Raw genomic sequence first — 224,476 nt, 5'->3', positions numbered from 1 at the left:
CATAGCCGTGATATTTATTCAGCGTGTAAAAAAGCAAAAACAGACAATCCACATCAACAAAAGATAAAACTCTATTCCCTTGCTAAAGATGTCAGGCATTGCGAAATGCCTGACTGGCTCACAGAAAAATTGTTGACTGAAGAAATCACAGAAGTTGCCCCTGCACAATCTCAGTCTCCTGCTGCTGAATAATTGATTACCAGATTCAAACAGACATCAACCGGGAATTTTATTTTAAAGCGGGTGTCGGCGCCCCCCAACCCTGAAGACAACCATGTCATAACACCTGACAACAATAGGGGCATAGGGAACAAATCCGATTATAACCACTCAAAAGAGCAAAACAGCATCCAACAAAAACCTCAATATTACGGCTTAACCTTTGAACACCTGAAACACAGCACTATGGAATCCGGCAATCTTACCTCACCCTCTCAAAATCTGGCAAACATTCAAAACACCTATTTGAATGACGGGATTAAAAGACCAAAGGGAGATGGTTGCTGCACCTGGCTCTGCCGTTCGATAAAGATTTTTTGCAACACAACAAAACATTTATTTTTGGAAAGCACCTATTCTCCAAATAAAATCGTGAGAACCATGAAAATCATAATAACATTCACACTTTCACTGTTACTATTACCCTTCACATTACTCTTTATCATTATGAAAATCGTTCAGGACTGCTTTCTATTCCCTTTACAGGACCGCTTAACAGGAAAAGAAAAAATAACAGAATCAGTGAAAGAGCATTTAAAAAATACCATCGCCTATTTGCAAATAAAAATAAATGAGCAGCACGAAAAAATTGAAAACCTGGAGCCAGATCCGCTATCCATTGCAGGAAATAATATATTTGATGAAACTCCCGTGGCGGCATCACCCGTCGATGAACCACAGGCTACCCAGGAGGCTGAAAGGTTAATATCACATGAAAAATTAATATTACAAAGGTTGGAAAAAAATCTGAAAGAGGCTCAAAACAAGCTACGAATCATGTCAGAAACAAGTCAGGTATCATACACGTTCAACGGGAAAAACATCAGTGCTTATCTCATTAAAGCAAGGGAACCAGAACCTGAAGGCGTCTGCATCTTTTTCCAGCCTAACGACACACCCGCAAGCGTTCACATGGGATTCACGTATGATCCAGATACATTTGGCAGATATCACTGTTTGTTTCCAGATTATCCTGGCTATGGAAATTCAGATGGCAGCATTTATTCAGAAAAAGATTTCCTTGCCGCCGCAGAAGCCGCTTATCGCATGGCGAAAGTGCGTTACCCCCATTTAAAAATCGTTGTCATGGGTTCCTCCATTGGGACCGGTGCAGCTTCCTACCTGGCGGGTCAATATCATTTTGATGTTAAACGCGTCATTCTTCATGCACCTTACACAAGCATTACCAATATCACTGGCTACCATGCAACCCGCTGTATTGCCGCCCTGTTTCGTTGCTACGACTTTAATAGTCAGGCCCATCTTTGTGATTATATTGAGAAAGAAGACACGGCAGAACTGCTTATCATCCATTCACAAGGTGACAAGGTCATCCCGCATCAGCACGGTCTGGACATTTACAGGGCCTGTGAAAAAGTAAGATCCGACAATACGCGCGATCAAAGAATCACATTGATGTCGCTTCATCCAAATTATGGTCACCGCCAACTGCCTGACAGGCTGGAAAAAATGTTACTCACTGATAACTTTGATGATTTTGTCCCGGATGAATTTGAATCAGCGCCAAATCAATGCCTCATCTCCTGATTGACCAAACCCTCAACGGCGTTAATTCAGCTTTGCCGGTTTTTGTGAAATCCACACTGTGACGGATGATATTCAGCAAGCAGTCGCCTTCTCCGACATTCTGATACTGCACGTTCCCTCCTTTGCCCAACTCGCCCTGTTCGAAAGCATGCTGCCCCACCTGCCGGACAACCGGATGATTGTTCTGCTAACCGGCGATTCACCCGGTTTCATTCAACCCGTGCCGGTGTTGTCAGCCGTTGACGGTGGGACGCACCATACCTCAGTGCTCTTCTTTCACCGCGCGGTGGTGTGTGCCGGGTTCTTTTTCCAGCCGCTCGATTTCTTCCCGGAACTCGGTCAGGTCCTGGAACCGGCGATACACCGACGCAAACCGGATATAGGCGACTTCATCCAGCTCCTGCAGGGCGGACATGACTTCTTCCCCGACCATGCGTGAATTGATTTCCCGCTCACCGGTAGCCCGCAGACGATGCTCAATCCGGCTGATGGCTTCTTCGATGCGCTCTGTGCTGACCGGCCGTTTCTCCAGCGCCCGCAGCAGCCCGGCCCGGAGTTTCTCTTCATCAAACGGTTCCCGGGAACCGTCCTGCTTGACGATGCGGGGCATAACCAGTTCCGCACTTTCATAGGTGGTGAAGCGTTCGGAGCAGGTCAGGCACTCGCGGCGCCTGCGCACCTGGGTGCCTTCGGCAACCAGTCGGGAATCAATCACCTTGGTGTCATCGGCGTTGCAAAAGGGGCAATGCATAGTGCTGGTCTGTTGGCCATTTACAGGGGAGTGATTGTGATACTAACGGCTTGCCAAGGGATGACACAAGTCCTGACAAAAGGATCAGCACAAAAACCCATCCGGAACTATTTCACCGAAAGGTCATCCATTGAAATGTGCTCATTCAAGGAAGCGATGCCAGGCATGATTCAGGGCAGCCCAAACGTCCCTTCAAACAACGGCAGTTCAGACGCAAGCAGCCACTCGAACTATGAAGGGGATACCTTGGCACCTGAAGTCAGGCTTCCCTACGGCCGGATAGCGAAAACAACCCTCAGGCAACTACCCGTCACAGGGTGGCAGATGTTGCGGAAATGCCTGGGAGCCGGGGATAAACCCCTGTCATGGTGGCAGGTTATCGCCGTCGTTCCCACCACCGCGGTTTGCGTCGCGGCTTTCCCCGTGACGCTGCCCGTGTGCTTTTTCAAAGGTATCCAGGACTACCTGTTTTTCCCGGGACAGCGTCGTTTCCATAGCGTCAGGCCCGAAAGGCAGTCACTCCGCCACTACTGCGAACTTGAGGAAAGTGTCAGACAACGGAACCCGGAGGAAGTCACGGTCCGCCCTGGCAACCTGTATCCGCTGACAGGCTGGTATTTCAAAGCAGACAATCCTGCAGGACTGCTGCTGTTTTTGCATGGTAATGAAGACACGGCTGTCGGCGATGCAAACAACAATGCCGAGCGATTCATGAACGCCGGCCTGGACTGCCTGTTCTGCGAGTACCCGGGCTACGGGGGTTCTGCAGGCGCCATCTACAGTGAGCAGGATGTCTTCAGGGTCGCCGACGCCTTTTTCGACGCCATCTGCGCCACCGTTGACCCATGCCTCCCCGTTTATGTGCTGGGTTCATCCATAGGCACGGGGATCGCGGCTTATCTCGCCGCGTCAAAAGAGAGGGTCACGAAAGTCGTCCTGCATGCCCCCTACGTCAGCCTGAAAGCATTAAGCCGGACGTATTGCCGCTGTCTCCCGGCGTGCCTGGTTCAATACGACATCAATACCTGCCAATACCTGGAGCGCTTCCTGGAAAGGCCGGACACCCGCGCCCTGCTGATTCATGCAACCGGCGACAACATCATCCCTTACAACCAGTCCGTCATACTGGCTGCACGGCTTGATACCGACAGAATCTGCCTGCAGAAGGCGGGTGGAGGGCACTCCTGGTGTTACGGGCATAGCGAACTGTCCGAAGCGGATTATGATTTCATGATCAATGCGTTTCTCCTGAACAACATCGAAACCAACGATACGGACAGTGACAGTGGCGGCTTCAGGCCTCATTCCCTGGCTTTCGAATCGACGCTCTGAATGCTGGTCATATTCACCGCATTTTCAGCCCCACAAAAAAAGCCTGCGCCATTTAATGCCGCAGGCCTTTTGGTAACGGTGATTAATTAACCCTGGTATACCGGCAGACGCGCACAGATGGCCTGTACCTTTTCTTTCACGGAGGCGATGACCTGCTCATCGTTGATGTTTTCGAGGACATCACAAATCCAGCCAGCCAGTTCCGCAGCATCCTGCCCGGTGAATCCACGGCGGGTAATCGCCGGCGTACCGAGACGCAAGCCACTGGTGACGAACGGTGAACGGGGATCATTCGGCACCGCGTTCTTGTTCACGGTAATGAAGGCGCTGCCCAGTGCGGCTTCTGCCTCTTTGCCGGTATAGTCCTTGCCGATCAGGTCCACCAGGAACAGGTGGTCTTCGGTGCCATCAGACACGATCTTGATGCCACGGTCCATCATCACCCGGGTCATGGCCTGGGCGTTCTTGACCACCTGCGCCTGATACGTTTTGAACGCATCACTCATGGCTTCCTTGAAGCAGACCGCCTTGGCCGCGATCACGTGGCACAGGGGGCCGCCCTGGGATTCCGGGAAGACCGAGAAATTCAGTTTTTTCTGCAGGTCTTCATCGGCACGGGCGGAAAGGATCAGGCCACCGCGCGGGCCGCCCAGGGTTTTGTGAGTCGTGGTGGTGACCACGTCCGCAAACGGCACCGGGGACGGATACACACCCGCAGCCACCAGACCGGCGATATGCGCCATATCCACCAGCAGGTAAGCGCCGACCTTGTCCGCGATATCACGGAAACGCTGCCAGTCGACCACCTTGGAGTAGGCGGAGAAACCACCGATGATCATCTTCGGCTTGTGCTCAAGGGCCAGCCGCTCGACCTCGTCGTAATCAATCTCGCCGGTGTCGGGGTTCAGGCCATACTGCACGGCATCGTAAATACGGCCGGAGAAACTGACACTGGCGCCATGGGTCAGGTGACCGCCGTGGGCCAGGCTCATGCCCAGCACCTTATCGCCGGGTTTCACCAGCGCCATGAAGACCGCCGCGTTGGCCTGCGAGCCGGAGTGGGGCTGGACGTTGGCGTAGGTTGCGTCAAACAGGGCTTTGGCGCGGTCAATCGCCAGCTGTTCCACCACATCCACGTGCTCGCAACCGCCGTAGTAGCGCTTGCCGGGATAGCCTTCGGCGTACTTGTTCGTCAGTACCGAACCCTGGGCCTCCAGCACCCGGGGACTGGTGTAGTTTTCAGAGGCGATCAGCTCGATATGCTCTTCCTGACGCTGTGCTTCAGCGTCGATCGCCGCCTTCAGTTCGGGATCGAACTCCGCAATGGTCATGTCCGTGGTAAACATCAATCTCCCCTGTGTCGATGTAAGGTGGAAGCAGGCGGGATTCTAACGCAACCCAACCGCGCTGGCACATGAAAATAACCGGTTATCCCCATGAGCACGGTTCAAGACGGATGCGGCAGGCGCCTGGCCGGTATAACGGTCTCATCGTTGATTTAACGGTTTTTCATATAGACCGATAAAGAAGCCAATCATTCATCGGGAAATGCTCACGAAACCATGAAAAAACGGTTTTCCCTGGCAGCCATTCCCTCTTCCCCTCCGGCTGAGCACCGCCCTGCGCCTGAAACAGTCTCGCGCCATGCCTTGCAACCGGCGTAAAAAGCACGCACTTTCATAGAGAAGCATGTCGTCCATTGCCCAACCCATAACAACAAAAGTCAGGGATACTCAGGCATTATGACCGTCCGTTTGCAGCATCATCCGTCAGCCAGCCGCGCTGCGCTCACCAAACCGGCGTTGATAGCCGTTGCCAGCCTTTACGCCGGTGTTGCCTTTGCTTCGGCAAACCAGGTGACGATCACGACCGACTCACAGCATCGCTTCATCACGGCGAACGGCCTGCCCGACCACGCCCACGGCCCGTTTCCCAACCGGGGCAATCCGCACCGGGTCAGCGCGCAGTCTTACCGGTTTCGCGTCCCCCTTCGCCCCAAACTCACCGGACGGGTTCAACCCACCGGCCGCCATACCTTCGGTGTCGCCATCAATGGCGTGCCGTTTGACCCGGGTTCCGCGGAATACTGGAACAATGACCGCTCAAGCGGCTGGCGGATGGAAGCCCTGAACGTGCCGGGCAAACTGGGGATGGACCCTCACAACGCCCACGTACAACCGACCGGCGCCTACCATTACCACGGCCTGCCCCACGGCTTGCTGGACGGATCGTCTGCCAGCCAGCACTCCCCGCTGATCGGCTATGCCGCTGACGGCTTTCCCATCTATGCCCGTTACGGCTACCGTGACCGCGACAATCCCCGCGGCGGCATCCGCGAACTCACCTCAAGCTACGTGCTGAAAAGCGGTAACCGGAAAAGCGACGAACCGTCCGGCCGTTACGACGGCACCTATGACCGCGACTACGACTACCGCGCGGGCCACGGCGACCTGGATGCATGCAATGGCCGCACCGGCGTGACGCCGGAGTATCCCGACGGCACTTACTATTATGTCGTCACCACGGACTACCCTTACGTTCCCCGCTGCTTCCGCGGCACGCCGGACGACAGTTTCAGGAAACAGGGCATGGGCAGACAGCGCCCCGGCAGCCGTCCGGGAGGACGTCCGCACCCTGACGGCCATTCCGGCCATCGCCACCCGGGGCACAAACCCCGTTTCTGAACCGGTTGCAGGTGGCGCTGTGTTGAAACCTGTCCGGCTGTGTCAGAACGGGGTGACGCAGAGGGTCACCTGTTACGGACGGGGTAACAGGTTTGTTGGCGGCGGGTTGTCCCTGCGAGAAAGCCGAAAACACCGTGATCTTTACCGTTTGTCGACATTTCCGGAAAGCGTCATAAATCTGGCACAGGCGTTGCTAAACAGAAATCGAGACAACCGAATAATCCACTAGACAGAAAAAAAGGTGTTAACAATGAAAAAACAAGGTGGTTTTACTCTGATTGAATTGATGATCGTTGTGGCGATCATTGGGATTTTGGCGGCTGTGGCGATTCCGCAGTATCAGAATTATACAAGGAACGCTCAAGTTGCAGCAGCATTAGCTGAAGTTCGCTCATACCAAACTGCAGTAGCGGTATGTGTACAAAACAATGCTGTAGCTTCATGTGATGCTGCCACAGCCGGAGTTTCTGCCAGTCATGGTAAGATTGGATATGCTGTAACATCTAATAAGCCAACCATCACAATCACACCAGGTGGTCCCTTGGGAGCAGAAACTGCTGCAATTGAAACTACTAATGGACAGGATTGGTCTGTTGTTGGGACAACTGGTACGACTATAGCCGGAACAGATTCTTATACCGATTTCGTAGCAGGTTTATAAAGATGCATATTGTGAAAGGGTCATGTGAAAGGGTCAGGTCTTGAATCTTGAATAAGACCTAACTCCACCCATCGCAAGCATCCCTGATCGGGTCTTGAATTGAGCCACCAAGCCAATCTCAAGACCCGCTCTTATTTCCCCCATCCCGTTTCCCTTTCACAGCCTTTCCTCGCCGCCATGATCGACACGCTCACTAGCCCGCCGCCATTTCCCCCGATGCAGGGCGTTTCCTTCAGCCCATACCCAGCCAGAGCGCCAGAAGCCGTGTGATTTCCGTCAGCTGCCGTGCGTCACAATGGCCGATGATTTTGCCGGCCCTTTCTCTTTTGATCGTGGTGATTTTGTCAATCATGACTTGGGAGTCTTTCGCCAGTCCGCTCTCATCATCCGCTCAGACCGGTTAGCGGAAAAGCAGTGCATCCCTTAAATCACTCGTGATCTGCATTGCATGCGGCAACCTGTTTGCTGAACTGACCCGGATCGGGGTTGCCAGGCACTGGCCGCCAAAGTCAGCGCCTCGCTGCACTGGGCACGAAATATAACGCAAGCAAAAAAGACATCATTGTTATTTGGCAACCTGATAACCGGTTGCTAGTTTGTATTACCCATTTAAAAATGAAATACGAAAAGGAAAAGTCCATGCCCAAGTTAACCGCCAAAAGGCAGGTGACCATTCCACAAGCCATTTGTGACAAGCTCGGACTGGAACCGGGTGATACTGTCCAGGTGTTTGAACGTGATGGCGTGGCATACCTGGTAAAGATGTCTGAACAGCCGCTGGCAGGAACCTTACATTGCCCTGCCGACGCTGCTGTTGATTTGGAACCTGAACACTTAAAAGCCGCCATCAAGGAAAAAGCCGCCAACAAATTCCGGAGGCAGGAATGATTGCAGTCGATACCAACGTACTGTTACGTTACCTCCTGCAACCTGTAGACACCCGAAATCCCCAATGGCAAAGCCAAACAGCGGTTCAGGTCATCCATTCGGCCGAAAGCGTCTTTATCGCAAGCATCCCTTATCGGTGCTTGTATTGAGCCACCCAGCCAATCTCAAGACCCGTTCTTATTTCCCCCATCCCGCTTTCCTTTCGCAGCCTTTCCTCTCCGCCATGATCGACACGATCACTATTCCGCCGCCATTTCTCCCTGTGCAGGACGTTTCCTTCAGCCCATACCCAGCCAGAGCGCCAGAAGCCGTGTGATTTCCGTCAGCTGCCGTGCGTCACAATGGCCGATGATTTTGCCGGACCTTTCTCTTTTGATCGTGGTGATTTTGTCAATCATGACCTGAGAGTCTTTCGCCAGTCCGCTCTCATCATCCGCCGGGACCGGGTAGCGGAAAAGCGGTGTATCCCTTAAATCACTCGTGATGGGGAGAATCGTGATGGAAGGGTGTTCGTCAAAGCCATCCGACTGAATCACAAGCGCCGGACGGGGCTTGCCGTCATCACCATTCAAGACGACGGTGATAATGGCGCCAACGAGCCGCAGTTAAGCCTGCGGCAAGCGTTGGCGAATCAACAGTTCCAGTTGGTCAAAGCGTCTATCCATTGTGTCAAACCGCTGTTCCATGCGGTCAAGCCGCTGTTCTATGCCGTCAAGACGCTGATCCATGCCGTCAAGACGCTGCTCTACCCTGTCAAGACGCTGCTCTACCCTGTCAAGACGCTGCTCTACCCTGTCAAACCGCCTATCGATCTCAGCGAATTTGGCAACCACCTTCTGCCGGAAATCGGCATGCTCAGCGAGATACAATGTGAATGTATCATGCGTCAAATGTACAACCCTCCGAAGATCGTCATACTCGTTTTCGAGATGCTCCACTCGTTCCACCAGTTCCATGCCGCTACCTCTTATTTACGTTGGGCGCAGGTCAGGATAGCAGCTTGATGGGCGGCTGCCGCTGCAGACGACAGTGGGTTGTGTCATCGGAGCGACAATCAGCTGCCGTACGTTACAATGGTCATTTTGTCGGCCCTTGCGCGTTTGATCATGGTGATTTGGTCAATCATGACCCGGGCGTCTTTCGCCAGTCCGCTCTCGCCATCCGCCGGGACCGCGTAGCGGAAAAGCGGTGCCCCCCCTTAAATCACTCGTGATCTGCATTGCATGCGCAATTTGTACGGTTTCATTCGCAGGGCGGTTTCCGAAGGAAGCCGCCACCGCCATTGCCTACCGCTAACACGTAGCCTCGCAAGCGAACCGTCCTACGTTAATCAATGAAGACGCGCCACCAGAAACCTGGACACGATGTCTCCCGGCAAAAAAAACCATCAAACCCCGCCTCGACACGGTCAAAAAAGGGCTCCCCATCGGATTGGCGGGTTCATTACGGGCGTACTATCTTTTCTGCACGTTGCCCTTCCTCACCATCAGGGAACGCCGTGCCGGGTCTTGAAGCCAGCCGCCCCTGTCCGGCTGGCGGTCGGTGGCAGGGGTTTCGCCCTGTTCAGCCCTGACCGCGGTGGCAGGGTGTGTTATCCATTCGCTGTCCGGGAGACGTTATGCCCGAAAACCTGTTTGCTGAACTGACCCGGATCGGGGTTGACCAGGCACTGGCCGCCAAAGTCAGCGCCTCGCTGGATCCGGAATATAACGCCAGTAAAAAGGACATTCTGGTTATGCAGGAAGCCATCATGCAGATTCAGCTGCGGTCGGATGCCCGCTACCATGAAATCAACCAGAAAACCGATAACGCCTACCATGAACTGAACCAGAAGATTGATGGCGTCTCTCATGATCTGAACCAGAAGATTGATGGCGTCTCTCATGATCTGAACCAGAAAATCGATAGCGCCTATAACGAACTGAACCAAAAAATCGATAGCCGCTACCACGCGTTGGATCAGAAGATAGACAGCCGCTATCACGAGCTGAACAAGAACATGCATCAGGGCTTTGCCGAATTACGGACAGAAATGGCCGGTATGAGTCGTCAGTACCTGATCACCTTTGGCGGCCTGATAACAACCATCATCACCGTGTTCCTGGTCAACCTCTATTTCAACCTCTAATGCTGAGACGCTATGCCCGAAAACCTGTTCGCTGAACTGACCCGGATCAGGGTTGACCAGGCACTGGCCGCCAAAGTCAGTGCCACGTTTACCCGGTTACGATGCCCGGTTTAACCGCCCCAAAAGCGGGAGGGCATCCCCCGGGCGATTGATGAAAAGCCCGGACTGGAATCGGGGGAGACACTTCTGGCGTTTGAACGGATAAAGAACCGGGTCTTGATGATTAAACACGCCCTCTCCCCCTCAAGGTCATTTTCAATGATCTGACCCGATGTATATAAAATGCACAATAAAATCGTTGTCCATCTGTAAATTAAGCAATAACCATTACGAAAAATAAAAACCCTCGTTTTTTGCCTGAATAAAAAAAGCGTATTTTGTTACCACTACTCTACAGCCTGAGCATCCTTAACAAACAATGATTCACGTATGCTTTAACACTTCACTCATGTAAAACGAGAATGTGGTTATTTCATGGCAGCTTCACAGGTTCCCCGTCTGAAACCTTCAGGCACACAGCAGACAGAAAAAACGGACGAAAAATCCCCCCGAAGCCAATGGGGGATTCACACAGTGCGTTGCGCCTGGTCTAAAAATGTTAGCATTGCAGTTTCATCACCCGTTCCAGAAGACATGACCAAACCTGTCAGACAGGAAGTGACCGGGGCCGTGTTTGTTAATGCCATTTTGATAAAACAATCGGAGGGTAGCGATCAGGTCGCCTGTCAGGATGAGCGTATTGAACAGTGGATTGGAAAACAGGTTAATCACTATTTTCACCTTCAGCACAGAACGACGCCTACCGTAAAACCAAAGCCGCGCACGGAGGAGTTATTATCTGAAAGCGTTATGGAACAAACGGGAATAAAAAAAATGAAACCTTACTCAAGCTTAATTCACTGCCTGGTGCATGATGAGATGAATCTTGAGCAGGTTTTGACAAAGGTGCTGAATAAGGCGCACACAATTTCAACGAAAACCTCGTCCATGAACAGGTTCGTTTTAAGCGCATCTGGGGGCAGGATTTTAAACAATACCGATGAATCTGTTATCACCCTGTTAAGTCGGATCATCACGAAAAGCGAGTCCCCTTTGCTACTGCCAGACAAGGTCGTATTTCTTGTTCCACCAGAAGATTCACCCGACAGGTTAAAGGCTATTTTGCTGGCAACAGAGGTTTATGCCGAAAAAGCCGAAATCCCCGCTTTCGAACAGGGTCAGGCCAGCGCACAAGGGGCATCGGCAACCGCGTCAGCAGCGTCAAGAACAGAAACTACGTCTTTAACAGCCGAGTTTTCCTCATTATCAACACAGCAGCAAGATGAAAAGAGTACCGGTGCGATAAAGAAAAAAAAGAAAAAAAAGAAAAAAAGGGGTACGGGCGATAAAGAAAGTGAAAGCCCGAAATTAAAGGATGATGAACTCTCTGCTCAATTGCAGGAAGCCCTGCGTAACTTAGAATGTCTGCTCACCGTGGATCTTTTGGATTGCACTCAATACCAGAAGTATGCGGAAGATATCGAGCATCAGGAAAAAATGGTTAAACAAGCTTTGGCCCGTAAAGAGAGTCTTGACATCGAGGACTTGTTTGCGCTTTGCGAGCACTTGCAGAAACTGTACTCTAATTATGCCATTTACTTACTCGGCATACCTGGACGAACACCAGGAACAGAAACTGCTATTTTGGAAAAACTTGCTAATTACCAAAAATGCCTTTGGTTATATATGAATCAGATAATCCTTAGAGCCTCCGGAAGCATAAACCATTTAAAAACAGGCTTTAACTTTATAAACCTGCTTATCAATGCGCCTGAAGTGAGCCACATGAATCCACAGGTGGATGATTACAATGACAAGACGATTCACCATACAATAAGGCTGGCAGAAGAACATATACGTGTTTTCATGCATGACAAAGATACAGCGACTCGCTTTTTCATGCTCCTGAATTCTATCCATAGAGCTGAATTTAAAAAGACTCCTGAAGAACAAGTGATTATTGAAGTCAATAAAGACGACTGGAAGCTCCAAAACATAACGCCTGCTTTTGAAAAATTATCCAAAGCATACGCTGACGAAAATTATAAAACTAAAACAAAGGCTGAGTTAGACACCTATGGCGAGATATTACGCGATTTAAAGGAGTGCCTGGAAAAAATGCATCTCATCAAAAATCGCATGAAAGATACATTCAAATTAATTAACAAGCATTTGAATAGCGCCCTGGAACAGGTTCAGACACAACATGCGAAGCTGAGTGATTTAGAGTGGAGATAGAGACAGGCAGGGTCTTGAATCCCGCCTGTCGTTTCCGGCTGACTGCCGTCGGCATGGGCTTCGCCCGTTCAGCCGTAAAATTACTGGCAGCGTTTGTCACCCGTTGTTGGCTGTCTGGAAGTCGCAAATGCTATGCTTACCGCCGTTTTATCACCTTGCCTGTTGATAATCCACATGAAGCGGCGAGGGTCTGATGGGCGTCCGCCACAATGCCTGCGTCATTTCGAGGCGGTTTACCAGGAATGCTGATACCATGTCCGCCACGCCTGATGACCATTGAAGTGGTTTAATGACTTAGGCTCCAAAGGTCAGTGTGGCAGTGACGAATAATATAATTCCGTCGTTTGCTGTCAGGCTATGTTCAGGTTCGACTCAATAACGCGGGCGCTTACAACGGAAAAAACTGATCAGGCCAAGTATTTACTTTGTCAATAATCGTTGTCCTGATGTGCTGGCGTCTCAATTTTCAGAATAAAGAACTGACTGTCAACGCTAATGGCTAATGTCGTCATATTGGCTAACCAGCAGGGAACTGCTTCCACCAGGATATATCAAAATATACGACGAATCAGGCACTGTCCGGGGTTTAATGCATTCGGGAGCCCCGGGAGAGGAACGTGTTTGATGCACTTGTATACCTTTTTAAGCTTGCTTTTACTGTAAAAAAATCACAATTCAGCACAGACAGATCGAAAAATGACAATTCTGGAACAATAGCAGTACAGGTATTTTTCCCGACCTCGTACCATATAACTTTGGGAGCCACGCATTTGGACACTACAGCCATACCAGATAAAGCACCAGGAACCATTGCATCCAGTGGAGAAGCCCGCTATCAAAGAACAGCGACTACGGTAAAAAAGAGGCATACTCCTTGCGCATTTTGTTTAACAATGGAGCGCATCCAAAAATTGATTACTCAACGTCTGGTGACAATTCACATCAACAAAGAACCTGAACACGACGAAGTCAATCAATTAAAAATCGAACATGACGATTTAACTCCCGTAATTTACGAGATGATGGACGACTCCGAACGTAAAAACTATATGAAAAACGGGTGCGAAACCTGTCGTTTGATTTACAATTTGTTTCACTATTCGAGAGTCGTACATGAATCTCACCTGAAAGATAACAAGAATATTGACTCACACTTTTTATGCAATGAAACAGGATGCCAATTTACAACATGGAATTTCAATAGACTATTAGACCACTGGCCTAGAAATCATTATATAGAGACTAACCATACAGATTCCACTGATACTCCCTACAAATGCGACTTCCCCGGCGACGAAAGCAGCCCACGTTGTGAAAAGAAATTCACGAGATTCAGACCTTTCAAAACACATCAATATTTGCACGCTGCAAGCCAGCAGTCATTATCACTGGAAATAAAAGCATGCACAGTAACAGGCTGTGATCATATCGTCACTTCAGAAGCAGATAATGCTATGCATGCTCAGTTTTATCACCCAAAAAAGGTCAAATCATCACAGGAAAAAGCCCCAGGCGCAGAAACTACTGCTGATACAAAGGCGCCTGAAGACAGCTCACAAGCAAATCAACCGTCTACCAGTAAAAGCACCGCAACTGCAACACCTGAAGCAATTAAGCAAAAAACTGAAGTTAAAGAACCATGCACCATTGATAGCGTATCAAGAGCAATCATGTCGAGAATAAGAAGTGGAGCAATTCCACTTCACATGCAAGAAGCAGAACATAGCAAACAGGACAGCATACCTGAAACAAAAACACCCGACACCTATAAAAACATGGTAGCAAATATCTATAAACATATTCGTTCCAATACACCACAATTACAGGATAAATACATTAGCTTTAGCTGTGAAACATGTAATAACCTTTGCTTAATGTGCTCCTACATCAACAAGATACACAATCAATGAAAAAAAGTGATGATTCAACGTCCAAACCAGCAAGTGAACACGCCCCCTACCGAAAACCAATAAGCCATTAAAGTTCGGCGTATGCCTATTGAATATCAATGGTTTCACTGAACCATGATAAAGCCTCTCGCCTCTAAACGACATTCATCAGAAAACAATGGGCAGGATCATTCATGTACACCGACAACAATAATTGCCGTTTTATCGATAAAAATGACCGACAGTTCCTGAACAGACTGACTGTACTGCATGGCTTGCCGAAACCTGCACGGTTCCCTTCACAGGTCGTCCGAAGGAAGCCGACATTGTCCACCGGCAGGATGATGGCAGGCCTATGCCCGATGGCGGCATTCCCGTGACCACCGGAAAAAATGTTAGTGCAGGTAACAGCGCGATGATTGATAATTCCTTCATCCGTCATCATGTTCCTGATGTACCGGCACTGCAAAGCACGGTATAAAAGTCGACTGACTTTTTTACGTGTCCTGCTACCCCCTGCATTGATCAGGGTCTTCCGGGGCATTTGGCAGAGTACAGGCGGGTGTTTACGGGGATACCGGAGGCCGTGCGTCACCGCATGCATCACTCCACGCCCCGCAACATCGAACCGTTATGAATTTGAAGCGAAATCTCTAAGAAAATGGCTCAATACGTTTACACCATGAACCGGGTGAGCAAAGTCGTGCCACCCAAGCGCCAGATCCTGAAGGACATCTCCCTGTCCTTCTTCCCCGGCGCCAAGATCGGCGTACTGGGACTCAATGGCGCCGGTAAATCCACCCTGCTGCGCATCATGGCCGGCGTCGACACCGAGTTTGACGGTGAAGCCCGCGCCCAGTCCGATATCAACGTGGGCTACCTGCCCCAGGAACCCCAGCTGGATCCGGAAAAGACCGTCCGCGAAGTGGTCGAAGAGGCCCTGGGTGAAGTGAAGGAAGCCCAGCAGAAGCTGGAGGAAGTCTACGCCGCCTACGCTGACCCGGATGCGGATTTCGACAAGCTGGCTGCCGAACAGGCCCGCCTGGAAAACATCATCCAGGCGTCCGACGCACACAACCTGGATCGCAAACTGGATGTAGCCGCCGACGCCCTGCGCCTGCCCGAGTGGGATGCGGTCATCAAAAACCTCTCCGGAGGTGAACGTCGCCGTGTGGCCCTGTGCCGCCTGCTGCTCTCCAGCCCGGACATGCTCCTGCTGGACGAACCGACCAACCACCTGGATGCGGAATCGGTCGGCTGGCTGGAGCGGTTCCTGTGCGAATACCCCGGCACCGTGGTCGCCATTACCCACGACCGTTACTTCCTGGACAACGCCGCCGGCTGGATCCTGGAACTGGACCGTGGCGAAGGCATCCCCTACCAGGGCAACTACTCCTCCTGGCTGGAGCAGAAAGAACAGCGCCTGGAAATGGAACAGAAGCAGCAGGACGCCCGCCGCAAGGCCATGGAGCACGAACTGGAGTGGGTGCGCTCCAACGCCAAGGGTCGTCAGTCCAAGAGCAAGGCCCGTCTGGCCCGGTTCGAGGAAATGCAGTCCCAGGATTTCCAGAGCCGTAACGAAACCAACGAAATCTACATTCCACCCGGTCCGCGCCTGGGCGACAAGGTGATCGAATTCAACAATGTCACCAAGGGCTTTGGCGATCGCCTGTTGATCGACAACCTGAGTTTCAGCGTGCCGAAGGGTGCGATTGTCGGCATCATCGGTGGTAACGGCGCCGGTAAGTCCACCCTGTTCAAGATGATTATGGGCCGCGAGCAGCCGGATTCCGGCAGCATCGAGACCGGTGATACCGTCAAGATCGCTTTCGTCGAGCAGATGCGCGACGAGATGGACAATAAGAAAACCGTGTGGGAACTGGTGTCCGAAGGGTCTGACATCCTGCGTATTGGCAGCTATGAAGTCCCGTCCCGCGCCTATATCGGCCGGTTCAACTTCAAGGGCGCTGATCAGCAGAAGCGTGTCGGTGAACTGTCCGGTGGTGAGCGTGGTCGTCTGCAGCTGGCCTGCACACTGAAGGAAGGCGGCAACGTGCTGCTGCTGGACGAACCCTCCAACGACCTCGACGTAGAAACCCTGCGCGCCCTGGAAGAAGCCATGCTGGCCTTCCCCGGCTGTGCGATGGTGATCTCCCATGACCGCTGGTTCCTGGACCGGGTCGCCACCCACATCCTGGCTTACGAGGGCGAATCAAAGGTGACCTTCTTCGAAGGTAACTACACCGAGTACGAAGCGGATCGTGTCGCCCGCCTGGGTCCTGACGCCGCTGGCCCGCACCGGGTCAAGTACAAGCGTATCGACGCTTGATAGCGATCTGATTTAATGGCGCTTTTCTTCCGTAAGGAGTTAAGGAAAGCGCCATTATGATCATTTTCTGTCTCTCCCTGCAGGACGCTACAGGCATCTGACAGTCTATAAACACGCCAGATTTTGACACTTCATCAGAATATAAAGCGCTTTCTATCAGCGTTCTCTGCCAACCCATAGTCCCAAACATCGGGATACAAGTACTGAGAACAACGACTTCACTAAGAAAGCACCCAAAAAGTATGTAAAGAATTACCTGATACAGATAACAATCAAAAGCAGAATCAAGCCAATAAACAACTATTTAAACAAACTATACTTTCGAAATACATTTAGCCCACAAATAAAAACAACATATCGCGCAACCCATCATGAAATGATTGATTTAATTATCAATAAAATCCATCCACTTTGGATAACCAGGGAAATCTGGCTACCAACATTAGGGTTTATCCACCTTGGAATCATCTTTTATAGAAACAACAAAAAAATCCTGACAACACTCTGTCTTACGCTCTCACTCATATTTTTAATGTTTATTGGCCCAATAATAGAGATCACACCCTATCTAGGTATAGATTCATTTACTGAAGCACGGAACTTTGAAATAAGAGAAGCTTTATTTTGGATCTCCACAATCATATCCACATCGTCAGTGAGCAACTGGGAACATATCACATCATGGATTATTGCATTCTCTATTTACACTCTACTCTGGTGTATTCTATGGACACCAGCCAATAATCGCCAGCACTTAACGAAACCGTATAAAGCATGCGAGATAGTTACCATTATTTCGTTTACGGTTTTCCTCCCAGCATTAGCAATAAATAGCGCTGCCACAACCTTTTTAAAAAGCTTATCGTTTTACGACAACCTCCAGGAGAATTTTCACAATTCCAATAAAGCAATCAATGTTGAAAAAACATCGGAAGGCATACCCGTTTTTCTTTATCTGGGAGAAAGCACTTCATCAATGAATATGGGGATATATGGCTATCCCAGGGAAACGACACCGTTGCTGAAAGCATTCAAGAAAGAAAATCCCAATTTGCTTATTGGTCAGAACGTATGGTCAACGCATACACATACAACCCTCTCTCTTCTTGAGGCACTCAGTATTCCTGCCAATAAGAAGAGTTTAATCGATGACAGTCCGATCTATAAGCGAAAGCAGGTACCACTACCCAGTATTCTTCATAGCATTGATATAAAAACCTATCTTTTCAGTAATCAAAGTAAATCTGGCACATGGAATCTTGGATCTCCCATCCTATTTAAAGAGGCAACACGTCGTTTGTCCAATCCTGTCACTTCTCAATTTGGAAGTATCAGCTACCTTGTTGATATCACTTTCGACCATGATTATCTCGCACAGGTCATCAATAATGAAATGAATCAACCTGATAAGGACAGCTACGCTCTCTATGTATTCCACTCCTACGCCGGCCATGGTGACTATAGGCGATTTATTCCATTCGAGTTTCACAAACCCGTTGACACTTATTTTTCCAACATTGATTATGAAGGTATCGTTGGATCATCTATAAATACTGACCTGCTAAGTATGATCGAATCATATGACAGCGCCATTTCCTACATTGATTCCAACATTGTCACCACGCTGAATTACGTAAAAAAGCAAACTGAACCCATGATCTTTGTCTACCTATCAGACCATGGAGAATCACCTTATACCGGTAGAGGACACGATTCATCAAGATTTGTTTCAGAAATGGCTCAGATCCCTTTCCTGATTTACTTTAATGATGCTGCCGCCCGCAAAGATCCCGAGTTATTAGAGACAACAAAGCGTCGCTTAGAAAACAATACCTTTGCCACACTGGCGCAGCTGCCCGATACACTGCTTGAATTTCTGGGTGTTAAAATCAACCAGTTAGCCGATGGCACACCTCACACGCCCTGCCAGATTGGTGTCCCTGACTGTAATGATAAAAACATTGTTATCAGGGATCTCGGCAACGAATATGGCGCAATCCGCACCCAAATGAAGCCATACAATAACCATAAAGACTTTACGGATGATGCGACAAGGCACAATATTCTGCAAAGAGCATTCACTGATAACAATATTGGCATTTGTTATCACCGCTCTAACTCTCTAGCCAAAGCCATCAGAGGTTCGGCATTAACCAACTGCCTGGAATTAGATATGCTGATTAACAACCATCATGCCATGATCACCGAGCCACCGGACAAGTCTGTTGGGATATCCCTTGATAAGATGGCAGGGATTGCGAAGGCTAAAAAATATAAAAGTATGCACCTCTGGATAGACGCTCATAATATTGACAACTCAACAAACTGCGAAACGCTTAACAATGAATTATCAAAGGACCTCTATTCCGGCATTCATACTCTGATAGAATTTCCATCCTCTTCGATAAACAACAATATAGATTTAAGCGCCTGCACGGAATCGCTTAATAAAAAAGGTATTTTCACTTCATATCATATTCCTACCGATGTGGGAGTCGAATGCACAAGAAATATTCAAAAAGGTCGTTCCCTGTCAGGTTCAAAAGCCTGTATGGAATTGAATAACATCTTAAATCAATCAACATTCCGACAGTGGTTCACAGATATCTCTTTTGATAACCGGGTCTTTACGGCCATAAACAGTATGCCTGCTGCACAACATTTCAAATGGAATACGCTGCATATCAAGGCAGAAGCGATCCAGAATCTTCCACTCGATCGTTTCAGACTACTCATACCTGGAAATGTCGATATTAATAACCGCTAACTCACAAACGACAAGCGTATTCGTAGATTATTCCTGATCCTTGATTGACCACAGCACCGGGCAACCATCCCCCCTGCGCTTGACGCACTCATTTCCAGGACACGGCCAAATTCCCCACTGACGCTGCGCTCTAGCCGAATGCATTTATCCAGCCCGATACACGTTTTACAAGACGGGCCAGGATGGTGATTGGCTTTTCCCGCTCGCAGGCGTTTCACGACAAAGTCATTGGTGCGTTTATCAATGACACGCACTATCAACGCATTTGATGTATTACTGTTTTTCAGACTGAAGAAAATCAATCAGTCATATTTTCTCCCTGAGTATTTAAGCACTTATTTTTCGGGATTATCTATTCAACCAGATTGTTAGTGATTATCAGTTTCCATGCACAAGATAATATTCAATCCCGTGTCTAATTATTTCATTGTCTCAAACTTACTACCATCAGGAGGTATTTATGAAAACCAGTCACGTAGGTTCAGGTTCGGCAACAGCCATACCAGGAACCGATGAGAATGTTAGTCAAAGAGGCATTTCCCGCGCTATGGGCGCAGTCAGCATATCAGAAGGTGTTGAAGCGAAAATAGCCAGAGAAAACGAGGTATTACGAAAAATCCCACTAACAACGCCGTTATTGCAACAATTCTCAAAAATCTTGTCGATCTCAAACCCTGAGGCAATAAATCGCCATCTTGATGAGCTGCAAACTACGCAAAAAACAGCGCATGCTGTCACTGATCAACCACAAGAAATAGATAAAATCACTTTAGCTGTGCAGGCAGGGTTATGCATCTACACGAGAACATCAGCAAAGAAAAAGCACAAAATAGAAAAAGATCACCTGCCTGTACTGGAAGATAACATCAAGCGCCTGTTAGCTGAGGTCTATGTCCATACACACGCCCCTCAGCGCCCCCTGGATATATTAGAGTGTTACCTGTTCAATGAAAAGAGAATCTCTAGAACGCTAATGGCCACCCCAGGCTCTTGCAAAAAAATAGAAGCCAAACTAATAAAATATAGCCAACCGAAGTACGATGATTACAAACCAGAATTCATAAAAGAGATAGCAGAAAATAAACACATCAGTCCGACATTTGTAAAAGAGGTTCTGGGTGTGCGGCGATTAGCGTTTCCCGATACCTGTAAAAAACTGAGCTTTATGTATGCGTCACTCCAATGCGCTTTAAGGGCTGTTCCGCTTTCTGATTTACAGCAAAGCGCAGAGTTGTTTCAATCAGGCCGTGATTGGCGAGATCCACCCAGAAAGGCGCTACTTGACCTGTTAATCAAAATACATCCGGATAATTTTGAGACAGCCATGACAGATGGCGAGTGGAAAACATTTAGCAGTTCATTACTCGATGAACTCATAAAGATTTGTCACCAACTCGCTATACAAGAAGGCTCTCGTTACCCCGCCCTGAAGCAGATGTTTCCATTATTATCAGAAACCGCTGGTGCAGACGCTGCGGCTGCCGCTGACAGTTCCTGTAAAACCTATGAATCGTCCGACTGGCGCTACGATGATATCCGGCCACAAGATCCGTATGAATTCATCAATACCCTGTTTGACTGCCTGTTACTCAACGAGAAGCCTTCCTGTTCTGTCCTTCTTTCAAAAAAGTATCATTTATCCATACCTGCTGAGTCAGACCAGTCCGTCATCTCTGGCAAGAAAGAATGTCCTGATTTCAACGAATATAAGATGAACATCGTACCGATAGACGTTCCTGAATTAACGTCACTCCCTACGGTGAACATATGTCAGCAGCTGGTGTATGACTTTCTGTCATCGCAGGGTGTTCAACATTCAGATGGCGGCGTCAAGCTAACCTACAATGACGTTGAACGCGTTGAGTTCACTCCAGACACGAACTCCGATCAAATAAACAAACACATCTCAGGCAGTATTCCATTTAGCACGAAACACACGCACCAACTCTCCGTCCCAGATCTGAATACCTTTCATTCACTGGGTATTCATCCAAAACTGAAACCTCAATATAGACAGACCGAGACAATGCGTCAGAAAAATCCCTGGACAAGCATAGAAAGCACACTAAAAGTTCAGGTGTTCGATAAGAAAACCCAAAAATCCTATGGAATCACATTAAATCTTGTCAGCGTCTGCCTTCATCATATTGGCTTGAGTCCATTGCAAGGCAACTATAGTGCTGTCATGCAGCATGAAGACTGTATCCACTACGATAAAGGTGCAGCCACGAAAGTCGAGCATCTCAACTCGCTAATAAGCAGAACCAACGCCGAGCCTTATTTACTCTTCTACTACCGGGATCCAGAATTAAAACCACTACCATTGCCAGCCTTGGTGAGGCTAAAACACACACTATTTAAATAAGTGGGATTACAGACAGTTAAACGCTATCCCGGCGAAAAACGGCAGGGAAGGAATAAATATACCTTCTCCTGCCGTTTGTTTTTCTTATCGCCATTCATGGCCGTTTACGTGCCAGTGTCACACCATCAGCCAGAGGTAATAACACCATATCCACCCGTTCATCCTGATGAATTTTTTGATTAATCACCTTGAGCGCTTGTGTATCTGCATCCCCACCCTCCTCTGCGACACGGCCACTCCACAACATGTTATCCATGATAATCAGGCCCCCGGGACGAAGCAGTGTCAGGCAACATTCGTAATAATCGTCATACGATGACTTGTCTGCATCAATAAACGCCATATCAAATGTGCCAGCGTTACCCTCTGCAATGACGTTATTCAGGGTTTCAAGTGCCGGAGACAGCTGGAGATCGATGTTCCCCTCGACACCGGCAGCCTGCCAGTACTGTCGGGCAATCGCCGTGGTATCCGGATTGATATCGCAGGCCAGGATATAACCATCATCAGGCAGAACTTCTGCCATGGAAAGCGAGCTGTAGCCGGTAAAAACACCAATCTCGATAATACGGCGGGCGCCCATCAGCTGCACCAGCAGTGCCATGAATTGCCCCTGTTCCGGTGCAATCTGCAGGTTTGAGTCTTTCCGCTTAGCGGTTTCCAACCGGAGTTTTTCCTGCAGTTCACTTTCCCTGCATCCAACAGAGACAAGGTAATCTACCAAGTCTTGAGTGATCTGCAGAGTCTTTCGTGACATAAACCACCCCCTTAACAGGTTACTAAACGCAAGATCCAGCCTAACAAAATAAAACGGCTTTTTGTTACCTGATTCAAAAACAATCCAATCATGAATCATTAAACAGGGCTATCCATTCTGTTACCTGATGACCACCATTCATCAGCCACGGTAGAAGCAGATGCTTTGAAAGCCCTGGCATACTGGCGATAAGAGCCGCTGATGCAATTTTCAGGTGCCAGCGCGAAGATACTTATGCGCCATCTATCCGGCGTGGTATCTGTAAGGCTCAAAAAATAGCTGAACAATAGTGGTAATCATGTATCAATTACGCCGCAAAATGTGACAATTCTACCAACAGGCACAGGCACTCTATTTATACTATTCCATAGCAAAAAGTCGAACCTGCCACAAACAGATTTCATTCAAGCATTGAAGAAAAACAAGAGAAAGCAACCTGTAAAACTATCGAATGAAAAGGACACTGACCATCCAGTTAGTGAGAAAAATATTAACCCATGAATAATTGGCAATTACGTCCACACATGGGATCAAGCACTAATGGATATCAAGCTAAGCGCTCATACTCATACCAAACTGAGTGAAAGTCGGGAAGAAATTCAACTACCATCCACATCGGTAGTGGCCGGATCTCGCAGGGTCTCTGCCGTTGAAGAAACAAATCCACTTGTACAGCTAGAACCTATATCTACACGCCACCTTACCGAAGACGATATAACTCTATTGGAAGACAACTTCAGAGCAGTAAGAAAGCGCAATAATATTTGCACACGAATGGTGTGTGGCGTGACAAACTGTTTATATACTGCCTGTCTCGAAGAACCAGGCATCGCTGATACGACTCACTTCGTCTGTGAACAATTCAAAAATTCGCTGCGCAATAATTGGGATTGGTCATCGAATAAGGATTATTCACATCTCATGATGCATCTTTTTAACTATGTATGGATTAGACATTGTGAAATCCTGTTTCAGCCAGCAGGTTCAATCACGAAACTTGATCATAACAAACAAATCATTCAAAAAATCCTTCAGCATATCCAAGTCAGTCAGGGCATTATTGATTTAACAATCGAATTAAACCCAGACAATATAAACACAAAAGAATTAGGCGAATTATTTCATGAGATGCCAGAGGTAAGGCTAGATAAAATCAAAGCAAAATTACAAACATCAAAAAACATCATACAAGAATCAATGCTCGCCCCATGTAAACGACCAACAAAAGAAACACCAAAACTCACTCTCGCCACACCGACAACAAAAACAGTACCTGATGAGGAATACATAACACAATATATAATACATCGTTCTTTAACATCCGACCCCTTAAGTTTACCCAACTTTGGATTCACCTGCTTTTTAAACTCAACAATAAATATTTTACGTGAAACCCTGCTAGCTGACATCTTTGAACAGCACAAAAACGAAGATTCAGATCGTAGTTCAAAAAATTCATCTGATAAAAAAATTCAGACTGGAGAAGATGATAAAAAAATACAGTCCATATTGTTGCAACTCATATCCATTCAAAACCTCCCATCACCACCAATAACTGAGGATACAATAGACAATTTATTAGTTAAGCTTATGACTGCCTGCCGTCAAAAAGGCTTGCACGAAGAAAAAAAAGGTTTACTAAAACAGAAAAAACAACCAGAAGAAAAACCAGCTGAAGAGCTACCAACAGAAACAGAACCACCAGAAGAAAAATCAGTTAAAGAACTACCAAAAGAAAAAAAATCAACCGAAGAAAAACCAGATAAAGAGTTAGATCTATTAACAACACTTGAAAGAATTATATCTGAGCTAGGACAGGCAACAGAATCTGACGCACCTGCTATTGCAACATCATCAGCAGAGATAACACGTGATCCAATCTTTGAGCCCGCCCCCAAACCTCGTACAGAAGAAATTAAAACGCCTACCTATATTCACCCTTTCCACAGGATTTTTTCTTGTGAAGATGTAAAACAAACTGGTCAGCATGACCCTCATGAGTTTCAACTGGAACTATTTGAAAGTCTTGGATTAGATGATCATCCTGCTTGTACTTTACAATTAACAACAATCTCAATACTGAAATATGGCACCGTTCAGCTGGTAAAAGCACCACGGACAGATCCACCGATGCCCTTCATTTCGCTTGAGCCGAATACGGCAGAAGATAGCAATATACAACAACAAATTATTGACCTAATGCACTGTGAGGCTTTAACACCCCGAAGCAGCGTTAAATTAACCCAAGATGAACTTGATAATGTCACATTTCTTAAAGGTACACGTGAGCAAGCCAGTCATTATATTGCTGAAAGTGTCACCTGGAAAACAGAACAAGCCAATATCTTTGAAGGCGATATAGAAAGACTGAGTGCTATAGGCATTCAAGCATGCATTTTTAAATACAATATCATTACTCAAACCCCGCATAAGTTAACAGAATATGCTTCAAAGATTAGAGAAAACCTGAAACCATTGATCACATTTCCTATTTGGGACAGGAGAAAATGCGCATCTTTCGACACCACCTTTAAATTCAGGGGATTCATTTGTCACATTAGTGACCCTCAAAAAGAAGATTCCATGAACACAGGTCATTACATCGCCGTGACGTACGATGGTAAGAAACTGACCGAACATGACGATGAACACATTCGTGACGCTGGCGTACTCCCTTACAAGTCACCAGTGTACCAAACACCGCCTCCACACCCTTACCTTCTTTATTTCGAACGGGACTTTGATATACCTGTCAAAAAGCTGAAGGGCGCATTTGACAATAAGCTTCCTTATTATTTATCAAACCGTGCTTTGGCTCCCGTTGTAGCAGCCGAAGATTTTGAATTGTAAGAAACTCATATTGCGGCGCATCTAAAAACACAGTCACTGAAGCCTTATTTTTAATTTCCATACTATTTTATTTCAATAGGAGTATCACCATGAAACAAGCAGTTTCATCTCTTAAATTATCCGTTAGTTACAAGCAATTAGTTGATAACTATCAGAAAAACAAACCAATAGCGCCATCGCATGAAAACATTACGACCTGACTACAGGGCATTGATAGACAATGAGACAAAGCAGGAAGCAAGACTGTGTTTTGAAATGGCCAGCAGCATTTATTATGAACAAAAACTCTCCACTCACAGTACCGCTGAAGAAGCGGCCTCTGCCAGAAAGGGACATTATCTGGCTGTTATCGAAAACGAACTGGGCGGCTTACTTTATGATAATGAAAACGTTTTCATGCAGAACAAGACTGATCTTTCTTATCGCATAGATCATCATTTCGGGCGCGGCATCCCGGTTTTAATGATGCTAAAACGCATTAACGAGAAAAAGGCCAGAAACATCATTCACAAAACGATGTCCTATAACGCTTGCATCAGCCGACGCCGTAGGCGGTCGGCTGGATGCACTTGTAGCTTACCAATTGCACATTTTACTGTTGTTCGGTTAGCTGTGAATCTTCGTTTTCAGTTCGACCCAAGTATTCGTCAATTGAAACGAAATAGTCATTTCTGACTGTTATATGTGTAAGGTAGCCTACAGCCATTGTAAGTAATGCAGCCCACCATACTTGATTTTTGGTTTCTCTTCGCTGCCTTGCTTGATAGGCTCTTTTGGATTCACCTTTTTTTCGTGGCGTGCCACCAGAATTAAATATTTTGAATAAAGCCAAAATATAGAAAGCCATCACCGAGTATTTGGCAATAGCTGCCATTAACCCAAAGAAAAAGCCATTAACTCTAATTGATTTCATTACAACTATCAGTGCAATGAGTGAAAATAAACCAATACAAATGTAGCGAATTACATCCTGACTTACTCCGATAAAGCCAAGAATTAAACCGATAATTACAACACCTATAGTTCCTACAACAGTAAAAGCGACATCTGTATAGTCACAATAAATGCTTAACCTCTCCTTGTAATGTAGCCAACAGGATACAATGAAATTGATCAATAAAGAGACAAGTATTCCATCTTTCAAAAGAGTAGATGTATTGCTTACTACTTCCGTCTCCATTTTCTCTCCTTAGTTTTGCTTGATGTTGATTTGGTGAGCTAACAGACGCCTTAGGGAACAAAATATCAGAGAAAGCGATGAAGGTATCGAACTGCCACCAATGTCAGCAACCGCCTTGCCTGGGGTTTCCCTTCAACCCAGCGAAGCTAGAGAGGAAACATGGCCTCAAGCGGAAGAAAAACAACAACTAGTCTGAATAGTGATCACATACTCATAAAAGCCAATGGAGATATCAACAAGAACAGCGTTAGCGATATCTCCACAGGCTTACCATCACGTCAGTAGATTACCCTTCCTGACCTTCAGGCAGAACGGCAGAAGCCATAGGCTCATCGGCAGTACGGCCGAAACGCTCAACCAGGGCAGCAATCGCGCCATCGCCAGTCACGTTACAGGCAGTACCGAAACTGTCCTGCGCCATGTACAGGGCAATCATCAGCGCAATGGCGGACTCACCAAAGCCCAGCATGCTGGTCAGCAGACCCAGTGATGCCATAACCGCACCACCCGGTGCGCCCGGTGCGGCGATCAGGGTAACACCCAGCATCAGCAGGAACGGCAGGATCATGCCATAGGTCGGCTCAGCCAGACCGGTCAGCAGCATGACCGCAGTGGCACAGGTAGTCAGTGTGATAGCACTGCCGGAAAGGTGGATGGTAGCGCACAGCGGTACCGCAAAATCCACCACGTTCTCGTCAATGCCATTGGCCTTGGCCTGACGAACAGTGACTGGAATGGTGGCCGCACTGGACATGGTACCGACAGCGGTCAGGTAAGCCGGAATCATATTGCGCAGCAGGGTCAGCGGATTGCGGCCGGTTACGGCACCCGTGCTGAAGTACAGCACGGCCAGCCAGATCCAGTGCATGACAATGGCCAGCATCAGCACCACGCCAAACGTCTTGAGTGTCGAGAAGACAGTACCGTCAACGGCCATCTCGGCAAAGACACCGGCAATATAGAAGGGCAGACCGGGAATCAGGACCCTGGAGAGCATCAGCTCAACAATATCCTTCGCCTGGTCAACCACCGTCTTGAGTTCACGACCGCCAGTCGCGGAGATCCCCATACCAAAGGCAAAGGCCATCACCAGCGCGGTCATAACCCCCATGACCGGCGGGATTTCCAGCACCATGATCGGCTTGAGGCCGGCGCCTTCCGATGCTGCCTGGGAACCCAGTTCCACCATGCCCGGAATAAAGGTGCTGGCCATGAAGAACGCCAGTGAACCGGCCAGAATGGTGGACAGGTAAGCAAAACCAACGGTAGTACCCAGGGCGCGGCCGGAACCCTGCTGCAGGTTGGCAACACCGCTCATGATGTAGAACAGGATAATCAGGGGAATGGTGAAATTAATAAATTCACCGAAGATCGACTTGAAGGTCACCAGCAACCGTGCCAGCGCTTCAATAATGCCGGCTTGTGGTACCAGCAGACCAATGATAACGCCGGCGACAATACCCGCCAGCAATCGAACTATCAACTTCATTCCAGTACAACCTCTTCTGGATTTATTCATCGACCTTGTTTGCCCGGGCTGCCATGCATGGCATTCCCGCCCCCGCATTCAAGGCGTCTTGGAAACCGCACTGTGTTATAGATCGAGGACAGCATAGTAGAACTTGCGTCCTGCGCGATTAAAGCAGCACTTATTCCTTCAGGTATTGACCCATGTCGTCTCAAGCCTGAACAATACGTCCAGAAGCAACCTTTTCTTTTCTACAGGATTCACCGAAAGCATGGCAAGAGGCAAAACCCGTAAAGCCTACGTATGTTCCGAATGTGGCAGCGAGTCAGGTAAGTGGCAGGGACAGTGCCCGGACTGCAAAGCCTGGAACACCATCCGGGAAATTAACCTCGGTCCTGCGACATCTCCCGCTATTGCAGCCGCCAATCGTTCAGGCTTTGCCGGTGCGCAGTCCGGTGTCCAGTTGCTCAGTGCTGTCAGCGTTGAGGATGCCCCTCGCTTCACCAGCGGTTCCTCCGAGTTAGACCGCGTTCTCGGCGGAGGGTTCGTTCCGGGTAGCGCCGTGTTGATTGGCGGCCATCCCGGCGCAGGTAAAAGTACCATCCTGTTGCAAACCCTGGCCCATGTTGCGCAGAGCATGCCGGCACTGTATGTATCCGGCGAAGAATCCCTGCAACAGATCGCCAACCGGGCAAAACGTCTTGGCTTGCCGACCGACCAGCTGAAGATGCTGGCCGAAACCTCGGCAGAAAAAATCGTTGCCATCGCGGAAGCTGAAAAGCCCGGCATCATCGTGATCGACTCCATTCAGGTCACCTTTATGAATGGCATCGACTCAGCCCCCGGCGGTGTCGCTCAGGTACGGGAATCCGCCGCCTTCCTGACCCGGTTTGCCAAGCAAACGGGAACCGTCCTGCTAATCGTCGGCCATGTCACCAAGGACAACTCGCTCGCCGGCCCCATGACGCTGAGTCATATCATCGATACCCAGTTGATGCTCGGCACGACGGATGATTCCCGCTTCCGGATCATGCGCGCGACCAAGAACCGTTTCGGGCAGGTGAATGAACTCGGCATCTTCGCCATGACTGAAAAAGGCTTAAAGGAAGTCAAAAATCCTTCAGCCATTTTCCTGACCCGTGCTGATGAAGCCGTATCCGGCAGCGTTATCAATGTGCTGTGGGAAGGCACCCGGCCCCTGCTGGTTGAGATTCAGGCCCTGGTGGTGGAATCTCAGCTGGGTAATCCGCGCCGGGTCACGGTTGGCATGGACCAGAACCGGCTCGCGATGCTGCTCGCTATCCTGACCCGCCATGGCGGCATTTTTACCAGTGACCAGGATGTGTTCCTCAACGTGGTCGGTGGCGTCCGCATCACTGAAACCAGTGCGGATTTGGCCAGCCTGCTCGCGATTGTTTCAAGCTTGCGGGATACACCGCTGCCACAGGATCTGGTGGCGTTTGGCGAAGTGGGCCTGGCGGGCGAAATCCGACCGGTCGCCAGTGGCCAGGAACGGATTATCGAAGCCGCCAAGCATGGTTTCCGGCGTGCGATCGTCCCCATGGCCAACCGTCCCAGGAAACCGATTGAGGGTATTGAGATTATTGGGGTCAACAAGCTGTCTGACGCGCTGGATGCCATCTAGACTGCGCCAGCGCTAACGCATTGGTAACGATTTTCATCGTCTTCCGTTCCCGGAACGTTTCCCCTGTGCAGGCGGCAATTTTTTATCATTTGCCGCCGGCCCTGCACAGTAAACCGCTGATAGCACATCTTCCGAATTGGCTCCCACCGCGCACTTTAGGTATAACTACGCACCCTGCACACCTGAGGCATTTCTGCCCCTTTTTCCCCAAAACCCCAGTCCTTTCGCCATCCCTTGTTAGTTTCACTAACAGGATTTGTTACTGTTTTTATCCTTTTTTCGGGTGATCATCCCGTTTAGATTGCACTTTTTAGCGTCTTGTATTGCCATTAGTTATAGGTTAGATTCCAATCTCTTATAACAAAAATGTTCAATAACATGAGAGTCGAGAGACTCCATAAGCGGGAGTTCCTGATCCATGAGTAGTAATCTGGCAACTCGCATCCTGATCGCCCTGGTAGGCGGTATTTTGGCTGGCGCCCTGATTCAACACTTCGCGTCACCGGAAGGTATGCTTCAAACCTGGCTTGTCGGCGGCCTGTTCCATGCCGGCGGTATTATCTTCGTCTCCATGATCAAACTGATGGTCATGCCACTGATTTTCATCTCCATCGTCAACGCGGTTTGCAGCCTCGACGATATCAACCAGTTTGGCCGCCTGGGCGCCAAGACACTGGGGCTCTATCTGCTGAATACGGTGATCGCTATTGCAGCCGCCATCGGTATCGCCCTGATGGTCAAGCCGGGACTGGGCGCCAACCTGGGTCTGGCCGATGCCTCCCTGAGCCTGAGCCAGACGGAAGTGCCTTCCCTGCTGGATATGGTGATTGGCATCGTGCCCACCAACCCGGTACAGGCGTTTGCGCAAGGCAATATCCTGCAGATCCTGTTCATGGCCATCATTACCGGTATTGCCATTAAAAAGCTGGAAGACCAGGAAACCCACAGCGTCAGCAAGGCCTTTTCCCTGGCCAACAATGTGATGATGAAGCTGATCGGTATGGTCATGGCGCTGGCGCCTTACGGTGTGTTCTTCCTGACGGCCAAACTGGCCGCCACCCTGGACAGCCACAGCATCCTCAGCGTAATGACTTACGTGATGACCGCCTCCCTGGTCATGCTGATCTGGCTGTTTGGTTTCTACCCACTGGTCACCGGCATGGCCACTGGCACCAGTCCGATCACGTTTATCCGCAAGACCCGTGAACAGATGATGTTTGCGCTGTCCACTGCCAGCTCCAACGCCACCATCCCGGTGACCTTCCGGACACTGACCGACAAACTGGGCGTATCTGAAAAAGTGGCTGGCTTCTCTGTACCACTGGGTGCCACCATGAACATGTCAGGTGCAGCTATATATATGACGGTTGCTACCGTGTTCGTGGCTTACGCTTATAACGTTGACCTGAGTGGCGGCGAACTGGTCACCCTGGGCGTGACGGCCTTCCTGCTGGCCATCGCCACCGGCGGTATCCCGGGCGGTGCCGTTGTAACCACCGGTGTATTGCTGCACCAACTGGGCCTGCCTATTGAGGCACTGGGTATCATTATCGCGACCGACCGTATTCTGGATGCTCTGTGCACAGTCACCAACGTTGTCGGTGATACCGCAGTCAGCACGATCGTGGCCAAGACGGAAGGTGAAATAAACGACTCCCTGCTCTACGACTAGTCGTTTGATAAAATACCGGAAAAACAGGTCAGCTATTCATAACTGACTGCAGAACCCAGAAGCCAGGGATGGCTGTTGATCCAACCTTTAAAGACTGGTTTAACGTTTATTCATCAGTACCCAGACCTCTGTTTTCTCAGCGTATCAGCCCATGCCATACAGGCTGTAGAAAACAACAAAGGGATTATTTCTGGACAAGTACCTGGAATGGCATTTTCAGCCGCCCACAGTGTTATGACTATGGGCGGCTAACCAGCTATACCCCAAACCGTCTGCTGATAACACATCGTGACATACTGGTCAGCACCCGCCTGAACTCCCACCTGAATCCCCTGTCTGCTAGATATAAGGTTCATCTGTTTAGCCAGCAAACACCGCTAAACCATTTTTTACCGTAACACGATGATAGTTATTATTTATGGATTCAACGCCTTCTTTCACAACATCAAAGAGAGTGGCATATAAAGGGTCATCCGCCAGCTACACAGATGAAGCACAAAGCGCTGTACGCAAAAAAAACACAAAGGCCAAACCGCCTTTCCGTGCACCTCTGCAAACGATTGACGAAGAAACACTACAAGTCGAAAAACCATTACAAACAGTAGCTGAATCTCTGGTAGACTTGACCGTCAATTTGTTACCTTACGATCTTCACCCACGGCATAGTTTATTTAATAAACCTCTCATCGAAAGAATAATATCGCCTTCTACCGAAGGCGCCGCCAGTATTACGTCAGATGATAAATTAGCCGTATTGAAAGCCCTTTATTACAAAACCCTGTCCCGCTTCCTTGAACTACATTTCTACCCCCTGTATACCGGCAAGCATCGTCAACAACGACTAGCAGAACTCAGCGATTTAACCCTGACAGACAAAAATTTATCTGAAGATCATTTAAAGCTGCTCAGAGATTTTTTTTATTATGCCCAACATAATGACTGTAAGGCCTGCGAACTCATAAAACCTGCCGTCGATAACCACCTGATAAGCGATGGCGATCAGGACAAATTATACTCAACGATTTTACACGGCCAGCTCCTGGGCACTGGTCGTCATGCCCTGGATGTTCAGCCTGAATCAATGGCAGAGCTGCTGAACGGAATAGAGTCTGTCCTGAAGCATCCCGTTACAATGGACAAAGACATTGACATGAATACACTTGAAAGAATTATCATCGCCGTTGGTGGCACTACATCTTTCACCCCTGGCGACTGTATTATTAACACTGAAAATCGTGAAAGTTATTCACAGCACGGTTTACAGGAGATAATCAATCAAGCATTGGTTTGCTGCGTAAGTGAAAGGCACCGGGATAAAACCCTGGCGCTGTTTCAGAAACTGGCTGTAACGGATGACCATGCCTATATCAAAGTAGTGAAAAAGGGCGAACGATTACCGACTGTTCCTCCTGAGAACAAGTGCTTTGTAATGAGTTTTTTTCATCATACCAGCATCAAGTTTCGTTATTTTCACTTTATTAAAGATACAATCAAAACAGCTATTGAAGACAAACTCAAAATCTATAATGAAAACGTTAAACTAGCCAAAGAAAAGCATAAGGATTCATCAACAACCTTCACTTATTTACAGAATTTACAAAAAGCCCGTATTCGGCTAATACAAGATCTTGCACGCATACATTCTTTCAATAAGAATCATGATCATACGTTACGCTGCCTGGACATTCTTCTTCGCCTCCGACATAAAGAGAGCGTGCCTGCAGGACCAGAACGAATCCATGACTACGCGTGGTTTACAGCCGATGAAATGCTTGAGCGTGAAAACGAAGCGACGGCTACAAGACAGCCATTCCTGTTATTAACACATTATATCTACCACGATGAAGCAATACGTGCTCTATATCTCCTGAGATCACACGGCAATCTGTTCAAGGATACTTCTGAACAGAATGAAGTGCTTATCTCGGCTTGCCATTATGGCAAGACTGACATTATAAAAAAAATGATTGAGGCAAAAGCCGATATCAATTACCCATCAAAACGCGCTGTATTTCATTTCCACGGTAGTACACCACTGACAGAAGCAATCAAAGTGAACAGGCTTCAGCAGGTAACATACCTGCTAAATCAAGGTGCAGATTCACAGAGAGCCGATGCCACCGGTAACCGGCCATACTACCTTGCTTTACCCATCATGCTACGTATTCTTAGTCGCCCTGACTCCGTCGATGCTCATTCTATGCGATCAAAAAAAACCCTTGCATATGATGACTGAAAGCCAGCCAACCTTATCTTACCGCACAGGGAGACAACCACCAGAAGTCATACGACAGCGCAGCAACTCCCTGGAAACAAGAGACGGCCGCTCTCTGGTTACAATACCGGTGGATGAAACCGTATCATGCCGCAGGCTCTCGCCGACTTTTCCTCAGCCCACCGAAGATATGGCTATTAAGGCATGCAACATCTCTGATCGCCTGATAACCCTGACTTCATCCCTGCTGCCAGCAGAGCGTCTGTCCAGCAGAAATACAGATCCCAAAAAGCTGGTATGGAATCTGGATCAGGGAGAAGGGGCATCATTTAGTTATCAGGCAACGCTCGTTAACATTGCTATCAAAACCATCTCCTGTCTGCTGGAAAGGCAATTCTATGAACAGATATCTGAAACGAAGGATCGCGTCAAAGCATTGATGATAATTCAGTCAAACATTAAAAGAAGTAAACGGTTACTCCCTCAGCACAAAAGCATTCTTGTTAAACTATTAACGAAAGCTGTTCATATTGAACTGCAAGCTAGCAGAGCCAAAACACCTGCGATAAAAGCAGGCCTGATAAAGAAACATCATGATGAAATATTTCCGTTGATCATGGATGGCCAATTCAAATACATCGGTCGCCACGCCCTGGATGATGAGCCTGAGTGCATGAGCAGCTTACTGGATGGCATTCAATTTATCCTTGAAAATTATCAACAGGGCCTATTCAACACGCAATTCCATGACAACTCGTATAGAATGCCTGCAAATTCATCTCCAGTCAGAAAATGCAGGGCAGATTATATACCTCATCCTGATGTTACCACACACAAAAAAACAAAATACGCCATTAATTTGATCAAGACAATCAATTCAATGGTTGGTGGAAATGGGAAATTCGAATACAGTTTACTTGAATTAGATCTTGCACTTATGCCATACGAAGAAAGGTGCATAATAGATATCTTGAAGAATACAACAATACTCTATTCATGTGAAAAATATAAACAATCTATTTTGTCGCTATTTAAAAGACGGAATCTTGATAGTGAAAACCTGCACTTCATGCTATCTAAAGATAACCCGAAACAATCAGCATCAATATCGCCAGAAAATACGCGCTGGTTAGCACGCGTTGATATTGATGAGGAAATAATAAGACTATGCCTTCCCAACCATCCTGAAAACCGTGAGGACGAAATGCAGCGAATTATCAGCAACTATCATTTCGCTGTTGAGAGCATCATCCATTATCCTGGCAAAAAGACTGCCGAGGGGCTTTTACGACGCGCCCGTCTGCGTCTGCTGCAATCGCTGGATCAGGCTCACTTATTTGACGACGGCCATGGCCGTACCAACATTTGTCTGAATATGTTACTGCAACTCCATGACGGCCACAGGCTTAAAATGCCTCACAGGGTCAGTGATTATGCCCGGTTTTCTGTTTCCAGCCTGTATCGAGATGAAACCAGGAATAATGTGACTCACATCCCTATCGATCTTGTTTTTGAATATTATGCCCTCGATCTCAATGAGAGTGTTGCCAGTCTTTTCACACTCCAGCAACAGTGGCTCCCTGAGACTTCAGATAACACTGACCGACTCATTGCAGCCTGCAGAATGGGGGACCCAGTCACCGCCATGAAATGGATTTCCGAAGGCGCCGATATCAACGAACCACGGCCATGCCTTCTGTGGCAGCCACCCACCACCGCTTTCCATGCCGCCATTCAGAGCGGCAGCTACGCATTAGTGGCCTACCTGATCCACAACGGGGCAGACAGGAAACCTGTATCCGGCCTGAGAGCAACCAGACTGGCGATAAACTATGGCCTCGATGACATTGAAGCTTTACTGAAACGCCATGGGTATCAATAAATACCTCCATGGATAATGCATCACCTTCTCTCGTGAACAGTGCCGGAATGCTTCTCCACACCCCGAGTCTCGAAGCACCGGATACCCGGAACCCTGTATTTCCGGCGCACCAACCCGCATCCCTCGATCTGCAGGTGACAAAATATGAGATGACTTTTTTGTACAGATATAGACCAGATTGTTACCGGCCCATTTCACGCCTTACCTAAGCGACAACTTGAAGCCCCGAAGCTTTGCCTATATTAAGTGACGCTGATTCATAACAGGATTTTGATCATGGCCACCCTTGAGCGATTCACAGGTCTGTACGGCATCACCGATAGCGCCCTGATGCCTGATGACAAAACCTTACTAGCCAAAGTGGAAACAGCGCTGAAAGGTGGCATGGCCATACTGCAGTATCGTGACAAAAGCACGGATAATGAAAGAAGGTTGCATCAGGCCCGTTTGCTTAAAGCGCTTTGTCAGAACTACCGCGTGCCTCTCATCATCAATGACGATGTCGCACTGGCGGCGGCCTGTGGAGCAGATGGCGTCCATCTCGGCGCAGATGACGATACCGTATCGGATGCACGCACTCACCTGGGGGATAATGTCATCATCGGCATCAGCTGCTACGGTTCGCTGGAGCGCGCACTGGTGATGCAATCGCGGGGGGCGGATTACGTCGCTTTCGGCGCCTGTTTCCCCTCGCCAACCAAGCCGGAAGCGGCTGTCGACGTCAAACCCGGGCTGCTGGCCGAAGCCTGCCGGACATTAAACGTACCAATAGTAGCCATCGGTGGCATAACACTGGATAATGCGCCGGATATCATTTCGCAGGGCGTCAACATGGTGGCTGTCATCAGTGACCTGTTCAGCGCCGATAATATCGAAGCCCGGGCCCGCCAGTACAACCAGTTGTTTCGTCCCTCCTGACGTGGCGGCCAGCCTGTGATCGAAAAGGACATACAATGAATCGCTCAGAATCCCTGTTCCAGCAAGCACAGCGGCATATTCCCGGTGGCGTCAACTCGCCGGTTCGCGCATTCAGGGGTGTCGGTGGCACACCGGTCTTCTTCCGTCGCGCCGATGGCGCACGCATGTATGATGAAGACGGTAAGGCCTATATCGACTACATCGGTTCCTGGGGCCCGATGATTGTCGGTCACAACCATCCGCGGGTGATTGCCGCCGTTCAGGAGCAGGTCAAGCTGGGTTTGAGCTTCGGGGCGCCCACTGCCATTGAAATCACCATGGCCGACAAGGTCTGTGAGCTGGTGCCTTCCATGGATATGGTACGAATGGTGAATTCAGGCACCGAGGCCACCATGAGCGCCATTCGCCTGGCCCGTGGTTATACCGGCCGGGACAAGATCGTCAAGTTCGAGGGCTGCTACCATGGCCATTCGGATTCCCTGCTGGTCAAGGCAGGTTCCGGTGCCCTGACCCTCGGCGTGCCTAACTCTCCGGGTGTCCCTGCTGACCTGGCGGCGCATACCATCACGCTGACCTATAACGATCTGGACAGTGTCCGCAAGGCCTTTGCCGAAACCGGCGACGAGATCGCCTGCATCATCGTGGAACCCGTGGCGGGCAACATGAACTGTATTCCACCGGTACCAGGCTTCCTCGAAGGCTTACGGGAAATCTGCGATGAGTACGACACGGTGCTGATTTTTGATGAGGTCATGACCGGCTTCCGGGTCTCCCTCGGCGGTGCCCAAGGCTATTACGGTGTCACGCCGGACCTGACCACCCTGGGCAAAGTCATCGGTGGCGGTATGCCGGTGGGCGCTTTTGGCGGTCGTCGTGAAATCATGGAACACATTGCCCCGTTGGGTCCTGTGTACCAGGCAGGTACGCTCTCCGGCAACCCGGTTGCCATGTCAGCCGGCCTGACGGTACTGGACCTGATTACTGAACCCGGTTTCCATGAGCAACTCAGCCAGCGAGTCACCCGCTTACTGTCTGGTCTGCAGGAACGGGCCGATGCGGCCGGTATTCCCTTCACCACCAGCCAGGCTGGCGCCATGTTTGGTCTGTTCTTCACGGATCAGGAACGCGTCGAGCGCTTTGACCAGGTGATGCGCTGTGACAGTGAGCGTTTTGGTCGTTTCTTCCACGCCATGCTGGAAGAAGGGGTCTACCTCGCACCCTCCGCCTTTGAAGCCGGCTTTATTTCCAGCGCCCACAGCGATGCGGATATTGATGAAACGCTTGCCGCGGCAGAAAGAGCCTTTGCCAGGATTGCCTGATGTTCGAACCGGTTATATCCGTTGCTATCTCTGACGCCGTACTGGCTTTTTCCAGCCTGTTCGGCGTCTTTCTCATGGCGCAGTTTCGCTCCTTTGAACCCAGCCGGCGCATGCCGGCTACCATTGCGTTACTGGCCTTTGGCCTGGTCGCGGCAGCGGCTGGCCTGGGCACACTGCGCTATGGTTTTTCCGCCATCTGGACAGAACCTCACCAGATGCTGAACCAGGCTGCCAACTACCTGTCACCCTCCCTGCTGGCGGCAGCCATTGCTGCTACCGTATGGAACTGGCCACTGCGCAGACAGGACTGGGGTTCCATCCTCCTGGGGCTTATGGCCTGCTTTGAACTGATGCGCCGGCTGGAATGGCTGGATGCCTGGCACCTGATCCTGAGCACCGGCGCCCTGCTGCTGATGACGGCAGCGATTATCACACGAGGCGAACGCAAGCCCACCTTTACCGCCTTTTCCCTGACCGGCATCTGCGCCTATTTTATTGGCGGCCTGGTGATTGGCACGGAAGGTCAGCTGGCGGGCTTTCTTCGTATGGACCTTTTTCACTACCTGCTGGCACTCGGTAACCTCTGTATTGCCAGCGGTTTCTTCCACTACCTCCGTGGAAAGAGCCGTTGAACGTTGGCCCCCAACAAAAAAGGCTGCGTTAAAGCAGCCTTTTTTGTGGTTTATTTCCCGGGAATCGGTGGCATCGGGAAAGGCGCAATATTCTGCCCCTTGGCATCCATAATCTTGCCTTTACCCTCTTTTTCCACCTGGTCTATGCGAATGATCGAGTGCATGGGAATAAAACTGCTTTTCACCCCTTCGAAGGCGGCTTTCAGTTTTTCCTCGGAGGGATCGACCACCATCTGGGTGCGTTCACCGAAGATAAAACCTTCCACCTCAATGAAGCCATACATGTCACTCTGGAAAACCTGCTTGGCGTACACCTCGTAGATTTCACCCTGGTTATGGAAAACAACTCTGTATATCTGCCTGGCTGCCATAGTTATGCTGTTCGGTAAATAATTACACAGTGAAACAAAGGGTAAGCAGGATACCACAAGTTTATGATTGCTCTAACGACAACTTACTCACCAGGCAATGATAACCATGCATTTACAATCGGTTTCAATACATTGCGTGTGTCGTGATTTAAAAGTGCTTTGAAAACAGAGAACTTTCACCTTTTCTCTTTGTCTTAAGTTGAACATTTCCTCTCAACACACTTAAAAACTCATTAGGAGCAGTAATGGCAAGTGCTATACCGTTAGTATGTATTCAGGAAGCCAAAAGCGTTCCTTACAAACCGAAAGAGCAGAAGCGATCACAATTTTATTGTTACATTGTGAAAAAAGCATCGTCTATAAAAACGCGGGTAAAAAGCATTCAACATTTTTCCAGACCATCTACAGAAACACATTCCCCTTTCATAGATCTTCCTGACGAACTCATAATAAAAATAATGTCATACCTTTCAGACAGAGAAATACATATATTAATGCCGCTTCATTCAAAATTAAGGCGAATCGCGCTAGAACACTATAATAAACCTTGCACCAACCTATTGGTTCAGCGGTACTTTGGAGAAAACCACCAAGAACAATCCGGTTTCAAAACCGCCGCTTTTCTAGACTACTTCAATATAAAACGCACTCAATGTATTTTAAAACAACAAAATGTACCGAAAGGGTTAATAAATGAAGCTCACAACTGTTCTTTATTAATGGCTGCCATTCTTAGAAAACAATCCAATCTTGGATTTATTAAAAGACGCCGCATCCACTTAATAAATACCCCTACCTATACGACAACGATCAAGGAGATAGACCCACATAAAAAACTTCTGGCAACGGCCCATACCAATGGTGAAACACGAATATGGTGTCTAGAATCAGAACAGGCTGAACTAATAAAAACCTGTCACTCGAACAATTCTGAAGAACCGATTACTTTCATTGCAAATCCGACACCCAATTCTCTCTATACGGGTTCATGTACACTCATTGAACGCTTCGACAGGATACCCCGTCACAATCAGCCATCACAGGCATTCAGTGAACACAGAGACAATCAGGACATTACAACAATCCAACTCATCACTGATTCGCCGCTCATTTTTGTATCTGGGTACAAAAATGGTTCAGCAATCATCTGGAAGCTGTTGCAACCTGATACCACAAAGTTTCAAATAATGGATAGATTCTCCTTTTGTGAAACGGAAATTCACCGTTTTTCAGTATTAAACGCAGAACATATCACGACATTTCCTTGCGCACGTGAAACCGCAAGAACAGACGCACACAAAACAGCGTTTTTATGGCGGTTAGACCAAAATCATCAAGTCGAGTTACTCGCAACATTACGTTTCAGCCGCAATGTAAAAAGTTTTACCCGGCTGGATCATGGAAGGCTCGTTGCATCAACAGACAACTGCAGTCACATCACTATTCTGAACAGTGATTTCCTGCAACACCGGCTACAGACTGCCGACTGGTTTCAGGTAGATGCCGGTCAGTTCGAAAGCGAAATTTATAAAAGCGATACACGAGCCACAGCATTGCTGGATGGTCGACTAGCCACAATAGGTACTAACGACATCTACATTTGGGAACCCAGCAACCATGGCGCCGATATACAACCATCCCTGTCAATCCCCTTTCCTCCAAATTGTAATAGCTCCTCTCCCAGAAGAAATTTTGCACTTTTTACGATAAAAAATGGTCAATTTCTTGTTGTAGCATTAGAAGAAACGATTGAAATATGGGACCTGATACCGGGAACCCAGGCAGAGGCAACGCAGTAATACCAATCGCTTGTTCTAACTACGTTATAACTGCCTGCAATCTGGACGATTGGCTATAAAGGCGACAGGTTTGCTTTGTTGGCGCAGGTCGGTTCGCTTGCGAGCCGACGTTCTACCGGCAGACGACGTCGGCTTCCTTCGGAAACCGACCTACCCAGGAAACCTGCAAATTTTAGCAAGCAATACAAAACAGGCGGCCGAGCATTAAACAGTGGTTAGAAAAAACAATTGGTATAAACTTTTCGCCACAAAAAAGCCTCATCAACGTTACGACATTTTACTGAGCCAATAATTAATGTCAGTTCTTAACGTCGGCTAACACTTCAAGAACTGACATCACTGACAGCTTCAAAGCTGGCGCCAGCTGATCCGATACAACAACGTGTAGACAACAGGTAACACAATCAATGTCAGCAGTGTCGCAAAGCCGAGGCCGAAGATAATCGTCACCGCCATTGATTTGAAAAACGCATCAAAAAGTAGTGGCAGCATGCCCAGCATGGTGGTCAGCGCCGCCATGCACACCGGCCGAACACGGCTGACCGCCGAGTGGAACACCGCTTCATACGCTTCCTTGCCCTGGGAGAGTTCCAGGTTGATCTGATCGACCAGCACTATGCCGTTTTTAATCAGCATCCCCGACAGGCTCAGCAAGCCCAGCAGTGCCATGAAGCTGAAGGGTGCATTCAGCAACAACAAGCCTGACACCACGCCAATCAGGGCCAGCGGCACCGTCACCCAGATCGCGATGGGTTGCCGGACAGAATTGAACAGGAAGACCGTGATCAGGAACATGGTCAGATAACCCAGCGGGAGTGAACCAAACACGGCGGTCTGGGCGTCGCCGGCGCTTTCATGTTCACCGCCCCACTCCAGGCTGTAACCCGGCGGCAGGGGAATGGCCTCAATCTCTCCCTTCACCCGACGGAATACCGAATCTGCGGTTTCACCGCTGGACTCGGCCGGTTCCGCCAATACCGCCAGCATCCGCTTGCGGTCACGGCGGACAATCAGCGGGTTATCCCATTCGCTGTCGAACCGGGAAACTACCTGGGTGATAGGCACAAAGGTTGAGTATTCTTTACTCCAGACCTGCAGACCCGTCAGGCTGTCGGCGTCCAGCCGTTCCTGTTCCGGCGCACGGGCCATGATAGGCATGAGGTGACTGCCTTCCCGGTAAACACCCACCTGTTTACCGCTGAAATTCACCAGCAATGCATCGTCAAGCGCCTGCTTGGAAATACCACTGCGCCGAGCCTGCGCATCATCCACCACCGGGCGGACAATCAGCGACTGGTTACGCCAGGTATGCCGAATCGCATCGGCCGCCGGTTCATTGTTGAGAATCTCGACGGCCTGACTCCCCAGGTAACGCAACACGGCCGGGTCTTCACCATAGAATCGCGCTTCAATTTTGGCGGCTGGCGCCGGCCCGTTTTCCAACCGCATCACCCGGTATTCGGCCTGGGAGAAGTCTTCCGCCAACAGGGACTCTACCCGGGGAAACAGCTCATCAATAGTGTCCAGATCACGGGCGGTGATAATCACCTGGCCATAGCTGGCATACATCTGTTCCGGTGAATAGGGCAGCACGAAACGCTGGGCGCCACGGCCCATCACGGTTGTTACCGCCGTGACACCCTCCAGCCCCAGCACTTCGTCTTCAAGACGCGACATCTCCGCTTCCGTGGCCCGGATATCGCTGCCTTCCGGCATCCAGAAATCAATAAAGAACATCGGCGTGTTAGAGGGCGGGAAAAACACATTTTTTACCAATCCCATTCCGGCAACCGCAGCTACCAGCGCCATACCCGTCAGCGCGAGGGTAATGGGACGATGCCGCATGGCGAGGCTGAGCAACTGTCGATACAGGGTAAACACCGCACCTTTATAAAGATCTTCCGGATCATCAGAGCCTGCGTCGTGCTCGTTATCCTTGAACAGCAGGTTGCAGAAAAAGGGGGTCAGCGTAATCGCAGTAATCCAGCTGATGAACAGGGAGATCAATAACACCTGGAACAGTGATTTGCAGAATTCGCCGGTACTGTCCTGAGAGAGACCGATCGGCGCGAAAGCGATGATCGCAATCACCGTGGCGCCAAGCAGTGGCCACTGTGTCTGAGTGACCACCCGCTTTGCCGCTTCCAACCGACTGAGACCTCGCTTGATACCAACCAGTATGCCTTCGGTCACCACGATGGCGTTATCTACCAGCATTCCCAGCGCAATAATCAGGGCACCCAGTGAAATCATCTGCAGATTAATCGACAGGATCTTCATAACGATGAAGGTACCCAGGATTGTCAGGAGCAGGACAGCCCCCATCAGCAAGCCTGAGCGCAATCCCATAAACAGCAGAAGAACAATGATCACAATGGCAATGGATTCCGCCAGGTTGATCAGGAAGCCATTCACCGATTTCGAAACGACTTCCGGCTGGTTATAAACTGTCGTGATGTCCATGCCGATGGGACGCTGACTTTCCAGCGCCAGCAGTTTCGCATCGATTGCTTCGCCGACTTTCACGACATTGACGCCACTGGTAAAGGAGATTCCCAGTGAAATCGCGTCATCACCGTTGTTGTGATACACAACCGACGGCGTTTCTGTATACGCCTTGCTGACGGTGGCGATATCGCCCAGGTAAACCAGTTTTTCACTTCCCGGCGGGCTGATAATCAGGCGCTCCATCTCCGCGACATTACGGAATTCACCGGTGGGATGAATGCGCACTGACGCACCGTCCACAAACATGCGCCCGGCGTTGGAGACCACATTCTGGTTCTGGATCAGACCGAAAATATATTCAGGACTCAGGTTAAGGGCAGCCAGTCGTGCCTGGGAGATTTCAACAACCACCTGTTCAGGACGGGTACCATCCAGCACGACTTTCTTTACGCCAGGAATCAGAACCAACTCACGGCGCAGGTAATCGGCATAATTCTCCAGTTCGCGGTAGCTGAAATCCTCACCGGTGATATTCAGAAGAATCCCGAAGACATCCCCGTAATCATCTTCCACCTGAGAAGGCTGCACACCCGGTGGCAAACTGGACTGGGCATCATTCACCTTGCGGCGCAGTTCATCCCAGATCTGGGGCAAGTCATGTTTGTCATATTGATCCCGGATTTCCACGGAGATCTGCGACATGCCGGCACTGTTCACCGATTCCACAAACTTCACCGCCGCCAATTGCTGGATGGCATCTTCCAACGGCAAAGTCACTTCTTCTTCCACCTGCTCCGGCGAAGCCCCCGGGTACGGGGTGATCACCATGGCGGACTTGATCGTGAACTCGGGAAATTCGAGCTGGCCCAGGCCAAGAAACGACAGGGCGCCCCCCACCAGCAACAGGGCGACAAACATCCAGCTGATCACTGAGTGCCGGATACTGTACTCCGCAGTATTCATTACAGTCCCCGCTCCCAGCGCAGTGGTTTGACCTTCAGGCCTTCCGTTAACTGGCGGGCGCCCGCCACCACCACCCGGTCACCGGTTTGGAGGCCGGACAGCACCTGAATGCCGGCTTCCGTAATGCGGCCCACCGTGACTTCTACCGCATTCACCTGTCCGGTATCTGCGTTATAGCGCCAGACCAGTGTGCGACCATCGGTGTCACTGTTCACCACGGCCTGAGAGGGAATCAATACATAGGGGATCTGAGAACGCTGGCGGACGATACGGGCAAGATCGATCGTCACGGTCGTGGTCATGCCGGGCAGCAGGGTCAGGTCATCCGGCACCGGCATGGTGAACACCACATCATAGGTCTGGGTACCCGGCGTTACCTTGGTCGCATGCTCCTTATACTGAACAGGGAACTGACGATCCGGCGCGGCAGCAAAACTGGCCTGGGGCATGTAACCGGCTTCCACGGTATTGGCATCCACATTCACCACGATACTCTCCGGCACCTGAATGTGGATATCTACCGCATTGTCACTCTGCAGCAAAAGAATGGTCTGCTTGGCCTGGATGAACTGATGGTTTTCGACTTCCAGACGGGCAACACGACCGGCAAAGGGGGCTTTCAGGACGGTATAGGCCAGCTTGTCACGGGCCAGGTCCAGTGCGGCCTTGCTGGATTTCAGCTGGGCACTGGCCTTGTCGTAATCAGCCTGGGAAATGACTTTTCGCTCAAGCAGGGATTTCTTGCGCTGGAAATCAATCTGCGCCAGCTCATAGCTGGCCTGGCGGTCTGCCACTTCGTTGCGGACATCCCGGTCATCCAGCCGCGCCAGGAGCTGTCCCTTATCGACGTGCTGCCCTTCATTCAGGGGCAGATCAACAAGCTCACCGGGTATGCGAAACGAGATCTCGGCTTCATCACTGGCCGTCACATGACCGGGGAAATGACGCAGTTGCTGGCTGCTGCTACCGGCTACCTCAAAGAGCTTGACCGGACGAATAAGTGCTTCCTGTTGTGCCGGTTCCTTCTGGCAACCTGAGAGCGTAATGGTCAGTCCCAGAAAACCCAGGACCAGTAACGGCTTGCCCCACATGCGACGAGATTCCTGCTGTCAATACGTAGTGTCGCAAGCTTACACGATCAACAGGTTGACGTCAGCGTTGCCCGGCTCACCGGGCCGGGTTTGTCAGTGGATGGCGACACGATAGACAGCAAAGCCGTCATCATTCTCATGCAGGTAGGTCATCGCATGGCGGGCATAGGTTTCAATAAAGCGCGCAGCCTTGGCTGATTGTGAGGTTTCAAAGCGCAGATCCAGCGCTGGATTCGTGATCGGTGCCAACCGCCAGTTATGGTCTGCCGCGGCGCGTACAAAACCCTGTTCACGGGTTTGCCGCTCAATGTAATCCGCCAGAATTTCGCGGTTTTCCTCCGGTGATACGAATACCACGGATTCTGCCCCGGTACCGGCAAACTTGCCGCCGTAGGCACGGTAATTATTGGCCGCCACCAGGAAGTGTTGTTCCGGGTTAACAGGCTGCCCCTGCCAGGCCAGCGCCCTGATACGTTCAGACTCAGGATGAATCAACCGACAGTGATCGTCATAACGGGCGGGCTGCGTAACATCTATCTGATACTCGACGCCTTCAATCACATCAAAGTTGTGGTTGGGAAAGTGGTTGTCGATCAGCATCTGCGGTTCAGGGCTGGACGGATCAACCTGGTTAAACTGCCCGGCCGCGCACTCCAGCCACTCTTTCAGCTCTGCACCGGTGATTTTCAATACCACCAGGGTATTGGGAAACGGATAAAGATCCACGGCATTTCTGAAAGACAGCTTCCCTTTCTCCACTTCCGTGTAGTTGGCCGGATCCCGTTGTCCGCCTGCCTTGAAGGGAGCCGATACCGCCAGTATTGGCAATGCATTCAATGCATCATTATCCCTGACGGCCCGTCGCACGTAATCAATCTGGGCATCATTGACAATCTGGATGCTGGGATCGTCCTGAATCAAGGCCAGATAACTGTAGATTTCCGAGCAGGCTTCTCCGATAGGTCGTCCCACGAACGCCCGGGTGCCTTCGTGATCTTCCGCCAGGGCAGCTACCAGTTCAGCATCCGCCTCGACCAATGGTTTATGGTCCGGTCCTGTCAGTGGGCGCGCTTCAGAATGACTGTCTATGACGCGCCAGCCACTTGCATGCTTCTCCAGCGTCAGGTCAATCACCCCTATATGATTGCCCCAAAAGCCCGGCATCACGGCCGGCACACCGTTAATCGTGCCACGTTCAAGATCCACACCGGCATCGTTCTCAAACACAGGCCCCGGGAACACCTTATGTGCATGCCCCATAACGATGGCATCAATACCCGGCACCTGCGACAGGCCGTTCACCGCCTGCTCTGCCATGGGTTCATAAGGTTCACTGTCAAAGCCGCTATGGCTGAGGGCAATAACGATATCCGCCCCTTCCGCACGCATTTTTGGCACAAGCGTTGCCGCTGTCTCGACAATATCCTGCGCCGTCACGACACCTTCCAGGTGTTCCTTATCCCAGCGCATAATCTGGGGCGGCAGGAAGCCAATAAACCCCACGTTGAGTGGCTGTTCATTACCGGCTGTATCAGTAAAAACGCAGGGTTTGACCAGGTAGGGTTTGAAAACGTGGTCGCCAGTCGAGGCATCAAACACATTGGCGGAAATAACGGGAAACCCGGCGCCTTGAAGCGCCTTCCTGAGATAATCCAGTCCATAGTTGAAATCATGGTTACCTAGATTGGCTACGTCATAGCCCATCCGGTTCATGACCTTGTAGGCAGGATGCACCCAACCTTCTTCCCCGGACCGGCTGACGGCATAGTCACCCATGGGCGATCCCTGGAGCAGGTCACCGTTATCCACCAGCAGACTGTTAGCCACTTCATCACGGGCCTGACGGATCAGCGTTGCGTCGCGAACCAGGCCGTACTGATCCGTCGGACGATCCTTGTAGTAATCGAAATCCATGATGTTGACATGAAGATCGGTCGTTTCCAGCACGCGGAGCTGGAGGGTGGCTGCCTGTGCAGTCATTAAGAGTAATCCTGTTACCAGCAGAATCAGGGTTTTCAGCATAACGCCTGCCCCTATTAAGGTATATGTCGAGAAGACTGCGAGAAACTATAGCAATGACTTGTGGCAACGGGATTTTCCATCAAAAAGAGCGCAGCATGGTCATGCATGAAAGCAAGGAATGAAATAAAACAGCGTTGGCACTGACCCTATCAGTCGCTGGGCCAGCATTTCATAAACTTTGGCGCGCCCGGTACCAGACGATAGTACAGTGGCGTCAGCCCCACAGTACAAAAGCGGATGCTGCCAGCCATGGGCCTTCCAAAGAGGGACACCACTCACGATCATGGCATCGGTGTGAGAAGACGCGGTGCAAAAGATGAAAGACCTGCCCCTTCTGGCCTCCTGGCAAGCTTTTACTGCCACTGGGGACGCTAACCGCTGTTTTACGGATATATTTCAGGATTTGGGCTGACATGGATAACAACATCAAACTTCTTGAGTTTGAAGTCTGAATCATCCCTCTCAATGGAAGTCACTTCCTGTCCGTCATAACAAACGGTGATCCTGTCAATACACATACCCAGTTCACGCGCCACGTGTGCAGTGCTTTTGCCGTTAACAGTATTTTTCAGGAAGTCTTCTGTAAATTCTTTGGTCGTATAATTTTCTTTGTGTTTTATTAGAATTCTTTGGGTTTCTTCATTATCTATCCTTTCTTGAACGATCGTTTTTGGTAGCACTAAATCTTCTTTGTTTATCGCGAATCTTTGCTCATACTGGAATAAAACAACTCTGCTCATATGCAATTCTTTTTTATCAACGCTTTCGTGCTTTTTGTTGTTTTGTAATCTCCATTCATCCGGTGAATAAGCGTTATCGAATTCGTAGGCAAATACATCTTTACTAATTTCATCTCCTCTTGTTGAGCAAATATTTTTCATAGCCAGAATTGATGGAAATTCCGTGTTTGTCAGCGTACTTATCTTTGAAACTTCTGCTTCTGTAATAAACTTCGCCAACCTTTTTTTGATTTGCTGGTGCGTTGGGGCGCTTGATGCAGATGCAGATGCTGCCGTTTCTACAGATCTGTTTATTTTGGTATACGCATCTCTAATGGTCACGCCTGGATTGATTTTGATGTCCGGTATTATTTCCTGTAATTGTGCCAACAGGCTTTTTTTTCCGTGAGCGTAAGGCTCTGCCAGCATGATAATTCGACCGTTCATACAAGTGACTTCGTTAACGAATTCGTTACCCTCGGTCTCATTTAGATAGTCTTTTATAGTGTTAAGAATAATTGTTTTCGACGTTATATTCATTAAGCGTTCCTATATTTTATATCAGGCAAAACCGCCATTTTTTCAGTCAGGCTTCAGTAGCAGCCTATTCTCACCCAAACACACTGGTAGTAATGTCCGATTTTCAACGGTATTTGTTTGATCAGCGTTTGCTGAAATAGTTCAATTTTTCTGTCGTCCTCGCTGCGGGCTCTATGCCGGGACAGCCTTCAGGCCCTGCAGAATCAGGTCTTCTCACTGAACGGCAATGAGGCACCACGACAGCAGTCTAGAATGCGTCGAGAAATAACCAGGTTGAATCTGATAACTCTTCATCATAGGCTTTTCCCAGTCCGCATTTTTTTGAGTAATAGGGGTCATTTGGGTAGAAGGTCTTGTAATACCTTACAGCATGCTCTTTTGCCAGGTGATCAGGAACCCCCCACAAGCTTCGCGGCCCGGTAATTTCTCTGCACAGCCTGATTGAAAGAGACTTTTTAATCGACAAATACGTTGTTTAATTTAAATCCGTCTGCAAACACGAAATAAAAGCCATCAGGAAAGACGATTGATTCAGCCGGATATTCATGACTTTTCCTGCCATGAACTAGCCGGGTGATTGGAGGATTAACCGCAGACATGGCTGATGGGAAAAACGGGTCAGGCACTTTCAGAAAAGGTGTGAGAATGTAAAAGGGTGAAATCTAAAACCTTTTTTCAGGAAAGCGGGGACAGCAAGAACTGCCCCCGGCCCCATTACTGCTGCAGTATCAGAGAGATATTATCCGCATAACCATCACTGCTACCCCAGCTGTCATCAAACCGGACGGTCACATCAATGGTCTGCGTCGCCGCGGGTACCTGGCCTGAGGCTTCACGATAGACAAACCCTGTCGCACTGCCGCGATCGCCTTCTGTCACCGGCCCGATCGTCACACTGCGCTGACCGAAATACCAGTCACTCAAACCCGACCAGGTACTGCTGGTGATTGGCTTGGGATAGCCGGCATCCACTTTATTGAGAGCATGGTCAAAACGGACATACTCGCCTTCCTTGAACAGGTAGGATTTGAACAGGTCTTTCCTGAAGGCGGCATCAATATGGCTCGGCCATACGTGCATTCCCGGCCAGGTGGTATCCGATATCAACAACGGATAACCCACATCCACCTTGCCACTGCCCAGGTTGTAGCGGATATATTCCTCCCCTTTGAAGAAATAGGCGTTGCCATTGCTCCAGTTGATCGCTGAATCGATATCCCGGGCGCCGCCCTTGAACTTCGCCAGTTCCGGCCAGTGATCAGCGATCTTCATGGGATAACCGTCATCGGCACGATCCGCCTTGATGTCATAGCGGATATATTCGTCATCCTTGAAGAAATAGGCTTTGCCGTTGCCCCAGTTGATCACGGCATCAATATCACTGGCGCCGCCGGTAAAGCGATCCAGCCCCGGCCAACCACCGGCGATAGACACCGGATAACCGCCATCGACGCGATCCTTGCCCAGGTCATAACGGTAATACTGGCTGCCGCGGAAGAAATAGACCTTGCCATTGTCCCACCGGGTAGCCGCCATACCGGCATCATCATTGAAACGAACGGTCACTGAGGCTTTGTCATCATCCTGTTCATAACCGCCCAACCAGGCCGAGAGGTTATAGGTGGCTGGCTGAGACAAATCGAGATGCGATACATCGATACGCTGCATCATCGCTGACTTCTGCCTGGTGCCACCGGCAAAGAAGACCTTGCCGCCATCCGGTACGCTACCCGCGCCGGGAAATCCACCGGGAGCGCCATATTGAATCGGCACCGCACCGCCACCTTCCAGCCAGCCGGAGGTCGAGCCTTCATAGCCATATTTCGTGTAACCACGATCATGCTCGGCATTGCCATTGACGATCAACTCTGCACCAATCGTTGCTGGCTGAGCGACCTGTGCACGCAGAACCGAATGGCCATCCAGTCCCTGGTTCTGCCAGGACAGCCCCAGGTGATCAAGGATGGAAGGCACTACATCGACCGGCGCCGCATCGGTACGGATACCCGCGGTCAGGTGTGAAACCGCATCGCCACTGGCAATAAACCAGCTGTTCCGATGTTCCGGACGATTCTGACCATGCTGACCATTAGCGGTACCACCATGATCCGGCACAGCAATCACCAGCCAGTCTTCATTCGCATAATTCGGGCGGGATTCCATGGCATTGAGAATCTCACCCAGTTGCCGGTCTGCCTTTTCAATGGCACTGCGGTATTCCGGGACATCAATACTGAAACCATGTTCATGCCCCTTCGCATCAACCATGGAGAAATACTGAAACAGAACATCCACATCCGTATTGTTCAGTAGCTCGATGGTCTTGGGGACAGTGGTGTTGTCTTCATACTTCCCGTAATACCAGTAGTGATCTTCATCAGCACCGGTTGGCATCCTCAGATGGATACCATCCCAGGATGTCACCCGCGCAGTATGGAGAGCGGGATTCTGCTGTTCAACCAGGCTGAACAGGTCTGGAATATTGCCCAGCCTCGACCCCGTGAACGTGTTGTTGGTAATGCCATGGCGATCCCGCCAGACACCGTAGAGAACCGTCGCCCAGCAAGGCGCACTCCAGGTCGTGTCTTCCGCCTGCATCGGGCTGAAGAATCCCTGGCTGATCAGCCGGTCCAGGTTGGGTGTATTGGCTTGCTGCAGGGAATCAGGGCGTAACCCGTCAATACCGATCAGCAAAACCTTTTTCTTTTTCTGAACCGTAATGCCGCTGTTGGCTTCAGCGTCACTGGCAACCCCTGCCAGAGGCACGGCTACCGTGCTGGCCGCGAGAAGTGAGGAAAGCGTCAGCGCAGGCAGTGACTGCCTGAACCGGTGATTGATCATGTCCATTGTGGCTCCCTGACTGTTGTTGTTTTTATCCGGCACTGAAGTCCGGGCGAGACCTCAGTGTGAGAGCAGGCTGTGACAGTGCCATGAAGTGAATGTGAATGTCCAGAACCGTACCGTTATCCTGTGAAACAGCGCATCAGAAGCACCTGCTACAACTACTGATTCTTTCCAAAGACGACATGGTAGACACTGCATCGGTATCACCCTGAACCACCATCAAAACAGCTTAAAACGCATTGACGCATTCAGGGATGCCCTGTTTCCAAACGCACAGGCCTCTATTACGACACCGGCCTGTTCGACAACGGCTCAAATCTAAACGATGAAACAATCCACTTTGGCTGGCCCATTACTGGCAGCATCCGCTTTTGTACTGTGGGGGCTGACGCCACTTTACTATCGCCTGGTGCCGGGCGCCGATGTCTATGAAATGCTGGCCCAGCGACTGATATGGTCCGTACCAACGCTGTTACTGGTGATGTTGGTCATCGGGCGACATATTGACTGGCGAACGGTGTTGGCGGATCGGCGCTCGCTGTTGCTCTGCCTGCTGGCAGGCCTGTTCATGTGCCTGTCCTGGTACTGTTTTATCTATGCCATGACCCATGGCCAGGTACTTGCCGCCAGCCTGGGATTTTTTATCAATCCGCTGTGCTCTATCGCGCTGGGTGTCCTGTTTTTAAATGAACGGCTGAACCGTGCCCAGGCAGCGGCTGTTGTATTAGGTATCCTTGGCGTTGGCTGGCAGGTCTGGCATTACGGCGAGCTGCCCTGGCTGGCGCTGGGCATGGGCGTGGCGTTTGGCTTCTACGGCATGATCAAGAAATACATCGCCTTCGATTCACTGACGTCACTGCTGATGGAAGCTCTCCTGCTGACACCCTTTGCCCTTGGCTACCTGTTCTGGCGGCTTTACGACGGAAGCAGTGTGTTCTTTGACGCCAGCAGCAATGTTCAGCTGCTGTATATTCTCTCGGCGCCGGTTACCCTGCTTCCTGTGGGGCTGTTCACACTGGCCGTGCGTCGTACATCACTGACGGTTGTGGGGCTGATTCAATACATTGAGCCCAGCCTGCAGTTCTTCCTGGCCATCGCACTGTTCGGTGAAGTATTCGACAGCGTCAAAGCCGTCAGCTTTGGGTTTATCTGGGCCGGTCTGCTGCTCTGCTGTTTGCAGAGCGCCTATGACCATTACCGTCCGAGAAGCGCCTACTGACAATCAGCCGGGTACCCACATCATTCCGGGTACCCTGTAATCTCCCGGATCTTGCGATACAACGGCTGCATCTGCTTATACATTTTCAGGTACACCTCGTTGTAAAGGCGGTCATATAACAGGGTATTGGCAGGATCCGGCTGGAACACACGACAAGGTCTGGTCATATGCGTGATCGCCGTGCGGTAGTCCTTATAGAGCCCAAGCCCTACAGCTGTATTGATGGCAGCCCCCAGGCCGGATGTTTCATAGGTATGCGGACGTTCCACTGGCAGCCCGAAAATATCGGCTGTCAGCTGCATGGCGCCATCACTTTGCGATCCCCCACCGGAAACCACCAGCCGGCCAATGGAGTGACCACTGCGTTTTTCCAGGATATCCCGCCCTTCACGAAGCGCGTAGGCCAGCCCTTCGACAATCGCCCGATACACGTGGGCACGGGTATGGACATCACCAAAACCGATGATGCTGCCCTTGGCCTCCAGATTCTTAAGACCAGGAGACCAGTAAGGTTGCAGCATTAAGCCCATCGCCCCCGGTGGCGCCTCATCAAGCAACCCTTCAAACAACTCTTCCGGCACAACACCACGTTGTTCAGCCTGCTCCAGTTCCGGATGACCGAACTGCTGCTTGAACCAGCTCACCATCCAGTAGCCACGGTAAACCATGAACTCGGCGTTATAGGCATCAGGAATAGCAGCAGCAAACGGGGGAATCAGGAACTGTGGTTCAACGTATTTGTAGTTGACCGTATTGATGGTGGCCGTCGTGCCATAACTGAGACAGCCTGTACCGGCATCCGCGCAACCGGAGCCAATCACTTCACAGGCTTTGTCTGCCGCCGCCGCAATGACGGGCAGACCTTCAGGAATACCGGTGAACTCAGAGGCGGCTTTCGTCACATGCCCGAGTAACTCCCCGGGTTTGACCAGCTCCGGCAGCTGTGCCCGGCGAATACCCGTGCAGCGCCACTTCCAGTCAAACGATTTGGCCCACTGCTGGCGTTTGTAATCAAACGGGATATACCCCACCTGGCATCCGGTGGAATCCTTGAATTCACCGGTCAGTTTCCAGGTATGCCAGCCAGACAGCAGCAGAAATTTATGGGTATTGTCCCAGAGCTCTGGCTGATTCTGCGCCAGCCAGCGGGCCTGGCATTTACTGCGAAAATAATCCAGCGTTTCCCTGAGTCCTGTCGCTGCTGCTATCAGATCCCAGCCGCCACCAATGGCATCGTCGGTATTCGCACGTCTCTGGTCCAGCCACAGGATAGCTGGCCGCAAGGCTTTTCCCTGCTTATCGACACAAACGACAGTGCCCCGCTGTGTGGTCACCGACACACCACTGACGGCACTGGCAGGAATCTCAGTATCCCGCCAGAGTTCCCGACAGGCTCGCCCCACCGCCTGCCAGTAATAATCCGGCTCCTGTTCCGCCCATCCCGGGTTCGGTGAAAAATACGGGTCAAGCTCTACCCGCGACTTGCCAACCAGCTCTCCCTGCAGGTCAAACAACAAGGCCCGTACACTCTGGGTACCGTTATCGATAGCCAGCAAGTACTTTTCCTGCGACATCCGGTTACTCCTGCGGCAGGCCTGCAACCGCGGCCTGCTCCGTTATTCTTTTTTCGTGCGTCCTTCTGAAAGGCAGCACGTCATCACGAGGCGATCGAGTACGCCTTGCGCCAAAGCGCCTGGTAGCGCCCCACCTCCTGGAGCCAGCGATCAGCATCCCAACCCGCTTCCTCCTGCATGATGGCGCGGATACGTCGCAATTCGCCCTGACCACCGTTTTCCAGCAGGTTGCCTATCCGGGTACGGCGTAACAACAGGTCATCGAGATGAACCACCTGTTCATGGCGGGCAGCCCAGCGTAACTCTCCCCACAGACAGTCCGTACTGCCGACCGCTGTCCACTCATCCCCGGGTATGGTTTTCACAACCTGTCCGGTCGCAAATCCAAAACGCCCCTCGAGACGACGGAGAGCATTTTCTATACCCGACCGCTGACGAGGTAAGGTCTGTGCCGTATCGGGGGCTGAAAAAATAGGCGCTTTCTGGCTGAAACCATCGGCTCCGGGGATATAACGTCGAACACTGGCCATGACCTCAAGCGCAATCAGGCGGAATGTGGTCAGCTTGCCCCCGCAGACAGTAATCAGCCCCTGGTCATCCCAGATCGCATGTTCACGCTTTTCCTTCGAAGGATCCACATCTTTGCCGCTGCTGATCACCGGACGAACACCGGTCCAACTGGAAATGACATCCTCCCGGGTCATCACTGCGCCGGGAAACTGGTGATTGGTCGCCTCCAGCAGATAATTGACTTCCTCTTCACTGATGACCGGCTCATCATTCAGTGATTCCCGGTAATCCAGGTCCGTGGTGCCAATCACCGTGTGACCTTCCCAGGGAAAAATAAACACCGGTCGTTTATCCACAGGATGCATAAAGCAACACACCTGGGCCACAGGCAGACGCCAGGAGGGGACGACCAGGTGGCTACCCCGCAATGGCCGCACAACCGCAGCCTGCCCGACTTCCTTGCGCAGTGTATCCGTCCAGACCCCGGTGGCATTAACCACTGCACGCGCTTTGAGCGTCAGCGCCTCACCGGTCAGTTCGTCCACCGCATTGACGCCGGAAACCCGGTCGCCCTCTTTGATCAATGACGCAACACGACAGTAGTTCAGCGCTTCCGCACCGGCACTGTGAAGGGCTTCATACAATACACGCAGTACCAGTCGGGCATCGTCGACTATCGCATCGTGAAAGCAGGTTCCCCCTTTAAGCCCGTCTTCCCGAATGCCCGGCGTGACTTGAGAACTCAATTTATCAGCCGTATAAAAACGGTGGCTGCGTTTTCCGGCCAGTGCGCCATAGACATTCATCACGGCAGAAAAAGCCAGCGGCCCGGGAAAACCGCCTTTGTAGTGCGTCATGGTGAATTCACTTCGTTCCACCAGCCCCGGTGCTTCTTTCAACAACCGTTCGCGCTCACGGACCGAATCATGTGTCAGTTTGAGTTGCCCCTGGGCAATGTAGCGCAAACCGCCATGCACCATCTTGGAAGAACGACTGGACGTGCCCCAGGCGAAATCCTTCTGTTCCAGTAGCAGACAGCGTAAGCCACAACGGGACGCTTCGCGCAGAATGCCGGCGCCGGTGATACCCCCACCGACAACGATCAAATCCCATTCATCCACTGTCCGCAATTCGGCCAGTATATCGTCCCGTGTTCCCCCCAACGGTCCCCGGATCGCTTCACTCATGTGGCCTGCCTCTTGTGTCAGACTGCTTGGTTATCAGGTCATCAGGAATAACCGGTCAGGCTTCCAGCAACGCGCCCGGATTCAGCCGGCCTTCCGGATCAAAGCGTTGGCACAGGGAGCTGATCGCCGCCATTCCCAGTTCGCCTTTTTCGGCAGAGAGATAAGGTGCATGATCTCGTCCCACGCCGTGCTGATGGCTGATGGTTCCCCCATTGGCCACCACCGCCCGGGACGCTGCACTTTTCAGTTTCCGCCAGTTAGCCAGCGTTTCCTCGTAGGTTTCACCGCAGCGGAACAGATAGGTGGTGTAAATGCTGGAACCCTGTGCATAAAAATGCGACAGATGGGTGAAGACATGCACCTGCTCATCCTGATCTGCCAGCGCACCGCGCAGGGCATCCTCAATGGCATTGAGGGTGTTGTCTACACGACTCCAGTCCACAGAGGTTTCCAGGGTGTCGACCGCATAACCTTCCTGCCACAGGTTTTCACGCAGATAGGGGAATCGGAAACGCCCCTTTTCCCAGATACGGCCAATGCGATCACCAATGGTCATGCCGACGCCGTTATAATGACGAACCAGTCGACGAATCTGGCGATGTGCAGCACGGTATTGAGCACGGGTGCCGGTAATGCCAAATGTCAGCATGCATTTGCCTTCATCAACATTCCGGAAGCGCAGGTATTTTTCGAGCATGGCAATGAGATCTTCATGGCCAGCCAGCTTCAACTGTGTAAAGGTTTCTATGGCATTGGATAAGCGGAGCATCGAAAGCGGAATCCGGGACTGCACTGCCGTCTTTGTGCAGTTGAACCCATCCCGCCAGTTCGGGAAATAAACGACAAAAAACTTTTCTTTCTCAGGCGCCGGGCTTACCCGCACTTTCACCTCGGAAAGCACACCCATGCGCCCTTCCGAGCCCAGCACCATTTCCCGGATATCAGGGCCGGCAGAAGACGCCGGCATCGTAGGGATTTCCAGCGTGCCATCAAAGGTTTCCAGACGACCGCCGGCAAACAACTGCTCAATACGTCCATAGCGCAGTGACTGTTGTCCACTGGACCGACTGGCGACCCAGCCACCGATGGTGGATAACTCAAAGGATTGCGGGAAATGCCCCAGGGTATAACCACTGCGGGCCAGCTGCGCCTCCACCATGGGGCCGGGCGTACCGGGCCCGAACGTGGCAATCTGGCTTTCTGTATCCAGGCTGATGAGCCGGTTCATGTGCTCAAGGCTTAATGTCAACACCGGCTTATTCAGCGACGGGGGATTGATATGTCCGGCCACACTGGTGCCGCCACCATAAGGAATGATGACAAAATCTTTCTCCCTGGCCAGATCCATCAGGGTGCGAATGTGTTCAGGCGTTTCCGGATAAGCGACACCATCGGGGAAACAGTCAAACACCCCGCTTTTCATGGCCACCCAGTCCGGTAATGACTGCCCCCGGGCATGGCGGACACGATGCTCAACATCCTTACAGATCAGCTCATGGTCCGGCAGGCGCGATGCAGGTACCTTGTCACAAACCTCATCCAGGCTCGCCTGCGGCAAAACCCGCCCTTCGCCCAGTTTCTCGCTGACAAACTCGCGGGCGCCCTCTGTGATGGTGGGTTTTTCGGTGGTGTCTGTACCCCAGCTGTTCCAGTAACGCATGGTATTATTCTTCCCCTGGCTGGCTGATGCTCTGATTGTTTGACCGGCTTCCCCCGGCAATTATCGGAGAGTGTACTCTGCAGATATCAAGCGGGGAAGGATTAAAAATGCAGTGGGATTATCGGACTGGACATGCTATCTGTCATGAGCAAATTCCCATTAAATAGTGGTTAGTTTAGGCCATTGAGGAATACCATAATGGATAGGTCAGATGGCAATTTAAACAGTAATCGCTATCTTTCAAGATTAAAAAAGAACATTTGGATCATCTGAAGCCTCTATTTCCTTCACTCGTTTCAAATCCAACTTCTTTTGCACTTCAATTAATGCCTTTTCTATCTTGACCGTCATAGCGAGCCTCTCAGGAAGCTCTTCATTATCTTTTTCTTTTGCCTGCACTAAAACACCAAGTCCTGTAATACATTTTTTTGCCTGCCCCAAAAACAGGGAGCCGCCAAACTTTGCACCAACGCCTCTGTAGGTTTTAGGTTTATTAATATCAATCAATGCTTCCAGATATCGCCCTTTTTTATAGTTATAGTGAATTTCAAAATCGGAACCTACAATACCAGGCTTTGGAGGAAAGAGATTCGCCGCAGCAGGTACTTCCACCAGATCCGGCACAACCTTTAAACGCTGATTTCTATATTCATCATCGCCCATTACAAAACTCTTAAACAAACGCCCGGCATTTAAACGCTGAGCCAAAAACAGCTTTTTCATTGATGCTGATGCCGTAACCAACAAAATACAACCTTCTGTGGTAGGCAACTTAAAACCAACTGAAAAATAGAAACGTGGAGAGCGATGTAACGGAGAAACCTTCTCGTCGGCCGTCATCAGCCTGTTCGGCAGCGATTGTTCATATTTTGAGATATGTGTTACATCCTCGTCACCAGTATTGAGTAATTGCACACCTTCCAGATCAAACAGTGAATAATCAGCAGCCTCTTTTGGCTCACCAAGCCCACTATCATAATCCCTGGCTCTAAGCCTGAAGCGCTTTGGATCATGAGTATCCCAGAATTTTCGTGGATAACAATGTGGAATATTGGGCTTTATTTTCAAACTGTCCCTATCTTTCAGACAACGATAAGACATTTCCAACTCATCCACTTCTTTCATTTCTTGTTTTACGTATTTTTCTGATTCTTCCCAATCGTCTGAGAAATCCAGTGCGTCCTCAAAGGGAGGCTCTGCACTCTCATCCATTGGGATACCACTGTCACCAACATCAATCTCGGCCGTCTCACGGCCTGAACAATCAAAAAACACCTCTTCTTCATCATCACTTTCTATAAAAACAGGTTTAACTTCAGCTCTGACTTCACGTCCACAGAGCTGCCGGCATATTCCATCCATAAACAGGCAGCAGTAATATATCCTTGCCAGCATATTAACAAAGCAATCAATGGCATAATCCAAACATTTAACGCAGCGCTGCCAGCAATTGACGCGTTGTCTTACAACAACGTCACCACCTTCATTACCCATATTATTAGATGCAACAGGCTGAGTTGACGTTTCAACTGCCGTTGAAGCCATAATTACCTCGACTAATTGATTAACCCCTATTATTTAGATATCGGACAACTGAAAAGTTCTAATGAAAGATGACAAATAGCCGGAATGAATGATTCATACTAGACAACATAAAAACCAACACGCTTAGATCATATTCTTTAGACCTTATCGGACCAACCAAGTTCCCCATACAAACAATATGGATATCCTCCTTATCCGAGGTAGTCCTACTTAACCCACAACGATTTTCTCAGGCAGTCTGGTGACCATGACCTATACCGACGCGGAGACTCCACTGAACCGCGCATTCAACGATTGAGAACGGATCTACCGGAATCCAGCCTGGACAAAGCTGTTCAAGGCCTCAATACCCCCAACAACCAGCGCTTGCTGGCGGCCATTTACCCAATTCATAGCGCCATCTTTGGAAACATGTACGATGGTAACCGCAAACAGGTTCACTGATGCCTTGCGTATTCTTCGACGGCAGGGTTCCATGCTTCAGTCCGGTCTGCCGCTTGCCGATCAACGACGGACGCAGACTGTCACCCGTATGGCCCATGGCTCTACTATGACCATTATCAGGAAAGGCCGGTTGGGGATTGGTGGGAGGATGACCTGATCAACCAGGCGGTCGAGTGGTTCACTGGCCGGGGACATGAAAGCCTGACGCAAGAACATTGGATATTTTCGGAAACTGTAATGTCCCACGGCAATTACCGTGTTGTCAGAAGAACCAGCAGCGACACAGGGGGGAAGACTATTAAGTTGACAGCTTTAATCCACCACTACTGGATTTAATCTTTGTTCTTGATAAGAACGGGTAACCCCCTTCATACCAAATAAGCCCCCTAGAGAAAAAGAACCCGCAATCAATGTAACAGCCCTACCCATCAGGCCAGCACTCCCAACACCTTCGTCCGATAAAGAATCGACAGTAGTATTAGTACTCATAATCGCGGCACCACTAATAATAGCCTCCCCAATAGCACCTCCAATAGCCCCCCCAATAGTAGCTGACCAGAAAAAATCAACCTCGGCAGCAGCCCCGACAGCTCCGATAGCAACCCCGCAACCCTCGGCAATAGCAAGAGTGTATATCGGGATACCAAACGTAATAGCACATAAATTAGCAGCCTCGCGAGCTCCTACAAGCCAGCAAAAAGGACTCAATGCTGCAAACGGGCCCAGATAGAAAAGATTAGAAATAATCGTTAGCTTTGAAATGCACCGGAAAAAAATCATACAAGATTTTTTCGGAATTCTTATTGCGCGATCCTTCAATCTGATTGCGCGATACTTCAATCTTATTGCGCGATCCCTCAGTGGGATAGTGTTTATTCTTGTAAGGTCAACATCATCTATTCCTTGCCTGCATGCAGGGCATTGAGCTGTCTCGCTGCGATCTATCCATATCCCCACGCATCTTTTACCAAACGTATGTCCGCATGCCAGAGTGATTGGTTCGCAGTTCGATGTGTCAAAGCATATGCAACATTCATAACTATTATTACTAACCATATCAAAACCTTTCCATTTTATGTTTAGGGCAATAGATACTTTATATTTGGTTTTAGTTCCCTTAGATCTGAAACTACAATTCGCACAAAGGCCTAATGCCACTCGTTTAAGACGTAATTGAGGGGGCGAGAATTCATACTCGGCAACCCCTTGGTCTTTCTGGAGCCATTTCGTTGGCAACGATGGTTCCAAACGCTTAAACGAGTGGCATTACGGAAAGCACGTGAACATTCCGGGACATTGGCTTTACTGTAACGGGCACCGGTTGTTATCCGTCAGGCTGGTCAAATAAATTCTGTGGCTCTAAAATGGGCGGTTTTCTCATTGGGGCAGCCCAACAGAGACGATGCCCGTCAGTGGCACCGACCCATTTTGTCCGAAACGGTAACACAAGCGGATGCGTAAGAAGCTATACATCAAAACCCATGGTTGCCAGATGAACGAGTATGATTCTGCCCGCATGGCGGACCTGCTCGGTGAAACCCATGAGCTTGAGCTGACCGACAGCCCGGATGATGCGGATGTTCTGCTGGTGAACACCTGTTCAGTCCGGGAAAAAGCCCAGGAAAAACTGTTCCACCAGCTCGGTCGGTGGAAACGCCTGAAAGAACAAAACCCTGACCTGGTCATTGGCGTAGGCGGCTGTGTCGCCAGTCAGGAGGGTGATGCCATCCGTCGCCGTGCGCCCTACGTCGATGTTATTTTCGGGCCACAGACCCTGCACCGTCTGCCAGAGATGATCGATGCCAGCAAGACCACCAGCAAAGCAGTGGTCGATGTCACGTTCCCTGAAATCGAGAAATTTGATCGCCTTCCTGAACCCAGTGTCAACGGACCCACGGCTTTTGTTTCCGTGATGGAAGGCTGCAGCAAATACTGCACGTTCTGTATCGTCCCTTATACCCGTGGCGATGAAGTCAGCCGGCCCTTTGATGATGTGATCGCCGAATGTGTCTCCCTGGCCGAACAGGGCGTTCGTGAAATCAACCTGCTGGGACAGAACGTCAACGCCTATCGCGGTGAGAAGCACGACGGCAGCGTGGCCGATCTCGCGGAACTGATCACCTATGTCGCGGCTATTGACGGCATCGGACGGATCCGTTTCACCACGTCTCACCCCGTGGAATTCTCAGAAAGCCTGATCCAGGTCTACGAAGATGTACCAGAATTGGTCAGCCACCTGCATCTGCCGGTACAAAGTGGTTCCGATCGCGTCCTTGCCCTGATGAAGCGCGGTCATATGGCGCTGGAATACAAGTCCAAGATTCGCAAGCTGCGCAAGATTCGCCCTGACCTGAGCATGTCGTCTGACTTTATTGTCGGCTTCCCCGGCGAAACAGACCGTGATTTTCAGGACACCATGAATCTTATCGCAGACGTCAATTTCGACGCCTCATTCAGCTTTATCTACAGTAAGCGCCCGGGAACACCCGCCTCCGACATGCCGGACGACGTGCCGGCAGAGGTGAAGAAGCAACGTCTGCAGATCCTGCAGGATCGTATCAACCAGCAGACTATGCAGATCAGTCGTCGCCTGGTGGACACCACCCAGCGCATCCTGGTGACAGACTTTTCCAAGAAAGATCCCGGACAGCTTCAGGGTCGGACTGAATGTAACCGTGTGGTTAACTTCCACTGTGCAGATCCCCGATTAATCGGCCGTTTTGCTGATGTACTGATTCTGGAAGCATTCCCGCACAGCCTGCGGGGAGAACTGGTTTCTTCTGAACTGGATAACGCCGTTGGCTTGTGAATGACAATCTAGCTATTCCCATCGGGTTTAAATGACCCGACATACACCGTACCTCCCTGTCCATCATAGGGGAGGTGCAGGTGTAAAAGCAGGGAAGCAGCGCAGTAACTCTTGCTGGTCCAACAAAATCCGGGCAATGTTTCTTTCCTTCAAAAGCCACACCCTGCTCACCACTAACACGGAAAACGCTGGCTCAATACCGCATTACGCTGATCAGCAGCCAATCCATCCATAATTATTAATCCCAAAGGATGGACTGCCCAGATCGGTTATTTCAACAATATGATTTGCCGGAATACCAAAAGATGACAAAGAAGTAGCAGACTCTTGATAACCTTCGTCCGATTCATAAGGATGCGCAATAATGACAAAGAGACTATCCAAGGGAGGATTTTGGAGATTAAACATGGCTGTTTCGATATCATGGAGCCTTAGCAAGCCAGCATTTACATGATGAACCCATGCTCCCGGCATCATTTCAGAGCATGCCGAAAAATAGATAACCGATGCACAGCTAACCAAGCTAACAGCTCTTGTTGATTGACTGAAAACATTGATCTCTTGTAATGCCGCTTCATGAACCCCCAGCATCTTCCCACGTTCTGAAAGTATATATAACGGACCTTCAGCTTCACCGACATACATAATTTCCGTTATAAAACCCGAAATATGGATTGGCTGAGCTTGATCATAACCACCATTGTGATGATATACAGGCATTTATCCACATCACATTCATTGCACAAGCTTTGTTTCCAGACACTTGGGAATTTGGTTTACAACATGACAATTGTCAAAATAAATCGTACTGACAACGACATATTGAAACGCTGATACCAACGTATCGAAAACCCTTCCTAAACTGATACTATGTCGTGTAATCCAATTCTCGCAGAAACGCTGTCTCTACAACTTTCCGATAAATTATCAACGCGTTTATAAATAAGGCCATTGATAAACCAACAGCCTTATTCCTCAATAAAACACTGATAATTTATACCGGCTACCAATAAATCCCCCGCAACAGTGCAGCAAAGGCCACCTGCTCTGAGGAAATAGCCGTATTCTTCCCTTTATCAGCCTCCTGATCTCCACGAGCTGCCGCGGAATCCGGAAACATCTTGAACCCGGTGTTCATGATGATTTCGCTGGCCCTGGGCGCCAGTGCATTCACGACCTGGGCAAAGATACCCAAGCGTGTAGCAATTCGCTTGGGCTTGTTAATCATGGCATCGAGCACCATATCAGCTGCTTCGTCTGGCGTCAGGGTCGGTACCGAGTCATAGATCTTGGTCGGCCCGATCATCGGAGTTTTCACCAGCGGCATATTGATGGTGGTGAACTTGACGTTACGGTCAGAGAACTCCGCCGCCGCACAACGGGAAAAGGCGTCCAGCGCCGCTTTTGAGGCGACATAGGCAGAGAATCTTGGCGCATTGGTCAGCACGCCGATGGACGAAATATTGATAATGTGTCCGCGACGTTTTTCCAGCATGGCCGGAGAAAAGCCCATGATCAGCTTCAATGCACCAAAATAGTTCAGCTGCATGGTTCGCTCGAAATCATGGAACCGATCAAACGACAGAGCAATGGAGCGTCGGATTGAACGTCCTGCGTTGTTGACCAGAATATCGACGTGACCGTGATCGGTCAGCACTGTGCCCACCAGCTTTTCACAGTCCTCCGGCACACTGATATCACAACGGTAAATATGGGCTTCACCGCCAAGCTGGGCGATTTCCTGCTGTGTTTCTTTCAGTTTCTCCGGTGTCCGAGCCACCAGAATCAACTTGGCGCCGCTTTCTGCCAGCTTCAGCGCTGTCGCCTTGCCGATACCCGACGTTGCCCCGGTAATTACGATGGTCTTGCCCTGAACGGCACCCTTGATGGTTCGATCCACGGACAATTCCGGATCCAGCTTGCGCTCCCAGAAATCCCAGATAGCCGGAGCATAGTCTTGTAATCTCGGACATTCGATGTCCGAGCCTTTCAAGGCGCGTTCGGTTTCCCGGCAGTCGAATTTGGTCGGGTAATTCACAAAGTTCATGACGGTCGGCGGAATACCCAGGTCTTCCAGCAAGGCATCACGAATACGCTGGACAGGTGGCAGGCGGGTGATACCGTCGCGGATCATCTTGGGGATAAAGCCAAACATGCGCGAATCAATCCGCATGGCCATTTTGGGTGCATGTCCCGCCTCGGCAAAGATGTTCATCACTTCACCGACTTTGGACGGATCCGGATCCACCAGATGGAAACACTGGCCATCCAGCCCCGGCTGGCTGGCAATGTGCGCCATGGCGTTGACCACAAAATCCACCGGGACAATGTTCATCCGACCACCTTCTATACCGATGGTCGGCATCCACTGGGGCAGTGACTGACGCAGTTTCTGCAGCAGCTTGAAGAAATAGTAAGGGCCATCAACCTTATCCATCTCACCGGTTTCTGAGTGGCCGATAACCATACCCGGCCGGTAAACACGCCAGGGTACCTTGCAGTCGTCACGCACGACTTTCTCTGCCAGGTGCTTGGTACGAAGGTAGGGATGGTCGAGATGTTCCGCTTCGTCGAACATATCTTCACGGAACGTACCGCGATACAAGCCCGCCGCGGCAATGGAGCTGACATGGTGAAAGCAACCGGCTGACAAGGCTTCAGCGCAGGACACCGCTGCGCGCGTTCCTTCAATATTGGCCTGTTCCTGGCTTTCGGCATCCGCTTTCATGTCGTAGATAGCGGCCAGGTGGAAAAAATGATCGATCGAACCGTTGAGACTGTTCCGGGTATTCTCATCAATACCCAGAGCCGGGGCTGTCAAATCCCCCACAACACCGACAAGCCGGGTTTCATCAACGCCACAGCGTTCGCGCAAAGCATCCAGCTTATCAATAGAGTTTTCACGCACCAGCGCATAGACCGTCGCCCCTTGCCCCAGTAACCGTTCAACCAGAAAACGGCCGATGAAACCGGTACCACCGGTAACAAAATAACGCATCAATGGTCCTTCCTTATCTTGTTATTGTGAAAAAATTTCCCACTGCAACACCGCGGAAAACCTTTCATTGTTCTCAGGGTAACGTGCCATTGCGCAGTATCGACGCAAACACCCTGAGGCTCTGCGGTTGGTTTATCACGATCCGTGCCAATCGCAGCCTGTCCCTTCGGGCGACCATTTTATAACGAATGCCGATTTAAAATTTAAGAATTCTCCGTTTTTGTTATAGTAGCGACCGACGGTTATCCGGCGTGTCAGACCGGGTCTGAAAGCGAGTCGCTTCAATAACGCCGTTTTATCAGGAGCCAATGAGTCGCTACCGCCCTCATGCTTTCCATGATGGGCTAACCGGTATATGCTCAATACATACGCTGTAACATGGTTGATCACGACACTTTGAACGCACAACCCACCGGGGCATCTGCCCGCCAATTCGACCTTGAGCCTCTCGACGCTCACCGTTTCGCCCTGCTATGCGGCCAATTCAATGAACACCTGAAGCAAATTGAGCAGCGACTTGGTATCCGTATCAATAATCGCGGCAACCATTTTGAACTGGCTGGCGATGAACAGATGGTAGATGCCGGGGAAGATATCCTTCGCCAACTCTATGCCGAAACCGACGGCGCCAATGACCTTTCGCCGGAAACCGTGCATTTGTTCCTTCAGAATGCCTCGGTTGAAGCCGTGATTGACGGTACACAGGTTGTTCAGGATCTCGAGTCGGTCAGTCTCAGAACCCGCAAGGGCCTGATCAAACCCCGGGGACCTAACCAGCAACAGTATGTCCGCACCATTCTGGAAAATGACATCAACTTTGGTATTGGCCCGGCTGGCACCGGCAAGACCTACCTTGCGGTAGCCTGTGCGGTACAGGCGCTGGAAATGGAACAGATTCGCCGTATCCTGCTGGTACGTCCGGCGGTTGAAGCGGGCGAAAAGCTGGGCTTCCTGCCCGGTGATCTGGCCCAGAAAATCGATCCTTATCTCCGTCCTCTGTATGACGCGCTCTATGAAATGATTGGTTTCGACCGTGTTGCTAGACTGATCGAAAAGAACGTCATCGAAGTCGCGCCGCTGGCTTATATGCGTGGCCGTACCCTGAACAATGCCTTCATCATTCTGGATGAATCCCAGAACACCACGGTCGAGCAGATGAAGATGTTCCTGACCCGGATCGGGTTTGGTTCCACCGCCATCATTACCGGTGATATCACCCAGGTCGACCTGCCCCGCGGCACCCGTTCCGGACTGGCACACGCCATTGAAGTTTTGGAAGGTGTACCGGGTATCGGCTTTACCATGTTCAATTCCCGCGACGTTGTCCGGCACCCGCTGGTTCAGAAGATCGTCGAGGCTTACGACCAGCACGACCGTATTCAGCAGTCCCGCAAAACCAAGGGGACTGCCTGATGGCCATCCATATTGACCTTCAGGTCAACAGCGACAGCGACAACCTGCCTTCTGAAGCCACGCTGACCCAATGGGCAGAGGCCGCTGTCGGCACTGCCCGTGACGAAACCGAGATCAGTATCCTGATCGTGGATACTGAGGAAGGCGCTGAGTTGAACCAGACCTGGCGCAACAAGCAAGGGCCAACCAACGTACTCTCCTTCCCATCAGACCTGCCCGAAGAACTCGGGCTGCCGCTGATCGGCGACCTGGTGATCTGCGCACCGGTCGTCGAGCGGGAAGCCCGGGAACAGCAAAAAACCCCGGAAGCCCATTGGGCTCACATGGTTGTTCACGGGACCTTGCATCTGCTGGGGTATGACCATATAGAAGACGCAGACGCCCTCGAAATGGAGGCGCTGGAAACACAGGTTCTGACAGGACTGGGCTATCCCGCCCCTTACGCCATGGATGAGCTTTCTCCGGAAACCACGTAAAGAAGACAATGAGCGACGACCACCCTAACCCGTCTCAACAGCCCGTCAGCCAGCCATCACAGAGCGCTGGCGCGCATCAGCACCAGAAAAACTGGCTGGACCGGCTGAAGCAGGTTTTCTCCAACGACCCCAAGAACCGTGAAGAACTGCTCAACCAGCTACGGGATGCCGAGCACAGCGAACTGCTCGACAGCGAGGCCCTGCAGATCATTGAGGGCGCTATCCAGGTCGCTGACATGCAGGTACGCGAGGTCATGATTCCCCGCTCCCAGATGGTCTGCATCCGGGCGGAAGAAACCCCGGAGCAGTTCCTGCCAGCGCTGATTGAGTCTGGGCACTCCCGCTTTCCGGTGATTGGTGATACCAAGGATGAAGTCCTCGGGGTTCTGCTGGCCAAGGATCTGCTGCCGTTGATTCTGGACAAGGGTAGCCGTCGCTTTGCTATCAAGGACCTGCTGCGTCCTGCCACAGTGATTCCTGAAAGTAAGCGACTGAACGTGCTGCTGCATGATTTCCGTACCAACCGGAATCATATGGCAATCGTTATTGATGAATATGGCGGTGTAGCCGGCCTCGTCACCATCGAAGATGTCATGGAACAAATCGTCGGTGATATTGAGGATGAGTACGACGTCGAGGAAGACAGCTTCATCAAACCGCTGAATGACGGCGAATACGTGGTCAAGGCACTGACGCCCATTGAAGACTTCAACGAGCACTTTGACAGTGAGTTCAGTGAAGAAGAATTCGATACCATCGGCGGTATTGTGATGCAGCAGTTCGGTCACTTACCCAAGCGCAATGAAACCATCACGATCGACAACTTCTCCTTCCAGGTACTGAACGCGGATAACCGTCGGATTCGTCTGCTGCGGGTAACTCCCGCCCAATGATCAGACTCCATCCCAAGGCCGGCCATCTATTGGCCGGCCTTGCCGGTGCCTGTGCGACACTGGCGTTCAGCCCTTTTGATCTCTGGCCAGTCTTCCTGCTGGTCAGTGCAGCTATTTTCTGGTTGATGCAGGGCCTCTCACCGAGGCAGGCTGCCTGGCGTGGTTGGTGGTTTGGTGTAGGTTTTTATGGGGCTGGCGTTTCGTGGGTTTATGTCAGTATCCATAACTTTGGTAGTGCTCCGGCGCCGTTGGCCTTTGCCTTTACCGCCCTGTTTGTTATGGCTCTGGCGTTGGTATTTACTGCACCACAGTTTGCCCTGTATCGCTGGCTCTGTCGGCGCATCAACAGCGAAAACAGCTGGCCGCCCGTCCTGTTATTCAGTTCAACATGGGTGTTGTTTGAATGGGTACGCAGCTGGTTCCTGACAGGGTTTCCCTGGCTTTATGGCGGCTACACGTTGATTGATACGCCATTGGCAAGCTGGGCGCCTGTTACTGGCGTCCTTGGGTTGTCACTGCTGCTAGTGCTGTTTGCCAGTGGATTAATACAATACCTTCGCTATCAACATGACCGGACACTGCTTACTATCTTGACCAGCACAGTTGTCCTTTTGCTGCTTAGTTTCCCACTTCAGACCGTTCAATGGACCCAACCGATTAAGGAAAAAGCGCTGTCATTTGCAGCCGTCCAGGGCAATATTTCACAGGACCTGAAATGGAAACCCGGTCATCTGGATGACACGATTGAAACGTATCTCCAGCTGACCCAACCGTTCTGGAGCAGGGATATTGTTATCTGGCCTGAGAATGCCATACCCACGCTCTATCAGAATGTCCCGGCACTGATGGATCAGCTGGATGCACAGGGTAAAAATGTGCATACCAACCTGGTACTTGGCATGCCCTGGTATGAAAACGACCGTTTCTATAACAGCATCATCAGCCTGGGTAGTAACGAGGGTCACTACTTCAAACAGAAGCTGGTGCCTTTCGGAGAATATGTCCCCTTTGAGTCTGTACTGCGTGGTCTGATTGCCTTCTTCGATCTACCCATGTCATCGTTCTCACTCGGCAGTGACAACCAGCCCCCGCTTCAGGTCGCCGGATACCCCGTTGCGGCCTATATCTGCTACGAAGTTGTCTATCCGGACTTTGCAGCAGCGTTGGCTCGTGATACCGGTTTCCTGATCACCATCAGCAATGACACCTGGTTTGGCACATCCATTGGTCCGTTCCAGCATTTTCAGATGGCTCGCATGCGGGCACTGGAAACCGGACGCTATATGATTCGTGGAACCAATGACGGCATCAGTGCGCTAATTGATGAGAAAGGGCATGTTGTCAATCAGATCGCCCAATATCAGGCAGGGGTTCTGGAGGGGGAACTACCGGTAATGACCGGGGACACCCCGTTCATGCGCTTCGGCTCATGGCCGGTACTGGCATTCTGTCTACTGTTGTTGGTAGCAAGTTTGAAACCCTGGCGGTCTCGCTAACGCATGACCGCCAACAGGGCGCCGGTAACTGTATTATTCAGCTTGCGCATTATCGGTGAGGAATAGAGCTGGATATAGGCTTTTAACTGGCTGTCGGACATGTACCGATAGATATACAGCATCTGCGCTGTGAGCATATCCCGGTACTGTCCGCGGTAGTTTTCCATCTGCCGACGTGCAGCATCTTCCATCTGCTTTTCAGTAATTTCTGTTTTGCCCAGCTTTTCCATCATGATGCGGGATGCCATCAAGGCGCCCTGAATCGCCATTTCCAGGGTCAGATCCACAGCATCCGTCACATCAATCAATTCATTCACCAGATCGACCCTTGTCCCACGTGGTGGTCTGGCTTCAAGCCTCTGGGCAATGTATTGCTGCATCTGGGCGATGCCGTCTGGCTGATAGGCGCGCCCTTCCAGCTCCCAGGCCCGTTGCCAGATGGGGTCATCCATGATCTGGAGAATCTGCTCCAGCTGCTGTTCAGACAAACCACGATCAAGATGGTCCAACACAATGCCACGGACACGCTGGTCTGAGAACTTCTCTTTCAGGCTCTGATCCAGCTGCCCCATCATCTTACGGGTAGCCTCATCGGCCTGTTGGGCTTCATTGCCAAATAAAGCCCGGGCATCGGCAAAATTATTCTGCATCCAGTCCAACTGCATCTTAAGACCGGAACGGTGGTATAGATCATTAATCAAGGCATTTTTGTCTGCCGCAACGCTGGGCGTACTGACAAAGACAATCAGCAGAAGAAAGCTGGTCAGTGATACCTGTTTACATACGTTTCTCATGTGCAATCCCTGCAGGCTGGATCGGTTCTTCCGTAAAACATCCCGGCCACTTGTTGGCTTGAATCCTGTTTATTTATTGAGAATATGTAGCAGACCGCCAGTTTTCCAGTTTGACCAGCCGATCAGCTACGTCCCCGCAGGGTGTCTGGCGTCAAATCGTCATAACAAGAGGTTTACAATAAGGCCTCCCTGATGACGAATAAGCGTAAATCCGGGCACAACGACCATGGCACTGCCTATTTTTGATCTTGACCACACCCTGATTAATGGTGACAGCGCTTCCCTCTGGGCTAAGTTTTGTGTCGATTCCGGGTTAATTGATTATCCTGATTTTCTTATTCAAAGTGATCAGCTCTTTGCTGACTACGAAGCGGGTACGCTGGATATCCATGCCTATATGGCACATAACCTGAAACCGATCATTGGGAACTGTCTGTTTTATACGCCGTAGCGAATCCGATACCACAACAGTCCTGCCATTTCATGCAGGGCCAACTGGCTTTTTCTTAATTCCGGCAATGTGGGCAGCCAATCTTGCCACTCATAATGGGAAAGCGTACGTAAATACGCTGTCGGCGCCGTGATGACCTCAAACCCCTGATCCCGGAACACGCTGGCTGCCCGTGGCATATGCAGCGCATGGGTAACAAGGACAATACGGGAGATATTCGATTGCGACAGAATCGCATGCGACAAGCGACCATTGTCCATGGTCGTCGTACTCTGGTCTTCCTGCCAGTGTGTCATAACGCCGAAGTCTTCCAGCAATACGCGATCCATCACTGACGCTTCATTGATACCGTTGGCAGAACCACCACTGACAAGCACCGGCAACCCTGTCTGACTGGCAACCCTGGCGGTATAACGCAGTCGCTGTAACAGCAATGCAGACGGCTGGGGCAACATATTATAGTCAGGCGTATAACCGTTGATTCCCGACCCCACAACAACAATGGCCTGAGGCGACACCTGCTCGATCCCCTGCGCATTCAGTGTCGGCTGCTGCATTTCCAGCCAAACCACCAGTTTATCTGCCACCGGACGAACAGATAACAGATACAGACTACTCACGGCGATAAGCACGAGTACCCATGACGCCCCCCTGTAACGACCCCAGAGGATAAGCGCCAGTATGAGCAGAACAATCTGGAGTCCGGGTGGCAGCAACAAGGTCTTCATCATTCTCACTTTCCACAAGCCATCACATTGGTACGAACAAAAGCCGACAGAGACACAGGCTGCCCCTACCCGCCGGCAAGGGTCTGGGGTATCCTTGCCGGTTTGAAATCACTATCTTCAACAGGCTCCGGCCCTGTCCGGCTTTCCTGTCACCACTTTCTCCGGCCTGATCCGGGGAACAGGCAAACAGAGCAATGATGGAAGAGCATTATCACCCGCACAAGATCGAGGAAGCTGCCCAGTCTTACTGGGATGAAAACCAAAGCTTCACCGTGACCGAAGACCCGAGCAAGGAAAAGTATTACTGCCTTTCCATGTTCCCCTACCCGAGCGGCCGTCTGCACATGGGGCATGTCCGCAACTATACCATTGGTGACGTTGTCTCCCGCTACCAGCGCATGCAGGGCAAGAACGTCCTGCAACCCATGGGCTGGGATGCGTTCGGTCTGCCCGCGGAAAACGCCGCCATCAAGAACAAGACCGCACCGGCTCCCTGGACCTACTCCAATATCGAGTACATGAAGGGCCAGCTCAAGCGCCTGGGCTTCGGTTATGACTGGAGCCGGGAACTGGCTACCTGCCGTCCGGAATACTACAAGTGGGAACAGTGGTTCTTTACCAAGCTTTATGAAAAAGGCCTGGTCTACAAGAAAATGGGGACCGTCAACTGGTGTCCCAATGACCAGACCGTACTGGCCAACGAGCAGGTGGAAGACGGCCGCTGCTGGCGCTGTGACACCATCGTTGAGCGCAAGGAGCTGCCCCAGTGGTTCGTCAAGATTACCGCCTATGCCGATGAACTGCTGAGCGACCTGGATAAGCTGGAAGACTGGCCGGAACAGGTCAAGGCCATGCAGCGTAACTGGATCGGCCGCAGTGAAGGTGTGGAAATGACGTTCAGTCTGTCCAACCCGGTTGCCGGCGCCGCTGACAGCTTCACCATTTACACCACGCGTCCTGACACCCTGATGGGTGTTACCTATGTCGGCCTGGCAGCTGAACATCCTATCGCCAAGGCTGCCGCAGAAAACAATCCGGCACTGGCTGAGTTTATTGCGGAATGCAAACGGAACGCCGTATCTGAGGCCGACATGGCCACTATGGAGAAGAAAGGTGTGGATACCGGCCTGCGCGCCATCCACCCGATCTCCGGTCGTGAAGTACCCGTCTGGGTCGCCAACTTTGTGCTGATGGATTACGGCTCAGGTGCTGTGATGGCGGTACCGGCACATGACCAGCGTGACTGGGAATTTGCCACCAAATATGGCCTGAACATTGAACAGGTCATTCAGCCCGTTGATGCATCCATCGAATTCGATATCAGCGAAGCCGCTTACACCGAGAAAGGCATTTTGGTGAATTCCGGCCAGTTTGACGGCCTGACCTCTGAAGCCGCTTTCGACGCCATTGCCCAGCACCTGATTGATGCTGGTCTGGGAGAAAAGCAGGTCAACTATCGCCTGCGCGACTGGGGTGTGAGCCGCCAGCGCTACTGGGGCGCACCGATCCCCATGCGCTATCTGGAAGACGGCACCGAAGTTCCGGTTCCTCTGGAAGAACTGCCGGTTCGTCTGCCGGAAGATGTGGAAATGGACGGCGTCCAATCTCCCATCAAGGCTGACCCGGAATGGGCTAAAACCAGCCACAACGGCCAGCCCGCCACCCGGGAAACCGATACCTTCGATACCTTCATGGAATCCAGCTGGTACTACGCCCGTTACTGCTGCCCGAACAACGATGAAGCTATGCTGGATCCGACAGCCGCCAACTACTGGCTGCCTGTGGACCAGTACATCGGTGGTATCGAGCATGCCGTCATGCACCTGCTCTACTCCCGCTTCTACCACAAGCTGCTGCGCGACGCCGGTCTGGTAGACAGTGATGAGCCGTTCAAACGCCTGCTCTGCCAGGGCATGGTACTGGCCGACACCTTCTATACGCTGGATGAAAAAGGCACCAAGCACTGGGTTTCACCCGCGGATGTCATCAGCGAGCGGGACGACAAAGGTCGCCTGATCAGCGCGAAGCACAAGGAAACCGGGGAAAACGTTGAACATGCCGGCATGGGCAAGATGTCCAAGTCCAAGAACAACGGTATCGATCCACAGCAGTTGATTGACCAGTACGGTGCGGACACCGTACGTCTGTACACCATGTTCGCCTCTCCGCCCGAGCAGTCTCTGGAATGGTCAGAGTCCGGTGTTGAAGGTGCCCACCGCTTCCTGCGTCGTCTGTGGAAAATGGTCGCCGACCACCTGTCCGGCGGTGATGCTCCGGCTCTGGACAAGAGTGCCCTGACCGCTGAGCAGAAAGACCTGCGCCGCAAGACTCATGAAACCATCAAGAAAGTCAGTGATGACTGCGACCGTCGTCTGACCTTCAATACCGCCATTGCCGCGGTGATGGAACTGACCAACACCATCAGCCGTTTCAGCGATACCTCTGACCAGGGTCGCGCTGTGGTTCGGGAAGCGCTGGAAGCGGCCACCCTGCTGTTGGCGCCGATCGTTCCCCACATCGCGCACAACATCTGGCGGGCACTGGGCCACGCTGAGCCCGTGGTAGCCGCCACCTGGCCTGTACTGGATGAAAGCGCTCTGGCTCGCGACAGCATCACGCTGGTGGTTCAGGTCAACGGTAAGGTACGCGCCAAGCTGGAAACCGCCGCCGATGCGGACAAGGCCTCCTTGGAGAAACTGGCATTGGAACAACCCAATGTACAGAAATTTACTGAGGGCAAAACGGTACGTAAAGTGATTGTCGTGCCAGGTAAGCTGGTGAATATCGTCGTCAGCTAATGGATAAAACGCCCCTTGAACAGACTGTTTTCGGGGCGTTTTATTACCTTGCACATGCCTATCCTGTTTTTTACAACAAACCATATATAATGGTGCCACCTGCAATCCTGCACCAGAATCCTCACAGGAGCTTTTGACCGCCAATGAGCACAGAGCGCCCCCTTATTTTCTACCCTTTAATGGCTTTAGTCGTGCTGCTGGCCGGTTGTGGCTTTCAGCTGCGCGGCCAGATGGATATCGCCCCGGAAATCAAGACACTGGCGCTGACCAGCACTGACCGGGTCTTCAACCAGGACCTGGTCATGGTGCTGGAAACCAACGGCATCACTGTCAGCGACGCGGCCGATTACCGCCTGCGTATTCTCTCCCTGGAACGTGAGAACAAGGCGATCACCCTGTCTGGCGGCGGCGTCATTTCCGATTACGAACTGACCGGCACCCTGACCTGGGGCCTCGAAACCGCTGGCGGCCTGGCCCTGTTCCCGGCGAAAGAAATCCGTATGAGCCGTACCTACCAGTACAGCCATAACAACGCCACCGCGTCCCGCAGTGAAGAGGACCTGATCTGGAGCGAACTGACCCAGGATCTCGCCATCAACCTGATGCGCCAGGTCTCCGCGATCTCCAGCCAGCAGCTGGCAACACTGACCGCGGATGCCCGTGCAGCCGCCGAAGCGGTGCAGCAATAAGCCTATGAAACTCGGCAAACCCGAGCAGCTGGAGAACCAGCTCAAGTCCGGCCTGGCGTCCTTCTATATCATCAGCGGTGATGAGCCGTTGCAGATTGAAGAGAGCTGTGACCTGGTTCGCGCCAAAGCACGCGAGTCCGGCTTCACAGAGCGAACGGTCTACCATGTGGATAACGGATTTGACTGGGGCGAGGTCGTGGAAGCGGCCAACAGCCTCTCGTTGTTTGCCGAAAAACGCGTGATTGAACTCCGTGTTCGGGAAGGCCGTTTTGGCGATGGTAAAAAAATTCTGCAGGAATGCGCCGAACGGCCGCCTGAGGATACGGTCTTCCTGATCATCACCTCGCGTATCGACAGCAAGGCCAGCAAAGCCAAGTGGTTCACAGCCATTGAACAGGCCGGGGTCTGGATTCCGGTCTGGCCGGTAGAGCACCAGCAATTGCCCGGCTGGATTACCCGTCGCTGCCAACGCGCCGGCCTGAAAGCCGAACCGGAAGCAGTGACACTGCTGGCAGAGCGCGTAGAAGGTAACCTGCTGGCGGCAGCCCAGGAAATCGAAAAACTCCGGCTTCTGGCAACGGATGGCAAAGTCACCGTCGATACCATTCGCGAAGTCGTGTCTGACAGCGCACGCTACGATGTCTTTGGCCTGGTAGATGCCGCCATGTCCGGCGATACCCGGCACGCGGTCCGCATCTTTAACGGTCTGTTATCGGAAGGTACCGAACCGCCCATCCTGCTCTGGGCCATTGCCCGGGAACTGCGACTGCTCAGCCATCTTTCCCGTAAGGTGAGCCAAGGTGTCGGACTTGAAGTGGCCATGGATCAGATTGCCCGTTCGCATAAAGCTGTCCCATTTATGCTGAAAAAGCGCAAGGCGCTTTACCAGGGTTGCATCCGCAAGCACAGCGAACGGAAACTGCGCGCCATGCTGGAACAGGCATCAACCATTGATGAAGCCCTGAAAACCGGCAGCAAGACCTGTAATCCAAAAGATGAACTGCTTGATCTGGTTTTATCACTTTCAGGATTGGATATTCTGACAGCCTGACGTAAAGTGCGGCGAAGAACCCAACCAACCCTGATATCCACACACTGAAGAGCTTACCCCATGCCGCTGTCATCCTGGCTGTCTGTTGTCGCCATCTGTATGCTGGGCGCCATGTCCCCCGGCCCCAGTCTCGCGGTTGTTATTCGCAATACGATGTCCTCTTCCCGCCGTATGGGTATGGTCTCCGGTATTGCCCATTGTTTGGGAGTTGGCGTTTATGCCCTGCTGGCGACAGCCGGACTGGGTGTGCTGATTACCGGCAATCCGGTCCTGTTCAAAGTACTGACCTGGGGTGGTGCGGCTTATCTGGCCTGGCTGGGCATCAAGGCACTCAGGGCATCCGGCACTCCGGCACTGGCTACTGGCAATGTCGTCGACGAGAACGTTTCCATCTTCAAGGCAGCCCGGGATGGTTTCCTCATTTCCTTCCTCAACCCCAAGATTGCGGTTTTCTTTCTTGCGCTGTTCAGCCAGTTTGTCACCCCGGAGATGGGCTGGCAGGCCAAGATGATCATGGCATTTACCGCGGTAGCCATTGATGGTCTCTGGTATTGCTTCATCGCTGCAGTGGTTGGACACGGCGCCATTTTGCCGTTTCTGCGCCGCTACACGCTGTGGATAACACGGGCAACCGGTGTTCTCCTGTTAGCCGTCGCATTGCGGGTGGCATTTTTATAAATCTGGACCAGACTTGCTGTCACATTCCAGGCGTCATGACGAATGGTAATGAGGCAGCCTTTGCGACTCAGGGATATTCTCAAAAAATACAGCCGCACGTTTATGGTCGGTGCGGCTGGTTATTATCAGGCGTTTTATCCTGAACCACTGACAGACGGTGAAGCAGAAACGCCAACCAATGGAAATCAAATGCCGTCACAGGACGATAAGAAAAAGCTATCCGATTTCCCGTCAGGATTTGACTGAGAACGATCAGGATTCCCGGGCCAGGAGTTCAGTCACAATCGTCATATCATTGATATGATCATTGTCTGAAGCATCAAACCGCAGCTTGACGCCCTTTCTCAGCCAGGTGGGCACATAGTAATAATCTTCCGATGACGCTGGCCGGTTTCGGCGAGAGGTTTTCCGTTGCTCGACTGACTCACCAAAAATATCGTGATGGACGCGCTCAATCACAGCCATCTGTTCAGCTTCAGTGACAACGCCCAGGTACCGGCCTGCGGCAAGAAAGCCCTGGATATATTGCTCCTGCCGCTCAGACACCTTGTTAATGGTTCTGATAATGGTGTAATACTCGCGCAGCAACTCTTCCAGTTTCTGCCAGTAGTGATTCTGATTCATAACAACAAAGCTCCTGCAGCGGTGAAACAGCACTACTGAAACCTTTCGGAAACAGGTTCAGGCACTATGGTCTATGGGAGTATCATAATAGTATCCGGTCGCTGACGGAAACTGGATACGGAATTCTTGTCAGGACGTGCTCACTATAGCCCTCTGAACTCATCCCAATGTCTCAACCAGGCGTTTTGAACTCATGATCGATTTACGCAGCGATACCGTAACCCGCCCAACACAACCGATGCTGGCCGCAATGATGAATGCTGAAGTGGGCGATGATGTGTTCAATGAAGACCCCACCATCCATGCACTGGAAAACTACGCTGCCAACCTCTTTGGCATGGAGGCTGCTCTATTTTGCCCTTCTGGCACCATGACCAACCAGATTGCCATTCGCCTGCACACCCGGCCAGGCGGTGAAGTTATCTGTGACCGCTACGCGCATATCTACAACTATGAAGGCGGCGGCATCGCGGTTAACTCACTCTGTTCTGTCAGCCTGCAGCAGGGAGAGCGCGGTCTGTTCACGGCGGCCGATGTTACTGCCAGCGTTCGACGGGATGATGTCCACCACCCCGTCACCAGTCTGGTCGCGGTGGAAAACACCATGAATCGCGGTGGCGGCGCCTGTTATGACTTCGCCGAACTCACTGCCATCCGGAAAGTCTGTAACCAGCATAAGATTCCGCTCCATCTGGATGGTGCCCGTCTGTTTAATGCACTTGTCGCAAAAAACGAGAATCCCAAAGACTACGGCCAACTATTCGACACTATATCCATTTGTCTTTCCAAAGGCCTGGGGGCACCTGTCGGTTCACTACTGCTGGGTAAACAGGAACACATCAAAGCGGCGCGCAGAATTCGCAAGGTGATGGGCGGCGGGATGCGTCAGGGTGGATTTCTGGCGGCAGCGGGCCTGTATGGGCTTAAACATAACATTGAGCGTCTGGCCGATGACCACCGTCGCGCCCGCCAGATGGCGGATGCACTGTCCGAAATGCCTTGTATTGAAGCGATTATTCCGCCCGAAACCAATATCGTTATTGCCACGCTGAAAAAGCCATTTATGCCGGATCAGGCGCTTAACGTCTTCAAAGCATTCGATATTCTGGCTGTGCCTTTCGGTGCCCGGGAAATTCGTTTTGTTACGCATCTGGATTTTGATGACGATCAGCTGGAAGCATTTATTGAGAAACTTCCGGCTATCAGTTGCGCTATTGAGCAGGCATGAAAGACCGACGGCCATAACACATTATGGCCGTCTTGTTTTCCAATGAATCTCTGTCGCTCAGACACCAATATCCTCGTTCCACAACGCCGGAAACAGCCGGATAAAATCCTCCATCAATTCAATACACTCCGGATGGTTTACAACCGTCACGTCCACCCCGCGACTCTTCAGTAACGCTTCCTCGCCCATGAAGGTCTTGTTTTCGCCCACAACAACGCGGGGAATTTCATACAGCAATATGGCACCGCTGCACATGGAACAGGGTGACAATGTCGTATACATCGTGCATTCACGATAGACCGCCGCAGGCAAACGCCCCGCATCCTCAAGCGCAGCCATTTCTCCGTGCAGACAGGGACTGCCTTTTTGAATCCGCTGATTATGGCCCCGGCCAATGATCTTATTGTCGTGAACCAACACCGCACCGATGGGAATGCCACCTTCCACACGACCGGCTTTGGCCTCGGCAATGGCGGCTTGCATGAACGGGTCTGTCATTGCTGTCTTCCTTTGCATACCGTGACGTTATCCCTGTTAACCATAGCGCTACCCGCCGCGGGTTCAAAGCGGACTTCACCGTGCCGATCCTGAAGAGTGGTCTACACTGTGCTGCAGGCAATCTGTCGTCAGCTTTCGTGTTGTTGATGCAAGGCACACATCCACCGCTGACCTGTTGTCCCAAAACTTCCCAGCCAGCCACAAAGCGTGGCCGTTGTTTAATGCATTTGAGGTAAACGGCATGTTCAGGAAAGTCCTTATTCCTGTCGTTGCAGCAGGTTCCCTGCTCGCATCTGCATCTCAGGTTTACGCGCTTCAGGAAGGTGATATAGCCATCAAGGCCGGCGCAACCTTCATCAAGCCGGATGATATCAAACTGAAAACCAGTAGCGATGACAGCAAAATAAAAACCGATGATGAATGGACCGCTAACATCAGCGCATTGATGATGATGACCGATGAGATCGGCATTGAATTAGGCACATACTGGCCTGTCAAATTCTCCAGCAAAATGAAAAGCATGAAGGGCAAGGTTGAATATGAAATGATGCCCCTTACCGCCACAGTCCAGTATTACCTGATGGATCCCAATGAAATGGTAAGACCCTATGCTGGCGTGGGCGCGGCGTTTACCCGATTCTCCAGTGAAAAAATCAAGGGCGTGGAAAAAACCAATTTTTCCATTGATGACAACTGGGGCTGGACTGCCCAGGTTGGCGCCGTAATGATGATGGACGACATGATGTTTATTGATGCTTCCGCCCGCTATATCGACATGGAACTCGAAGGCCATGCCATGGGTGGAAAGTTCAAAAAAACCGATCTTGATCCCTGGCTGTTCTCCGTCAGTGTCGGCATGATATTCTGAAGGTTTGCCTAGAAGCCACCAGCCATCGCGTTGTGGCGATGACTGGTGGGGTTACGGATTCAGTCAGGCAGGCGCGTCACATCCCTCACCGCGCCCTTGTCAGCGCTTGTGGCCATAAACGCGTAGGCCTTTAAAGCCATAGATACACGACGAGGTCTTTCCTCAACCGGTTTCCACGCCTTGTCGCCGTTGCTGTCCATCCTCTCACGACGCTGTTGCAACACATCATCAGACAATGCCACATTGATCGTGCGGGCCGGAATATCAATTCGGATGATATCCCCGTTTTCGACCAGACCAATCGCGCCACCGGCTGCCGCTTCTGGCGACGCATGCCCAATAGACAGCCCGGATGTTCCACCGGAGAAACGACCGTCCGTCAGCAATGCACAGGCTTTGCCCAGTCCCCTGGATTTCAGGTAACTGGTCGGGTAAAGCATTTCCTGCATGCCGGGTCCGCCCTTCGGGCCCTCATAGCGAATCACAACCACTTCACCCGGTTTAACCTGGTCTTCCAGAATGCCGCTCACAGCATCATCCTGGCTTTCGAACACATGTGCCGGGCCTTCAAAAACCAAAATACTTTCATCGACACCGGAGGTTTTAACGACACAACCATCGACAGCAATATTGCCATAGAGCACCGCAAGTCCGCCTTCTTCGCTGTAGGCATGTGCCAGTGACCGGATACACCCATCCTGGCGATCGGCATCCAGATCCGGCCAGCGTGTCGCCTGGCTGAAGGCTTCCGTCGTCCGGATACCGGCGGGACCTGCCCGGTAGAAAGTATGCACCGCCTGGTCATCGGTTTGTACGATATCCCATTTCGCCAGCGCCTCTTTCATTGACGCGCTGTGCACGGTGGCTACATCCGTATGCAGCAGACCTGCACGATCCATCTCGCCCAGGATAGCCATGATGCCACCCGCACGGTGCACATCTTCCATATGGTATTTCTGGATATTCGGCGCCACTTTGCACAGCTGCGGAACACGGCGGGATAAACGATCAATGTCTTTCATGGTAAACGGCACGTCGCCTTCCTGTGCCGCCGCCAGCAGATGCAGAATGGTATTTGTGGAGCCGCCCATGGCAATATCCAGGCTCATGGCATTTTCGAAAGCCTCAAAGCTGGCAATATTACGGGGCAATACCGTTTCATCGTCGCTTTCATAGTAACGACGGGTAATGTCAACAATTCGGCGCCCCGCTTCCAGGAAAAGTTCCTTTCGATCCGCATGCGTCGCCAGCAGAGAACCATTACCCGGCAGGGACAAGCCCAATGCCTCGGTCAGACAGTTCATCGAGTTAGCGGTAAACATACCAGAGCAGGAACCACAGGTCGGACAGGCAGAGCGTTCATACTCATTAACGGTGTCATCATCGGCATCTGAGGCGGCAATCACCATCGCATCCACCAGGTCCAGCTTATGTTCAGCCAGTTTGGTCTTGCCTGCTTCCATCGGTCCACCGGAAACAAAGATCACCGGAATATTCAGGCGCATTGCCGCCATCAGCATTCCCGGCGTGATTTTGTCACAGTTGGAAATACAGACCAGTGCATCCGCACAGTGGGCATTGACCATGTATTCCACGGAGTCGGCAATAATGTCACGCGACGGGAGGGAATAGAGCATGCCGTCATGCCCCATGGCGATCCCGTCATCTACGGCAATGGTATTAAATTCCTTGGCAACCCCGCCATGCGCTTCGATTTCCCGGCAAACCAATTGCCCCATATCCTTCAAATGGACGTGGCCGGGTACAAACTGGGTGAACGAGTTGGCAACCGCGATAATCGGCTTTTTGAAATCCTCGTCCTGCATTCCTGTGGCACGCCAGAGCGCGCGGGCGCCGGCCATGTTACGGCCATAAGTCGATGTTCTGGAGCGGTACGCTGGCATGAGCGGCAATCCTTCAGTCAGGCTGTTTTCTCAATTGTTCGTCGTCCGGTGATCATGCATGATCCGGAATAATGCAGGCCGCTCCTTGGCTGAAGGGAGAGGATATCAAAACTTGCAGACACGCACTCCCTTATTGTTTATCACTCACTGTCGTTCAGGCCTTGCAGCCGAAATAACATGGCGTCAGTCCTGTTTCATAATGTGTTGCTCAAGTTGAACGCGAATAGTCTCGGGAATTGGTACAGCCTTCTTCTGGCCATAATCAAAGTGAATCATGACCGCTTCGCCTTTTGCACAACAGACACCGTTTTGCCAGGCTTCATGGCCTATCGTCATTGAGCTGTTACCCACTTTTAACAGACCGGTTCGTATCTCTACATCGTTTCCATATTGCAGTTCGGCAAGAAAATCTACGGTTATCCTCGCGATGATTAAGCGCCACTTGTGGATATCCAGGTCAGGTGTAAACAACCGGAAAATCGGCTCCCGTGCTTTTTCAAACCAGACCGGTAGAACAGCATTGTTGATGTGACCAAGCGCATCGGTCTCACTGAAACGGGGCAACATGAGTTCTGTAAACACAATCAATCCCTGTGCTGATTAAGTAGAGTGTTGCTGGTAGATGATTAGTGTTGGACGACGCATTTATACGTTTTTTTCATCCTGAGATTCCCGATAATGACCGGGTGAACACCCCGTCCATTTTCTGAAGGCCCGGCCAAAATTACTGGGATCGTTATAATCCAGCCGCTCGGCAATTTCTTCCACGGTCAGCCGGGTATTACGAAGAAAATAAAGTGCCAGCCGCTTTCTTTCCTGATTCACCAGGTTGCGATACGTCGTGTTGTATTCCTGCAATTGCCGTCGCAATGTTCTGGGTGACATTCCAAGATGGTCTGCTGTTTGCTCAAGGCTGGGAATCACATTCTCCCGACTTCGCATAAATGCCAGCACTTGCTGCAACAGACCGGTTTCCAGCTTCAAACTATCCAGCATTTTGCGACACTGACGCTCAGCCGAGGCCATGGTGATGGCATCTGCCGTCGGTAACGGTACGGAAAGATATTGAGCAGGAAAACGGAACTGGTTGGCCGGACAGCCGTAACTCAGCACCGCGCCATCAAAATCAATAGCGCCATGGTGACGGGGACACTCGCAGGCCAACCGGATCTCCAGAACCGTCTGCGAGCCTCCATACAAAAACCGTCTGATCACCTGGTGGCTGGCAATAAACGCATCCAGGTAGAAGACCCGGTTAACGCCCAGCGCAACAACCTCATCAAACTGCAGAATCGCCGTATCACCATCCTGATAGAGCCGTACGGCAAGGAGCGGGTAACGGGTCGCCAGATACCGCTCAGACACCCGAATGGATTCTTCCATGCTTTGGCTGCTCATGGCGGCAGTTGCCAAGGCGCCATGGCTGGGCAGATTCAACTGCATGCCCAGCTGCCAGCCCAGCGACGCATCGCCGGTTTGCTTCAGAATGATACTGACCAGGCGATCACAACGGTCAAAATCGATATGGCCATCATCGGCGTCCAGCTCTATTCGCCGGATACCTGCAGCATCCAGAACGGACTGTTCATCCACCCCCTGCTGTCCTGCCAGTGACAACAGATGTCGAACATACGTGGTCGGAATAGCAATTGTGGTTCTTTTATTTTTCATGCCGTCGCCATGTGCTGACTGCCTGCCCGCGACCGATACAGTGCCATCGGACCCCCCAGCCCTTTTCCGGCCCCAAATGACTATGGGTTCTGCCGGTTCCGCTCTGTATTTTGCCTGACAGAATACACAGTATTGAGTAACAGACAAAAAAGATAATAACAGTCATCGGACCATGAACACACCTCACGCCGCCTCCAGATGCCCAAGACCGAACCATGTCGAGGTCAAACCCCGTCGCATGCAGTTCGGCCTCAACACCCTGAAACGACACTGGCACAGCAATGATGCCTTCAGGACACATTTTTTCAATGGCCTGTCCACCCTGTTTCCCCAGGGAGAGCGTTTTTTTATTGATTCCGTGCGGGGCGTTCAGCACGAAATCAGCGATCCTGGCCTGCTGGCGGAAATCAAGGGATTCATTGCCCAGGAAGCCATTCATGGGCATGAGCACGATAAATACAACAACCTGCTGCGCGAGCAGGGCTACGATATCGACAAGCTGGATCGCCACCTGGGCTTCTGGACACGTCTGGGCCAGAAGCTGATGACCCGGAAACAGCAGCTGGCCACAACCTGCGCCGTAGAGCACTTTACCGCCATCATGGCGAATGCCCTGATGAAATACCCCCAGGACTGGCTGGCTGACGCCCCGGACGAGATGAAAGCCATCTGGCGCTGGCATGCAATAGAAGAAACCGAACATAAGGCGGTCTGCTTTGATGCCTATGAGGCCGTTGGCGGTGGTTATTTCACCCGGGTGCTGATGATGATCCAGACCACGATTCACTTCAGCTATGTTACGACACGCCATATCTGCCATTTCCTGGCGCGTGATGGTGTGTTATTCAAAGCAAATACCTGGAAAAGTGGCTTTCAGTTTTTACTTGGCAAACCAGGATTGATCCGACAAATATTCAGGGATTACCTCGACTACTACCGCCCCGGTTTCCACCCATGGCAGCACGATAACAGCGCACTGATCGAAGAGTGGAAAGCCCGGCACGAAGCCAAATATACCGTTCGCCCCGCCGCCTGAGCACATTCGCCGGCCCCGAGCCGGCGCGCCTGCTACGCTGTTGTCATCCTTAACGAACCTTTCGCCATTATGGCCGTCTAACCTGTAGGATATAACACCAGCGATGAGGCCCTCCGTATGAGTCGTGGACAGGCCGTCCCCTCTCAAGACCAGAGCCAGCCCCGTGGGCAATTCAGTTCACGGCTCGGTTTTGTGTTCGCTGCCGCCGGTTCTGCTGTTGGCATTGGCAATATCTGGGGATTTCCGACCCAGGTGGCGGATAACGGTGGCGCGGCCTTTCTCTTTATTTACCTCATTTTGTCACTGTTACTGGCCTATCCGGCCCTGGTCGCAGAGCTGATGATTGGTCGCTACAGTCAGGCTAATCCGATCACCGCCCTGGAACGACTTCCTCATGCCCAGGCTTTCAGCAAACATGGCCATGCATTGGGATGTCTGGCGGTTATCACGATCTGCATGATCTTTGCCTTTTACAGCATTATTGGCGGATGGCTGATTGCATACGCCCTGGCCCCCGTTTTCAGTGAAATGGGGCTGGAGACTATTGCCAGCTGGCTTGTTGGTTTTACACCGGAGCGGAACCTGGTCATGACGGTATGCTTTATCGTCATGACACTGACTATTGTGAATGGTGGTATAGAGAAAGGGATTGAAAAGTGGTCATCACGCCTGATGCCTCTTCTGGTTCTCTTACTTCTTCTTCTTATTGGCTGTGTCATGACCCAGGACGGCGCCATAGAAGGACTTCGACATTATCTCGTACCGGATTTCAGTAAAATCACGCCGCATTTGCTCTTCAATGCCCTCGGACAATCCTTTTTTTCCATGTCACTCGGCGTCGGCGCCATGATGGCTTACGGTTCATACCTCAGTAAACGGGCCAATCTCCCGGGCATGGCGCTTCAGGTCTGCCTGCTGGATACGGGTATCGCTTTTCTGGCAGGGCTTCTGGTCATTCCCTGCATGTTTGTAGCCTTGAAAAGCGGCATGATGATTTACGATGAGAATGGTCTGCTGCATTCCAGCGATACGCTGGTGTTCAACGTGCTTCCTGCTTTCTTTTCCTCCCTCGGCACCGTGGGATCCATACTTGGCATCCTGTTTTTCATACTCATGACTATTGCCGCACTAACGTCATCAATATCCATGCTGGAAGTTCCGGTCTCTTCCCTGACCGAGCGCGGAGGCCTGACACGACAGAAAGCCAGTCTGTTGATTTGCCTGCCAGTCCTGCTGCTGTGTACCTTGGTGATTGCCAACTTCAGCGTATTGTTCAGCGGAGTCATCACCCTGACAACCCGCTATGCCCAACCGTTTAATGCCCTGTTATTTTGCCTGTTTGCCGGCTGGCTGATGCATCGAAATCATCGGTTGCAGGAAATAAAACAAGGATTCAACCAGGTCGAGGCATCCTTATTCTGGCGAATATGGCCCTGGTATGTCCGTTATTGCTGCCCTCTCTTGATTGGCATTTTATTGTTGTTTGGATAATCACGGTCGCTCACTTAACAGGTTATTGATACCTGGCGTCTGGCTTCTGAAGGTACAACAGCCATCACTTACTGTTTGAAGTTTTTTTAAATGCTTCCTGTTCCTCAAGGTTCTGGCAGCAAGCTGAAAATCAATATCCTCATACCCTTGGGGTAGCTGTGGTCAGCGAGACATCGTTCCAAAGAAAATGCGTTGACGATGCCTGAAAGTAGCAGGTCTCAGGCTGAGGACTTAGAAAATGCGAGAGATATGAGATAGTTTCCAGTCAAGCATCGCGCTCGTGCTCCTTATTTTTCAAACAACATTATGACACCTCGCAAGCAAAGTGATTCTATCTACACTCAAATAAGTACAGGGTGATAAATTGACAAAATATCAAGATCAATACTGTGAATAACGATACCAAGAATCAAAAGGGATACAGCCTGATTGAGGCAGCTCTGGCACTGACCATAGTGGCAATAGTAGCCACCTATGCCTTCAGCACCTACAAGGATTACGCAACACGCGCCAAAATCAATGAAGCGGTACATTTAGCTAATGAAATCCGGCATTCCATTGAAGCACACGTTGCCACCCGACGGACTTTACCTCCCAGCTTCCATCGAAATTTATTAGCCCAGAACATGGAGGTCGTAGAGAAAGTCGAGACTGTTCGCACGGGAACCAACCAGATCAGAATCAACGTTTATATAAAACCTGAAATATTTCCTGATAGCGCAGAACAACAGGTTTTTTCCCTGCTAGGTAACGTCAATAAGGGTGAGATCTCATGGGATGCTTGCAGCGGCAACGGTTGCCTCACTGACATATCAAATCTGCCAACACCGATAACCGTCCCTCCAGCCCCCACCACAGGCGACATTCAGGTTGTAAGTGCTCCTACAACACCGACTCCAACGCCTACCCCTGCAGGAGGAAACTCCCCCACACCACCTGATCCTTCGGATCCGACTCCAACGCCTACACCTGAAGGAGGAAACTCACCCACACCACCTGATCCTTCGGATCCGACTCCAACGCCTACACCTGAAGGAGGAAACTCCCCCACACCACCTGATCCTTCGGAGCCGACTCCAACGCCTACACCTGAAGGAGGAAACTCCCCCACACCACCTGATCCTTCGGAGCCGACTCCAACGCCTGTACCTGGAGGAGGAATCTCCCCCACACCACCTGATCCTTCGGAGCCGAAAACACCCGAGGCTGGGTGGACGTCTCCCGGGGGCTGGGATAGTCGCATAAGCCTTTGTAGAGAAAGTCAGGACTTCAATGTCAGGTACCTCATTGAAGGATCGACTAGCACATTCTTACTTAGCGTTCAGTCAGGGGGAGTCACCTGTGAAACCAGAATCCCGGGAACTAACAAATGGATGTCTTTGAGAATACAAGGCGAATCCCAAATCGTTTATCCAGAACTCGACTTTAGTCCAGGTCAACACGGGTGCTATGTGGCAACCAGCACAATGGAAATTCTCGTTGGTGATGCGATAGGCTTTGGTGCCGGATGTCGTGTGCGACAATGATCTTTTAAATGAAAAATCAATTACGCACAGGGCCTGCATTCATATAACAAACAACGTAAAAGTCGATACACAACATGGCGTATCGACTTTTATTCGTCTTCAAACCAGAAAATCGCCCTTGGCCTGCTCATCCGCATGATAAGAAGAGCGTACCAGGGCGCCTGCAGCGACCTTGCTGAAGCCCAGTTTTTTCGCTGTATCCGCCAGCTCAGCAAACTCATCAGGATGCACAAAGCGCTTGACCGGCAAATGATGGCGGGAAGGCTGCAGGTACTGGCCCAGGGTGATCATCTCAATATCATGGGCACGCATATCTTCCATGACTTCGATGACCTGCTCATTGGTCTCACCCAGCCCCAGCATCAGGCCGGACTTGGTCGGAACAGAAGGATTACGCGCCTTATACTGCTTCAGCAGATCCAGTGACCACTGATAATCCGACCCTGGTCGGGCCATCTTGTACAGTGCGGGTGCTGTTTCCAGGTTGTGGTTGAAGATATCCGGCGGTGTTTCGCTGAGGATATCCAGGGCAACCTCCATCCGGCCCCGGAAATCAGGCACCAGGATTTCAATTTCGACCTCGCTGGAACGATCTCGAATTTCCTGAATACAACTGCCAAAATGGCCAGCGCCACCATCGCGCAGATCATCACGATCCACAGACGTAATAACGACGTATTTCAGGCGCATATCGGCAATCGCCTGTGCCAGATGTGCAGGCTCGCCTTCATCCAGCGGCTTGGGACGACCATGGCCCACATCGCAGAACGGACAGCGGCGGGTACAGATAGCCCCCATGATCATGAAGGTCGCAGTGCCGCCATGGAAGCACTCACCCAGGTTCGGGCAGGACGCTTCTTCGCAGACGGTGTGCAGGGCATGCTTACGCAGGAGCTTTTTAATCCGCTCCACTTCCGGAGAGGCCGGAATACGGACACGCAGCCAGTCGGGCTTGCGCGGCATATCTTCCTTGGCTGTCGGGATCACCTTGATCGGAATCCGGTCAACCTTGTCCGCCCCCCGGTACTTCACTCCCGGCTCAAGCCGACGTTTTTTGGTGGCGTCGGTGGCTCCCGCGGCGCTGGCGGGATTGGATGATGCGCTTGTCATTTCGCTTAGTCCCAGCTTTGTCGGGTCTCGATCTCAGTATAACCAAGGCCCTGCACCAGATGGTGCGTCAATCGTTCTCCGGCGGACGTACAGTCCGCACTGCTGTCATAATCTGCAAGCCGGGTCATGGCTAAACCGGCATACCCACAGGGGTTGATGCGCAGAAACGGTGACAGGTCCCCATTTATATTCAATGCCAACCCGTGAAAAGAGCATCCACGCCGGATTCTTAACCCAAGCGACGCAATCTTGGCGTTATCCACATAAACGCCCGGTGCATCCGGCTTGGCGGCAGAAGCAACACCGTACTCCTTTAGCGTCGCGATAATGGCATTTTCAATATGCGTGACCAGCGCCCTTGCCCCCAGGCCCAGCCGGCGAATATCCAGCAAAAGATAAGCTACCAGCTGTCCCGGTCCATGGTAGGTCACCTGCCCACCCCTATCGACCTGAACAATCGGTATATCACCGGGATTCAGCACATGCTCGGCTTTACCTGCCTGTCCCTGTGTAAAAACCGGTTGATGCTCAAGGAGCCAGATTTCATCACTGCATTGGCGATCGCGATGATCCGTATAGTCAGCCATGGCCTTCCAGACCGGCTCATAAGGCTGAATGCCGAGCTGGCGGATAATCAGCCGTTCTGGCTCATTAACGGGTTCATGGCAGGGCAAAGGTTCTGTCATTGTTTTATTACAGCACCATCTGTATCCGGCCGCTGGCCTTCAACTCTTCAAAAATGGCTTTAAGCTGATCTTCACCCGTCGCCGTAATGGTGACGTTGATCGCCTGGTAGTTACCGTTTTTACTATCACGCAAGGTCGCACTGCCGTCATGGGCCGGATCATGCTTTTTGATAACCCGCAGTACGAAGTCCTTCAGGTCCGGTGCGGCATTACCAACGATCTTGAGCGGGTAAGCACAGGGAAACTCAATTTTGGGGGCTTGCTGTTCTTCAGTAGACATCAATCAATCACCTCGTAGGCATCCGGAAAAGCGAGCATTAACTGCTAGCCCGCTTTATAGGCCTGGTAAAGGCTCGCCACATGGCGCCAGACAGGCCCGGGGTGGCCCTCTCCAACCTGGATGCCATTCAATTCGATAATGGGCAGAATTTCTTTGCTGGAACTGGTGACCCAGATTTCATCGGCAGTCTTGAGCTCATCAGCGGTCACATCCCGCTCTTCACAGCGATAGACGCCATCATTGACCGCCAGCTCCAGTACCAGTGCCCGGGTAATACCACTCAGAATCTTGTGACTTCTGGGCGGTGTGATAATGGTTTCATCGCGTACGATAAAGACATTGCTGGATGAGCCTTCCGTCACCTGTCCTTCGTCATCCACCAGGATCGCCTCTATTGCGCCGCTGTTCAGCGCCAGCTGGTGATGCATGACATTTCCCAGCAGGGATGTGCTCTTGATATCACAGCGCTGCCAGCGCTGGTCTGGGGCAGTGATGGCCGTACCGCCTTTCACGTCATCCAGCGAGCCATTGATACGTGGCGCGAGTGGCATTGCCATCACAAAGACCGTCGGCCGGGTTTCTGCCGGAAAACCATGCTGACGTGAAGCATAGCTTCCCCGTGAAATCTGGAGGTACAGCGCCTGGTGTTGTCCCGGGTTGCGACTGAGCAGCTGATCAAAAATAGAACGCCACTCAATAATCGTGATATCCACAGGCAGATGAATGGCAGCCAGGCTGGCGTTCAAGCGCTCCATGTGTTCTTCAAGGCGCAGGGGATGTCCATGAAACACAGGAATCACTTCATACACGCCATCCCCGAACAGAAAGCCACGGTCGAGCACGGAAACCTGTGCCTTTTCCAGCGGAAGAATTTCACCATTCAGGTAGACATCAGACATAACAACGATTCAATCCAGCTAAAAGCAATACTGCCGTAACCTGTTACTAACAGGTTACGGCAGTGACAGGGCCTGACTCAATATTAACTGAACAGGCCGGCAAAGAAGCGAAGAATACCGTCCCAGAGACGCTTGAAGAAACCGCCTTCTTCAACGGGTTCCAGGGCAATCAGGGGCACTTCGGAAATGACTTCGTCATCCAGTGTTACTTTCACCGTACCCACTTTCTGGCCAGCGGCGACAGGCGCCATAATATCCTGATCAATGACCATGCTGGCCTGAACCGCTTTGTCCTTGCCACGGGGCACAGTAATGACCAGATCTTTTTCAAGGCCAACCGCAAGCTCATCCTGGGAGCCTTTCCAGACACGTACCTGCTCCAGGGTCACGCCACCTTTCTTAACTTCAACATTGTCGAAGAAACGGAAGCCATAGGTCAGCAGTTTCTGGGTTTCATTAGCCCGGCTGCGCTCGCTCCGGGTACCCATCACGACGGCAATCAGACGGCGGCCTTCACGCTCGGAAGACGCCACCAGGCAGTAACCCGCTTCATTCGTATGGCCAGTCTTGATGCCATCCACATTCGGATTGGTAAACAACAACGTGTTGCGGTTAGCCTGTGGCTTCAAAGGTTTCCCTGTACGCTTGTCGACACCGTACTGAAACTCTTTTTCTGCATAGATTGGGTAGTATTCAGGATGATCATTGATCATGTGACGGGCAAGAATCGACAGATCTCGCGCAGTACTGTAGTGGTTCTCCGCAGGCCAGCCAGAAGCATTCACAAAATGTGTATTGTTCATGCCAAACTGCTGAGCCGTGGAGTTCATCAGCTGGGCAAAGCCATCTTCGCTACCCGCCACATATTCGGCCAATGCCACACTGGCATCGTTACCGGACACGATGATGACACCTTTCAGCAAATTGGAAACGGCAACCTTTTCGCCCACTTCGATGAACATCAGTGAGCCTTTCATGCGCCAGGCTTTCTCACTGACGGTGACCAGGTCATCACGGCCAATATTGCCATTGGCCAGCTCGGTTTCCACCACGTAGGCGGTCATCATCTTGGTCAGGCTGGCAGGGGGCAGTTTCTGATCCGCATTTTTCTCCGCCAGTACTTCACCACTGGCGGCATCTATCAGGATATAACCATCCGCCGCTACCTGGGGGGGAGAAGGAATCAGGCCGGCCGGCAGCGCCTGGGCCACACTGGAGAAGGTCAACAGGGCCATGACAGCCATACAGGCTGAAAATACCTGTCCTTTCCGTAGAAAGTGTAATGAGATCAGGTGTTTCATATTGTTCGCTGTAGATAACTGCGGATGAATAGCCGGGCATTATAACAACAGGTCAAGCCCGCTTTAATACGACATAACCGACTATTGCAGTAAAGTTCAGTAAATAGTGCCAGACATCAACCTTCTGTCGTCAAAGGCTACTCGTTTGTCGGAACCCTAAGAATAAGTGCGATATTCAGTATTGGAGACTACTCAAATACTAGGTGCCCGCGCTCAAGACTGGCCTCAGCCAGAAGATCACCCACCTTCAGCGCATCACTGCGATTGGGCAGAGGTCCAACCCTGACACGGTACAGTGCATCGGCCTCATCTTCCACCTGGGTCACTTGCACAGGCTGTGTGATGACCTGCTGCAACCGCTTCTGCAGGGCTTCCGCGCCCGTCCGTGTGCTGAGTGCTGCCACCTGAAGATAAATCGATAACGGCGTTAACGCAGCCGCTTTTTTACCATCCCCTGCAGCAGGAGCCTGGGCGACCTGTTGCACAGGCTGGGTAGCATCAATCGCTTCAATCACAACATTGGCCGTGCCTTTATTCTGAAAACCCAGTTTCCTGGCAGCAGCATAGGAAAGGTCAATCACCCGGTTACCATGGAATGGCCCCCGGTCATTCACCCGCAACACGACACTACGGCCATTCGCTTTGTTGGTGACACGTACATAGGACGGCAATGGCAGGGTTTTGTGGGCCGCCGTCATGGCAAACATATTGTAAGTTTCACCATTCGCGGTTTTACGACCGTGAAACTTGGTTCCATACCAGGAAGCGACTCCCTCCTGCCGAAAACCCACTGCGGAGGCCAAGGGCTGGTAAGACACTCCAGCCAGCTGATAAGGGGAATTCTTCAAAGGCCCGTAATGCGGCTGAGGCACCGCATCCGGTATCTGACTGACATCCACATCCTGTGACGGTGCGCCATCACGCACCATGGGCGGCGCTGAACATCCCGCCAGTACCATCAGAATCATCCCTGCCAACACCATCCATGGTTTCCCTGTTACGGCGCCCGTGCCGGCGCGTTGTTCAATACGCCCCATTGAACTGCACTGCATAGACATCATTGTGTGGTATCAGCCTTGGCCTGCAAGTTATCCTGCGATTGATCCTGCAACTGCGCCTGATACTGGGACTGCACCTGCCTGCCCAGCTGATAAACCGCCATTGCGTAGAGATTGCTGCGATTATATCGGGTAATGACGTAGAAGTTGTCCAGCGTCAGCCAGTATTCCGGAGCATCCTTACCCTGAAGCTTTAAGCCGCGCACCTTGGCAGAAGATGGCACATCCTTCTGAGCAGTCCAGCCTGCGTCTTTCGCCCGACTCATCAACATGGAAGGCTTGGGATTATCCTCCAGAATGTCACCGAACTGCTTGCCTTTGACCTTGGCCTGAGTCGCCACAGGCTTGCCTTGTGCCCAACCGTGCCGACTCAGGTAGGAGGCAATGCTGCCAATCGCATCCGCCGGGGAATCCCAGATATCTGCCTGACCACTGCCATCAAAATCCACCGCATATTCCCGGTAGCTGGACGGCATGAACTGGGGAATGCCCATCGCCCCCGCATAAGAACCTGTCAACGACAGCGGATCAAAGCCCTGCTCACGCGAAAGGATCAGAAAAGCTTTCAGCTGTCCCTGAAAATAGGTTGCCCGCCGGGGATAGTTAAAGCCCAGTGTCGACAAGGCATCCACCACCCGGAAACCACCACGGAAGCGCCCATAATGGGTTTCCACACCCAGAATCCCCAAAATGACATAAGCGGGTACGCCGTAGGTTTTTTCAGCATTCTCCAGGGTTTTCTGGTTCTTCTTCCAGAATTCAACACCACGCTGAACCACCAGATCACTGATAAAGCGGTTGCGATATTCCCACCACTCCAGGCTGCGCTCCGCGGGACGATCCATCAACTCAATAATGCGGTCCTGACTTTCCACCTGCTTGAACAGGGACTCCAGCGCCTGCTGGTCAAACCCCTCTTCCTTGACGAGTTCATCAATAAACAGTCTCACTTCCGGCTGACCGGCAATACCATCAGCCTGCACCGGCATCACCACACTACTGCCGACCAGCACACTGCCAACCAGCCATGTGCGAATGCGGTATTCCATTGCCACCGACAAAGGCCTGGAAAGACACTTCACAGTCAGGGATAAACCCCGTGACAGTAACGATTTCATACATTCACTCCTGGCGCTCCTGGCCATCAATACTGCCGCCGATAATGACAATACCTGTCGGCGGAAGCAGTAACTTCTACAAGAATAACACTCTATGCCAGCCCTCTGGCTACTGTGTTTTTCCGGTAAGGCTCACCATACCTGGATCAATCGCTATTCTTCTTTTCGAATCTCAAACAACGGGATCTCATGACATTGTATCGTCATCAGAGAGGGAGAAATATTACAAGATGTTGCAGGCGTTCAGGATTTTGTCAGTTATCACCATGATTCATACAACCAAAGCATTTAGCTTGAACATATTCCGTTACAGACAGGCATCAGTATCTCCACCAATATCGGGCACTTACAAAATGCCTACAATCACGTCCGTCAATACTATTCCACACAATTAAACTTACATGCTATCAATCAACGATATAGCTACGAGGACACAGGCTCTTCTTATTGGCCAGTCTTTGTCAGCACAGTCTTGTGATATCAATGTCATAGACCGTCTCCCGGGAACAACCAATCGCAGTTACAAGATCAAGCATCTTCAGTCCGACTTCGCGCTGAGGCTACCAGGTCCGGGGACTTCGCGATTCATTGATCGGCATAACGAGCGGGATAATTCACTGCAAATATTTCAGAAACTGGCACTGACGCCCGAACCCGTAATGCTTGATGCCAATAGCGGTATAAAGATTGTCCGCTGGGCGCATAACAGTAAAAGCCTCCGGGTGGAGAATATTGGCAAATACCTGAACATCATCGCCCACGCCCTGAGAAAGCTTCATCAGTCTCAATGCCGTTTCACGCACCAACTTTGCCTAGAGCAAATGCTGGATGACTACCTGAAACTTATCACTACCGAAGAGCACTACAAGGGTCTTGACCGGATGCTTGACCTTTGCCGTGTCTACGGATCTGAAATCACAAGGCTCAATCTGAAAAGCTGCCCAGTACATTTCGATCTCGTACCTGAGAACATACTGGTTTCCCGGCAGGGTCGCATTCAGTTTATTGACTGGGAATACTCCGGACAGGGCGTTGCCGAAATGGATATTGCCTCCCTGTTTACTGAATCGGACCTGGATGAGCAGCAAAGGCAATACGTTTTGGCTTGCTACCAACAGCCGCTCTCAGTCCGAGCCATCACCATTTTCGAGCTGCAACTCAACACGCTTTGGAGCATCTGGTCGATTATACAGACAAAGAATTTTGCCAAAGGTAATCTTGACTACCATGCATATGGCTTGAATCGCTTGAAAAAAGCAGAGCACATAGCCCTGCAATTGTTGGAGACGCCAGATGCTCCCTGTCAACAGACACTTTAAAAAAATGCTCGAATCACTGGCCGGACTCATTTTTCTGGTTGGCTGCCTGGGCTTCTACCACAAGCCTCTCCTGTCATCATGGGGTCTGGATTATACCAACAGCGTCCATCTCTTCGTGGCCGGCTCCCTACTTTACGTGATCAATCCGTTGATCAGTGTCAGAGAAGAAAGACAATGACTATCCGTGTTTTCACATCCGGCGTTTTTGATCTGCTGCATACAGGTCATATTCGCGCACTCAAGGCTGCCAGGGCGCATGGCGACATGCTCATTGTCGGTGTCTGTTCAGATGAGGACGCCCAGACCTATAAACGCCGACCTGTCATTCCTCTTGATGAGCGAATAGAAATGCTTGAGTCACTTGCCTGCGTCGACCAGGCGTTCTGTTCGCCTTTGATACCGGATACGGCATTTTATCTTGACCATCGCATCTCGATTCATATTCAGGCAGAGGACGAATACGATGATAGCGAGTGGCGCTTCTACGACGCCGCCAAGTCGCTTGGCATCATGCGTTTTATCGGACGTCAGCCAGACACATCAACATCATCGATCATCCAAAGAGTCGCGGCCATACACAACCAAGAGATGTATTGTGCAAGATAACCTGTCAGAATTATTTCCGGACAACCGGGGCCACTACAATACCCCAACGGAAAAAATGCAGCATGTGTTACTGCGATTGATGTCAATCTTTGACCATATCTGCACAACACACGACCTGGAATACTGGATAGATGGCGGTACACTGCTTGGCGCTATCCGCCACAAGGGTTTTATCCCATGGGATGACGATATTGATGTCTGTATGCCTGAGAAGGACTACAACAGGTTTCTTACGATAGCGCCCCAATATCTTGGTGATGACCTGTTGCTGCTGGATGGTGAATATTGCCAGGTTTTGAACAAAGGCGCAGCGAAACTATATGACCTTAAAAGCTCATCAAAACAGCTGAACGCAAGGGATGTCGGCATTTTACCGAGTGGTTTTTTTATCGACATTTTCTCCATGGAAAGCCACTCAAAAGAGATTACAGACACAAAAAGCCGCTTCAAATACGCCAGAACAAAATTAAAACCCGATGACAGTACCTTTACTGCTTTGAGAAAACGCCTTCGCCTGTTTTTTAACCGTCATATTGCCGCCGAAAAAGCGATCAGCAAAAGTCGGTGCGAACACGGAGAATACCTCTATTATTCTTGTCGCTGGTTTAGCTATTTCCTACGCCGCAGCTACATCTATCCAATTAAAAACGTGCCATTTGAAAACCTGCATCTCCCTGCACCACACGATGCTCATCACTATCTACAAGATATGTACGGTGACTATATGACACCACCGGATAGTGCAGAACGAGGTGGGCATTTTTCAGAATGCTACCCTGAAAAACCTGATTCTAATTTTTACCCTGCTGGAAAATGAATAAAAATGCCCCTGTTACTTTATGACAGGGGCATTTGCCCTATCTTAAGTCACACTCAAATGCAGTCACTGTTTTATTATCTGCAGCCCGCAGACTTGTACGCTGAAAAACTCATAGAACGCCAATATTCATCAGGTATAACGCCCAAGAAAATTCTTGTGTGTGTGCACAGACATCAAAACACCAAAGCCCGCCATCAGGGTCACAATCGAGGTGCCTCCGCGACTGACCAGAGGAAGCGGCACACCGACCACCGGCAGAAGACCACTCACCATACCGATATTCACAAAGACGTATACAAAAAACGTCAGCGTTATGCTGCCTGCAATCAAACGTCCATAGAGTGTCTGAGCATTCATCGCGATGTAAATGCCACGACCGATAATCAGCGCATAAGCAGCCAGCAAAACAGCCACACCGAGCAGGCCAAACTCTTCTGCCAGAACAGCAATAATAAAGTCGGTATGACTTTCCGGCAGAAAGTCCAGATGTGACTGAGTCCCCAGCAACCAGCCTTTGCCATAGAGACCGCCTGAACCAATCGCGATTTTCGATTGAATGATATTCCAACCGGAACCCCAGGGATCACTTTCCGGGTTCAGAAACGTTAATACCCGCTGCTTCTGATAGCCGTGCATGACAAAGTGCCACATCGCCCAGATCGCCGGTATCGCCAGCAACACCGCCGTACCGATGATGCGCCAGCGCAGCCCTGCCAGAAGCAACACAAAGATACCGGACACACCAATCAGCAATGCTGTACCCAGGTCAGGCTGCTCCAGAATCAAAACAACAGGAATACCAATCAGTAACAGGCTGATTCCAATTTCCTTATACCCCGGAGGCAATGGACGACGGCTCATCCACCCCGCAATGGTCAACGGCATGACCAGCTTAAGAATTTCAGACGGCTGAAACCGAAATCCTGGCAGGCTGATCCAACGCTGTGCCCCCTTCGACTCAATACCAATCACCAGCACCCCAACCAGTAGCACCACCGCCGCCCCATACGCATAGGGCGTCAATCGTTGCATGAGTCGTTGGGGTACCTGGGCGACTACAGCCATTCCGATAAAACCAATCGCCAGGTAAGTCGACTGTCGCATGATCATGGCCATATCCCGACCATTCGCACTGTACAGGACAAACAGCCCTGCCGCGCAAAACATCAGCAACATCAACAGCAGTACGGGATCCAGACTGAGACGATTCCATAGCGACTGGGTACGGCGCAGGTCATGGTTATCATCCAGCTGACGGATAAAATCACGGCTCATCTATCTCCCTCCTTCACCGCCAGCTTCACCGATGACCTGCCCCCCGGGTTATCCTGACGCGGCAACAAGTAGGCATCCATGACTTTTTTGGCCACGATAGAGGCCAGAGACGAGTCGTTTTCTACCACCACCGCGACAGCGATCTGCGGGTTATCAACAGGTGCAAAACCGATGAAAAGACCATGATCGCGCTGGAACTCTTCGAGCTGTGCGGCATCATACTTTTCTCCCTGGGCAATACCGACAACCTGGGCAGTACCGGTCTTACCGGCCATGGCGTATTTCATATGCCGCCCGATACGCCAGTAGGCGGTGCCACGGGGAGAAGCCACGACATCCGTCATGGCTTCAATGATTGCGTCCCATTCCTTGGCCGAACGATCCTGAATCACATCAGGTTTCGGGACTTGTTCATCAGGACCAGGCTTGGCAAGACGCGGCTGGTACACCAATCCGCGATTGGCAATCACGCTGGTGGCAGCCGCCAGCTGCAGCGGGGTTGCCAGCATATATCCCTGGCCTATACCACTGATCACGGTTTCGCCCGGATACCAGGGGCGTCCACGGGCACGACGCTTCCATTCCGGCGATGGCATCAACCCGGGTCTCTCTGACGCTATATCCAACCCCGTGCGATCACCAAAACCAAAGCGGACCATGTAATCATGGATCGTATCTATGCCCATCTTGACCGCCACGGTATAGAAGTAGGTATCGTTTGATACGACGATGGACCGATGCAAATCTACAACACCGTGTCCCTGTCGCTTCCAGTTACGATATTTGTGCTCGTCACCGGGAAGCTGAAAATAACCGGGATCATTCACTTTAAAACGACGATCAACGGCGTTGCTGTCCAATGCAGCCAACCCCATGAAAGGCTTAATCGTTGATGCCGGCGGATACTCACCCAATGTTGCGCGGTTATAGAGTGGACGATGGATGCTATCGCGTAATTCGCTATAACTTTTGTAATCGATACCCGTCACAAAAGGATTGGGATCAAAGGAAGGTGTGCTGACCAGGGCAAGTACGCCACCGGTTTTTGGATCGATCGCAACAACCGAACCTCGTTTGCCAGCCAGGGCTTTGCTCGCGGCCGCCTGCAGATCAAGATCAAGGTATAGCTGCAGATCTTTCCCCGGCTCCGGATCCACCCGCTTCAACACCCGCAAAATGCGCCCACGGGCATTGGTTTCAACTTCCTGGTAACCCGGCTTACCCAGCAGCACTGACTGGTAATACTTTTCCACCCCGGTCTTGCCAATAACATGCGTTCCGCTATACAACGCCGGATCCAACGTGGCCAGTTCCCGGTCATTGATACGGCCCACATAACCAATCGCATGGGCAAACTCTTCATTGTAGGGATAGTGGCGGATCAGCTGCGCCTCAACTTCCACACCGGGAAGCCGGAACTGATCAACCGCAATTTTGGCGATATCTTCCTCTGAAAGACGGTATTTGAGTGGCACACCTTCGAACGGGCGTCGCTGCCGCAAACGCTGCCGGAATTTCTCCAGTTCATTTTCAGATAAGGGCAGAATCTCACCGACAGCCTGTAATGTGGCCTCGAGATCCTTCACCCGCTCACGGACAATAGTCAGGGTATAGCTGGGCTGATTCTCAGCCAGCAAACGCCCCTTGGTGTCATAGATCAGTCCACGTATGGGAGGTATAGCCTGCAGGTGAATCCGGTTCTCTTCTGACTGGGTGGCCAGATCGCTGTAATTCATCACCTGCAGGTAAAACATGCGCGCCAGCAAGCCACCGGTCATGATCAACATAACCAGTACGGACAGCCAGAGCCGGAAGTTGACCAAGCGGCGTTCGCTGTAATGATCCTTGAACGTGTCAGGCGCCATGTATCCGTGAACTGTCAGCGGTGATAAGGATGATTATTAAGGATGCTCCATGCCCGGTACAACTGTTCTGCGATCAGAACCCGTACCAGCGGATGTGGCAGAGTCAGTGAAGACAGGGACCAGCGCAGGTCCGCGCGGGCTGACACTTCAGGCAACATACCTTCCGGGCCACCCACCAGCAGGCTGACATTCTCTCCCAAATCATGCCAGCCGCCCAGCTGGTCGGCCAGCTTCTCCGTTGACCAGTTTTTGCCATTCACTTCCATGGCAATCACCTTGTCACGGGGATCAATGGCCGCCAGCATCTGATCGCCTTCCTTGCGCTGCATCCGGGCAATATCCGCCCCACGGGTACGTTTACCCAGCGGGATTTCACGGAGTTCCAGGGAAAAGTCGGCTGGCAGGCGTCGGGCGTATTCGTTATAGCCCTCGGTCACCCAGCCGGGCATCTTCTGGCCGACGGCAATCAGACGGATACGCATCAGGGCGTTGCAATCGCTTCAGGGGCAGATTCCCACAGGCGTTCGATATCATAGAACTGGCGGGTCGCCGGCAGCATGAGATGCACCACGGTATCGCCAAGGTCAACCAGTACCCACTCTGCCTTGTCGTCGCCTTCCACGCCAATCGGACGAATCTGGTTTTCCTTGCAGCGTTCCACCACGTTATCTGCGAGAGACTTCACATGACGGTTGGACGTACCGGAGGCAATAATCATGAAATCGGTCACGCTGGTCAGACCACGCACGTCCAACACCTTGATATCATTGCCTTTCATCTCTTCGATGGCGTCAACCACCAGATCTCTCAGTTGTTCAGAACCCATGTAAGCAACAAAATCCTCGTTTGGAGAATGAAAAATGACCTGAGTGTATCAGGGACACTCAGGTCATAAAGCCGTATTCATACGACAATTCGTCGTAATGGCACACTGACAAAGGCTTACTGCCTGATGTGACCATCACCCAGAACAACGTATTTTTCCGATGTCAGCCCTTCCAGACCGACAGGGCCACGCGCATGAATCTTGTCAGTTGAGATGCCAATTTCAGCGCCCAGGCCATACTCAAAACCATCCGCAAAACGGGTAGACGCATTCACCATAACAGAACTGGAATCCACTTCCCGCAGGAACTTGCGTGCCCGGGAGAAATCTTCTGTCACAATCGCATCGGTGTGGTGAGAGCCATAATGGTTGATATGCGTGATCGCATCTTCCATCCGATCCACGACTTTAATAGACAGCACCGGGGCAAGATATTCCGTACTCCAGTCATCTTCCGTCGCTTCAATAGCTGATGGAATAATGGATCGGGTACGTGGACAACCGCGCAACTCAACGCCCTTTTCGGCGTAGGCATTGGCCAACACAGGCAGGACTCCACCGGCAATATCCTTGTGCACCAGAAGGGTTTCCATGGTGTTACAAGTACCATAGCGATGGGTCTTGGCGTTGACGGCAATCCGCTCAGCCTTGTCCGGATCAGCACGATCATCAATATAAACGTGACAAATGCCGTCAAGATGCTTGATCACCGTAACCCGGGCATCCCGGCTGATTCTTTCGATCAGGCCCTTACCGCCACGGGGAACGATAACATCCACGTATTCCGGCATGGTAATAAGCTCACCCACCGCTTCGCGATCGGTAATATCAAGAACCTGAACGACATCCACTGGCAATCCTGCCGATTCCAGACCTTCACGAATACAGCAGGCAATGGCCTGATTGGAGTGGATCGCTTCGCTGCCACCTCGCAATATAGTGGCATTACCGGACTTAAGGCAGAGGCTGGCAGCCTCAACGGTCACATTAGGACGAGATTCATAAATAATGCCGATCACACCGAGCGGCACCCGCATCTTGCCAATCTGGATACCGCTGGGCACATAATGCAGATCCGAAATATTACCCACAGGATCCGGTAACGCCGCCACCTGTTTCAGGCCTTCCATCATGTTATCAACACGATCAGACGTCAGCGCCAGCCGATCCAGCATGGCGTCATTCAGACCATTCTGACGACCGTTTTCCAGATCTTTCTGGTTTGCCTGATGGATCTGCGCTCGGGAAGCGTCCAGAACAGCAGCAATCTTCAGCAGCGCGGCATTCTTCTGCCCAGCATCGGCACTGGCGACCACCGTCGCCGCAGCCCGGGCCTGCTGCCCCAGACGCTGCATATAGGCTTTCACATCTCCGGACAAGGTTCGCCTCCATCATGACAGTGTCGGTCGCGATTGATGCATTCAACCGGCGCCTGACTGTTCACTTTGTTGTTCAGGTATCGGGCGATTATAACTTGTCCGCCTGACAGCGCCATAGCTGACTGATTTTGTGAGCGATCAATCCACTGCGTCTTATTTTTCTGATACTGAAGCAAGGCATACTGCTTTTTAAATGCGGTATGCCTTGTTACATCGTGGATTAAACCGAATACATACAGTTGCAGAGGGTTGTAATTAAATTTCTGCCACCGGAACCGTAAACCAGAATGTGGTTCCGCCCTCAGGATTACGGATAAAATTCAGCGTACCACCATGGGTCTGGATAATACTGTGACAAACCGATAGCCCAATCCCCATGCCATCATCCTTGGTTGTATAAAACGGGGTGAACAATTTTTCTTCCGCATCATCTGCCAGGCCATAGCCCCTATCAATGACAGAAATACGGACATACTCACGATCCACCCGTTCAGTACGCACCCAAAGGCCGACATCCTTACTGGGCATATCCCGCATGGCTTCCATACCGTTCCTGACCAGATTAAGCGCTACCTGCTGAATCTGTACCGGATCAACCTTGATAGCGGGCAGGTCTTGTGCAAGCTCCAGGTGGATTTCCATGCCATTGTGTCGTGCGTCAACTTCCGCCAGCTTTACGACATCCTGCACCAGACGGTTACAGTCCACGACCTGGAGGCAGTGGTCAGGTTTTTTCACAAAACTGCGAATGCGAGCAATGATATCGCCGGCTCGCCGTGCCTGAACGCCGATTTTTTCCAGACCATCACGCAGTGATTCCATATTGATAGGGTCACGTTGCATCAGGCGCTGGCAAACCTGGGCATAATTATTAATCGCCGTCAGCGGCTGGTTCACTTCATGGGCAAACCCCGATGCCATTTCCCCCATGCTGCTCAAACGGGACATATGCATCAGCTTGTCCTTCTGCTCCTGCAATTCGTTCAGCGCATCCTGCAGTGCATCCTGATGCCGTTTTTTCTCGGTGATATCCCGGAAAACGATCACAGCACCATCCGCGTCACCATCCCGCATAAAAGGCGTACAGGAATAATCCACCGGGAAGCTGGTTTCATCCCGCCGCCAGAACACGTCATCTTCCACGGTTTGAATGATATTTTCTGTCAACGTCGTATAAAGCGCGGTCTCTTCACGGGGACGAATGGCGGCGTCGGCACAACGGGGCATCAACAAGCCATGAGCGTCAGCGCCAATTAACTCTGTCGACTCCCAACCTGTGATCCGGCTGGCTGCCGGGTTGGCAAACGTAATCTTTCCGTGGCCATTAATCCCGACAATCCCTTCCCGCATGGATTCAAGGATGTGTTCATTCTCAGCTTCCAGCTGGCGATTCCTGCGGGCCAGCGCCTGTTCCAGCCGGTGAATTTTAAGGTGGGTTTCCACCCTGGCAATGACTTCCTCGGCCTGGAACGGCTTGGCAATGTAATCCACTGCACCGGTTTCCAGCCCCCTGACCTTGTCACGGGTATCATCCAGGGCAGAAAGAAAAATCACCGTCACCCCCGAAGTTGCCGGATCATCCTTCAGGCGCTTACAGACCTCATAGCCGTCAATACCCGGCATCATGATATCCAGCAACACCAGCGCCGGCCGTACCTTGTGGACAATTTTCAGGGCATTGTCGCCATTCTTGGCGATCAGTAGCTTGTAGCCGCGTCCACTGAGAGTCTGCAGCAACACCTGCAGGTTGGTCGGATTATCATCGACCAACAGGATTTTCTCTTCTTCGTGGTCCGCCGCCAGTGGTGCTAACTGCCTCATACCATCACTCATACTGCTGCCATGTCGAAACCGTGCACCATACGCCGGTTCTTCGCCAACGCCAACCATGGTTCGTATTTTTGTCAGGCCACCTCTACATCCTGGGCCTGCCGACGGAGACTCATTAATAGCGTTTCCAGCTGCCCTACGGCAAAGCTGTCGCACAATGTGTCCAGTCGCTCTCCCCAGGGCTCGATACCCGGCATCACGGCATAATGGTGAGCCAACCCCCGAATCGCATCGATATCGCCCATTTCCATGGCATTTTCCAGCGCATTGGCAAAGTCCGCCGCAATCTCGGGCGTCAGTACCGGCAGGTCAGGCAGGACCGTCGATGATTCACAATCACTGCTGTACTGCAGCCCCAGGTGTTTCTGCAGCGTGTCAAAAATCTCATCGGCGCGAAATGGCTTGCCAATAAAATCAGTAAACCCATGCAAATGCACTTTTTCACGCAACTCACTGTAAACACTGGCCGTGACAGCAATAATTGCCGGGACGCTTGCCCCTTCAAGGGAACGAATCGCGTTGGCCGCATCGAAACCATCCATGACCGGCATACGCAGATCCATCAAAATGGCATCAAATGCTTCTTGCTGCGCGCACTGCAGTGCAACCAGACCATTCTCCGCCTGCCGGACAGTAAAACCTGAACTCTGCAATAGCGTGACCAGAATATCCCGGTTGACGGCATTATCATCAACAACCAGCACCTTCACCTGCTGGCCCGGCGCCAAAATTTTACGACAGTAGCCATCATCGGATGCAGCGCCCGTTTCCAGTACCTTCACCTCGTCATTACAGCGGACCAGTGGCAGGTCAAAATAAAAACAACTGCCGGCGCCCAGGGTGCTTTCCACGCCAATTTGCCCACCCATGATTTCCACCAGGCGGCGACTGATGGCAAGCCCAAGACCCGTTCCGCCCGCCTGACGTCCCCCTTCTGTCTGACGGAAAGGCTCAAAGATATTGTCGAGATACTCTTTATCGATACCAATACCGGTATCTTCAACCCGGAAACACAGGCGTTCACCGGATGATTCAGCTTGCCGTTCAAACGACACAGACAGCAGCACCTGGCCGGATCGCGTGTATTTGATGGCATTACCCGCCAGGTTGATCAGTACCTGGCGCAGACGCGTGCTATCGAGCCAGATCATGCGGGGCAGCGTCGTCTCCAGGTTATCCGGATCAAATTCAACGTGCTTGATACTCTGGCCACCCAGGTTCAGTTTGAACTGAATGCCTTTGTTCAATGCCCGCTGATACAGCATCTGGTGTACCGACAAGACCAGGCGATACAGATCCACCGGCTCCGTAATGACTTCAAGGCCGCCTGCTTCAATCTTGGCAAGATCAAGAATATCGTTAATCAACGTCAACAGGTGCTGACCGCAGTCCTCAATCGCCACGAGGCTACGGCGATGCTGTGGACTGAGCTGTTTGTCCCGTAACATCACCTGTGTATAACCCAGTACGCCATTGAGTGGTGTGCGCAATTCATGACTCATGTTGGACAGGAAGAGACTCTTGGCATGACTGGCCGCCTCGGCAGCGTCACGGGCCCGGCGAAGTTCCACCTGGGCCTGTTTGTCGCTGGTGCGGTCCCGGGCAATACCTTCCACGGCCATGACCTTGCCGTCACTGCCAAAGGCGGGCACTTCCAGCACTTCCAGAACGCTGACCTCACCATTGCCGCGATAAATCTTGATTTCATAGCTGGGCTGGACCTGGCCGGCGGCAACCCGGCGGGTGTTGTCCTGAACCCAGGCACGCTCGGCATCGTCATACAGATAGTCATGGGAATGCTTCATGAAATCCACCGGGCGATACCCGAGGATGCGCTCCACGGAATCGGTGACATAGATATAGCTGCCATCGGGATTGAGCGAATAAAAGAAATACTCCTGCTGCAGGCCTTCCACCAGACGGCGGAACCGCGCCTCACTCAATCGCAACGCGGCCTCAGCCTGTTTACGGTCCGTGATATCCCGCACAGAGACTGAAAAGAGAACCTCGTCGCCGGTTTCCAGTGGGCTGAGTGTATATTCCACGGGGAAATCTTCACCGGATGCACGTCGGCAGACACCTTCACGTCCATGACTGATTTTCAGTGTTGTCCGCAGCTCCGGTGGCGTCATCAGCAGCGGGAAGGTGCCAGACGGGTCATGGTCCGGAAACAGGCAGGCAACGGATTGACCGATCAGTTCATCCCGCTCCTGCTCGAACAGGGTTTCAGCCCGTTCGTTGACAATCCGAATCTGTCCTTCAATATCCGTAATCACCATGGCATCCGGCGCCGACTCCAGCAGCCCCCGGAATTTTTCCGTATCACTGACCCGCTCGGTAATGTCGTGAGCCAGACCTTCTATACCACTGATACTGCCATCTGGCTCATACATCGGTACCTTGAACACTTCGATATACCGTCGACGCCCCTGGTTATCGAACATCTCCACTTCATAACCATTGGCCTGGCCTGTCGTCAGCACCTGGTCTGTGATGGTCAATGAGATACGGTTCGATTTTTTGCTGGTCTGATGCGCGGTAAAATGCTGGCAATACTCTTCAACCGTGAAACCAAGCACATCTGTGACCGAAGGGCTCGTCGCCGTGATATTGCCATCACGATCATGGCTGAAATAGAAATAGCGCCCTTTCAACCCCTGCACGATGCTGTCAATCGCAAAGTTCTTGGAGGCACGCAGGGCTTCTTCCCGCAGCGCCAGCTGCCCTGTCATTTCTGAAAAATAACGGGCAAGACTTCCGGTTTCATCACGGTTGGGAATGTGAACACTGGCATTCAAATCACCGGATGCTACCCGACGTACAGCGCGTTCCAGTTGTCGAATAGGGCGAGAAATACGACCTGAAATAAACCAGACAGAAGCAAAAATCAACACCAGGGATATCAGCAGAATCACCGCCTGGGTGACAGCATGGGAGCGCAAATCAGCCAGCGCCCGCGAACGCGGCACAGACGCTGACAGCATCCACCCTGCTGCCCGTATCGGCGCATAAAAAAGCCAGTGGTTTTCACCATCGATCTTCAACCGCATCTTGCCCGGCTGGTCACCGGTCATCATGTCGGCAAACTTAATGTAATCCGGACTGTTGAAACGTCTGGCCGTATCGAAGAGGTTTTCCCCCTTATCAATCTCGAAAGGCGCATAGATGTAAGTGCCATCCTGGGCGACCACCAGGAAATCCATTTCAGACTGTGCATCCCTGGAGCCTACTTCATCCAGCTTGCCAAGGTTCACTTTCACCGCAACCATGCCGATGAGCTTGCCATCCCGGTAAAACGGTTCAAGGTAGGTGGAAATCAAATCAACGTGATTAGGATCCTGGTCCGGCGGACACCACTGTTGATTCATGTAAAGCTTTTCAGCCAGCCACCGCTCAACACAGGGAATGAAACCACCATCCTGTCCCTGGTCCCGAAACAGGACCGTATCGTCACTGCGCCAGGCTGTCGGCGCAAACAGAGACTGGTTGCCATTGCGGGTTCCCGGCAGAAAAACCAGTGTCGCGCTAATCAGTACCGGGTTATCTGACACGCTGTTCGAAACCAGGCGGTACAGATGCGCATCTTCAAGTTCCGGACGGATCTCGATGAATCCGGCCAGCGAACGCGCCACCTGCGATGCTTCCATGAGGTAGTTATCAAACCCCACCGCGTAACGCCAGGCGGCTTCGGCCATCTGGTTTTCCAGCGCCTGAGACGAACGTTGCACGGATTGATACAGGTTTATTCCGAACAGCAGGTTATAGATGACGGTGACAGGCACCACCGTAAAAAGTATGATTTTCTGCCGTATCGTGGAGGTCACAGTTTACGTTCTTCGAGAAGGGGTTATCAGGTAAGACCCGCTAAGGTAACGTGACTCCGGCAAATGGCTGAATAAGTAATACTTCGTAGCCGCCCCACCATCACCGTATTGATAACAGTTGTCGTTCATAGCCGGGCTGTCACAATACCGGTATCAGCCAGTGAATCAGCACAGCGTTTCCAGGAAAAGTACAGATGAAGGTTCTTATCATAGGCGGTAATGGACAGATCGGTTATGAACTCCGGGCATTATTGAAGGGAGCCGGCATCCCTCACTACGCCCCGGGACGTGACCAACTTGATCTGACCGATCCCCGCCAAATTGAGGAAGTGATTGCCGAATATCGACCGACAATTGTCGTCAATACCGCTGGTCACAGGAATCCTGCACGGGCGGAAACCGAACCCTCTCGCTGCTTTGCCCTGAACCGTGACGCCCCGGCCGCACTGGCCAAAGTGTGCGACCAATACAAATCCGTTCTGATTCAGATTTCATCCTGGCGGGTCTTTGATGGCATGAAGCAGGAGGTCTATACCATCAAGGACATCCCTAACCCTTCTGGCGTACTGGGCGGCAGTTTCTGGCAGGGCGAACAGCAGATCAGGGAACGCTGCTCGCGCCATGTCATTCTTCGCCTGTCGTGGGTTATCAGCCCCCAGGGGCGCAACCGCCTGACCAGTATTCTCAACAGCCTGACCCAGGGTGAACCCGTCATCGCTTCCGCCAACAGCCGCGGACGACCGACGCCGGCTGATGATGTAGCACGGGTCATTCTGGCTATCATGCGACAAATTGACTGTGATGCGCAGGTCTGGGGAACCTATCACTACAATGCGGCGGAAACCGTGGACGAAGAATCTCTGGCGGAAGTTATTCTTGCAGAAGCATCGCAGTACCGTGACTTCCCTGCCAACACGACAGAGCTGTTTCCTGATTCATCCAGCAACGGAAAAACCGTTAACGCCTGTCTCGACACGACCCATTTGCGTAATACTTTTGGTATTCACAGCAAATCCTGGCGCAGTGGTGTAGCACGACTGGTCAGGGACATTTACGTCACTAGCAAGGAAGAATGACGTTTAAAAATAGCAAGAATTTATACCGGAGAAAGAACAGTGCAGACTACCGCCTGCACTGTATCAAGCGCTATGAAATGTTTAGAAGTTGTAGGCAACGCCAACCATGTAAACCATGGGATCAAGTTCTACGTCAATCTTGTACTTATTGCCTGATGTATCTTTGAATTTGGCTTCGGTATCAATATCCACATACCAGACAGCAGCGTTAACACTCCAGTTTTCGTTGATACGGTAATCCGCGCCTAACTGTGCCGCCAGCCCCCAGGAATCTTTTAACTCCAGCCCCCTGAAAGTGGCTTTATTGGAGCCTTTAAACTCTTCATCAAAGAATGTGGTGTAGTTCAAACCCAGACCGACATAAGGCTGGAAAGCAGAAGAACTCTCCATGGGATAATATTGCAGAGTCAAGGTCGGGGGCAGGTGCTTCACATCCGCCAGATTGCCCAGACTTGCCAGCCCACCTTTCGCCTTGATGGTATGCTGGAATGGTGTTGCGGCCAGCAATTCAATACCAAACTTGTCATCCAGCATATAGGTCATTGACAGACCAAGCTGGGTGTTTGCATCAACATCAACAGTGGTTGGATTGGCTGGTGTTGCACTGGCGCCATTCGCTTTTAACACACCGCTATCAACATCCGGATCAACAGTTGCAGCACCGGCACGGACAATCACATCGCCGGCCTGATAAGCCATGACAGGACCGGACAACGCAGCAACGACAGCCATTACCGCAGCAGCAACAGGCAATTTTTTCACAGAAGTCCCCTCCAGTTTCATAGTAACCCCCTAACAATTCCTTATGACTTGTTGTTCATCTGCCAACCCCTTCAACCATGAAGCACCGGCAAGATACTTATTGTCTATCCATGATAATCCGTATAAACCGAAGGTCTTTTGATCTGGCTCAACAAATCAAACCTTATCCCGCCAGTGAACAGTCTTCTTGCACCAGCAGTCTGCGGAGCAGCATAATAGACAGGCCTTAGCCTATATCGCATTCATCAGAATAAACAATAACAATGCCAGCTATTGTCAGAATCGCTATCACCTTTGTCTTACTGGCTTCTTCACTACCAGCAAGACTCATCGCCGCCGATCCCGCCTCGCTGGAGGATGCCATCGACCTGCAGAAAGACACCCTGCAGCGATCAGCCCAATCCCAACAGGCCATCAATCATCTTGATGATGAAACCCGGCGCATGCTGTCAGAGTACCAGTCGCTGCAGGAAGCCATTGACACCCTCCGTGATGAAAATCATCACTTGGAAAGTCAGCGCCAGAAAATGGCTCAAAAGCGCGCCACGCTGGAAGCTGACATCCAGAAAACAACACAGCTGCTGGCGACACTGCCATCCCTGAACCAACAGATTCATGAAACCTATGGCCGTTTTATTGACCTGGACCTTCCCTTCCAGGGCAATCGCCGTGAGCAGGAACACCGGTTTCTGGGTGAACTGTTGAACGACGCTGACCAGACACCGGTGGAAAACTATCTTGCACTGGTACGCCAACTCCGGGAAACAGCGGAACAGGGACTCCATATTCAGCACTGGACCGGCAAACTGCCCGATGACCGACAGGTCACCTTTTTACGACTCGGTCATATTGCCCTGTATTACCTGACGCCGGATGGCGAGGAAGGCGGTATTTGGGATAGATCAACAGAAACCTGGTCCACCTTGCCCATGGAAGATCGTCACAAATTGTCACGTGCGATCAGGGTGGCGGCCAAGCAGGAACCGACAGGCTGGCTTGTCCTTCCGTTACCGACACATCGTTCTCAACCGGAGGGTGATGTATGAAACCTCTCCTGATTCTGACCAGTGCTCTGCTTGCCTTAACTGTACAGTCCAGTGTCGCTCAAACACCCAATACCAGCACACCACTGGATGAGCTGGTTGCCTCTGTTAAGGAGGCTCGAAAAAAGGAACTCGCACGAAATAGTGAACGGGAACAAAAATTCCTGAACGCACACCAGCAACAAAAAGCGCTGCTTAAAGAGGCTCAACAGACATTTGCCGCTTTACAGAAAAAAAACAACAACCTCAAACAATCACTGGCAAAAGACAAGGAAACACTAGCTGAACTGGAGCAGGAACAGCAGGCATTGCTACACGAAAGTCGATTGTTAACGGAAGGCATAAAAGACGAAGCCGGGCGACTGAGTCGCAGCTTCAATCATTCTGTTCTTCCTGCATTCAACGCTGATCGCTCAGAGCGTATCAACCAGCTGGCACTGAACCGCAACGTACCTTCCCGCGAACAGCTTTATCAATACTGGGAAGACCTCAACACCACTCTGGCGGACAGTAGCCGTATTACCCGTTCAACAACCACCATTACACGAAGTACTGGCGATCCCATCACTGCCCCTGTCACCTTTATTGGCCCCTTTACGGCTGTCAGTAACGGTAACTTTCTACGTTATTATCCTGAAACCAGACAGCTTGGCATTCCCGTCAAACAACCCCGCTTCAATATTCGTATCGAAGCAGAAGGTTTTGAACGTTCCCATGAACCCATGGCATTGATGGCCATTGATCCGGGCCGTGGACGACTGCTCGAACAACTGGAAACCAGCCCCTCCCTCATTGAGCGGATTGACCAGGGCGGCTTTATTGCCTGGCTGATCATCGCACTTGGCTCTTTCGGTGCAGGATTGCTCATCATTCGCTACCTGAGCCTGATGCGCGAAAGTCGTCGTATACAGCAACAACAGGTGCGCATGGATGATCTCAGCCGCAGCAATGCCCTGGGCAGGGTATTGCTGGCTTGGGAAAAACACCGTCAACAGGGATCGACAGAAAATCTGGAACTTCGTCTTGATGAGGCCATCATGGCGGAAATACCTCGTCTGGAAAGCTGGCAAAGCGCGATCAAACTGATGGCAGCTATTGCTCCCATGCTAGGCCTGCTGGGTACCATTACCGGTATGATTCGTACCTTCCAGGGCATGTCCGGCAATGCAGGGCAACACCTGATGGCCGTCGGGATATCCCAGGCATTGATCACAACAGCCATAGGCCTGATGGTTGCCATCCCACTGCTGCTGGGCCATGCATTCCTGACTAATCGCAGTCGTCAGTTGGTGCTTCTGTTGGATCGTCAGGCCGCCGGGTTAATGGCCGAGCACCTGGAGAAAAAGGCATGCTGATTCCGCTGCCCATTCTCGACTATCTCACCCGGGGTGGCTGGGTACTATGGATCGTCTTCGGACTGACCAGCATCATACTAACCCTGCTATCCGAGCGATTTACTTATCTGGCCTGGCACTGGCGAAAACGTCACCGGAAGATTATTACGCTCTGGCGATCCCGAACAGATCGCTCATCCTGGCATGCACAGAAAGTGCGTGAAACACTGCTGGCCCGTGAACAGACCTTCATGGAAGCCGGCTTTCCTGTCATTAAAGGTTTGATCGCCATCTGTCCCCTGACCGGATTACTGGGCACGGTTACCGGCATGATCTCACTGTTTGAACGCATGGGATATCACGGTCTAACCGTAGGCCCAATGTTGCTGGAAAGTCTGTCACGGATCACCTTACCAACCCTGGCCGGCATTCTGGTCACCATTGTGGGTGTCTATGCCTACACCTGGTGCCTGCGTCTCGCAGAGCGCCGCCAGCACCGACTGGCGGATGCACTCACGCTGTCAGAATCTGATACCGACCTTCGTTCGGCCAACGGGGGATAAAAGGATGCGTGCCCGACGCCATATCGCAACAGAAGCAGAAGACACCGGCATTGATATGACACCGATGCTGGATGTGGTCTTTATCATGCTGATTTTCTTTATCACCACGGCCACCTTTATCCAGCAGTCAGGCATTACACTGGAGCGTCAGGAGGCTGTAACGGCACAACCTATCCAGGGACAAGCGACAACCATCAGCCTGACAGACGCAGCCACGATTCATATTGATGGCGATAGCATCGAACCGACAAACTTAAAAAGCTACCTGATTAAACGCCTCCTGCCCGGCACAGCCATCATTATTGATTCCGATCGTAAGGCACCCGGTGGTCTGTTAATTCAAGTTATCGATATTGTTCGTCAGGCAGGGTTTGATGATATTACGCTGGCGGCAAAACCAGGACATGCGCCATGATCCATGTACTGGCCGGTCTATCCATTACCTTGCTGCTGTTTGTTGTCATGCAATGGATGGTAGAACCGGAAAGACCGGAGAACAGTGGCTATCAAACTGTTTCGGTTCGTGCTCCAAAGGTGAACGAAGCGCTGGCAGGAACGGCAACCGATAATAACCGTCCTGAAAGTCATCTGAAAAAAGTACCAGACAGCCTCCCACGTCCAGGATTCACTCCTTCTTTCAGCGCAGCCAGCAGCTTGCGTTCAGGCATCAGTGGCAGTCTTTTTGCGCCACCGGATGCCCGGTCCCTGTTGAGCTCTCTCGAAGCACCGGGTTTAGCCGGAAAATCCGGAAGCAATACCCCCACCATCAACCCCGATGCCCTGCCTCTGGCCAGTCTGGATCCGGACTATCCGCGCCAGGCCGTCAATCAAGATCAAAGTGGCTGGGTGAAATTACGTTTTACCGTCACAGAACAGGGAACCGTTGATGATATCCGGGTCGTCGAAGCCAAACCCAAAGGCGTCTTTGAGCAGGCTGCGATCAAGGCGGTCCGTGAATACCGTTTCAGGCCTCGCATGGTCAATGGCAAAGCGGTTCCGCAACGGGCAGAACGAACCATCAGGTTTCAGCTGCAATGAGTATCTCCGGCAATTTTCAGGCATTAGCCTTGATTAAGCGCGTCCCCGTCGCTCGGGCACTTTCGTTCTATTTCCTGCTGATACCTGCACTATTCCTGAACGCACCCGAAGCCCATGCCGGAAAGGCTCTGCAACAGTTACTGGCTGATATTCAGCTCTTCATCACGGCCGGACGTTACCAAAAGGCCCAGATGGATGCGGAAGTCCTGCTGGAACAAACCAGGCCCGGTTCCCAGAAACGGGCGATGGTGCTTCGCACCCTGACCCAGATTGCCATGCTGCGCGGCGACTATACGACCACCAGCAACCACATCCTTGAATTGCTGGATAACTACACACTGCCGGATGATCTGCGCATCACCCTGGAAACCTCCCTTGCCCAGGCGTGGCTGCAACAGGGCAAGGTGGACATGGTCATCGAGCGCCTAACACCACTGCTGAATAACGAACAACTGTCTGTCAGCAATCCCCTGCCCTGGATGATGCTGGCATCGGCCCTGGTGTCCAAAGAACGCTATGCCGAAGCCCTGCCAACCATGACAAAGGCCATCGCTCTTCATCGGCAACCACCTGCAGCCTGGCATGAATTATTACTCAGCATTCAGTTTCAACTGGAGGCTTATGAGGACAGCATTGCCACCGTTAAAACCCTGCTGGATATTCATCCAAACCGTGCCCGTTACTGGCGTCAACTGGCCAGCCTTTACCTCATGCTTGATAAAACCGATGAAGCACTTGCGACCATGGAAACAGGGGCATCACATCATCTTCTGACTCGACTGTCTGATATCGGCCAGATGACCTGGCTGCGACAAAGCACAGGCCAGCCCGCCCAAGCCGCCGGACATCTTGCCAGTGCTCTGAAGAACGGCACAATTGCGGATCATGCACAACACTGGGAACAGCTGGGGGAACTCTGGCTCAGCGCCAGGGAAACCGACCAGGCTATCCAGGCCTTCGCAAAAGCCGGAGAACATGCCGAAACCGGCCAGCCCTGGCAACGGCAGGCCGAACTGCAGATACTCATTCATGATTGGCAAGGCGCTACAGACAGCCTCGCCAGGGCCATTGATAAAGGCGGACTGAAAGACTCAGGAAAAGCCTGGCTGTTACTGGGCTATCTCCATCTCAAAAGTGATAATATCAGTGAGGCCACCCGGGCTTTCCAGTCCGCCACAGATTGGGAGACCGTTCAAAATGATGCCCAACAGTGGCTGACGTGGCTTTCCCAATCCAACGGCCAACCGAACGACTGACAACAATTTTCTGATGAGCAACACCGCTTTCACCACCTTGCCGTCACTGCCCGTGACCGAGGTTCTGCCCGATATTGCCAACGTACTCTCCCTGCATGACCGTCTGTTGTTAAAGGCGCCAACCGGCGCTGGTAAAACGACACTGGCGCCACTCTATCTGCTGAATGCTGGCTGGCGAGGAGATGGCAAGATACTGGTACTGGAACCTCGCCGACTGGCCACCCGCGCGGCGGCATCCCGCATGGCCCAGCTTCTGAATGAACCGGTAGGAAAAACCGTTGGCTATCGCATGCAGCTGGACAGCAAAATCAGCCGTGAAACCCGGATTGAAGTCATTACCGAGGGAATACTCACACGTATGCTGCAGGATGACCCGGCGCTCAGTGGTGTCAGCCTGGTCATCTTTGACGAATTCCATGAGCGCTCCCTGCAGGCAGATCTCGGACTGGCGCTGGCGCTGCAATCCCAACAGGGTTACCGCGAACCGGATGATCCCCTGAAGCTGCTGGTCATGTCCGCCACGCTGGATACTCCCGGGCTGGCTGAATTGCTCGTTTGCCCCGTTATTAACAGCGAAGGTCGCAGTTATCCGGTAACGGTGCACTATAGTGAGCGTCCACTCCCGCCCGGCGATATCCGTGCTATCTGTGACAACATGGTAAATACCATTCGTCAGGTGATACAGGAAGAAGAAGGTAATTTGCTGGCTTTTTTACCCGGTTACACCGAAATCAGACATGTGGCTGACGGTCTCCAGAACCGGGGATTACCTGACGGCATTGATGTCTATCCATTGCATGGCAGTCTTTCCCAGACTGAACAGGATCAGGCCATACTACCTTCTCCTACCGGCCGTCGCAAAATTGTACTGGCCAGCGCCATCGCGGAAACCAGCCTGACCATTGAGGGCATCCGCCTGGTCGTCGATGCCGGATTGATGCGTCTACCCCGCTTTGATCCCCGTACCGGCATGACGCGCCTGGATACCACCCGGGTATCAAAAGCGAGCGCTGACCAACGCAAAGGTCGCGCCGGACGCCTGACATCCGGCCAATGCTACCGTCTGTGGACAGAACAGGAACATCAGCAACTCTCGGCGTTTTCACCACCGGAGATTACAGAAGCCGATCTGGCGCCGGTTGTTCTGGAGCTGCTGAACTGGGGCATGTCAGATTGCGATGAACCGGACTGGGTAACACCTCCGCCAAAAGCCGCCGTTGAGCAGGGCTGCCAATTGCTGGAAGCTCTGGGGGCAGTCGAATACAAACAGCATCGCTGGTTAATCACACAACACGGTCGGGCCATGGCGGAAACGGGATTGCATCCTCGCCTGGCCCATATGGTGTTAACCGCACGCCAACAGGGACTGGATTATCTGGCAGCGCAATTGTGTGTCCTGTTAACGGAAAAAGATCCGGTTCGCGGCTATGCCTCGGAGCGTCCGCTGGATATCCGGTTGAGACTGGCATTACTGGATGGCGAATCCGTCCCGGGTCTCTGCATTGATAAAGCCGCAGCCAAATACCTTCAAAAACTGACTGACCGATGGGCCCGACGTCTGCAGGCCGGAAAGCCGGTCGCCTACAAGACCGATGCGATATCCACATTATTAGCCTGCGCCTATCCGGATCGAATTGCTCGCCGCAGAGCGCAGGCCGGACAGTTTCTTCTCAGTGCAGGTCAGGGTGTCGCCGTGCCAGATCATGACCCGTTGTCCGCGGCTGAATACCTTGTCGTTCCCACATTGGGTGGCCAGCGGAAACAGAGTAATGCGACTGCATTCCTTGCCTGTGAAATTCAACCTGAACACATTACTGAACTGTATCCGGATCGTCTTGAAACGAACGATAGTATCCACTGGGATAAATCCACCAAAAGTGTTGTCGCCAACCGGGAAACCCGCTTTGGTGCAATAGTACTGGTACGTCAGCCCCTGGCATCGCCCCCCGCAGAGGTCATCTGCACAGCACTGATTGACGGTATACGACAATCAGGCCTTAAAGTCTTACCCTGGGCGCAGGAAAGCGAACAGCTCCGGGCAAGGATAAGCTGCATTGCACAATTTGAGACCGATTGGCCTGACGTCACAGAAGCAGCCTTACTCCTGTCACTGGAAGACTGGCTTGCGCCTTTTCTTATCGGTATGACCCGGTTTGACCATCTCAAAAAACTGGATCTTGTTACCTGTCTGAAAACCCAGCTGGACTGGCCAGCCCAACAGCAACTGGAGAAAGAAGCGCCGGAACGGCTCAAAGTCCCGAGCGGTTCACACATCCGCATTGACTACAGTAATCCGGTCGAACCGAGGTTATCCGTCAAACTTCAGGAGTTGTTTGGTTTGCTGGAAACGCCTGTGATCTGTTCTGGCAAACTGCCCATTACCATTGAGCTGCTGTCACCGGCCATGCGCCCGGTACAGACAACCCGGGATCTGAAGAGTTTCTGGAAAACAACCTATCATGATGTCAAAAAAGACTTGAAAGGGCGTTACCCCAAACACTATTGGCCAGATGATCCTTTCACGGCCATAGCCACACATCGAGTCAGACCTGACAAGTAAGCAATAGTCACTGCCAACAGCCATGCAACAGAAGGGCTGATTTCACAGGTTCTTCTGCCTGCAACGCTTGACCTCATGATGTCACTTACTATTAACTGTGCACCATCCTCAACGATCGGCTATCGCAAATGAACAAACCACGCTGCGAATGGTGCACTGCCGACCCACTGTATCAGCATTACCACGACCACGAATGGGGTCGCCCTGTGCATGATGATCGCACGCTGTTTGAGTTACTGATCCTGGAAGGTGCCCAGGCAGGTCTCAACTGGCTGACGATTTTAAAAAAACGCGAAGGCTATCGCTCAGCGTTTGATAATTTTGATGCTGAAAAGATGGTTCGCTATGATCAGGAAAAAATTGAAACACTGATGACGGATAAAAACATCATTCGTAACCGGATGAAAATACTGTCAGCGATTAACAATGCTCACGCGTTTCTCAAAATAATTGAGAAATATGGCTCATTTAACGAATTCATATGGAAGTTCGTTGACCACAAACCTAAACTCAATCACTGGGATACTCAGGCAGATGTTCCGGTTATCTCAGCCGAGTCTGAAATAATGAGCAAAGAATTGAAGAAGTATAAGTTCAGCTTTATTGGGCCTACAATTTGTTATGCTTATATGCAATCGATTGGAATGGTAAATGATCATACTCTATCCTGCTTTTTATACCATGGTGATTGCAGGCGTGAACTCAAACAGTCAGAATGAGCATCCAATCCGAAAGTACTCGCTTAACGTTATTCTAGAATGCCTAAAGATCCCGGATCTACAGAACAAACAACACTGTTCAAAAGCGCTTGAATGTATGATATAGGATCATTTTCTTCCTTGCCACAATTACCAATATAATCGTATGACATGACCAGAAAAGAGAATATCTTTTTGTGTCGGCAGACATCAAAACAGCCATAAAATAATTTCCCAAATTTTATCGCACAGTCTGGCAATATCAACAACATCACCTACACTCCAGCATCAAGTCGATTTCGTATGCACTTCAGCATATCGACTAAACCAGCAGACTGCTTGCTATATCCTCGCTTAGCCATTTCTCGTATAGCTTGAATATAGAGAGCAAGCGGCTTGGGCAAGTGCAATGGACTTTGTGTTAATACTGATACTTGGGTGAGAAGTACCATGAAGATAGTCCGACTATATCCATTATTTTTTTTCTCGCTGCTTATGGCCTTGTTTTCATATGCCCATGATAAGCCGGTTGAAAAGAATGCCTATAATACCTATTTCGAGGAACGAAAAGCCGAGATCACCATACCAGATTTGATCAGTGAACCGGAATATATCAGTAGTCCGGATGCCAGTGGAAAACCTGAACTGGCTGAAGTATCAGTCAAGTTTTTACCTGGTACGGCTTACTTGGCTTATATTTACGCACATAACCATGATACTGGCGTTCTCCAGAATTTTGGAACTTTCTACGTCAATTCACACTGGCACACATTCTTGCCGGTCGGTTCAAAATTTAAAATCACGGTATTGGGGGCAGGCAAACACTGTCGCTTCTTCACAGTCGTCAACGCTACCTATGCACATCTTGAATTCTGGGGTACTTCAGATCATTCCAAATATGAGTATGTTGGTGGCGACGCGATAATTGAAGACGATTTTTATACGACGCACTCAGTCCATGGTTGTCCTGATCCGTAGTAGCAGGAAAGAAGCCATAGCGTAACATGTAGAACAAGCCGCACAAACGTGCGGCTTGTTCTTTTTGAATAGGTTTTATTACTTCACCTTGTTGTTTATACATTGTTAAAAAGATAATGCCAGACGATTTCGATTCGTTAAAAAATCAATAAACAATTGGCAACATGTGATCTGAGATAAACGTCGTACGCCTTTCTTTTCATAAAAACCATCACAAGCAAAGTATCTATTAGCAGCACCATAAAACTGGCACACTCATTTTTCTCTGCCGATATTTTACATCGTTATACACATTTTTTCCTAACACACAAGTACAAAGCCTGCTTTTTTAAATCTTTGCACAGAATTTGTTAACACAATCTGGCAATATTAAAGGCATCACCTACACTCCTGCATCAAGCCAATGATATGAACATGGGACACATTGGCTATAGCAGCATTGTGAGAGCTTCATTCAGTGTCTGTGTATTTATATGACATAGCATGAATGCTGAAAGCTATTGTGTGAACACATGCCGCGGGTATTTCAATCCCAAAACTTAAGTGAGATGTACTATGAAAACAGCCCGAACATTTCTATTCTATTTTTTCTCACTGATCCCCACTCTTTTTGCATATGCCAGCGAGGGAAACTTTAATGAAACGAATGAACACCAATACAAGGTATCGGCAAATTTTGATGATCGGGCCGAGATTTCTATCGAGCTCATATCTGGTACAGCCTTTGTGTCCTGGATATTGACCCGTAACAGCGAAACAGGTGCCCTGGACGATTATGGCCGCTATTACGTCGGCGATTTCTGGAAATCCTTCCTGCCGGTGGACTCAAGCATTTTAGTGGCTGTTCGAGGTAATGGCGTCAACTGTTACTATTTCAGAGTCAAAGAGCCTACCTTTGGGCATATTCAAATGGGGGGTAGCGCTGTCAGTCCAAGCATTGAAATTGTTGCTGGAGAGGCGCTTGAAATCAAAAGACTGTACAACACACTCAGCCCCGCAGGCTGCCCTGATCCATAGCCATTTAGATACTGTGCAACATAACGTGTTGTGACGATTCGCAGGATTCAGTATTACCATACGAATCGTCACAATACATGTTGTATTTATATTCAGACTGCCAGTGATAGATTTTCTATACGATCATGCAAGGCTACATACTGCTGCGATAATTTATGGCCAGGAGCAAAAAATATCAGTGGCATGCAAGCATGATGTGACTCACGCATTTTCACGGACTGGTTCAGGTAAGTCGGCAAAACGGGAAAATCTTCCTGAAGCAATTCATCAATAAGCTGTAGTGGTAATTTTGCCTGTGGCTGAAACTGATTGACAATAATCCCCTCCACAGCCAGTTTCTGATTATGGTCTTCTTTCAACTCTTGAATCTCAGCCAAAACACCAAAAAGTGCCTGTCTCGAAAAAGCATCACAATCAAAAGGAATCAAGCACCCTTCAGCGGCAATCAAAGCGGAGCGGGTATAAAAATTCAATGCTGGAGCCGTGTCTATATAGATACGATCATATTTTCCCGACAGCGTTTTAAGCGCATCACGCAATTTATAAATTTTATGCTTACTTTCCAGTTTATGTTGCAGTTCTTCCAGCTTTTGACTGGCCGGCATAACATCCAGGTTATCAAACGGCGTGTGGTGAACAAACTCCGAAGGTTCTTTGGTAAAAAGATTGAAAGAGAGCGTCTGTTCAAACAGATCAGCAACGGTATTTTTCAGTGCTTCCGGACCATAGCCCAGCAGATAATGCGTTGCATTCCCCTGTGGATCCAGGTCAACAACCAGGGTCTTCAAGCCTTCACTGGCACTGATTGCAGCGAGGTTACAGACAATACTGGATTTACCCACACCACCTTTCTGATTAAATACCACCCGCCGCATGTCGTTTCCCCCTGATGATCGGGCATGGCCATGGCATGACGGTAACCGTCATCCACCCGCAATTCAATAGTTGATGGCTATCGCGACGAAAAACGGCAACCCTCTGCCCGGTAGCACTACGTATTGCCACCGATACCAAACAAACTACGATAGAGCCAACTCAACCAACAACAATCAACAGATGTCGTGTTCCAGCCATGCTGCCAATCACCGAGACGGAACCGTTCGCTCCTCCACGAGAAACCGCCAACCTGTTACTTGATATTGCGATTTTACAGCTACGGTGCGGCGCACATACAGAGCGGGTTAATCGCGATGTAAAGCGGTTTGCCCGTGCGCTCGGTTATGAACCTGAACTGTTTTTTTCTTTTTCTGGCGTGACGCTCACCCTGCAAAATCAGCAGCACACCATCACCCTGTTTCGTCGCGTCGAGACCCACGGGATAAAGTTAAGTGTCCTGGTCGGGATCAGCCGACTGAGCTGGCGGGCACTGGAAGAACGACTGTCCATTGATGAGATCAGGGAAGAAGTCTATCAACTGAAAGAAAGCCCTGCTTATCCCTTTCCCTTGATAGTTGCGCTGGTATCACTGGCCTGTGCCAGCCTGGCCCGACTTTTTGGCGCAGATGCGCTCGTTATGGTGACCACCGCTGTCGCCACCATGGCCGCCCTTGTCACACGACATACCCTTCAGCAATGGGGATTCAACATCTTTCTGGTCATCGCGTGCTCTGCATTTATGGCAGTCGCAATCAGTGGGCTGGGTGTCCACCTGGAAATAGGAAAATCCCCTCACCTGGCCATAGCCACTTCCGTGCTTTTCCTGGTGCCAGGCGCACCACTGATTAATGCCGTTATCGATCAGATCAATGGCCATATCCTGGTTGGCGTAGCCCGGGGCATCATGGGGACGGTTATAGCCTTCGCGATAGCACTTGGCATGCTGGTCGCCCTGAACATGCAAGGACTCGGACAACCATGATGCCTGGCATAGAAGCATTTTTGGAAGCCGCCTTCTGGTCAGCCGCCACGGCTACCGGATTCGCTGTACTCTTTCATGTACCGCACCGCTCGCTATGGCTGGTAGCCCTGCTGGGAGCTCTCGGCTATTGCCTGCGCGTTGCCTGGCTGGCCCATGGAGGCGGGATTGTTCCGGGAACCCTGTTGGCCTCATGTACCATTGGTGTTGGCAGCATGGTTCTCTCTTATTTCATCCACTCTCCAGCTGTCGTTTATTCAATGCCCGCTGTCATCCCTATGGTGCCCGGCACTTATGCTTATAAAACCATGATTGGCCTGATGCAAATAGCAGACAATGGCGCCACGCTCGATGTGCTTATAAAAACGGTTAACAATGGGTTAGCAACCGGCTTTATCCTGGTTGTACTGGCCATTGGCGTTTCCATACCCAACCTGTTGCTGCGGGGAAGGAGTATCCGCGAGATTCGCTGGCTGTCGGCCAAAAAATCTGACAGCCCGCCGGTATAAGCTCACGTATCTGAGGATAAGGCTCGTTCCCGTTGATACGCCTCATAATCCGGTACCAGACGTTCAAATGGCTGGTTGAATAGCGGTGATGAAATAATGAAATCTGCAGAGGACGCATTGCAGGCCACCGGAATATTCCAGACGGCTGCCAACCGCAACAATGCCTTAACATCGGGATCATGAGGCTGGGAAGACAGCGGGTCCCAGAAGAAGATCAAGGTATCCAGCCTTGACTCGGCAATCATGGCACCAATCTGCTGATCCCCACCCAGTGGACCGCTCATGAGAGGATGAACCTTTAATCCAAGCTGATGATTCAATAACTCTCCCGTGGTTCCTGTCGCGTAAAGGTGGTGCGCTGCCAGTTGTACCTTGTGTCGTTTACACCACACCAAAAGATCAGCTTTTTTGTTGTCATGTGCAACCAGCGCAACATGCCGGCACTCGGGCATGATCACAGTTTTGTAGTGCATGGTATTCACTCAAAAAACGGGCCTATACGAAAAAGGCTGCCTGATGGCAGCCTTAGTCATTTCAAACATTAAAGGGTGGCAGTTTCTTTTCGACACAAACCCTGTTCAAGCGGGTATGGACTGGCACGCCATTCTTGAAGGGAGGATAGTCTTCTCCCATGATCAGAGGCTCAAGGTAACGTCGACACTCTTCAGTGATATGCAGACCGTCTTCACTGATAAAATGGCGCGGCATTTTCATTTCCACGTTGGCCACCATTTCCAGTGGCGCTTCACCAATGGACCAGGTGTATTCAGTACCTTCACCCCGGACGATGGTTGGCATAATGCCATTCTTGCCCTTCATGGCATACTCAACGGCCGCGGCGCCGACAGCATAAGCCTGCTCCACATCCACGGCAGAAGCCATGTGACGGGCGGCACGCTGCAGATAATCCACGACGGCCCAGTGATATTTGTAGCCCAGGGAATCCTTTACCATCCGCGCCAGAATCGGTGCAGTACCGCCAAGCTGTACGTGACCAAAAGCGTCCGTGGAGCGAGAGGCGGACAGGAAAGTCCCATCCCCATAGTGTGTGCCTTCAGAAGCGACAATCACACAGTAACCGTGATCTTCCACGGTTTGCTCGACCCGGGCCAGGAACGTTTCCCGACAGAACTCAATTTCCGGAAACAACAGCATATGGGGCGGATCATTTTCATGATCCATTGCCAGCGCCGCCGCAGCGGTGATCCAGCCTGCATGACGCCCCATGACTTCCATAATGAATACCTTGGTAGAGGTTTCATGCATGGATTCAATATCCAGTGAAGCTTCCTTAACCGATGTCGCAATATATTTGGCGACAGAACCGAAACCGGGGCAGTTATCAGTTGCCGGAAGGTCGTTATCCACGGTCTTGGGAATACCGATACAGGTAATGGGATAACCCATCTCCTGACTGTACAGGGAAACCTTATGGGCAGTATCCATGGAATCCCCGCCCCCGTTATAGAAGAAATAGCCAATATTATGCGCCTTGAAGACCTCAATCAGGCGTTGGTATTCCGCGGGTTTATTCTCTGGCGTGGATAACTTGTAGCGACAGGAACCGAAAGCGCCACCGGGTGTGTGACGCAGGCCGGCAATGGCATCGATAGACTCAAGGCTGGTATCAATCAACTCTTCCTGGAGGGCTCCCAGAATGCCATTGCGACCGGCAAACACCTTACCGATCTGATCCGGGTACTGTCGGGCGGTTTCAAGGACACCACAGGCACTGGCATTAATAACAGCAGTGACCCCTCCGGACTGGGCATAAAAGGCATTTCTGACGGACATCCAGGACGCTCCTGTTACTTGTGTCTATCCTGTTGGGCAGCAGACCATGCTGCAAGGGCTCAATTATGGCGTGGCAATCATACTGGAAATCCGTGTCTGAGCCAAAGTGATCACCCGAATCGTGCTGAATAGCCATGCCTGATCTGCCAGGCGCCGGCTTTGCGACATTTGACAACAGCCTCATCAGAAAAATCCCATGCCTCACCGTCTATTGCTTCATAGACAGCACGGAATGATGTCTTCAGGCCTGCCAGTGGCTCATTTGACAGACCCCCACTGACCTTCTATTCCTTTCCTGTCCCTTCAGCGGAGGCACTCTGATATTGCCCAATCATTTTAACAGGAGACCTTCGCTGATCCCTCTGGCGATCCATCGGTGGATACTGTCATGATAAAATGCGTTGTAAGATCGTTTGTTGTTTTTGTTTTTTTAATAGCGAACCATGCGTTCGCCAGGAATACGGACTTTAACTGCGATACCTTTCTGAGCAAGCCTATCGAACAACAGCGAATTGAATTCACCCAGGCCAGAGACTATTTCATTCAAAACTTCAGCCATATTAAAGGGCTGGATAATTCATCCGTGCAACTGGCCAGGCTCATTCAACAAAAACGTTTTGACCCTGAAATCGACAGGGGCATTTACCTTGCCCATTTACCGGATTACCTGATCAATTTCAGCGATAAGGTTGATACGAATTTCCTCAAGCAATTACAGATTGCAATTAATGATCTGGAAGATATCGGAAAATGCTTTCATTTCAGAAAACGAGCTGACAAGAAAAAACATCCATTAATGGCTTTGAAGCTCTATGAAAACATCAATGCTATTTCAGAAGATGATCTGAATCATATTTTCTTTGGCTATACGACGTCAGCAATAAAACAGGGAAAACCTGTTAAAGTAGCCCGTGGCACAGATTCCAGGGAGTGCACCCAGTCAAGTTGCATTTTCAAAAATATTCCCATTGAAAAAGCCCGGGAATTTGTTCAATCCCACACGGTGATTCGTCTGGTACACAGCCCGGTTGAACTGGACAGAATACAGGCAATTGCGCCGGAACATCCCGATGAAAAAGATTTGCCATCCAAGACCTGGTTAACCGGTGTCAAACTGTATAAAACCGGTGAAATATTCACTGCCCCGGAAATCTACGTAAATATCGGTTATTACGCTAATCAACGGCTGATTGGCAAGAATGTCCTTCAGCTTCCCTGGGTCACCCAAAAAGGCCTGAACCGCGGTAATACCCTGTTGCTGGACTGGCCCCAGGGCAGCGATAAAGCCAAGGTTGTTATCATGGAAAGTGATGTGGATATTCCTTATGACATTATGCTGGATGCCGCTTTTGGCATTGGCAAACACTTCACGGAGGAATCCTCTTCATCCGGATCCTTACTGGGCAGCCTTCAGGGCATCATCTCCGGTTGGTTCAATAGTTCAGGCTGGGGGGAGGATGACTATATCGGAACCATTGTGATTGACAGGAGCGCCCTAATGGAAGAGATAGCCACTGATGAAGGTTCTGCCATATTGCAGCTCAGTCATGAAGCAGCGGCGAATCATTATCCCGCCTATGGTGGATAACCATGTCCATAAATACTGTTTCATAAACCAGGAGCGGCATCGAATGGATGCCGCTCCTGGTTTTATAGTCAGGGAGATACATCTTAAGCAGCTGCTACAGCCTCAAAGAAAGTGATCAGACGTGCAACAAGCGTCTCTTGCCTGCTATTACCAGGCGTCAGGTCTTTGAGAGCAACGTCTGTATCCGTAGCAGTTGATACTGTGCGCTTCGGTGCAGATAAGACTTCCTCTTCCTCAATGAATAACTCGCTATCCATATCAACACCATCGTCCTCTAGTTCCTTCACATAGCTGGCCATCATGGCTTTTGCGCTGTCTCTCTCAGCTTCAGCTTTGTCAAACAACTGCGTATCGACTTCAAACACACCTTCAGACGTAACGAGTGTTTTTAACTCAGGATCCCAACCTTTCTTTGCAGCTTCAGCATCACGGTACACTGTCTGCCCAGGTGTTGCCTCTGAAGACGATGATGCGGCAGGAAGCTGGGAAGATGCCGATGATTTCTCTTGTTCAAATATATTGCTTCCCGCTATTTCCAACAGGCCTAATTCATTCAGCGCTGCCTCATTGATGGACGTTCGATGACAATCAGAAACAACTTCTTCCGCAATTTCACCTGAAACACTAAGCATTTCATCGATATTGTCCAGGTTTATAGCCCCCTTGGCAGTCAGGTCAGCCATTAATTGAAGAACCGAATCTTTAAGCAATGAATCCATTACGCTCATGGATTTATCGTTACGTTTTACAGCGTTAGTCTCATCCTTAAAATCAACACCATCAACACACAGTTCAAAATCATCATAATACTCAGACTCAATATCAGCCTCAATTTCGTCGAGTTCATCATCGTCATATTCCGGATAATCCACATAAGCAAACTGGAAATGATTTCTATCAGACATGTCTTCCCACTCGACCCGATCAGTATCGTTCCCTGATTCCGTCATTTGGTCAACGTCACCAGCAACCTCTTTGCCTGTTGAGGTAGATTCTTCCAGGGAATCAATTTTGGCCAGCAATGCTTCCCTTTCCAGATTATCCTTATAACGTTCCGCAGCAACCGTATCAAGATCATCCTCAAGCGTTTTACGAATAGTGTTAGCAAGAACATCAGTAAGATCACTATCGTTGGCAACTATAGACAGGTTCTCAAAGTAGGATCGTCTTTCCGAAACACTTAAGCACGTACGATACTGACCTTTAGTAGAATCATCAGACCCAGCACGCAATCCGTTTCCACGATAATTTTGGTCAGACTCGCCCGTCTTAATACGACTTTCTGGATTAAGATCGGCACTCACATCATACCCTTTCCGACTAACCGCTTTTTCGGGATATTTTTTATGTGTCGTGGAATTAGTCTGTACCAGTCTGCTCGTTTGATAGATATTGATTGGTCTGCTCATTTGGAATCCCTCCTTCATTCTTGTGAGCTAATTATACCCCGCCTAAAAAAGAGCGATATTAGACAAAAGACCGCAAGATCAATAGCAAAAAGATAAAAGGCTATAAAAAACAATTAATTAATTTCTTTATTTATTTAAAAGCCTATCAACAGCAGAATTAAGTTAATTACTATTATTAAAAAAGGTTATTATCAAGGTGAAGAATCCAAATGCATAACACTATTACCGTTCTTGGCGCCGGTATGGTCGGCACCTGCTGTGCGATACAACTGGCAGAACGGGGTTATAGGGTGACGCTAGTTGATAAACAACGCCCCGGATACGGAACCTCCTATGGCAATGCCGGCCTGATAAACCGGGGCTCTGTATTTCCGCTGGGTATGAATGAACTTGTTCATCACATGGTGCCTGCCCTGCTGAAACAAACACCGCATGTTCATGTTCATTTACGGCATTGGCCTGCTTACTGGCACTGGCTTTTGGCTCTCATCAAAAACAGTCGCCCCCCGGCGTACCATAAAACGGTTGTTGCACTGGACGCCCTGTTCCAACATGCTCTCAGTGAACATAAACGTTTACTGGGTAAAGCCGACGCCCTGGACCTGCTTCGGGAAGCCGGCTGGCTAAAGCTCTACCGGCATGAGGAATCTTTCCAGGACAGCCACCGGGAAAGAACCTTTTACGACCAACTGTCCATCGGCTATAACATCCTTTCCTCTTCCCAGATCAATGAGCTGGAACCCTCTATTTATAACAGATATGCCAAAGGCTTATGGCTCACAGACACAGCCTCATTTTCAGACCCATGCGCTGTTGTTACCCACTACGCCAATCTGTTTCAGTCATCAGGCGGATGCTATCTGCAAGCGGACATTCAAAGACTGATTCCACAAAATCAGCAGTTCACTGTTGAAACCTCACAAGGGACGCTCGAAACAGACCAAGTCGTTCTGGCACTCGGCCCCTGGAGTAACACACTGACAGAATCCCTGGGTTACCGTTTTCCCATGGCTTGGGAACGGGGTTATCACCAGCACTATGAATCAGCGCCTGACTGTCGTTTACAACATCCGATCTATGACGTCGAAGGGGGATTTGTCATTGCCCCGATGTCCCAGGGACTTCGTTTAACGACAGGTATCGAATTAACCCACCGTGATGCTCCTGCCTCTCCTCGTCAACTGCAACAAGCAGCCATGGCAGCACAACATTGCCTCCCTTTGGGGAATCCGACGGGTGACGTATGGCTCGGCAGTCGTCCCTCTATGCCAGATAGCCTGCCGGTCATCGGTGAAGCCCCCGGGCATCCCGGTCTGTGGTTTGCGTTTGGCCATGGGCATGTCGGGGTTGGCACCAGCGCAATTACAGGTCGATTACTGGCAGAACAAATCACTAACGACAAACCGCTCATTGATATGACGTCGTTTTCACCCTCACGATTTCTGTAACCTGCACATTCACTGACCACCATTTATGTACTATCGTTCAATTTATATACACTGCGTTAACGATTGGTGTATTACTCATCCTTCCGAACACCACAAGCGTGCATGCGCCCGTGAAGATTAACCAATCGACGCCGTAGTTTTCCGTAACAAAGGAGTATTTACCCAGCAGTCATTACAAATGAAGTACCCACGATAACAATGAGAGAGGGTATGACATGCAATTCTGCACAAGCGCACTGAGTACAACCATCCTGACACTGCTTATGCTATTCGGCAGTCTTCCAGCCCACGCCGAAGAGGGCGACTATTCCCGGTGGCGCACGTTTCTGAACCTGTTTAATCCACCGGGCGCTGACCATCCCGTAAACGACAGTGATACCCAGGGAATGTATCCTCTGGCAAAATCGGAATCCGGTTTCAACTACGGCTATAATCCCAAACGCTATTACGCATGGCAGAAAATTGAAGTGCCTGCCAGCACCGGTGCAGCCTGCGGTAATGGCTCGCCTTACAAGTTTTTTGTCAGTACGGTGCCCAATACCAAAAACACCCTGATCTACATGGAAGGCGGCGGCGCCTGCTGGGACTATGAAAGCTGCTCCGGACAATCAGGCATACGTGGCGCGCGTAATGCCAGGGGGATTCCGGATAACTATATGGAAGTGCTGGATCCCACCACCATTATCAATACCGGTTCCATCGCGCAGGTGGCGGTTACACCGTTTATTTTCCGGGCGCATCCCTGGGACCGTGTGAAAACCCAGAAATGGAACCTGGTTTACATCCCTTACTGCACCGGTGATATCTACGTCGGTGACAAGGCAGCGGTCTATGAGGACCCCAAGGGAGAAAAGCCGGATCTGGTCTGGCTGCACAATGGCCTCAAGAATACTCGTTCAGTCATCACCTGGCTGAAAAACAATTTACCACGGCCAACCCAGATGATGACGGCAGGTTGTAGCGCGGGCAGTGTCGGCGCCCTGTTGAATTATATGCATCTGCGTGAGGATATGGCGCCCACCAGAAGCTATCTGTTTGACGACTCCGGACCTGTATTCCAGGCGCCATACAGTAGCACCGATTCGGCAACTTACCCCCAGCTGCCGCTCCAGAAAACGATCATTGACGCCTGGACGACCTGGACACCAAACGGCAACCCGATGGATGAAAATCCGCTCAATGCGCTTCTGGAGCGCTATTCGGCATTTGATACCAATGACTGGTCGTCCATCTACAGCAGCCTTGCCAACCGCTTCCCGTCGGATCGCCTGGGCATGACGCATTTTCTGGATGACGCCAACTACTCCTCATACTCCTATGAGCGGTTTTATGAGGATATCTACAATGATCCGGATGCCGCCTCACGGCTGGAAAAAATCAAAACGCTCTGGCAACAGGATACGTTTGATAACCTGATCCCCCTGCTGGATCAGACCCACAACTGGGGATACTACTTCCCGAGATACCGGAATGTGAACGAATCCCACTGCACGTCCATCATTGAATTCGGCAACGCTGATATTCAGGAACAGAACCTGGTCTTGAAGGATTTTGTGAACAACATTATGGATGGTACCGGCCCCATGATGCGTGCTCATGAAACTGATGAAGTCAGTGATTACCAGAAACCGTTCAATCTGCTCTACTGGCTGGTCGGTCAACTACTCTAATATTTTGATGCCGGGCATTGCTGTCCGGCATCTTTCATTCCCGTCATGATCTACTGCGCATAGACCTTTTCACGGAGTTCCTGAAGCTTCATCGCCAGGTAACGCGAACGGCTTTGCTCATCAGGAAACTGTTCCATCGTCATCACCTCTTTGACCAGTTCGGCTTCCAATGTCTTATATTCCTGAAACTGGGGATCATCGGTTGGGTCCTGACGTTGTACCGCACTGGCCTGAACAGAGTTTTCGATCAACCGGGCTGCTTTTTCCTTAAGAACATCGGTATCTGTTTCAGTCTGATTCAGCCATGCCAGTTCCAGAAACAACGCTTCACCGGCGGATATTTCAGCACGTTCGGCCATATCCTTGATATCCGCCATGACCTGTTCAGCATTAGACTGTTCACCATTAAAGAAATCGATCACATTGTCATACTGCTGCTGACGCGACATGAGTTGTTGATAAGCGCTTTCTGCTTCTTCCTGACTGACTCCAGCTTCTTCTGCAACCGTTGCCCAGCTAAAGGCAACATCAGTGGTATTGTCGTCAATATCCGTCGTCTGGGTGCCAAGTGTATTCAACACGGAAGTCTCAGACCTGGGCTCAGGCAATAACAACTGCCAGCCTGACACAATCATCACCAGTAATACCAGAAATCCCGTTATTCTTGTTTTCATTGTCATCGGCCTGAAGGTATCCGGTTATTGTTGTTAATTCACAAACAGCAATGACAGCATTTACCCACACTACAAAGATCGCTGGACCGAAGGCAAGCAGGAAATAAAAAAAGCGGCTGTCTTAAGCCGCTTTTTGGGTAAAGCTCGATCTTGATTTAACTATGCCGGTCAGGCCAGCAAATCGATAAACAACCGAATCACAACACTGTTCACAATATCGATAAAGAACGCCCCAGCCAAAGGCACCACGATAAAAGCTTTGGGTGAAGCCCCGTAGTGTTGTGTGACAGCGGTCATATTTGCCATCGCGTTAGGGGTTGCGCCAAGACCAATACCGACCATACCGGAACTCATGACAGCGGCATCAAAGTCACGCCCCAGCACGCGGTAGACAGCAAACCATGTAAAGGCCAGCATCAGGCATGTCTGCACCATTAGCAGGATAAACAATGGCCCTGCCATGCTGGCTAATGTCCATAACTGCATACTCATGAGCGACATGGCCAGGAACAAACCTAGGCAGACATCACTGATCACTGCCAGAGAGGGCACAGTTGACGACCACTGTTGTTTACGGAACACCTTGGGAATCAGGTTTGTCACCAATATTCCGGCAAACAGGCACCCGACAAACTCCGGGATCTGGATCCCCATACTGACAAGCCAGCGTGCAGTCGTCGCACCAGCCACCATAGCCAGTACCAACGTAAACAACGCCAAGAGAGTATTTTCTGCATCAATTGGCTCATGCTCTTCGTTATAGCGGCTACCAATGGTGATATGTTCCTCGCTGGTCGACTTAAGGCGATTGATACGGATCAGTCGTTCGGCCAACGGGCCACCGGTAAAACCACCCAGCACCAGACCAAATGTGGCGCAGACAGTGCCCAGCTCCATGGCATTGGTAATACCGTATTTTTCGAACACCGGCGCCCAGGCAATCGCCGTACCGTGACCGCCACTGAGCGATACCGACCCGCTGATTAATCCTATCAACGGGTCAAGTCCCAACAAGCTGGCAATCGTGACTCCAACTGTATTCTGAAACAGCAACGCCAGTATCAACAGCCCCAGAAAAATCACCAGGGTTCTGCCGCCCTGCATCAGGGTGTCCAGCTTGGCAGACAACCCCAGGCTGGTGAAAAACGCCAGCAGGAGAGAGTCACGCAACGTGGTGTCAAACAGAACATCCACGCCTTCAAACGCATGGAACAGACCAAGAACGATAGATGCAAACAACCCGCCCGTCACTGGCTCGGGAATATCATAATTACGGAAGAAAGGGACGCGCCGGTTAATGAACTTGCCGATAAACAGTACCAGAATTGCAATCAGCAGTGTCCTGTGGGTAGACAGCTCAACTACCAAACCAGACTCCTTTAGCAGGTGGAAAGGCTGATCCTCGGCCTGCACTCCCTCCCCACACAAGTGTTCACCTGCCCGCTCAGCTGGGCGGGTCTCTTTCACGGGAACACCGAAAGATTGTGCAGATCATTAACGCTTACTGTGCACAATCCATGATCAGATTCGGGGGATTAACGGGAATGGAAGCAAAGTATCAGGAAAAAGGCTGGCAACGCTAACACACAGACGGACAAGTGTCATTGCTTTCCATGCTAACGACTATAGACCTGTTATCACGGTTTGGCTGGTTTGGGGACACAAAAAAGCCGGAATCATCCGGCTTTTTGCATTTCGTCAAGACGTCAGGATCAGCCTTCGATACCAACAATCTGCCACGGTGCATTGGGCTGATTGAGATCCCGCTCCAGGTGCCAGATGTCGTGAAGATCTTCTTCAACACCTTCAACAGTATCCCGGTAACGGCCAGTAAAGCTGATACTGATCTGCGCTTTGCCGGGCAAGGTGTCAGCGCGCACCAGGTCGGCATCCACATACATCACTTCGGTATGCTGGTCACCCGCAAGTGACTGCCTTTCCCGTACCAGATGCTCAAAGAGCTCTGGTGCCAGGTATTCCCGCAGAACGTTCTGGTCATTGCGGTTCCAGGCTTCCTGCAGGGTACGGTAATGCTCACGGGCGCCTTTCAGGAATGCCGTCAGATCAAACCCCGGGGGCAGGTTCATGGGAACTTCGCTGTCTGCAAAGCCCTGTCCCATCGCAGATACTGGTGCACTACTTCCACCAGCCAGTCGCTCTGTGTCAAAACCGGCATCCGGGGTACTGCTATAACGGTTATCCATTGAGGATCCCATGGTGCTGCCAAAAGGGTTGGACGCCCCATGCCCGGCATAAGCCGTACGACGCTTCATATTCCTGAACAGCACAAACAGGCCAAAGGCCAGCAGGCCGATAATCAGGAAATCCATGATCTGCAGTCCGTTAAAGGCACCGCCTCCGAATAGCGAAGCGAGCAGACCACCTGCCAGCATGCCACCCAGCAAGCCACCCCATAAACCACGGTTAGAGGATTTCTGCTGAGTACCCTGTGCAGACTGCTGCGAGGACTTCTGTGCATTCTGAGTGGTTGTGGATTTCTGGGCATTCTGGGAGTTACCAAACAACCCACTGCCCGGCTGGCTCTTGCTGGGCGCCGGCGCAGTCTTGAACGACTTGCCAAAGCTCTTGCTGCCACCGAATTTCTTGGCTTCCACCATGGGGGCGGAAATCATCAGGGTGGCGGCCAGGAAAACGGTGAACAATGTTGTTATACGCTTCATGGTGCTCTGTTACTCACTGAACCAGAGTCGCCATGCTATGAGGTTTGCATATTTTTTCAACGTTTTTTACAGATAAACGCTGTTGACCTGTATTTCATACCACAGAAATCGGCCATCAAACGGTTTCCGTATTGAGTAGCGCTAAAAATGACGGGAACTCCCGCAAGTTCCGAAAGGCATTTTCATTATCCAGTCCATCTTTCAACGCCGGGGATTTTTCTATCGCGATAGTAATGTCACGCACTGCAGCCTCCTGCTGTCCCAGTTCTGCTTCGGCACACGCGCGTTGCCAATAAGCCAGGGGGTACTCTGCATCGTGTTCAATCGCCTGGTTTGATAGCGACAGTGCCCAACGGGTTTCTCCCAGATCCATCAAGGCATCAGCCTTGTAGGTCAGAGCCTCAACATCTTCAGGATTAATTTCCAGGATCTGGTCATAAATATTGACCTGTTCATGCAGGCTGGATTCCAGCCCGGCACGCATCCATAGCGAGTGAATCTGGTTGGTTTCCGAAATTTTCTCCTGTGCGGCAAGAATCTGCTCCGAACGTACCTTCAGTTTACGTTCCACGTCATGCAAGCGCTGTTCATACTCACCCGTCAACTTGGAAACCTTGCGCTCAACCGTTGCCTCAACATTTTCCTGCACCTCTCGCAGCGAACGCCACCCAAGCAACACCAGAATGGACGCAGCCCCCGTTATGATGAAAAAGATATTATTAGTGGTATCAGTGGTATACCGCATAGCACGGTCTGATGCATCCAATCTGGCCTCTGCAACCTTTTCAGCCATCTCTGCACGCATGGCCTGCAACTGCTGACGCAACAGTTTCAGTTCATCGAGTATGTAACGCTCAATAAATGGTTTATAGAGTGGTTCATCAATGGTTTCACTCACTAGGGCTTCTTCCCGAGCCTGGGCGTTTGTCAGCCCTAGGAGTACCAGCAGCAATGCTGCAAGCAGGTTTCGTTTAATCATTTAATGCCTGTTCCTTCAGTCCATAACCTTCAGCGTAGAACGCCTGTTCAAATTGAGAAGATTTTTTCAATGAAGAAAAATCCTTTGGCACCCTACTCTTGCATGCGCCAGGTTATGATGAGATCCACGTTATCTCTCAACCCTGTTTTACCGAATTTGTCTGACTTTATCGTGACAGAAAAACGCCTTTGATCCGGTGCGACATTTCCCCCATCACCAGCCAAAACCGCTCTGTTCTTGCTGACAACAGACTGCCACCGTTAATATCATCAATGTTTACGGCCATTCTCACGGCCTGCGATCAATTCCGAGGACGATCTCTTGCACGTACATATCCTGGGTATCTGTGGCACCTTTATGGGCAGCCTGGCGCTGCTGGCCAGGGAGCAGGGCTTCCATGTCACCGGTTCTGACCAGAACGTCTACCCCCCCATGAGCACCCAGCTGGAAGAACAGGGTATTGCGCTCGTGGAGGGCTACAGTCCTGATCAGTTCAATCCCAGACCTGACCTGGTCGTGATCGGCAACGCCATGTCCCGTGGAAACCCGGCGGTCGAATATGTGCTGAACGAAGGACTTCCCTACACCTCGGGCCCCCAGTTTATGGCTGACCATATCCTCAGGGATCGCTGGGTGATGGCCGTTGCCGGCACCCATGGAAAAACGACGACGTCCGCCATGCTGGCAGTCATTCTTGAGCATGCCGGCATGGCGCCGGGCTTTCTGATTGGTGGTGTACCGTCTGATTTTGGTCTGTCAGCCCGTATGGGCGGCACGCCTTTCTTTGTGATCGAAGCGGATGAGTACGACACCGCCTTTTTCGACAAGCGCTCCAAGTTTGTGCATTACCGGCCACGCACGGCCATCCTGAATAACCTGGAATTTGATCACGCGGATATCTTCGAGAACCTTGGCGCCATCCAGAAGCAGTTTCACCACCTGGTTCGTACCATTCCCGGCAATGGACTAATCATTAAACCCACGGATGACGCCAATCTGAATGCCGTCATTGAGATGGGCTGCTGGAGTGACGTCAGCAATATAGGACCTGATAGCGACTGGCAGGCCATCCCCATCGCCAAGGATTGTTCCCGCTTTACCATCCAGCACTGCGGCACGGCAGTGGGCGACGTCTGCTGGGGGCATACCGGTCGACACAACATGCATAACGCCCTGGCCGCGATCATTGCCGCCCGGCATGTCGGCGTGCAACCGGCCCTGGCCTGCGAGGCCCTGTCCGGCTTCCTTGGTGTGAAACGGCGCATGGAATTACTGGCAGAGATTGACGGTATCCGCATTTATGATGATTTCGCCCATCACCCCACCGCCATTGCCACAACGCTGGAAGGCCTCCGTGCCAGCGTCGGTGCAGACGCCACTATCCGGGCCATCATTGAACCCCGCTCCAACACCATGAAAATGGGGATTCACAAGGGCCACCTGGCGGCGGCAACAGCGGCAGCCAGCGATGTCACCTGGCATGAACCCGAAGGGCTGGGATGGTCACTGTCAGACGAAGTTGCCCACAGTCCGGTGCCCGCTAATACAGACCCTGACATTGACCATATTGTTTTCTCACTGGCTGAGCAGGCCAGAACGGGAGATCACCTGGTCATCATGAGCAACGGCGGTTTTGGTGGACTGCACCAGAAACTCATTAATGCCCTGAACCACAGGGTATCCGCATGAATCAGGCACCCGATAAATCACACACTGTCACCCTTGCGCTGACAGGCGCTTCCGGTGCCCAGTATGGCCTGCGACTGCTGGAATGCCTGGTCGCTGCCAACCGGCAGGTGTATTTCCTGCTTTCCAAGGCGGCCCGCGTGGTGATTGCTACGGAAACGAACCTGAAACTTCCCTCCGGCCGTCAGGATCTCCAGGCTTTCCTGACGGACCGATACCGCGCCAAACCCGACCAGATTCGGGTTCTGGGCAACGAACAGTGGATGTCCCCTGTCGCATCAGGCAGTGGCGCACCATCACAGATGGTGGTCTGCCCGGCGAGTACCGGGACGCTGTCAGCGATTGCCACCGGCGCCAGCAACAACCTGATTGAGCGCGCCGCAGATGTTGCCCTGAAAGAGCGACGCCAGTTGATCATCGTGCCACGCGAAACACCCTATTCAGCGATTCACCTGGAGCATATGCTGTCGTTGACCCGGATGGGTGCCGTCATTCTCCCGGCCAGTCCCGGTTTTTATAACCAGCCTGAAACCGTGGATGACATGGTGGATTTCATCGTTGCCCGGATACTGAATCATCTGGGTATTGACCATAGCCTGATACCCCGGTGGGGAGAGTAAATCTCCCCATCAGGCGGCATTGATCAAAGCCAGTGTGTTATCCAGCATACGAACCGAGAACGCCCACTCATTGTCGTACCAGGCCATGACCTTGACCTGTTGTCCCTGCACCCGAGTCAGACTCGCGTCGAACACGGACGATGCCGGGTTATGGTTGAAATCCATAGAGACCAGCGGCACCTCATTCACAGCGAGCACCGTACTTTCCTGACTGGCGCTTCGCACAGCATCATTCACAGCTTCAACCGTTGTTGTACGACTGGCCACAAAACAGAAGTCCACCAGCGACACGTTGATAGTAGGCACCCTCACAGCCAGTCCGTTAATCTTTCCGGAAAGTTCAGGCAGCACGAGCCCCACAGACTCAGCAGCCCCCGTCTTGGTCGGAATCATGTTCAGAGCGGCTGCACGAGCACGATACAGATCGGAATGGTAGACATCCGTCAAACGCTGATCATTGGTATAGGCATGGATAGTTGTCATCAGGCCGGACTCAATCCCCACGGCATCCTGCAAAACAGCCGCAACAGGCGCCAGGCAGTTTGTGGTACAGGAAGCACAGGAAATAATCCGGTGCGCTGACGTCAGCGTATTGTCATTCACACCGTACACAATCGTTGCATCAGGATCCTTGGCTGGCGCAGAAATGATCACCTTCGCGGCACCGGCTTCCAGATGCTTGCCGGCGCCTGCCTGATCCCGAAACACACCGGTACACTCATGAACCACTTCAACATTGAGGGATTGCCAGGGTAAACGGGCGGGATCTTTTTCAGAAAAACAACGAACAGGCTCACCATCCACGGTAATGCAGTCACCTTCCACATCCACAGTACAGCCAAACCGGCCATGGGTCGTATCGTATTGAAGGAGATGTGCATTGATCCTGGCATCACCCAGATCATTGATCGCTACTACACGGATGCCTTTCTGACGATAACCATGCTCATAGACCGCTCTGAGCACATTACGTCCGATTCTGCCGAAACCGTTAATTGCCAGATTGATTTCGCGCATCTTACACACCTTTTGTCGTTTATTAGCTCAAGTAAGCAGCAGGCACGCCTGACTGCTTCCAGGCTTTTAAAAGTAGATGACTCAAGGGGAAAGGGCAGGATTTAGTCCCTGGGCAGGATCAAACTGTTTCAGCCAGCTCGCGACAGCATCCAGCATCACGGCCAGTGACTGACTTTTTGAGATGCCTGGAGCGACCGTTTCCAGGTAAAACCTATCGGGCAATTCACTACGCACTACCGCATGCTGATAAGCGGCATGTGGCTGTGTCGAAACCATCAGTATCGAGCCCGGCGAAGGGTTGCGCTGCAGCCAGCTTCTGACCGTATCCCGGGTATTGGGACGTACCCACTGCTGATGCTGCCATGTTCTTTCCGTATCGAAAAAATCCACCGGCAACCTGCGCATGGACGGTGGTAGATCAACATACAGGTACAACAAACGGGCCGCTTCCGTTTCGTGCATGGGAGCTGCATCACCTGAAAAATGGGCAACATCCGTTTTTTGCTGCAGGGACTTCATCAGTGACTGGAAATGGTCTGCGGATGCATCCAGCGGGCGCTGTCCCGTCAGAAAGACCAGCCGATTGAAACGCACACCTTCACGCCATAATTCGGCCAGGTAGTGAGTCCTTTCCAGCATACCCGGGCTGGTTGCGCCGAGAATGACACCATATTCATAGTGCTCTTTGACAGGCTTAAGCGCCTGGCTGAAGCCGAGCTGTCGCAGGTCTTCATGCACACGCACCTCCTGCTCCGGCGTTACCTCAACCTCAGCCAGTTCCCAGCGTTCCTGCCCCGGCTTACGCGCCCAGCGTGAGAAAGCCCGGGTAATCCCCTGCCAGTTGCGACTGACTGGCATATCCAGGTTTTCCTGTAACGAAACCAGTGCATCCGGCACGGTCAATTCCTGCGTCATTCCCTGACCTGTCTGGAAAAGTGCAACCAACAGCAGCCCCAGCGTGATCAATCCGGATCGATAGACCACCTGATATCGGTGATTTGCTGCCTTCTTCATACTGCTTTACTGCTCTAATGATTCCGTATCCAGATGAAGCGCCAACCAGACGGTTTCCTCATCGGGTGATGTCCATTCCACCCGGTGACGACAATGGGCTGGCAGGAGAATATAGTCGCCAGCCTGCAGGTTAACTAACTCTCGTTCACCGGCCAGGCGTAGCTTCGCCGCTCCCCGTACCACCATGACCCATTCATCCTGCAACTGGTCATACCATTCACCCTTTGGGGTCACATGCCCACGGGACAGAATACGCTCAAGCTTTACCCCCTTGCGTTCAAGCAAGGTCTCGAAATATTCCTCATCGGTTGCATACTGACGTTGACCAAACAGGCTTTCACATTTCATGGCTGATTCACATCTTAGACGGCAGAAAGCCTGATATTGAATAATCAGACCTGATACACCAGGGACAGGAAGGAAAGACGCCCTCGGTTATTGAGGGCCATTATTAGGCATCTGTACGGTCTTGCCGGCAATATCCGTGAAGTGGTTATCCAGTTCAGGTAACGACCAGTCCTGTGGATATTTCTGCGCCAGCGCTTCCAGCAGGGCGGAATACTGTTGTGACGGCTTATTCAGCAGGTAAAGCAGGAAAGTGTAAATCCTGTCAGCCACCTGCTTATTGAAAGCCTGTTTCTGCACGTCCGTAATCGTGCCCTTGCCGTGCAGCTCATCAACAATGCCGTTTTCGAGGCAATTAGCAGCAATGATCAGCGCCAGTTGCTTGACGGTATCTTCGTTCATCCTGAACACACCTTCCTGATGGTTATATATAAAAACTAGCTGGAAACAGCCGTTGATCAAGCGATCAGCGGATATTGCCAGCTATCCGTTCAAGCTCACGTCACAGGACAGCCCGGCGCCATGGACTGTTCAGGCATCAGCAGACGGCATTGACTGTTATCATCCGTTTCCGCACACAAGAGCATGCACTCTGACAACTCGCCCCGCATCCTGGCCGGTTTCAGGTTCGTCAGTACGACGACCTCATGTCCCAACAGCTCATCTGCCGTGTAATAATCAACCAGGCTCGTCACTGTCTGACGGGGCTTTTCCTCACCGATATCGATTTGTACCTTGTAAAGCTTTTCTGTATCAGGCACCCGCTCAACCGACAATACCTTGCCAACCCGAATATCGAGTTTTTTGAAATCTGCAAAAGTGATTTCCGACATACCCTCTCCTGAAAAACCTGTACAGGGAAAACCAGGGAGAAATTATGAATAGACGGGAAGTGGTGAGGGAACTGCCAAACAGACCTATTTAACGGATGCATGACGCGCATCAAGAAAACGGCCGCTAGAGAGGCGGCCGAATATCACTCGGGGTAAAACCTGATCAATCCAGCGCCTTGCCCTCTGGGGTCAGGCGAAGCCAGTCATGAGAATACCAGTAATAGCGTCGTCCACTTTGGTCCGGCGCCGTGCAGTTGAAACGGGAGCGACCGGGTTGAATCGCTTTTTCTGACTGTATCTGAAACGTCGTTTTTTCTGCATCCAGCCAGTTGATCTTGAGGCTTTCCCCCAACCCGTAACAGGCCAGCAGTTTTTTCTGATATGCCCCATCAGCCAGCGTCAGTTGTAAAATCGGTGTTGTATTCTGTTCGTCAATCAAGCTGCTGTCTGGTGTTTTTTCACTGACCGGCAACGGCAGCGTATTTACCTTGGTGATAAAGGAGTCCATCGCCGCATAAGCGCCCCCCATCGGGAATCTGGGTAGCTTGGTGAAATCCGATAAGGCGCCAATCGGACCCGACTGTTGACCGAACCCCACAAAATTCATATCCCCAATCAGCCGGCGTAAGGGAGGCACCGTCTCACCATAGGGCCAGGCAAACAGTTTCAGATCCTGGCCTGTTTTTTCACTGATAATCTTTTCCGCGGTTACGATATCCTTCCGGATTCTGTTCAACCAGGCCTGCTTATCTTCGCCTTTAGTACGCTCCACCAGGTGCCCGTGGCTGACGCCATGATTCGCAATTGAGGCACCGGCTTTAGCCAACTCATTAAGCTGTTGCCAGTTCAATGCTTCGCCAAACCCGCGTTCAACGGCATCCGTGTTCACAAAAATGGTGAATGGATAGCCATGTTTCTTCAGTAACGGAAATGCCTCACGGTAAATGGAGATATAGGCGTCATCGAATGTGATTGCTACAGCACGGTCAGGCAATGGCTGATGCTTGCGTATGCGCTCAATGACGTCCGGCAATGCCATGACAGTAAAACCGTTATCCTTTAGATAGGATAAATGCTCTTCGAACTGCGCAGGGGTCACACTAGTGCTGCGCGGTGTGTCATCACTGACATGATGGTATTGAAGAATCACTGCATGATCGGCCGCAAAAACGCGGAGTGACAGCAGCAGTAGCAGCGAAAGAATGGATGACAGGCGCAGCAAACTCGAGTTCCTTCAGGCAATTGTTATCGGTATTGTCTCAGAGTTGTTCGAGGACGGTTATTGCCGTACACGACCGTAATGCTGCGGTTTTTAGCAGGATGGCCGACGGAAACCGTCTATTTAGGGCATGATAACGTCAGTTTTGACGAAAGCACACCCCAATAGGCGCGATAACACCGGTACTGCGCTTATTTCTGATGGCAATGCCCGAATAGCTTTATTGCCTTTATGAATGGTTTGTTCAGGCCCACTTCCGAATCAAACCTTCCTGTGTAGATGACGCCACAAGACGTCCCTGACGATCAAACAATTGCCCCCGAACAAAACCGCGCCCCCCTGAAGCGGAAGGACTCTCCATCGCGTACAGCAACCAGTCATCCATCCGGAAATCACGGTGGAACCACATGGAATGATCCAGGCTGGCCACCTGCATATTCTTCTTCCAGAACGAAACACCATGGGGCTCCAGCGATGTCGGCAGGAAATTAAAGTCCGACGCATAAGCCAAAAGGTATTTGTGTACCCTCAGATCATCCGGCAATGTTCCGGCTGCCTTCAGCCAGATATACCGCACCGGATCTCGCTTTTCCGGCTGAAGGGGGTTGTTGGGATTGACGGGACGAATCTCAATCGGTTTGTCACAGGTCATCTTGTCGCGGATGGATTCCGGAATGAACTGCTCAAACCGTCTGACCATCTCCAGCTCAGAGGTCACACCGTCAGGCCCGTCCACCTCTGGCATTACCGGCATCTGGTGAGCAAAGCCTTCCTCTTCGATCTGGAAAGAGGCCGCCAGGTTGAAAATGGATTTCCCATTCTGGATCGCGACAACACGACGGGTGGTAAAACTCTTGCCATCCCGTGCGTTATCAACTTCATAAACAATGGGTTGACGGGCATTGCCCGGACGCAGGAAATAACAGTGGAAGGAATGCAGTCCGCGGTCTTCGCTGACCGTCTGTTTCGCTGCAGACAACGCCTGCCCGATAACCTGCCCACCAAAGACATTACCAAAGCCCAGATCCTGACTCTGGCCACGAAAAATGCCTTCTTCAATACGTTCCAGCTTCAACAGGTCAAGAAGCTCTGTCAGTACACTGCTCATTCATAACTCCTTTCACACCGCCTGCCGCTACAGGTCGCCCCTGTGGCCTGGTCGTTTATTATGATTTCCGATGTTTATTTGATTGCTGCCGGACCATTTCATACCAGTTGGAAGGGTCTACCAGAAGACCATTCTCATCTATCGCCGGATAGGCCGCCTGTCGTTCATCACAATAACGGGCCAGCTCCGGGTAGCACCAGCGAAAAAGCGTCTTGTGATAACGGTCCGGATCCAGACGACTATAACGATACAACCCTTCATGTTCCCGCTGCCGCATGGCTTCAGCCAGAATAATCGCCGCGGCCACTGAGACATTGTAAGACTCCACCATTCCCTGCATGGGAATGATGACATGTTCGTCTGCCAGATGAGCACCGGTTTCGCTGACACCGTATTTTTCGGCGCCCATCAGCAAAGCGCAGGGTACCGTGAAATCCAACTCATGATAGGGTCGCGCACGCTCGGAGAAGTGCGCCGCATAAACCTTGAATCCCTGTGCCTGAAAATGCCGGATACCCGTGTCAATGCTGTCATGTGTCGCGACATTGACCCAGCGATTGCTGCCCATGGAACGACGTCGCAGCTGACGGGCACGCACCGGTGACTGAGACAGATGCACCGTTTCAATACCAACGGCATCACAGGTGCGCAGAATGGCGGCCAGGTTATGGGCTTTGTGCACCTGATCAGTCAATAACGCCAGATCAGGCTGACGACGGTCAAGCGCAGCCCGCAGCTTCTGGAAACGTTCCGGTGTCATGGTGGTCTGCATCGGGTATGGGACAGGCATTGTAAAAACATTGCCTGCGACAGGGCAACAGATACGTAAAATTACCGATCAGGCGCCCTGGCATGTGATGGACTACGGGACAATGCCCGCTCGACCAGAGAGACCAGCACATCATCAAATGCCAGGCCAGCCGCCTCAGCAGCGTCCGGCAGCAGGCTGGTCGGTGTCAGCCCGGGAATAGTGTTGATTTCGAGGAAAACGGGATCCTGATCTTCCGGAACAATAAAATCCGCACGGGCAAAATCCCTGCAGCCCAAAACCTCGAAAGCCTTTATGGCATAGGCTTCACAGAGCTGATACTGGTGATCTGTCAGCCTTGCAGGAATAATGTGCTCGCTTCCCCCCGGCGTGTATTTTTCATCATACCCATAACCGGACTGAAGGGATGCTTCAGGCAAGCGAATTTCAATAACCGGCAGAGCCATAGCCGTCGGATGCTCCAGCACCGAAACAGTAGCCTCTTTACCCTGCACCATGGCCTCTACCAGCACATCCGGCTCGATGGAAAAAGCCTCTCTGAATGCGGGTTCAAGCGCATCGGCCTGCCGCACCAACGACGTTCCAAGAGACGACCCCTGCGAACGGGGTTTGATCACCACAGAACTCCCGAGTTGCGCCAGTGTGGTCTGAACGGCGTTGTCGATCCCGTCCTCTCGGTTGACCACAATATCGTGGGCAAGCGGTATACCATGACTTTTTAACAACTGTTTTGTGAGCAGTTTATCCATCGCCAGGGCGCTGGCAGTCACACCAGAACCCACATAGGGAATCTGCATAATGTCCAGCAATCCCTGAACAGTGCCATCCTCTCCCGGCGGACCATGCAAGACAGGAAAGGCTACATCCGGTGCAAGACGATGCAGTTCCACTGCAATGGAGGGCGTCAGCTCCAGTACGTGCAGATCAGGGTAATGCGGTTTAAGCGCTGCCTGCACCCGTCCCACAGATAAACGAGACACAGCAGCCTCTGGCGAAGGCCCCCCACAAATCAGCGCGACTCTGGGACAGGACAGACCGGACATGGTTGACTTCCAGAAACGGAACCGTAGTCATACGGCGATTAAAAAAACCGTAAAGATAGAAACAGACGGCCAAATATGCCACTGGCAATCCCAACCACTCTCACCGACAATAGCGCGCATGCCTGTTCCGGAATGACGACCATGATTGAAAGCCGTACCCCCGCCCATGTGTCCTATGCCCTGATTGCCCTGAGCATTCCGACGGCATTTCCGATGCTGGTCGCTGTTATCATAGCCTACGTCTACCGCGCCCGGACCGATGACGCCCTGCTCTATGCCCACTATACGTGGCAAATAAGAACCTTCTGGATCAACCTGCTTTTAGCGATTATCGGGCTGGGCCTAACCCTGCTTCTGATTGGTTATCTGATCCTGTTTCTGAATCAGCTTTATCTCTTATATCGGCTAGTGGTGGGATGGTACCGGTTATCGCAGGAGCGCTACCCGATTGAGTGGTAGTGATAATGAGAAGGGCAAATGACATCGTCTGACAACAACGGAGGATCATCGAGGGTATACACATCGATAGAATATGTATACTATCCAAAACTATCGTACCACTTGATGTCTGGTACAACACAAAAATAAGAAACCACTGCCAAAAAGTGGGCCGTCAGGGACAATACCATGGAATATACCCGCTCCTTCAGTCCTCGTATGCTGGACGCAGAGCCTGTCTCCATCGAGTTCGGGCAATGGCTGTTGCAGTACCAGGCCTTTTCCAATCCCGCCAATGACCATCGAACACCGGTTGTTTTCCTTTCCGGCGCGTTTCAGAACTTTCGTAGTTTTCGGCATGAAGTGGAAGTTTTCCTTCAGGATTTCCCGGTTATTCTGCTGGATTTGCCCTCCCAGGGTTCTAATCCACAACTGGTGCCGGATCTGTCGCTGGAGGATATGGCCTGTCTGCTGAAAGGATTTTTGGATGTCTGCGGTATTGAGCGTATCAACCTGATTGGTATTTCCTACGGTTCATTGCTTGCCAGCTTGTTTGCCACTGAATTTCCGGAACGCATCGAAAAACTGTTGCTCAGTGGCACCACGCCCATGGGTCGCCCTGCCCTGATGCGCACTTTGGAAGAATCTTTGCATCTCTGCAGGGAAGGGCGTATCAAGGAATTTGCGGCAGGCTGTGTGACCACAATGATCAATCATTACCATGTGGAGCAGACAGGGCTGGGGCGTACTCATCAGAAACTGCTGTTTCGCCAGGTTTCCCGTTTGAATGAAGCAGAGCGGGAACGTTTTCTTCAGAACACGCAGCGCCTGATCGATTTCAAGGGTTTCGACAAGTATCCGCAATGCCCAACGCTGGTCGCCACCGGTGAATACGATCATTTCACACTCCCGTGCGAAAACGCGGCTTTTGCCCTGCGATGCCCCCGCTCAACTTTTGCCCTGATACACAATGCCGACCACATGAGTATCTTTTCCCGCAGAGAAGGGACCTGCCGGTTATTTCATCATTTCCTCAACAGTCGTCCACTCAGCAGCGGCAAGGACTACCAGGTGCTTGGCCGAATTGCCATGGTCACTATGGAACGTCGGATCAGTCCCCGCCTTGTGCCGATTCGCAATGGCGCCTGCATTCTGAAAACCCATAGCGGCGAAAAAATTGCCGCCCGCATTGACGATATCAATTTCTTCGGCGCCCGACTGTCGTTGAAAGAAAACCGTTCCCTGGATTTGAATGAGCGCAATCTGGAGCTGCAAATAGACAATATAGGCATCAGCCTGTCTGTGCATATTCTGGAACAGGAAGACGATCAGTTACGCGGCCACTTTATCCACATAGACCTGCAGACGGCGGAACAATTCCGGCACTACCTCAATGACGACAGTTATTTCATGAACCAGCAGCCATTGGCTCTGTTTGAGGAAGAACTTGTCGCAGACATTGCCGGATAAACGCTTGCAGCAGGGGCGTCGCTGAAAGCGGTGTCCCGCTGCCTGCACTTGTTTATGTGTATTACGGTGATCATTAAAATACTTATATGAATAGACTAATATTGACGTGCTCTTTTGCAGGCATTGTCGCGCATGCTTTTATTGTAACTGCTACGTGTCTTTGAATATTCGTTAGACCAGTATTGACATACTTCTAGATTTATTCTTTGAGCATTAGCTCTTTTTTCTTGTTCTTTTTTCATTATTGCCAGATTGTACTCTCTTTGCTTTTTTGCTCTTTCTGATTTTTCTTTATTTTTCTGATTGATTAATGCAAGTTTCCTCTGGTTCTCTTCAGTTGAACGACGCAGTGCTTCCGCGGCTTCTTCGAGTGCTACTTTTGCGTCATATTCAATCCAGTATTTTATAACAGCGCCAGCGGCTATGTTGGCAATGAATACAGCGACTAATACTGTAAAAAATATTTTTAAATGATTTATCGATTGCAATTCATTTTTCTCATTATTTTGCGCACATAACATTTAATCAAGCCGCGGTCTTCATCAGACCGCGGCTTCGATGATCCGCACGGCGCTGGGAATCTCAAGTCTTTTCAAAGGCAAGGTATCGTAAAAACTGGCAGGGTTATGGACCTTGATATCGGCAAATCCACAGCCGGAAAACCCTGCCCGTATTGCCTCATCATCCCGATAATGCAAAGGGTATCCGCCACGGGTTAACAAACCCACAATCTTTTGGGCAAACTGTACCCAGCCATAGAGCGGATGATCCTGAAGATCAGGATAGATTTCAGACAGGTAAATTCCCCTGGGAAACGTCACCAGCTTATCGGCGAGGCGTTGCCAGAAACCTGAAATAACCGGTAACTCAAAATAGTTCACCAGCCCCTCGGTAATGACCAGAACCGGCTTATCCGTATCCAGGGCAGAGAACAGGGCCGAGAGGCTATCAGCCCCTTCCTGCGCAAGAATATTGCATTCAACGACCTGGTGCCGGTCGGACAAAAGGCCATGCTGCGAAAGGTAGCGCCGCTTTCGGGCAGCCATATCGGGCAGATCGGCTTCAATGTAGTGCAGAGAATCCCCATACTTTCGCATGAAGCAGGCGCCTCTCGGCGACATGCCTGCGGCAATCTCAACCACCTGGCAGACACCCTGATCCTCAATGGCGCGGGTAAGCAGTTCATCAATAATGACATGACGTTCCAGTAGAAACGTTTCAATATCGGCACCGGCTACTGCCCGAATCAATGCATTGACCGGCGTCAGTGCCCCGTAACTCAGCTTTCCCTTGAACGAGTAAAGTTCTGGCAGTGACAAGCCGTGACGAAACCAGACATGACCCGTATAAAGTGCGCTGATACTGATGCGAGAGGTATCCACCTCAGGGGACAAATTTGCAGAGGGAGACATCATAGTCTTCTTTATATACGCTTTTATCATTATTTTATGGGCGAGCATAACGAGGCGTGATTAAGCACGCAAGTTCCTATTGAATAGTGGGATATCATCAATGACACCGAATTTACCTGTTTATGAGGTTCCGGCAGGTACAGTATGGATCTAACCGACATCCAGCCCATGCTGGAGTGGCTGCACAGCCACCATGAATGGCTGGCGATCAGCATCATGCTGATCGCCCTGGTTGAATCCCTGGCTATTGCCGGCATTGTTCTGCCCGGCGTGGTCATGCTGTTTGGCGCTGCAACGATTGCCGGCAGCGGTGTGCTGGATGTCTGGACAACACTCATTGCTGCCTTCATTGGCGCCGTGCTTGGGGATGGTATCAGTTTCATCCTTGGTCGGGTGTTCCATCGCCATATCGCCAACTGGTGGCCGTTTACCAAACATCCCCAGTGGCTGGAAGATGGTGAAAAATTCTTTCATCGCCACGGCGGAAAAAGTATAGCCTTTGGGCGTTTTATTGGTCCGGTCAGGCCGATTATCCCACTGGTGGCAGGGATGCTGGATATGCCGGCTTCCCGCTTTTATGTCGTCAATATTATTTCTGCCATAGCCTGGGCGCCTGTTTATATTCTGCCGGGCTACCTGGTTGGCGCTTCCATGCAGGTGTCTCCCCCCGTGTCCGAAGATATTCTGATTATTCTTGCCATCCTGTTCGGCACCAGCCTGTTTTGTGCATTCATGGGGGGGTATATCTATGACAAGATCCGTTTGACGGACGATCAACAAGCAACCTCCGGCAAATTATCGATCAGTAGCCGTTATCTGGTGTATGCCAGTTCCATCAGCCTGTTACTCATCACCTGTCTAGTGATTTTTGGTGAACTGAAATTTGCCAATGCTGCGATTACCCAATGGCTGGTCTTCAACCATACCGGTTTGATGAACCAGATTATGGTCGTCATCACACTGATAGGAGACCATGAAGTTCAGCTGGTCTGGTTTGGGCTGGCCGTTACAGGGCTGGCAATGAATCGGCAATGGCAACTTGTCCTGCTTATGTGCCTGTTGATTACGGGTGTGGAAAGCGTCTTATGGCTAATGAAATGGGGGCTTGATTTGAACCGGCCGGATAATCCCGCAGACCTGGTTCGCTTTTCTTTTCCCAGCGGACATACGACATTAACAACCTTTCTGTCACTCTGGCTCGCTCGCTATGTTGCACTTGCCATTCCGGAAGTTAAACGGCCATGGGTCTGGAGCATTGGTATCGCGATCGCCATGCTGGTCGGTTTTTCACGACTTTACCTCAGCGTCCACTGGGCGACAGATGTCATTGGCGGTCTGGCGCTCGGTACCTTGGGTTTTTCGCTATGGCTTTATGGCTGCGGGCGTTTAGCCGACTCATTGCCTCCCCGACACCCCATCGTACTGGTATCGATTTTACTGGTAAGCAGCACAGTCATTATCGCCCTGATGTTTCCTGACGCTCGCAATACCTATCTTGGATAGTGCCAGGTTCTACATACCACCCATTCGATGGGCAAGGTAACGCTCAAAGAAAACAGGAAAAAAGCGGGCAAACAATCGCGCCCGCCAATCCACATTGGACAGAAGCAGAAGGCGCTTGCGCTTACCTGCACCGATAAAAACCTCCTCTGCTACATCCGCAGGAGAGGCAGATTTCCCGGTTAAGGCAAAAGGCTTTCTGACAATAGCCCCGTTTCCCTGTAAAGCATTCTTGTAGATATCCGTCGCCGTAAACCCCGGACAGACCATCATGACATCAACGTCACGATCCATCAGTTCAACCCTCAGGCAGTTGAACAAGCCGTGCAGTGCATGTTTGCTCGCGCTATAAGCACACCGATAACGTAATGGTGCAAAACCGGACATGCTGCTCATGGTGATCACCAGACCATGGCTATCGAGGAGTGCGGGTAGCGCCTCCCGGGTAAAATAAAGCGCACCAAAATAATTGACTGACATCAGACGGTGGTGAACCTCAATGTCGGTGTCCTCAAACAAACTTCGGTGGGTAATACCCGCATTATTGATCAACACGTCAATGTGCTGAAAATCCTCAACAATCCGGTTAACCGTCTCATGAACCCCTTGCTGATCACTGACATCACAGCAATACCCTTTAGCCTGTACTCCCCGGCTTTCGAGATGATCAATACAGGTCGCGATCTGATCACGGTTCAGATCAATCAATGCGACACGTGCACCAGCCATACCGAATCGCTGACTCAGTGCCCTGCCAATGCCTGCACAGGCGCCGGTAATCACGACAGTCTTGTTTTTGAACGAGTGCGGCATCGCCAAACTCCCTGCTTGTCGTAGGGCTATTATTATCGAAATTGATCAATCTGCCTTCCTGACAGCACAGAGACAACGGACTAGCGCGAAAAGGTATATTTCTCGCGCTTGATCTGCCGTGGGCCAAACCCTGCTTCACTGAGCCAGGCCACAGCATCATCGATCATGGCAGGATTACCACACAGATAAGGAAGATCACGCTCCGGGGACAAGTTCAGGTGAGGGAATCTTGTCTGAACATAACCAGAGTATTCTGCCATCCCGGCATCCGGGCTTGCTTCCCTGCTTAAGCAAAGTTCAAATGTCACGTGCTCGAATTGAGCAGCCAGTGAAGAGAATACCTCGCGATAAATGACATCCTTTCGATACCTGGCTCCCATCAGGATATGCAGGGTAATACCACTGGCAGCTATCATCTCCAGCTCTGGCAACATGGCACGATAAGGCGCCATCCCGGTGCCGGTACCAACAAGCACCAGCCGCTCAGGCAAACTGTCCGGTAACACCAGGAATCCGAAGGGGCCAGTAATCCCAAAGCGTTCTCCGGGCATGGCCTCCTGAAACCGACGGCTGGCACGACCATCCGGCAACAGTGCAATGGCAATATCAAACTGGCGAGTTGATTTAAACGTATCAGGCGAGCTGGCAATGCTATAGCTGCGTTTGTAGCTCTCTCCATCCAGCTCGAATTGAATGGATACAAACTGCCCCGCCTGAAAGGAAAAACTGTCATCGACAAGCTGAAATGTCAGCTCAAGCGTATCGTCCGATAACGATGTCTTGCTGAGTAACTCCGCATCCAAAACAGGCAGGGGCATGAAGAACTCCGTGACTTATGAAACAGGGTATTCCATAAGAATGCGTGATATCACCCGACTGTCAACTCCGCCACTCAACCTGCACTGTTTTTATCAGGCAGAGCAACCACATTTTCCAGCCGTGTAACCGGGTTCGCAGCGCCCAGCAACAGCCCCTGACCCCGGTCGTATCCCAGCTCCCGGACAAACGCCAGCTGGGCTTCGCTGTCAATCCCCTCAGCCACCGTTTTAATGCCCATATCCTTGGCCAGGAATGTCATGGCGCGGATAATGCCTTCTGTCGCACTGTCACGCCCGATCTCATGGATAAAGCCAGGGTCAATCTTGACCACATCAACCGTCAGGCGACGCAAATAATTCAGTGCAGATGTTCCACTCCCAAAATTATCCAGGGCCACATGAACACCCACTTTTCTTAACGCTTTTAAATCATTGATGACCTTGCCTGGAATTTCGTTCAGGAAACGCTCTGAGATCTCGATCTCCATAACCTGGGGATCAATATTCTGCTGTTCCAGCAGGGTTTCAATCATTGCCTGGATGTTGACGTCCTTGCACTGGCTTAACGACAAATTCATGGCCAACAGGGTTTGCTTTCGTTCCGGATCGGCGTAACGCCACTGCGCGATTTCCCGGCTTGCGTTATTCAACATCCATTCCCCGAGGGGAGTCATTTGCCGCAATTCTTCCACCAATGGCAAAAATTCATCCTGCAAACAGAGTCTGCCCTCGTAGTTCCAGCGAACTTCAGTCTCAAAGCCTATCACCTGACCAGACTCAAGCCCCACCATCGGCTGATAAAACAGCTCAAAATTCCCACGCTGAAGGTCCGTCTTCAGCGCCTGTTCCATGGAGGCCTTGCGCCGGTTATCTTCCCGCATGGCATCCGTGAAATACTGATAGCCCCTGCGGCCATTCTTTTTGGTGACATACATGGCCGTATCGGCAGCCTTAACCAGCTCATCCGGCGCTTTGCCGCATTCTGGCCAGACGGCAATCCCGACACTGGTACTGACATGCAACTCCCTACCGCCCAGGAGATGCGGACGACAGATCGCTTCCACAACTTTTTCAGCGACCAGTTTCACGTCACCAGGCCTGGCAACATCGTCCAGTACAATGGCAAATTCATCTCCGCCCAGGCGCGCTACCAGGTCTCCCCGGCGAACATTCTGCCGTAACCGCTCAGCCACACTTTTCAGTAGCTCATCACCAACATCATGCCCCAGGCTGTCATTGATGGGCTTGAAGTGATCAAGATCCAGATAAAAAACAGCGGTAATGTGCTGACTGATCTCACTGCGGGTAATAGACGCTGTCAGAAATTCCATGAACAAGGTGCGGTTCGCCAGTCCGGTCAGACTGTCGTACTTGGCCATTTTCAAGAGGTGTTCTTCGAGTTTCTTGCGTTCGGTAATATCCTGAAAAACCAGCACGCCGCCCATCACATGGCCGTTTTCTGTCTGCGTGGGAGAGGCGCTGAACTCGACCGGGAGGCTATCGTTATCGCCCACTTTCAATGTGGCTGTCTTTGAATAGATACTCTCCGGATCAGTCTCACCGACCGTCCATTGTTGAATAATGTTCTCAATACCCGGTTCCATGAAGAACGGAAGAACGGAAGCGCCCAGCAATACCGCTTCCTCCTGCTGCAATAATTTGCACGCGGCAGGATTGGCAAAGGAGATGTTGCCTTCCGGATCAATGCCAAGAATGCCTTCTGCCGCACAATCGAGCAGCAAATGATTCTGTTCACTCAATGTGCGGAGTTCTGTTGCCAGGTCTTCCAGTTCACGCCGCTGTTTATCGAGCTGGAGAAAAACACGGACCTTACTCAGAAGGATATCTTTGTTAACCGGCTTATACAGGTAGTCCACCGCCCCGGACTCATACCCCTCGGTGATATGTTTATCTTCTTTGCTGATGGCTGTCACAAAGATAATCGGGATAGTCGCCGTCGATTTATTGTCGCGGAGAAAGCGGGCCGTTTCGAAACCATCCATGAACGGCATCTGGACATCCAGCAGAATCAGGGCAAACTCGTGCCTTAACACCAGACCCAGCGCCTCTTCGCCGGACAACGCCTTAAAGATTTCAGCCCCCACCGGCTTCAGGAGTTTCCCCATTGCCAGCAGGTTCTCCGGCTTGTCATCCACCACCAGAATCTTGGGTAATTTAGGTTCCTGCGTGTTTTCTTCCATAGCGTCCATGAGACGGTTACTGTCCTGTCAGTTCGTTCAGGTGAGCCGCCAATGCCGGCAGCGCCATCACCCCATCAACGTCTGTATCGGCAAGAGTGGCCTTTGGCATTACCTCATGCTCGGCTGTTGCCGGATCCTGCACCAACACGAGCCCGCCCCGTTGCTTGATCTGCCGGGCGCCGACGCTGCCGTCGCGGTTAGCACCGGTCAGCACCACAGCAATCAGGCTGGAACCATAGGCTTCAGCAGCAGACTCAAACAAAACATCCACAGAAGGGCGGGAATAAGCCACTTTTCTGTCGACACACAGGCTGATACTGCAATCTTCTTCAATCAGCATGTGATAACCCGGTGGCGCCAGGTAAATATGACCGCTTTCGACGGGCTCCTGATCATCGGCAAACGAAACAGGCAAACGACTGGTTTGATTCAAATAACGAATAATGCTGTCATCAGCGGCGGCATCAATGTGTTTGACCACAAACACAGGTAAAGGAAACGCCGGCTGCAATCCACTGAACAAAACCTTAAGGGCTTCAATCCCCCCTGCAGAAGCACCAATAACAACAGCAGCAAACGAATGCATTCTCATTCTGCCACCGCTTTCTTCCGATAGATTTTCTGGTAAATATCCACGGTCTCATAGAAAGGGTCGATATCCGTAAAGCGGATACTTTCCCGGGTACCCAGGCACAACATGCCTTTCGGACACAGACTGCTATTGAAAAGTTGAAATACCCGGTTCTTCAGATCGCAGTTGAAATAAATCAATACATTCCGGCAAATGATCAGGTGCATTTCGCCAAATACTCCGTCAGTCACCAGGTTATGATTGGCAAACGTCATATTGGCGGAGAGTCGGCGATGGAATTTCAAAGAACTGTAACGCTGATGGTAATAATTGCTTAATAAGCCTTCACCACCCGATTTCATATAATTTTCTTCGTAGAGAGGAAGGTTTTCCGTGCGATAGATTCCCCGCCGGGCAATCTGTAATGATTCCTCATTCAGATCCGTGGCGTAGATCTGTGCACGATCCAGGATACCCGCCTCATCCAGCAAAATCGCCATGGAGTAGACTTCTTCCCCCGTTGCGCAGCCGGCGTGCCAGATCTTGATGAAAGGCCAGGTTTTCAACCAGGGAATCACTTCTTCCCGAAGTTTCCGGAAAAAGGCCGGGTCCCGAAACATCTCCGTGACAGTGACCGACATATGACGCAACAGCAGCGCAAACACAGAAGCATCATGCAGCACACGGGGAATCAGATCAGCGATATGCTCACAACCGATATCATCCCGGAATTCCCGGATACGGCGCTTAAGAGAAGCGGGCGCATAATCATGAAAGTCATAGCCATAGTGCTGTTTTACCGCATCCAGCAGCAGCCTGATCTCCAGAGTTTCCAGAACCCTGAGATCATCTTTTGACTCACTCTCTTGCGGATTTTCCGGCAGCGACTCACTGTCTGTCGGTAGTAACAGATCCGAAAACGCGGCAGTTTTTTCCTTCCTCTCATCCACTGAGGCAAATTTCCTACAAAATGACATCATCGGACAGGCAAGCGTATAGCCTGGCTAGGCGGTATCATCCGGTTTCTGCTGTAACCAGAGCTTCAACATAGCCACCATCTTTTCCATATCAATCGGTTTGGTCATATAGTCATTGGCGCCAGCTTCAATACACTTTGCCCGGTCATCGGACATCGCCTTGGCGGTCAATGCAATCACCGGCAGGTTCTTGAAACGGGGGTGAGCCCGGATACGGCGAGTCGCTTCATACCCATCCATGACCGGCATCATGATATCCATCAGCACCAATTCTACGTCCGGTTCTTTTTCCAGCTGCTGGAGCGCCAGTTCACCATTGTCGGCCAGCACGATTTCCAGGTGGTATTTCTGCAGGGCCTTGGAAAGGGCGAAGGTATTACGCAGATCATCATCCACGAGCAGAATCTTGCGGCCTTTCAGGGCGCTATCATCAACAGCCGCCGGTTTCGCCACTGGTTTTTTGGGTTTACCTGGCTGAATACTGTGCAGGAAGAGATTGACCTCATCGACCAGCCGATCTTCAGAGTGTTCGCCTTTCATGACCATGGTGCCGGCGAACTCTGCCAGCTCCCGGTGTTCTTCCCGATCAATCTCCCGCGACGTGTTGATGATCACCTGGGGCATGCTTTCCCCCAGCTGATCATGCAGTTCATGCAACAATGCAGTGCCGTCTTCGTCCGGCAGGTCAATATCAATGACCAGGCAGTGGTACTGTGATTTTTTCAGGGCTTCCCGCAAATCATGGCCATTGGTCACAACCCCGGTTTCAATTCCGCGACTCCCCAGCATGGCGATGGTTTTCTCACGACTTGCTTCATCAGCATCAATAATCAGGACTTTCTGTATTTCGTTAGCGCGCTTTTTCTCCAGCTTGCCAAAGAGGTTATGCAGCTGCTCTTCAGAAACGGGTTTCTTTAACAGCGCCGTCGCGCCCTTGCGCAATAGAGAGCTATCCAGTTCACGCCCCGAAATGATATGAACGGGCATGTTGCGATTTCCGGTTTGCTGTTTCAGCCGTTCAAGAACCTGCTCTCCTTCCATATCCGGCAAACCAAGATCCAGGATGACCGCCTGGGGATGCACTCTCCGGGCAATCTCAAGCGCATCTTTGCCTGAATGCGCGACCACGCATTCATAGCCTGAGCTCTCAGCAACTTTTTTCAGAACAGCCGCAAAAATCTTGTCGTCTTCCACAATCAGCAGAGGCCGGTCAGAACCGTCCGGTTTCATTGCAACCGGCTGTGTACTGGCCGTTTTCTCTGCCGAGACCGTTGATATGGCTGGCGAGTCATTCGACTCAGGCAGCGCAATCATGTCATCGCCCCTGTCAACGTCGGACACCTCTTCGTCCACCGCTTGTTCAGGCATATCCGTGAGATATAGCGTGAAGGTTGCCCCCTTGCCGGCCTCACTGGTGATTTGCATCTCACCGCCCAGTAATACCGACATTTCACGGGAGATGGAAAGGCCCAGTCCGGTTCCGCCATATTTACGGCTGGTAGACCCATCGGCCTGCTGGAACGCTTCAAATATCGCGGCCTGCTTCTCTGGCGGGATACCGATACCGGTATCTTTCACAGCAAAGCCAATCACATGTTGACTGTTCCTGAGGTTTTCACTGGTAAACCGGACGTCGTCACCAGGTTTAAAAATCCGCAAGGTGACACTGCCTTCTTCCGTGAACTTGATCGCGTTGGACAACAGGTTCTTGATCACCTGCATCAGACGCTGGCTATCCGAATGGATAGACTCCGGCAGGCCCGGATCACACGCCACGATATAATCGAGTCCCTTGTTTTCAGCGACAGCACTGAACTGGTCCCGCATCTGCCGCTCAATGGATTCCAGCAACACGTCTTCCAGGTTCAGGATCAGCTTACCGGCTTCAACCTTGGAAAGGTCGAGAATATCATTGATCAGGTTAAGCAGGTCATGGCCCACTTTATCAATGACCTGGGCCGATTCCACCTCATCCTCTGACAGGTTGCCATCATCATTGTCCGCCAGCATCCTGGCCAGAATCAGCATACTGTTGAGCGGCGTTCTCAACTCATGGGACATATTGGCAAGGAACTCGGACTTGTAACGGCTCGCTTCCTCTAGCTCCTGCGCCTTGGTTTCCAGATCACGGCGGGAGTCTTCAATTTCCGCATTCTTGATTTCAATTTCAGCTTTTTGCCGGAACAGGTATTCCGTTTTTTCCTCCAGCTCCGTATTGGCCCGCTGCAGCTCCTCACTCTGGCTTTTCAGCTCTTCTTCAGATTCCCTCAGGATCCGGGTCTGGTGTTCCAGCTCCTGGTTAGCCGTACGCAAGTCATCCTGCTGCCTGGTCAGCGCCTCGGTCTGGCGGGTGGTTTGTTCCAGCAGTTCCTGAACCCGTTCCCGTGCCTGAACCCGGTTCAATACAATGGCAATGCTTTCCAGTGACGCATCAATAAACTGCTGGGCACGATCATCAATATTGCCCAACAGTGCAAACTCCAGCACCCCTTTGACACTGTCATCAAACATAATAGGAATGACCAGCACCCGGTCAGGGCAGCTGGATCCCAACCCCGAGGAAACCGGAAAATAGTCATCCGGCACACCGACATACATCGTCTGCCGATCCTGGGCTGCCTGCCCCGGCAGTCCCTCACCCATGACAAATGACACCGGGTGATCGCTGGACAGGGTATAGGCATAGCTGCCCATCATCACCAGCCGGTTCCGTTCCGTGAGCACATACATCGCGCCCACCTGGAAGCGCAGATAACGACACATAAAGCTCAAGGTATTCTGGCAAAGCTCGGTGATCGTTAACTCCCCGCGCAACGCCTCATTAAGCCCGGTAATACCGCTCTGCAACCAGTTTCGGGCTTCATTCTCAGCGCTGACCCGTCGCAACTGCTCGGTCATGATGCTGAAACTTCGGCTCAGCTGACCAATTTCATTCTGCTGCTCAATGACCTCACCTTTGACATACTCACCGGATGCCACACGGTTTACCCAGCCATTGATCCTGACCAACGGCTGTACAATTCTGCGAGTCGAGACCATCGATATCAGCAAAACAACAATGCTGGTTATGACCAGCACAGTAAATAACTGATCCCGGAACCGGGTCACAGGCAACAAAGCGTCATCAAGGTTCACTTCTGTCAACAGAACCATGGGTGTTCCCATGATTTCCATATGTCGATAAACGCCCAACACCATATCGCCCTTGTAATTACGGTATGTCTCGATATGGGCTATGGCGGTACCGTCATCGATGTCTTCCAGGTATTCATCTTTATCATGGTCATGATCGTGCTTATCAGCATTGGCATTCCTGCGACCTTGATACTCTGCAAGATGCTCATGAGATTCCACATACTCACCCGTGACAGGATCTATATGATTCAACCAATCCATCACTGAAGCTGTATTAATCTTCTGTCCATAGGAAAGGTCTTCATCCTCTGCCCAGAAGCGAACTTTCCCATCCTCGCCAACAATGTACGATGAGACATGGTCTCCGGTATCCATACCTTGATGAAGCAGAAGCTTGAGGTCATCTTGAGAGCGTGTTTGCACCGCGATCGTGCCGGCGATTTCCCGTTCTTCATTGATCAGGGGCATGACAAAAAAGCTGACGACTTCACCACCTAACGGTTCATAAGGTTCCAGGTCGGAGTAATGGGGCTCACCGGTTTCCAGCACTTGTTTGACCTTGGTGCTGAGCCGTGTATCTGAAAGGACGCCATCAAACAGGTTTTCACCCAAATCCCGATATTTGTGGATGGTATAAAGGATATTGCCGTTGTTATCCGTCAGAAGAATATCGGAATATTTGAAAAAATAGAGAAAATCAACGAATTCCCGGGCATGCCAGTCCACAACCTCCTGGTACTGGATACCGGAAAGGTACTCTCGTAGGGGAAGGTCGGAGATTTCCCAACTGCTTTTCAGGTCCAGGAGGAAATCCGTTGCCTGCCCTGCCCGAAAGAACAGGTTGGTAATGACGCTGTCATGGTAGTTATTGATTTGCCGGGAAAGGAGCAGGTTCACATGCGCCAGTTCATCGTGTTTGTTACGGATGATACTTTCACTGGCATTGTTGTATTCGATCAGCCCCACGATCGTCAGCGGCAACAGGGATAAACCGATGAACCAGGACAGCAATGTACGGCCCAGCCCCTTGCGGTAGGTGCTCCAGTCATCCTTGCGCTTCATACTCGGTATCCAGAAAGCCTTTCCTACGGATTAATAGCCTTCTCTGGTTATCGGCATGGCTGCATCTGTCTACAGCCTGTAGCGACAGGGTCGCTTTCAGACTTCCTAATTCATGCCATTTGTCAAAAATCCTGCAATTTATGACTGTTCTGAAGCAACCGATGCCCAAATGCCGATTTCGGGACTTGCCAGACTTCCCGACAAACCGATATATTGCTGCCAAGCCCTAAATAACAACAAAAAGCCCCTTTAGATAAGGATTTTCAACCGGGCGCAACCTTAAGTCTGTCTGACATGGACAGACGACCGCTGTCTGCAGCGCAAAGGGTTGCCGGTATTGATATTCTTGACTGGGGGGACAGTTGCCCATCGGCAGTGATCCACACCTGAATCGCTGTAGCGCCAGAATCACGGCGCTCCTGCAGTACTCCCACCCCGAGAACCGGATCAGTGAACACTGGTCTGACTGGCTTCCTTTACGTCCAATTCAGGCAGAGAAGAACGCGAACAACATCAACAACGATAACGGGTTAAGGCGATACAGAATGAAAAAGACGCTATTAGCAAGCCTGATTCTGGCCACATCGGCGACACTGGCAGCCCTGCCAATGACTGCCGCACAGGCCGCAGAGGTGCCCGCTGGTGTCAAGCTGGCCAAGGTGCAGGAACTGGTTCGGGGGAACGGTGCAGAACCGGCATCGCTGGATCCGCAGAAGATCGAAGGCTCTCCAGGCTCCCGTATTGCCAAAGATCTTTTTGAAGGGCTGGTATCGCAGGACGCCAACGGCAATATCATCCCGGCTGTAGCCGAATCCTGGGAAGCGTCACCGGACAACAAGGTTTTTACCTTCAAGCTCCGCAAAGATGCCCGTTGGTCTAACGGCGCCCCTGTCACCGCCCATGATTTTGTCTATGGATTCCAGCGCGCAGTCGATCCCAAACTGGCGTCACCTTACGCCTGGTACATGCAGATTCCCGGTATCGTGAACGCGGACGCCGTTATTGATGGCAAGAAAGCGCCTGAAGCACTGGGTGTTGCTGCACTGGATGACCATACTTTCCAGGTTACCCTGAATAAGCCAATCCCGTTCTTCGTTAAACTGCTGGCACACCAGACCACCTTCCCGGCACCGCGCAAAACCATCGAGAAATACGGCGAAACCTGGACCAAGCCCGGCCATATGGTGTCTAACGGCGCTTATACCCTGAAATCCTGGGTCGTCAATGAGCGTATCGTACTGGAGCGCAACGCCCAATACTGGAACAACGCCAAGACCGTGATCGACAAAGTCTCCTACCTGCCCATTGAATCCGAGAATGCCGAACTCAGCCGCTATCGCGCCGGCGAGGTCGAAATGACCAATGGCAGCACCCCGATTCCGCTGGAACACTTCAAGAAACTCCAGAAGGAAATTCCTGACGAGATCCGCGTCAGCCCACAGATCGGCACCTACTACTACGAGTTCAACAACCGCCGAGCGCCGTTCAGTGATGCCCGGGTCAGAAAAGCCCTGTCCTACACCATTAATCGTGAAGCCATCGCCAACTTTGTCGTCGGTCAGGGTGAAAAGCCCACTTACAGCTTCACGCCGGATAACGTCAACAGCTTCGTCAAACCCGATCTGAACTGGGAAAACCTCAGCTATGACCAGCGTGTCGAGGCCGCCCGCAAGCTGCTGGGCGAAGCCGGCTACGACAAATCCAACCCGCTGGAAGTGACCATGCTCTACAACACCAGCGATGCCCACAAGAAAGTTGCCATTGCCATCGCCCAGATGTGGAAAAAGGCCCTCGGCGTGAAAGTCACCCTGGAAAACCAGGAATGGAAAACCTTCCTCGACACCCGTCGCGAAGGCCGGTTTGATGTTTCCCGCGCCGGCTGGATCGGTGACTACAATGAAGCCTCAACCATGCTCAGCCTGCTGATGACAGAGAACGGCAACAACTATGCCCGCTGGAGCAACACCGAGTACGACAACCTGCTGAACAAGGCCATGACGGTCGCCGACGAAAGCCAACGTACTGAACTCTACCAGCAGGCCGAACAGCTGATTGCCGAGGAAATGCCGGTGGCGCCGGTTTACCAGTACGTCACGGGCCGTCTGGTGAAAAGCTACGTCGGTGGTTACCCCATGAATAACCCGGAAGACAATGTCCTGGCCAAAGATCTTTACATCATGGCCCACTGACCCCTGACACACTCTGCACAGTTCCCCCTTCCCCACTATGGGGAAGGGACCTGACTCCCAGACACGTCTGTCGCAAGTGCGGGTCATGTGCTGCCTGATAAGGTCACTGTATGCTGAAATTCATCATCAAGCGTCTGGCGATTGCCATACCGACGTTACTGGTACTGATCACCATTTCATTCTTCCTGATGCAAATGGCGCCCGGTAGCCCGTTCACCGGCGAGCGCGCCCTGCCGCCGGAAATCCTTAAAAATATCGAGGCCAAGTACCACCTCGACAAACCCCTCTACCAACAATATTTCTACTATCTGCGGGATCTTGCCCACGGTGATCTTGGCCCTTCCTTTAAATACAAGGATTACACGGTTAATGAACTGGTCGCCCAGAGTTTCCCGGTTTCCCTGAAAATCGGGGTTGCAGCCTTTATCGTGACGGTACTGGTCGGCGTTAGCGCCGGCACACTGGCGGCACTCAAACAGAACAGCTGGCTGGATTACCTGGTCATGTCGCTGGCAATGACAGGCGTTGTGCTGCCCTCGTTCGTGATAGCGCCACTGCTGGTGCTGGTGTTTGCCGTCACACTCCACTGGTTGCCTGCCGGCGGCTGGCATGACGGCAGCTGGCAATACATGGTGCTGCCGGTAACGGCCATGGCGATTCTCTATATTGCCGCCATCGCCCGGATTCAGCGCAGCAGCCTGATCGAAGTACTGAGCAGTAACTTCATCCGAACCGCCAAAGCCAAGGGACTGCCTTTTCACCACATCATTCTGAGACACGCGCTGCGTCCGTCGCTGCTGCCGGTGGTGTCCTATATGGGACCGGCATTTGTCGGGATTATCACAGGTTCCGTGGTTATTGAGACGGTGTTTGGTCTCCCCGGTGTCGGCCAGCACTTTGTCAACGGCGCACTCAACCGGGATTACTCCCTGGTACTCGGACTGACCATCATCATCGGCGCACTGACCATCCTGTTCACAGCGATTGTCGATATTCTCTACGCCGTGATTGATCCCAAGATACGCTATGAGTAACTGCTGATGTCATTAACCAATAACAAGTCCGGTCCCATCCTCAATACCGGCAACATGGACGCATTGGCGGACAAGCTCACACCGTCGATAGAGATTGAGGGCCGCAGCCTCTGGGCAGATGCCCGGGCGCGATTCCTGAGAAACCGGGCAGCCATTGCCAGTTTAGTCATTCTTGCCCTGATCGGCCTGCTGGTGATCTTCGGGCCGATGCTCAGCCCATACAGTTATGATGAAATTGACTGGGCCAACATGTCCGTTCCTCCCGGTCTGGATAACAGTCACTGGTTTGGTACTGACAGTCTGGGACGCGACCTGTTCGTCCGTACCCTGATGGGCGGCAGAATTTCCTTCATGGTCGGTATCATGGGCGCGCTGGTCGCGGTGCTGATTGGTACGCTGTATGGCGCCATCGCCGGTTTCAGTGGCGGCAGGACGGACAGCATCATGATGCGAATCCTGGAAATCCTGCAGTCATTCCCGTTCATGTTCCTGGTTATCCTGATGGTGACCTTCTTCGGTCGCTCAATCCTGCTGATTTTCATCGCTATCGGTGCGGTGTCCTGGCTGGATATGGCGCGTATTGTTCGCGGCCAGACACTGAGCCTTAAAAACAAGGAGTTCATTGAAGCCGCGAGAGTCTGTGGAACCCCCACCCATCGTATGATCCTGCAACATATCGTGCCCAATGTTCTGGGTATTGTTGTGGTGTATGCATCTTTGCTGGTGCCGGGCATGATTCTGTTTGAATCCTTCCTCAGCTTCCTGGGACTCGGGGTTCAGGAACCCATGACCAGCTGGGGAGCCCTGGTCAATGAAGGCGCCCAGGCCATGGAAGTCGCCGCCTGGCAACTGGCGTTTCCGGTAGCCTTCCTGGTGATAACCCTGTTCTGTTTCAATTTCGTGGGTGACGGTCTGCGCGACGCCCTGGATCCCAAAGACCGTTGATGGAGTACCCGATGAATCTGCTGGATGTCACAGACCTGCGAGTCCACTTTTCAACCCCGGACGGGGAAGTGACCGCGGTTAACAATCTGAATTTTTCTCTCAAAGCGGGTGAAACCCTGGGGATTGTCGGCGAGTCCGGTTCCGGCAAAAGCCAGACTGCCTTTGCAATCATGGGGCTGCTGGCCAAAAACGGTCGGACGATGGGCTCCGCCAAATTTGAAGGCGAGGAAATCCTGAACCTGCCAGAGAAAGTACTCAACAAAATCCGGGCCGAGAAAATCGCCATGATTTTCCAGGATCCCATGACCTCACTGAATCCCTACATGAAAGTCGGCAAGCAGCTGATGGAAGTCCTGATGCTGCACAAAGGCATGAGCAAAGACGCTGCCTTTGCTGAATCCGTCAGGATGCTGGACGCGGTGAAAATGCCTGAATCCCGAAAGCGGATGGCGATGTATCCCCACGAGTTTTCGGGAGGTATGCGACAGCGGGTCATGATTGCCATGGCATTGCTGTGCCAACCCAAACTCCTGATTGCCGATGAGCCGACAACCGCGTTGGACGTCACAGTACAGGCACAGATCATGGCGCTACTCAACGAACTGAAGCAGGACTTCAATACGGCCATCATCATGATCACCCATGATCTGGGCGTGGTTGCAGGCATCTGTGACAAGGTGCTGGTCATGTATGCCGGTCGCACCATGGAATATGGCTCCACCCGGGATATTTTCTATGCCCCCGAGCACCCGTACACCATAGGGCTACTGGAATCGATTCCCCGCATTGATAACAGCGATACCTCATTACCCACCATCCCCGGCAACCCACCCAACCTGCTCAGGCTGCCCGAAGGTTGCCCGTTTCAGGATCGCTGCCCCCATGTCATGACGCAATGCAGGCAAACAGCGCCTGCACTGGTTACCCGCGGTGAACGTCAAAAAGCCTGCTACTGGACCCACAATACGACGGAGGATGTCTTATGAATGCAAGACAGCCGATTCTGCAGGTCAAAGATGTCCGGGTTCATTTTCCCGTACCGAAAGCCCGCGACTGGCCGTGGGAACCCATGCCTATGCTGAAAGCCGTTGATGGCGTCAGCTTTGATCTTTATGCAGGCGAAACGCTGGGTATTGTGGGTGAATCCGGTTGTGGCAAATCCACGTTGGCACGGGCGCTGATTGGCCTGGTGAAAACCCGGTCTGGCAAGATTCTCTGGCAAAACCAGAATCTGGTTGGCTGCGATGACAAGACGTTCAGAACCGTCCGGAAAGATATCCAGATGATCTTTCAGGACCCCCTGGCGTCACTGAACCCGAGGATGACCATTGGCGACATCATCGCCGAACCCCTGCGCAACTATTACCCGGATATCTCCCGGGAAGACATGCGACAACAGGTTCGTCAGATGATGGACCGTGTCGGGTTGCTGCCCAATGTTATCAACCGTTATCCCCATGAGTTTTCCGGCGGTCAGTGCCAGCGGGTGGGAATTGCCCGGGCGCTCATTCTCAAACCAAAATTGGTCATATGCGACGAACCTGTCAGTGCTTTGGATGTGTCGATTCAGGCACAGGTGGTGAATCTGCTGAAAGAGCTGCAGGAAGCCATGGGGCTCTCGCTGATATTCATCGCCCATGACCTGAGCGTGGTGAAACATATCAGTGACCGTGTGCTGGTCATGTACCTGGGTAACGAGGCCGAACTGGCGACAGCGGACGAGCTATACGGCAATCCCCGGCATCCTTATACAAGGGCGCTCCTTAGCGCAGTGCCGATACCCGATCCTGACAAGGAAAAAGGTAAACAGATTGAGCTGCTGGAAGGTGATTTACCCTCACCCATATCTCCGCCGTCCGGTTGTGTTTTCCGGACGCGTTGTCCTATTGCCCTGCCCTCCTGTGCAGAAAGCAAACCAGACACTGTCATTTTTAACGAAACAACACACAGAGTGGCCTGTTTTCGAGCGGATTTCACACCATGAAATGAGACTCGTCATGTCCTGGTTTCTGTCTACGGCAGGAATCGGGACGGAATCCACGCTATAGCATGTTCGTTTCTTTCAGGCCCGAAGTGAAATGACAGCATAAACGCTCAAGTGGCTCAAAGTTAAACGTACGACAAATATAACCTACAAACCGGGCAAGCTGACGGGTTGTCTTGTTAACCTGTAATTCGTTAATTATTCGCATTATCTGGTCAACATCTCCCAGCTCAGCGGCTTTGGACAACGCGATAAAGGTGCTGATATCCGGCTTGCCATCCGGTGATGATAGAGCACCAATCTGTTTATCGAGACTTCTCACAACCAGCGTTTCAATCACACTGATAAATTGATCCGTTGTAAACGGATTGATGACGTAGCCATCAAAACCATATTCCTGAAAATGAAGCGACAAGGATTTGTCTGGTACCGCGAACATAGCGATGAGCCATAGGGGATCATCCTGCCGGATGTCCCTGATGGCCCTGACTGCGTCCAGATAGTCATCTAACGGACCTGAAACGGATAACAAGACAATATCCTGTGGCTGTGCACGTATCTCAGGTAATGCTTCATTCAGCGTTTCTGCCTGGTAGATAATCACATCGGTTTGATTCAAACCGGTCAACAGGGTCTCATCACGTTCCCGGGAAGACGCAATCACCAATACTCTTAAAGAACCGCCAGACTTTCTCACGGCAATCTCATTGCCTTGATCGAGGATTGCCTGGTTGATCGATTCAGGCGCCATTGCAGCGGAAGGCATGAGAGGCAAGCTGAAGTGGAACGTACTCCCGATTCCCGGCTGGCTACTGACCTGAAGCTCCCCTCCCAGTGCATTGACCAACCATCGACTGATAGCCAGACCAAGCCCGGTTCCCCCCGGATGACTGCTGGCGTCAATCTGCAAAAAGGGAGCAAAAATATGTTGCTGATCTTCCGGCTTAATCCCGATGCCGCTGTCCGAGACGGAAAAGACAACCTGTCGTTCATGCAATGACAATGTCAACTGGACGTAACCGTTATCAGTAAATTTAATGGCGTTTCCCAACAGGTTAATCAGTATCTGGCGTAATTTGGTGGGATCCGATACGAAGGATTCCGGTAACCGTTTTTCCACGACAACCCGGAAATCCAGCCCCTTTGATTCAGCCCGCTGGCCGACGATTCGCCTGACACTCTCAACCAGCTTATGAAGCACCACCGGAACCTTTCGAACCCTGACACCATTGGCTTCCATCTTTGACAAATCAAGAATGTCATTGATCAGCGTCAGCAAGTGCTGACCACTGCTTTCTATGGCTAACAGGCTGTCACGCTGCTCTTGTGTCAGGGGTGTCTGTTTCAGCAGGATCTGGGTATACCCCAGAACGCCATTCAACGGTGTCCGTAACTCATGGCTCATGTTTGACAAGAAGACACTTTTCGCATGATCAGCCACCTGTGCATCATCACGGGCCTGGCGTAGCGCCGATTCGGTTTTCTTACGATCCGTAATATCCCTGACCGCAATGGAGACCAGTCGCTCGTCATCAATATCCAGCAGGTTACAGGTAATTTCTGCCGGGAAAATCATACCCTGGTAATTTTTCAGGGTAGTTTCAAATCCAGACGGCCTTTTATTACTGAGGACCTGACACACCAAATCCGCAATCGTATTACCTTCAGCCTCTGGCGGCCCCAGAAAGACTAACGACTGTCCCAGCAACACGTGACGATCATAGCCAAACAGCTCTTCGGCCCTGGCGTTGGCCATGATGATATCACCCGCATTCGTTGCAATAACCATCGCATCCGGTGCGGACTCCAGTAAACTGCGAAAACGGCGGGAATCACTGACAATATTGGTAATATCATGCGCCATGCCTTCCATGCCGGAAATACGGTTGCCCGGTTCAATAACGGGTATGCCGATGATTTCAAACGTGAGTAAGGAGCCGTCCCTGTGCGGCATGTCCAACTGCATGAAACGATCCATAGCCCGCCCCTGCAGCACGTCACTCATCACGCACTGACCGTCTGAATCCAGTGCATAAGCCTGAAACAACGCGGCATGCCGGTCCAGGAATTCTTTCGGCGTATACCCCAGAATGCCCGATACCGACGGGCTGACATACGTCATACGTCCTGTGGCGTCAAAGACAAAATAGACATACTTCCCCCGCAATCGCTCGGCAATTCGACTGATGTTACTGGCCCGTAACTGGCGCAGACTCTCTTCCCGGTCTTCCAGCCGTCTGGCCATGTTGGCTAGCGTTCTGGCCAGGTGACCGGTTTCATCATCCGCATAACTTTCCGTTTCCAGCTTCCAGACACCATCCCCCAAACGCCGAACCGCCTGACGAAGACGCATCAAAGGCCGTGTTATCGTACCGGACACCTTGCAGACACAGCAGCTGATGACAACCAGCGACAGAATCATCAACACTGCACTGATCAGGGCATAGCGTATATGCTCTGCCAGTGCGGCCGTTTCCCGGATTTTGACCAGCAAAGCCCAGCCCGCCACGGGTACCGGACTGGAAAAATACCAGACACGCCAGTTTTTATACCTGTCCGTCGTATGCGCTTCCTGTCCACGGTTTAAAGGCCCGCTAATCATGGCCTCCAGCGAAGACGCTCCCATTCTTCGGGCTGAGTCCAGCAGTGTTTGATCAACGACCGTGTAACGAAAATCGGAATGAATAAAATTCGCCTGCCGGTCAACAAGGATAAACTTCAGTTTGCGGGGGTTATCCCGTTTGAGCAGAGTCATCAGATCAGACACTTTCACCAGCAGGTCTATGGAGCCTGCCTGTTCCAGGGGCTGATGCTTAAATAGGACCTTTTCTGTAGAAAACGGGATTTCAACCGGATGACTCCAGCTACTGTGATACGGATAAACCTCTGGCAATCGCCATGTGCCAGTCATCCGGGTGGTAACCAGCTGATTATCCACCCGCTGATAAAGCAGTGGTCCATCATCCATAGCCGGATCATTCATCACCATCCCGTAGAGCAAGGGATTTTCTGACAACAGGTCCTTAATTATCGGTACCACCCCATTCCTGGCGCCGGGTAACGTCGCATACCGTAAAAACCGTTGAAACACCACGCCTTGCTGCTGAATCTGGCGTAACCGGGTATCGAGCAACTCCGCGTAGCGCCGGGTTTCATCCATCAGGATCTCTTCCACATCCTGGCGGGAGAGAATGAAGGTATGGTAGATATGCAGGCCGCTAATCAGTCCATAGAGCAGGGTGATCGGGACAATGGTAAACAGAATGATCTTGTTCCGGATTGACGACCACATAGATCAGGGAATCCATACGTCTGTCAGTGCTGACTTGATGCAGTCTAGTCAGACTAGTCGATACCGGTCACTCGTGCCAAAAAGTGATGCCGTACAGACAGAGGTCAGATCACCAACCTCTGCCCGTACGATTACTGGTTTATCGGGTACGGACGAACGGTTTCCGCAAAGCCCGTTTTTTTACTTTACCCGTGGCGGTATGGGGTAATTCTTCGACGAATATGACCTCGTCCGGTATCCACCATTGCGCAACCTTCCCTTGGCAGGTTTACCTTGTCGGGTGCTTCTTCTGACTGCATTGCACTTATTGTATTAACCCATCCCGAATTCAGTACGGAACAATATGACTCATTCAAGCCGCTTGAATAACAAATGCAGTTAAACGCCCTAACAGGACGGAACTACGAGTAAAAAAAAGGTCGAAAATGGTATTCGGGCTTGTCGATCACTTGTAGTCAGCCAACCTGAGTATCACCGTGAATAGATCCGCAGGAAGTGCCAGCCATGGAACAAAAGGTCAACACGATAAGCCCTTCCCCATTGCCTCATACCGGCACGGAAACCGGAACAATGCCTCCGGGGAAGCCTCCCCAACACGCAGGTGAACGCAGCAGCGCGACCATACCGACAAGAGACATTGAAGCATGCCCGGTTGAGAGCAAGATTCCCATTCACCACAAACGAACAGGAAGCCTGAAAAACCTGCCACCATACATACTGGATTGGCTCAACATAAAGCGATACTCGAGCAAACCAACGCTGTTTTTTTCCACTAACGCCCTGGGCTATTCACGCAGGGACGTTGACGATGGCCAATTAAAGTATATCGACATCATTTACCCAAACGATTCCGACAGAAAAAAAACAAATGCCAAAAAGCTTTTCCGTAAAACAAAGCAATTACTGCTTGATATTGAAAACAACGATTTAGCACGTATGAACGAATCAAAAATAGAACAAACAAAAAACGATCTTTCAACAGACTTCAACAATATGCCTAACGATGAGAAAATAAAACTCCTCGAAACCCTTTTAAACAACAAGCGCATTGTATTTTTCAGCAAAAGCTGCAAAGAACAATGTATCTTATCAATCGAGAATTTACTGCGATATACTCCAGCAGAAAAATTTGAGCAAACAACAATAAAAGAACCTGTTATAAGAAGAGTTGTTAAAGAAGGCATACCAATATTCGATAGAGCATTCATTACTCGTTACAAACAGAATGTAAAAGAACATTCTTTCGTATATTTCAGGCTTATTGCTGAACGTATCGTTCAACATCTCTCGGAGATTCAGGTGAGCCAGCCTTCACCTTCAGACCTGATTCAAGCATTGCTCAAGTTAGCGCGCATCTCAGAAGTCACTACCAAAAGGGAAGAGACTGAGCCGGATCTTGCGAATCCACCGCAACAGCGTCCATCACAAACGTCGCTATCCAATTTTCTCGACAAACTGGAAGCGCTGGAGCTGCTGGAACAGTTACGACAGGCAGTAAAAGCCATTCCGCAGGACCATGAGGCCATGGAAAAAATATGTGATTTCACCGAAACAAACAAGGCGCTCACCCATTTTACCAGTGCAATATTAACCCATCGGGAAATTATGGGAATGAAGGACGAAGTTCATAAGCGACACAATATCAGGCCGGAGACTACCCAACTCTTCCTGCTGATTCACCATAAGACGATGACAAGGCTGGTCAATGTCGTTTTTCTCGGCACCTGTGAGCCCATAAGCCCTTCACTGAGGCTCGGGGACAGTAGTCTTGCGCTTGGGCCCAACTTCAATATCATTGACACCTGGCTTGACCACACCTGCATGCCCGACGATTATGGCCAATTTGTCAAATACACCGTTGCACGCAGAAACACATTGGGTCAACGTGTATTGACAGGCGACCATAATCCTCCCACCACAATGACGTCGTTCCCTGACTTCATGGACAATCCTGAATCCCTCACGTTGATGCATTTACCCTCGTTAGGGAAAAAAAAGGAATACGGGCTGCCGCCGCCTGTCATGCTGGCCACCCCAAAGTCGGTTACCCCGGAGGAAATCACATTGGCAAACACGCTGCCTGAAGACGTATCAAAATGGCTGCAATTATCCAATATCATAACCGTTAAAACACTCCCCTTTGCCGAAAATATCTGTCGTGAAATTCGCTCAGAACTGGTCGAAGATGGAATAAACTACGATATTGATTCATTCAGAGAGGAAATATTGACTCACCAAAATAAAGACGCCTTAATTAAAACACAATCCACTTTATCGCAAACATTACAAAATGAGTCATTATCCAATATTACAATAATGCTTGCGCACCTGCTCGACGTAAATCACACACGTAAACAATGCAAAGATATTCTCTTCACTCAAATTAAGCGCATGACTCCCCTGGAATTAGCGCCTGTTATTGAGAAGGTTATGCCATTCCATCTTCTACACAAACTGGCCACAATTCTGATCTACCAAAAGCTCATCCATACACCCGAAAATATAGCCAGAGGAATAACAGTTATGAAAGAGTCCGATATAATCAAAGAACTAAGTGATCTGCAAGAAGAAATGCTTAATCAGGAATTAAAACAACATCCTACAATTAAACTTCTGCCTCGGATGGCACTTGACCAGCCCGACCTCGTTACAATATGCCTAACCCAATTCCTTAAACAGGAACTTCCTGAAGACCATCTGGTTGACCTGCTTTTTGAATTACCGCCAACAGCGTTCAATACGCGACTGTATACTGATGATTGTCTGGAAAAAATTTGCGCGATCCCTCACCAGACAAAGTTGGCCCCCCACTTTATTACTGCATTAATGACCCACAAAAAACTCATCGAACTCAGCAAAAAGGAAAACATCACCCCCTTGCTCATTGTTTTCCAGCAAAAAGACCACACGTTCTTTCTAACCAATGCCATTATTCATGGCAGCCACAGGCCGACAGAAAACAAACTGACACTGACCACCGGCAACCTCGCTGAGTTAGGCATGAACATGCAAATTATCGATCCCTGGCTGGACATTGCCTGCAATGCCAAAAACTACAATGAGCATGTCAACACTAAAGTCGCGGCGGTGAATGCGACAGGCCACCATTATTTCAGGCTGGATGCCAATACTGAATGTAAAGCTCATGAACTCCCTGACTTTACCAAAGACCCGAAACGCGTTGTGCTGTACGCCAATCCCAAATGAGGTCGCCACGAAAAAACGCCTGATTAACAGGACATCTCGCTGCCTGACACATTGATCGCATTAAGCAGGGGACATAGCGGATCGGTGACAGATGACTTTATTTCATGCGTCAAAAAGACAACCGGCCATCAAGGCCGGTTACAAGACAGCATCCGCTTAAGCCTCAATGTTTCCTGAGGAATACAAACCAGTTGCTCAAGCCTACCAAAATACCACCACCAATAATGTTGCCGATGGTGGCGGGAATGATGTTATTGAAAATCATATTGTGCAGGGTGATGTGCGGGAAATCCGCCGGGGTCATACCAATAGCCTGCCAGAACGCCGCATCACCCAGGTTGTGCACCATCCAGCCCATCGGCAGCAGGTACATATTGGCGATGGAGTGCTCGAAGCCTGCCGCAATAAAGGCAGCAACGGGCAGGATCATGGCGAGCATCTTGCCACTGGCGCTACGGGCACTGTAGCTCATCCAGACACTCAGGCAGACCATGATGTTACACAGAATACCCAGCACCATTGCCTGGCCAAAGCTGTGTCCCATCTTGGCATTGGCAATATACATGGCCGATGCACCCACCTGACCATGGGCACCCAGCCACTGTCCGGTGTAGATAATCATCGACACCATAACGATGGAGCCAACAAAGTTACCCAGGTAAACCACACACCAGTTCCGGACCATGGTAGAAAACGGCACGCGGCCGGATGCACAGGGAATGGAGATCATGGTGCTGCTGGTAAACAGCTCTGCGCCACACATGACCACCAGCATCAAACCCATGCTGAACGAGATGCCGCCAATCAGCTTGGAAATACCGTAAGGCAGCGCATTCGGACCATGGGAACCGGTGGAAACAATGGTATAAAACATACCGGCCAGGGAGATAAACACACCGGCCATGATCGCCAGAACAAACGTCTTGTATAACGCTTTTTCAGCTTTACCAATGGCGACGTTTTCCGCGAGCTCGGCCATGGCGAGAGGCGAACGCGCCTCAAAGTAGGAGGGTTCGATGCTGTTCATAAGAATTATGGGGAATACAGAAGACAATAAGATTTGAAAGTTTAAAAAAACCTTGAAACCAAACCGTTGACTTACATCAATACCCCGCCAATCCCCTGTCAGCAATAACCCGTAACGGGAAACCGAACAAGCAGGCTTGATATCAAACAAAAAAAGGGCCGAAGCCCTTTTCTTATGCGGTTGTTAAAAACCGGTGACCTGATAGCCGTTTAGAACGGAATATCATCATCAAAATCATCAAAGCCACCCGCCGGAGCGGATTGTGGCTGCGACTGGGGAGCCTGTTGGGGCGCCTGCTGCTGAGGCTGACCACCAAAACCGCCCTGCTGCTGTTGAGGCTGCTGGTAAGACTGCTGCTGACGCGGCGCGCTCTGCTGCTGGTAATCACCACCGCCCATGCCGTCCTGACGGCCATCCAACATTTGCAGCTGACCATTAATATCCACCACGATCTCAGTGGTGTAACGGTCCTGCCCCTGCTGATCCTGCCACTTGCGGGTCTGCAGTTTGCCTTCAATATAAACCTTGGAACCCTTGCGCAGGTACTGACCTGCGATTTCCGCCAGCTTGCCAAACACCACAACCCGGTGCCACTCGGTCCGCTCAACCGGCTGGCCGGTCTGGCGATCCTTCCAGGATTCACTGGTTGCCAGACTCAGGTTGCACACGCCACTGCCATTGGGCGTGTAGCGGACTTCCGGATCACCACCGAGATTGCCTATCAGGATAACCTTGTTAACACCACGAGCCATGTAACTCTCCCACCATTCAAGAATCAATAACCATTACCCTGGGCCAGACCATTCACTTCAGTCTACCCCGGATCGTCAAAACGCCGACACCTCGTACCTGACCTGCCACAGCCCGTGAACCCATGCCATCGTCCGCCCAGAGTCATAGGGTAACTGTTTATTATCCCAGACTCAGCCTATTTGCCAATTGGGAAATCATGGTATTACCCGTTTAACCCTACTTATTCTGACCCGCTATCCCGATACAGGTTCACCACCCGGTCTTATAAAAAGGTAAATCCATTTAGGAACAACCCGTTATCAGAAAAGACAAAACCGATATAACCTGTTGATTTTATGTCTATTTCATACATCCCTGGTTACTTCAAACGTCCCTGCGCAGTGGTGTTTTGCGTCCGCACTGCCAGCCAACAGGAAGAGCAGTATACCTGACTCTTTTTTGATCTGAGGAAAAAATAAATGCCGTACAACTTGCTGTTGCACGGCATTGACATGCGCTATCTGAACATTCAGGCAATCAACGAAACCGTCTGACGCGCCAGCTCAGAAATCCGGACTTTCTCATAGCCCGGTACGTAGGTTTCCAGCTGGTCAGCCAGTGGCTCTGCCCACTCAGGCGTGACACAGGACGGATTCATCACACCCAGCACCGTGCCCACTTCACCGGCATTGCAATCCACATCTTCACCGCAATCCCCCAAAATCCGCATGGCACGGGTAAAATCGTTGTCGCAGAACCACAGCGAAAGCACAACCGCCACCATATTCGGGAACGTATGAATCCAGTTGTAGGTGCGCAGCTCATTTTGCTTCATGGACTGCCAGACTTCCCGGTGATCACCGTATTGCTTCGCCAGTTCAATCGTCCGGTCAAACAAGTGCGCGAATAACGTGTTATCGGGAATATAGCCGCGGGAGGCCTGAACAATGGCACGGGCATCATCCATGATAAATGCCAGTGAGGTCAGAACCGCCGCATGGATACCGCCATACACACCGTTTTTCTCATGGGAAATGACGCTGTCGCGATACGCCAGCTCAGCGGCACGCCAGGGCTTGCCGGGCGCCAGCATGCCATGCACCATGGTGCGCATCTGCGCCCCAATCCATTCGGAATAGAAATTCAGATACGTGCCTGACTGCGGAGGCATGATCCCACGGCGCAGGTTCTCCAGCGCAAAGTGCTCAGCCGACCAACCATAGGGAATATAACGCAACCACTCTTCAGCGATATCCTGGCTGGAGAAATCCGCGTTCTTCCGTGCCGCTTCCAGCACGCAGAGTTCATAGGTCACATCATCATTCATGGTTTCCGGTTCACGGACATAGCCGTTTAACCGATCCCCATAAAACGCATTCAGCTGCTCGCCAGTAAAACCTTCCAGGGCTGTACCATAAGCGCCACCAGCAATCTGACCCAGCCAGCCGCCATAGACTTTCTCATTCAGGCAGTTGCCGGCAGTATCACCATCCAGTTTATCCACCGCCGGGCAAACCGCGCGGATCGCTTCAAAGGTGTCCGGTGTCTGGTATTTCCAATACACGCTGCTGTCGTCTTTCGGCGCGTTGGCCAGCGCGTGCTGAATTCTCGCACCCAGCACTTCCATGGTGCCGTGGTCATTCTGCTCACGGGCTTCACGTCCGGCCGACAACCATTGTTCTGCCTCACTGACGTCATAGCCCCGGTTATGCCAGGCCTGGATCATTTCCATGAAAGGAATTTCCGGCGCATTGGAACCGGGTACCTCACTTTTCCAGAATTTGGCCATCATGTTACGACGCGCCTTGAGAATACCTTCCACAAACGACCAGTCAGAAGGTTTTTCCTCAAAGGGCTTGGGTACCGCATTCAGGCGAATTTCCCGGTCTTGTTCCCAGGCTTTCATACTGCAACTGCCTCTTTATCCATACCCGCCTGATGGCCGGTATTCACGTGTTTTCCGTTACGTTTCTGTTTTTCCCGGGAATACCAGTACAGCGCCAGCAAGGTCACGATATACGGCACCATCTGGGTAAATTCGGAAGGAATGATGGAATCCTGCAACGCGAACCCGAGACCATCGGTAAATCCGAACAGCAGGGCCATGGCCAGAATCCCGATGGGACGACCACGGGTGAGGATGATCACCGCCAGCGAAATCCATCCCCGCCCGTTAGACATATCTTCGGCAAACAGGCGGACATAGCCCAGCGACAGGAACACACCCGCCAGACCGCAGAGAGCGCCGGACAACAGCAGCGACTGAATCTTGATCCGATCAGAGCTGATACCGACGGCATCCACCGCCCGGCTCTCTTCGCCCGCTGCCCGCAGCCGCAGACCGAAGCGGGTGTGGAACAGGTGGAAATGCACCAGGAAAACGACGACAAACGTCACATACAACAGGAAAGGATGGCCGCTCACAATATCGCCCACGACAGGAATATCCTGCACCAAAGGGATATTCCAGACCGGCAAACCCTCAATACGTGGAGAAACAAACGCCCCTTTCACATGAAATAACTGACGCAGCAGGTAAGTGGTTCCACCAGCAGCCAGCAGGTTCATGGCGATACCAGTGACAAACTCATCCGTTTTCATTTTCACGGCAAAAAAAGCCGTTACAGATGCCGCCAGCAAACCACCCACCATGCCGAACAGCAGGCCTCCCATCCAGGAACCGGTCACATAACTACCGGCTACGGCACAGAAAGCACCGATCAACATCATCCCTTCCATGGCGATATTGAAGACATTGGCGTGATCGGTATACAAACCACCCAGTGCCGCCAGCAGGACAGGCGCCGCCGCAGGCAGGGTTGCCCGGAACAACTCAAGAAACAGATCCATGAACCCTCTCCTCAGACGGCTGTCGGGTAGTAGCCAGTGCTTCACTGGCTACACGACGGGCGATCAACAAGTTAACCAGCCGCCTTGAAACCTCCCGCGAGGCCACGACAAACAATACGATAATCGCCTGGAATACCATGATGAACTCAGACGGCACCCGGGTTTCCAGCTCCATGCCCAACGCGCCATTCTGCAAGACAGCGAATAACAGCGCATACAGTGATGTCGCCAGTACATGGCAGTTAGCGATGATCGCCAGCATGACGCCATCCCAACCATAGGTTCCGCCGATACCGATCAGAAACAGGTGTTGAATCCCACCCATGATCAGCAGTCCGCCAGCAAGACCAGCCAGGGCGCCGGAAATCATCATGGCACGGGTGAAATTCTCCCGGTTGTGGCATCCCCCAATCCGGGTAAAGACAGGATTCAATCCCATCATTCGCATTTCATAGCCGACACGTGACCGATTCCAGAGGAGGTAAATCACACCTAACGCCACGAGCGCGACGAGAATCGAACTGCTGATACTGCCCAAGGCCGGCAGGTGACCACCGTCAACAATAGGCGGCGACATCGGCGTATTGGCATTTGTCATCTTGACCGGCCCGCGCACCATCCACAGGGTGAAATACTCGGCCAGAAAGTTGAGCATCAGGGTTGAGATGAATTCGTTCATGTTAAAGCGGTTACGCAGCCAGGCCGCGATACCACACCACAGGCCACCAGCGATGGCAGCGGTCGCTAACAACAGCGGCAACATCAGGGGGGCAGGCAAATCCACGTGCAAACCAACGGTGGTCACAGCCATTGCCCCCATCAGCACCTGTCCCAGCTGCCCCAGGTTCACAGCGTTACTGCCAAAAGCGACAGTTGCCGACAATCCCGTCAGTATCAACGGCGCCGCCCGTTGCAGGGTGCCACCAAACGACATTTCTGACATCAGGCTGTATTCAATCAGCGCCATGAAGCCGCGGGGTGCGTCATAGCCCTGTGCAGCCAGAATAGCCATGCCGGCCAGAAAGGCACAGAGCACACCGGCAAGGGCTATTAACAGGTCTTTTTTCATGCGGCTTTCTCCCTGGAGCCCAACATGTACTCCCCAACCTGCTCCCGCGTGACGTCAGCCGGGTTGAGATCCGCCACAATACTGCCTTCGTAAATGACCAGAATCCGGTCACTCAGGCTGAACAACTCATCCAGGTCGGCAGAAATCAGGAAGCAGCCTGCGCCGGCATCCCGCTTTTCCACAATGCGTTGCTGAATATATTCAATGGAACCCACATCCAGACCACGGGTTGGCTGATCCAGAATGATGAAGTTGTTATCCAGCTCAAATTCCCGTCCGACGATAATCTTCTGCTGGTTTCCCCCGGATAAATCACCGATCGCGGTGTCAGGGCCTGCCGCCACAACACCAAAGTGCTGCATCAGCTGTTGGGTAAACGCACGACAGCGTTTCCGTGACAGCAACCCTTTCTTTCCATTACCCAATGAAGGATTACTGTAATGGTGGGTCATGACCGCATTATCGATAAGGCTCGATTTCAGCGAACTGCCGGATATTTTGCGATCCTGCGGGACATACGACATAAGCCGTCGACGTGAGCGAATATCCCGGTCGGTAATATCCTGATTAGACAGGTAAATGCGACCAGCCGAGACATCTGCCTGCCCCGTCATCACCTGCACCAGCTCAAACTGGCCATTACCTTCAACACCTGCCAACCCGACAATTTCCCCCGCCCGCACCTGAAGGCTGATCTCATGCAGGCGTAACATGTCTTGCTGGTCGTGAGCTTCCACCAGCTCCATTTCAAAGACGACATCTCCGGGTTCTGCAGGCGTTTTGTCTATCGCAAACACCACATCGCGCCCTACCATGGCGCGGGCAAGATCGGCCTTGGTGAGTCCCGGCGTATTTCGGAACGTGCGAATATGCTGTCCCTTGCGCATCACGGTGATCGTATCGGAGAGCGCCAGAACCTCGTCGAGCTTATGGCTGATAAAGACGACGGTTTTACCATGATCCCGAAGCGCCTTGAGTCGCTCGAACAGCTGGCGGATTTCCTGTGGCGTCAGGACGGCTGTTGGCTCATCCATAATCAAGACGTCAACGTCACGGTAGAGTAACTTCAGAATTTCTACTTTCTGCTGGGCGGCAACAGACAAATCTTCTACCTTATCCGTTACCCGCAGATTCAGTGCATATTGATCAGCAATGGCCTGAACAGCCTCAATATCCTTCTGCCGATTCAGAATGCCTGCAGACCAGCGACCAGACTGTTTGACAGATTCCATCCCGAGCACCACGTTTTCGTAGATGCTGTACGACGGCACCAGCATGAATTCCTGGTGAACCATGCCAATACCCGCAGCAACCGCTTCCATGGGGTTGCGAAACGCCACCTGTTGGCCGCGATACCACATTTCACCGCCATTGATGGAATTAATACCGTACAACACCTTCATCAGCGTCGATTTGCCGGCACCGTTCTCACCAATCACGGAATGAATTTCGCCGGCATTGATCGTCACGGAGACGTCATTCAACGCCAGGGTCGCTGGCGGATACACCTTGACCAGGTGTTTCAGTTCAATAAGGGGATCAGACATCAGGGGCTCCTGACAGATCGGGTATAACAGCGGCCTCCGCAGAGGGAGGCCGTAGGTGAAAACAATCAGGCGCCCTTGTAAGGCTCTACCACAATCTCGCCAGCAACGACTTTGGCCTTGACAGCTTCAAGCTGCTCCAGCATGGCGGCTGGCATAATCGCACGACTATGTTCATCAATTGCCAGACCAACACCGTCCTGTGCCAGGCCGGAGTAAATCACCGCGCCTTTTTCGAAGGTGCCGTTTTCCATGGCAGTGAAGGTGTCATAGATGGCATTGCCAACATTTTTCAACATGGATGTAGGAATATGACCCGGCTTGATGCCGTTCTGGTTGGAATCCACACCGATCGCATACAAACCACTTTCGGCCGCCGCTTCAAGTACACCGGTACCGGTCAGTGCCGCCACCTGGAAGACAACATCAACGCCTTGTGAATAGAGTTGCTTGGTCGCCTGCTTGCCTTTCACAGGATCAGACCAGCTGCCAACATAAATATTCTTATATTCAATGGTGTCATCAATGTAGGCGACACCCTGACGGAAACCATGCAGGAAAGCGTTAACGACCATGTCGTTCATCCCGCTGACTGTTCCAACCTTTTTCTCTTCGTTAATACCCTTGATGGAAGCGTCAGATGTCATCAGTGCCGCAGCAACACCGGCCATGAAAGAACCTTCTTCTTCGGAGAAGTTGATGCTGGTGATGGTGCCCTTGCTGTTTTCTACGACAGTATCAATGTTGACAAAGGTGATATCCGGATAACGGTCCGCATACTGGCGCACCAGTTCTTCGTAGCCATAGGAAATCACATAGATCACGTCAGCACGCCATTTAACGGCAGACTCCAACGACTGTGGGTATTTGGCTGCGTCAAAGTTGTTTTCAATCGTGATGGTTTCGATGCCGTAATCCGTTACCAGGCGGTTGATACCTGCCTGACCGGAGTCGTAGAAGGACTGGTCACCCAACGCACCATTCAGCACATAAGCAACACGAACCGGGTCTTTGCCCTTTTCCTGCCCATCGGCCGCTGTTTCACTGCTGTCACTGCAGCCTGCGATCAACACGGCCATACAACTGCCCAGAACCAGGCTCCAGATTGACTGCCAGCGCTTCAACATGATTTTCTCCGCACAGGAACGCATGCAATGGCCCCAACCGACCTGTCCTTTTTACAGATCGGTTAAACACCACCAGTAGAAGGAAATAAATTGCGCGGATTATGACGAGCAAGACCACTGTTCATCTTTGATAAAAATCAAACAGATTGCATTCAAGACAAACAAAAACAATCATTTTCAGAGGTTTTTTGCCTGCGGGCAGCACTTTTACACTTTCAGTCCGGGTGTACGCAGCATTCCCCAGAATGGCAGCTTGCCTCCCGGCGCAAAACAGTGCTCCACCACACGGAACCCCATTGACTGGTACAGATGGGTGTTTATCTCTCGCTGTGTCTCCAGGTAACAAGGCTGTTGCCGTCGATCAAGATCACACAGTTTTTCACTTAACAACTGTTTGCCAATACCACGCCCTTGCGCCTCGGGATGAACAGCAAGCAGGTTGAGGTACCAATGCGGCCAGGGCATATGGTGGAAGCGCACAGCCTGGCAGAACAGGGAAAAGGCCTGCATACGACTACGGTATATTTCTGCTGAACCGTATGTATGCGTAAACGTAAGCTCCGGCAGTTTGGGCGATACTGAGGGCGGTAACCAGACGGCAACACCTCGAATGGCGGCGGAATCCGCATAAATCTCAGCGGATTCCGGTAAAGCGGTCAGATAATGGAAAAAATCCTGCTCAAGGCAATTCTTCAGATCAGGAATGGCATTCCCATATTCACCGAATAATTCGTAATGCTGGAAAGCGGCAGCCATCGTATGGGCGGCCGCCGAAAAATCTGGGGAAAAAAGCCGTTTCACTCCAAAACAATCCTGATTCAATCTGAATTCTGGAGCAGTCTATGTTGATCCTTACCCGTTCATGTTGACCCGAATCAGTCTCCGGGACGCCATTTATCGCTACGAATGATGTTACTCAAAAAGGAGGTTTGTATCTGCCTATACATCCCTCTGGGCAGTCCATCACCACTCGCCAAATTGCCGCAGACGCTGCTGATCCAGGTGTCGTTTATCAACCTTCAAGTAAGCGGTTTGTTCTTCAATGATCACGGTCACTTCCTTTACCCCTGACACAGAAGCAATCTGCTCATGAACACGTACTGCTTCAGTGGGTACTACCGGAAATAAATCCATCACCAGGCTGGCGACATAGCGAGGCTGTCGCATGGTCATCACCAGCAACCACCAGATGGCGGTTGCGGATCCACAAACCACCAGCACACCGATGTGCCCGTAAGACTGATAGGCGACACCACTCAGTGCCCCACCCAAACCAGCGCCCAGAAACTGGCAGGTCGAATAGGCGCCCATTGCCGTACCACGACTCCCCGCCGGTGCCTGACGACTCACCAGGGACGGCAAGGTGGCTTCAAGGAAGTTAAAAGCAGCAAAAAAAAGAAAGACACTGATGATCAATCCGACCAAACTGTCTCTCTCCGACCAGGCAACAACCTGGGCAATCAACAACAAAGCAACCGCACCAACCATCACCTGCTTCAGGCAATGCTTCCGTTCACCGATCACAATGAACGGCACCATCGCAACAAACGACAGAACCATCGTCAACAGATACACCCACCAGTGTTCCTCTCGCGGTAAACCGGCAAGGTTCTGCAGATCCAGCGGAACGGTAATGAATAGCCCCATCAGAACAAAATGAAGAATGAAAATGCCGACATCCAAACGGAGCAACTGCGGATCTCTTAACGTGGTGTGAAGTTGTCCGGTAATAGTGGAGGTTTCACGGTTAAATTTCTGAATGGCAGGCGTCGGTACTCCCCAGGCTATGATCGCCATCGCAGCCAGGGCAGCAACCGCAGTGACCATGAACAACCCATCTATGCCGGTCAGTCGTGTAACCAGTGGTCCCAAGACCATTGCTACACAAAATGAAACACCGATACTCATGCCAACCATGGCCATGGCCTTGGTGCGGTTCTGTTCACGGGTGAGATCAGATAATAACGCGGTAATCGCAGCAGCAACCGCGCCTGCTCCCTGCAGGAAACGCCCGGCGATAATGCCGACCATGGAGTCAGCGAAGGCTGCTAACAAGCTGCCAAGAAAGAAGATGCCCAGCCCGATGAGGATAACGGGTTTTCTACCGATTCGGTCAGACAACAAACCTGCAGGAATTTGTAACAGCGCCTGGGTAATACCATAAGCGCCAATCGCCAGTCCGATTAATGCAGGCGTGCTGCCTGCGATCGTATCGGCATAAACAGCTAACACCGGAAGCAACATGAACAGCCCCAGCATTCGAAGGGCGAACACAGCGGATAAAGACAGTGAGGCTCTTACTTCCAGTTGATTCATACGAACTACTTATCATTCTTTAGTCGTCATAACAGCGACATTGTATCAGTTGGAAGTCACGTTTTAGCAAGCGTTGTGTTATGAACCGACAGCACCGGAAGCCCCTCGCACCTCGCGTCGAACTGCATCATTACCTATACGCTTATCGATGGATTTAATATCTTCGGCCTTATACCCCTGTAAGCCGGTATTATATTCCTGAATTTCCAGGTTCCCGCTATTAAGCAGTATGGCGTGCCATAGTTCCTGTTCCTCGGGTGTCAGTGGTGCACCGGGTTCAGGGACTTCTCCCCGCAGTTCACAGCGCGCTGCCAGAAACTTCACTTCAGCATCCAGCATACCTGTGCGGTCTTTGCCGCTCTTGCAATTCGACAAAGGAATACCCTTCAAAAGATGGGTCAGCAACAGGATTCGAGAAGGCATTTTGTAGGCTTCTTCTTTATCCTTATGATGAAGCTTCTGCTGAAAGATCGTTTTTATCTGTCGTTCAAGCTGCCTGATAATATCAACCTCTTTACGCAGAGCCACTATGCGCTCTGAAATTTCCATGGTTTCCTGGTATGACGCGACCGCCGATCTGTCTTCCAGTATTTGAATTGTGGCTTCACTACTATTGATATACTCCATGACCCAGCCACCGGAAACATCGGTTTTCTCATCAGGATCACCCATCAGAGCCTCCAAACCTTTTCTATTCAAGGCATCAGACGTCCCCCAACCACCCAACACATCAGGAATAGAGGGATCAACCGCGTAATAATTGACACCAAAATTGAAGCGTAACATCCTGGTCGTCAATTTGATCACTTGCAGTTCTCCGTCTGGATCAATGATTTCCAACGCGATTGGCTGTTTTTCAGTCAACAGGCTGAAAGCCTCAACTTGATCAGCCAACATGATCTTCTCGTTATCTGAACCTGATCGAACCGGGTCAGGCGTCAACAGTGAAGTAGAAACCAAATCAAGATGTACCGGCTTTTCAGGATCAGCAAAAGCCTGCTTTAACAAATCCGGACGGAGACTCAGAGCTGCAAGCAAGGATTCCTTCGCACGCTGTATATTCGCAACCTTTCGTTTATCGCCCTCCATACCGTAGGCGGAATGAATACCGTGCCTAACCCCCTGGTAGAGCACATGCCCGGTATTTTGGCTGCGTAAACTGGATGTCCAGAGGTTCACTGCATGGTCTGCAGAGGTGATGGTTAATGAAGAAATACCGCCACCTTGATAACTTACCGGGAATAAATCTCTGTCACTGGACTTTGAAGCGCGCATTTCAGCAGCAGGAATCTGCCGACTGTCTAACGTACCAAGCGTTCGGCTCTCAATCGTCCCTTTTACTTCCTGCCACTTTTTCTTGTTTAAGCCCCGGATAATTTTGGCCTTCATTAACGCCTTTAATTCTTGAGGGGGATAGCCCGCTTTAACAAGACGCTGTCTCAATTGCTTAGGATGCTCTTTAACGGCCTTTATAAGGCTTTTGTCGCTTACAGGTTCATGTACCTGTTCATTTTCATTGAGTGATAACAAACTTTGAACTTCAGCAGCCAGTGTTTCACGCAGCCTTAACAGAGGACGCGACATAAACTGGTTTTCATTGATCAGTTCTATCGCTATTAACAGGTTGCGGATTTGTGCTTCATTTAATGACCCCATACTGACAGAACTCTGCCACTTACCAGGGCTGACGCGCCGTGCTGCTAAAAAGTTCTCAAGAGGTGCTGAACGAATGGTGCGCTCAGACAACCTTCGGTGTGCGTTGCCAACACGCAGCCTTTCCCTTAAATACGTAATCGGGTTACGAATGCGAATGAAACGGCCAAGCCCCTGACGCCAGCGCGTCCACCTTGAAGCCGTAGGTTGCGGCTGATGGGAGCTATTGGTTCGCCGGTTGGAAGGATCAACGCCTCCTGGCCACATATTGTCGTCCGTGTTTGTTTGCCATTTACAACACTATAGGTGTTAGCCGTCCACATTAAAAACCTGCATGACCAGACTGTAGCGCTTCTTTATAATATCGGGTTCTCTGTAAGGAGTTGGCTTGTGGACCAGATAACTGTCCGTGGTGCAAGAACCCACAACCTCAAGAATATCAACCTGGATATTCCCCGCGATAAACTGATTGTTATCACCGGGTTGTCCGGTTCCGGGAAATCTTCACTGGCGTTTGACACCCTCTATGCGGAAGGGCAACGTCGCTATGTGGAATCCCTGTCGACCTACGCACGACAGTTTCTGTCCATGATGGAAAAGCCGGATGTGGATCACATTGAAGGCTTGTCACCAGCAATATCTATCGAACAGAAATCAACCAGCCATAACCCGCGCTCAACGGTTGGTACGATTACGGAAGTTTACGACTACCTTCGTCTTCTGTTTGCCCGAACAGGTATTCCGCGCTGCCCAAGACACCATCACCCACTGGAAGCACAAACCGTCAGCCAGATGGTGGATCAGGTACTGGCCTTGCCTGAAGGCGAGAAAGTGATGATCCTTGCACCGGTTGTACGGGATCGTAAAGGTGAACACCTGCACATTTTCAGTGAACTGAAAAGTCAGGGGTTTATTCGAGCCCGCATAGACGGCATTGTCACCGATCTGGATACGCCGCCGGCGCTGGACAAAAAACGTAAGCACACAATTGAAGTGGTCGTTGACCGTTTCAAGGTTCGCGCAGATCTCCAGTTACGTATTGCTGAGTCCTTTGAAACCGCACTGGGGCTGACTGACGGACTGGTTTCTGTCAGCTTCATGGATAGTGATCAGGACGATATCGTTTTCTCCGCCAAATATGCCTGTCCTGAGTGCGGTTACAGTTTGAATGAACTTGAACCCCGGTTGTTTTCCTTTAACAACCCTGCCGGTGCCTGCCCAAGCTGTGACGGACTGGGGGTTCGACAGTTCTTTGATCCGGACAGGATCATCCAGCATCCGGAACTGACCCTGGCAGAAGGCGCCATCCGCGGCTGGGATCGTCGCAGTGTCTACTATTTCCACATGCTGAAATCGCTTGCGACCCACTGCGGCTTCGATATTGATACGCCCTTCGATGAGCTTTCTGCGGCACATCAAGAAGTCATTCTGCACGGATCAGGCCATGAAGAGATTGATTTCAGCTACATCAATGATCGTGGCGACATATACCGCAAACGACATCGGTTCGAAGGCATCATCCCGAATTTTGAACGGCGTTACCGGGATACGGATTCACAATCCGTACGTGATGAGTTGTCTAAATTCCTGGCAACGCAGGCCTGCCCGAAGTGTAAAGGAACCCGTCTGCGGGAAGAGGCACGCAATGTGTTTATCGAAGAGAACACATTGCCTGACATAACTCGACTGCCTGTTGAAAAGTCCCTTTCTTACTTCCAGAACCTGAGTTTACCGGGGCGTCGTGGTGAAATTGCCGCCAAAATACTCAAGGAGATTTCGGATCGCCTGAGTTTCCTGGTAAACGTTGGCCTCAACTATCTGACACTGGATCGCAGTGCAGAAACGCTATCGGGTGGTGAAGCCCAGCGTATTCGACTGGCTAGTCAGATTGGTGCGGGTCTTGTTGGCGTCATGTATATCCTTGATGAGCCGTCTATCGGCCTTCACCAGCGAGACAACGATCGACTACTGAAAACCCTGACCCGCCTGCGCGATCTCGGAAATACCGTCATTGTTGTCGAACATGATGAGGATGCAATTCGCTCTGCTGATCATGTCATTGATATTGGCCCCGGTGCCGGTGTTCATGGCGGTGACATTGTTGCGCAAGGAACACCGGACGACATTATTGCCTCTGCCAAGTCTCTAACAGGACAATATTTATCAGGCACTCTGGAAATTGCAATTCCTGCCAAACGCCAGCCTATGGATAAAAAGAAACTATTAAGTTTGTCAGGCTGCACCGGCAACAACCTGAAAAATGTTAATCTGGATATCCCTGTTGGTCTGATGACGTGCATTACCGGTGTATCTGGCTCTGGCAAATCAACATTGATCAACAGCACGCTGTATCCCATCTGCGCCCATCAGCTCAATGGGGCAACCACGCTCTCTCCTTCTCCTTATCGGAAAATTACCGGTATGGATCACTTCGACAAATGCATTGATATCGATCAGAGCCCTATCGGCAGAACTCCTCGCTCAAACCCGGCCACTTATACTGGCATATTTACGCCCATCCGGGAGCTTTTTGCTGGTACACAAGAAGCGCGTTCACGGGGTTACAAGCCAGGTCGATTCAGCTTTAACGTTAAGGGTGGGCGCTGCGAAGCATGCCAGGGCGATGGCGTAATCAAGGTTGAGATGCACTTCCTGCCGGATATATACGTTCCCTGCGACGTCTGTAAAGGCAAGCGCTATAACCGTGAAACCCTGGATATCCAATACAAGGGTAAGAGCATAGATGAAGTGCTGGATATGACCGTTGAGGATGCCTTGGTATTCTTTGACGCCATTCCAGCACTCAAGCGTAAGCTACAGACCCTCATGGATGTTGGCTTGTCGTATATTCGACTCGGGCAGAATGCAACGACTCTCTCTGGCGGGGAAGCGCAACGGGTTAAGCTTGCCAAAGAGCTATCAAAACGGGATACCGGGAAAACGCTTTATATTCTGGATGAGCCCACCACCGGACTGCATTTTCATGACATCCAGCAGCTGCTTCAGGTACTTCACCGGTTACGCGACCACGGTAATACTGTCGTTGTTATCGAGCATAACCTGGATGTTATCAAAACCGCTGACTGGTTGGTTGACCTGGGTCCTGAAGGGGGGGATGGCGGCGGTGAAATCATTGCAGCGGGTACGCCGGAAGACGTTGCAGCAATCGCTGAATCTCATACCGGCCGTTTTCTAAAACCCATTATTCAGAAGGCCAAAGCGGTAGCCTGACAAAATAAAACCCGGCCATGAGCCGGGTTTTATTTTAGCTTCGATGTGCAGCCTTATGCGTAAACCGCATTCGCTGCCTTGATTGATTCGCCGGCTTTAAAGCTATATCCCTGCTTAAGCAACGCGGCTTCAAGCGCAGAAAGACAATTCAAAACATTGGACTGGTTCGCCGCATAGCCCATCAGCCCGATACGCCAGACTTTACCGGCAAACGCGCCCAGTCCAGCACCAATCTCCAGATTGTAGTCGTGTAAAAGCTGGCTTCTTACGGCAGCATCGTCCACCCCTTCAGGGATGACAACTGCGTTAAGCTGCACCAAACGTTCAGTTTCAGGAACCAGCATTTCCAGACCGATCGCAGCCAAGCCAGCGGTCAGTGCCCGGTGATGCAGTGCATGGCGCTCCCAGGCATTTTCCAAGCCTTCTTCCTGCAAAATGCACAGTGCTTCATGCAGGGCATACAACTGGTTAACAGGAGCCGTATGGTGATAAGCGCGCTTACCTTCACCACCCCAGTATCCCATGACCAGGCTCATATCAAGGAACCAGCTTTTTACTTTGCTCTTTCTATCGTTAATCTTTGCGATAGCAGCATCACTAAAACTGACCGGCGACAATCCAGGCACACACGATAAGCATTTCTGTGATCCGGAATAAATAGCATCAATATCCCACTGATCAACATTCAGCTCACAACCACCCAGCGATGTCACCGTATCGACAATAGTCAAACAATCATGCGCTTTCGCCAAACGACAAAGTGCTTCTGCATCGGATAATGCGCCTGTGGATGTCTCTGCATGGACAAAGGCAAGAATGGCAGCATCCGGATTCTGAGTCAGCGCTTCCTCAACTTTGACCGGATCAACAGCCCGCCCCCATTCTGATTCAACGATGACAGGCACACCACCAAAGCGTTCGACATTTTCTTTCATCCGTCCGCCAAACACGCCATTGATGCAAACAATGACTTTGTCACCTTCTTCCACCAGGTTTGCGAAACAGGCTTCCATACCCGCCGACCCAGGTGCTGAAATGGGTAACGTGAGGCGGTTTTGCGTTTTGAACGCGTACTGAATCAGCGCCTTCAATTCATCCATCATTCGGATAAATTCTGGATCAAGGTGACCAATGGTCGGACGAGAAAGTGCTTCGGTAATTCGCGGATTAACATCGGAAGGGCCAGGGCCCATGAGCGTACGTCGTGGCGGATGGAATGAGGTAATTGTCATGTTCTTCTATCTATTCGTTTTTTGGGAGACAAGCTGCCAGCACGGTTTCACATGGCAAAGCAACATTCGGCAGGCAGGATACACCAGAATGTGATTCAGTGCCCATTCTAGCGGGAATATTCATGTCTGCACTAAATTTCAGGCATAAAAAAACCGGGCTTAAAGCCCGGTTTTTTCTGCTGATTTTACTCTTCGTCAGCTGCAACTTCTGCAGGACGATCAACCAGCTGTACGTATGCCATAGGAGCATTGTCACCGTGACGGTAACCACACTTCAGGATACGGATGTAACCGCCAGGACGATCCTTGAAACGGGGTCCCAGATCGGAGAAAAGCTTGCCAACGGCTGCTTTGCTGCGAAGACGGTCAAACGCCAGACGGCGGTTGGCTACGGAGTCTTCCTTAGCCAGGGTGATCATGGGCTCTGCTACACGGCGCAGTTCTTTCGCCTTGGGCAGAGTGGTCTTGATCATTTCATGTTCAACCAGGGACGCAGTCATGTTACGGAACATCGCAGTGCGATGTGAACTCGTCCGGCTGAATTTTCGTCCACTTTTACGGTGACGCATAACTCTGATTCCTTACCAGTTGCCTGGCACTTAAGCTGAAACCTTGTCGTCGCTCTTGAGGCTTGCCGGCGGCCAGTTATCCAGGCGCATGCCCAGGCTCAGGCCACGAGATGCCAGCACGTCTTTGATCTCGGTGAGTGACTTCTTACCCAGATTCGGGGTCTTGAGCAGCTCTACTTCGGTACGCTGGATCAGGTCACCGATATAGTAGATGTTCTCTGCTTTCAGGCAGTTTGCACTGCGCACAGTCAGTTCGAGATCGTCAACGGGACGCAGGAGAATAGGATCGACTTCGTCTTCCTTATGCTCCGGCTCAGGCTCAGCATCGCCTTCCAGGTCTACAAATACCGCCAGCTGCTGCTGGAGGATGGTAGCGGCACGGCGAATGGCTTCGTCTGGCTCAATGGTCCCGTCGGTTTCAAGATCAATGACGAGCTTGTCGAGGTTTGTACGCTGCTCAACACGCGCGTTTTCTACTACGTAGGAAACGAGATGAACCGGGCTATAGGTGGCATCCAGCTGCAAACGTCCGATTGAGCGGCTCTCATCATCATCTGAACGGCGTGAATCAGCAGTTTCATAACCGCGACCACGACGAACCTTAAGCTTCATGTTGAAATCAGCTTTTTCGCCGAGGTGAGCAATGACGTGATCCGGATTCAGGATCTCGACATCGTGGTCAGGCTGAATATCAGCAGCTGTTACCACACCCTCACCCTTCTTGCTTAAGGTCAGGACCGCTTCATCACGACCCGCCATACGAATTGCCAGACCTTTCAGGTTCAGCAAAATATCGATGACATCTTCCTGCACGCCTTCAACTGTACTGTACTCGTGCTGTACGCCGTCGATCTCGGCTTCGACGACGGCACAGCCAGGCATTGAAGACAGCAGGATACGGCGAAGCGCATTGCCCAGAGTATGACCAAAACCACGCTCAAGAGGCTCAAGCGTAATTTTCGCTCGGGTCGGGCTGAGTTCCTCAACATCAATATGACGAGGAGTCAGAAATTCTGTAGCCGAGTTCTGCATGGATGAACACCCCACCTAGTTATCTATCCCTTACTTGGAGTACAGCTCGACGATCAAGTTCTCATTGATGTCGGCTGACAGATCACTCCGCTCCGGCAGCGCCTTGAAGGTGCCTTCTTTCTTCTTGGCGTCCACTTCCACCCAAGTCGGGAAACCACGCTGAGCAGCCAGTTCCAGGGCAGCGCCGATGCGCAGCTGGGTCTTGGACTTCTCACGGATGGCTACAACATCGCCGGCCTTGACCTTGTAAGAAGGAATGTTAACAGCTTTGCCGTTAACGGTAATAGCCTTGTGGCTGACCAGCTGACGAGATTCCGCACGGGTAGAACCGAAACCCATACGGTAAACAACGTTGTCAAGGCGGCATTCCAGCAGCTGCAGCAGGTTGGAGCCTGTAGCGCCCTTGATGCGATCTGCTTCCTTGTAGTAGCTACGGAACTGCTTTTCCAGTACGCCGTAAATACGACGGACTTTCTGCTTCTCACGCAGCTGAACACCGTAGTCGGACAGGCGACCACGACGCTGACCGTGCTGGCCAGGAATGGCTTCAGCGCGGCATTTTGATTCAAACGGACGAACGCCGCTCTTCAGAAAAAGGTCTGTGCCCTCACGACGAGACAGCTTGCACTTAGGACCTGTATATCTAGCCATTTATCGTGACTCCTGCTTATACTCGACGCTTCTTGGGCGGACGGCAACCATTATGAGGAATGGGTGTAACGTCAGTGATGTTAGTAATCTTGTAGCCGCAAGCATTAAGCGCACGAACAGCAGATTCACGACCCGGGCCGGGTCCTTTAACACAGACGTCCAGATTCTTCAGACCGTATTCGGCAGCCGCACGACCGGCACGCTCAGCAGCAACCTGGGCTGCGAAAGGCGTGCTCTTACGGGAACCACGGAAGCCGGAGCCACCTGCAGTTGCCCAGGTCAGGGTGTTGCCCTGGCGATCGGTAATGGTCACGATGGTGTTGTTAAAAGAAGCGTGGACGTGTGCTACACCATCCACTACCGTCTTTTTCACCTTTTTCCGTGAACGAGTACCTGGCTTTGCCATATCAGAAATTATCCTGTGTCAAGACAACTGGTTAAACCAGTGTATTACTTACGGATCGGCTTACGTGGGCCCTTACGGGTACGCGCATTGGTTTTGGTGCGCTGGCCACGAAGCGGAAGGTTACGACGGTGACGCAGACCGCGGTAGCAGCCCAGGTCCATCAGTCGCTTGATGTTCATGTTGATTTCGCGGCGCAGATCACCTTCGACGGTATAGTTACCGACTTCGGTACGCAGCTTTTCAACGTCGTCTTCGCTCAGCTGACCCATTTTAGCAGTCGGGTTGATACCGGTTGCTTCACAGATCTTTTGAGCAGTCTGGCGACCTACGCCGTAGACGTAAGTCAAAGAGATAACAGTATGCTTGTTATCCGGAACATTGACGCCAGCAATACGGGCCATTCAATAGTCTCCGTTAAAGGTTTATCGCCTAGTGCAACGCGAAGGGCGAACCCTAACCCGAAAAACGGTTAAGGATACATTTCGCACGCAAACAAATCAACCGCCTGATCAATAATGACCAGGCGGAGTATGATTCAAAACCCGAAGAACTCAGCCTTGGCGCTGCTTGTGTCGGGGTTCTGCGCTACAGATCACCCGGATGGTGCCGTTACGCTTGATGAGCTTGCAATTACGGCACATCTTTTTTACAGAAGCACGTACTTTCATGATTCTCTCCACTATCGGCAGAGTTACAGGCGATCAGCGCAGAAGGCCGCCAGCACCGTAACCCTTAAGATTAGCTTTCTTCATCAGCGACTCATACTGATGCGACATCAGGTGTGACTGGATCTGGGACATAGTGTCCATGACCACAACCACCACAATCAGCAGCGAAGTACCGCCCAGGTAGAAAGGCACGTTCGCCGAAACCACCAGGAACTGTGGCAGCAGACACACTGCTGTCATATAAATCGCACCAACCATGGTGAGACGGGTCAGCACGCCATCAATGTAGCGGGCTGAATGCTCACCGGGGCGAATACCGGGAATAAAGGCGCCGGACTTCTTCAGATTATCTGCCACGTCCTTCGGATTGAAGACCAGGGCAGTATAGAAGAAACAGAAGAAGACGATACCGGCCGAGAACAGAATGATGTTCAGCGGTTGGCCAGGGCCAAGCGCCAGAGCAATATCCTGCAGCCAGTCCATACCTTCTCCCTGACCAAACCACTGCGCAATCGACGCCGGGAACAGCAGAATGCTTGAAGCAAAGATGGCCGGGATAACACCCGCCATATTGACCTTCAGCGGCAAGTGGCTGCTCTGGGCAGCATAGACTTTACGTCCCTGCTGCCGTTTGGCGTAGTTGACCGTGATTCGGCGCTGGCCGCGCTCAACGAATACCACACCGGCAATGATGGCGACGGCAAGAATACCGATCAGCAACAGCGCCAGAATGTTGATATCCCCTTGACGCGCAGACTCAAACGACTGCCCGATCGCGCCGGGCAATCCGGCGACAATACCTGCAAAAATCAGAATCGATATACCGTTGCCGATGCCACGCTCAGTCACCTGCTCACCGAGCCACATCATGAACACGGCGCCGGTTACAAAGGTAGTAACAGCAACAAAGTAAAACCCGAAATCAGTGGAGAACGAAACTCCCTGATTCGCCAGGCCGACCGTCATACCCATACCCTGAATCAATGCCAGGAGTACGGTACCGTAGCGGGTGTACTGACTGATCTTCCGACGTCCGCTTTCACCTTCCTTTTTCAGCTGTTCAAGCTGTGGGCTAACCACTGTCATCAGCTGCATGATAATCGATGCAGAGATGTAGGGCATGATCCCCAGCGCCAGAACAGACATCCTCTCCAGCGCGCCGCCGGAGAACATGTTGAAGAGACTGAGAATAGTCCCTTCGTTCTGACTGAACAACTGAGCCAGCCGTTCCGGGTTGATACCGGGAACGGGGATATGCGCCCCGATCCGGTACACCAGAATTGCCAGCAGAACAAACAGGACGCGAGATTTCAGCTCGCTTAACCCACCCTGATTTCCGACAGGTAATGTCTTAGCCATTTAGTCCTCGACTTTCCCACCAGCTGCTTCGATCGCGGCACGGGCACCCTTGGTGACACCCAGTCCCTTGATGGTGACAGCCTTGTTCAGCTCACCAGACAGGATGACCTTGGCACGCAGGATGTTGGTTGTAACCAGGTTGGCCGCCTTCAGGGCTGCCAGGTCGATTACGTCCGCCTCTACAGAAGCCAGCTCAGCGATGCGGATTTCCGCAGTCTGACGCGCCATGCGGGAAGTGAAACCGTACTTCGGCAGACGACGCTGCAGCGGCTGCTGACCGCCTTCGAAACCTGGCTTCACAGAACCACCGGAACGGGACTTCTGACCCTTGTGACCACGGCCACCAGTTTTGCCCAGGCCACTACCGATACCGCGACCGACGCGCTTGCCGGATTTACGGCTGCCTTCAGCCGGAGACAGAGAATTCAGATGCATTTTATTCTCCTTCCACGCGAACCAGGTAGTTAACCTTGTTAATCATGCCACGAACCGCTGGAGTATCTTCTACTTCAACAGTGTGATTGATGCGACGGAGACCCAGACCACGAACGCAGGCCTTATGGCTTTCCAGACGGCCGTTGGTGCTCTTGACGAGGGTCACTTTGATTTTTTTCTCAGCCATGACCTACCTCACAGGATCTCTTCAAGCGTCTTGCCACGCTTGGCAGCCACATCTTCCGGAGAGCGCATGTCACGCAGACCCTTGTAGGTCGCCTGAACAACGTTCACAGGATTGGTGGAACCATAGCACTTGGCCAGAACGTTCTGCACACCAGCCACTTCCAGAACGGCACGCATTGCACCGCCGGCGATGACACCAGTACCTTCAGAGGCAGGCTGCATGAAGATCTTGGATGCACCGTGACGAGCCTTGGCCGGATACTGAATGGTAGAACCGTTCAGATCAACCTGGATCATGTTGCGGCGAGCTGCTTCCATTGCTTTCTGGATAGCAACTGGCACTTCACGCGCCTTGCCGCGACCGAAGCCTACCTTACCTTTGCCATCGCCGACAACAGTCAGAGCGGTGAAACCGAAAATACGGCCGCCCTTAACCACCTTGGCAACGCGGTTCACCTGAACCAGCTTCTCGATAAGGCCTTCGTCGTTGTTTTTACGATCGTCTTTTGCCATGACTCCCACCCTTTAGAATTCCAGTCCGCTTTCACGGGCTGCGTCGGCAAGAGCCTTGACACGACCGTGATACTTGAAGCCGGAGCGGTCAAAAGCCACTTTGGAAACACCGGCCGCCTTGGCACGCTCAGCGATGAGTGCACCAACTTTCTTTGCAGCTTCAATGTTACCAGTCGCTTCGCCACGCAGCTCTTTCTCTACAGTGGAAGCCGCTGCCAACACCTTGTCGCCATTCGGTGCAATCACCTGGGCGTAGATGTGGCGAGGAGTACGGGTCACAGTCAGGCGATTAACCCTGAGCTCCCGCATCTTCATCCGCGCGCGACGTGCGCGGCGCAGACGGGCAATTTTCTTGTCGCTCATGATGTCACCCTACCTTACTTTTTCTTGGCCTCTTTGCGACGGACACGTTCGTCAGTATAACGAACACCCTTACCCTTATAGGGCTCAGGACGTCGGAAGTCGCGAATTTCAGCGGCCACCTGACCAACCAGCTGCTTATCGATACCCTTGATAACGATGTCAGTCTGGCTAGGTGTTTCAGCAGTGACACCTTCCGGCAACGCATAGACGACCGGGTGAGAGAAACCCAGCGACAGATTCAGGGTCTTGCCCTGAAGCTGAGCACGGTAACCAACACCAACCAGCTTCAAGCTCTTGGTGAAGCCTGCGCTTACACCAGTCACCATGTTGTTCACCAGGGCCCGGGTAGTACCGGACATGGCGCGGGACAGTTTGCTGCCATCACGGGCTTCGAAAGTCAGGACATTTTCTTCCTGCTTTACTTCGACAGCCGTATGGATATCCAGCTCCAGCTGGCCCATACCACCTTTAACAGCGATGTGATGACCAGACAGCTTAACTTCTACACCAGCAGGGATTTCAACTGGGCTCTTTGCTACGCGAGACATATCAGCCCTCCCTTAGAATACGGTGCAGAGTACTTCGCCACCAACACCCGCGGCGCGGGCAGCGCGATCAGTCATCACGCCTTTGTTAGTGGAAACGATAGCGATACCCAGGCCGCCGTTTACTTTCGGCAGCGCGCCAGTGGCTGCGTAGTTACGCAGGCCAGGACGGCTTACACGCTTGAGCTCTTCGATTACAGGCTTGCCTTCGAAGTACTTCAGCTCAATGCTGAGCTGAGACTTGGTTTCACCATCGACTTTAAAGTCAACGATGTAACCTTCGTCCTTCAGTACTTTTGCAACGGCAGCTTTAATCTTGGAAGCTGGCATGCTGACAGACGCATGTTCTGCCATTTGGGCATTACGGATTCGAGTTAGCATATCAGCTAACGGGTCCTGCATACTCATTCTTGCACTCTCCTAGATCAGCGCGCTTACCAGCTGGCCTTGGTCAGGCCAGGAACATCACCACGCATGGCTGCTTCACGCAGCTTGATGCGGCTCAGGCCGAACTTACGCAGGTATGCGTGAGGACGACCGGTCTGACGGCAACGGTTGCGCAGACGCGCAGGGCTTGCGTTGCGTGGCAGTTTTTGCAGAGCGACCTGCGCGTCCCAACGTTCTTCTTCAGACAGATTAACGTTGACAGCAGCAGCCTTCAGCTCGGCGCGCTTTTGAGCATATTTCGCGACTGTCCGCTGACGCTTCAGTTCGCGCTGCTTCATGGATGTTTTTGCCATAAGCGGGGCTTCCTCTCGTCTTTATGAACTAGCCGCGGAACGGGAAGTTGAACGCCTTGAGCAGCGCACGTCCTTCTTCGTCAGTTTTGGCAGTAGTAGTGAACGTGATGTCCAGACCACGGAGGGTATCGATCTTGTCGTAATCGATTTCCGGGAAGATGATCTGTTCTTTCACGCCCATGCTGTAGTTGCCGCGTCCGTCAAAAGACTTGCCATTCACGCCGCGGAAATCGCGCATACGTGGCAGGGCGATGTCGACCAGACGCTGCAGGAACTCATACATGCGTTCATCACGCAGAGTTACCTTGACACCGATCGGCCAGCCTTCACGGATTTTGAAACCGGCAACAGACTTACGTGCACGAGTCACAACAGCCTTCTGGCCAGCGATCTTTTCCAGATCGGCCACAGCATGTTCGATGACTTTCTTGTCACCGACCGCTTCACCCACACCCATGTTCAGGGTGATCTTGGTGAGACGCGGTACTTCGTGTACGTTCTTCACACCCAGCTCTTTTTGCAGCTCAGGTACGATTTTTTCTCGGTAAACTTTTTTAAGTTCAGCCATCTTACCTGACCTCACGCATCGACCGGGTTGCCATTGGACTTGAACACACGCTGCTTCTTGCCTTCTTCAGTGAAGGAGAAGCCGACGCGGTCAGCCTTCTGGCTCTCGGGGTTCCAGATAGCAACGTTGGAAGCCTGAATAGCTGCTTCCTTTTCCACGATGCCGCCAGGTTGGCCCAACATGGGGTTAGGCTTCTGGTGCTTCTTGACCATGTTGACGCCGGCTACAACCAGACGACCATCAGTGGCCACTTTCAGCACCTTGCCGCGCTTGCCCTTATCCTTACCGGCAATTACGACAACTTCATCATCACGACGAATCTTTTTCACAGCAGCCTCCTTACAGCACTTCTGGTGCCAGTGAGATGATCTTCATGAACTGCTCACCGCGCAGCTCACGAGTCACGGGCCCGAAGATACGGGTGCCGATCGGCTGCTGGTTAGCGTTCAGAAGCACTGCTGCGTTACCGTCGAAACGGATCAGAGATCCATCGGGACGACGAACGCCCTTTCTAGTGCGAACGACCACGGCATTCATTACCTGGCCTTTCTTCACTTTGCCACGCGGGATGGCTTCTTTAACGGTGACCTTGATGATGTCACCGATACCGGCATAACGACGGTGGGAGCCGCCCAGTACTTTAATGCACTGAACACGACGGGCACCGCTGTTATCCGCTACGTCGAGTACTGTCTCGGTCTGAATCATTACCTTCTCCTCAAACTGCAGACCCAAAGCCGGCCCTGAAGGCCGGTATAGCCTTAGATTTGAGTCGCACGCTCAACAATGGAAACCAGCTCAAAAGACTTGGTCTTTGACTGAGGACGGGTTTCCTTGATAGTGACGACATCACCCATACGGCAATCGTTACTTTCATCGTGCGCGTGCAGTTTAGTAGACCGCTTTACGATTTTACCGTAGAGCGGATGCTTTACACGGCGCTCAATGAGGACAGTGATGGTCTTGTCCATCTTGTCACTCACGACCTTGCCGGTCAGAGTGCGGACTTTCTTGTCTTCGGCCATCTTATTCACCTGCCTTCTCATTCAGGACCGTTTTAATGCGGGCGATATCCCGCTTGGTCTGCTTCAGCAGATGCGTCTGCTTCAGCTGACCAGTTGCCTTCTGCATGCGATAGTTGAACTGATCGCGCAGCAGGGTGAGCAGCTCAGCGTTGAGCTCCTCGGCAGATTTTCCACGCAATTCTGCAGCTTTCATTACATCATTCCCCGCTTGACGAAGGAGGTTTGAACCGGCAGCTTGGCAGCAGCCAGGGCAAATGCCTCACGCGCCAGCTCTTCGGATACACCTTCCATCTCATACAGGACACGGCCAGGTTGGATCTGGCATACCCAGTATTCGACGGCGCCTTTACCTTTACCCATACGAACCTCGAGAGGCTTCTTACTGATGGGCTTGTCAGGGAAGATGCGAATCCAGATTTTACCAGCACGCTTAACGTGACGAGTCATCGCACGACGAGCTGCTTCAATCTGACGGGCTGTTATACGGCCACGGCCAGTTGCCTTCAATGCGTATTCGCCGAAGCTAACCTTGGAGCCACGCTGAGCCAGACCGCGGTTACGGCCCTTCTGCATCTTGCGGAACTTAGTACGCTTAGGTTGGAGCATCGTTATTACTCCTTACTTCTTAGCCGGCTTGCGACGCGGACGCCGAGCGGGTTTCTTCTGTTCTTTTTCCTCTTCATGGACGCCGCCGATGACTTCGCCCTTGAAGATCCAGACCTTGATACCGATCACACCATAGGTGGTGTGCGCTTCGTAAGTAGCGTAATCGATATCGGCACGCAGGGTGTGCAGAGGCACACGACCTTCGCGGTACCACTCGGTCCGTGCGATTTCAGCACCGCCGAGACGGCCGGAAATCTGAACACGAATACCCTTGGCGCCGAGACGCATGGTGTTCTGAACCGCACGCTTCATGGCGCGACGGAACATGACACGACGCTCCAGCTGGCCCGCAATACCTTGCGCTACCAGTTGAGCATCCATCTCAGGCTTGCGTACTTCTTCGATGTTGATGTGCACAGGCACAGACATCATCTTGTTCAGTTCCTGACGCAGACGCTCAACGTCTTCACCCTTCTTGCCAATCACGATACCGGGACGGGCAGTGTGGATGGTAACGCGTGCGCTTTGCGCGGGACGCTGAATGTCGATACGGCTGACAGACGCATTCTTCAGCTTCTTCTGCAGGTACTCACGCACCTTCAGATCAGCGATCAGGTTGTCTGCATAAGCGCTGCCTTCGGCATACCACACGGAGGTGTGGTTCTTGACGATGCCCAGGCGAATACCCGTTGGATGTACTTTCTGACCCATCTGATTACACCTCAGCAACCTTGACAGTGATATGGCAAGTCCGCTTCAGAATGCGATCAGCACGGCCTTTCGCCCGAGGCTTGATGCGCTTCATGGTCATGCCTTCGTTAACGTAGGCGCTGGATACCTTCAGCTCGTCGATATCCATGCCGTCGTTGTGTTCCGCGTTGGCAATCGCGGATTCCAGGACCTTCTTGACCAGGACAGCAGCTTTCTTGTTGCTGTAGGTCAGGATGTCCAGCGCTTCAGCCACCCCTTTGCCGCGAACAAGGTCAACGACCAAGCGAGCTTTCTGGGCAGAAATGCGAGCGCCTTTGTGCATAGCAGCTACTTCTTTCATCTCTTATCCCTTCTTAACGCTTCTTGGCCTTCTTGTCCGCTGCGTGACCACGGTAGGTACGCGTTGCGGCAAATTCACCCAGCTTGTGACCGACCATTTCTTCGGACACATAAACGGGTACGTGCTGACGACCATTGTGAACAGCCAGGGTCAGACCAACCATTTGCGGAATAATCATGGAACGGCGCGACCAGGTCTTGATCGGGCGCTTGTTTCCAGACTCTACCGCGTCCTCCACCTTCTTCAGCAGGTGCAGGTCAATAAAAGGACCTTTTTTAAGTGAACGTGGCACTGTCGTATCCTCTATCTCTCAATTACTTGCGGCGACGGACAATGAACTTGTCAGTACGCTTGTTCGAGCGAGTCTTCCGACCCTTGGTGGGCACACCCCACGGAGTAACCGGATGACGACCACCAGAGGTACGACCTTCACCACCACCGTGCGGGTGATCTACCGGGTTCATGGCAACACCACGAACGGTCGGACGAACACCGCGCCAGCGCTTGGCACCAGCCTTACCCAGTGAGCGCAGGTTATGCTCGCTGTTGGATACCTCACCGAGAGTCGCACGACAGTCAGCCAGAACCTTGCGCATTTCGCCGGAGCGCAGACGCAGGGTTACATAAGCACCATCACGGGCAACCAGCTGAGCGGAGGTGCCGGCAGAACGCATCATCTGCGCACCCTTACCAGGCTTCAGCTCAACACAGTGAATCACAGAACCCAGCGGGATGTTGCGCAGCGGCAGAGTATTACCTGCCTTGATCGGCGCGTCCACACCGGAGAACAGCTTATCACCAGCCTTCACACCCTTGGGAGCGATGATGTAACGACGCTCACCGTCCAGGTACTTCAGCAGAGCAATGTTTGCTGTACGGTTCGGATCGTATTCCAGGCGCTCAACAGTCGCAGGAATACCGTCCTTGTTACGACGGAAGTCGATCACACGGTAGTGCTGCTTATGGCCACCACCTTTGTGACGAGTCGTAATGCGACCGTTATTGTTACGGCCACCGGTCTTGCTTTTCTTCTCTAACAGCGCAGCGAAGGGTTTCCCCTTGTGCAGGTCAGGGTTAACAACCTTGACTACGAAGCGGCGCCCGGGAGAAGTGGGTTTACACTTAACAACAGCCATCTGTCGATCTCCTCTTACTCAGCGTCCGCGAAGTCAATTTCCTGACCCGCTTCCAGAGCAACGTACGCTTTTTTCCAGTCTGAACGCTTGCCCAGACCACGCATGGTGCGCTTGGTCTTGCCCTTCACGTTTACAGTGCGGACAGACTTGACCTTGACATCAAACAGCTGCTCAACAGCCTTTTTGATTTCAAGCTTTACAGCGTCTTTGGCCACTTTGAAAACGTATTGGTTACGTTCTTCAGCGACTACCGAAGCCTTCTCGGAAATGTGAGGCCCAAGCAGCACCTTCAACAGACGTTCCTGGTTCATCCCAGCATCTCCTCGAACTTCTTCACCGCGGCCACGGTCATGACGACTTTGTCATGAGCAACCAGGCTGACCGGATCCACACCCTGTACGTCGCGAACGTCGACGTGAGGAATGTTGCGCGCAGACAGGTACAGGTTTGCATCGACTTCGTCAGATACAAACAGTGCATTGTCAGTACCCAGCTCTTTCAGCTTGGCAACCATCTGCTTGGTCTTGGGCGCTTCCAGCGTCAGGCTTTCAACGATAACCAAACGCTCCTGGCGAACCAGTTCAGACAGGATGGAGCGCAGCGCACCGCGGTACATCTTGCGGTTCAGCTTCTGGGAATGATCCTGAGGACGAGCTGCAAACGTGGTGCCGCCCCCGCGCCAGATTGGGCTACGGATAGTACCGGCACGTGCACGACCAGTACCCTTTTGACGCCAAGGCTTACGACCACCGCCGCTTACATCGCTGCGAGTCTTCTGCTGCTTGGTGCCCTGACGGCCGCCAGCCAGAAAAGCCACAACCGCCTGATGAATCAGTGATTCATTGAATTCGGCAGCAAAGGTTACGTCAGAAACCTGCAGAGCGCCTGAACCCATTACATTCAGATCCATACTTCAAATCCCCTCAGGCTGCGGAGCCAGCTTTGACAGCAGGCTTGATTACAACATCAGCACCAGTAGCACCCGGCACCGCACCCTTGATGAGCAGAAGGTTACGCTCTTCGTCCACGCGAACGATTTCCAGTGACTGAACAGTCACGCGCTCGTCGCCCATGTGACCAGCCATCTTCTTACCCTTGAACACGCGTCCGGGAGTCTGACACTGACCGATGGAACCAGGCGCACGGTGAGACAGGGAGTTACCGTGGGTAGCGTCCTGAGTACGGAAGTTCCAGCGCTTAACAACACCCTGGAAGCCCTTACCCTTGGAACGACCGGTAACATCAACCTTCTGACCTGCTTCAAACATGGAAACAGACAGAACGTCACCGACTTTCAGCTCGGATTCTTCAGAAGTACGGAATTCAACCAGCACGGAACCAGCTTCTACACCCGCCTTGGCGTAGTGACCAGCTTCTGGCTTGTTGAGACGAGATGCTTTCTTGGCACCAGCCGCAACCTGGATAGCGCTGTAACCATCGATATCGACAGTACGCACCTGGGCAATACGGTTAGGACCAATTTCAACGACAGTAACCGGCAAAGAAGCACCATCTTCGGTGAAAATACGGGTCATCCCGCACTTCTTGCCGATCAGGCCGAGGCGCGGCTTTTTGCCGTCAGCTTGATTTGACATGATTTACCTCATTTCGTGTACGGGGCTATCACCCGCTATGGCCGCCCATCTCAGAGCGTTACACACGACGAGACACGCAGAACGCGCTCTCGCCAGACAATTAGCCGAGGCTAATTTGAACTTCTACGCCCGCAGCAAGATCCAGCTTCATCAAAGCGTCAACGGTTTTTTCAGTTGGCTCGACGATATCCAGCATGCGCTTGTGCGTACGAATTTCGTACTGATCACGGGCATCCTTGTTGACGTGCGGAGAAATCAGCACGGTGAAGCGTTCCTTGCGAGTAGGCAGGGGAATGGGACCTCGGACCTGAGCACCAGTGCGCTTGGCAGTTTCCACGATTTCCTGTGTGGACTGGTCGATCAGGCGATGGTCAAAAGCCTTGAGTCGAATTCGGATTTGTTGAGCTTTAGGCTGCTGACTCATCTTCATGACCTAATAATATTTAAAGAACGAAGTCCGCCCCATCATTGGTGGGCAGACAGCAAAGAAAGCGGGATTCTACGCGCCGTCAATATTACTGTCAATATTTTATACAGTAAAAGCCCCGAGCCTGAGCCCGGGGCTATTTGTTTAGAGCGGTAGAGTCAGACCAGGTCGCTATCAGGCGATGATCTTGGCAACAACACCGGCGCCAACAGTACGGCCACCTTCACGAATCGCGAAGCGCAGACCTTCTTCCATGGCGATAGGAGCGATCAGAGTTACAGTCATCTGAACGTTGTCGCCAGGCATTACCATTTCAACGCCTTCCGGCAGTTCGCAGGAACCGGTCACGTCAGTAGTACGGAAGTAGAACTGAGGACGGTAGCCCTTGAAGAAAGGCGTATGACGACCACCTTCATCCTTGGACAGAACATAAATTTCTGACGTGAACTGGGTGTGAGGAGTGATAGAACCGGGCTTAGCCAGTACCTGACCACGCTCTACGTCTTCACGCTTGGTACCACGCAGCAGACAGCCAACGTTCTCACCTGCACGGCCTTCGTCCAGCAACTTGCGGAACATTTCTACGCCGGTAACGGTGGTCTTGGTGGTGTCTTTGATACCGATGATTTCGATTTCTTCACCAACCTTGACGATACCACGCTCAACACGACCGGTAACAACGGTACCACGGCCAGCGATGGAGAATACGTCTTCAATCGGCATCAGGAAAGGCTGGTCGATTGCACGCTCAGGCTCAGGGATGTACTCGTCCAGAGTTTCTACCAGCTTCTTAACAGCGGTAGTACCCATTTCGTTGGCGTCTTCACCGTTCAGAGCCATCAGGGCAGAACCGATAACGATCGGAGTGTCGTCACCCGGGAATTCGTAAGTGTCCAGCAGCTCACGAACTTCCATTTCTACCAGTTCCAGCAGCTCTTCATCGTCAACCATGTCAGCCTTGTTCAGGAAGACAACGATGTAAGGAACACCGACCTGACGAGACAGCAGGATGTGCTCACGAGTCTGAGGCATGGGGCCGTCAGCAGCGGAACATACCAGGATAGCGCCGTCCATCTGGGCAGCACCGGTGATCATGTTCTTAACGTAGTCAGCGTGTCCGGGGCAGTCTACGTGCGCGTAGTGACGGTTCGGAGAATCGTATTCTACGTGTGCAGTAGAGATGGTGATACCACGCTCACGCTCTTCAGGCGCGTTATCGATCTGGTCGAAAGCCTTGGCAGTACCGCCCCAGACTTCTGCACAGACGCGAGTCAGAGCAGCAGTCAGGGTAGTTTTACCGTGGTCAACGTGACCGATGGTGCCGACGTTTACGTGCGGCTTATTACGTTCAAATTTTTCCTTAGCCATTTTGACTTACCTTACTGGTCAATGAAAATTACAGTTAACCCTGGTTATTCTTGATCACCGCTTCCGCGATGCTCGCAGGTGTTTCGGCATACTCGGAGAATTCCATGGTGTATGTCGCACGACCCTGAGTAGCAGAACGAAGATCTGTGGCATAACCGAACATCTCAGCCAGAGGCACCTGAGCACGGATAACCTTGCCAGAAACGGTGTCTTCCATACCCTGCACGAGACCGCGACGACGGTTCAGATCGCCCATGACATCGCCCATGTAGTCTTCGGGCGTGACAACCTCAACAGCCATCATCGGCTCCATCAGCACGGGCTGAGCCTGCGGGGCGTACTTCTTCAGAGCCTGAGATGCGGCGATTTTAAACGCCATCTCGTTGGAGTCAACCTCGTGGAAGGAACCGTCATACAGACGCGCCTTCAGACCAAGCAGCGGATAGCCGGCGATAACACCGTTCTGCATCTGCTCCTCGATACCTTTCTGAACCGCAGGAATATATTCCTTGGGAATGGTTCCGCCAACGATTTCATTGATGAATACCAGACCTTCTTCACCCTCGTCAGCCGGGGAGAAGTCAACAACAACGTGACCGTACTGACCACGACCACCAGACTGCTTGGCAAACTTGTGGTTGGCAGTAACGCTGGCCTTGAGCTTCTCACGGTAAGACACCTGAGGCTTACCAATGTTCGCTTCAACCTTGAACTCGCGACGCATACGGTCAACCAGTACGTCAAGGTGCAGCTCACCCATACCGGAGATGATGGTCTGACCGGTTTCTTCGTCAGTCTTGACGCGGAAAGAAGGATCTTCCTGGGCCAGCTTGCCCAGCGCGATACCCATCTTCTCCTGGTCAGCCTTGGACTTCGGCTCAACAGCAACAGAGATAACCGGCTCAGGGAATTCCATGCGCTCCAGAACGATCGGATGATCCGGATCGCACAGGGTTTCACCCGTGGTCACATCTTTCATACCGATCAGAGCAACGATGTCACCCGCCAAGGCTTCCTTGATCTCTTCACGGTTATTGGCGTGCATCTGCACCATACGGCCGATACGCTCTTTCTTGGACTTGACGGAGTTGATAACCGAAGAACCAGAAACTGCGACACCAGAGTACACACGAGCGAAAGTCAGCGTACCAACAAACGGGTCGGTAGCGATCTTGAACGCCAGCGCAGAGAAGGGAGCCTTATCATCAGCAACACGCTGCTCCATGATATGGTTACCCTCAGCGTCTTCGCCAACGATACCCTCAATAGCCTTGACTTCCAGCGGAGACGGCATGAACTCAATAACAGCATCCAGAACCGCCTGAACACCCTTATTCTTGAACGCAGAACCGCCAAATACAGGAATGATTTCGTTAGCCAGCGTACGAGCACGGATACCTTGCTTGACTTCTTCTTCAGTCAGATCACCCTCTTCGAGGTATTTTTCCATCAACTCTTCAGAAGATTCAGCAGCGGCTTCAACCATGTACTCACGCATTTCTTCGCAAGTCGCCTGCATCTCAGCCGGAATATCGCCGTACTCAAAGCTCATGCCCTGGTCGGCTTCGTTCCACAGGATGGTCTTCATCTTGATCAGATCGACAACACCCTTGAACTCGTCTTCAGCACCGATGGTCATCTGCATCGGTACCGCGTTGGCGCCCAGGCGCTCACGCAGCTGACGAACAACCATCAGGAAGTCCGCACCGGTACGGTCCATCTTGTTGACGAATACCATGCGCGGTACTTCGTACTTGTTTGCCTGACGCCATACGGTTTCAGTCTGAGGCTGAACACCGGAGGAACCACACAGAACAACAACTGCACCATCCAGAACCCGCAGGGAACGTTCTACTTCGATAGTGAAGTCAACGTGTCCTGGAGTATCGATGATGTTGACACGATGCTCATCAAACTGAGCATTCATACCACGCCAGAAACAGGTGGTAGCCGCAGAAGTGATAGTAATACCACGCTCCTGCTCCTGCTCCATCCAGTCCATGGTAGCGGCACCGTCGTGTACTTCACCGATCTTATGGCTCAGACCGGTGTAGAACAGGATCCGCTCAGTAGTAGTGGTCTTACCCGCGTCTACGTGGGCGCAGATACCAATGTTACGGTATCGGCTAATCGGGGTTTTACGAGCCACGACACAATCCTCTGTATTATCTTAGAAACGGTAGTGGGAGAACGCCTTGTTAGCTTCTGCCATACGATGCACGTCTTCACGCTTCTTGACAGCGGCGCCTTTGTTGTCAGCCGCGTCAACCAGCTCACCTGCCAGACGCAGGTCCATGGATTTCTCACCACGCTTACGTGCAGCGTCTACCAGCCAGCGCATGGCCAGGGCAGAACGACGCGCAGGACGAACTTCTACGGGCACCTGGTAGGTAGCACCACCAACACGACGAGATTTAACCTCGACAACCGGTGCAACGGATTCCAGGGCCGCTTCGAACACCTCGAGAGGGTCCTTGTTAGTACGCTCCTGGATCTTGTCCAACGCACCATACACGATACGCTCGGCGACAGACTTCTTGCCGCTGACCATAACGTGGTTAATGAATTTGGTCAGTACCTTGTTACCGAACTTCGGATCCGGCAACACATCGCGTTTCGCTACGACTCGTCTTCTAGGCATTGATAAGTCCTCAAACTTGGTCTTCAGGTTGTTTCGAGATCAGCCTTCGACTCGACCTTACTCTTATCAACCAGATGCTCTGATTAATAGATAAAACTATGACAACTATTCAGGCGATTAATTCCCCTGAACAGAAAAGCCTCAGGACTTGGGCTTCTTGGTACCGTACTTGGAACGGCCCTGCTTACGATCGTTAACACCCTGGGTGTCCAGCGTACCGCGGACGGTGTGGTAACGAACACCGGGCAAGTCTTTTACACGACCGCCACGGATCAGCACAACACTGTGCTCCTGCAGGTTGTGACCTTCACCACCGATGTAGGAAGTCACTTCAAAGCCGTTGGTCAGGCGCACACGGCAAACCTTACGCAGGGCTGAGTTAGGCTTCTTGGGGGTAGTGGTGTATACACGGGTGCAAACGCCACGACGCTGCGGGCAGCTCTGCAGAGCAGGCACGTCGGTCTTTTTGACCTTGCGCTTGCGCGGCTTGCGAACCAACTGGTTAATGGTTGCCATTTAAGCAATTTCTCCGAAGTTTCTAATACAAAACAGGTTACGACACCCAGAGGATTAAGCATCGCGACCCGAGCCTGACCAGTAGATACCGGCCAGACACTGGTTTTCACAAAGGGTTTTGTGGAAACCGGCGCCCAAAGGCAGCCTTGACAAGAGACAAAGGCAGGGCACACTAAAAGGCACCGGATTTTAAATAGGCCAGCCGCCCGCGTCAAGGAATGCCGCAGGCTTTCACGTCAGGGGAAACGCTGAGAATCACGTTAACATGCTGCCACCCACTCCGGACAACTACGGATTGATTATAAACAATAATGAAGAAACAGCGGCTTTATACCACTATTCCTCGAATTCTTCTGTTTTTATTGATACAAAACCTGTATTCACCTGTCGCATTAGCATCAGGGATCGGAAAGTACGAATCCTGGTATCAGGATGTCTGGTGTGAAGGCTATGACGGCCGAATGGAAGTTGAGCAGGATGATGGCACCCGCGTTGACTGCCTGACCCGCAACCATGCCATTGAAATGGAGTTCGCCCGAAAATGGCGCGAGGCAATTGGTCAGTCACTGCATTACGCATTAAAGACCGGTCGTAAGGCTGGCATTGTGCTGATTCTGCAGAAACCTTCAGATGAACAATACTGGGAAAGTCTTGGCGACACCATCAGGCATTACCGTCTGCCAATAACACTCTGGCGTCTGGGGCCGTAATTCAGGGTGAACACCCTACATCACCTCCTCTGACAATACGGGTTCGACCAATGGCATTGATCGTTATCCCCTTGGCAAAAGCATGATCAGTATCACCGGACACACAATAGCGAATGGTATTTTGTGTACCACCATTGGTCACACCACGCGGCCCATACGATATTCTGGTGATATCATTTGCCCACTCAATGGTTAAATCCTCAATATTGGTGACCCTTGCCCGAAGCATCTCACCCGTCCCAAGAAAACCATCATTATCCTGATCCGTGAAAAGCTGCCAGCCACTATTCCACATGGACACGGGGTTACTTGCATCCCTCGCCCCATTCTCCCTGATAGTGACCCACATATTACGACTCAGCGCTTCTGAACGCGCATAAGCCAACGCACTCCTTAAAGAAGCAACCTCTGAATCCACACGGTTTTTGAGTACCCAGTCGGATATGGCGGGACCCGCCGCTGCCACGAGTATGATGATAATTCCCATACTCACCATCAGCTCTACCATCGTAAAACCGGCAGATTTTCTTGAGAAATCCTTTCCCATCTCTGGACACCTGAACGCTATTACACGGCCTACTTACTTCACTCTAGCAACTGAACTGACCATAGCGCTCCGACGCAACCGCGTTATTCAGATTTGATGGATAAAGATTGTTTTCATTCACTATTTGAATAAAAAAAACGGAGCCATTTGGCTCCGTTTTCCCAGTCGACTCATCAAGGGCTTACCGATCAGGCAAACCCTTGCTCAGTGCGATCAGGCATCACCCGAATTCAAGGCTTCGGACAGCGCCTGCTCGACTTCAGAAGCAGAAACAGTCGGTGTCACAAACTCGACAGGTTCCAGCTTCTCTCTGCGGTCCTTGTGATAGGTCAGACCAGTTCCCGCCGGAATCAGTCGACCCACAACCACGTTTTCTTTCAGACCGCGCAGATAGTCACGCTTACCGGTCACGGCCGCCTCAGTCAGTACTCGCGTGGTTTCCTGGAAGGAAGCCGCGGAGATGAACGACTCAGTCGCCAGAGAGGCCTTGGTGATACCCAGCAGGACACGCTCGTACTTCGCCGGGAACTTGTCCTCGCCATTCAGCGTATCGTTAACCTCAAGCACCTTGTTGTATTCCATCTGCTCACCGCGAATCAGATCAGAATCTCCAGCATCGGAGACTTCAACCTTACGCAGCATCTGGCGCAGAATGGTTTCAATGTGCTTGTCGTTAATCTTAACGCCCTGCAGACGGTAAACATCCTGGATCTCGTTGACGATGTACTTCGCCAGCTCACCTACGCCCAGCAGTCGTAAAACGTCGTGCGGGTTGGTCGGACCGTCAGAGACAACTTCACCCTTGGTAACCTGCTCACCTTCGAACACGTTCAGGTGGCGCCACTTCGGAATCAGCTCCTCGTACGGATCGCTACCGTCAGTCGGAGTAATGACCAGACGCTTCTTACCCTTAGTCTCCTTACCGAAGCCGATGGTACCGGAGATTTCCGCCAGGATGGCAGGCTCTTTCGGCTTACGGGCTTCGAACAGGTCGGCAACCCGGGGCAGACCACCGGTGATATCCCGGTTACCACTGGACTGCTGCGGAATACGGGCAATGATGTCACCCACCTCCACGTTCACGCAGTCCTTCAGGCTCAGCAATGAGTTAGCCGGCAGGAAGTACTGCGCCGGGATGTTGGTATTCGCCATCATCAGCTCATTGCCGTTCTCATCAACCAGCTGGATCGCGGGACGCAGATCCTTACCGGCAGACGGACGATCCTTCGGATCCAGAACCTCGATACTGGACAGCCCGGTAATTACATCCGTCTGCTTCTTGATGGTAATACCATCTTCCATACCGAAGAATTTCACCTTACCGGCAACTTCCGTCACGATCGGGTGCGTATGCGGATCCCACTTGGCAACAATCGCGCCGGCTTCTACGGCATCCCCATCCTTCACGGACAGCACCGCACCGTAAGGCAGCTTGTAACGCTCACGCTCACGACCAAACTTATCTGCCACCGCCAGCTGGCCGGAACGGCTTACCGCAACCAGGTTGCCATTTGTCCGCTCAACGAACTTCAGGTTCTGGAGACGAACGGTGCCTTCGCTCTTGACAGTAATATTATCCTGCGCAGCGTTCCGCGATGCCGCACCACCGATGTGGAAGGTACGCATCGTCAGCTGGGTACCCGGCTCACCGATCGACTGAGCTGCGATAACACCGACAGCCTCACCCACGTTAACCAGGTGACCACGACCCAAGTCACGACCATAGCAGTTGGAGCACACACCGTAACGGGTTTCACAGGAAATGGAGGAACGAACCAGAACTTCATCAACGTTCAGCTCTTCCAGCTTGCGAACCCACTGCTCATCAATCAAGGTGCCAGCACTGACAGCAATATCATCTGTGCCTGGCGTGTAGACATCTTCCGCCACTACACGGCCTAGAATACGCTCACCCAGCGGCTCAACAACGTCACCACCCTCAATATGAGGCGTCATCAGAATGCCGCGACTGGTTCCGCAATCATGCTCTGTGACCACCAGGTCTTGAGCAACATCGACCAGACGACGAGTCAGGTAACCGGAGTTCGCCGTCTTCAATGCCGTATCCGCCAGACCCTTACGAGCACCGTGGGTCGAGATGAAGTACTGCAGTACGTTCAGACCCTCACGGAAGTTCGCGGTGATCGGCGTTTCGATGATGGAACCGTCCGGCTTCGCCATCAGACCACGCATACCGGCCAGCTGACGAATCTGCGCCGCACTACCCCGGGCACCGGAGTCAGCCATCATGTAGACGCTGTTGAAGGATTCCTGGTCTACCTCTTTACCTTCACGGTCGATGACCTTGTCGGTCTTGAGGTTTTCCATCATCCGCTTGGCCAGCACCTCGTTGGCACGGGACCAGATATCGATAACCTTGTTGTACTTTTCGCCCTGGGTTACCAGACCGGAAGCAAACTGGTTTTCAATTTCACGCACTTCATTGTGCGCTTCGTCGATGATGTTGACCTTCTCATCCGGGATAACGAAATCGTTAACACCGATGGATGCACCGGAAACCGTTGCATACTGGAAGCCCAGGTACATCATCTGGTCAGCAAAGATCACGGTCTCTTTCAGACCCACACGACGGTAGCAGGCGTTCAGCAGGCCAGAGATGGAACGCTTCTTCATCGCCTGGTTAACCAGTTCGAACGGCAGGCCGTCAGGAACGATATCCCACAGCAGTACACGACCGATGGTGGTGTCAGCGATAAAGCGACGAGACTCAAGCTCACCCTGCGCATTCTTGAGCGCTTCGGAAATACGAACCTTCACCTTCGCATGCAGGTCCGCCGCGCCAACACGGTAAGCCCGCAGGGCTTCCTTGATGTCGGCGAACATCATGCCTTCACCCTTCGCATTGATGCGATCACGGGTGATGTAGTAGAGACCCAGTACCACGTCCTGAGAAGGAACGATGATAGGCTCACCACTGGCCGGCGCCAGAATGTTGTTGGTGGACATCATCAGCGCACGCGCTTCCAGCTGGGCTTCCAGCGTCAGCGGTACGTGAACAGCCATCTGGTCACCGTCAAAGTCGGCGTTGTAGGCAGCACAGACCAGCGGATGCAGCTGGATCGCCTTGCCTTCAATCAGTACCGGCTCGAATGCCTGAATACCCAGACGGTGCAGTGTCGGTGCACGGTTCAGCAGTACAGGATGCTCACGGATAACTTCATCCAGGATATCCCATACGACCGGCTCTTCCCGCTCCACCATCTTCTTGGCGGCTTTAATGGTTGTCGCCAGTCCGCGGTGCTCCAGCTTGCCAAAAATGAAGGGCTTGAACAGTTCAAGCGCCATCTTCTTAGGCAGACCGCACTGATGCAGACGCAGGGACGGACCCACGGTAATTACAGAACGACCAGAGTAGTCAACACGCTTACCCAGCAGGTTCTGACGGAAACGACCCTGCTTACCCTTGATCATGTCTGCCAGAGACTTCAGCGGACGCTTGTTGGAGCCGGTGATCGCACGACCACGGCGACCGTTATCCAGCAGCGCATCCACGGACTCCTGCAGCATCCGCTTTTCGTTACGGACGATGATATCAGGGGCGTTCAGCTCAAGCAGACGCTTCAGACGGTTGTTCCGGTTAATCACCCGACGATACAGATCGTTCAGGTCAGAGGTCGCGAAACGACCACCATCCAGCGGTACCAGCGGACGCAGATCCGGCGGCAGAACCGGCAGTACCTTCATGATCATCCACTCCGGACGGTTACCGGAGTTGTAGAAGGCTTCCAGCAGCTTCAGACGCTTGGCCAGCTTCTTCAGCTTGGTTTCGCTGTTGGTCTGGGGAATCTCTTCACGCAGCTGGTTGATTTCGTCTTCCAGGTCGATGTCGTTCAGCAACGCCTGAACGGCTTCAGCACCCATGCGGGCGTCGAAGTCATCACCGAATTCTTCCAGCGCTTCATAGTACTCTTCGTCGTTCAGCAGCTGACCGCGATCCAGCGTGGTCATGCCCGGATCAATAACGACGTAAGATTCAAAATACAGAACCCGTTCGATGTCACGCAGGGTCATGTCCAGCAGCAGACCGATCCGGCTGGGCAGTGACTTCAGGAACCAGATGTGGGCAACCGGGCTGGCCAGTTCGATGTGACCCATACGGTCACGACGCACCTTGGACAGCGCAACTTCAACGCCACACTTCTCACAGATAACACCACGGTGCTTCAGGCGCTTGTACTTACCGCACAGGCACTCATAGTCCTTGACTGGGCCAAAGATCTTGGCGCAGAACAGACCGTCACGCTCAGGTTTGAACGTACGGTAGTTAATGGTTTCCGGCTTTTTTACTTCACCGTAAGACCAGGAACGGACCAGTTCCGGAGAGGCCAGTGAAATTCGAATGGCATCAAACTCGTCCGACTGTCCCTGGGTTTTTAGCAGATTCAACAAGTCTTTCATCGCTTCTCCTCGCGGAAGCGGACGGGTCAGTGACCCGCCGCTGTTAACCCCTTAGCCTGATTATTCAGTTTCGAGCTCGATATCGATGCCCAGTGAACGAATTTCCTTAACCAGAACATTAAAGGACTCTGGCATACCCGCTTCCATCCGGTGATCGCCATCAACAATGTTTTTGTACATCTTGGTACGGCCGGCGACGTCATCCGATTTGACGGTGAGCATTTCCTGCAGCGTGTACGCGGCGCCATAAGCTTCCAGCGCCCACACTTCCATCTCACCGAATCGCTGACCACCAAACTGCGCCTTACCACCCAGCGGCTGCTGGGTAACCAGCGAGTAGGAACCGGTAGAACGGGCATGCATCTTGTCATCAACCAGGTGGTTCAGCTTGAGCATGTACATGTAACCAACGGTTACCTGACGCTCAAACTGGTTACCGGTACGACCATCGAACAGCGTGCACTGGCCGCTGTCGTTCAGGTCTGCCAGACGCAGCAGCTCCTTGATTTCGGCTTCCTTGGCACCGTCGAATACGGCCGTTGCCATCGGAACACCACCACGCAGGTTGCGGGCCAGCTCCATGATCTCCTGATCAGAGAAGCTGTCCAGGTCAACCTTGTTCGCACGACCCGCTACACCGTTGTAGACCTGATCCAGGAACTTACGGATATCAGCCACAGCCTGCTGCGCTTCAATCATACGATTGATCTTCACGCCCAGCCCTTTGGCCGCTGCACCCAGGTGGGTTTCCAGCACCTGACCAACGTTCATCCGCGACGGTACACCCAGCGGGTTCAGAACGATATCAACCGGGTTACCGTTCTCATCATACGGCATATCTTCTACCGGCATGATGATGGAGATAACACCCTTGTTACCGTGACGACCCGCCATCTTGTCACCCGGCTGGATGCGACGCTTGATGGCCAGGTAAACCTTGACGATCTTCAGAACGCCAGGCGCCATGTCATCACTGGTCTGCAGCTTTTTCTTCTTGTCTTCGAAACGCTCATCCAGCTGCGCGCGCAATTCAGTCAACTGCTTGCGGGCGTTATCCAGCTGTTCGTTCAGAGACTCGTCAGCCATAACCAGCTTGAACCACTGGTCGTGTTCCAGGCCGTTCAGGTACTCGTCAGAAATACTGTCACCCTTGGCCAGGGCAGGACCGCGATCCGCCTTCTGACCAACCAGCGCATTGCGCAGACGGGCAAAGGTATCGAATTCAACGATACGGAACTCTTCGTTCAAGTCCTTACGGATTTCGTCGAGCTGCTCTTTTTCGATAGACAGCGCACGGGAATCCTTCTCCACACCATCACGAGTGAAGACCTGTACGTCGATAACGGTACCTTTAACACTGGTGGGAACACGCAGTGAGGTATCCTTAACGTCAGACGCCTTTTCACCGAAGATGGCGCGCAGCAGTTTTTCTTCCGGAGTCAGCTGGGTTTCACCCTTCGGTGTCACCTTACCTACCAGAATGTCGCCTGCTTCAACTTCTGCACCCACGTAAACAATACCGGCTTCATCCAGCTTGTTCAGGGCAGACTCACCCACGTTGGGAATATCCGCAGTGATTTCTTCGGAACCCAGCTTGGTGTCACGAGCCACACAGGTCAGTTCCTGAATGTGGATCGTGGTGAAACGGTCTTCCTGTACAACCCGCTCAGACACCAGGATGGAGTCCTCGAAGTTGTAACCGTTCCAGGGCATGAACGCGACGCGCATGTTCTGACCCAGGGCCAGCTCGCCGATATCGACAGAAGGACCATCTGCCAGGATATCATTACGTGCAATCACATCCCCTTTCTTGACCAGTGAGCGCTGATTGATACAGGTGTTCTGGTTAGAACGGGTGTATTTGGTCAGCGCGTAGATATCCACGCCTGCTTCACCCGCCAGCAGCTCGGATTCTTCAACACGGATAACGATCCGGGAAGCATCCACACTGTCAACCACACCGCCACGCTTGGCAACGACACAAACACCGGAGTCACGGGCAACGTTACGCTCCATACCGGTACCAACCAGCGGCTTGTCTGCGCGCAGGGTCGGAACGGCCTGACGTTGCATGTTCGATCCCATCAGGGCTCGGTTCGCGTCATCGTGCTCGAGGAACGGAATCAGGGACGCAGCCACGGATACCACCTGACGCGGTGATACATCCATGAAGTTGACCTGTTCGGGTCCCATCAGGGTAAATTCGTTGCGATAACGAACGTTAACCAGCTCTTCGCTCAGACGGTTGTTTTCGTCCAGCACCGCACTGGCCTGTGCGATAACGAATTCACCTTCTTCAATCGCAGACAGGTATTCGATTTGATCGGTTACCTGACCATCAATAACTTTACGGTACGGAGACTCTAGGAAACCGTAGTCGTTAGTCCGGGCATAGGTTGCCAGCGAGTTGATCAGACCGATGTTCGGACCTTCAGGGGTCTCGATAGGACATACACGACCGTAGTGGGTCGGATGCACGTCTCGAACCTCGAAGCCGGCACGCTCACGGGTCAAACCACCCGGGCCCAATGCAGAGACACGACGCTTGTGCGTGATCTCGGACAGCGGGTTGTTCTGGTCCATGAACTGGGACAGCTGGCTGGAACCGAAGAATTCCTTGATCGCAGCAGCAACCGGCTTGGCGTTGATCAGATCCTGCGGCATCAGGCCTTCGCTTTCGGCCATGGACAGACGCTCACGGACCGCACGCTCAACACGCACCAGACCAACACGGAACTGGTTCTCTGCCATTTCACCGACAGAACGGACACGACGGTTACCCAGGTGATCGATATCGTCACAGATACCGTGACCGTTACGAATATCAACCAGGGTACGCATCACATCGATGATGTCCTGGTTATCGAGCACGCCGGAACCTTCATCGCTTTCACGCGCCATACGGCGGTTGAACTTCATACGACCAACGGCAGACAGGTCATAACGCTCAGCGGTAAAGAACAGGTTCTGGAACAGCTGCTCGGCGGCTTCCTTGGTTGGCGGCTCACCAGGGCGCATCATGCGGTAGATTTCTACCAGCGCTTCGATACGGTTAGTGGTGGTATCGGCTCTCAGTGTGTCGGAAACGTAGGAACCACAATCCAGCTCGTTGGTGTAGATAACCTCAATTTCCTTGGCGGAAGCCGCAAGGAACTTCTCATACAGCTCAAGCGTAATTTCGGTATTACATTCCGCAATGATTTCACCGGTTGTCTTGTGGATAACCGGCTTGGCCAGCACCTTGCCGAGCACGTACTCGACCGGCGCCTCAATCTCTTTGATATTGGCTTTCTGCAGCTGACGGATATGACGTGCCGTTACACGACGGCCCAGCTCAACCACGACATTGCCGTCCTGGTCCTTGATGTCAAAGCTGGCTGCTTCACCACGCAGACGCTCGGGAATCAGCTCGAAAGAAACGCCATTGCTGGAGATCTTGTAGAAGTTTGTCTCAAAGAACGCACCCAGAATCTGCTCAGAGGTGAAGTCCAGAGCACGCAGCAGGATCGTTGCAGGAAGCTTCCGGCGACGGTCGATACGAACGAAGAGCAGATCCTTGGGATCAAATTCGAAGTCCAGCCATGAACCACGGTAAGGAATCACCCGCGCGGAGTACAGCAGCTTACCGGAGGAATGTGTCTTACCACGGTCGTGATCGAAGAACACACCGGGGGAGCGATGCAGCTGGGAAACAATAACACGCTCGGTACCATTGATTACGAAGGTACCGTTGTCAGTCATGAGCGGAATTTCGCCCATGTAGACTTCCTGTTCCTTGATGTCCTTGATCGCCTTGTTGGCGCTTTCCTTGTCATAAATAATCAGGCGAACCTTTACACGCAGGGGGACTGCGTAAGTAATTCCGCGTAGCTGACATTCCTTGACGTCAAAGGCAGGATTACCCAGACGGTAGCCAACATATTCCAGGGCTGCATTGCCAGAATAGCTGACAATCGGAAAGACGGACTTGAAAGCCGCGTGCAAACCGATATCATCTCTCGCTTCAGTGCCTCTGCCTGACTGCAAGAGTTTTTGATAGGAATCCAGCTGAATTGCAAGCAAATACGGCACATCCATGACGTGCGGCAATTTACCGAAGTCCTTGCGGATACGTTTTTTCTCTGTATACGAGTAAGCCATCAGCATTCCCCAGCTAGGTCACCTGCGGTTGTGTCGTTGATCACCGGCTTCGGAGTCACGACAGCCCTTGAGGGCGGGTAGCCTCTCTTATTGTCACCGTTTGGTGATAACCATCCTTCTATAAACCATAACGTTCTATCAGGCCGAATCATACGGGCATAAAAGTTATAGCTCATACAACGGAAAAAGGCCGGTGCCCTTGGACACCAGCCATTCGGCCTATTATGCAACAAGCCTGAAAAAAAGCAATGCTGAAATTACTTGATTTCTACAGAAGCGCCAGCTTCTTCCAGCTCTTTCTTCAGAGCTTCAGCTTCTTCCTTGGTAGCGCCTTCCTTCAGAGGAGCAGGAGCGCCGTCTACCAGTGCCTTGGCTTCTTTCAGGCCCAGACCGGTAGCGCCACGGACAACCTTGATGACGTTAACTTTCTTGTCACCAGCGGCAGTCAGGATTACGTCGAACTCAGTCTTCTCTTCAGCAGCAGCAGCTTCGCCAGCAGCAGGAGCAGCAACGGCTACAGCGGCTTGAGCGCTGACACCGAACTTCTCTTCCATAGCTTCAACCAGCTCAACTACTTCCATTACGCTCATTTCAGCGATGGCATTCAGGATATCGTCTTTAGACAGAGCCATTTTTAACTCCAAAAATTCTGTATGGTAAAACCAAAAATTCTTTAACTAAAAACCAGCCGATCAACAGGATCAGGCGGCTTTCTTCTGGTCGGCAACAGCTGCCATTACACGGGTAATACGTGCTGGGAACTCGTTCAGAGTTCTGGTCAGCTTGGTTACCGGTGCAATCATTACGCTCATCAGCATCGCGCGAGCCTGGTCCAGAGTAGGCATCTTGGCCAGGACATCAATCTGCTCAGCGCCGAGCAGTTGACCTCCGATGGACAGAGCCTTGACTTCCAGCTCTTTGTTATCCTTGGCAAAATCCTTGAGCAGACGAGCTGCTGAACCTGGATCTTCCTGGGAAAACGCCAGAACTGTAGGACCAATCAGAGCCTCTTTCAGGCACTCGTATTCGGTGCCTTCTACTGCGCGGCGAGCTAGGGTATTACGTACAACCTTCAGGTATACGCCACCCTCACGAGCCTGCTTGCGCAGAGAGGTCATCTGGTCAACAGTCAGACCACGGTAGTCCGCGATTACAGCCGACAGAGCGCTTTGGGCAACCTCGCTGACTTCGGCGACAATCGCCTTCTTGTCTTCGAGACCTAACGCCATTGGCTTTACTCCAATTCTCTATAGAACAGAGCACCTTCCAACCAGGGGAAGACACTCCCTAAATACGGTGATGGGTTAATTGCAATGCAATCAGTTCACCGTCTACGCAGGACATTAAGCAAACAACACAAAAATCGGTCATCCGCACCTGCGATCTTTGACGGCCCCCGCTATACGAGGACCCCAAAGACTGTAGAGCCGATGCAACAGATCAGAAACCTGCTGCAACACTCAAATTAGAAGTCAAGGCTAGCCTGATCGATGGCCAGACCGGGACCCATAGTAGAAGACAGGGTCACCTTCTTGACATAGACACCCTTGGCGGAAGAAGGCTTCAGCTTCTTCAGATCAACCAGCAGCGCTTCAACGTTCTGCTTCAGGGAGCCCGCTTCGAAGTCGATCTTGCCGACAGAAGCGTGAATAATACCGTTCTTGTCGGTACGGTAGCGAACCTGACCCGCCTTGGCGTTTTTAACCGCTTCAGCAACGTTAGGCGTCACAGTACCTACTTTCGGGTTAGGCATCAGACCACGAGGACCCAGAACCTGACCCAACTGGCCAACAACGCGCATCGCATCCGGAGAAGCAATAACAACGTCAAAGTTCATTTCGCCCGCTTTGATCTGTTCTGCCAGATCTTCCATACCAACCAGCTCTGCACCCGCTTCACGGGCCGCATCAGCGTTAGCACCCTGAGTGAAGACAGCGACGCGAACGTCTTTACCAGTACCGTTAGGCAGTACGGTAGAGCCACGAACAACCTGGTCAGATTTACGAGGATCAACACCCAGGTTCACAGCAACGTCGATAGACTCTTTGAACTTGGCAGCCGGCAGATCCTTCAGCAGGTTGGCAGCATCTTCAAAACCGTAGATTTTGGTGCTGTCAACTTTCTCAGCAATCAGCTTTGCACGCTTGGTCATCTTGGCCATTACACACCCTCCACGTTCAGGCCCATGCTGCGGGCACTTCCAGCGATGGTGCGGATAGCAGCGTCTTCGTCAGCTGCAGTCAGATCAGGCTCTTTGATCTTGGCGATTTCCAGCAGCTGCTCGCGAGTCACGGTGCCAACCTTTTCAGTGTTAGGACGACCGGAGCCCTTCTTCAGCTTCAGCGCTTTCTTCAGCAGAACAGCAGCCGGCGGAGTCTTGGTTTCGAAGGTGAAGCTGCGATCACTGTAAACAGTGATAACAACAGGAGTCGGCATGCCCGGCTCAAGACTCTGGGTCTTGGCGTTAAAGGCCTTACAGAACTCCATGATGTTGACACCGTGCTGACCCAGCGCAGGACCAACAGGCGGACTTGGGTTTGCCTGACCAGCGGCAACCTGGAGCTTAATATAAGCTTCTACTTTCTTAGCCATTTCAACCTCGTTGCGGGTCAATCGCCATCACGCGAAGGTGACAGCTCCCCGTACACTAATTTTTCAGGCAACAAAAACACCTGAAAATAAAATCCCCACACTGCCCAGGGCAGCGCAGGGACTAAAGAAACACGATCAACCTTTTTCGACCTGACCAAACTCCAGCTCGACCGGCGTTGAACGACCGAAAATCATGACAGCCACCTGAAGGCGACTCTTCTCGTAATTGACTTCTTCCACAACACCATTGAAATCAGCGAAGGGACCATCAATAACGCGAACCATTTCACCGGGCTCAAACAACGTCTTCGGCTTGGGCTTATCAACCCCTTCCTGAACACGCTGAAGAATCGCATCGGCTTCTTTTTGAGTAATGGGTGCAGGCTTGTCTGCCGTGCCACCAATAAAGCCGAGAACCCTGGGCGTATCTTTGATCAGATGCCAGCTATCCTCATTCATTTCCATCTGAACAAGCACATAACCGGGGAAGAACTTGCGCTCACTTCTGCGCTTCTGGCCATTCTTGATCTCAACCACTTCTTCAGTGGGAACCAGAATCTCGCCAAACAGATCTTCCATCTGATGCAGCTTTACACGCTCCTTGAGAGAGCGCATTACATGCTTTTCAAAGCCGGAATAAGCATGCACAACATACCAACGCTTAGCCATCTTTCAGTCCTTATCCAATCAGGCTACTGACAAGCCAGCCCAGCAAAGAGTCAAGACCCCAAAGCACAAGACCCATAATCAAAACGACCGCAACTACAACAAGCGTCGTCTGAACAGTTTCCTGCCGCGTCGGCCAGACAACCTTCCTGACCTCAGCCTTGGCATCCTTGAGCAGCTCCCAGAACACCCGGCCTTTGTCCGTCTGGAAAGCCACAACAGCCGCTACAACCCCCAGAGCAACAAGACCGATTACACGATATAGTAATGACTCTGCTGAGAAGTAATAGTTCCCACCGACACCTACAACCACCAATAAGGCAACCACAGCCCATTTCAGGCCGTCGAAGCTATTTACACTTTCAACGTCGGCTTTACCACTCATCAAGACATCTCTATCAGATCAGGTTACCCAAGAAGGGAAGCTGGCAGGCCAGGAGGGAATCGAACCCCCAACCCCCGGTTTTGGAGACCGGTGCTCTACCAATTGAACTACTGGCCTAAATACTTTCTGGCGCTCAAGAGCTCCGGGCGCTGTATATTACATGACCCAGGAGCCCTTGAACAGCCTTAATTACGCAATAATCTTGGCAACAACACCGGCGCCAACAGTACGGCCACCTTCACGAATCGCGAAGCGCAGACCTTCTTCCATGGCGATAGGAGCGATCAGAGTTACAGTCATCTGAACGTTATCACCAGGCATTACCATTTCAACGCCTTCTGGCAGTTCGCAGGAACCGGTCACGTCAGTAGTACGGAAGTAGAACTGAGGACGGTAGCCCTTGAAGAAAGGAGTATGACGACCACCTTCATCCTTGGACAGAACATAAATTTCTGACGTGAACTGGGTGTGAGGAGTGATAGAACCGGGCTTAGCCAGTACCTGACCACGCTCTACGTCTTCACGCTTGGTACCACGCAGCAGACAGCCAACGTTCTCACCAGCACGGCCTTCGTCCAGCAACTTGCGGAACATTTCTACGCCGGTAACGGTGGTCTTGGTGGTGTCTTTGATACCGATGATTTCGATTTCTTCACCAACCTTGACGATACCACGCTCAACACGACCGGTAACAACGGTACCGCGGCCAGCGATGGAGAATACGTCTTCAATCGGCATCAGGAAAGGCTGGTCGATGGCACGCTCAGGCTCAGGGATGTACTCATCCAGAGTTTCTACCAGCTTCTTAACAGCGGTAGTACCCATTTCGTTGGCGTCTTCACCATTCAGAGCCATCAGGGCAGAACCGATAACGATCGGAGTGTCGTCACCCGGGAATTCGTAAGTGTCCAGCAGCTCACGAACTTCCATTTCTACCAGTTCCAGCAGCTCTTCATCGTCAACCATGTCAGCCTTGTTCAGGAAGACAACGATGTAAGGAACACCGACCTGACGAGACAGCAGGATGTGCTCACGAGTCTGAGGCATGGGGCCGTCAGCAGCGGAACATACCAGGATAGCGCCGTCCATCTGGGCAGCACCGGTGATCATGTTCTTAACATAGTCAGCGTGTCCGGGGCAGTCTACGTGCGCGTAGTGACGGTTCGGAGAATCGTATTCTACGTGTGCAGTAGAGATGGTGATACCACGCTCACGCTCTTCAGGCGCGTTATCGATCTGGTCGAAAGCCTTGGCAGTACCGCCCCAGACTTCTGCACAGACGCGAGTCAGAGCAGCAGTCAGAGTCGTTTTACCGTGGTCAACGTGACCGATGGTGCCGACGTTTACGTGCGGCTTATTACGTTCAAACTTTTCTTTTGCCATGGTAACGCTCCCAGAAAGAACACCAATACCCGATACAGAAATAAGGGGCAGATATATACATATCTGCCCCCTAAATCATGGAGCTCATAACCAGATTTGAACTGGTGACCTCGTCCTTACCAAGGACGCGCTCTACCGACTGAGCTATATGAGCTTAAATCAGAACAAAGCAAAGCTGGAGCGGGTAGCGGGAATCGAACCCGCATCATCAGCTTGGAAGGCTGAGGTTCTACCGTTGAACTATACCCGCGAACCCAAGTAAAAAGCCGCCCTTGGCGACTTACTACTTTAAAAGAATTCTGGTGGTGGGGGAAGGATTCGAACCTTCGAAGCTTTCGCGTCAGATTTACAGTCTGATCCCTTTGGCCACTCGGGAACCCCACCACAATTTGCTGCGCCATTTTATTCGGAGCGCTTTCTTTGTCAACCCCTTCGTTTTCGCTCTTTCGAACTTCCCGTCAGGCTTGAACAAGTTGGCGTCCAACTCAGCAAGCGAGGCGCATTCTATGGAATCTCATGGGTGGATGCAATACTGGAGCCGCATAAATTTTCGTGTTTCTCGGCAAACCCGTATCGTTGCTGCAAGACCTCCCACAATGCATCGCTCATTAATTCAGTGTCGTCCTGGCTGATTTCCAACCAGTGCTCTTCACGAAAGCGCGGGATCTCTTCCATCTGCACACCATAGCCACGATTTGCGATACGTTTCTGCAATGCGGCCGCTAATTCTCCTTGCGAAAACAATCCCAGCGATATCCCGCCGGAATAATCCCCTTCGGTAATCAGATAGGCATCCACGCCCTGGGCATCCAACTCCCTCAACCAACCCAGGGAGGCATCACGTCCGGACATTGCAGGTATCAAAACCCAGAAATCTTCGCCATGACGAATCTTTAGCGCTTTGGACTGGGCAGATATCCCTGAAGACAACAATTGCTGCATGGCCTGATCAGCCGTATCCGCAGCGCGGAAAGGTCCGATTTGCGTACAAAGACCAGCCACCGCTGGCTGACCCGCAGGCAGTGGCAATATCGGCTCTTCTACTATTCGTGATATCAAGACTTCCGGATCAGCCTCGGCAACCAGCGTAATTCCCGCCCCTCTCTCCAGGCGCTCACTGCCGGTCTCAGACAAAACATACTTTTCCTGAGAACGCTCATACCAGCCATAGGCAAACACCCCGCCATTAGCCATTACCAGAATCAGAAACACCCAGCGCATCATTTTTATCATATTCGTGTGTTCTTTTTTATTTATGGTAGTGCGATTGCCAACCCCTCAAAAACCAAATCAGGCAAATGCAATACAGGAATAGTGACCAGCTCTGCCAATACCGTTGCATCACCACCACCAATCACAACGGCGGCTCTTTCACCCAGAAACTCGTACTCTTTTTCAATCAGCGCAGCCGCCATAGAGGCGACACCAAACTGCATGGCTTCTACCGTTTTCAAACCCAAGCCACGGCGAAAGTGGCGTTGCTCCGGAATCAGCAATCTATCGGCATTATCGGCCATGGATTTCAACATCAGGCTAATGCCCGGCACGATCAAGCCACCCTTGAAAGCGCCATTTGCATCAATAATATCCAGCGTCAATGCCGTCCCACTATCCACAACCACTAACGGTCGTGCAGGGATCGCAGCTCGAGCCGCCAACAAACCAAGCCAGCGATCTTCCCCATACATTGCCGGATCAACACCGATCAGCCGAACACCACCCAAATATTCCTGCTTAACCGGCCGTTCTACCTTGATATCCCAGATATCAAAAACAGTTGTCTCGATAACGTCATTAATCTCCTGTGCGCGCACAGAAGACATACGACACCTTGCAGGCTGATCGCACAATACATCCGCAATCTGTCGCAGCATGGAGGTACAACAACCAGTATTATCCACAGCACCTGACTGCCTGAGCTCACCCTCACGTATCAGACGCCATTTGAGACGCGTATTACCACAATCAAGATCAAGAATGTTCATAAGGTCGTAATGAGACTTCCCCTCCGGCGTAAGCGCGCTTCTCGCCATCGTGATTTAATAACAAAGCACCATTCTCACTGACACCTGCAGCAATGCCCGTGATTTCCCTCAAACCGGTGATCAAGCGAACCTCTTGACCAGCATAAGCATCGTACCTCTGCCACTCTTCACGAAAAGGCGTAAATCCTTTTTCCTGAAAAATATCGAGAAAGCTGACCAGCTGCCCAATCAGCCCACCAACCACACGATTCTTATCAACGGCCATGCCTAACACACTGCATAAATCAATCGCAGGCTGTGAGATTTCGCTTAACTGGTCCTGAGTCAGCCTGACATTAATACCAATCCCAATAACCACCTGGCATTCACCATTAGGATCACCATTAATTTCAAGCAGGATACCAGCCAGTTTTTTTCCCGAACAAAGAAGGTCATTGGGCCACTTGAGTGAAAGACCGCTTGCCCCAATGTTCTCAAGGGTTTTCAGAACAGCGAGCCCGACAACAAGACTCAATCCATCAAGCCCAGACATACCACTCTCAAAGCGCCATAGCATGGAAAAATAGATATTGGCACCTAGCGGGCTAATCCATGCGCGCCCTCGACGTCCACGACCTGCTGTCTGGTGCTCAGCAACACAGATCTGAACAGGCTCTGGATTGGCCAGTTGCATCAAAACAGTATCGTTGGTTGAAGAAGCAGAATGAAGGGTTGTAAGGCCAATTCGTGACCTGATTGACTCCTCAATATATGTGTTAATCAGATCGCCATTCAGCAGAATAATATCACGAGGCAGGCGATAGCCTTTTCCTGCTACTGCATCCAGAGTCAGCCCTTGCTTTTCCAGCTGCTTCAAACGTTTCCACACCGCAGCCCGACTAATGCCCAGTGCATTTCCCAACTCTTCACCGGAATGAAACTGCCCATCCTGCAAAAGCGTAAGGATATCCTGCATTGTATTAGCCCTGACTATTTTGCAGGACAATATATAGTGCCCGCAGGTGGCTTACAACGTCATGAGAGTTTAAGCACTGCGAGCTGTTTCCGGCCAATATGAGTGACTATTCAGCAAATCAGGAAACAACTTAGAAAATGAGGAATGAGGAATGAGGAATGAGGAATGAGGAATGAGGAATGAGGAATGAGGAATGAGGAAATTATAACGGCACATAAAGCAAAAACCCCGACCGCTAATTTCTCGTTAGC

The 224,476-nt window shown here is 51.6% G+C and carries 199 protein-coding genes, 4 tRNA genes and 1 pseudogene; 74 read left to right on the top strand and 130 right to left on the bottom strand.

Features of this window, described 5'->3' with window-relative positions; all coding sequences use genetic code 11:
• The coding region (locus AC27K1_RS13360; protein WP_487151206.1) for a hypothetical protein at positions 1–192 on the top strand (192 nt) is incomplete at its 5' end.
• Positions 193–1,767, top strand: coding sequence for an alpha/beta hydrolase family protein (locus tag AC27K1_RS13355; RefSeq protein ID WP_487151204.1), 1,575 nt, complete (start codon positions 193–195; stop codon positions 1,765–1,767). It abuts the gene before it with no gap.
• 262 nt (positions 1,768–2,029) lie between these two features.
• Here the strand turns inward: AC27K1_RS13355 and nrdR are convergent, their stop codons facing one another.
• Positions 2,030–2,518, bottom strand: coding sequence for a transcriptional regulator NrdR (gene nrdR, locus AC27K1_RS13350; RefSeq protein WP_487151203.1), 489 nt, complete (start codon positions 2,516–2,518; stop codon positions 2,030–2,032).
• Between the two features lie 246 nt (positions 2,519–2,764).
• On the opposite strand from nrdR, the gene AC27K1_RS13345 reads away from it, so the two are divergent.
• Entirely contained in the window at positions 2,765–3,850 is a 1,086-nt protein-coding gene (locus AC27K1_RS13345; RefSeq protein WP_487151201.1) for an alpha/beta hydrolase family protein, read from the top strand.
• Between the two features lie 86 nt (positions 3,851–3,936).
• Here AC27K1_RS13345 and glyA read toward each other — a convergent pair whose 3' ends face one another.
• Entirely contained in the window at positions 3,937–5,196 is a 1,260-nt protein-coding gene (glyA, locus tag AC27K1_RS13340; protein ID WP_487151199.1) for a serine hydroxymethyltransferase, read from the bottom strand.
• Positions 5,197–5,592: 396 nt separating this feature from the next.
• Here glyA and AC27K1_RS13335 point away from each other — a divergent pair, with 396 nt between their 5' ends.
• Together AC27K1_RS13335 and AC27K1_RS13330 are read left to right on the top strand one after the other, a co-directional pair.
• A complete protein-coding gene (locus AC27K1_RS13335; protein WP_487151197.1) occupies positions 5,593–6,534 on the top strand; it encodes a YHYH protein in 942 nt (313 codons plus the stop codon).
• 250 nt (positions 6,535–6,784) lie between these two features.
• On the top strand, positions 6,785–7,195 hold the full coding sequence (locus AC27K1_RS13330) for a pilin (RefSeq protein ID WP_487151195.1): 411 nt from the start codon (positions 6,785–6,787) through the stop codon (positions 7,193–7,195).
• A gap of 232 nt (positions 7,196–7,427) precedes the next feature.
• Here the strand turns inward: AC27K1_RS13330 and AC27K1_RS13325 are convergent, their stop codons facing one another.
• Positions 7,428–7,568, bottom strand: a complete 141-nt coding sequence (locus AC27K1_RS13325) for a type II toxin-antitoxin system PemK/MazF family toxin (RefSeq protein WP_487151213.1) — start codon at positions 7,566–7,568, stop codon at positions 7,428–7,430.
• Between the two features lie 113 nt (positions 7,569–7,681).
• On the opposite strand from AC27K1_RS13325, the gene AC27K1_RS13320 reads away from it, so the two are divergent.
• Positions 7,682–8,083 (top strand): AbrB/MazE/SpoVT family DNA-binding domain-containing protein, encoded by a 402-nt coding sequence (locus tag AC27K1_RS13320; protein ID WP_487151194.1) that lies wholly within the window; start codon positions 7,682–7,684, stop codon positions 8,081–8,083.
• A 278-nt stretch (positions 8,084–8,361) separates the two neighbouring features.
• Here AC27K1_RS13320 and AC27K1_RS13315 read toward each other — a convergent pair whose 3' ends face one another.
• Complete coding sequence (locus AC27K1_RS13315; protein WP_487151192.1) at positions 8,362–8,619, bottom strand: type II toxin-antitoxin system PemK/MazF family toxin; 258 nt, start codon at positions 8,617–8,619, stop codon at positions 8,362–8,364.
• Between AC27K1_RS13315 and AC27K1_RS13310 the strand changes: the two genes are divergently transcribed.
• The 9 genes from AC27K1_RS13310 (at position 8,590) to AC27K1_RS13270 (ending at position 21,838) form a co-directional block, all read left to right on the top strand.
• Complete coding sequence (locus AC27K1_RS13310) at positions 8,590–9,087, top strand: hypothetical protein (RefSeq protein ID WP_487151190.1); 498 nt, start codon at positions 8,590–8,592, stop codon at positions 9,085–9,087. The genes AC27K1_RS13315 and AC27K1_RS13310 overlap by 30 nt on opposite strands.
• Before the next feature lie 614 nt (positions 9,088–9,701).
• A complete protein-coding gene (locus AC27K1_RS13305) occupies positions 9,702–10,211 on the top strand; it encodes a hypothetical protein (RefSeq protein WP_487151188.1) in 510 nt (169 codons plus the stop codon).
• A gap of 474 nt (positions 10,212–10,685) precedes the next feature.
• Positions 10,686–12,488 carry a hypothetical protein gene (locus tag AC27K1_RS13300; protein ID WP_487151187.1) on the top strand — a complete coding sequence of 601 codons (1,803 nt, stop codon included), beginning with the start codon at positions 10,686–10,688 and terminating at the stop codon, positions 12,486–12,488.
• Positions 12,489–13,105: 617 nt separating this feature from the next.
• Complete coding sequence (locus tag AC27K1_RS13295; RefSeq protein ID WP_487151186.1) at positions 13,106–14,398, top strand: hypothetical protein; 1,293 nt, start codon at positions 13,106–13,108, stop codon at positions 14,396–14,398.
• Between the two features lie 334 nt (positions 14,399–14,732).
• Positions 14,733–14,858 carry a hypothetical protein gene (locus AC27K1_RS13290; protein WP_487151185.1) on the top strand — a complete coding sequence of 42 codons (126 nt, stop codon included), beginning with the start codon at positions 14,733–14,735 and terminating at the stop codon, positions 14,856–14,858.
• 180 nt (positions 14,859–15,038) lie between these two features.
• Positions 15,039–16,706: an energy-dependent translational throttle protein EttA gene (gene ettA / locus AC27K1_RS13285; RefSeq protein WP_487151183.1), complete on the top strand. Its 1,668-nt coding sequence runs from the start codon at positions 15,039–15,041 to the stop codon at positions 16,704–16,706.
• A gap of 376 nt (positions 16,707–17,082) precedes the next feature.
• Positions 17,083–19,473: a sulfatase-like hydrolase/transferase gene (locus AC27K1_RS13280; RefSeq protein ID WP_487151181.1), complete on the top strand. Its 2,391-nt coding sequence runs from the start codon at positions 17,083–17,085 to the stop codon at positions 19,471–19,473.
• Between the two features lie 146 nt (positions 19,474–19,619).
• A complete protein-coding gene (locus tag AC27K1_RS13275) occupies positions 19,620–19,742 on the top strand; it encodes an IS1 family transposase (protein ID WP_487151211.1) in 123 nt (40 codons plus the stop codon).
• A gap of 191 nt (positions 19,743–19,933) precedes the next feature.
• Positions 19,934–21,838 carry a hypothetical protein gene (locus tag AC27K1_RS13270; RefSeq protein ID WP_487151180.1) on the top strand — a complete coding sequence of 635 codons (1,905 nt, stop codon included), beginning with the start codon at positions 19,934–19,936 and terminating at the stop codon, positions 21,836–21,838.
• A gap of 94 nt (positions 21,839–21,932) precedes the next feature.
• Here the strand turns inward: AC27K1_RS13270 and AC27K1_RS13265 are convergent, their stop codons facing one another.
• Positions 21,933–22,595, bottom strand: coding sequence for a class I SAM-dependent methyltransferase (locus AC27K1_RS13265; protein WP_487151178.1), 663 nt, complete (start codon positions 22,593–22,595; stop codon positions 21,933–21,935).
• A gap of 540 nt (positions 22,596–23,135) precedes the next feature.
• Here AC27K1_RS13265 and AC27K1_RS13260 point away from each other — a divergent pair.
• Entirely contained in the window at positions 23,136–25,445 is a 2,310-nt protein-coding gene (locus tag AC27K1_RS13260) for a hypothetical protein (RefSeq protein WP_487151176.1), read from the top strand.
• A gap of 592 nt (positions 25,446–26,037) precedes the next feature.
• Here AC27K1_RS13260 and AC27K1_RS13255 read toward each other — a convergent pair.
• Together AC27K1_RS13255 and AC27K1_RS13250 are read right to left on the bottom strand one after the other, a co-directional pair.
• Positions 26,038–26,625: a hypothetical protein gene (locus AC27K1_RS13255; RefSeq protein ID WP_487151174.1), complete on the bottom strand. Its 588-nt coding sequence runs from the start codon at positions 26,623–26,625 to the stop codon at positions 26,038–26,040.
• Between the two features lie 286 nt (positions 26,626–26,911).
• Complete coding sequence (locus AC27K1_RS13250) at positions 26,912–28,114, bottom strand: dicarboxylate/amino acid:cation symporter (protein ID WP_487151172.1); 1,203 nt, start codon at positions 28,112–28,114, stop codon at positions 26,912–26,914.
• Between the two features lie 250 nt (positions 28,115–28,364).
• Here AC27K1_RS13250 and radA point away from each other — a divergent pair, with 250 nt between their 5' ends.
• From radA to AC27K1_RS13215, 7 genes are all read left to right on the top strand, one after another.
• A complete protein-coding gene (radA, locus tag AC27K1_RS13245) occupies positions 28,365–29,738 on the top strand; it encodes a DNA repair protein RadA (protein ID WP_487151171.1) in 1,374 nt (457 codons plus the stop codon).
• Between the two features lie 418 nt (positions 29,739–30,156).
• Positions 30,157–31,410, top strand: a complete 1,254-nt coding sequence (locus tag AC27K1_RS13240; RefSeq protein ID WP_487151170.1) for a dicarboxylate/amino acid:cation symporter — start codon at positions 30,157–30,159, stop codon at positions 31,408–31,410.
• Positions 31,411–31,828: 418 nt separating this feature from the next.
• Complete coding sequence (locus AC27K1_RS13235; protein WP_487151168.1) at positions 31,829–33,646, top strand: ankyrin repeat domain-containing protein; 1,818 nt, start codon at positions 31,829–31,831, stop codon at positions 33,644–33,646.
• A gap of 109 nt (positions 33,647–33,755) precedes the next feature.
• The gene (locus AC27K1_RS13230; protein ID WP_487151166.1) at positions 33,756–35,507 is read left to right on the top strand and encodes a hypothetical protein; all 1,752 of its coding nucleotides are present in this window, start codon (positions 33,756–33,758) and stop codon (positions 35,505–35,507) included.
• A 276-nt stretch (positions 35,508–35,783) separates the two neighbouring features.
• Positions 35,784–36,425, top strand: a complete 642-nt coding sequence (gene thiE / locus AC27K1_RS13225; RefSeq protein ID WP_487151164.1) for a thiamine phosphate synthase — start codon at positions 35,784–35,786, stop codon at positions 36,423–36,425.
• 35 nt (positions 36,426–36,460) lie between these two features.
• A complete protein-coding gene (gene hemL, locus AC27K1_RS13220) occupies positions 36,461–37,744 on the top strand; it encodes a glutamate-1-semialdehyde 2,1-aminomutase (RefSeq protein WP_487151162.1) in 1,284 nt (427 codons plus the stop codon).
• Positions 37,744–38,376, top strand: a complete 633-nt coding sequence (locus tag AC27K1_RS13215) for a hypothetical protein (protein WP_487151160.1) — start codon at positions 37,744–37,746, stop codon at positions 38,374–38,376. Before hemL ends, AC27K1_RS13215 begins: the two co-directional genes overlap by 1 nt.
• 50 nt (positions 38,377–38,426) lie before the next feature.
• Here AC27K1_RS13215 and AC27K1_RS13210 read toward each other — a convergent pair whose 3' ends face one another.
• Positions 38,427–38,747 carry a DUF1820 family protein gene (locus tag AC27K1_RS13210; protein WP_487151158.1) on the bottom strand — a complete coding sequence of 107 codons (321 nt, stop codon included), beginning with the start codon at positions 38,745–38,747 and terminating at the stop codon, positions 38,427–38,429.
• 245 nt (positions 38,748–38,992) lie between these two features.
• On the opposite strand from AC27K1_RS13210, the gene AC27K1_RS13205 reads away from it, so the two are divergent.
• On the top strand, positions 38,993–40,546 hold the full coding sequence (locus AC27K1_RS13205) for an F-box/WD repeat-containing protein (RefSeq protein WP_487151156.1): 1,554 nt from the start codon (positions 38,993–38,995) through the stop codon (positions 40,544–40,546).
• A gap of 348 nt (positions 40,547–40,894) precedes the next feature.
• Here AC27K1_RS13205 and AC27K1_RS13200 read toward each other — a convergent pair whose 3' ends face one another.
• The 5 genes from AC27K1_RS13200 to AC27K1_RS13180 all read right to left on the bottom strand — a co-directional run bounded on the left by AC27K1_RS13200 (position 40,895) and on the right by AC27K1_RS13180 (position 51,176).
• Positions 40,895–43,957: an efflux RND transporter permease subunit gene (locus AC27K1_RS13200; protein ID WP_487151154.1), complete on the bottom strand. Its 3,063-nt coding sequence runs from the start codon at positions 43,955–43,957 to the stop codon at positions 40,895–40,897.
• Complete coding sequence (locus tag AC27K1_RS13195) at positions 43,957–45,048, bottom strand: efflux RND transporter periplasmic adaptor subunit (protein ID WP_487151152.1); 1,092 nt, start codon at positions 45,046–45,048, stop codon at positions 43,957–43,959. Before AC27K1_RS13195 ends, AC27K1_RS13200 begins: the two co-directional genes overlap by 1 nt.
• A gap of 93 nt (positions 45,049–45,141) precedes the next feature.
• On the bottom strand, positions 45,142–47,070 hold the full coding sequence (locus AC27K1_RS13190; RefSeq protein ID WP_487151151.1) for a bifunctional 2',3'-cyclic-nucleotide 2'-phosphodiesterase/3'-nucleotidase: 1,929 nt from the start codon (positions 47,068–47,070) through the stop codon (positions 45,142–45,144).
• Positions 47,071–47,453: 383 nt separating this feature from the next.
• On the bottom strand, positions 47,454–48,236 hold the full coding sequence (locus AC27K1_RS13185) for a hypothetical protein (protein WP_487151149.1): 783 nt from the start codon (positions 48,234–48,236) through the stop codon (positions 47,454–47,456).
• Between the two features lie 807 nt (positions 48,237–49,043).
• Complete coding sequence (locus AC27K1_RS13180) at positions 49,044–51,176, bottom strand: hemopexin repeat-containing protein (RefSeq protein ID WP_487151147.1); 2,133 nt, start codon at positions 51,174–51,176, stop codon at positions 49,044–49,046.
• 322 nt (positions 51,177–51,498) lie between these two features.
• Between AC27K1_RS13180 and rarD the strand changes: the two genes are divergently transcribed.
• Complete coding sequence (rarD, locus tag AC27K1_RS13175; protein WP_487151145.1) at positions 51,499–52,392, top strand: EamA family transporter RarD; 894 nt, start codon at positions 51,499–51,501, stop codon at positions 52,390–52,392.
• Positions 52,393–52,412: 20 nt separating this feature from the next.
• Here rarD and AC27K1_RS13170 read toward each other — a convergent pair whose 3' ends face one another.
• The 7 genes and pseudogenes from AC27K1_RS13170 to AC27K1_RS13140 form a co-directional block, all read right to left on the bottom strand.
• Complete coding sequence (locus tag AC27K1_RS13170) at positions 52,413–53,966, bottom strand: FGGY-family carbohydrate kinase (RefSeq protein WP_487151143.1); 1,554 nt, start codon at positions 53,964–53,966, stop codon at positions 52,413–52,415.
• Positions 53,967–54,049: 83 nt separating this feature from the next.
• Positions 54,050–55,663, bottom strand: a complete 1,614-nt coding sequence (locus AC27K1_RS13165; protein ID WP_487151142.1) for a glycerol-3-phosphate dehydrogenase/oxidase — start codon at positions 55,661–55,663, stop codon at positions 54,050–54,052.
• Positions 55,664–55,718: 55 nt separating this feature from the next.
• The gene (locus AC27K1_RS13160; RefSeq protein WP_487151141.1) at positions 55,719–57,323 is read right to left on the bottom strand and encodes an FAD-binding oxidoreductase; all 1,605 of its coding nucleotides are present in this window, start codon (positions 57,321–57,323) and stop codon (positions 55,719–55,721) included.
• A 246-nt stretch (positions 57,324–57,569) separates the two neighbouring features.
• Complete coding sequence (locus AC27K1_RS13155) at positions 57,570–58,868, bottom strand: EDR2 domain-containing protein (RefSeq protein ID WP_487151139.1); 1,299 nt, start codon at positions 58,866–58,868, stop codon at positions 57,570–57,572.
• A gap of 306 nt (positions 58,869–59,174) precedes the next feature.
• A complete protein-coding gene (locus AC27K1_RS13150) occupies positions 59,175–59,345 on the bottom strand; it encodes a hypothetical protein (RefSeq protein WP_487151138.1) in 171 nt (56 codons plus the stop codon).
• 279 nt (positions 59,346–59,624) lie between these two features.
• A complete protein-coding gene (locus AC27K1_RS13145; protein ID WP_487151214.1) occupies positions 59,625–60,152 on the bottom strand; it encodes a hypothetical protein in 528 nt (175 codons plus the stop codon).
• Positions 60,153–60,230: 78 nt separating this feature from the next.
• Positions 60,231–60,368, bottom strand: a pseudogene (locus AC27K1_RS13140) (RING finger domain-containing protein); the annotation flags it as partial.
• A 397-nt stretch (positions 60,369–60,765) separates the two neighbouring features.
• Between AC27K1_RS13140 and miaB the strand changes: the two are divergent.
• Positions 60,766–62,121, top strand: coding sequence for a tRNA (N6-isopentenyl adenosine(37)-C2)-methylthiotransferase MiaB (miaB, locus tag AC27K1_RS13135; RefSeq protein ID WP_487151137.1), 1,356 nt, complete (start codon positions 60,766–60,768; stop codon positions 62,119–62,121).
• 213 nt (positions 62,122–62,334) lie between these two features.
• Here the strand turns inward: miaB and AC27K1_RS13130 are convergent, their stop codons facing one another.
• A complete protein-coding gene (locus AC27K1_RS13130; RefSeq protein WP_487151136.1) occupies positions 62,335–62,841 on the bottom strand; it encodes a hypothetical protein in 507 nt (168 codons plus the stop codon).
• 283 nt (positions 62,842–63,124) lie between these two features.
• On the bottom strand, positions 63,125–65,119 hold the full coding sequence (locus AC27K1_RS13125; RefSeq protein ID WP_487151135.1) for an SDR family oxidoreductase: 1,995 nt from the start codon (positions 65,117–65,119) through the stop codon (positions 63,125–63,127).
• A gap of 378 nt (positions 65,120–65,497) precedes the next feature.
• Here AC27K1_RS13125 and AC27K1_RS13120 point away from each other — a divergent pair, with 378 nt between their 5' ends.
• From AC27K1_RS13120 to lnt, 4 genes are read left to right on the top strand one after another with little or no spacing between them, the layout of a single operon-like run.
• Positions 65,498–66,532 carry a PhoH family protein gene (locus tag AC27K1_RS13120; RefSeq protein WP_487151133.1) on the top strand — a complete coding sequence of 345 codons (1,035 nt, stop codon included), beginning with the start codon at positions 65,498–65,500 and terminating at the stop codon, positions 66,530–66,532.
• Positions 66,532–67,008, top strand: a complete 477-nt coding sequence (gene ybeY / locus AC27K1_RS13115) for an rRNA maturation RNase YbeY (protein WP_487151131.1) — start codon at positions 66,532–66,534, stop codon at positions 67,006–67,008. The genes AC27K1_RS13120 and ybeY overlap by 1 nt, the downstream gene beginning before the upstream one ends.
• A gap of 8 nt (positions 67,009–67,016) precedes the next feature.
• Positions 67,017–67,901, top strand: coding sequence for a CorC family transporter (locus AC27K1_RS13110; RefSeq protein ID WP_395181212.1), 885 nt, complete (start codon positions 67,017–67,019; stop codon positions 67,899–67,901).
• Positions 67,898–69,397 carry an apolipoprotein N-acyltransferase gene (gene lnt, locus AC27K1_RS13105; protein WP_487151129.1) on the top strand — a complete coding sequence of 500 codons (1,500 nt, stop codon included), beginning with the start codon at positions 67,898–67,900 and terminating at the stop codon, positions 69,395–69,397. Before AC27K1_RS13110 ends, lnt begins: the two co-directional genes overlap by 4 nt.
• Here lnt and AC27K1_RS13100 read toward each other — a convergent pair.
• Entirely contained in the window at positions 69,394–70,191 is a 798-nt protein-coding gene (locus tag AC27K1_RS13100; protein WP_487151127.1) for a hypothetical protein, read from the bottom strand. The genes lnt and AC27K1_RS13100 overlap by 4 nt on opposite strands.
• Before the next feature lie 226 nt (positions 70,192–70,417).
• Here AC27K1_RS13100 and AC27K1_RS13095 point away from each other — a divergent pair, with 226 nt between their 5' ends.
• Complete coding sequence (locus AC27K1_RS13095) at positions 70,418–70,642, top strand: hypothetical protein (RefSeq protein ID WP_487151126.1); 225 nt, start codon at positions 70,418–70,420, stop codon at positions 70,640–70,642.
• On the opposite strand, the gene AC27K1_RS13090 is transcribed toward AC27K1_RS13095, so the two are convergent.
• Positions 70,630–71,373, bottom strand: coding sequence for a YdcF family protein (locus AC27K1_RS13090; protein ID WP_487151124.1), 744 nt, complete (start codon positions 71,371–71,373; stop codon positions 70,630–70,632). The two genes, AC27K1_RS13095 and AC27K1_RS13090, sit on opposite strands and share 13 nt — an antisense overlap.
• A 194-nt stretch (positions 71,374–71,567) precedes the next feature.
• Between AC27K1_RS13090 and leuS the strand changes: the two genes are divergently transcribed.
• From leuS to AC27K1_RS13065, 5 genes are all read left to right on the top strand, one after another.
• On the top strand, positions 71,568–74,168 hold the full coding sequence (gene leuS / locus AC27K1_RS13085; protein WP_487151209.1) for a leucine--tRNA ligase: 2,601 nt from the start codon (positions 71,568–71,570) through the stop codon (positions 74,166–74,168).
• A gap of 143 nt (positions 74,169–74,311) precedes the next feature.
• Positions 74,312–74,857: an LPS-assembly lipoprotein LptE gene (locus AC27K1_RS13080; RefSeq protein ID WP_487151123.1), complete on the top strand. Its 546-nt coding sequence runs from the start codon at positions 74,312–74,314 to the stop codon at positions 74,855–74,857.
• Between the two features lie 4 nt (positions 74,858–74,861).
• Positions 74,862–75,908, top strand: coding sequence for a DNA polymerase III subunit delta (holA, locus tag AC27K1_RS13075; protein ID WP_487151122.1), 1,047 nt, complete (start codon positions 74,862–74,864; stop codon positions 75,906–75,908).
• 60 nt (positions 75,909–75,968) lie between these two features.
• The gene (locus AC27K1_RS13070) at positions 75,969–76,586 is read left to right on the top strand and encodes a LysE family translocator (protein ID WP_487151120.1); all 618 of its coding nucleotides are present in this window, start codon (positions 75,969–75,971) and stop codon (positions 76,584–76,586) included.
• A 42-nt stretch (positions 76,587–76,628) separates the two neighbouring features.
• Positions 76,629–76,832 (top strand): hypothetical protein, encoded by a 204-nt coding sequence (locus tag AC27K1_RS13065; protein WP_487151118.1) that lies wholly within the window; start codon positions 76,629–76,631, stop codon positions 76,830–76,832.
• Between the two features lie 6 nt (positions 76,833–76,838).
• Here AC27K1_RS13065 and AC27K1_RS13060 read toward each other — a convergent pair whose 3' ends face one another.
• Positions 76,839–77,210 carry a hypothetical protein gene (locus tag AC27K1_RS13060; protein ID WP_487151117.1) on the bottom strand — a complete coding sequence of 124 codons (372 nt, stop codon included), beginning with the start codon at positions 77,208–77,210 and terminating at the stop codon, positions 76,839–76,841.
• Between the two features lie 193 nt (positions 77,211–77,403).
• Here AC27K1_RS13060 and AC27K1_RS13055 point away from each other — a divergent pair, with 193 nt between their 5' ends.
• A complete protein-coding gene (locus tag AC27K1_RS13055; RefSeq protein ID WP_487151115.1) occupies positions 77,404–78,438 on the top strand; it encodes a threonine aldolase family protein in 1,035 nt (344 codons plus the stop codon).
• Positions 78,439–78,495: 57 nt separating this feature from the next.
• Here AC27K1_RS13055 and AC27K1_RS13050 read toward each other — a convergent pair whose 3' ends face one another.
• Complete coding sequence (locus AC27K1_RS13050; protein WP_487151113.1) at positions 78,496–78,936, bottom strand: nucleoside deaminase; 441 nt, start codon at positions 78,934–78,936, stop codon at positions 78,496–78,498.
• Between the two features lie 241 nt (positions 78,937–79,177).
• Between AC27K1_RS13050 and AC27K1_RS13045 the strand changes: the two genes are divergently transcribed.
• Positions 79,178–79,804, top strand: a complete 627-nt coding sequence (locus tag AC27K1_RS13045; RefSeq protein ID WP_487151111.1) for an OmpW/AlkL family protein — start codon at positions 79,178–79,180, stop codon at positions 79,802–79,804.
• Positions 79,805–79,863: 59 nt separating this feature from the next.
• On the opposite strand, the gene ilvD is transcribed toward AC27K1_RS13045, so the two are convergent.
• From ilvD to AC27K1_RS13030, 3 genes are all read right to left on the bottom strand, one after another.
• The gene (gene ilvD, locus AC27K1_RS13040; RefSeq protein WP_487151110.1) at positions 79,864–81,708 is read right to left on the bottom strand and encodes a dihydroxy-acid dehydratase; all 1,845 of its coding nucleotides are present in this window, start codon (positions 81,706–81,708) and stop codon (positions 79,864–79,866) included.
• A 183-nt stretch (positions 81,709–81,891) separates the two neighbouring features.
• Positions 81,892–82,290, bottom strand: a complete 399-nt coding sequence (locus tag AC27K1_RS13035) for an acyl-CoA thioesterase (RefSeq protein ID WP_487151108.1) — start codon at positions 82,288–82,290, stop codon at positions 81,892–81,894.
• A 63-nt stretch (positions 82,291–82,353) separates the two neighbouring features.
• Complete coding sequence (locus AC27K1_RS13030; protein ID WP_487151106.1) at positions 82,354–83,379, bottom strand: helix-turn-helix domain-containing protein; 1,026 nt, start codon at positions 83,377–83,379, stop codon at positions 82,354–82,356.
• 172 nt (positions 83,380–83,551) lie between these two features.
• Here AC27K1_RS13030 and AC27K1_RS13025 point away from each other — a divergent pair, with 172 nt between their 5' ends.
• The 3 genes from AC27K1_RS13025 to AC27K1_RS13015 all read left to right on the top strand — a co-directional run bounded on the left by AC27K1_RS13025 (position 83,552) and on the right by AC27K1_RS13015 (position 87,432).
• The gene (locus tag AC27K1_RS13025) at positions 83,552–84,415 is read left to right on the top strand and encodes a metal-dependent hydrolase (protein ID WP_487151104.1); all 864 of its coding nucleotides are present in this window, start codon (positions 83,552–83,554) and stop codon (positions 84,413–84,415) included.
• 117 nt (positions 84,416–84,532) lie between these two features.
• Positions 84,533–85,906, top strand: coding sequence for a sodium-dependent transporter (locus AC27K1_RS13020; protein ID WP_487151102.1), 1,374 nt, complete (start codon positions 84,533–84,535; stop codon positions 85,904–85,906).
• Positions 85,907–86,295: 389 nt separating this feature from the next.
• Positions 86,296–87,432 carry a pilin gene (locus tag AC27K1_RS13015; protein ID WP_487151101.1) on the top strand — a complete coding sequence of 379 codons (1,137 nt, stop codon included), beginning with the start codon at positions 86,296–86,298 and terminating at the stop codon, positions 87,430–87,432.
• A 99-nt stretch (positions 87,433–87,531) separates the two neighbouring features.
• Here AC27K1_RS13015 and lipA read toward each other — a convergent pair whose 3' ends face one another.
• From lipA to mltB, 7 genes are all read right to left on the bottom strand, one after another.
• Entirely contained in the window at positions 87,532–88,542 is a 1,011-nt protein-coding gene (lipA, locus tag AC27K1_RS13010; protein WP_487151099.1) for a lipoyl synthase, read from the bottom strand.
• A 5-nt stretch (positions 88,543–88,547) separates the two neighbouring features.
• Positions 88,548–89,228 (bottom strand): lipoyl(octanoyl) transferase LipB, encoded by a 681-nt coding sequence (gene lipB, locus AC27K1_RS13005; protein WP_487151097.1) that lies wholly within the window; start codon positions 89,226–89,228, stop codon positions 88,548–88,550.
• 7 nt (positions 89,229–89,235) lie between these two features.
• A complete protein-coding gene (locus AC27K1_RS13000; protein WP_487151096.1) occupies positions 89,236–89,508 on the bottom strand; it encodes an HP0495 family protein in 273 nt (90 codons plus the stop codon).
• Between the two features lie 44 nt (positions 89,509–89,552).
• Positions 89,553–90,407 carry a D-amino acid aminotransferase gene (locus tag AC27K1_RS12995; RefSeq protein WP_487151094.1) on the bottom strand — a complete coding sequence of 285 codons (855 nt, stop codon included), beginning with the start codon at positions 90,405–90,407 and terminating at the stop codon, positions 89,553–89,555.
• 83 nt (positions 90,408–90,490) lie between these two features.
• Positions 90,491–91,651, bottom strand: a complete 1,161-nt coding sequence (locus AC27K1_RS12990) for a D-alanyl-D-alanine carboxypeptidase family protein (protein WP_487151093.1) — start codon at positions 91,649–91,651, stop codon at positions 90,491–90,493.
• A 245-nt stretch (positions 91,652–91,896) separates the two neighbouring features.
• On the bottom strand, positions 91,897–92,760 hold the full coding sequence (locus AC27K1_RS12985; RefSeq protein ID WP_487151091.1) for a septal ring lytic transglycosylase RlpA family protein: 864 nt from the start codon (positions 92,758–92,760) through the stop codon (positions 91,897–91,899).
• A gap of 5 nt (positions 92,761–92,765) precedes the next feature.
• Positions 92,766–93,884: a lytic murein transglycosylase B gene (gene mltB / locus AC27K1_RS12980; RefSeq protein WP_487151089.1), complete on the bottom strand. Its 1,119-nt coding sequence runs from the start codon at positions 93,882–93,884 to the stop codon at positions 92,766–92,768.
• A gap of 401 nt (positions 93,885–94,285) precedes the next feature.
• Here mltB and AC27K1_RS12975 point away from each other — a divergent pair, with 401 nt between their 5' ends.
• Genes AC27K1_RS12975 through AC27K1_RS12960 form a run of 4 tightly spaced genes read left to right on the top strand, consistent with a single transcriptional unit; the run spans position 94,286 to position 96,626 of the window.
• Entirely contained in the window at positions 94,286–95,203 is a 918-nt protein-coding gene (locus tag AC27K1_RS12975) for a phosphotransferase (RefSeq protein WP_487151087.1), read from the top strand.
• Positions 95,178–95,381: a YrhK family protein gene (locus AC27K1_RS12970; RefSeq protein WP_487151085.1), complete on the top strand. Its 204-nt coding sequence runs from the start codon at positions 95,178–95,180 to the stop codon at positions 95,379–95,381. The genes AC27K1_RS12975 and AC27K1_RS12970 overlap by 26 nt, the downstream gene beginning before the upstream one ends.
• On the top strand, positions 95,378–95,809 hold the full coding sequence (locus tag AC27K1_RS12965) for an FAD synthase family protein (RefSeq protein ID WP_487151083.1): 432 nt from the start codon (positions 95,378–95,380) through the stop codon (positions 95,807–95,809). Before AC27K1_RS12970 ends, AC27K1_RS12965 begins: the two co-directional genes overlap by 4 nt.
• Positions 95,799–96,626: a LicD family protein gene (locus tag AC27K1_RS12960; RefSeq protein WP_487151081.1), complete on the top strand. Its 828-nt coding sequence runs from the start codon at positions 95,799–95,801 to the stop codon at positions 96,624–96,626. The genes AC27K1_RS12965 and AC27K1_RS12960 overlap by 11 nt, the downstream gene beginning before the upstream one ends.
• Positions 96,627–96,758: 132 nt before the next feature.
• On the opposite strand, the gene rodA is transcribed toward AC27K1_RS12960, so the two are convergent.
• The 7 genes from rodA to AC27K1_RS12925 form a co-directional block, all read right to left on the bottom strand.
• Complete coding sequence (gene rodA, locus AC27K1_RS12955; RefSeq protein ID WP_487151079.1) at positions 96,759–97,904, bottom strand: rod shape-determining protein RodA; 1,146 nt, start codon at positions 97,902–97,904, stop codon at positions 96,759–96,761.
• Positions 97,901–99,769 (bottom strand): penicillin-binding protein 2, encoded by a 1,869-nt coding sequence (gene mrdA, locus AC27K1_RS12950; protein ID WP_487151077.1) that lies wholly within the window; start codon positions 99,767–99,769, stop codon positions 97,901–97,903. Before mrdA ends, rodA begins: the two co-directional genes overlap by 4 nt.
• A 14-nt stretch (positions 99,770–99,783) precedes the next feature.
• Positions 99,784–100,251 carry a 23S rRNA (pseudouridine(1915)-N(3))-methyltransferase RlmH gene (rlmH, locus tag AC27K1_RS12945; protein ID WP_395181249.1) on the bottom strand — a complete coding sequence of 156 codons (468 nt, stop codon included), beginning with the start codon at positions 100,249–100,251 and terminating at the stop codon, positions 99,784–99,786.
• Positions 100,251–100,595, bottom strand: a complete 345-nt coding sequence (gene rsfS / locus AC27K1_RS12940; protein ID WP_487151075.1) for a ribosome silencing factor — start codon at positions 100,593–100,595, stop codon at positions 100,251–100,253. Before rsfS ends, rlmH begins: the two co-directional genes overlap by 1 nt.
• 116 nt (positions 100,596–100,711) lie before the next feature.
• A complete protein-coding gene (locus AC27K1_RS12935; protein WP_487151207.1) occupies positions 100,712–101,950 on the bottom strand; it encodes a glutamate-5-semialdehyde dehydrogenase in 1,239 nt (412 codons plus the stop codon).
• A 279-nt stretch (positions 101,951–102,229) separates the two neighbouring features.
• Positions 102,230–103,807: an ATP-binding response regulator gene (locus AC27K1_RS12930; RefSeq protein WP_487151074.1), complete on the bottom strand. Its 1,578-nt coding sequence runs from the start codon at positions 103,805–103,807 to the stop codon at positions 102,230–102,232.
• 71 nt (positions 103,808–103,878) lie between these two features.
• Positions 103,879–107,628 (bottom strand): PAS domain S-box protein, encoded by a 3,750-nt coding sequence (locus AC27K1_RS12925; RefSeq protein ID WP_487151072.1) that lies wholly within the window; start codon positions 107,626–107,628, stop codon positions 103,879–103,881.
• A 194-nt stretch (positions 107,629–107,822) separates the two neighbouring features.
• Between AC27K1_RS12925 and AC27K1_RS12920 the strand changes: the two genes are divergently transcribed.
• A complete protein-coding gene (locus tag AC27K1_RS12920; RefSeq protein WP_487151071.1) occupies positions 107,823–108,704 on the top strand; it encodes an SDR family oxidoreductase in 882 nt (293 codons plus the stop codon).
• Positions 108,705–108,785: 81 nt separating this feature from the next.
• On the opposite strand, the gene AC27K1_RS12915 is transcribed toward AC27K1_RS12920, so the two are convergent.
• Complete coding sequence (locus tag AC27K1_RS12915) at positions 108,786–109,466, bottom strand: OmpW/AlkL family protein (protein ID WP_487151070.1); 681 nt, start codon at positions 109,464–109,466, stop codon at positions 108,786–108,788.
• 263 nt (positions 109,467–109,729) lie between these two features.
• On the opposite strand from AC27K1_RS12915, the gene AC27K1_RS12910 reads away from it, so the two are divergent.
• From AC27K1_RS12910 to AC27K1_RS12865, 10 genes are all read left to right on the top strand, one after another.
• Complete coding sequence (locus tag AC27K1_RS12910; protein ID WP_487151068.1) at positions 109,730–110,512, top strand: DUF3450 family protein; 783 nt, start codon at positions 109,730–109,732, stop codon at positions 110,510–110,512.
• Positions 110,509–111,864 carry a MotA/TolQ/ExbB proton channel family protein gene (locus AC27K1_RS12905; RefSeq protein ID WP_487151066.1) on the top strand — a complete coding sequence of 452 codons (1,356 nt, stop codon included), beginning with the start codon at positions 110,509–110,511 and terminating at the stop codon, positions 111,862–111,864. The genes AC27K1_RS12910 and AC27K1_RS12905 overlap by 4 nt, the downstream gene beginning before the upstream one ends.
• A complete protein-coding gene (locus AC27K1_RS12900; RefSeq protein ID WP_487151064.1) occupies positions 111,858–112,406 on the top strand; it encodes a MotA/TolQ/ExbB proton channel family protein in 549 nt (182 codons plus the stop codon). The genes AC27K1_RS12905 and AC27K1_RS12900 overlap by 7 nt, the downstream gene beginning before the upstream one ends.
• Before the next feature lie 4 nt (positions 112,407–112,410).
• Entirely contained in the window at positions 112,411–112,821 is a 411-nt protein-coding gene (locus AC27K1_RS12895; protein WP_487151062.1) for an ExbD/TolR family protein, read from the top strand.
• Entirely contained in the window at positions 112,818–113,444 is a 627-nt protein-coding gene (locus AC27K1_RS12890; RefSeq protein ID WP_487151060.1) for an energy transducer TonB, read from the top strand. The genes AC27K1_RS12895 and AC27K1_RS12890 overlap by 4 nt, the downstream gene beginning before the upstream one ends.
• Positions 113,441–114,700, top strand: coding sequence for a tetratricopeptide repeat protein (locus AC27K1_RS12885; RefSeq protein ID WP_487151059.1), 1,260 nt, complete (start codon positions 113,441–113,443; stop codon positions 114,698–114,700). The genes AC27K1_RS12890 and AC27K1_RS12885 overlap by 4 nt, the downstream gene beginning before the upstream one ends.
• A 13-nt stretch (positions 114,701–114,713) precedes the next feature.
• Entirely contained in the window at positions 114,714–117,260 is a 2,547-nt protein-coding gene (hrpB, locus tag AC27K1_RS12880; RefSeq protein ID WP_487151057.1) for an ATP-dependent helicase HrpB, read from the top strand.
• 128 nt (positions 117,261–117,388) lie between these two features.
• Positions 117,389–117,979 carry a DNA-3-methyladenine glycosylase I gene (locus tag AC27K1_RS12875; protein WP_487151056.1) on the top strand — a complete coding sequence of 197 codons (591 nt, stop codon included), beginning with the start codon at positions 117,389–117,391 and terminating at the stop codon, positions 117,977–117,979.
• Between the two features lie 429 nt (positions 117,980–118,408).
• Positions 118,409–118,936 carry a hypothetical protein gene (locus tag AC27K1_RS12870; RefSeq protein WP_487151055.1) on the top strand — a complete coding sequence of 176 codons (528 nt, stop codon included), beginning with the start codon at positions 118,409–118,411 and terminating at the stop codon, positions 118,934–118,936.
• Between the two features lie 555 nt (positions 118,937–119,491).
• Entirely contained in the window at positions 119,492–119,953 is a 462-nt protein-coding gene (locus AC27K1_RS12865; RefSeq protein ID WP_487151054.1) for a hypothetical protein, read from the top strand.
• Between the two features lie 92 nt (positions 119,954–120,045).
• Here the strand turns inward: AC27K1_RS12865 and AC27K1_RS12860 are convergent, their stop codons facing one another.
• Positions 120,046–120,828 (bottom strand): ParA family protein, encoded by a 783-nt coding sequence (locus tag AC27K1_RS12860; RefSeq protein ID WP_487151052.1) that lies wholly within the window; start codon positions 120,826–120,828, stop codon positions 120,046–120,048.
• Positions 120,829–121,025: 197 nt separating this feature from the next.
• Here AC27K1_RS12860 and AC27K1_RS12855 point away from each other — a divergent pair, with 197 nt between their 5' ends.
• Together AC27K1_RS12855 and AC27K1_RS12850 are read left to right on the top strand one after the other, a co-directional pair.
• Complete coding sequence (locus AC27K1_RS12855) at positions 121,026–121,811, top strand: threonine/serine exporter family protein (protein WP_487151050.1); 786 nt, start codon at positions 121,026–121,028, stop codon at positions 121,809–121,811.
• Complete coding sequence (locus tag AC27K1_RS12850) at positions 121,808–122,317, top strand: threonine/serine exporter family protein (RefSeq protein ID WP_487151048.1); 510 nt, start codon at positions 121,808–121,810, stop codon at positions 122,315–122,317. Before AC27K1_RS12855 ends, AC27K1_RS12850 begins: the two co-directional genes overlap by 4 nt.
• Before the next feature lie 2 nt (positions 122,318–122,319).
• Here the strand turns inward: AC27K1_RS12850 and AC27K1_RS12845 are convergent, their stop codons facing one another.
• Together AC27K1_RS12845 and AC27K1_RS12840 are read right to left on the bottom strand one after the other, a co-directional pair.
• Entirely contained in the window at positions 122,320–122,790 is a 471-nt protein-coding gene (locus AC27K1_RS12845; protein WP_487151046.1) for a methylglyoxal synthase, read from the bottom strand.
• A gap of 61 nt (positions 122,791–122,851) precedes the next feature.
• On the bottom strand, positions 122,852–124,111 hold the full coding sequence (locus AC27K1_RS12840) for a 6-phosphofructokinase (RefSeq protein ID WP_487151044.1): 1,260 nt from the start codon (positions 124,109–124,111) through the stop codon (positions 122,852–122,854).
• Between the two features lie 388 nt (positions 124,112–124,499).
• On the opposite strand from AC27K1_RS12840, the gene AC27K1_RS12835 reads away from it, so the two are divergent.
• A complete protein-coding gene (locus tag AC27K1_RS12835) occupies positions 124,500–125,699 on the top strand; it encodes a hypothetical protein (protein WP_487151042.1) in 1,200 nt (399 codons plus the stop codon).
• A gap of 83 nt (positions 125,700–125,782) precedes the next feature.
• On the opposite strand, the gene AC27K1_RS12830 is transcribed toward AC27K1_RS12835, so the two are convergent.
• Positions 125,783–127,108 (bottom strand): hypothetical protein, encoded by a 1,326-nt coding sequence (locus tag AC27K1_RS12830; RefSeq protein WP_487151040.1) that lies wholly within the window; start codon positions 127,106–127,108, stop codon positions 125,783–125,785.
• Between the two features lie 209 nt (positions 127,109–127,317).
• Here AC27K1_RS12830 and AC27K1_RS12825 point away from each other — a divergent pair, with 209 nt between their 5' ends.
• Positions 127,318–128,556 carry an NAD(P)/FAD-dependent oxidoreductase gene (locus AC27K1_RS12825; RefSeq protein ID WP_487151039.1) on the top strand — a complete coding sequence of 413 codons (1,239 nt, stop codon included), beginning with the start codon at positions 127,318–127,320 and terminating at the stop codon, positions 128,554–128,556.
• A 215-nt stretch (positions 128,557–128,771) separates the two neighbouring features.
• Positions 128,772–130,226 (top strand): pectin acetylesterase-family hydrolase, encoded by a 1,455-nt coding sequence (locus tag AC27K1_RS12820; protein ID WP_487151038.1) that lies wholly within the window; start codon positions 128,772–128,774, stop codon positions 130,224–130,226.
• A 50-nt stretch (positions 130,227–130,276) separates the two neighbouring features.
• Here AC27K1_RS12820 and AC27K1_RS12815 read toward each other — a convergent pair whose 3' ends face one another.
• The 4 genes from AC27K1_RS12815 to AC27K1_RS12800 all read right to left on the bottom strand — a co-directional run bounded on the left by AC27K1_RS12815 (position 130,277) and on the right by AC27K1_RS12800 (position 134,560).
• Entirely contained in the window at positions 130,277–130,900 is a 624-nt protein-coding gene (locus AC27K1_RS12815) for a hypothetical protein (protein WP_487151037.1), read from the bottom strand.
• A gap of 168 nt (positions 130,901–131,068) precedes the next feature.
• Positions 131,069–132,367 carry a sodium/glutamate symporter gene (gene gltS, locus AC27K1_RS12810; RefSeq protein WP_487151035.1) on the bottom strand — a complete coding sequence of 433 codons (1,299 nt, stop codon included), beginning with the start codon at positions 132,365–132,367 and terminating at the stop codon, positions 131,069–131,071.
• Between the two features lie 245 nt (positions 132,368–132,612).
• Positions 132,613–133,581, bottom strand: coding sequence for a Tim44 domain-containing protein (locus tag AC27K1_RS12805; RefSeq protein WP_487151034.1), 969 nt, complete (start codon positions 133,579–133,581; stop codon positions 132,613–132,615).
• A 115-nt stretch (positions 133,582–133,696) separates the two neighbouring features.
• Positions 133,697–134,560 (bottom strand): tetratricopeptide repeat protein, encoded by an 864-nt coding sequence (locus tag AC27K1_RS12800; RefSeq protein ID WP_487151032.1) that lies wholly within the window; start codon positions 134,558–134,560, stop codon positions 133,697–133,699.
• A 321-nt stretch (positions 134,561–134,881) separates the two neighbouring features.
• Between AC27K1_RS12800 and mpl the strand changes: the two genes are divergently transcribed.
• Positions 134,882–136,249: a UDP-N-acetylmuramate:L-alanyl-gamma-D-glutamyl-meso-diaminopimelate ligase gene (mpl, locus tag AC27K1_RS12795; RefSeq protein WP_487151030.1), complete on the top strand. Its 1,368-nt coding sequence runs from the start codon at positions 134,882–134,884 to the stop codon at positions 136,247–136,249.
• Entirely contained in the window at positions 136,246–136,866 is a 621-nt protein-coding gene (locus AC27K1_RS12790; protein WP_487151029.1) for a flavin prenyltransferase UbiX, read from the top strand. The genes mpl and AC27K1_RS12790 overlap by 4 nt, the downstream gene beginning before the upstream one ends.
• Before the next feature lie 9 nt (positions 136,867–136,875).
• Here the strand turns inward: AC27K1_RS12790 and gap are convergent, their stop codons facing one another.
• The 9 genes from gap to AC27K1_RS12745 form a co-directional block, all read right to left on the bottom strand.
• Positions 136,876–137,883 carry a type I glyceraldehyde-3-phosphate dehydrogenase gene (gene gap / locus AC27K1_RS12785; RefSeq protein ID WP_487151027.1) on the bottom strand — a complete coding sequence of 336 codons (1,008 nt, stop codon included), beginning with the start codon at positions 137,881–137,883 and terminating at the stop codon, positions 136,876–136,878.
• Positions 137,884–137,964: 81 nt separating this feature from the next.
• Positions 137,965–138,897, bottom strand: coding sequence for a hypothetical protein (locus AC27K1_RS12780; RefSeq protein ID WP_487151025.1), 933 nt, complete (start codon positions 138,895–138,897; stop codon positions 137,965–137,967).
• Positions 138,898–138,903: 6 nt separating this feature from the next.
• On the bottom strand, positions 138,904–139,245 hold the full coding sequence (locus AC27K1_RS12775; RefSeq protein ID WP_487151024.1) for a cupin domain-containing protein: 342 nt from the start codon (positions 139,243–139,245) through the stop codon (positions 138,904–138,906).
• An 87-nt stretch (positions 139,246–139,332) separates the two neighbouring features.
• Positions 139,333–139,644, bottom strand: a complete 312-nt coding sequence (locus AC27K1_RS12770; protein WP_487151022.1) for a hypothetical protein — start codon at positions 139,642–139,644, stop codon at positions 139,333–139,335.
• Positions 139,645–139,739: 95 nt separating this feature from the next.
• A complete protein-coding gene (locus AC27K1_RS12765; RefSeq protein ID WP_487151021.1) occupies positions 139,740–140,075 on the bottom strand; it encodes a tRNA-binding protein in 336 nt (111 codons plus the stop codon).
• 163 nt (positions 140,076–140,238) lie between these two features.
• Complete coding sequence (locus AC27K1_RS12760) at positions 140,239–141,297, bottom strand: polysaccharide deacetylase family protein (protein WP_487151019.1); 1,059 nt, start codon at positions 141,295–141,297, stop codon at positions 140,239–140,241.
• 241 nt (positions 141,298–141,538) lie between these two features.
• Positions 141,539–142,402: an acyl-CoA thioesterase II gene (gene tesB / locus AC27K1_RS12755; protein ID WP_487151018.1), complete on the bottom strand. Its 864-nt coding sequence runs from the start codon at positions 142,400–142,402 to the stop codon at positions 141,539–141,541.
• Between the two features lie 58 nt (positions 142,403–142,460).
• Entirely contained in the window at positions 142,461–143,192 is a 732-nt protein-coding gene (gene trmH / locus AC27K1_RS12750) for a tRNA (guanosine(18)-2'-O)-methyltransferase TrmH (RefSeq protein ID WP_487151016.1), read from the bottom strand.
• 41 nt (positions 143,193–143,233) lie between these two features.
• Entirely contained in the window at positions 143,234–144,214 is a 981-nt protein-coding gene (locus AC27K1_RS12745) for a D-alanine--D-alanine ligase family protein (protein WP_487151015.1), read from the bottom strand.
• A 75-nt stretch (positions 144,215–144,289) separates the two neighbouring features.
• Here AC27K1_RS12745 and AC27K1_RS12740 point away from each other — a divergent pair, with 75 nt between their 5' ends.
• Together AC27K1_RS12740 and AC27K1_RS12735 are read left to right on the top strand one after the other, a co-directional pair.
• Positions 144,290–144,673 (top strand): DUF4870 family protein, encoded by a 384-nt coding sequence (locus tag AC27K1_RS12740; protein ID WP_487151014.1) that lies wholly within the window; start codon positions 144,290–144,292, stop codon positions 144,671–144,673.
• Between the two features lie 168 nt (positions 144,674–144,841).
• Positions 144,842–146,122, top strand: coding sequence for an alpha/beta fold hydrolase (locus tag AC27K1_RS12735; protein ID WP_487151013.1), 1,281 nt, complete (start codon positions 144,842–144,844; stop codon positions 146,120–146,122).
• A 95-nt stretch (positions 146,123–146,217) separates the two neighbouring features.
• Here AC27K1_RS12735 and AC27K1_RS12730 read toward each other — a convergent pair whose 3' ends face one another.
• Positions 146,218–146,643 carry a hypothetical protein gene (locus AC27K1_RS12730; protein ID WP_487151012.1) on the bottom strand — a complete coding sequence of 142 codons (426 nt, stop codon included), beginning with the start codon at positions 146,641–146,643 and terminating at the stop codon, positions 146,218–146,220.
• 21 nt (positions 146,644–146,664) lie between these two features.
• Positions 146,665–147,537, bottom strand: coding sequence for a class I SAM-dependent methyltransferase (locus AC27K1_RS12725; RefSeq protein WP_487151010.1), 873 nt, complete (start codon positions 147,535–147,537; stop codon positions 146,665–146,667).
• Between the two features lie 141 nt (positions 147,538–147,678).
• On the opposite strand from AC27K1_RS12725, the gene AC27K1_RS12720 reads away from it, so the two are divergent.
• On the top strand, positions 147,679–149,037 hold the full coding sequence (locus tag AC27K1_RS12720; protein WP_487151009.1) for a bifunctional DedA family/phosphatase PAP2 family protein: 1,359 nt from the start codon (positions 147,679–147,681) through the stop codon (positions 149,035–149,037).
• A 9-nt stretch (positions 149,038–149,046) separates the two neighbouring features.
• On the opposite strand, the gene AC27K1_RS12715 is transcribed toward AC27K1_RS12720, so the two are convergent.
• The 6 genes from AC27K1_RS12715 to AC27K1_RS12690 all read right to left on the bottom strand — a co-directional run bounded on the left by AC27K1_RS12715 (position 149,047) and on the right by AC27K1_RS12690 (position 158,611).
• Complete coding sequence (locus AC27K1_RS12715; protein ID WP_487151008.1) at positions 149,047–149,847, bottom strand: SDR family oxidoreductase; 801 nt, start codon at positions 149,845–149,847, stop codon at positions 149,047–149,049.
• Between the two features lie 80 nt (positions 149,848–149,927).
• Complete coding sequence (locus AC27K1_RS12710) at positions 149,928–150,665, bottom strand: FAD-binding oxidoreductase (RefSeq protein ID WP_487151007.1); 738 nt, start codon at positions 150,663–150,665, stop codon at positions 149,928–149,930.
• A 74-nt stretch (positions 150,666–150,739) separates the two neighbouring features.
• Positions 150,740–152,875, bottom strand: a complete 2,136-nt coding sequence (locus AC27K1_RS12705; protein WP_487151006.1) for a two-component system response regulator — start codon at positions 152,873–152,875, stop codon at positions 150,740–150,742.
• 7 nt (positions 152,876–152,882) lie between these two features.
• The gene (locus AC27K1_RS12700; RefSeq protein WP_487151005.1) at positions 152,883–153,458 is read right to left on the bottom strand and encodes a chemotaxis protein CheB; all 576 of its coding nucleotides are present in this window, start codon (positions 153,456–153,458) and stop codon (positions 152,883–152,885) included.
• The gene (locus AC27K1_RS12695) at positions 153,455–154,387 is read right to left on the bottom strand and encodes a CheR family methyltransferase (protein WP_487151003.1); all 933 of its coding nucleotides are present in this window, start codon (positions 154,385–154,387) and stop codon (positions 153,455–153,457) included. Before AC27K1_RS12695 ends, AC27K1_RS12700 begins: the two co-directional genes overlap by 4 nt.
• A 54-nt stretch (positions 154,388–154,441) precedes the next feature.
• Entirely contained in the window at positions 154,442–158,611 is a 4,170-nt protein-coding gene (locus AC27K1_RS12690; RefSeq protein ID WP_487151001.1) for a response regulator, read from the bottom strand.
• A 545-nt stretch (positions 158,612–159,156) separates the two neighbouring features.
• Here AC27K1_RS12690 and AC27K1_RS12685 point away from each other — a divergent pair.
• From AC27K1_RS12685 to oppF, 5 genes are all read left to right on the top strand, one after another.
• On the top strand, positions 159,157–160,800 hold the full coding sequence (locus AC27K1_RS12685) for an ABC transporter substrate-binding protein (RefSeq protein WP_487151000.1): 1,644 nt from the start codon (positions 159,157–159,159) through the stop codon (positions 160,798–160,800).
• Positions 160,801–160,910: 110 nt separating this feature from the next.
• A complete protein-coding gene (oppB, locus tag AC27K1_RS12680; RefSeq protein ID WP_487150998.1) occupies positions 160,911–161,834 on the top strand; it encodes an oligopeptide ABC transporter permease OppB in 924 nt (307 codons plus the stop codon).
• A gap of 6 nt (positions 161,835–161,840) precedes the next feature.
• A complete protein-coding gene (oppC, locus tag AC27K1_RS12675) occupies positions 161,841–162,779 on the top strand; it encodes an oligopeptide ABC transporter permease OppC (RefSeq protein ID WP_395179913.1) in 939 nt (312 codons plus the stop codon).
• Positions 162,780–162,790: 11 nt separating this feature from the next.
• A complete protein-coding gene (gene oppD, locus AC27K1_RS12670) occupies positions 162,791–163,765 on the top strand; it encodes an oligopeptide ABC transporter ATP-binding protein OppD (protein WP_487150996.1) in 975 nt (324 codons plus the stop codon).
• A complete protein-coding gene (oppF, locus tag AC27K1_RS12665) occupies positions 163,762–164,763 on the top strand; it encodes a murein tripeptide/oligopeptide ABC transporter ATP binding protein OppF (RefSeq protein WP_487150994.1) in 1,002 nt (333 codons plus the stop codon). The genes oppD and oppF overlap by 4 nt, the downstream gene beginning before the upstream one ends.
• Before the next feature lie 58 nt (positions 164,764–164,821).
• Here the strand turns inward: oppF and AC27K1_RS12660 are convergent, their stop codons facing one another.
• Positions 164,822–168,055 (bottom strand): PAS domain S-box protein, encoded by a 3,234-nt coding sequence (locus AC27K1_RS12660; protein WP_487150992.1) that lies wholly within the window; start codon positions 168,053–168,055, stop codon positions 164,822–164,824.
• Between the two features lie 504 nt (positions 168,056–168,559).
• Here AC27K1_RS12660 and AC27K1_RS12655 point away from each other — a divergent pair.
• A complete protein-coding gene (locus tag AC27K1_RS12655) occupies positions 168,560–171,262 on the top strand; it encodes a hypothetical protein (RefSeq protein WP_487150991.1) in 2,703 nt (900 codons plus the stop codon).
• A 163-nt stretch (positions 171,263–171,425) separates the two neighbouring features.
• Here the strand turns inward: AC27K1_RS12655 and focA are convergent, their stop codons facing one another.
• From focA to AC27K1_RS12605, 10 genes are all read right to left on the bottom strand, one after another.
• Positions 171,426–172,289, bottom strand: coding sequence for a formate transporter FocA (gene focA, locus AC27K1_RS12650; RefSeq protein WP_487150990.1), 864 nt, complete (start codon positions 172,287–172,289; stop codon positions 171,426–171,428).
• Between the two features lie 209 nt (positions 172,290–172,498).
• Complete coding sequence (gene ssb / locus AC27K1_RS12645) at positions 172,499–173,041, bottom strand: single-stranded DNA-binding protein (RefSeq protein ID WP_487150989.1); 543 nt, start codon at positions 173,039–173,041, stop codon at positions 172,499–172,501.
• Between the two features lie 509 nt (positions 173,042–173,550).
• Positions 173,551–174,927: an ADP-ribosylglycohydrolase family protein gene (locus AC27K1_RS12640; RefSeq protein ID WP_487150988.1), complete on the bottom strand. Its 1,377-nt coding sequence runs from the start codon at positions 174,925–174,927 to the stop codon at positions 173,551–173,553.
• Positions 174,924–175,871, bottom strand: a complete 948-nt coding sequence (locus tag AC27K1_RS12635; RefSeq protein WP_487150987.1) for an ABC transporter permease — start codon at positions 175,869–175,871, stop codon at positions 174,924–174,926. Before AC27K1_RS12635 ends, AC27K1_RS12640 begins: the two co-directional genes overlap by 4 nt.
• A complete protein-coding gene (locus tag AC27K1_RS12630) occupies positions 175,855–176,940 on the bottom strand; it encodes an ABC transporter permease (RefSeq protein ID WP_487150986.1) in 1,086 nt (361 codons plus the stop codon). Before AC27K1_RS12630 ends, AC27K1_RS12635 begins: the two co-directional genes overlap by 17 nt.
• Positions 176,937–178,487, bottom strand: coding sequence for an ABC transporter ATP-binding protein (locus AC27K1_RS12625; protein ID WP_487150985.1), 1,551 nt, complete (start codon positions 178,485–178,487; stop codon positions 176,937–176,939). The genes AC27K1_RS12630 and AC27K1_RS12625 overlap by 4 nt, the downstream gene beginning before the upstream one ends.
• A gap of 65 nt (positions 178,488–178,552) precedes the next feature.
• Positions 178,553–179,611, bottom strand: a complete 1,059-nt coding sequence (locus AC27K1_RS12620) for a BMP family ABC transporter substrate-binding protein (protein ID WP_487150984.1) — start codon at positions 179,609–179,611, stop codon at positions 178,553–178,555.
• Positions 179,612–179,818: 207 nt separating this feature from the next.
• The gene (locus AC27K1_RS12615) at positions 179,819–180,412 is read right to left on the bottom strand and encodes a GNAT family N-acetyltransferase (protein WP_487150983.1); all 594 of its coding nucleotides are present in this window, start codon (positions 180,410–180,412) and stop codon (positions 179,819–179,821) included.
• A 162-nt stretch (positions 180,413–180,574) separates the two neighbouring features.
• A complete protein-coding gene (locus AC27K1_RS12610) occupies positions 180,575–181,927 on the bottom strand; it encodes an MFS transporter (protein WP_487150982.1) in 1,353 nt (450 codons plus the stop codon).
• Positions 181,928–182,005: 78 nt separating this feature from the next.
• Entirely contained in the window at positions 182,006–183,673 is a 1,668-nt protein-coding gene (locus tag AC27K1_RS12605) for an inositol phosphate phosphatase SopB (RefSeq protein WP_487150981.1), read from the bottom strand.
• A 297-nt stretch (positions 183,674–183,970) separates the two neighbouring features.
• Here AC27K1_RS12605 and uvrA point away from each other — a divergent pair, with 297 nt between their 5' ends.
• Positions 183,971–186,811: an excinuclease ABC subunit UvrA gene (gene uvrA, locus AC27K1_RS12600; protein WP_487150980.1), complete on the top strand. Its 2,841-nt coding sequence runs from the start codon at positions 183,971–183,973 to the stop codon at positions 186,809–186,811.
• A gap of 53 nt (positions 186,812–186,864) precedes the next feature.
• On the opposite strand, the gene AC27K1_RS12595 is transcribed toward uvrA, so the two are convergent.
• The 33 genes from AC27K1_RS12595 to rpsL form a co-directional block, all read right to left on the bottom strand.
• Positions 186,865–188,043 carry a pyridoxal-phosphate-dependent aminotransferase family protein gene (locus tag AC27K1_RS12595; protein ID WP_487150978.1) on the bottom strand — a complete coding sequence of 393 codons (1,179 nt, stop codon included), beginning with the start codon at positions 188,041–188,043 and terminating at the stop codon, positions 186,865–186,867.
• 185 nt (positions 188,044–188,228) lie between these two features.
• Positions 188,229–188,612, bottom strand: a complete 384-nt coding sequence (rplQ, locus tag AC27K1_RS12590) for a 50S ribosomal protein L17 (protein WP_395181319.1) — start codon at positions 188,610–188,612, stop codon at positions 188,229–188,231.
• Positions 188,613–188,642: 30 nt separating this feature from the next.
• Positions 188,643–189,644 carry a DNA-directed RNA polymerase subunit alpha gene (locus tag AC27K1_RS12585; protein WP_345199229.1) on the bottom strand — a complete coding sequence of 334 codons (1,002 nt, stop codon included), beginning with the start codon at positions 189,642–189,644 and terminating at the stop codon, positions 188,643–188,645.
• 30 nt (positions 189,645–189,674) lie between these two features.
• Positions 189,675–190,295 carry a 30S ribosomal protein S4 gene (rpsD, locus tag AC27K1_RS12580; RefSeq protein ID WP_487150977.1) on the bottom strand — a complete coding sequence of 207 codons (621 nt, stop codon included), beginning with the start codon at positions 190,293–190,295 and terminating at the stop codon, positions 189,675–189,677.
• Positions 190,296–190,311: 16 nt separating this feature from the next.
• Entirely contained in the window at positions 190,312–190,701 is a 390-nt protein-coding gene (gene rpsK / locus AC27K1_RS12575) for a 30S ribosomal protein S11 (protein WP_345199232.1), read from the bottom strand.
• Between the two features lie 44 nt (positions 190,702–190,745).
• A complete protein-coding gene (gene rpsM, locus AC27K1_RS12570; protein WP_345199233.1) occupies positions 190,746–191,102 on the bottom strand; it encodes a 30S ribosomal protein S13 in 357 nt (118 codons plus the stop codon).
• A gap of 150 nt (positions 191,103–191,252) precedes the next feature.
• A complete protein-coding gene (rpmJ, locus tag AC27K1_RS12565) occupies positions 191,253–191,369 on the bottom strand; it encodes a 50S ribosomal protein L36 (protein ID WP_211829029.1) in 117 nt (38 codons plus the stop codon).
• 33 nt (positions 191,370–191,402) lie between these two features.
• Entirely contained in the window at positions 191,403–192,728 is a 1,326-nt protein-coding gene (gene secY / locus AC27K1_RS12560; protein ID WP_395181320.1) for a preprotein translocase subunit SecY, read from the bottom strand.
• Positions 192,729–193,163: a 50S ribosomal protein L15 gene (gene rplO / locus AC27K1_RS12555; RefSeq protein WP_487150975.1), complete on the bottom strand. Its 435-nt coding sequence runs from the start codon at positions 193,161–193,163 to the stop codon at positions 192,729–192,731.
• Position 193,164: 1 nt separating this feature from the next.
• Entirely contained in the window at positions 193,165–193,350 is a 186-nt protein-coding gene (gene rpmD / locus AC27K1_RS12550; RefSeq protein ID WP_345199238.1) for a 50S ribosomal protein L30, read from the bottom strand.
• An 8-nt stretch (positions 193,351–193,358) separates the two neighbouring features.
• Entirely contained in the window at positions 193,359–193,862 is a 504-nt protein-coding gene (rpsE, locus tag AC27K1_RS12545; protein ID WP_211829033.1) for a 30S ribosomal protein S5, read from the bottom strand.
• A 12-nt stretch (positions 193,863–193,874) separates the two neighbouring features.
• A complete protein-coding gene (gene rplR, locus AC27K1_RS12540) occupies positions 193,875–194,225 on the bottom strand; it encodes a 50S ribosomal protein L18 (protein ID WP_487150973.1) in 351 nt (116 codons plus the stop codon).
• A gap of 14 nt (positions 194,226–194,239) precedes the next feature.
• Positions 194,240–194,773 (bottom strand): 50S ribosomal protein L6, encoded by a 534-nt coding sequence (gene rplF, locus AC27K1_RS12535; protein WP_487150972.1) that lies wholly within the window; start codon positions 194,771–194,773, stop codon positions 194,240–194,242.
• Positions 194,774–194,785: 12 nt separating this feature from the next.
• Entirely contained in the window at positions 194,786–195,178 is a 393-nt protein-coding gene (gene rpsH, locus AC27K1_RS12530) for a 30S ribosomal protein S8 (RefSeq protein ID WP_487150970.1), read from the bottom strand.
• Between the two features lie 26 nt (positions 195,179–195,204).
• Positions 195,205–195,510, bottom strand: coding sequence for a 30S ribosomal protein S14 (rpsN, locus tag AC27K1_RS12525; protein ID WP_345199244.1), 306 nt, complete (start codon positions 195,508–195,510; stop codon positions 195,205–195,207).
• A gap of 28 nt (positions 195,511–195,538) precedes the next feature.
• Complete coding sequence (gene rplE / locus AC27K1_RS12520; protein ID WP_487150968.1) at positions 195,539–196,078, bottom strand: 50S ribosomal protein L5; 540 nt, start codon at positions 196,076–196,078, stop codon at positions 195,539–195,541.
• Positions 196,079–196,089: 11 nt separating this feature from the next.
• The gene (gene rplX / locus AC27K1_RS12515; RefSeq protein WP_345199247.1) at positions 196,090–196,407 is read right to left on the bottom strand and encodes a 50S ribosomal protein L24; all 318 of its coding nucleotides are present in this window, start codon (positions 196,405–196,407) and stop codon (positions 196,090–196,092) included.
• A gap of 10 nt (positions 196,408–196,417) precedes the next feature.
• Complete coding sequence (gene rplN / locus AC27K1_RS12510) at positions 196,418–196,786, bottom strand: 50S ribosomal protein L14 (protein WP_211829040.1); 369 nt, start codon at positions 196,784–196,786, stop codon at positions 196,418–196,420.
• Between the two features lie 53 nt (positions 196,787–196,839).
• Complete coding sequence (gene rpsQ, locus AC27K1_RS12505) at positions 196,840–197,103, bottom strand: 30S ribosomal protein S17 (RefSeq protein ID WP_211829041.1); 264 nt, start codon at positions 197,101–197,103, stop codon at positions 196,840–196,842.
• Between the two features lies 1 nt (position 197,104).
• Entirely contained in the window at positions 197,105–197,296 is a 192-nt protein-coding gene (gene rpmC / locus AC27K1_RS12500; RefSeq protein ID WP_487150965.1) for a 50S ribosomal protein L29, read from the bottom strand.
• On the bottom strand, positions 197,296–197,709 hold the full coding sequence (gene rplP / locus AC27K1_RS12495) for a 50S ribosomal protein L16 (RefSeq protein WP_211829043.1): 414 nt from the start codon (positions 197,707–197,709) through the stop codon (positions 197,296–197,298). The genes rpmC and rplP overlap by 1 nt, the downstream gene beginning before the upstream one ends.
• Before the next feature lie 12 nt (positions 197,710–197,721).
• Positions 197,722–198,420, bottom strand: coding sequence for a 30S ribosomal protein S3 (rpsC, locus tag AC27K1_RS12490; RefSeq protein ID WP_395181322.1), 699 nt, complete (start codon positions 198,418–198,420; stop codon positions 197,722–197,724).
• 4 nt (positions 198,421–198,424) lie between these two features.
• Positions 198,425–198,760 (bottom strand): 50S ribosomal protein L22, encoded by a 336-nt coding sequence (rplV, locus tag AC27K1_RS12485; RefSeq protein WP_345199253.1) that lies wholly within the window; start codon positions 198,758–198,760, stop codon positions 198,425–198,427.
• Positions 198,761–198,773: 13 nt separating this feature from the next.
• Complete coding sequence (rpsS, locus tag AC27K1_RS12480) at positions 198,774–199,052, bottom strand: 30S ribosomal protein S19 (protein ID WP_345199255.1); 279 nt, start codon at positions 199,050–199,052, stop codon at positions 198,774–198,776.
• Positions 199,053–199,074: 22 nt separating this feature from the next.
• Entirely contained in the window at positions 199,075–199,896 is an 822-nt protein-coding gene (gene rplB / locus AC27K1_RS12475) for a 50S ribosomal protein L2 (RefSeq protein ID WP_345199257.1), read from the bottom strand.
• A gap of 14 nt (positions 199,897–199,910) precedes the next feature.
• On the bottom strand, positions 199,911–200,207 hold the full coding sequence (rplW, locus tag AC27K1_RS12470; protein WP_395179937.1) for a 50S ribosomal protein L23: 297 nt from the start codon (positions 200,205–200,207) through the stop codon (positions 199,911–199,913).
• Positions 200,204–200,806 carry a 50S ribosomal protein L4 gene (gene rplD, locus AC27K1_RS12465; RefSeq protein ID WP_395181323.1) on the bottom strand — a complete coding sequence of 201 codons (603 nt, stop codon included), beginning with the start codon at positions 200,804–200,806 and terminating at the stop codon, positions 200,204–200,206. The genes rplW and rplD overlap by 4 nt, the downstream gene beginning before the upstream one ends.
• A 13-nt stretch (positions 200,807–200,819) precedes the next feature.
• On the bottom strand, positions 200,820–201,491 hold the full coding sequence (gene rplC, locus AC27K1_RS12460; protein ID WP_487150964.1) for a 50S ribosomal protein L3: 672 nt from the start codon (positions 201,489–201,491) through the stop codon (positions 200,820–200,822).
• Between the two features lie 100 nt (positions 201,492–201,591).
• Positions 201,592–201,915, bottom strand: a complete 324-nt coding sequence (gene rpsJ / locus AC27K1_RS12455) for a 30S ribosomal protein S10 (protein WP_211829051.1) — start codon at positions 201,913–201,915, stop codon at positions 201,592–201,594.
• A 177-nt stretch (positions 201,916–202,092) separates the two neighbouring features.
• The gene (gene tuf, locus AC27K1_RS12450) at positions 202,093–203,286 is read right to left on the bottom strand and encodes an elongation factor Tu (RefSeq protein WP_487150946.1); all 1,194 of its coding nucleotides are present in this window, start codon (positions 203,284–203,286) and stop codon (positions 202,093–202,095) included.
• A gap of 34 nt (positions 203,287–203,320) precedes the next feature.
• Positions 203,321–205,435 (bottom strand): elongation factor G, encoded by a 2,115-nt coding sequence (gene fusA, locus AC27K1_RS12445; protein WP_487150962.1) that lies wholly within the window; start codon positions 205,433–205,435, stop codon positions 203,321–203,323.
• A 21-nt stretch (positions 205,436–205,456) separates the two neighbouring features.
• A complete protein-coding gene (rpsG, locus tag AC27K1_RS12440) occupies positions 205,457–205,927 on the bottom strand; it encodes a 30S ribosomal protein S7 (protein WP_395181327.1) in 471 nt (156 codons plus the stop codon).
• 141 nt (positions 205,928–206,068) lie between these two features.
• Complete coding sequence (gene rpsL / locus AC27K1_RS12435) at positions 206,069–206,443, bottom strand: 30S ribosomal protein S12 (protein WP_211829055.1); 375 nt, start codon at positions 206,441–206,443, stop codon at positions 206,069–206,071.
• 311 nt (positions 206,444–206,754) lie between these two features.
• Here rpsL and AC27K1_RS12430 point away from each other — a divergent pair, with 311 nt between their 5' ends.
• On the top strand, positions 206,755–207,153 hold the full coding sequence (locus AC27K1_RS12430; protein WP_487150960.1) for a hypothetical protein: 399 nt from the start codon (positions 206,755–206,757) through the stop codon (positions 207,151–207,153).
• A 1-nt stretch (position 207,154) separates the two neighbouring features.
• Here AC27K1_RS12430 and AC27K1_RS12425 read toward each other — a convergent pair whose 3' ends face one another.
• From AC27K1_RS12425 to birA, 17 genes are all read right to left on the bottom strand, one after another.
• On the bottom strand, positions 207,155–207,700 hold the full coding sequence (locus AC27K1_RS12425; RefSeq protein ID WP_487150958.1) for a GspH/FimT family pseudopilin: 546 nt from the start codon (positions 207,698–207,700) through the stop codon (positions 207,155–207,157).
• A 213-nt stretch (positions 207,701–207,913) separates the two neighbouring features.
• Positions 207,914–212,119, bottom strand: coding sequence for a DNA-directed RNA polymerase subunit beta' (gene rpoC / locus AC27K1_RS12420; protein ID WP_487150956.1), 4,206 nt, complete (start codon positions 212,117–212,119; stop codon positions 207,914–207,916).
• A gap of 60 nt (positions 212,120–212,179) precedes the next feature.
• On the bottom strand, positions 212,180–216,259 hold the full coding sequence (rpoB, locus tag AC27K1_RS12415) for a DNA-directed RNA polymerase subunit beta (RefSeq protein ID WP_487150954.1): 4,080 nt from the start codon (positions 216,257–216,259) through the stop codon (positions 212,180–212,182).
• A gap of 257 nt (positions 216,260–216,516) precedes the next feature.
• Complete coding sequence (rplL, locus tag AC27K1_RS12410) at positions 216,517–216,891, bottom strand: 50S ribosomal protein L7/L12 (RefSeq protein WP_487150952.1); 375 nt, start codon at positions 216,889–216,891, stop codon at positions 216,517–216,519.
• Between the two features lie 69 nt (positions 216,892–216,960).
• Complete coding sequence (gene rplJ, locus AC27K1_RS12405) at positions 216,961–217,488, bottom strand: 50S ribosomal protein L10 (RefSeq protein WP_487150950.1); 528 nt, start codon at positions 217,486–217,488, stop codon at positions 216,961–216,963.
• Between the two features lie 236 nt (positions 217,489–217,724).
• Positions 217,725–218,420 carry a 50S ribosomal protein L1 gene (gene rplA, locus AC27K1_RS12400; protein WP_487150948.1) on the bottom strand — a complete coding sequence of 232 codons (696 nt, stop codon included), beginning with the start codon at positions 218,418–218,420 and terminating at the stop codon, positions 217,725–217,727.
• Positions 218,420–218,851 carry a 50S ribosomal protein L11 gene (gene rplK / locus AC27K1_RS12395; RefSeq protein ID WP_345193756.1) on the bottom strand — a complete coding sequence of 144 codons (432 nt, stop codon included), beginning with the start codon at positions 218,849–218,851 and terminating at the stop codon, positions 218,420–218,422. Before rplK ends, rplA begins: the two co-directional genes overlap by 1 nt.
• Before the next feature lie 135 nt (positions 218,852–218,986).
• Positions 218,987–219,520, bottom strand: a complete 534-nt coding sequence (gene nusG / locus AC27K1_RS12390) for a transcription termination/antitermination protein NusG (protein ID WP_345193760.1) — start codon at positions 219,518–219,520, stop codon at positions 218,987–218,989.
• Between the two features lie 10 nt (positions 219,521–219,530).
• Positions 219,531–219,902: a preprotein translocase subunit SecE gene (secE, locus tag AC27K1_RS12385; RefSeq protein WP_395179951.1), complete on the bottom strand. Its 372-nt coding sequence runs from the start codon at positions 219,900–219,902 to the stop codon at positions 219,531–219,533.
• Positions 219,903–219,943: 41 nt separating this feature from the next.
• A tRNA-Trp gene (locus AC27K1_RS12380) sits at positions 219,944–220,019 on the bottom strand.
• Between the two features lie 72 nt (positions 220,020–220,091).
• Positions 220,092–221,285 carry an elongation factor Tu gene (tuf, locus tag AC27K1_RS12375; protein ID WP_487150946.1) on the bottom strand — a complete coding sequence of 398 codons (1,194 nt, stop codon included), beginning with the start codon at positions 221,283–221,285 and terminating at the stop codon, positions 220,092–220,094.
• 78 nt (positions 221,286–221,363) lie between these two features.
• Positions 221,364–221,439 (bottom strand) — tRNA-Thr (locus tag AC27K1_RS12370).
• 22 nt (positions 221,440–221,461) lie between these two features.
• Positions 221,462–221,535: transfer RNA gene (locus AC27K1_RS12365), tRNA-Gly, on the bottom strand.
• 50 nt (positions 221,536–221,585) lie between these two features.
• Positions 221,586–221,669 (bottom strand) — tRNA-Tyr (locus tag AC27K1_RS12360).
• A 120-nt stretch (positions 221,670–221,789) separates the two neighbouring features.
• Complete coding sequence (locus AC27K1_RS12355; RefSeq protein ID WP_487150944.1) at positions 221,790–222,518, bottom strand: hypothetical protein; 729 nt, start codon at positions 222,516–222,518, stop codon at positions 221,790–221,792.
• 20 nt (positions 222,519–222,538) lie between these two features.
• The gene (locus AC27K1_RS12350; protein WP_487150942.1) at positions 222,539–223,270 is read right to left on the bottom strand and encodes a type III pantothenate kinase; all 732 of its coding nucleotides are present in this window, start codon (positions 223,268–223,270) and stop codon (positions 222,539–222,541) included.
• Complete coding sequence (gene birA / locus AC27K1_RS12345) at positions 223,257–224,225, bottom strand: bifunctional biotin--[acetyl-CoA-carboxylase] ligase/biotin operon repressor BirA (protein WP_487150941.1); 969 nt, start codon at positions 224,223–224,225, stop codon at positions 223,257–223,259. The genes AC27K1_RS12350 and birA overlap by 14 nt, the downstream gene beginning before the upstream one ends.
• Positions 224,226–224,476 lie beyond the last annotated feature (251 nt).

The sequence above is a fragment of the Kistimonas ophiarachnellae genome, assembly GCF_057552235.1.
Note: the sequence above shows the minus strand (reverse complement) of the source record. Positions and strands in the feature narration are given on the sequence as shown.

Coding starts and splice junctions, on each gene's coding strand:
- nrdR (WP_487151203.1), bottom strand. CDS start 2,518: ATGCATTGCCCCTTTTGCAACGCCGATGACACCAAGGTGATTGATTCC.
- glyA (WP_487151199.1), bottom strand. CDS start 5,196: ATGTTTACCACGGACATGACCATTGCGGAGTTCGATCCCGAACTGAAG.
- AC27K1_RS13335 (WP_487151197.1), top strand. CDS start 5,593: ATGACCGTCCGTTTGCAGCATCATCCGTCAGCCAGCCGCGCTGCGCTC.
- AC27K1_RS13330 (WP_487151195.1), top strand. CDS start 6,785: ATGAAAAAACAAGGTGGTTTTACTCTGATTGAATTGATGATCGTTGTG.
- AC27K1_RS13305 (WP_487151188.1), top strand. CDS start 9,702: ATGCCCGAAAACCTGTTTGCTGAACTGACCCGGATCGGGGTTGACCAG.
- AC27K1_RS13300 (WP_487151187.1), top strand. CDS start 10,686: ATGGCAGCTTCACAGGTTCCCCGTCTGAAACCTTCAGGCACACAGCAG.
- AC27K1_RS13290 (WP_487151185.1), top strand. CDS start 14,733: ATGCCCGATGGCGGCATTCCCGTGACCACCGGAAAAAATGTTAGTGCA.
- ettA (WP_487151183.1), top strand. CDS start 15,039: ATGGCTCAATACGTTTACACCATGAACCGGGTGAGCAAAGTCGTGCCA.
- AC27K1_RS13280 (WP_487151181.1), top strand. CDS start 17,083: ATGATTGATTTAATTATCAATAAAATCCATCCACTTTGGATAACCAGG.
- AC27K1_RS13270 (WP_487151180.1), top strand. CDS start 19,934: ATGAAAACCAGTCACGTAGGTTCAGGTTCGGCAACAGCCATACCAGGA.
- AC27K1_RS13265 (WP_487151178.1), bottom strand. CDS start 22,595: ATGTCACGAAAGACTCTGCAGATCACTCAAGACTTGGTAGATTACCTT.
- AC27K1_RS13260 (WP_487151176.1), top strand. CDS start 23,136: ATGGATATCAAGCTAAGCGCTCATACTCATACCAAACTGAGTGAAAGT.
- AC27K1_RS13255 (WP_487151174.1), bottom strand. CDS start 26,625: ATGGAGACGGAAGTAGTAAGCAATACATCTACTCTTTTGAAAGATGGA.
- AC27K1_RS13250 (WP_487151172.1), bottom strand. CDS start 28,114: ATGAAGTTGATAGTTCGATTGCTGGCGGGTATTGTCGCCGGCGTTATC.
- radA (WP_487151171.1), top strand. CDS start 28,365: ATGGCAAGAGGCAAAACCCGTAAAGCCTACGTATGTTCCGAATGTGGC.
- AC27K1_RS13240 (WP_487151170.1), top strand. CDS start 30,157: ATGAGTAGTAATCTGGCAACTCGCATCCTGATCGCCCTGGTAGGCGGT.
- AC27K1_RS13235 (WP_487151168.1), top strand. CDS start 31,829: ATGGATTCAACGCCTTCTTTCACAACATCAAAGAGAGTGGCATATAAA.
- thiE (WP_487151164.1), top strand. CDS start 35,784: ATGGCCACCCTTGAGCGATTCACAGGTCTGTACGGCATCACCGATAGC.
- hemL (WP_487151162.1), top strand. CDS start 36,461: ATGAATCGCTCAGAATCCCTGTTCCAGCAAGCACAGCGGCATATTCCC.
- AC27K1_RS13215 (WP_487151160.1), top strand. CDS start 37,744: ATGTTCGAACCGGTTATATCCGTTGCTATCTCTGACGCCGTACTGGCT.
- AC27K1_RS13210 (WP_487151158.1), bottom strand. CDS start 38,747: ATGGCAGCCAGGCAGATATACAGAGTTGTTTTCCATAACCAGGGTGAA.
- AC27K1_RS13205 (WP_487151156.1), top strand. CDS start 38,993: ATGGCAAGTGCTATACCGTTAGTATGTATTCAGGAAGCCAAAAGCGTT.
- AC27K1_RS13200 (WP_487151154.1), bottom strand. CDS start 43,957: ATGAATACTGCGGAGTACAGTATCCGGCACTCAGTGATCAGCTGGATG.
- AC27K1_RS13195 (WP_487151152.1), bottom strand. CDS start 45,048: ATGTGGGGCAAGCCGTTACTGGTCCTGGGTTTTCTGGGACTGACCATT.
- AC27K1_RS13190 (WP_487151151.1), bottom strand. CDS start 47,070: ATGCTGAAAACCCTGATTCTGCTGGTAACAGGATTACTCTTAATGACT.
- AC27K1_RS13185 (WP_487151149.1), bottom strand. CDS start 48,236: ATGAACGGTCGAATTATCATGCTGGCAGAGCCTTACGCTCACGGAAAA.
- AC27K1_RS13180 (WP_487151147.1), bottom strand. CDS start 51,176: ATGGACATGATCAATCACCGGTTCAGGCAGTCACTGCCTGCGCTGACG.
- rarD (WP_487151145.1), top strand. CDS start 51,499: ATGAAACAATCCACTTTGGCTGGCCCATTACTGGCAGCATCCGCTTTT.
- AC27K1_RS13170 (WP_487151143.1), bottom strand. CDS start 53,966: ATGTCGCAGGAAAAGTACTTGCTGGCTATCGATAACGGTACCCAGAGT.
- AC27K1_RS13165 (WP_487151142.1), bottom strand. CDS start 55,663: ATGAGTGAAGCGATCCGGGGACCGTTGGGGGGAACACGGGACGATATA.
- AC27K1_RS13160 (WP_487151141.1), bottom strand. CDS start 57,323: ATGCGTTACTGGAACAGCTGGGGTACAGACACCACCGAAAAACCCACC.
- AC27K1_RS13155 (WP_487151139.1), bottom strand. CDS start 58,868: ATGGCTTCAACGGCAGTTGAAACGTCAACTCAGCCTGTTGCATCTAAT.
- AC27K1_RS13150 (WP_487151138.1), bottom strand. CDS start 59,345: ATGGAACCCTGCCGTCGAAGAATACGCAAGGCATCAGTGAACCTGTTT.
- miaB (WP_487151137.1), top strand. CDS start 60,766: ATGCGTAAGAAGCTATACATCAAAACCCATGGTTGCCAGATGAACGAG.
- AC27K1_RS13130 (WP_487151136.1), bottom strand. CDS start 62,841: ATGCCTGTATATCATCACAATGGTGGTTATGATCAAGCTCAGCCAATC.
- AC27K1_RS13125 (WP_487151135.1), bottom strand. CDS start 65,119: ATGCGTTATTTTGTTACCGGTGGTACCGGTTTCATCGGCCGTTTTCTG.
- AC27K1_RS13120 (WP_487151133.1), top strand. CDS start 65,498: ATGGTTGATCACGACACTTTGAACGCACAACCCACCGGGGCATCTGCC.
- ybeY (WP_487151131.1), top strand. CDS start 66,532: ATGGCCATCCATATTGACCTTCAGGTCAACAGCGACAGCGACAACCTG.
- AC27K1_RS13110 (WP_395181212.1), top strand. CDS start 67,017: ATGAGCGACGACCACCCTAACCCGTCTCAACAGCCCGTCAGCCAGCCA.
- lnt (WP_487151129.1), top strand. CDS start 67,898: ATGATCAGACTCCATCCCAAGGCCGGCCATCTATTGGCCGGCCTTGCC.
- AC27K1_RS13100 (WP_487151127.1), bottom strand. CDS start 70,191: ATGAGAAACGTATGTAAACAGGTATCACTGACCAGCTTTCTTCTGCTG.
- AC27K1_RS13095 (WP_487151126.1), top strand. CDS start 70,418: ATGGCACTGCCTATTTTTGATCTTGACCACACCCTGATTAATGGTGAC.
- AC27K1_RS13090 (WP_487151124.1), bottom strand. CDS start 71,373: ATGATGAAGACCTTGTTGCTGCCACCCGGACTCCAGATTGTTCTGCTC.
- leuS (WP_487151209.1), top strand. CDS start 71,568: ATGGAAGAGCATTATCACCCGCACAAGATCGAGGAAGCTGCCCAGTCT.
- AC27K1_RS13080 (WP_487151123.1), top strand. CDS start 74,312: ATGAGCACAGAGCGCCCCCTTATTTTCTACCCTTTAATGGCTTTAGTC.
- holA (WP_487151122.1), top strand. CDS start 74,862: ATGAAACTCGGCAAACCCGAGCAGCTGGAGAACCAGCTCAAGTCCGGC.
- AC27K1_RS13070 (WP_487151120.1), top strand. CDS start 75,969: ATGCCGCTGTCATCCTGGCTGTCTGTTGTCGCCATCTGTATGCTGGGC.
- AC27K1_RS13065 (WP_487151118.1), top strand. CDS start 76,629: ATGGTAATGAGGCAGCCTTTGCGACTCAGGGATATTCTCAAAAAATAC.
- AC27K1_RS13060 (WP_487151117.1), bottom strand. CDS start 77,210: ATGAATCAGAATCACTACTGGCAGAAACTGGAAGAGTTGCTGCGCGAG.
- AC27K1_RS13055 (WP_487151115.1), top strand. CDS start 77,404: ATGATCGATTTACGCAGCGATACCGTAACCCGCCCAACACAACCGATG.
- AC27K1_RS13050 (WP_487151113.1), bottom strand. CDS start 78,936: ATGACAGACCCGTTCATGCAAGCCGCCATTGCCGAGGCCAAAGCCGGT.
- AC27K1_RS13045 (WP_487151111.1), top strand. CDS start 79,178: ATGTTCAGGAAAGTCCTTATTCCTGTCGTTGCAGCAGGTTCCCTGCTC.
- ilvD (WP_487151110.1), bottom strand. CDS start 81,708: ATGCCAGCGTACCGCTCCAGAACATCGACTTATGGCCGTAACATGGCC.
- AC27K1_RS13030 (WP_487151106.1), bottom strand. CDS start 83,379: ATGAAAAATAAAAGAACCACAATTGCTATTCCGACCACGTATGTTCGA.
- AC27K1_RS13025 (WP_487151104.1), top strand. CDS start 83,552: ATGAACACACCTCACGCCGCCTCCAGATGCCCAAGACCGAACCATGTC.
- AC27K1_RS13020 (WP_487151102.1), top strand. CDS start 84,533: ATGAGTCGTGGACAGGCCGTCCCCTCTCAAGACCAGAGCCAGCCCCGT.
- lipA (WP_487151099.1), bottom strand. CDS start 88,542: ATGACAAGCGCATCATCCAATCCCGCCAGCGCCGCGGGAGCCACCGAC.
- lipB (WP_487151097.1), bottom strand. CDS start 89,228: ATGACAGAACCTTTGCCCTGCCATGAACCCGTTAATGAGCCAGAACGG.
- AC27K1_RS13000 (WP_487151096.1), bottom strand. CDS start 89,508: ATGTCTACTGAAGAACAGCAAGCCCCCAAAATTGAGTTTCCCTGTGCT.
- AC27K1_RS12995 (WP_487151094.1), bottom strand. CDS start 90,407: ATGTCTGATGTCTACCTGAATGGTGAAATTCTTCCGCTGGAAAAGGCA.
- AC27K1_RS12990 (WP_487151093.1), bottom strand. CDS start 91,651: ATGGCTGTCATGGCCCTGTTGACCTTCTCCAGTGTGGCCCAGGCGCTG.
- AC27K1_RS12985 (WP_487151091.1), bottom strand. CDS start 92,760: ATGCAGTGCAGTTCAATGGGGCGTATTGAACAACGCGCCGGCACGGGC.
- mltB (WP_487151089.1), bottom strand. CDS start 93,884: ATGAAATCGTTACTGTCACGGGGTTTATCCCTGACTGTGAAGTGTCTT.
- AC27K1_RS12975 (WP_487151087.1), top strand. CDS start 94,286: ATGCTATCAATCAACGATATAGCTACGAGGACACAGGCTCTTCTTATT.
- AC27K1_RS12970 (WP_487151085.1), top strand. CDS start 95,178: ATGCTCCCTGTCAACAGACACTTTAAAAAAATGCTCGAATCACTGGCC.
- AC27K1_RS12965 (WP_487151083.1), top strand. CDS start 95,378: ATGACTATCCGTGTTTTCACATCCGGCGTTTTTGATCTGCTGCATACA.
- rodA (WP_487151079.1), bottom strand. CDS start 97,904: ATGAGCCGTGATTTTATCCGTCAGCTGGATGATAACCATGACCTGCGC.
- mrdA (WP_487151077.1), bottom strand. CDS start 99,769: ATGGCGCCTGACACGTTCAAGGATCATTACAGCGAACGCCGCTTGGTC.
- rlmH (WP_395181249.1), bottom strand. CDS start 100,251: ATGCGTATCCGTCTGATTGCCGTCGGCCAGAAGATGCCCGGCTGGGTG.
- rsfS (WP_487151075.1), bottom strand. CDS start 100,595: ATGGGTTCTGAACAACTGAGAGATCTGGTGGTTGACGCCATCGAAGAG.
- AC27K1_RS12935 (WP_487151207.1), bottom strand. CDS start 101,950: ATGCAGCGTCTGGGGCAGCAGGCCCGGGCTGCGGCGACGGTGGTCGCC.
- AC27K1_RS12930 (WP_487151074.1), bottom strand. CDS start 103,807: ATGAGTGATGGTATGAGGCAGTTAGCACCACTGGCGGCGGACCACGAA.
- AC27K1_RS12920 (WP_487151071.1), top strand. CDS start 107,823: ATGAAGGTTCTTATCATAGGCGGTAATGGACAGATCGGTTATGAACTC.
- AC27K1_RS12910 (WP_487151068.1), top strand. CDS start 109,730: ATGCCAGCTATTGTCAGAATCGCTATCACCTTTGTCTTACTGGCTTCT.
- AC27K1_RS12905 (WP_487151066.1), top strand. CDS start 110,509: ATGAAACCTCTCCTGATTCTGACCAGTGCTCTGCTTGCCTTAACTGTA.
- AC27K1_RS12900 (WP_487151064.1), top strand. CDS start 111,858: ATGCTGATTCCGCTGCCCATTCTCGACTATCTCACCCGGGGTGGCTGG.
- AC27K1_RS12895 (WP_487151062.1), top strand. CDS start 112,411: ATGCGTGCCCGACGCCATATCGCAACAGAAGCAGAAGACACCGGCATT.
- AC27K1_RS12890 (WP_487151060.1), top strand. CDS start 112,818: ATGATCCATGTACTGGCCGGTCTATCCATTACCTTGCTGCTGTTTGTT.
- AC27K1_RS12885 (WP_487151059.1), top strand. CDS start 113,441: ATGAGTATCTCCGGCAATTTTCAGGCATTAGCCTTGATTAAGCGCGTC.
- hrpB (WP_487151057.1), top strand. CDS start 114,714: ATGAGCAACACCGCTTTCACCACCTTGCCGTCACTGCCCGTGACCGAG.
- AC27K1_RS12875 (WP_487151056.1), top strand. CDS start 117,389: ATGAACAAACCACGCTGCGAATGGTGCACTGCCGACCCACTGTATCAG.
- AC27K1_RS12870 (WP_487151055.1), top strand. CDS start 118,409: ATGAAGATAGTCCGACTATATCCATTATTTTTTTTCTCGCTGCTTATG.
- AC27K1_RS12865 (WP_487151054.1), top strand. CDS start 119,492: ATGAAAACAGCCCGAACATTTCTATTCTATTTTTTCTCACTGATCCCC.
- AC27K1_RS12860 (WP_487151052.1), bottom strand. CDS start 120,828: ATGCGGCGGGTGGTATTTAATCAGAAAGGTGGTGTGGGTAAATCCAGT.
- AC27K1_RS12855 (WP_487151050.1), top strand. CDS start 121,026: ATGCTGCCAATCACCGAGACGGAACCGTTCGCTCCTCCACGAGAAACC.
- AC27K1_RS12850 (WP_487151048.1), top strand. CDS start 121,808: ATGATGCCTGGCATAGAAGCATTTTTGGAAGCCGCCTTCTGGTCAGCC.
- AC27K1_RS12845 (WP_487151046.1), bottom strand. CDS start 122,790: ATGCACTACAAAACTGTGATCATGCCCGAGTGCCGGCATGTTGCGCTG.
- AC27K1_RS12840 (WP_487151044.1), bottom strand. CDS start 124,111: ATGTCCGTCAGAAATGCCTTTTATGCCCAGTCCGGAGGGGTCACTGCT.
- AC27K1_RS12835 (WP_487151042.1), top strand. CDS start 124,500: ATGATAAAATGCGTTGTAAGATCGTTTGTTGTTTTTGTTTTTTTAATA.
- AC27K1_RS12830 (WP_487151040.1), bottom strand. CDS start 127,108: ATGAGCAGACCAATCAATATCTATCAAACGAGCAGACTGGTACAGACT.
- AC27K1_RS12825 (WP_487151039.1), top strand. CDS start 127,318: ATGCATAACACTATTACCGTTCTTGGCGCCGGTATGGTCGGCACCTGC.
- AC27K1_RS12820 (WP_487151038.1), top strand. CDS start 128,772: ATGCAATTCTGCACAAGCGCACTGAGTACAACCATCCTGACACTGCTT.
- AC27K1_RS12815 (WP_487151037.1), bottom strand. CDS start 130,900: ATGAAAACAAGAATAACGGGATTTCTGGTATTACTGGTGATGATTGTG.
- AC27K1_RS12805 (WP_487151034.1), bottom strand. CDS start 133,581: ATGAAGCGTATAACAACATTGTTCACCGTTTTCCTGGCCGCCACCCTG.
- AC27K1_RS12800 (WP_487151032.1), bottom strand. CDS start 134,560: ATGATTAAACGAAACCTGCTTGCAGCATTGCTGCTGGTACTCCTAGGG.
- AC27K1_RS12790 (WP_487151029.1), top strand. CDS start 136,246: ATGAATCAGGCACCCGATAAATCACACACTGTCACCCTTGCGCTGACA.
- gap (WP_487151027.1), bottom strand. CDS start 137,883: ATGCGCGAAATCAATCTGGCAATTAACGGTTTCGGCAGAATCGGACGT.
- AC27K1_RS12780 (WP_487151025.1), bottom strand. CDS start 138,897: ATGAAGAAGGCAGCAAATCACCGATATCAGGTGGTCTATCGATCCGGA.
- AC27K1_RS12775 (WP_487151024.1), bottom strand. CDS start 139,245: ATGAAATGTGAAAGCCTGTTTGGTCAACGTCAGTATGCAACCGATGAG.
- AC27K1_RS12770 (WP_487151022.1), bottom strand. CDS start 139,644: ATGAACGAAGATACCGTCAAGCAACTGGCGCTGATCATTGCTGCTAAT.
- AC27K1_RS12765 (WP_487151021.1), bottom strand. CDS start 140,075: ATGTCGGAAATCACTTTTGCAGATTTCAAAAAACTCGATATTCGGGTT.
- tesB (WP_487151018.1), bottom strand. CDS start 142,402: ATGAGCAGTGTACTGACAGAGCTTCTTGACCTGTTGAAGCTGGAACGT.
- trmH (WP_487151016.1), bottom strand. CDS start 143,192: ATGCCTGTCCCATACCCGATGCAGACCACCATGACACCGGAACGTTTC.
- AC27K1_RS12745 (WP_487151015.1), bottom strand. CDS start 144,214: ATGTCCGGTCTGTCCTGTCCCAGAGTCGCGCTGATTTGTGGGGGGCCT.
- AC27K1_RS12740 (WP_487151014.1), top strand. CDS start 144,290: ATGCCACTGGCAATCCCAACCACTCTCACCGACAATAGCGCGCATGCC.
- AC27K1_RS12735 (WP_487151013.1), top strand. CDS start 144,842: ATGGAATATACCCGCTCCTTCAGTCCTCGTATGCTGGACGCAGAGCCT.
- AC27K1_RS12730 (WP_487151012.1), bottom strand. CDS start 146,643: ATGTTATGTGCGCAAAATAATGAGAAAAATGAATTGCAATCGATAAAT.
- AC27K1_RS12725 (WP_487151010.1), bottom strand. CDS start 147,537: ATGATGTCTCCCTCTGCAAATTTGTCCCCTGAGGTGGATACCTCTCGC.
- AC27K1_RS12720 (WP_487151009.1), top strand. CDS start 147,679: ATGGATCTAACCGACATCCAGCCCATGCTGGAGTGGCTGCACAGCCAC.
- AC27K1_RS12715 (WP_487151008.1), bottom strand. CDS start 149,847: ATGCCGCACTCGTTCAAAAACAAGACTGTCGTGATTACCGGCGCCTGT.
- AC27K1_RS12710 (WP_487151007.1), bottom strand. CDS start 150,665: ATGCCCCTGCCTGTTTTGGATGCGGAGTTACTCAGCAAGACATCGTTA.
- AC27K1_RS12705 (WP_487151006.1), bottom strand. CDS start 152,875: ATGGACGCTATGGAAGAAAACACGCAGGAACCTAAATTACCCAAGATT.
- AC27K1_RS12700 (WP_487151005.1), bottom strand. CDS start 153,458: ATGAGAATGCATTCGTTTGCTGCTGTTGTTATTGGTGCTTCTGCAGGG.
- AC27K1_RS12690 (WP_487151001.1), bottom strand. CDS start 158,611: ATGAAGCGCAAGGATGACTGGAGCACCTACCGCAAGGGGCTGGGCCGT.
- AC27K1_RS12685 (WP_487151000.1), top strand. CDS start 159,157: ATGAAAAAGACGCTATTAGCAAGCCTGATTCTGGCCACATCGGCGACA.
- oppB (WP_487150998.1), top strand. CDS start 160,911: ATGCTGAAATTCATCATCAAGCGTCTGGCGATTGCCATACCGACGTTA.
- oppC (WP_395179913.1), top strand. CDS start 161,841: ATGTCATTAACCAATAACAAGTCCGGTCCCATCCTCAATACCGGCAAC.
- oppD (WP_487150996.1), top strand. CDS start 162,791: ATGAATCTGCTGGATGTCACAGACCTGCGAGTCCACTTTTCAACCCCG.
- oppF (WP_487150994.1), top strand. CDS start 163,762: ATGAATGCAAGACAGCCGATTCTGCAGGTCAAAGATGTCCGGGTTCAT.
- AC27K1_RS12660 (WP_487150992.1), bottom strand. CDS start 168,055: ATGTGGTCGTCAATCCGGAACAAGATCATTCTGTTTACCATTGTCCCG.
- AC27K1_RS12655 (WP_487150991.1), top strand. CDS start 168,560: ATGGAACAAAAGGTCAACACGATAAGCCCTTCCCCATTGCCTCATACC.
- focA (WP_487150990.1), bottom strand. CDS start 172,289: ATGAACAGCATCGAACCCTCCTACTTTGAGGCGCGTTCGCCTCTCGCC.
- ssb (WP_487150989.1), bottom strand. CDS start 173,041: ATGGCTCGTGGTGTTAACAAGGTTATCCTGATAGGCAATCTCGGTGGT.
- AC27K1_RS12640 (WP_487150988.1), bottom strand. CDS start 174,927: ATGAAAGCCTGGGAACAAGACCGGGAAATTCGCCTGAATGCGGTACCC.
- AC27K1_RS12635 (WP_487150987.1), bottom strand. CDS start 175,871: ATGGATCTGTTTCTTGAGTTGTTCCGGGCAACCCTGCCTGCGGCGGCG.
- AC27K1_RS12630 (WP_487150986.1), bottom strand. CDS start 176,940: ATGAAAAAAGACCTGTTAATAGCCCTTGCCGGTGTGCTCTGTGCCTTT.
- AC27K1_RS12625 (WP_487150985.1), bottom strand. CDS start 178,487: ATGTCTGATCCCCTTATTGAACTGAAACACCTGGTCAAGGTGTATCCG.
- AC27K1_RS12620 (WP_487150984.1), bottom strand. CDS start 179,611: ATGTTGAAGCGCTGGCAGTCAATCTGGAGCCTGGTTCTGGGCAGTTGT.
- AC27K1_RS12610 (WP_487150982.1), bottom strand. CDS start 181,927: ATGAATCAACTGGAAGTAAGAGCCTCACTGTCTTTATCCGCTGTGTTC.
- AC27K1_RS12595 (WP_487150978.1), bottom strand. CDS start 188,043: ATGACAATTACCTCATTCCATCCGCCACGACGTACGCTCATGGGCCCT.
- rplQ (WP_395181319.1), bottom strand. CDS start 188,612: ATGCGTCACCGTAAAAGTGGACGAAAATTCAGCCGGACGAGTTCACAT.
- AC27K1_RS12585 (WP_345199229.1), bottom strand. CDS start 189,644: ATGCAGAACTCGGCTACAGAATTTCTGACTCCTCGTCATATTGATGTT.
- rpsD (WP_487150977.1), bottom strand. CDS start 190,295: ATGGCTAGATATACAGGTCCTAAGTGCAAGCTGTCTCGTCGTGAGGGC.
- rpsK (WP_345199232.1), bottom strand. CDS start 190,701: ATGGCAAAGCCAGGTACTCGTTCACGGAAAAAGGTGAAAAAGACGGTA.
- rpsM (WP_345199233.1), bottom strand. CDS start 191,102: ATGGCCCGTATTGCTGGCGTCAATGTTCCGGATAACAAGCATACTGTT.
- rpmJ (WP_211829029.1), bottom strand. CDS start 191,369: ATGAAAGTACGTGCTTCTGTAAAAAAGATGTGCCGTAATTGCAAGCTC.
- secY (WP_395181320.1), bottom strand. CDS start 192,728: ATGGCTAAGACATTACCTGTCGGAAATCAGGGTGGGTTAAGCGAGCTG.
- rplO (WP_487150975.1), bottom strand. CDS start 193,163: ATGCATCTGAATTCTCTGTCTCCGGCTGAAGGCAGCCGTAAATCCGGC.
- rpmD (WP_345199238.1), bottom strand. CDS start 193,350: ATGGCTGAGAAAAAAATCAAAGTGACCCTCGTCAAGAGCACCAACGGC.
- rpsE (WP_211829033.1), bottom strand. CDS start 193,862: ATGGCAAAAGACGATCGTAAAAACAACGACGAAGGCCTTATCGAGAAG.
- rplR (WP_487150973.1), bottom strand. CDS start 194,225: ATGAGCGACAAGAAAATTGCCCGTCTGCGCCGCGCACGTCGCGCGCGG.
- rplF (WP_487150972.1), bottom strand. CDS start 194,773: ATGTCTCGCGTAGCAAAGAGCCCAGTTGAAATCCCTGCTGGTGTAGAA.
- rpsH (WP_487150970.1), bottom strand. CDS start 195,178: ATGAGTATGCAGGACCCGTTAGCTGATATGCTAACTCGAATCCGTAAT.
- rpsN (WP_345199244.1), bottom strand. CDS start 195,510: ATGGCAAAAACATCCATGAAGCAGCGCGAACTGAAGCGTCAGCGGACA.
- rplE (WP_487150968.1), bottom strand. CDS start 196,078: ATGGCTGAACTTAAAAAAGTTTACCGAGAAAAAATCGTACCTGAGCTG.
- rplN (WP_211829040.1), bottom strand. CDS start 196,786: ATGATTCAGACCGAGACAGTACTCGACGTAGCGGATAACAGCGGTGCC.
- rpsQ (WP_211829041.1), bottom strand. CDS start 197,103: ATGGCCGAAGACAAGAAAGTCCGCACTCTGACCGGCAAGGTCGTGAGT.
- rpmC (WP_487150965.1), bottom strand. CDS start 197,296: ATGAAAGCTGCAGAATTGCGTGGAAAATCTGCCGAGGAGCTCAACGCT.
- rplP (WP_211829043.1), bottom strand. CDS start 197,709: ATGCTCCAACCTAAGCGTACTAAGTTCCGCAAGATGCAGAAGGGCCGT.
- rpsC (WP_395181322.1), bottom strand. CDS start 198,420: ATGGGTCAGAAAGTACATCCAACGGGTATTCGCCTGGGCATCGTCAAG.
- rplV (WP_345199253.1), bottom strand. CDS start 198,760: ATGAAAGAAGTAGCTGCTATGCACAAAGGCGCTCGCATTTCTGCCCAG.
- rplB (WP_345199257.1), bottom strand. CDS start 199,896: ATGGCTGTTGTTAAGTGTAAACCCACTTCTCCCGGGCGCCGCTTCGTA.
- rplW (WP_395179937.1), bottom strand. CDS start 200,207: ATGAACCAGGAACGTCTGTTGAAGGTGCTGCTTGGGCCTCACATTTCC.
- rplD (WP_395181323.1), bottom strand. CDS start 200,806: ATGGATCTGAATGTAATGGGTTCAGGCGCTCTGCAGGTTTCTGACGTA.
- rplC (WP_487150964.1), bottom strand. CDS start 201,491: ATGTCAAATCAAGCTGACGGCAAAAAGCCGCGCCTCGGCCTGATCGGC.
- rpsJ (WP_211829051.1), bottom strand. CDS start 201,915: ATGAGTCAGCAGCCTAAAGCTCAACAAATCCGAATTCGACTCAAGGCT.
- tuf (WP_487150946.1), bottom strand. CDS start 203,286: ATGGCTAAGGAAAAATTTGAACGTAATAAGCCGCACGTAAACGTCGGC.
- rpsG (WP_395181327.1), bottom strand. CDS start 205,927: ATGCCTAGAAGACGAGTCGTAGCGAAACGCGATGTGTTGCCGGATCCG.
- rpsL (WP_211829055.1), bottom strand. CDS start 206,443: ATGGCAACCATTAACCAGTTGGTTCGCAAGCCGCGCAAGCGCAAGGTC.
- AC27K1_RS12430 (WP_487150960.1), top strand. CDS start 206,755: ATGAAGAAACAGCGGCTTTATACCACTATTCCTCGAATTCTTCTGTTT.
- AC27K1_RS12425 (WP_487150958.1), bottom strand. CDS start 207,700: ATGGGAAAGGATTTCTCAAGAAAATCTGCCGGTTTTACGATGGTAGAG.
- rpoC (WP_487150956.1), bottom strand. CDS start 212,119: ATGAAAGACTTGTTGAATCTGCTAAAAACCCAGGGACAGTCGGACGAG.
- rpoB (WP_487150954.1), bottom strand. CDS start 216,259: ATGGCTTACTCGTATACAGAGAAAAAACGTATCCGCAAGGACTTCGGT.
- rplL (WP_487150952.1), bottom strand. CDS start 216,891: ATGGCTCTGTCTAAAGACGATATCCTGAATGCCATCGCTGAAATGAGC.
- rplJ (WP_487150950.1), bottom strand. CDS start 217,488: ATGGCGTTAGGTCTCGAAGACAAGAAGGCGATTGTCGCCGAAGTCAGC.
- rplA (WP_487150948.1), bottom strand. CDS start 218,420: ATGGCCAAGATGACCAAGCGTGCAAAGCTGATTGCTGAGAAAGTTGAC.
- rplK (WP_345193756.1), bottom strand. CDS start 218,851: ATGGCTAAGAAAGTAGAAGCTTATATTAAGCTCCAGGTTGCCGCTGGT.
- nusG (WP_345193760.1), bottom strand. CDS start 219,520: ATGGCTAAGCGTTGGTATGTTGTGCATGCTTATTCCGGCTTTGAAAAG.
- secE (WP_395179951.1), bottom strand. CDS start 219,902: ATGAGTGGTAAAGCCGACGTTGAAAGTGTAAATAGCTTCGACGGCCTG.
- tuf (WP_487150946.1), bottom strand. CDS start 221,285: ATGGCAAAAGAAAAGTTTGAACGTAATAAGCCGCACGTAAACGTCGGC.
- AC27K1_RS12355 (WP_487150944.1), bottom strand. CDS start 222,518: ATGATAAAAATGATGCGCTGGGTGTTTCTGATTCTGGTAATGGCTAAT.
- AC27K1_RS12350 (WP_487150942.1), bottom strand. CDS start 223,270: ATGAACATTCTTGATCTTGATTGTGGTAATACGCGTCTCAAATGGCGT.
- birA (WP_487150941.1), bottom strand. CDS start 224,225: ATGCAGGATATCCTTACGCTTTTGCAGGATGGGCAGTTTCATTCCGGT.